The sequence below is a fragment of the Subdoligranulum variabile genome, assembly GCF_025152575.1.
In the GTDB taxonomy this organism is placed as follows: domain Bacteria; phylum Bacillota; class Clostridia; order Oscillospirales; family Ruminococcaceae; genus Gemmiger; species Gemmiger variabilis.
Genome location: NZ_CP102293.1, coordinates 228,214 through 454,950, shown reverse-complemented (window position 1 = coordinate 454,950; position 226,737 = coordinate 228,214). Strand labels below are relative to the sequence as shown.

Genomic DNA, 226,737 nt, shown 5'->3' with positions numbered 1-226,737 from the left:
CCGCCGATCACGCCAAGAGAAGCTGCCTGTCCTGCGGTGAGGTTGGCAACCAGGAGAGGAATCAGCGCAACAACCAGAACCAGCAAAGCCAGCACCACGAATCCCCACCGCCACCGGCTGGCGGCTCCCGGTGCACCGAACGCTGCATTGAACTGTTCCGCTACCTCTTCGGGAGTCCCCAGCGCGGCCATGATCTCTTCATCGCTCTGGCCGCTTTCCCGGCGGCTCTCAAAATCTCCGGCCAACTCAGTCATGATGCGTCCCCGGGTTTTACGGTCCGTCCGCAGCCGACGTTCAATGGCATTCATGTACCGTTTTACAGGCGGCAGAATGTCCAGGGTTGTATTACCGATTTTCCATTTCATTGTGGGTCCCTCCCGACGTATTGTTCCACACAGTCCACGAAGCGATGCCAGGCTGCCGTTTCCTGTTCCAGCACGGTCCGACCGGTCTCGGTCACGGAATAGACCCGCCGAGGCACCTTCCCGGAGGAAAGCTGCTTGTCGGGGCGGTTCCAGGCCGATGCGATGCAGCCTTCCTCCTCCAGCCGGTACAGAATGGGGTAGAGGGTGCCTTCCTTCAATTCCAGCATCCCGCCGCTGCTTTCCCGCAATCGCACAATCAACTGGTAACCATGGCTGGGGGCATCGGCCAGCAGGCGAAGCACCAGCATTTCCAGTACCCCCTTCTTCAGCTGCTGCGCAAAGCGCTGCTCACTGTCTGCCATGGAATCCCCACCACCCCTTCAAAAATAAACAATTAGGATTACTAAATATTATATATCACAAAATAAAAGGGCTGTCAAGCATCCTCCGCCAGGAGGAGTCTTTACATTTTGGTTTGCTGTGCTATACTAAGGGCAACCTACATTTATCTTGGGAGGTACTTCCATGAACGATCCGCGTTGGGCGTCCATCGACGCCTTTGCTGAACAAAACCGTGAAAATATCCTGCGGGACATTACCCGTCTGGTGGCGGTGCCCAGTGTGGAGGGCACACCGGAACCCGGTGCCCCTTTCGGCGCCGGCCCCAAGGCTGCGTTGGACAAAGCACTGGAGATTGCTTCGGAGCTGGGTCTGCAGACCTATAATGCAGACGGTTACATCGGCTGGGCCCAGACCGGTCCCATTGCCGACGACCAGAAATTCCTGGCCACCATCACCCATGTGGACGTGGTTCCTGAGGGCAACGGCTGGGACGCTGACCCTTACACCGTGCGGGTGCGGGATGGTTGGCTGCTGGGCCGCGGGGTGGCTGACGACAAAGGCCCTGGCATCCTCTGCTTGTACGCGCTGAAATATCTGAAAGACAATGGCATTGCGCTGAAGTATCCTGTGCGTGCGCTGCTGGGCGCCAATGAGGAAACCAACATGCACGACGTGGATTACTACGCCGAGCACTATCCCATGCCGGCGTTCTGCTTCACGCCGGATGCCGAGTTCCCGGTCTGCAACGGAGAAAAGGGCGGCTTCAACGGTGAAATCGTCAGCCCCAAACTGGAAAATGGCGTCATTGCAGCGTTCTCTGGCGGTGTGGCGCGCAACGCAGTGCCGGACCGCGCTTCCTGCACAGTCCGGGTGAAGCCGGAGGCCATCCGGCTCACCGAGGGTGTGACGGCGGAAGCCGGGGAGAACGGCACCACCGTTCTGCACGGCTGGGGCAAGAGCGGCCACGCAGCCATGCCGGCAGGCACGGTCAATGCCATCGGTCTGCTGGTGAACTGCCTGCTGGAGAGCGGTATCTGCACACCGCAGGAAGAGGCTTATCTGCAGGTGCTCAAGACGCTGCACGCCTCCACCGACGGCAGTACCCTGGGCATTGCGGCCAACGACGGTCTGTTTGATCCGCTGACCATCATCGGCGGAACCATCGAGATGGAGGACGGTGTGATCCGCCAGAGCTTTGACTGCCGGTATCCGACCAACACCGATCCCGAAAAGATGACGGCGGCCCTTGAGAAGGTCTGCGGCAGCGCCGCACATCTGGACCACCTGACCAGCCGTGTCCCGTTCTACATTGCGGCGGACAGCCCGGCCATCCAGACGCTGATCACCACCTACAATGAGGTGACAGGGGAGAACAAGACACCTTTCACCATGGGGGGCGGTACCTATGCACGGCACTTCCCGTACGCAGTCAGCTTCGGACCGGAGCACACCGACCTGGCCATTCCTGATTTTGCCGGTCCCATGCACGGGGCCAACGAGGGGGCTCCTTTTGAAAAACTGATGGAGGCCCTGAAGATCTATATTCTGGCGCTGCTGCGCCTGCAGGAGATTGACCTGTAACCGGGATTCTGTACCTTATAAATAAGACCGCCCCGGCGCTGGCGCCGGGGCGGTCTTGTGCTTTCAGATATCGTAGTTGTACAAAGTGATGTAGCAGGCGCGTTTGCGGCGCTTACGATGCCGACAAAGCCGAACGGTCAGGGCCAGAAGTCCGCTGGCGGCGACCAGCAGGGCCAGGATCTTGACAAGGTGTTTCATACCTGCCTCCTTTGCAAAAAAACAACTGCTGAGCGATCATTACCAACATAGTACCATAAACTGACGCAAGATGCAAGCATCGGACATCCTTTGCAACATTTGCGCAAATTGTTGCAGAAATTGCGTTCTTGGACAAAATGCCAAGGGCTGTCTATCAGGACAACTTGACTTGCCGCGGCAACATGGTAAAATAGTTAGGTATACTTTGGGGTATTGCTGGAATACGCTGCCTGGACGGCGCACCGCGATGCCTAGAAAACAAGGAAATGGGGGAAATAGTTTGTTCAAGTCCCTAAAGCGTTCCGCCAAAGGCGCGAGCGTGCCGCATGTGAAGGCGACGGCAGGGCAGCCGACTGTAAAGATGCCGGTACCCGAGCACGTCATCATTCCCATGTCGATGCACATCGGCGCTCCTGCGGAACCTGTCGTCAAAAAAGGCGACACCGTCATGGTTGGCACCTTGATCGGCAAAGCCAGCGGTTTTGTCAGCGCCAACATTCACTCCAGCGTATCGGGCACGGTGCAGGATGTGGCGCCGATGCGGATGGTCAACGGCGTCATGACCACGGCGGTAGCCATCAAGACTGACGGCCAGCAGACGGTGGATCCGGCCTGCGTGCCGCCCACGGTCACCGACAAGGCCAGCCTGCTGGCAGCTATCCAGGCCTGTGGCCTGGTGGGCGTCGGCGGTGCCGGTTTCCCGACCCATGTGAAGCTGGCGGCCGATACTGTCGATACGCTGCTGATCAATGCGGCGGAGTGCGAGCCCTATCTGACCACCGACTGCCGTGAAATGCTGGAATGCAGCGATACCATCATCTCGGGCATTGCCGCCGTGATGAAGTATTGCAACATCCCCAACTGCATCATCGGCATCGAGCGCAACAAGCCGGAGTGCATCGACCAGATGTATTCTCTGACGCGGAACATGTCCGGTGTCAGCGTCAAGCCGCTGCCCACCCGCTATCCCCAGGGCGCTGAGAAGACGTTGGTGGAAACCTGCACCGGCCGTGAGGTGCCGCAGGTCGGACCTTCCGGCAAGGCGGGCCTGCCTGCCGACGTGGGCTGCATCATCATGAACGTGACCAGTGTGTCCACTCTGGGCAAGTACCTCAAGACCGGTATGCCGCTGACCACCAAGCGTGTCACGGTGGAAGGCGACGCCATTGCCAAGCCGCAGAACGTGGAGGTGCCCATCGGTACCCTCTACCGCGATGTCATCGAGGCCTGCGGCGGCATCAAGCCCGATGTGGAACTGGGCAAGATCATCTTCGGCGGCCCCATGATGGGTGGCGCCGCCCCCAGTGCCGATTTCCCCGTCCTGAAACAGAACAACGGTCTGCTGCTGTTCAGCAAGAAGGCCGCCGATCTGCCCGAGGCGTCCGCCTGCATCCGCTGCGGCCGCTGCATCGACGCCTGCCCCATGGGTCTGGAGCCCGTCGTGGTGGCCGAAGCGTTCAACAACCGGGACTTTGACGCTCTCAAAGCACGCTGTGTGGATCTGTGTGTGGCCTGCGGCAGCTGCAGCTATGCCTGCCCGGCCAAGCGCCCTGTGAGCCAGACCATGACGCTGGCCAAGGCGTGGTACATGTCCGAACTGCGGAAAGGAGGCAAATAACAAATGGAAGAACGTTTGCTTGTAACCGCCTCGCCGCATATCCGGGACCATTCCACGACCCGAGGCCTCATGGGCTATGTCGTCATTGCCCTGCTGCCCTGCGTCCTGGCCTCGGCCCTGATCTTCGGTGTGCAGGCGCTGGTCCAGGTGGTCGTCACCACCTTTGCCTGCGTGGCGTTTGAGTATCTGTATGAAATTCTGAACCATAAGCCGAACACGGTGGGGGATCTCTCCGCTGTGGTGACCGGCATTATCCTTGCTCTCAACATGCCGGTGGGCATGCCGCTGTGGATTGCGGTGGTCGGCGCCTTCGTCGCCATCGTCATCACCAAGCAGCTCTTCGGCGGCATCGGCTATAACTTCGCCAACCCCGCCCTGGTGGGCCGTATCGTGCTGTTCCTCGGCTTTACCGCCCGCATGACGGCCTATGTCTACCCTGACATGGCGGTGGATGCCCTGGCATCCGCAACGCCGCTCTCCTCCTCGGTGGATCTGGGCGCTGTCAATTTCCTGGACATGTTCCTGGGCCTGCACGGCGGCATGCTGGGTGAGACCTGCATCCTGGCGATTCTGGCCGGCTTTGCCATCCTGCTGGCCACCGGAACCATCCAGGCGACCATCCCGGTGAGCATCGTGGCGACCTGCTACATCCTGACGCTGCTCTACACCCGTGATCCCTACGTGGCACTGATGGAGTGCATGGGAGGCGGCCTGCTGTTCGGTGCGGTGTTTATGGCCACCGACTACGTCACCAGCCCCTTCACCACCAAGGGCAAACTCTATTACGGTATTTTCATCGGCCTGGTGACCTTCCTGATCCGTCATTTCGCCAGCATGAACGAAGGCATGAGCTTCGCCATCCTGCTGGGCAACCTCATGACCCCCTGGTTCAACGAGTGGGGCCATCAGGTGCCTCTGGGCTTCAAGAAAGCCAAAAAAGCAAAAGCCAAAAAGGAAGGGGGTGCTGACTGATGGCAAACAACCAGACCCCGGAAAAGCAGAGCGCCTTTAAGGAACTGGTGCTGCCGGTCATTGTGCTGGTGGTCATCTGCCTCGTGTGCAGCGCCCTGCTGGCGGTCCTCAACGATGTGACCGCCCCCATCATCGAAGAAAACACCAAGGCTGAAACCCTGGCTGCCTATCTGTCGGTGCTGCCCGAAGGCACCACCGATGCGGATATGACCGAGTTGCAGGGCCTGACCACGCCCGACGTGGAGGGGGCCGTCACCACCACTTCCGGTGCGGCGGCGGTCAAGGCGGCTGCTTCCGGTTATTCCGGCAAGGACGTCACGGTCTATGTTGCTTTTGACACCGAAGGCGCCATCTCCAACATCAGTGTGGATGCGTCCACCCAGACCACCGGCATCGGCTCCAAGGTGGCTGACGAGAGCTTTACCTCCGGCTTTATCGGCTGGAACGGCGGAGCAGTCTCCAGCGGCAGCCCGGTGGACGGCGTTGCCAGCGCCACCTATTCCAGCAATGCGGTCTTTACTGCCGTCAACGCGGCCATCGACTGCTATACCAACGAGATCAAAGGGGGTATGTAACGATGGCTGAAAAACCGAGCAAGTGGAAAGTCTTTACCGCGGGTATCATCCGCGAAAACCCCGTTCTGCGTCTGGTGCTGGGCTGCTGCTCCGCACTGGCTGTCACCACCACCGTTTCCGGCGCTGTGGGCATGGGCCTGTCCATGACCTTCGTGCTGGTCTGCTCCAACATCGTGATCTCGGCACTGCGCAAGGTCATCCCCGGCAAGGTGCATCTGCCGTGCTACATCGTCATCATCGCCACCTTCGTTACGGTGGTCCAGATGGTCCTGCAGGCCTTTGTGCCGGACCTGTACAAGTCGCTGGGCGTGTTCCTGGCGCTGATCGTCGTCAACTGCATCATCCTCGGCCGTGCCGAGATGTTTGCCTGCAAGAACACCGTGGTGGACTCGGCGCTGGACGGCCTGGGCATGGGCATTGGCTACATCCTGACCATGACCCTGATGTCCTCCATCCGTGAGATCATCGGCAGCGGCAGCTGGCTGGGCATCACCATCATCCCCGAGAGCGTCGACCGCATGACCATCATGAACTCCGCACCCGGCGGCTTCTTTGTCTTCGGCTGCCTGATGGCAGGCTGTGTCTGGCTGGAGCGCAAGCTCAACAAGCCCATCGAGCGCAAGACCTGCGGCGATGTGATGCTGGAACAGATCGACGCCGCCAAGACCGAACAGAAAGGGGGCGCTGAAGAATGAGTTCTCAGATCGCAACGTTTGCCACGATCTTCTTCAGCATGATCCTGGTCAACAACTATGTGCTGGTGCAGTTCCTCGGCATCTGCCCGTTCCTGGGCGTTTCCAAGAAACTGGACTCCTCCTTCGGCATGGGCATGGCGGTTATCGTGGTCATGGTCATTGCCACGGCGGTTACCTTCCCGCTGCAGATCTTCCTGCTGGACGCCTTTAACCTTGGCTATATGCAGACCATCATCTTCATTCTGGTCATCGCAGTCCTCGTCCAGCTCATCGAGATTACCCTCAAGCGCTATGTCCCGGCTTTGTATCAGTCTCTGGGTGTGTACCTGCCTCTGATCACCACCAACTGCTGCGTGCTGGGTGTCACCATCCTGGCCGTGCAAGATTACTCTGCCATCGTGGAAACTTACGGCTTTGGCCTGGCTTACGCCGAAGCGCTGATCTGCGCGGCGGGTGCCGGCGTGGGCTTCCTGGTGGCCATGCTGCTGTTCTGCGGCGTGCGTCAGCGTGTGGAGAATTCCAATCCGCCGGAGAGTTTCAAGGGCCTGCCCATCACGCTGGTCTCTGCGGCCATCACCTCGCTGAGCTTCATGGGCTTTGGCGGTCTGGTGGAAAACATCATCAACGCGATTCTGTAAGAAAGGGGAATATAGAGAATGAACCCGATCGTATTTGCTATCGTCGTGCTGGTGGTGCTGGGCCTGATCGGCGGCTTTATTCTGGTACTGGCCTCCAAGTTCATGGCTGTGTATGAGGATCCGCGCATTGCGCAGATCACTGACTGCCTGGCCGGTGCCAACTGCGGCGGCTGTGGCTATGCCGGCTGCGCCGACTACGCCAAGGCCATCGTGGAAGATGGCGCCCCGACCTTCAAGTGTGCCCCCGGCGGTGACAAGACCGCCGATGCCATCAACCGCATCATGGGCTCTGAGGAGACCGACCGTCCCAGCCTGCGCGCCACGGTCATCTGCGCCGGCGGTGAAAACTGCGGCAAGCGGTTTGACTACAAGGGCATCCAGACCTGCGCGGCAGCGGCTGCCGTAGCCGGCGGCCCCAGTGCCTGCTCTTACGGCTGCCTGGGCCTGGGCGACTGCACCCGTGCCTGCAAGTTCGATGCTATTCATGTGGTCAACGGTGTGGCGGTTGTGGACCGCAGCAAGTGCACCGGCTGCACGGCCTGCACGGCGGTCTGCCCCCGCAAGGTCATCCAGATGAAGCCCATTGCGCCGCAGCCTGCGGTCAAGTGCTCCAACAAGGATAAGGGCGCTGTGGTCAACAAGACCTGCAAGGTCGGCTGCATTGCCTGCGGTCTGTGCGTGCGCAACTGCCCGCAGCAGGCCATCTTCCTCAAGGACAACGTGGCCGTCATCGATTATACCAAGTGCAATGGCTGCGGCACCTGCGTGAGCAAGTGCCCCAAGAAGGCCATCCAGTGGGTGGAAGGTGCTCCGCGTCCTGTGGACGCACCGGTCCCGGCCCCTGAGGTTCGCTGATCCAAACGTTGGGTTCCCCGCCGCAAGGCGGGGAATTTTTTATACTTTGCGGGATTTTTTTGCAAAAAACAGGGGACAGAAGTTGCGAAGTATGCTATACTACTCTCTGTAGGTAAATTTGTAAGAAACTGCAGGGAGGTTTACCACAATGGAAATCACCAAGGATATTTTGTACGTAGGCGTCAACGATCATGACGTGGACCTGTTCGAAGGGCAGTACAAGGTGCCCAACGGCATGGCATACAACTCTTATCTCATCCAGGACGAGAAAGTGGCGGTCATGGATTCTGTGGACGCGCACTTTACCGATGCCTGGCTGACCAACATTGCGGGAATTCTGGGCGGGCGTACGCCGGACTATCTGGTGGTGCAGCATATGGAGCCCGATCATTCCGGTTCTGTGTACGCTTTTTCCCAGGCGTATCCCGACGCCAAGATCGTGGCTTCCGCCAAGGCAGTAGCCATCATGCAGCAGTTCTTTGACATTGACTTCACCAGCCGCAGCATCATCGTCAAGGAAGGCGATACGCTGGAACTGGGCAAGCATACGCTGCATTTTGTCACGGCGCCCATGGTCCACTGGCCGGAAGTCATCATGACCTATGATGCCGCCGACAAGGTGCTTTTCAGCGCGGATGCTTTCGGTAAGTTCGGCGCGCTGGATGTGGAGGAAGAGTGGCTGCCCGAGGCACGCCGGTACTACATCGGCATTGTGGGCAAGTATGGTCAGCAGGTGCAGGGCGTCCTGAAGAAGGCGGCCGGCCTGGAGATCGAGACGGTCTGCTCGCTGCATGGCCCCGTGCTGCACAAGGAACAGCTGGGCGACGTACTGGCTGCCTATGATACCTGGAGTGCCTATCGCCCCGAGACCGAGGGCGTGCTGGTGGCTTACAGCTCCATCTACGGCCACACCAAGCAGGCCGCCGAGGAGCTGGGCGAGAAGCTGCGTGCCAAGGGCGTGGACGTCATGGTGATGGACCTGGCCCGCTGCGACATGTCCGAGGCTGTTGCCCAGGCATTCCGTTACAGCAAGCTGGTGCTGGCTTCTCCGACGTACAATGGCGAAGTTTTCCCGTTCACCCGCAGCTTCATTGAACATCTCACCGAGCGCAACTACCAGAACCGCACCGTTGCCATTATTGAGAACGGCACCTGGGCGCCCACGGCCGGCCGCGTGATGCGCAAAATGCTGGAGAACAGCAAGAACCTGACGATCCTGGATGAAACCGTCAGCATCAAGAGCGCACTGAATGAGACGAGCCGTGCCCAGCTGGATGCGCTGGTCGAAGCACTGAGCAAGTAATTCCGCGGAAAAAATCTCCCGAAATGGGGTTGACAAAACGGCACCAATGCCGTATAATAACTAGCGTTGACCCCATTGTGGATGATTAGCTCAGCTGGTTAGAGCGCTGCGTTCACATCGCAGAGGTCGAGGGTTCGAGTCCCCCATCCTCCACCATATATCTTGTCCGAACCCGGATTCCGGGTTCGGATTTTTTGTTGTACAGTACAATGGGGAAGAGGGCGTCGAATTCCACCGCCATACGATCACCTGCCGGGATGCGGATATGCCGCACCGGGATTTCCGGGTGCAAACTCGCAAGATAAAAAAGGAGGCGTGTCGGGACAGTGTTCCCGATACGCCTCTTTTTGTCAAAGGGATGCTTCTTATTCTGTTCGGAGCGCCGTTACCGGATCGCTTTTTGCTGCTTTTCTGGCAGGAATCAACCCGCCCAGGAGCGTCAGGAGTACGCTCAGCGCGATCAGCAGGAAGGCCCCGCCCACAGGCAGGAAGGCGTTGATCTCCTGGGAGTTTGCCAGATGGTGAATCAGAATATTGCCAGGAATGAGAATCAGCAGCGTCAGCCCGATGCCGATCAGGCCGGAGGTCAAGCCGATGATGAAAGTCTCCGCATTGAATACCTGAGAGATATTCCTTTTGGAGGCACCCATTGCACGAAGAATGCCGATTTCCTTTTTCCGCTCCAGAACGCTGATGTAGGTGATCACACCGATCATGATGGAGGAGACCACCAGGGAGATGGCCACAAATTCGTTGTCACGTAAATTCAAGGATACGTGATCCAAAGCTTTTTGAACAAATCCGTTGGTCCGGTATTCTTTGCAGACATCTTTGATTTGAAGCATGGGTGTATCTCCCTGACGGTCCAAAGGGATCGTTGCCTGTATAAAACTGTGGATATGATAGAGAAGGGCGTGTTTTATTTTACATATGTAACAGCGTAACACCTGTTTGATGTAGTGTCAATGATTACATCCGCGAAAGTGTAAGCCTGAAACACCAATCCGGCATGAAAATACGGTAAAAACAGCCTTGCAAAGGCGTATGAAGATGTTTTAATGAAAAGCATCGGCTGGGTTGGACCTTGTTATGCGAAAGCCGGCAGGGAAAATGAGAATATGCCGCTCCTGGTGCGGGCATCAGGGAGCGGCTTTTTCTTTGCGGCGGTAGTCGCTGGGGGCGCAGCTGTAAGTCTTTTTGAAGAGCTTGGAGAAGGCCATCCCATCGTCAAAGCCCATGGACCCCGCAATGACAGCTACCGGCAGATCGGTGGTGCGCAGCAGCTGGCAGGCCTTTTGCAACTTCAGATTTAACAAGTATTGCTTGGGTGTCACGCCGTATTTTTCGTGGAAGACGCGGGTCAGATAGTTGGGGTGAACGCCCAGATTGTGTGCTACCTCTTTGAGTTTCAACTTCTCGGAGTAATTCACGTCCAGGTAGAATTTGGTCTCGTCTGCTACCGAATTCTTGCCCCAGTAGCGCTCGTCAAACCCGGCGTCCTGAAAAAGTTCTCCCAGCACCTGCAAAAGAAGACCGTTGCCCTTGAAGTACCGGGCTGTGGCGGTTCCTTCTAGGGACAGGATCTGCTCGATAAGGGCGTGATATTTTTGGGTATCCAGTCCACGGAGAATGTATGGTTCCGGGGAGGAGGCGATCAACTGGTAGGTATACATCTGGGAGTTAATTCCCAGAAAGTTGATCCAGGTATAGCACCAGGGATCGGCAGCGTCAGCGGCGTAGTAGGCGATTTTGCCGGAAGGGATCAGAAAGGCGTCCCCCGCGCCCAGCTGAAAGGTATGCCCGTCGATTTCCAGAACCCCTTTCCCGGACAGGATAAAATGGATCAGCTGGTAGGCGCGGTAGATCGGGCCATAGTGATGCCCCGGCGCGCAGGCTTCGTATCCCGCACTGTACAGCGACAGATCAGAAATTTGTTTCTGCTGCAGAGTATGGCGGGTCTCCTTGTATTCGATCATAAGCCCAGTATAGCATAAAAGGTTTGTTTTTTCCATATCTTGCTGGGCTATTTCCATGGCGGAAAGGGCACCGCTGTGGTTTAATAGAAGCACAGAAAAAACAACACAGAACAGCAAAGAAAGGGGACTGACCCTTGCCCATCTCCAAAAAACAAAGCTGGCATATTGAACCGCCCTGGGGGCTGCTCAACGATCCCAATGGTTTGGTTTGGTATAAAGGAAACTACTATGCCTTTTTCCAGTGGAACCGGTTTGCCAAGGACCATTCCAGCAAAGCCTGGGGCTTTGCCACTTCGCCGGATCTGGTGCACTGGCAGTTCCGGGGCAGTGCGCTGCTGCCCGACCAGTTGTACGATGCCCAGGGCGTCTACTCGGGCAGTGCGCTGGAAATCGATGGCCGGCTCTGCCTCTACTATACCGGCAACGCAAAGCAGCAAGGAAGGCGCATCAGCCATCAGTGCCTGGCCATCAGTACCGATGGTCGGCACTTCCGCAAGGAGGGGCCGCTTTTCGCTGCGCCGGCCGGGTATACCGGGCATTTCCGGGATCCAAAGGTTCTGGCCGTGTTGCAAGGCGGGTATCAGATGGTGGTGGGCGCTCAGCGGGATAACGGCCTTGGCGCCGTTGTCCTGTACACTTCGCCGGACGGTTTCCGCTGGTCGTATGGCGGCGTGGTGGGAACTTCCCGTGAATACCAGATGATAGAATGTCCCGAACTCTTCCGGTTGGAGGACGCGCCGGTACTGCTTTACTGTCCCCAACACCGGGACAATGCAGCGGATACCTCCCTGGATTCTTTTTCGGTGGGGCGGGTGCTGGACCAAGGGCCCGACGCCTCCCGTCCTTTGGATCTGGATACCGGCTGGCAGCGGCTGGACGAAGGCTTTGACTTCTACGCGCCTCAGACCTTTCGGACACCGGATGGCCGCCGGATTCTGTTCGCCTGGATGTCCCGGTTGGAAGGAGAGGCCGAAACCGCCTTCGGGGCCGGGGAACCCCGCATTCATTGCCTGACCATGCCGCGGGAACTGTTTCGCCGCGGGCAGCGCCTCTGCCAACGGCCGGTGCGGGAACTGCGGGAGCTGCCGGGCACTCCGGTGCCGGGCGAAACAACCGAAAGCGGGCGCCTCTACCGCCCGTTCCGGCGGGCCTTCCGGTTCACAGCAACCGAACTGGCGGCCGAAAGAAATCTGGATCTCACCCTGCACGAAGGGGAGTGGTCCTTCCACTATGATGCGGCTGCCCACACCGTCACGGTGGAACGCCGCTGCTGGACCGGCCCCGGACAGGATACCCGTACCGTGCCGCTGTCTGCCCTGAGCAGTCTGGAACTCTGGTGCGACCAGTCCAGCGCCGAATTGTTCCTCAACGGCGGAGAACAGGTATTCTCCGCCCGGATCTGGCCCGCGTCGTCCCAGGCGTCCCTGCTGATTGCCGGTCTGCCCCCGGAATCCCCGGTGCAGCTCACCCTGCTGCCGGACGATCTATACCGTTATCTACCCAAGGAGGAGGAAACACAATGACAGAGAAGGAAATTGCGCAAGCGCTGCTGCCGCTGGTGGGCGGCAGGGAGAACATCCTTTCGGTGATGCACTGTGCCACCCGGTTGCGCATCGTGGTCAACGACAAGGACAAGATCCAGGTCAAGGAAGTGGAAAACCTGGATAAAGTAAAAGGTTCGTTCTTCAATGCCGGTCAGTACCAGATCATCTTCGGCACCGGCCTGGTCAACCGTGTCTATGAGGCGGTCATGCATGAACTGGGGATGCAGCCTGAAGCCGCCATTGACGATAAACCGGCCTCCAAGCCGGTCACCGGAAATCGGTTCCAACGGGCCATCCGGATGTTCTCCGATGTGTTTGTGCCCATCATCCCGGTGCTGGTGGCCACCGGTCTCTTCATGGGCCTGCGGGGCCTGCTCACCCAGGAGGCAGTGCTGAACGTCTTTGGCCTGACGCCGGATGCCGTGCCCCAGCAGCTGCTTCTCTTTACCCAGATCCTTACCGATACCGCGTTCGCCTTCTTGCCGGCGCTGGTCTGCTGGTCCACCTTTAAAAACTTCGGGGGCAGCCCGGTCATCGGCATCGTACTGGGTCTCATGCTGGTCAGCAACAGTCTGCCCAGTGCCTATGACGTGGGTTCTGGCGCAGCTGAACCGCTGATCTTCTTCGGCTTCATCCCGGTAGCCGGGTATCAGGGGTCGGTGCTGCCTGCCTTTGCTACCGGTGTGCTGGCCGCCAAGTTTGAAAAGTTTCTGCGCAAGCATGTGCCGGACGCCATTGACCTCATTGTTACGCCTTTCCTGACACTGCTGGTGGGGATTCTTCTGGCCATGCTCGTGCTGGGCCCCATCCTGCACACGGTGGAAAACGGTGTCCTCTTTGTGGTGGAAGGGCTGCTTACTCTGCCCATGGGCATCGGCGGGCTGATCTACGGCAGCTTCGGTCAGCTCCTCGGCATCTTCGGCATCCATCATATCCTCAACTTTCTGGAAATCAGCATGCTGGCAAAAGATGGCTGGAACTATCTGAACCCCATCGGCACCTGCGGCAACGTGGCGCAGGCCGGCGCTGTACTGGCTGTTGCCATCAAGGCTTCCTCTGCCAAAACCAAGCAGATCGCCTATCCTTCCTGCCTGTCGGCGCTGCTGGGCATTACCGAACCGGCGGTGTTCGGTGTCAATCTGCGCTTTGTAAAGCCCTTTGTCATGTCCATGGTCGGCGGCGGTGTGGGCGGCTTCCTGGCATCGCTCTTCGGCCTGCGCGCCACCGGTATGTCCATTACCGGCATCCCCGGTACGCTGCTCTATCTCAATGAGCAGCTGCCTCTGTACATCCTTGTCAATATAGTGTCCTTTGCCGTGGCTTTTGTGCTCACCAGGCTGTTCGGCTTCAACCACAAAATGGAGCAAGCATGAGTATCCTGTTTGATGAAACCCAAGGCACTGTCCACCTGACCAACGGCCGTATCAGCTACGTCATGCAGCTGCTGGATGGACGGTATCTGCTGCACCGCTACTTCGGCCCGGCGTTGCGCTGCTGGCGGGGTACCGGTGTTCCGCAACCCGCCAAACGCAGCTATACTACCGAATACGGCGACACCCACCTCTATTTTGACGCGCTGCCCTGGGAATTCCCCACGGCTGGCCGGGGAGACTACCGTCGCCCTGCCTTTGCAGTGACGGGACGTACCGGCGCGCAGGTTTCCGAGCTGGTCTTCCGCGGATGGCGGATTCTGGACAGAAAGCCGGGGTCCGATACGCTGCCGGTGACCTTTGCGGCGGCAGGGGAGAGTGAGACCCTGGCGGTGGACTGTTTCGACGAAGTCTCGGGGACCACGCTGACCCTTTATTACACCATCTTTGCCGACGCCGATGTCATCGCCCGGCAGCAGCGGATCGTCAACACCGGCCCGGCGCCGGTGCGCATCACCAACCTGCAGAGCGTTTCTCTGTCACTGCCTGCCGGTTCCTATGATTTTCTGACCCTCTACGGCTGCCATGCCCAGGAGGCCCGGCAAAGCCGGGTGCCCCTCCATCAGGGCGTACAGGCGGTGGGGAGCCGGTATGGTTCCAGCAGTCCCCGGCATCAGCCCTTCTGGGCGCTGCTGGACCCGGCTGCCACCGAGACTGCCGGGCCCGTCTACGGCTGCATGCTGGTGTACAGCGGCAACTTCAACGGCGTGGTGGAGCAGGATGCCTTTGGGGCGGTCCGGGCCCAGATGGGGCTGGGGGACGAGAGCTTTGCCTGGACCCTGGCTCCCGGCGAAGGCTTCGAATCCCCCGAAGCGTTGCTGACCTACAGCGGCCGAGGGCTCAACGGCATGAGTCAGAATTTTTATATCGCACTGCGCCGCCATCTGCTGCCGCCCCGCTGGCGAGGTGTGCCCCGACCCATCCTGCTCAATTCCTGGGAGGGCATGTACTACGATGTGAGTCTGGAAAAGATCGAAACCCAGGCGCGTTTGGCCAAAGAACTGGGAATGGAGCTGTTTGTACTGGATGACGGCTGGTTCCGCAAGGGCAACGACAGTCGGTCCTCTATGGGGGATTGGATCTGCAACACCACCAAGCTGCCCGGCGGCATCGAGGCGGCAGCAGATCTGGTCCATGGCCTGGGCCTGCAATTCGGTCTCTGGTTTGAACCGGAGGCCGTCAGCCGGGACAGTGAACTCTATCGGAACCATCCCGACTGGATCTTGCGGGTCCCGAACCTGGCCCCCCGGGAAGGACGCCACGAATACCTTCTGGACCTGAGCCGGGCGGAGGTACGACAGTATCTGCTGAATGTGCTGCACCGGTATCTGGGGACCGGCAAGATCGACTACATCAAATGGGATATGAACCGCCCCATGACCGATGCGGCTTCGGCAGAACTCCCTTCCGAACGGCAAGGCGAGTTGGCCCATCGGTACATCCTGGGACTTTACGCCGTTCTGCGGGAAATCACCCAAAGTTACCCGGATGTTCTCTTTGAGGGCTGTTCCAGCGGAGGAGCCCGGCTGGACGCGGGAATGCTGGCTTACTTTGCCCAGAACTGGACCAGCGACAACACCGACGCGAAAGACCGTGCCGATATCCAGAATGGTTTCAGTCTGCTTTATCCGCCGGAGGTATTGGGCGCCCATGTGAGCATTACCCCCAACCATCAGACCGGACGCACCACCCCGCTGGAAAGCCGCTTTGCTGTGGCTCGTCTCTTCAATCTGGGGTATGAGTTGGACCTGACCCGCTGTTCCAGGGACGAGCTGGCGGCCATTGCCAAACAGGTGGCAGCGGCCAAGGCGCATCGAGATTGGTTGGTTAAAGGAACTTTTTGGCGCCATGCCACCATCCGTCAGGGAGACCGGATGGCTTCGGTGGTCAGCGACGACAAAAGCCGATGTTTGGCGGTTGTTTTTCGAACCCTCTACGACCCACTGGCCGAACAGGCCGTTTTCAGGTTCTGCGGCCTGGACCCGGCCCGGGATTACCGGGACGTCGAAACGGGGCAGGTCTACGGCGGTGATGAGCTGATGGAAGCAGGCCTGACGCTGCCGCCCTGCAAGCAGGACTTTGTTACCCAAACCATCCTTCTGTGCGGGGTCCCCTGAGGAAAAACGCAGGCAAACTGCGCACCAATGATCCAGAGGACCGCCGCGGAAAGAATCTGCCCTCGTACGGATTGCAATCCGTACGTTATAACAATAAAATCCGAACCCCCAGACAGAGGGTTCGGATTTTTCGCTTGACACGCAAAAAGAATTTAACAAGTTTCCTGATTCATGGCGCGGTAGCCGATGACAACGGTCCAGACATAGGCGCAGGTCTTGGGAATCATCAACATGCCGATCATCGGGTAGACGTCGGCCCAAAGGACCACCGGAATGTAAAAGGCAAAACTGAGTACAATGGTCAACCACATCCAGCGGAATGCAGAATCTGTATGCGCTTTGGCGCTGCGGAAGAAAAGCACGATGATGAGGATGCCCAGCAGCGCAAAGGGGATGTTGCGGTAAATGCCCCAAGAAAGAGGCGACGAGGCACTGAACCACTGATTCTGGGGCATCAGGCAAAGCAGAATGCGCAGCCCGGCCAGCAGATATACCACAGCGGTCAGTGTGCTGCGTCCCCGCACCCGGTAACGCATCCGCCAGACATAGTACAGCAACACATAAAAGACCGTCATCGTCACAGAGGTGATTGCCTTGCCAAGACCGAGGGCAAAGGTGTAGTTTTCCAGCCCGGTGGTGCAAAGGGCTACGGCACGGGGAACCAGATGGAAGGCGTCGCCGGCCCCCAGCACGACAGCCATCCATCCGAAAAGCCGGAACTGTGGCGCAGCTTTAGGGCGGCGGATCATCAGAACGCCGAGGGTGATAACGGTTACAAGATACACCACATCGAAGGTGGTTTCCATGATTGCTTGCATACAAAAAGTCCTTTCTGCAGATATGTTTTGAACGTTGTTCATTTATGGTCCGCAAAAACCTCCCCGATAGGGGAGGCGTGGTTCAGTACAGGGTACGTTCCACCAGCTGCAGCACCGGAGCGGCGTCGTACCGATTGCGAAGCTGCGCGGAAAGCATCAGCGAAAACAGCAGATCGGCAAACTGTTCCGGCGTGAAATCGGCGTCAAAGGCGTCCGCACGGATATCCGGATCACGCTGCAGCACCCGGCACAGCATCTGGATGATGTGGTCCCAGACTTTCTGCATGCGCTGTCTGGCATCCGGGCGGTCGCTGCGCAGGAAACTGACAGAATGCAGCGTAAAGAAGCCGGGATATTGGGCGTTGCCGTAGGCCAGCCGCTGAAAAAGCCATTGTACGCAGTCTTTTGTAGTGGCAAAGGCCACGCCGCCGTCAGCACAGCGGAAAATATCATACCAGACACTTTCCACGGCGGCTCCCACCAGGTCGGATTTAGAGCCGAAGTAATTGTAGACCGTCCCCACCGAGATCCCGCAGGCAGCGGCGACTTCCCGCACATTGAGTGCAGTGCCGCCTTGGCGATGAATAAGGTCGCGGCAGATGGCCAGAATTTCTTCTTTGGATGTGGCAGCGGGTTTCATAGCATCACCTCAAAATGAACAATGTTCATTATAGAGCATAACCCGCTGCCTGTCAAGAGCAGGGAAGGCCGACCCCGGAGAAAAAGAAATTTTTCCCGGAAAAATGCTTGACAAACGCTATCCGGGTTGCTATAATAATAAAGCTGTCAGCGATGACGGCGAGACCTGTGGGGGTGTAGCTCACCTGGGAGAGCGCCTGCATGGCATGCAGGAGGTAAGGGGTTCGATCCCCCTCATCTCCACCACAAAACTCCGGACCAAGCGGTCCGGAGTTTTTTTGTTGCTGTTGTTGGAAATTTTGCAAACACAAACCCCGGGAAAGGGCACCGCCCTTTCCCGGGGTGATTTTTTGGAAATCAGATCAGATCGCCTTGAAACCCACGCTCTGCATGAAGCGCAGGAAGGCATCCTGGCCTTCCTTGTCCTGCTTGAAGACGCCGGCGTTCTCCAGCACATGGCTGAAGACGGTGCCGATCTCCTGTTTGACCGCGTTGTTGGCGTCCTGAGGCGCCATGGAGGTGCCGTACTTGGCAATCAGCTGATCAATCCACTCGGCGTGGACCGCCAGGGGAGATCCTTCTTCGCGGCTGGTGTTGGGACGCTGGCCGGCCAGGATCTCGGCAATCTGGGCGCCCTGATCTTTCAGGCGGGCGGGCAGAATGGCCAGACCCATGACCTCAATCAGGCCGATGTTTTCCTTCTTGATGTTGTGGTATTCCTTGTGGGGATGGAAGATACCGTCGGGGTATTCCTCACTGGTGCGGTTGTTGCGCAGCGCCAGATCCAGAATATAACCGTCCTTTTCATCGTAGTGCAGGATAGGAGTGACGGTGTTGTGGGGCGTATCGCCGGTATGGGAGAGGATGCCGACGCTCTCATCGGTATAGTTGCGCCAGGCCGTGAGGATGTTGTTGGCCACGATCTGGGTCTGCTGGCTGCTGCGGCCAATCAGACGCACCGTGGAGACCGGCCAGTTCAGGATGCCGGCCCGGACGCCGGGGTAGCGGATGTCCGTCATGGGAACGGCAATGGAGGCTTTCTGCATGGGGAAGACGTAGCGGCCCCCCTGGAAATGGCTGTGGCTCAGGATGCTGCCGCCGACAATGGGCAGGTCGGCGTTGGAGCCGCAGGTGTAGTGGGGGAACTGGGAGACAAAGTCAAAGATCTCAGCCAGGGTCTGGCGGTCCATCTCCATGGGCTTGTGGGTCTCGTGCAGCATGATGCAATGCTCATGGAAATAGGCGTAGGGGCTGTACTGCAGATAGAACTGCTGGCCTGCCAGTGTGATGGGCACGATGCGGTGGGTCTGCCGGGCGGGGAAGTTGACGCGGCCGGCGTAGCCGATGTTTTCCTTGCAGAGCATGCAGGCCGGATAACCGGACTTGGGCTGCAGGCGTTCCAGAGCAATGGTCTTGGGATCCTTTTCGGGCTTGGTCAGGTTGATGGTGATTTCCAGGTCGCCGTAGGGACTGGCAGAATTCCACTGGATGTTCTTGGCAATCTGTGCCGTGCGGATGTAGTTGGACACGACGCACAGGTCGTAGAACCAATCGGTGGCCGCTTTGGCACCTTTGCGCTCATAGAGCTTCTTGAATTTCTTGCAGACTTCGCTCTCCCGGGGCATCAGCGCGCCCATCAGTCGGGTTTCGAAGTTGATGCGGAACTGGGGAACCGCACCGTCAAACAGGTCTTTCTGGGCGGCCAACTCCACCATCTCATCCAGCAACGCCGCGGGCGTCTCCGGGTTCTCTTTCGGCGGTTTGGACTCACTGGGCGCACTCAGCGCCAACAGGTCCAGCAGCGTGTTGCGTGCCACCAGTACGTCCAGATCCTTGATGAGCTTGTGCTTGCGCCCAAAGCGCAGCAGCCGCTCCATGTCCAAGGCCAGACGGGCGTCGCGCTGTTCCGGGGTCAAGGCCGTGCAGTCAAATTCATTGTTTGCCATAATTGCCCTCCTGTAGCGGTGTGTTTTCGGTTCTGTTGTACTAACCATACCGCAAAAAACCTCCGTTTTCCATAGCACTGCGTGCCATGGTTTTGCAGTTTTCATTCACAATGCACAATCATTCCAGGTATTCGGTGCTGACCCATCCGAGAGGCCAGTCCTGATAGGCCACAAAGATCCACTCATCCGTGGTGCTGCTGCCGCCCAGCTGTTCTACGTTGGAACCCGGCAACAGGCTGCCGACCTTATCGTATTCGGTGCCGGGACCGGCGCGGACGTTGAGGTTGTCATAGGAGATCGTTCTGTAGATGGGATGATAATAGTCCGGAGGATAAGTATCGGGGAGGACCAGATCAATCGAGACCCAGCGCAGCAGATCCGGTTCTTCCGGCTGAGCGGGGGTGGCTGTGGGGGTGGGGGCACTGGGCACAGAGAAGGCGTGCCATCCGTCAGCCAGTTTGATCCAGCCCAGGCTGCCGTCCCAGACAAGTCCGTCGTAGGTGCAGGGAACAAATTCCTGACCGGCACTGTCCAGCAGACCGAACTTTCCGTCGCGGCAGACCGCTGCATAGCCGTTCAGCAGCGGTGACGCCAGCGACAAATTCCCCCAGGGATCCTGATAAACGGCCTCATAGACCGGGGCGGTGACTTCGGTGCCCTGTTGGTCCAGATAGATCCACTGGCTGCCGCGCCGGGCGGCGGCCAGCAGAGCACCGTGCAGGAAGGGCTGTGCCTGCTGGTAGTCATAGTTGTTCAGCGGTGTCCCGTCGGCGGTGCGATAGCGGTAGGATTCTCCCGTCGTGTCGGAAGGGACTTCGCCCCATTCTTCGCTGATCAGGACTGCATCCTGTGCGGGAAAGCAGTTGCCGTATGCGTCCCGCTGGCCGGGGGTAATATGGGTAGGCTCACTGGGGCCCAGGCTGCCGATATAGGCACACATCTGCCCGCGGTCTTCCAGCCAGAGGTATTTCTCGTAACCGGGGCCGCAATGGGCCATATCGCAGATCCGCCCCTCCCCGATGGAGGTCAGATACCGGGAGGTATCCTCCCAGAAGGCGGCATCAGCGTTGCCGGACACCGCTATCCAGGCGGGATAGCGCGGCGCGCCGTCGGAGCAAAGGGCGACGGGCCGTTCAAAGGCGCAGGACAAGACTTTACTGCCATCGTTGCGCATCAGTCCCCACTGTCCGTCCCGGCAGGTGGTATAGTAACCGGCAAGGGGCTCGTTCCAGACGGAATACCGGCAGACCAGGCGGATCTCATCGTAGGACAGCACCGCCAGATCCACCGCCTGAAGCCCTTCGGGCAAGGAAACGTTCGCTCCGGCCGGGGCTGTATCGACAGTGGCCGCTTCGGCGGTGGCGCTTTCCGCGGTCTCCGGCGTGGCCGCGCTGTTCAGTGCAGGCGGCGTGCAGGCACACAGCAGCAGAGAAAAAGCCAGCGGAACCAAAAGACGTTTCATAAAAAGCACCACCTTTCTCAGCCATAAGGGCTGCCGGTTTTGCAGAACTCTTTTTCTTTATTGTCGCATGTTGTTGTACAGATGTCAATGAAAAATCCCCTGCCGGGAAACCCCGGCAGGGGAGATACTGTTGTTATTTTTTCAGGTCGCTGAACAGGTCTTTGCGGTAGACGCCGTCGGCCACCAGCTTGGCAAAACTGTCGATGACGATCTGCTTGTCCTCGGCGTAGGTGACGCCGAACCACTTGTCGTGGGTGGGCAGCACCTTGACGCTGACCTTGCCCGCATGGAGCAGCTCGTCGATGTAGATGGGCAGCAGATACTCGGCTTTCAGAGGATTGGCCGGTGCGGCTTTCTCAAAGAACTCTACAAAACCGCTCTCCAGCAGATCGACGAAAGCGGGGGTCAGCCCCCACATATTCATGGATACCAGGCTGTCGATGTCGATGGCCTGGCCGCCGGCTGCCGCGCCGTCGGCGGTCTTCTCGATGCCGCTGGTCTCCAGCACGCCGGTGAGATACTGCTCCTCGTTCATCTGGCAGATGCCGCGGGTCACAGCGCCGTTGTCACTCAGGGTGTTTTTCAGCACAAAACCGGCCATGCAGAGCTTGCCGGGCTGCGCAGGATCGTACCCCTGCAGGAAATCATGCAGCTGCACAAAGGCTTCCTTGCCGTAGTAGTCGTCGGCATTGATAACGGCAAAAGGCTCCTGCAGGATGCCCTTGCAGGCCAGCACCGCCTGACCGGTGCCCCAGGGCTTGGTACGGCCCTCGGGGACCGAATACCCCGCGGGCACGTTCTCCAGTGCCTGGAAGGCGTAAGCAATCTCCACACCCAGCTCCTTGCAGGTAGCCTCGATGCGGTCACCGATGGCCTCCTTGAATGCCTGCTCGATGTCGTGACGGATGATGAAGACGATCTTGTCAAAACCGGCTTCGATGGCATCGTGGATGGAATAGTCCATGATGATCTCGCCGTTGGGACCGACAGCGGCCAGCTGCTTGATGCCGCCGCCGAAGCGGGAGCCGATGCCCGCTGCCATGATAACCAATGCTGTTTTCATAGGTTCCTCCTGCTTTTTACATATTTGTCAGAGAACCGGCCGCACCGGGCGGACCGGAAAGTTCCGTGTGATTACCAGCTCATGTCGTAGAGCAGCAGATTCACGAGGGCGGGACCGGCCATATAGAGGAAAGCAACCTCCATCAGCGCTACCAGGCCGAAATACAGGATCGCCGCGAGAATGTTGGTGCCGCCGCTGCGGGAAAGCGCTTCGGTGCGCTCCGGTCCCTCGGGGCACTGGCTGCAGACCGTCTCAATGCGGCTCTTGGCATGCTTTTCATACCAGGACACCGAGAACAGCGCCAGCACCACCCGCAAGGCCCAGCTGGCAATCTCGCCGAAGGTGGCGGCGGTAGCCAGCCAGCCGGTGGGCAGGGGGCCAAAGAAACCGGGATTGTAGTAGGCCACAAGATCCAGCAGCCCCGGCAGATAGAACAGCATCGAAAGAATGCCCGTCAGGATGCCTTCCTTCCACATTTTGCGGTAGAGCAGATAGGCCGGGCCGAAGAAAAAGGCCGAGAAGGAGAAGGTGACCCGGTGCTTGGTTTCGCTCATGCGGAAAAACTGCATGAGGTAGTACATCGGGGAACGCCCCAGGAAAGCGGCCCAGTGTTTGGCCTTGATGCCGTCGATGGGATCCTCGGGCCCTACTTCCCGGCGATAGATCGCACCGTCCGCCCCGGCGCCGAAGGCGTCGATGTGGGGGCCGGACGCTGCGCCGGAATTTCCGCTGCCGGGATTGTAGGAACCCGGATTCCGCGCATAAATGGGGCCGTTGTCCTCGGAAGGTGCCTGTTCACGGGCCGAATCATCGGGGCGGGGCAGGGGCACGCCGCAGTGGCTGCAGCGGGCCGAGCCCGGTTCGTTGTGGGTGCCGCAGTTGGGGCAGATGGCCGCATGGGCAGCGGCCTCGGCTTCGGGGCCGAATTCCGGTTTCCACTCAAAACCGGCAGCATGCTCGGACTGATGCATGCAGACGCCGACTTTCTGCCAGCAGGCGCGGTGGTAGGGGGTGCCGCATTCGGGGCAAACGACGATGTCGTCATCGTCGGTAAAAGCCTGTTCACAGACAGGACAGTGATTTCCAGTGTAACGTGCCATGTGTATGTGTCCTCCCAATAGCATAGAGCCATTATACCGCATTGCCGTGGCAAATGCAAAGAATTTTCTATGAAGTTTGCGCATTCCGGCGCCTTTTTGGCCCGATTGTCCCTCTTTACAAACCCCCTCGGTATGGTTTATACTATTACTATGTGAATTTATGCCAACCAAGGGGTAACGATATGATCACCATTGACGAATTGAAAGCAAAACTCGGCGGAATGAAGACCTCCGTGGACGATCTGCGCGACGCGCTGTCCATCGAAGCCAGCGAAAAGCGACTGGCGGAGCTGGAGCACCAGATGACACTGCCCGGCTTCTATGACGATCAGGAGAAGAGCCAGCGGGTCATCAGCGAGATGGGCGAAGTGAAGAACAAGCTGGAGCGTTTCGGCAAGCTCTCCACCCAGTACGAAGAGGCGGAAACCCTGCTGGAGATGATCGAGGAGGAGAACGATCCTTCTCTTGCCAGCGAGGGCGAGCAGGCGGTCGAGGGCGTGGAAAAGGCCATCGACGAGCTGCAGCTGATGACGATGCTCAACGGCGAATATGACCACAACAATGCGATTCTGACCTTCCACGCCGGCACCGGCGGCACCGAAGCCCAGGACTGGGCCGAAATGCTCTACCGTATGTACACCCGCTGGGCCGAAGCCCATGGCTACAGCGTGGAAGTGCTGGACGTCCTGGACGGCGACGAAGCGGGCATCAAGTCCGCTTCCATGATGATCAAGGGCGCCAATGCCTACGGCATGCTCAAGAGCGAGCACGGCGTGCACCGGCTGGTGCGTATCAGTCCCTTCGACGCCAACGCCCGCCGGCAGACCAGCTTTGCCAGCCTGGAAGTCATGCCGGAACTGAATGACAACATCCAGATCGAGATCAACCCGGCGGATATCGAGATGCAGGTCTACCGCTCCTCCGGTGCCGGCGGCCAGCACATCAACAAGACTTCCTCGGCGGTGCGTCTGATCCACAAGCCCACCGGCATTGTGACCAGCTGCCAGACCCAGCGCAGCCAGCTGCAGAACCGCGAGTACGCCATGGAGATGATGAAGGCCAAGCTCTATCAGATCGCGCTGCAGCAGCACAAGGACAAGATCGACGACATCAAGGGCGTGCAGAACGAGATCGCCTGGGGCCATCAGATCCGCAGCTATGTCTTCATGCCCTACACGCTGGTCAAGGACCATCGCACCAACTACGAAAGCGGCAACGTGCAGGCGGTCATGGACGGCGACCTGGACGGCTTTATCTACGCCTACCTGAAGGCCAGTTCCCGCGGCGAACTGCAGGACGTGTAATCGATTCGGAATCAAAAACGGCACGCAGGATTTCCTGTGTGCCGTTTTTTGCATACCGACGCTTTATTTGTTCACAATCGGCTGGTATACTGTTGCTCTATCAGGAAAGGAGTCCGCGGTATGTCTTCATCCAATGGGCTGACGTCGGCCGAAGTCGAGGCACGGCGCCGGCAGGGAAAAGTGAATCATCCGCCCGAGTCGCCCACCAAGACGGTGGGCCAGATCGTGCGGGACAATCTGTGCACCTACTTCAACCTTGTGTTCGTGGTGCTGGCGGTCATGCTGGCCACGGTGGGATCCTGGCTCAACATGGGATTCCTGGGCGTGGTGGTCTGCAATACCCTCATTGGCATCGCCCAGCAGCTGCGCGCCAAAAAGACCATCGACGAACTGACCCTGGTCTCGGCGCGCAAGGTCCGCTGTCTGCGGGACGGGCGCTGGGATACCTGTCTCTCGGAAGAACTGGTGCAGGACGACGTGGTGGAATTTGGCGCCGGGGATCAGATCGTGGCGGATGCCGTGGTGCTGGACGGCAGCGTGCAGGTTAACGAATCGCTGATCACCGGCGAAGAACGGGCGGTGCCCAAGACCGTGGGAGGAGAACTTCGCTCGGGCAGTTTTCTCATGGCTGGTCGCTGCACAGCCCGGCTGACCCGGGTGGGGGCGGAGAGCTATGCCAGCAAACTGACGGCGGCCGCCCAGGCTGACGGCCACAAAGTAGCCAAGGGCGAGATGATGCGCTCACTGGACAAGTTGATTCAAGCCATCGGACTGGGACTGGTCCCGGTGGGCATCGCCCTGTTCTGGAAGCAGCACTGGGTGCTGTCGGTGGACCTGCGCGGCTCGGTGGAGAGCACGGTGGCAGCCCTTATCGGGATGATCCCTGAAGGACTCTATCTGCTCACCAGTGTGGCGCTGGCCATCGGGATGCTGCGGCTGGCACGTCGCCGGGTGCTGACGCAGGATATGAACTGCATCGAGACGCTGGCCCGGGTGGATGTGCTTTGCATGGACAAGACCGGCACCATCACCGAGAGTGCTATGGAGGCCGATGCTCCGATTCCACTGGCGCAGGCGCCGCTGGCGGAAATTCTGCGCAGCTACTATACAGCAGAGGAGCCTGACAACGATACCGGCAGAGCCCTGAAAGCGCGCTTCGGGCAGGAGGGGGAACACTGGCCGGTGACCGGGCAGATCCCCTTCAATACCGCTTATAAATACAGCGCCAAGTCTTTCGGGGCGCAGGGTGTGTACGTGGTCGGCGCTCCCGACGTGCTGGCAGGTTCCCGGATCGGTGAATTCCAGGCACAGCTCGCGCCGCTGCTGGCAGAAGGGCGCCGGGTGCTGCTGCTCGCCCGCTGCCGCGAGGCGCTGCCCGAGCAGCCGGAACGTCTCGAACCGGCGCAGCTGGAGTTTCTGGCGCTGCTGCCCCTGCAGAACCGCATCCGGGCCAGCGCCCCCGAAACCATCCGGTATTTTGCCCAGCAGGGGGTACAGCTGAAAGTGATCTCCGGCGATGACCCCCGGGCGGTCAGTCATGTGGCTGCCGAAGCGGGCATCCAGGGAGCCGAACAGTGGGTGGACGCCGCCACGCTCCAGAGTGGCGCGGAGCTGGAGGAAGCGGCCCGGCACTGCACGGTCTTCGGACGAGTAACGCCGGAACAGAAACGCAAACTGGTCCATGCTCTGCAGACGGCAGGGCATACGGTGGCGATGGTGGGCGACGGCGTGAACGACGTGCTTGCCCTGAAGGACGCTGACTGCGGTATCGCCATGGCTTCGGGAGCACAGGCGGCCAGCCAGGTGGCACAGCTGGTGCTGCTGGATTCGGATTTCGCCGCGCTGCCCGATGTGGTGGCAGAGGGGCGCCGTGTCATCAACAACATCCAACGCTCGGCATCCCTTTTCCTCGTCAAGAACATCTTCTCGCTGCTGCTCAGCCTGGCGGCACTCTGCCTGCCGTTGGCCTATCCGTTCCAGCCGCTGCAGCTCTCGCTGCTGTCGGCGGTCACCATCGGTCTGCCCTCCTTTGTGCTGGCTCTGGAGCCCAACTATGAGATGGTCCGGGGCAAATTCATGCACAATGTGCTGCACGATGCGCTGCCGGGCGGCCTGACCGATTTCCTGCTGGTCTTCTGCGCCCAGGGGTTTGCCTATGCTTTCGATCTATCCGCTGACGCCCTGGGAACCATCAGCACACTGCTTGTCCTGGAAACCGGCCTCATCGTGCTGTTCCGTGTCTGCCATCCTTTCACGCCGCTGCGTTGGGCGCTGTGGGGCAGCTGCACGATTCTGGGGCTGGGCGGCGCCGTGCTGTTTGCCCCCTGGCTGGAACTGATCCCGCTGGGCCTGGGGGAGACCCTGGTCCTGGTGGTGCTGGCAGCGCTGGTCCTGCCGGTGCTGCGCTGCATCGCACGGGTGGTGGATGTCCTCTGGCAGAAAGGGCGGCAGCTTCGAGCCCGCCGGAAAACTGCATAACAGAAAAACCGCACGGGGATCTTCCCGTGCGGTTTTTACTTGGAAGAAAACTCAGTAGGTCTCTGCAGGCCGGTTGGTTTCCTTGCGGAACATCAGGCAAAGGCTCACGCAGAGCAATGCGCAGGAGAGCCAGATGGTGCGCAGCCCCAGCGGTGCCATGCATTGGGCTCCCACGCCGGCGCCCAGTGCAAAGAGAAGGATTACGGCAAAATAATGCCCGGCCTTGCCCAGCGTTTTTTTGTCGTGGAGGCGCAGCCCGGTGACGAGGGCATCCATGCCGCTGCGCAGATTGCCGATGCACATGGTGCTGGCAAAGGGATACCCATGGACTTTGCGGAAGGCCTGCACCTGCATGGCGCAGGCAAAGGATACCAGCGCATTGGCAGCCAGATTCAGCGCATCCGGCAGGAATCCTACCAGGAAGAGCAGCACGATCTCCACCAGCAGCACCAGCTGGCGCCAGTGCAGGCGACGGCCCTCCTTACAGAAGACGCGGATCAGTTCCGCGGCGGCCACACCCAGGGCAAAGGCCAGTACGGGAACCAGATAATGAAAAAAACGCGCCCAGTCCCCGGTGAAAAGGGACTGCCCCATAAAGACGATGTTACCGGTCTGGGCGTTGGCAAACACTTTGCCGCGGCCCAGATAGGTGTACGCATCCTGCAACCCGCCGGACAGCGAAAGAAACAGGACGGTGCGAAATGCCTCGGACATCTGCCGGGACGACGATGAAACTTGTTGTGCCATAACAAAACCCCTCTCCTGCACAAACACCGCTGCCTCTCGCCGCAGCGGTTCCGTCGCCCATTATACTCCGCCAGCAGCCCGCTGTAAAGGGCAGCACAAAGGCCCGGTGCACTCCAAGCGCCGGGCCTTTTGTTCAGAAGTCTGTACTGTGTTCCTCTGCGCGGATGTCGTCCCGCTGCAGTTCTGCCAGCAGTTCGTCCTCACCGGCGTGAAGCAGCAGTTTCTGGCTGTACAGCTCGAACCGTTCGCACTCGTTGTCCGCCAAAAACGGCGCCGAGTCAGGGCCAAGGGCCAGCTCGTTCACAAAGACGACCATCTCCTGCCCATCGGGAAAAGCCCGTTCCATAAAATCAAAGGCGGCTTCCAGGGCATCGGAGGCGGTGTTCACGGCTTCTTCCCGCCGCTGCACCTGCTGATTGAAGGCTGCCCGCACGGCATCAAAGGCGTCATCTGCGTCCAGACCGGCATCCAGGGATCCGGCCCAGCGGTCCAGCAAGGAGGCAGCCCGGGTGCGGGTGGCTACCTCGGCGGGCAGCATCGTCCCGGAGGTTTTGCCCTCTTCCAGACGCGCGCGGTAGCTCTTGCACTGTTCGGCAAACAGATCGGCGGGCACCGCATCCTCATCGGCCTGATTCAGCGTCCGTTTGAAGTTGCGCAGCTGCTGGTAGCAGGCGTCGGTCACGGCGTCGGCGCTGCGGGCGGCCGCAAAACGGGTGTTCAATCCTGCCAGCAGTAGGCTTACCAGGCTGATGCGCTCGTCAAAGCTGGCGTTCAGGGCACGCTCCAGCACTGCGTCAAAGGGTTTGCCCTGCAGGATGTCCTCCACACCGTAATCCTGGTGGTATTTGCGGTAGAGTACCCAGTAGGCGGCAAAATCCCGGGCAACATCAGGGTGACGCAGATACTGGCCGATGACGCCTTCGTCCACCGGCAGATCCAGTTTGTCGGCGGCCTGCAGGAAGGCGGAAAGATCCTCCCAGCCGCGAGCAGTCACAAACTGCGGTCCATCCACATCGTTCTCGATTTTGTAGAAGTGCTGGGGGCGCAGTTCCAGATAGGCCATCACGGCCGGATGCAGGCGATGGGCGCGGGCGTAGGTCTGCCAGACGCTGAGCTTGGGTTCAATGTCAATGCGGCGTACGCGGTCCAGGGTGACCAGGTCAAAGTCCCGCACGCTCTTGTTGTATTCCGGCGGGTTGCCGGCGGCCACGATCACCCAGCCTCCCGGCACAGCCTGGTTGCCGAAGGTTTTGCACTGCAAAAACTGCAGCATGGTGGGAGCCAGCGTCTCACTGACGCAGTTGATCTCATCAATGAAGAGAATGCCGTTTTTCTTGCCGGTGCGTTCCATGGCGGCATAGACACTGGCGATGATCTCGCTCATGGTGTATTCGGTCACGCTGCGGGTCTTGCCGCCAAAATTGCGCTCCCGGATAAAGGGCAGACCCACGGCGCTCTGGCGGGTATGGTGGGTGATGGTGTAGGCCACCAGGGCAATGTCGCATTCCTGGGCGATCTGCTCCATGATTTGGGTCTTGCCCACACCCGGAGGGCCCATCAGCAGGATGGGCCGCTGGCGCACCGGCGGAATCAGCGGGCAGCCGGTGTCATCGCAGGCAAGGTATGCCTGGACGGTATGTTTGATCTCCTCTTTGGCACGTTGGATGTCCATGTGCTATCTTCTCATCCTTTCGGTTGGGTTAAAAATTCCTCCGGCTGCAATACCAGCCGCATGGCCCAGGCGGGGACCTCCGGCGGCGGTTCTCCGTTCTCCAGAAACAGGAATGCCACATCGAAGGGCGGCCGCCTGGCCGGGTAGGTGCCCTTGCCGTCGGTAAAATACAGAACGCCCTGCATGTCTCGCAGGGGCCCCTCGGCACGCAGTTCCTCGATGCGGGCAAAGGCGGGACGGAAATCCGTCCCGCCGCCGCCCACCAGGGTGAACGCCTCGGTGTAACGGTCCAGCGCTTCCAGGTCGTACAGCCAGGTCTCGTCCCGCACGGCGTTGTCGGCCTGCATCACCAGGATGCGGCACTGCCGGAAAAAGCTGTCCTGGCTTTTCAGCAGGGTGAAGGTCTCCCGCAGAAAATTCTTTACAAGATCCCCGGCGGTGGATTCGCTGGTGTCCAGCACGATGACAAAATCCCGGATCTTCTTGCTCTCCCGGCTTTCCAGCGGTTCGATCAAAGGCATCTTGCCGTAGGTTCGAAGACCATAGGTATAGTATCCCAGATCAAATTCATCAGGGTCCAGGTGGGGTTCCTCCCGCCAGACGGCAAACCGGCGCAGAAAGTCTTTGTAGCTGCGACGGCTGCGGCTTGCCTGTACCTGAGCCTGCAGGGCACGGGCTCCGTCGGTCTCACCGGCCTGCTGCCCGAACTCCTCCATGCTCAGTTCGGTCTGGCGGCCCATCTGCTCCCACTGCTTGCCGCGGATCTGGGCGGTGGGACTGTCCGGGTCAGCGGGCCACAGCCGGTGATCGTCGCAATAAAATTCCCGTTGATATTGCTGCAGGGTGGCGGCATCGGTGGAAACCAGCACGCGGTAGATCGGCCCGGCGGCCAGCAGCTTGCATTGGGCTTGCAGCCGGGCGTAAGCCTGCTGCCGGATCCAGCCCACTGGACGGGTGGTGGCAGGCGTGCCCAGAGAATCCAGCAGATGTTCCACGGCAATATCACAGGCGAGCCCCCACAGAGCCGGGTCCCGGCGGTCCCGCAGCCAGAGGTGGCGCAGGATGCAATGGAACAGACTGTGCAGATATGCCCGGGGCAGGTACCGACGGTTTTTGCGGTACAGGTTCAACACCCATTCCGGAGGGTAATACAGGCTGGCACCGTCGGTGGCCAGGGCCGTTTGGGTGCTGTTCAGCGGAGCAGGAGGGAGCGCGCCCAGGGCAGCATTCAGATAGCGCTGGTCCAGATACAGTTCACTGCGGATCTGTTCCATGACACGGCGCGCCATCGTCTGTTCCCATTCCGTTTGGGTTTCGGTATGCGGCATAGACCCCTCCGTCAAAGATCATCAAAATCGTACTGCTTGGCGGCACGCTTGGGCCGGGCCAGCAGGATGGTAGCACCGGCGCTCCAGCCGGTCCGGGCACATTGGGCGGCGGCCTCCTGCACAGGCAGTCCCAGCCCGACCAGCAGCCGAAGGGCAGCTTCGTCCCGTTCTGTGATGGCCTGCCCAAAGGCAGCACCGGGATGGGCGGTCAGGTAAAATTCATAGTCGGTGCGGGCGCTGTCATGAAGGGCAAAGGGAGCCAGCAGCCGTCCCAGCGCCATGCGGCAGAGCTTTTCCTCACTTTCCCCCACACAGGCCTGGGCAAAGGTGGCGTCGTAGGCGGTATAATCCACAGCGCCGCCCGCAAAGCACTGGCGCATGCGGTATCCCTCGCCTTCGATGCTGTGGTTGAAGATGTGGGCGGGGGTGTTTTCGTCCAGCCACTCGAAGTATTCGGGGTAGAACAACCGGGCCCCCGGCGCGCCGAGAAATTCCACGCTTACATCGGCACTCACGGCACCCAGCAGTTTTTTCAGTCCGGTTTCGGCATCGGGGGCAGTCCGCAACGCAAAGGTGCGCAATGCCTTGCAGTTAGTAAACAGGTCGCTGCCGAGACTTTCCAGATGCGGCCCGGCCTCCACCCGGCGCAGGCGGTGGCAGTTATAGAATACGGCACTGTGCAGCACACGGACGGAATCCGGCAGTACGGCTTCCTCCAGAAAATCCCCGGTCACTTCGTGGGTGTCGGCACTTTCGACCGGCCAGAGAGAACCGCCGGTCACAGCCCGTGCGGCAAAGCAATAGGGGCCCAGTTCGGTGACCGGCCGACCGGCTACCGTGCCGGGCAGGACGGGGCAGGGAGAATCCCCCAAAACGCGCAGAATCCGCGCTCCATCCCCGCAGGGCTGCCACAAAACCGCCATGTCTTTTTCCCCCTCTTTACATTGTCGCCATTATAGCATAAAATAGGTGCGCAAGGAATACAAAAGAGGAGAAAAACAGGTTTTATTATGCGGACAGTCAAACAAACAGATATTCTGACCGGCAGCATTCCTCGACAGCTGCTGGTTTTCTTTCTGCCCATCTGGTTCGGCACGTTGTTCCAGCAATTGTACAACACCGCCGACACTCTCATTGTCGGCAACTTTGTAGGAACCAATGCGCTGGCGGCCGTGGGGGCCACCGGCGCTTTCGTCAATCTGCTGGTAGGCCTGTTCGTGGGTCTTTGCAGCGGTGCCGGCGTGGTGGTGGCGCAGAGTTACGGCGCCCGGGACATCGACGCCGTGGACCGGCAAGTGCACACAGCGCTGGTGTTCAGTGTGGTGATCGGCGCGCTGCTGACCGTGCTGGGACTTCTCACGGCGGAGCCGGTGCTGCGGCTGATGGGCACGCCGGCGGAAATCCTGGAGGACGCAGCACTCTACCTGCGCATCTACTTCCTGGGTATGATCCCGCAGATTCTGTACAACATGGGCACCAACATCCTGCGGGCGGCGGGGGACTCCAAACGCCCTCTCTATTTCCTGATCGTGGCGTCCCTGGTCAACATTGTGCTGGACGTTGTTTTCATCGCGGCGTTCCACTGGGGCGTGGCAGGGGCTGCGCTGGCCACGGTGATCAGCCAGGTTGCCAGTGCGGTGCTGACGCTGCGCTGTCTGGCCGGCTCCCAGGGGATGCCGTGGCATCTGGCGGCGTCCAAGCTGCGGATGGAGCGGGCAATCCTGGTGGCGATCTGCACCATCGGCATTCCGGCGGCGGCTCAGAGCGCCCTCTACAATGTGAGCAATATGATGATCCAGAGCTGCATGAACGGCTTCGGTACCAACACCATTGCGGCCTGGGGTGTCTACGGGAAGATCGACTTCATCTTCTGGATGACCATCAACTCGCTGGGCATCGCCATTACCACCTTCGCGGGACAGAACTTTGGCGCCAAACAGTACGACCGCGTACACCGCGGCACCCGAGTCTGCCTGACGATGGCGGCCGGCATCACCATTTTTATCAGCGTTGTGTTCTACTTCGCCGCAAGGCCGCTGTTCAGTCTGTTCAGTCAGGACCCGGAGGTCATTGCGGTGGGTGTGCAGATGATGCAGGTGCTGGTGCCTGCCTATGTGACCTACGTCTGCATCGAAATCCTGTCCGGCGCCCTGCGCGGCTGCGGGGACGTGCGCGTGCCCACCCTCATCACGGTGTTCTGTGTCTGCGGGCTGCGCATCCTGTGGCTGCTGACGGCGGTTCCGGTGTGGCATTCAGTGGCCACGGTGGAACTGAGCTATCCCATTACCTGGATCCTGGCCTCGCTGCTGTTCATCGTTTACTACAAAAAAGGCGGATGGCTGCGCCGCTGCATTGCAGCGCGCCACGGTGCCTGACCGGTAAGCAATAACGCAAAAAAGACCGACGCGGCTGCGTCGGTCTTTTTTATATCTTACAGCTTGAAACTGTCTTTGAGGGTCACGATGCGGTTGTACACGCCGGGGTTCTTGCTGTCCGGTGTGAAGTAACCGGTGCGCACGAACTGGAAGCGCTCGCCGGGCTTGGCGTCCTGCAGGCTTTCCTCCAGCTTGGCATGGGAGATCACGGTCACGCTCTCGGGGTTCAGGTAATCCTTGAAGTCGGCACCGTCGGGGATGCTGTTCATGTTGGCTTCGGTGAACAGCTTGTCATACAGGCGGACTTCCGCCTCCACGCAGTGAGCGCAGCTGACCCAGTGGATGGTGCCGCGCACCTTGCGGCCATCGGCGGGATTGCCGTTCTTCGTCTCGAGGTCCGCCTCGGCATGGACGGCCGTGATATTGCCGGCCTCATCCTTGTCCACACCGGTGCAGCGCACAAGATAAGCGCCCATCAGGCGGACTTCGCTGCCCAGGGTCAGACGCTTGAACTTCGGCGGAGGAACCTCAAAGAAGTCGCTGCGGTCGATCCAGACTTCCTTGGTGAAGGCCACCTTGCGGGTGGACGTATCGTTGGCGTCGCGGTTCGGGTTGTTGGGCAGGTCAAAATACTCGCAGGCATCGGTAGGATAGTTGTCGATGATGAGCTTGACGGGATCCAGCACAGCTACGCGGCGCTGGGCGTTGAGTTCCAGCTCGGCACGCAGCACAGCCTCCAGCTGACGCATGTCCACCAGGCTGTCGGCCTTGGAGATGCCGGCCTCCTTGACGAAGGTGAAGATGCTGGTGGGGGTATAGCCGCGGCGCCGCAGACCGCTCAGTGTCGGCATGCGGGGGTCGTCCCAGCCATCCACAATGTTCTTCTCCACCAGTTCCCGCAGATAGCGCTTGCTCATGACGGTGTTGGTCACATTCAGGCGGGCAAACTCGCGCTGTTTCGGGAATTCGGTGCCGAAGATGTTGGTGATGACCCACTCATACAGCGGGCGGTGGTTCTCGAATTCCAGGCTGCAGAGGCTGAAGGTGATGCCTTCGATGGCGTCCTGAATGGGATGGGCAAAGTCGTACAGGGGATAGATGCACCACTTGTCGCCCTGGCGGTGATGGGTCACGTGCTTGATGCGGTAGATCGCGGGGTCGCGCATATTCATGTTGGGGCTGGCCAGGTCGATCTTGGCGCGCAGCGTTTTTTCGCCGTCGGCAAATTCACCGGCGCGCATGCGGCGGAACAGGTCCAGGTTTTCCTCCGGCGTGCGGTCACGGTAGGGACTGGGGCGGCTGGGCTTGCCGGCATCGTTGCCGCGGTATTCCTGCATCTCCTCACGGGTCAGGTCGTCCACATAGGCCTTGCCTTCCCGGATCAGCTTCTCGGCGTATTCGTAGCAGCGCTCAAAGTAGTCGCTGCCGTAGAAGATGCCGCCGTTGGGATCGGCCCCCAGCCAGTGCAGATCCTGCAGGATGCTCTGCACATATTCGTCGCCTTCGCGGGCGGGGTTGGTATCGTCAAAGCGGAGGTTGAATTTGCCGCCGTAGTGCTTGGCGATGGTATAGTTGATGAAAATCGCCTTGGCCGAACCGATATGCAGATATCCGTTGGGCTCCGGCGGAAAACGGGTATGCACGGTATCGACCTTGCCCTCGGCAAGGTCGGCATCAATGATATCCGTCAAAAAGTTGGAAAATTTCTCTTCTGCCATAAATCGCACCCCAAATTTTTAGTGTCCCTTTATTGTACACTACTTCCTATAAAATGGCAAGGGGCGCAGATTTCAAAATGACGGGGGAGCCACCGACAAAAAACTCCCGCGCGGCGGGGATCGCCGTGCGGGAGGAAAGGATGATTATGGCAGCTGGAAAGCTCAGGAATCGGAATCCAGTTTCAGGACGGCGGTGAAGGCTTCGCTGGGCAAGGTCACGCTGCCCAGCTGGCGCATCTTCTTTTTGCCTTCCTTCTGCTTTTCCAGCAGTTTTTTCTTGCGGGTAATGTCGCCGCCGTAGCACTTGGCCAGAACGTCCTTGCGCATGGCCTTGACGGTTTCGCGGGCGATGATCTTGCCGCCCACAGCTGCCTGGATGGGGATCTCGAACAGTGCGCGGGGGATGTTCTCCTTGAGCTTCTCGCAGATGCGGCGGCCCTTGGCGTAGGCATTGTCCGAGAAGACGATCATGGACAGGGCATCCACGGGATCGCCGTTGAGCAGGAAGTCCAACCGGACCAGCTTGCTCTCGTGCCAGCCCTCCCACTCGTAGTCGTAGCTGGCGTAGCCGCGGCTGCGGGATTTGATGGCGTCAAAGAAATCGTAGACGATCTCGCCCAGCGGCAGCTGGTAGTGCAGGTCGACGCGGGTCTCGTCCATATATTTCATGTCGATCATGACGCCGCGCTTGGTTTGGCAGAGATCCATCAGCGGGCCCACATAGTCGTTGGGGGTATAGATGTGGGCGTTGACAAAAGGTTCTTCCTGCTTGACGATGCGGGTCGGATCGGGGTAGGCGGCGGGGTTGTCGATGATCTCCACAGTGCCGTCGGTCAGCGTCAGCCGGTACTGAACGCCGGGCGTGGTGGTGATGAGATCGAGGTCAAACTCCCGCTCTAGGCGCTCGGTGATGATCTCCATATGCAGAAGTCCCAGGAACCCGCAGCGGAAGCCAAAGCCCAGGGCGGCGCTGGTCTCCGGCTCAAAACTCAGGGAGGCATCGTTGAGCTGCAGCTTCTCCAGGGCGTCCTTCAGATCGGGATAGTCGGCGCCGTCGGCCGGGTAGATGCCGCAGAAGACCATCGGCGTTACGGTGCGGAAACCGGGCAGCGCCTCGGCTGTGGGGTTGGAGGCCAGGGTCACGGTATCGCCCACACGGGTGTCCCGCACAGTCTTGATGCTGGCGGTCAGATAGCCGACCTCGCCGGCTTCCAGTTTGTCACAGGGAGTCAGGCTGGTGGCGCCCATATGGCCTACTTCCACCAGCTGGAACTCGGCGCCGGTGCTCATCAGCCGGATGGTATCCCCGGGTTTGACGGTCCCCTCGAAAACGCGCACGTAGACGATGACGCCCTTGTAACTGTCGTAGATAGAGTCAAAGATCAGCGCTTTCAGCGGCTTGTCCGCGTCGCCGGTGGGGGCGGGAATCTGGTTTACCACGCATTCCAGCACGTCCTTGACGCCGATGCCCAGCTTGGCCGACACCCGCGGCGCCTCCATGCAGGGCAGGCCGATGACGTCCTCCACTTCCTTGGCCACGGTGTCGGGATCGGCGCTGGGCAGATCGATCTTGTTCAGGATCGGCACGACCTCCAGATTGTGGTCCAGCGCCAGATAGCAGTTGGCCAGCGTCTGGGCCTCCACGCCCTGGCTGGCATCCACCACCAGCACGGCACCCTCGCAGGCAGCCAGGCTGCGGCTGACCTCGTACTGGAAGTCCACATGGCCCGGGGTGTCGATGAGGTTGAGTTCATAGGTCTTGCCGTCGTCGGCTTTGTAGCGCATGGTGACGGCACGGGCCTTGATGGTGATGCCGCGCTCCTTTTCGATGTCCATATCGTCCAGGACCTGGTCGGTCATGGTGCGCTTGTCAACACTGTCGGTCAGCTCCAGCATGCGGTCCGACAAGGTGGACTTGCCGTGGTCGATGTGAGCGATGATACAAAAGTTGCGGATCGTATCGCGAGCCATCAATTTTCCTCCAAATCGTTCCAGATCTTGCAGATTTTTCCGTTCTCCATATATACGCGGGGCACGCGGCGGGCAATCCCGCAGACAATCTCGTAGGAGATGGTGTCGGTCTTGCGGGCAATGGTGTCGGCGGTGTCGGGGGCGCCGGGGCCGAAGACGGTCACCTCATCTCCCATGCGCACACCGGGAATGTTCGTCACGTCCAGAAGCGTCTGGTCCATGCAGACGCGGCCCAGCACCGGTGCAGGCCGGCCGTTGACCATCATCAGCCCCTGGCCCTGGCTGCCGGACAGCATCCGCGGATAGCCGTCGGCATAGCCCACGCAGGCGGTGGCGACCCGCATGGGGGCTTTGGCCGTAAAGGTACGGCCGTAGCTGACGCTCTGGCCGGGCAGCAGATCCTTCACAAAGGTCACGATGCATTTCAAAGTCATGACCGGTTTCAGTACGGGGAAGTGCAGCTCGTCGCTGGGATCCAGCCCGTACAGGATGATGCCGGCGCGGGTCATATCGTTGCGCCATTCGGGATGACGCAGCTGGGCCGCAGAGTTGGCGCAGTGCACCGTGCCGGTGTCGTAGCCATCGGCCTGCAGCTGGTCCACCACCTTGCGGAACAGTGTATACTGGTTGTCGGTGTAAGTCTGGGCGTCCGGTTCCAGACTGTCGGCCACCGCAAAATGCTGGAAGATGCCGCAGATGGAAAGCCCGGGCAGGGAACAGAGCGCTTCCAACTCCCGCACCACGGCCTGCCAGTCGCTCTGCGCCGCAAAACCGATGCGGCCCATGCCGGTGTCGATCTTCAGATGGACCTTGACCTGTACCCCGGCGGCTACCGCCGCGGCGGAGAGGGCTTTGGCATATTCGGTGGAGAAACAGGCGGTGGCGATATCCTCCTGGGCCAGTGCAGAGGCCTCCGAAGGGTCGGCGTAACCCAGAATCAGCACCGGCACCGTGATGCCATGGCGGCGCAGCCGCTTGGCCTCGGCCAGGCAGCTGACGGCAAAGGCCGCCGCGCCTTCCTCCTGCAGAACGCGGGCCACCACGATGTCGCCGTGGCCGTAGGCGTCTGCCTTCACCACCGCGCATACCGGTCCGCCGATGGTGCGTTTGATAAAAGCAAAATTGTGCCGCAGGGCATCGAGGTCGATCTCGGCCCAGCAGTGTTTTTCCAAGATGGGATCGTTCATTTGGCCCACTCCTTCTTCCGGCCGGTGTGCAGTGGTTTCCAGCCGTCAATGCCGCTCTCCTGCAAGGCATGCAGCGTTTTCTGGCGGAAGGCAGGATCCTTGCGGCTGAATTCACGGACAAACTGCTTGGTTTCCTCACGGGTGGTCACGCCGTCGGCGGGGCAGCGGCTCTTAATGACCGGCAGTCCGGCGCGCTTCACCGCAGAGGTGACTTCGCTCTCGGTGGCCAGCAGCAGCGGCCGGATCATCGTCAGGTCACGGCGGGACAGGTAGGTCACCGGCGAAAAGCATCCGATGCGCCCCTCCCGCCAGAGGTTCATATAAAAGGTTTCCACCGCGTCGTCCAGGTGATGCCCCAGCGCCACCTTGTTGCAGCCCAGCTGCTGGGCTGCGGTGTGCAGTGTGCCGCGGCGCAGCTTGGCGCACAGGGCACAGGGGTTGGATTCCTTGCGGTAGTCGAAGACCACCGGACCGATGTCGGTGCGGCGCACCTCATAGGGAATGTTTTCTGCCGCAAAAAGTTCGGACAGGGGACTGTAATCGGTCTCCACCCCGCCGAAACAGGGGTCCAGTGTCACGGCCTGCACTTCAAAGGGAACGCCCAGATAGGCGCGCAGCCGTCCCAGGGCGATGGTCAGCACGACGCTGTCCTTGCCGCCCGAAACACCGACCATGACGCGGTCCCCGGGGGCGATCATCTCATAATCCTGTACGGCCTTGCGCACCAGACCGGTGATATGCTGCATGGCGTCCATGACCGCCCTCCTTTCTCATTCTTAACGCTTCATTATAGCACGTTCGCCGTCCGGGTACAACTCAATTTTCCTCTTCTGGATCGGTCTCGGCCCAGTGGCCTTCCTGGAACCGCACACTGCCGATGCGCAGTTTGGAGTGCAGGAAATGCTGTTCATGGTAGAGACTGAAATAGCTGGACAGCATGTAGGAAACGGCGCACACCAGCGCGAAGAGCGGCAGGCACTGTCCGCCGAAGACTTCCAGGCCCAGGCAGATGGAGGCCAGGGGGCTGTTGGTACATCCGCAGAAGAGCGCCACCATGCCCAGTGCGGCGCCCAGCGGCGCGGGCAGCCCCAGCAGCGGAGCCACGGCGCAGCCGAAGGTGGCACCGGTGAAGAAGATGGGGACGATCTCGCCGCCCTTGTAGCCGGCGCCCAGAGTCAGAGCGGTAAACAGCATCTTGAGTGCAAAGGCCCAGGGAAGTGCCTGGCCGACCATGGCAGCGGCGATGACCGCACTGCCGGCGCCGTTGTAATCGGTGGTGCCCAGCAGCTTGGTCAGGGCGATGATCAGAAGGCCGCCCACGGCCACCCGCAGATAGGGGTTGGGCAAAAATTTCGTGTACAGCTTGGGGGTGATGTGCAGCAACTCGCAGAATACTATGCTCAGGCCGGCCAGCAGTATACCCAGCACCAGAACCTGTGCAAGGGTGATGGGATTGAGTTCAGCGGTGGCTCCCAGGGTGAAGGCGGTGGGGGCGACACCCAGCTGACCGCTGATCCAGACGCCCAGCAGTGCCGAGACCAGGCAGGGCAGCAGCGCCGCATACTGCATGGAACCTACGTTGACGACCTCGATGGTGAAGACGGTGGCGGCCAGCGGGGTGCCGAAGATGGCGGAGAAGGCACCGGCCATACCGCACATGGTCATCAGGCGGCAATCGTGGCGGTTCAGGCGCAGCAGGCGTCCGAACTGGCCGGAGACGGAGCCGCCCAGCAGCAGCGCTGCGCCTTCCCGGCCGCTGGAACCGCCCAGCAGATGGGTGGTCACGGTGGAGAAAAAGATCAGCGGTGCAGTGCGCAGGGTCAGGACTTTGCGTTCCCGCACGGCGGCAAAGACCTGGTTGGTGGAGCCGCCTCCCTGCGGGTCAAAATGCCGGTAGAGAAAAACGATGACCAGACCGCCCACGGGCAGCAGATAAAGCAGCCAGCCCTGTACATCGCGGGTAGCGTTGGCCCAGCTCAGGGCTAGCCCGAAAGCCGCCCCCAGGGGGCCGGTCAGGCATCCAACCAGAGCGGCCAGCACCAGCCATTTGGCGCAGACCCGCAGATACCGCAGTGTGCTGCGCAGTGCATTGTGCAATGTTTGCATACAGAATCCTCCAATTCATAATCCTTACAATTATACAGTGGCGAAAGACAAAACACAAGATAAACAGTTCTTCCCATTTCAGACGGTCTGTGCTATAATACACGGTAAAAAGGCAGCTTTCGGCTGACGGTGTTTGAGGAAAAAGCAAATGAAAAAACTGGCGATTATCGGCGCGTCCTATCTGCAGGCTCCGCTGATTGAAAAAGCAAAGGAACTGGGCTGCGAGACGCATGTCTTCGCCTGGGCGGCAGACGACGTGGGGGAGAAGATGGCCGACCATTTTTACCCCATCAGCATTGTGGAGAAGGATGCCATCCTGGACAAATGCCGGGAGATCGGCATCGACGGCATCTGTACCATCGCCAGCGACCTGGCGGCCATCACCGTCAACTACGTGGCGGAAGCGATGGGCCTGCCCGGCAACAGCATGCGCTGCTGCGAAAAATCCACCAACAAGCACAAGATGCGGGAAGCCTTTGCGGCGGCGGGGGATCCGTCGCCGCGGTCGGTGCTCATCGGCCCCAAAACCGAACTTTCGGTACTGGAGGGGATGCAGTATCCGCTGATCGTCAAACCCACCGACCGCTCGGGCAGCCGCGGCATCACCGAGGTGAACCGTCCGGCGGGGCTGCAGGCGGCAATCGTCCGTGCACGGGAGCAGAGCTTCGAGAAGATGGCCCTGGTGGAAGAATTCGCCACCGGGCAGGAATACAGTGTGGAATGCATCTCCTGGCAGGGGGAGCACCATCTTCTGCAGATCACCCTGAAATATACCACGGGGGCGCCGATGTACATCGAGACCGGCCATATGGAACCGGCTCCGTTGAGCGATGCCATGCGGGAAAAGGTGCGCAAAACGGTGTTCCATGCGCTGGACACGCTGGAGATCCAAAACGGAGCCTCCCACAGTGAGCTGAAAATCGACGAAAGCGGCAATATCCGTCTCATCGAGATCGGCGGCCGGATGGGCGGCGACTGTATCGGCAGCCATCTGGTGCCGCTGACTACCGGATGGGACTTTGTGCGGATGGTTGTGCAGATCGCCCTGGGGCAGGCTCCGGATCTGACCCGGGGAGCGCATCATGCGGCCTGCGGTGTGCGGTTTGTATTCGGGCCACAGGATCTGGAACTGCGGGAAGCGCTGCGTGCGGCGCCGGGCATTACCATGCTGGAGGAGAGTCCCATTGACCCCATGGACCACATTGTGACGGACTCCTCCACCCGGTTTGGGCATTACATCTTCGCCTCGGAGGATCCGGCACGCATCTGCACCTGGATGGAAAAATAAGAGGAAGGAATCACAGCGTTTCATGCAACTGCTCAGTTTTGTCATTCCCTGTTATCACAGTGCGGCCACGCTGGCGGCGGTCACCCGGCAGATCCGGGAAACCGTCCGGGCGGATGGCCGCTATCAATACGAGATCATACTGGTCAACGACAATCCCGCCGATGATACCTGGCGGGAGATCTGCCGCCTAAAGCAGGAGGACCCTCAGATTTTCGGCATCTGTATGTCCCGCAACTTCGGGCAGGCCTCGGCGCTGATGGCGGGCTACCGCCATGTACACGGGGACATTGTGGTGAGCTTGGATGACGACGGTCAGACGCCTCCCGCCGAGATGTTCCGCCTGATCGACGCCATGGATGAGGACACCGACGTGGTCTATGCCAGCTATCCCTCCAAACACCACAGCGCCTTCCGCAACTTCGGCAGCAAGGTCAACGACTGGATGGCCACCTGGCTCATGGGCAAGCCCAAGGACCTGTATATGGCCAGTTACTATGCGGCGCGACGTTTCATCATCGATGAGATGGTCAAATGCGACAATCCTTTCCCCTATGTGGATGGTCTGGCAGTGCGCTCCACCTGTCGGTTCAAGAACATCCCCATCGACCACCAGGACCGCACGGAGGGGGAGAGCGGCTACACCTTTGCCAAGCTGCTGCGCCTCTGGCTCAACGGCTTCACGGCCTTCTCGGTCAAGCCGCTGCGGGTGGCCACGGTGATGGGCATGGTGTTCTCGCTGGTGGGCTTTCTGTTTGCGGTGATCGTGGTGGTGCGCAAGATCATACTGTTGGATGCCATCGATGCCGGCTGGTCCAGCATTGTGGCCATCGTACTGCTGCTGGACGGCATCCTGATGATGATGCTGGGCCTGGTGGGTGAGTATGTGGGCCGCATGTATATGACGATGAACAAAAGCCCCCAGTACGTCATCCGCACAACAACGGCTGCTGCAGGAACCCCGGAAACGGAACAATGAAAAATCCCGGTCCCTATGGGACCGGGATTTTTGTATGCAAGGGTCAGGAAGCGGTGGGCGTAGCGCCGGGCAGCAGAGTGACCACATCCCGCAGCAGCACCAGCGGGTTCTCGCCCTTCTGGACGCGCAGGCTGAAATAGGGACGCCCCAGCGCGTTGTAGAGTACCCGGTGGGGATACTGCTCCATCACGGCGGCCAGCTGCTGCGGGCCGACCACGTCGGAATACAGGATGAGCAGATCGTTTCGCTGCACGATCTCCACAATCCCCACACGGGCGGCCGTCACACGTACCAGGGATACATCCACGAGTCCCTGCACGCTCTTGGGCGGCGAGCCGTACCGGTCGATGAGTTCGTCCAGCACGTCCTCGGCGTCGGCGGTGGTTTCGATGGCCGCAATGCGTTTGTAGGCTTCGATCCGCCCGGCGGGATCGGGGATATAGTCTTCGGGCAGGTAAGCATCGATGGAGATATCCACCAGACAATCGCTCTTGTCGGGCGGCGGTGTCTCGCCGCGGGCGGTGGCGATGGCCTGCCCCAGCATCTTCACATACAGGTCGTAGCCTACCGCCTCCATATGGCCGTGCTGGCTATGCCCCAGCAGGCTGCCGGCGCCGCGGATCTGCAGATCACGCATGGCGATGCGGAAGCCGGAACCGAAAGCGGTGAATTCCCGGATGGCCGAAAGCCGTTTGGCGGCCACCTCGGTGAGTACCTTGTCCCGGGTGAAGGTGAAATAGGCGTAGGCCTTGCGGGAGGAACGTCCCACGCGGCCTCGCAGCTGATACAGCTGGGAAAGGCCCATGCGGTCCGCATTTTCGATGATCAGGGTATTGCAGTTGCGTACATCGACGCCGGTCTCGATGAGGGTGGTGCAGACCAGCACATCGATCTCGTTGTCCAGCAGCTGCTGCCATACCGAGGAGATCTGTTCCTCGGTCATCTTGCCGTGGGCGATGCCCACACGGGCCCCCGGGACCATCTTGCCGATGCGGGCGGCACACTCGTTGATGGTGTCCACCCGGTTGTGCAGATAATAGACCTGTCCGCCGCGGGCCAGTTCCTTGCGGATGGCCTCCGACACGATGCCCTCGTCGTATTCCAACACATAGGTCTCCACGGGCTGACGCTCAAAGGGCGGCTGTTCAATGGTGCTCATATCCCGGATCCCGGACAACGCCATATTCAGCGTGCGGGGGATGGGGGTAGCCGACAGGGTCAGCATATCCACCCCGATGAAAGCCTCCTTGAGCTTTTCCTTGTGCTTGACGCCGAAACGCTGCTCCTCGTCGATGATGACAAGGCCCAGGTCCCGGAATTTCACGTCATCCGAGAGCAACCGGTGGGTGCCGACGACGATGTCCACGGTGCCGTCCTTGAGACCGCGCAGGGTTTCTTTCTGCTCCTTGCTGCTGCGGTAGCGGGAGAGCAGGCCGATGCGGATGGGGTAGGCCTCCATCCGGGCAATGGCCGTGTTGAAGTGCTGCCAGGCCAGGATGGTGGTGGGAGCCAGAATGGCACATTGCTTGCCGCCCATCACGCATTTGAAGGCAGCGCGCAGGGCTACTTCGGTTTTGCCCACCCCCACGTCGCCGCAGAGCAGCCGGTCCATAGGCCAGGGCTGTTCCATATCGTGCTTGATATCGGCGGCGCAGGTGAGCTGGTCGGGGGTCTCCTCGTAGGCAAAACGCTGCTCAAAATCCCCCTGCCAGGTATCGTCGGCAGGGAAGGCGTATCCTTTGGCCTGTTTGCGGCGGGCATAGAGCTCGATCAGCTCCTTGGCCATGGCCTCGGTGGCGGCACGGACCTTTTTGCGGGTCTTGGCCCAGTCGCTGCCGCCCAAACGGCTCAGCTTTACATTGTCTTTGTCACCCGGTGCCGTGTAGCGGGACAGCAGGTCCAGCTGGGTGACCGGCACATACAGAACGTCCTTCTTGTCGTATTCGATGCGCAGGTAATCCTTGGTGACCCCCTGTACCGCCATCCGCTGGATGCCGGCATAGCGGCCGATACCGTGGTTCTGGTGGACGACCAGGTCACCGGGCGAGATCTCACTTAAGCTGTTCAGCGCATCTTTGTTGCGCTTTTTCTTTTTCTGGGCGGTGCTCACACCGAAAGCACGCGCCGTGAATACTGCGTATTTAGCAAAGGGGAGGCTGCATCCGGCAGAGAGCTGCCCCGGCAGCACCTGCACCAGTCCGGCGGAGGGCGCAGCGGTTTCGTCGGTGGTGACGTTGAGTCCCTTGACCCGCAGGTCGGCAGCCAGGCCTGCGGCGGCACGGGGCGTGCCGGCCAGTACGGTCACGGATGCCCCGCCGTCGCACAGCGGCTGCAGATCTTCCAGCAGATGGGCAACTTCACCGGCCCAGGCGGGCAGCGAATGCGCCGGGGCGTTGACGATCTCTTTCAGGGCGATGTCCGGCATGCTGCGGGCAAAGTTTTCGGCACAGATGGTGCGGCAGCGGGCCGGCTGTGTCCAGAGCCAGGCGGCGTCGGCATAGAGCTTTTCAAGTCCGGCAGCCAGCACTCCGTCGTTGAGCAGAGTGGTAATTTCCTCGCCGCGGCGGTAGGCAGTGGCCCGCTGGGCTTCCCGCAGGGAAGCAGGCTCCTCCAGAATCAACAGCGGATCGTCAAAATAGTCCAGCAGCGTGGCGGGCTCGGGATAGCGGACGGCCAGGTATTTGTCCAGATTCACCGGCACCGCGCCACCATCCAGCTGGGCCAGTTCGGGCGCCATGCAGACTTCCAGCGCTGTGCGTTTTTGGCCCCGCTGTTTTTTCAGGAAAGCACGCAGCAGTGCGGCAGCGTCGGCCGGGGCACCGAAAAGCACCTCCCGGGCCGGGCTGACATAGATCTTTTCCACCGGATCTTCGCGCCGCTGGGTGGTCAGATCAAAGGTGTGCATGGTGTCGATCTCGTCGCCCCAGAATTCCATGCGGACCGGCAGTTTCATATCGGGCGCATAGAGGTCCACGATGTCACCCCGGATGGAAAACTGACCGGGACCATCCACCTGGGTACGGCGGGTATAGCCGGCCCCATGCAGAAGAGAGGTCAGCTCGGTGCGGGGCAGGGAATCACCGGGGCGCAGGGTGCGTGTGTTGGCACAAAAATCGGCTTTGGGGGTGGTGTACTGGGTCAGGGCCTCCTCCGAGACGCAGACCGCCTGCAACCGTCCGCCCACCAGATCGCCCAGAACGCCCAGGCGGCGATATTCGTATTCCCGGGCGGTGCCCTCGATGGGGCGCAGCACGTAATCCCGGGCAGGGAAGACCGCTGCCGGAATTCCCAGCGTGTTGAGGTCCCCGGCAAAGCGGGTGGCCTCGGCTTCCCCGGGCGTCACGATGCAGAGGGGACGTTCCAGCGTGCGGCACAGTGCGGCATAGACCAGCGCCCGGCCGGAACCGGGCAGCCCAAATAAGGCGCATGCCCCTGGTTCGGAGAGCGCATGCGCCAGTTTTTCGTATTCCTTGGTTTTGGTAAAGCAGGAAGTAAACAGTATCATGGCAAGTCATCCCATGTCGGTGCGCACAAGACCCCATTGACCCCATTGCCATAGGGTCTCGTCGCCGTCCGGCGTCAGAATAAACAGTTCATCGGAAGAGTAAACCGACCATCGGGCTACCTCCGGCCGCAGTTGGCTGGACATCCACTGCGGCACGAAGGTGCCCGATGGAGAGTCGTAATCGTAGATAAAAATGTGCTGACTCCAGCGGGTATCGTTGCGTTTGACCCAGAAGGGGCGGCTGGATCCGTAATTGCCACGCCGCCATACCAGAAGCAACAGCTCGGTGCTGCCATCCCGGTCAATATCCATGGCAAGGTAATCCTGTACATGCAGACCGGGGGCACTCTGCCACAGTGTTTTTTCTCCGGCCGCTGCGGTAAAGCGGCTGCCGGTCAACGTCAGTGTGAGGAATGTTCCCTCCGCAAAGGACACTTCTTCTTCATGGGGAGCGCCGCGGGGGAGGAACATGCCACGCGCCCAGAGCAAAGGCAGACAGACCCCTGCCAGCAGCAGCGCATAGAGAAACCAGCCGATTCTTTTCTTCATCAGGCGCCCCGATAGGTATCGGACACCGAAAAGCTGTCAGTCCAGGCGGCGGGGGCGGGACGGTCCTCCCAGTGGAAGTTTCCCTCCTCGTCGGGGGCTCTGCCGGTGGCTACCCACCAGTCCTGATCGGTCATGCGCTGGTCCAGCGGCTGGGTGAACTGGTAGAAGGTGTAAACGGTTCCTACGGCGATGCGCGGCGAGCCGTCCACACTGACGATCACATAGATCGTGCCCACGTCGGTGGCGGTCTGCAGCACAGATCCATTGGGGTCGGTGGCAATGTCGGCCACCAGTGCGGCAGGATGCTCCTGCGGGGTTACAAAGCTCTGGTCGACGGTGGCCACCGTCTCCAGCCAGAAATGTTCCAGCTGTCCGCCAAAACTGCGGATCAGTTCAAACTCTTCGTCACTGGGCAGTTCGTTGCGCAGCTCTTTTTCGGCAATGACCATCAGCTGGTAATTCAGTTCATAGAGTTTATTCAGGTTGTCCCGGGAGGCATCGTCCAGCAGCCCCAGCGATTCCAACCCGTCCGCGGTTGCCTGGGAAAGCGCCGCCAGCCGGCCAAATACTACCGGCTCAGTCTCCACCCAGCCGCGGTCATCGGCTTCCTCGATGCCACCGCCACCGCCCATTTCGGCATAGACCTGCTTGCTGTAGAGAGCGGTATCGTGTTTGAGTTCGGTCCAGCTGCCCAGAAAACTGGTCAGTGATTTGGCGCGCCAGACGTTGGTCTGCATATACTGCGGCCAGCCTTCGCCCCGGGCTTCGGTAAGAGGACGCAAAGTGTTCAGCCAGGCGGCATAGAGGCTGGCATTCCAGACAGAATCCTCTGCCGCAGCCATCCGGGTGCGGATGTCCTCCATCTGGCTGTCGTAATTGGGATAATCGGTATCGCCCTGCTCATGCAGAAGATCCAGCGCGGTATCGGAACCCAGCGCGGCGGGCACGTCCAAAGCGTCGGGAAGCAGACGCTGACGGCCATCGGAACTTTCCTCCACATCGCGGTAGACCAGATTCTGCAGAATGTCGGCGTCCAGTGTATAACGCTGTCCCATGAAGCGATACCCGGCGGTGCTTTCGTCCCGGTCATCCCATTCATAGATCGGCATGGAGTTGATGGAGGCGGGCTGCTGTGTCCGGAGCGATTCGGTGAAGGTTTCAAAGGCGGCTCCGTCACTCGCCAAGGCAGAAAGGTCCGCGTCGGCGCCGAAAGCAGCGTCGATCAACGGCAGATAATCCTGCGCATTGGCGTCGTCGCTGGCACCGGCGAAGAAACAGGTCACGTCATAGATGCGCTGCCAGTTGTCCATGGCACCGCTTTCCCGCAGAGCCAGATTCACAAGCACGGCGCTGCGGGTCTTGTCGGCGTCGGATTGCAGGAAGGCCATCCGCCCGTACCACATCATGGTCTTGAAATAGCGGGTCAGTTCCTCGCTCTCGGTATAGTAGCTGCGGGGAATGTACTGACTGTAATCCTCCTGCGGGCTGCCGTTTTCCTCGCCCCGGTTCATCACCGGGGAGGGCGCGATCCCTGCGGCGTCATTGATGAGCGCCAGTTCCTGGATGGCCTCCTGCGGGAAGGCAGACTGGTCCGCTTCCGGGTCCAGCAGCGCGGTCGCCACGCTGAAGTAGGCTACGTTGCGCTGCGCCGCATTCTCCCAGTCGGTGCCGGCCAGAGTTTCCGCCTGGGCCCGGCTCTGCGCCAGCATGGCGGAAGTCAGCTCCTGCAAAAGGGGCAGCAAATGCTGCTCTTCCACCTGACGCTGCAGATAGAGGAAGTACAGATGATAGGTGTGCAGTGAGGCGTCCACCGTCACAAAATTGGGAGTATAGAGATAACGGTTGGACTCGTAGCGGGGGTAGAACTCATCGATGGGACTGCTGACGACCAGAAAACCGTTCTCCAGCAGCTTGGCCCTGGCTTCGTCATTCCAGTATTCCAGCAGATCGGCGTTGATGACGTTGGAAAAATCCTCGGCCACGGTAAACTCAGGCACGGCGGGGACCAGCGAGGTATCATACAGCACAGGCAGATCGCCCAGCAGACTGGTAGGCCGGGCAGCCGGGGCAGGGGAGGCGGTCGGCGTGGTATCCGGTTGGGATACCGGCGAAGAATCCGTCGGGATGGAGGCGGACGTGGATTGACAGCCGGCACAGACAGCCAGCATGGCAGCGGATAACAGCAGGGATGCAATTCGCTTTTTCATCGGAGCCTTCCTCCTATTCAGTTGTAAAAGTCGGGGAAAAATCAGGCGGCGTTCAGATATTCCTTGGCAAGCCAGCCGTACTGACCTTCATACTGGACCACGACCCAGGTCTCATCGGCGTTGGTGCCCAGGGCGGTGACAGCGGTACCGGCCGGGATCTGAGCCACCTTGTCGAAGTCCGTGCCGGGGCCGGCACGCAGATTCATGTTGGAATCCGGGGTCACGGTAAAGGCCGGCTGTTCGCCCTCGGCGTATACGGTGGTCGGCTGCTCGGACAAGCCGTCAAAGTTTACCGGCGTCGGCTCCGGAGTGGGCTCCGGCGTAGGCTCGACCGCCTCGCTGGAGGAATCCTCGCCCTCGGCGGGAACACTGTCGGTGGCGGCGGAATCCCCGGCAGGGGACTCACCTTCGGCAACGGAGGAGCTCTCCGGCGTGGAAGCGGGCTCTGCACCGCCGTCAAAAGTGCCGGTCAGCAGCAGAAAACAGAACACGATGGTGGCGATGAATACAACAGCGCACAGCAGCAAACGAACCAGTGCTTTTTTGCGAAGAGAGCTCATGGGTCTATCTCCTTTATCGATTGAATTTGTTTTGGGCGTACTGCAAGTTGTCGTCCATCAGCAGCCTGCAGGCTTGTTCAATGTCAGGGTAGCGATCAGTCATCGCCTTGCGGTCTTCCGGCGGGAGCTTGCCCAGCACCCAGACCGCCAGATCGTACTGCGGATTGGGCTTGGCACCGATGCCGATGCGGATGCGGCTGAATTCCTCGGTGCCCAGGCTGGCAATAATACTTTTCAGCCCGTTATGCCCGCCGGCCGACCCGTGGGGGCGGATGCGGAGGTGTCCCGGCTGCTGGGTGATGTCATCGCAGAGTACAATGATGTGGTTGGCCGGGATTTTATAGAAGTTGGCGGTGGGGGCGATGCTCTGCCCGCTGAGGTTCATGTAGGTAAGCGGCTTGAGGAGTACCACTTTATGTTCGCCCACCTGTGTGGTACCGTACAGCCCCTGCCATTTGCTTTTGTTCAGGGGGCACTGCCACTGCTCGGCCAGATAGTCCAGCGCCTCAAATCCGGCGTTGTGACGGGTGCCGTCGTATTTCGGTTCGGGGTTTCCCAGACCGGCAATCAGCCAGTCGGCGCCCGAGAGAGAACTGAAAAAAGACATAAACGAATAAAACGCTCCTTGTTGATCTACTTGTGACGGCCCTCAACCGACGATCCGACTGCCAAAGGGCAGAAGTGCCAGTCGAGCAATTTTGAAATACTGCAGGCCGAACGGGATCCCGATGATGGTAAGACACAAAAGGCAGCCCCACAGGGCGTGACCGACAGCCATGGGCAGACCGGTCACCAGCAGCCAGACGATATTCAGCAGCAGCGACGGAGCACCGCCGCCGTACAGAACTTCTTTTCCAAAGGGAAACAAACTCAGAGAGGCAAATTTAAAGCATTGCAGTCCTACGGGAATCCCAATGACTGTGATGCACCACAGCAGTCCTGCGGCTGCCCAGCACAGGGCACTGAGCCATCCGCCCAGCAGAAACCACACAAGATTTCCGAGAAACCTCATGGAAAATCCTTTCTGCCTTACAGGCTGTGCAGCCGTCCCTGCAGCGCCAGTTGGGCCTTGTCCCAATCGGCCTTTTTTACAAAGATCTGATATTCAATACTGCGGTCGGTCCGTTCTCCCACCGCGTACATCGTGCCGGTACGGCGGGAGGCACTGCTGAAATTCACGGTACGGGTACGGCAGGCAATGCCCTCCTTTTGCAGCAGGTGCAGCGCCGTGCCGTATTGCGGGGCATCAAAGGTGCACAATGCTTCCTTCCAGCCCAGAAGGGTCAGCCAGATGGATGTCATGGAACATCAGCCCTTTCGCTTGTCAGCCTCCAGCTTCTGCTTTTTGGCAATATATTTTTCCAGCTTGTGTTCGCCCCAGCCGTCAACGTTAGCCTGTTTGGCCCGCTCGATGCCCAGCGCCCCGGCGGGCACATCCTTACCAATGGTGGAACCGGCGGCGGTGAAAGCGTGATCGCCCACCGTGACCGGTGCGACCAGATTGGTGTTGCAGCCAATGAAGACGTAATCCCCGATGGTGGTGTGGAATTTCCCCTCTCCGTCGTAGTTGCAGGTGACCGTGCCGCAGCCGAAGTTGCAGTACTTACCCACGGTGGCATCCCCGATGTAGGTCAGGTGGCTGACGGTGTTGCCCTCGGCAAAGTCAGCGTTCTTGGTCTCCACATAGGCGCCCAGGTGGCAGCCCTCGGCAGTTTTGGTGCCGGTGCGCAGATGGGTGAAGGGACCGATTTTGTTGTTGGGGCCGATGTGGCTCTGATAGCACTGGCTGGCGTTGATAGAAGAACCTTCCTCTACCACCGTATCTTCCAGCAGGGTGTTGGGGCCGATGACACAGCCCGCACCGATGACGGTCTTGCCTCGCAGAATGCAGCCGGGCAGAATGGTGGCCCCCGGCGCGATCTCCACTTCCGGATCAATGTAGACGTCGCGGCTGATGAATTCCACGCCGTTATTCAGATGGCGCTCGAAGGCAGCGGCATAGCGCTGCTGCGCCAGTTCAAAATTTTCTTTGGCGGTAGACATAGAAATCCCCCTTATTAATATGAAATACCTTATTACTGGTATTGTACCCCAGACAGCCTGATTTCGCAACCCGAAAAAAGGCCCGGAAGACAGGAAAAATCCAAAGGAAACAAAAGTAACAAAAAAAGCGGAGTAAGGAACAAATTCCGAACTTTCCGCCCAGTATATTTTACACGTTTTTTGTGCAAATTGCAATACCCTGGGGAGAAAAGTTTGGTGGTTTTTCAGCCAAAGTATTGAGCAGTTTTTTAACAATCCACTGGAAATTCGTTTTAGGGTCTGTTATAATGGACTGTGCAAACACGAAACGTTGTATGCAAACACGTTACCGTTTTTGGGAGGTTAGTATGAGCAAGAAATTCTTGTACCTGTTCAAAGAGGGCCATGACGCCTTCGGCGGCGACCAGACCACCATGAAGAACATTCTGGGTGGCAAGGGCGCCGGCCTGGCCGAGATGACCCACGCCGGCATGCCGGTTCCGCAGGGCTTCACCATCACCACCGAAGCCTGCACCCAGTACTATGCCGACAACCGCGAGATCAACGAAGAGATCAAAGCGGACATCTTCAAATACATGGGCATTTTGGAGGAGCAGACCGGCAAGACCTTCGGCTCCGTGGACAACCCGCTGCTGGTTTCCGTCCGTTCCGGTGCCCGTCAGTCCATGCCCGGCATGATGGATACCATCCTGAACCTGGGCCTGAACGACCAGGCTGTTGAGGGCCTGGCCAAGAAGACCGACAACCCCCGTTTTGCTTATGACTGCTACCGCCGCTTCATCCAGATGTACTCTGACGTCGTCATGGAGTTGGGCAAGAGCTTCTTCGAGGAGCGCATCGACGCCATGAAGGAGCGCAAGGGAGTGAAGCAGGACGTCGAGCTGACTGCCGATGACCTGAAGGAACTCGTCAAGGAGTTCAAGCAGATCTACCGCGAGAAGCAGGGCAGCGAGTTCCCGCAGGATCCGAAGGAACAGCTGATCGGCGCCGTGAAGGCCGTCTTCCGTTCCTGGGACAACCCCCGCGCCAACGTTTATCGTAAGATGAACGAGATCCCCTACGAGTGGGGCACTGCCGTCAACGTCCAGCAGATGGCGTTCGGCAACTCCGGCATGCGTTCCGGTACTGGCGTTGCTTTCACCCGTAACCCCGCTACTGGCGAGAAGAAGCTGATGGGCGAGTACCTGATCAACGCTCAGGGCGAAGACGTCGTGGCCGGTATCCGTACTCCTTCTCCCATCAGCAAGCTGCATGAGGAGATGCCCGAGGTTTACGATCAGTTCGTTGAGATCGCTACCCGCCTCGAGAACTACTACAAGGATATGCAGGACATGGAGTTCACCATCGAGGATGGCAAGCTCTTCATGCTGCAGACCCGTAACGGCAAGCGTACCGCCCAGGCTGCTCTGCAGATTGCCTGCGACCTGGTGGACGAGGGTGTCATCAGCGAGCAGACTGCTGTTCTGCGCGTGGAGCCCAAGCAGCTGGATACCCTGCTGCATCCCCAGTTTGACGCTGCTGCTCTGAAGGCTGCCGAGGCAATCGGCAAGGGCCTGGCTGCTTCTCCGGGATCTGCCTGCGGCCGTGTCGTCTTCTCTGCGGAAGACGCCGAAGAGAAGGTCAAGGACGAAGCCTGGAAGAAGGTCGTCCTGGTCCGTCTCGAGACCAGCCCCGAGGATATCGTCGGTATGCAGGTCTCTCAGGGCATCCTGACCGTCCGTGGCGGTATGACCAGCCACGCCGCCGTTGTCGCTCGTGGCATGGGCACCTGCTGTGTTTCCGGCTGCGGCAACGACAACGATGTCGTCATTGACTATGACGCCAAGACCATCACCATCAACGGCCACCTCTTCCATGAGGGCGACTGGATGAGCATTGATGGCTCCACTGGTAACATCTACGAGGGCCAGATCGCCACTGTGGCTTCCACCGAGAACGCCAACTTCAAGCGCTTCATGGGCTGGGCTGACGCTGCCCGTCAGATGAAGGTCCTGACCAACGCCGATAACCCGCGCGACGCTCAGAACGCCGTTGATATGGGTGCTGAAGGCATCGGTCTGTGCCGTACCGAGCATATGTTCTTCGCTGAGGACCGCATCAAGGCTGTCCGTGAGATGATCTGCGCCCGTACGGTTGAGGAGCGCAAGACTGCTCTGGCCAAGGTCGAGCCCTACCAGGAGGCCGACTTTACTGCCATGTACCGCATCATGGGCGACCGTCCGATGACCATCCGTTATCTGGATCCGCCGCTGCATGAGTTCCTGCCCACCAAGCCCGAGGAGATCGAGGCTCTGGCCAAGGACATGGGTATGACCACCGAAGAGCTGAACAACGTGGTTGTCAGCCTGCACGAGTTCAACCCCATGATGGGCCATCGTGGCTGCCGTCTGTGCGTTACCTATCCGGAAATCGCCGAGATGCAGACCAACGCCGTCATCAAGGCTGCCCTGAAGGTCAGCGCTGAGACCGGTAAGATGATCACCCCGCACATCATGATTCCTCTGGTTGGCGAGGTCAAAGAGCTCAAGTACGTCAAGGATGTCGTTGTCAAGACTGCCGACAAGCTCATCGCTGAGGCCGGTGTTGACATGAAGTACCAGATTGGTACCATGATCGAGATCCCGCGTGCCGCTCTGACCGCCGGCCAGATCGCCAAGGAAGCCGACTTCTTCAGCTTCGGCACCAATGACCTGACCCAGATGACCTTCGGCTTCAGCCGTGACGACGCTGCCAAGTTCCTGACTGCCTACTACGACACCAAGATCTACGAGAGCGATCCGTTCCAGCATCTCGATCAGGTTGGCGTTGGCAAGCTGATCAAGATGGCTGCCCACGACGGCCGCGAGACGAACCCCAACCTGGGTCTCGGCATCTGCGGCGAGCATGGCGGCGACCCCTCCAGCGTCGAGTTCTGCCACAATGTTGGTCTGGACTACGTCAGCTGCTCTCCGTACCGTGTGCCTATCGCTCGTCTGGCTGCTGCTCAGGCCGCTATTAAAGCACCCCGTGCGATGAAGGACTAATCGCATTATAGCGACGAGAACTTTTAACTAATTGAACAGGCGCACCGCTTTTGGCGGTGCGCCTGTTTTTGTTTGCAATGCACATGGGGGGTTACAAATACACTTCCACGTTCAGATCAGTCCAGTCACGCTGACGGAATTGGGCGGGCAACCCATTCGACATACGATACTGGCGGGCAGTCTCAAAGTCAATCGTAAATGAGAGTACAGGGGAATTTTCCGGCTCCATAAGGTTATATCGTTCTTGTCCTGACTTCATTTCTCCGAAGGTCATTTTCCAGCGATAATGATGATTCTCGACTGGGGTAACAGCCTCCACAAATTCATCTATCAGTTCTTCAGAAATACGAGGTGCCGTAATGTCCACCATTTGAGAAAGCCCTTTTTTGATTTTGTTCAGGTCGAAGCTGACTTTTTCCTCAGCTGAGTCTGGAACGCTATTCTGTTGCGTTTTCAAGGCGTCCAATTCTGTAGTGGTCTGTGCATATAACTTCTGAAATTGCTCCCTTGTCAGTTCACCATCCGCTCGCATCTGACCGAGATTCAGAAGACGTTGCTCCAATTTTTCGATTTTCTTTTGTTTTTCCGCTTTTTCTGAATCAGTTTGTAACGTCGTAGAAAGGATGCAAGATTCAACCATCTGACAGGCCTTCAAAACAGCTTCTCTTTGGTCTCCCCACAGTTGGTCAAAAATCATCTTTGCCATCAAATCAAGCTTCCACTCACAGATGGCGATCGCATCACAATATTTTTGGCTATCGAGATGATTCTTTTCTACAAAAGTCTTTGCGGGGTTTTGTGTACGGTAATTGCATTGGTATCCGTAAACAGGGGTTCCATCCCGTAGCACCCTCCATTTGAAGCGATTGTATCCAGCGCCGCAGCGGCAACGTAGTTTCTTGACCCACAGGTTTTGAGCGATTCTTGTGCCTCGTCTGCGCTCCTCCCCAGAAGGCATTTGATATTTGTGAATCCGGCCGTTTCGGATATTTTCGCACTGATGCCATAGAGCTTCCGATATAATAGGCTCAAAGTCGCCTTTCTTAAGGATAAAAGAATCCTCATCTAAATTCTTAATTCGCTTTTTTTCCAAAAAGTTGTTGACTTTTGACTTGTTATAGCAGATATAACCCATATAAGTGGCGTTGCGAAGAATCCGGCTGATTTTGATGCAGGACCATTTCACGTTTCCATTACCGTCCTTACATCCACGCCGCGTCAGTTCGTTGACGATTTTCATTTGCCCCAGACCTTGTGAGTATAGTTCGAAAATTGTACGGATTGTAGCTGCTTGCTCCGGGTTAATGACATAAGTGCTTCCTACCCGATCATAACCGATGATATTTCCGTTCCCAAATAGAACACCGTTTTCTCTGCTTACGGCTTGTCCTGCTCGAACCCGCTCTGAAATCTTTCGACTTTCCTCTTGAGCCAACGTAGCCATGATCGTAAGCCGTAATTCGCCGTCTCCATCCATTGTCCAGATGTTATCAGATACGAAATAGACCTCAACACCATAGTTTTTGAGTTCACGAGTAAGTACCAAAGTGTCTACGGTATTTCTTGCAAAACGGCATACCTCACGAGTGACGATAAGATCAAACTTTCGCTGCTTGGCGTCCTCAATCATCTTCATAAAGGAAGGACGCTTTTTAGCGAGCGTTCCAGTGATCCCTTCGTCGATGTACTTACCTACCACAGTCCAATTTGGATGATACTTTGTTTGGTCCTCGTACCACTGCATCTGCTTTTCCAACGCTTCAAGCTGAGCCTCATGTTCTGTTGAAACACGGCCATAATAGACGATCCGGCGCTGTCGGTTAGGGTCTAAAGCTAGATTTCCGAAGTACAGTTGTTGCATATTGTTCATCTGATCACCTCCGCTTCAAGTATAAAAGGGGAGGCTACATTTGTTTAGGATGCGACGATATCCGGTACTATCCTTGACTTTTCATGCATACCGTCTTAGGACCTGTCGGTATACCGATGTGTCAATCATACCCTTACGAAACATCATATGAATAAGCTTTAATGCAATTTTATCAACACTTTGTTGCATCATGATATTTCTTTCCCCTTATATAGACAGTGGGCGCATTGGAAATCACCAATGCGCCCACATCTTTTCTATTGGCAAGATAATTGCATCACATTTGCCACGCATCCCTGATGCTAGGGACAGAGCAGGTCTCCGCTGGCGCGGCTGTCATAACTCTGCAGCGTCGTTTGAAGCGCGCGCCGCAGGGTTCCTCCCAAGTCCTTAGGAGGCCGTGAGGAAGTATCATTATTCACCCGCACAATCATCGCGCACAGTGTGCCAAAGCTGTGTATGAGAAAGGCGGTGGGCGCTCCGCTAATACAGCTATTTCACCTCCTAGCTGGCCAGCATCATGGCGTCGCTTCTCACTCGCTCCTGCGCGGGGTATGTACCTGTTCTGCCGTGTATTCAAATTTCAAAGTACATAGAAGGAAAAAATCGCTTCTATTATACAGGCATCGAGCGGAGGCGATTGTCACCCTTTTTTCAGAATTTTTTTAATTTTTTTAAGCCGCTTATGCACGGCATTGCGTGAGCAGTTCATTCTACGAGCAATATCTGCCTGTTGGAAACCATCAACACAAAGGAGCGTCAGCAATTCCAGGTCTTTATCAGAGAGAGCGCGCAATTTATTGTAAAGCTTCTCATCTTCTAAAGCAGACAACCAACCGAAGCGAGAGTGATCTACGTCACCGGCATCCCATTGGGAAGTTATTGATTCCAAACGTGCTTGTTTGAAAAATACATCGCCATGACTCTCAGCATCACCAACTGGCAAAGTTTGTACATGGTTGCGATAGGTTCGTTCACTGCAAAACCATTGCCAATCATAATTCTTCATGTCTTGGATTGCTTTTTCGGACATCCCTGCCGCGCGATATTCCACTTCCAGCCGTGCCCATTTTTCATCAAAAGCGCGCTTTTCGCGCCCATAATTAAAACCCATTGTTACCTCCATTCTGACGATAACGATATTCGTACAATCAGAATGGAGGTGGGGATCGGCAATGTGGAGCAAGTGAGCGGGTGTTGAACCTACTTCGCCAGTTGATATCCAGCGGTTCGGCATTTGTTTTGCATCACCACGTTCTACACCTTCCGTATACAATTACGCCCAAAAAACATTCAAGGGCCCTGACCTTCTTAAACCGTAAAATAAAAAGATGGTCTAAAGCGTATACGAATCAGGCAGAAAAGGGGTTACAGATATTCTTCTTCTCAAATATAAACCATATTCTCAATTATCTAAACCGAATAAATTGATAAAAATCCACAAAAATAAACTTATATAGTTTACTTATAAACTTATTAGACCCTCAAATTTGAGTTTGAAAATTGATACGCTTATTTTGAGGTGATGGAAAAGTGGACATTTCGAAGGAAGAACTTTACAAAGCGATTGGAACAAAAATTCGCGCAATGCGTACAGCAAAGGGATGGACACAAGAAGAACTGGGCAACAAGTTTGATGTATCTCCCCAGTACATTAGTCGTATAGAAAGAGGTTCTGGACATCTTTCTCTGCAAAAGCTCTACGTTCTTGCGGGCGTACTGGAATGTTCAATTTACGCAATATTGCCATCCTCGCCTTCAAAAATAAGTAATTTCTTTTCTGACGAACTGCAATATCAACTTGATCATTGCTCCGCGGAACAGAAAGCGCACCTGATTGGTTATATCACCTGGTATTTGCAATCATGTGATCCAAATCCCAACAGGACGCTTTAACACACGCGGAGGGAAAAATGCTGACTTTTTATATCTCCATGCTGGAAACCGAGGAACAGCAGGATAAATTTTCGTACATTTATCAGAACTACGTTGGCTTCATGTATCATGTTGCAAAGGAAGTAGTAAAAGAGCATTATCTGGCTGAGGACGTTGTACATGAAACTTTTTTGCAGTTGATACGGATTATAGATAAAGTACATATTGACGATGAACTTACACTTCGTGCTTTTCTGCGGAGGGTCACCCATAATAAGGCCGTTGATTGTGTGCGCAAATGGGACAAGGTTCGCCCGACCGAAGACAATGAATTAGAACGCTATGACACCAAACATAAACAGGACCCCGAAACTATTGCAATTGATGCACTTGCCTTTAATGAGTTGATTGCAATGATTTCGAAGATGGATGATCGGTATCGTACGCCGTTGGAACTAAAATTGCAGGGTTATCAAGTGAAAGAAATCGCAACAATTTTGAACATCACTCCGGAAAACACAAAAGTGCGAATTTTTCGAGCGCGGAGAATGATATTAGATAAATTGGAGAGCTATCATGAAAAAGAAAGAGAATGACGAAATCCGCATTACGCCAGATGCACTGATTTCATTGGTTGTGACGGAGGCAGAAGAGCGCGAACTGGCTTCCATGCCGAGTCTGAAAGAAATGAATGCTCAGTTTCATCCTTCCGAACAGTTTCAGCAGAAAATGGACCGGCTCTTAAAAAAGGCGCGCCGAAAAGAGGGATGGGTCCAAATTTGGAAACCTACCAAGAAGGTGTTGATAGCTTTTACCAGCGTTATGACTGCACTGACATTTGCCCTCCTTCCCGTTCAAGCAGTTCAAGATGCCGTAGTGGATACCTTGATCCAATGGCGAGATGGTTTTATGAACATCGTCTATTCCCAAGAAACAGATCGACAACATTTTGATATTGCTTCGAAAATTAACTTGAGTTGCATCCTTACAGGTTTTACACTTACAGATGAAGAGACATCAAATCAAGATCGGTACATTGCTGAATTCACATCAGACAGCGGTGGTTGGTATACTGTCAGAGTTGTTGATATTGGCTCGGAGCAAGAAGTCGGGATTGACAACGAACTAACCAGATACTATGAACTCGAATTTGATGGAAACCATGCAATCTGGGGAATACGCGAAGATAATAGCAACGTATTGGTTTGGGAAGCTGATGGGCTATCCTTCACTATTTATGGCAATCCTAACATTTCAGAACTTATAAAAGTGGCCGAGGGAATCACTGTGGATTCCACTCTCAAATAGGTTATGAAAACTTTATACACTAATTTTGTAACCATTTCACCGTATCATACGGATTGTTAAGGAAGAGGCCATTTATCAAAAGGAGTTCTGAAAATGAAAAAAATTATTGGAATCGCCATTTCCGTATTAATGGCTACACTTTTTTGCGTAACCGCGTTTGCGGCAGAGCCCCGTTGGAAAAACGTAATTGCCATCTCTCCGACTATTTCCGCGGAGTCCCAGTCCTATTCGAGCTATATTGTTGCAGATCCGAAGGCAACAAAGATGGAATGCACACTCGTGTTGTATGAGAAGGGCTTTTGGGGAAATTACACCGAAGTGGATCGTACATCTTCTACCTACTATGGATTCCGGCATGAATTTAATGGAAGCTATGCCATCAAAGCAGGAACGACCTACAAGCTAACCACTACAGTCACCGTCACCGCAAACGGCACGAGTGAAACCGTCAGCTACGATTTCGATAAACGATGCTAACACCTGCCCCCAGCCAAAGTACAAAATAAAGGCCTCTCAAAAAGCGCAAGGTTTGCCCGTTCGGGAAACTTTGCGCTTTTTTTGCTTTTTTTCAGAAACCATGAAACCTGAATGACCCTTTTTACGGATAATACTATGAAATTCATTATCTTTATCTTGGACAATCTAGTTCAATAGGGAGCCGCTTTCTATGCTTTTTATCTATCTCGCCATGATTGACGATGATACGCAGAGATCAAAATTTGAGTACATCTACCACACATACTATGGAATGATGTATAGAGTTGCTTATGAACTCACAAAAGATCAGCGTCTGGCTGAAGATGCAGTACACGAAACAATGGTGAATATTATTGAAGATATTGATACCATACGTATGGACAACCCTAAAGAGCTAAAATCATACCTTTATGTTGTGACTAAAAGCAAAACCATCGACTTCATTCGAAGATGGGAAAAACGCAAGACATCCTTGTATCCTGCCGACGAGGTTCCAGAAATAAATAATTTTGATAGTCCAGATGAGATTGCTCTCACCAAAATTACCCTGCAGAAAGCGCTGCAAGCACTCAATGAATTGCCTGAAAAGTATCGAATAACATTGGTTATGAAAATCAAAGGGTACAAACTTAAAGATATTGCTTGCCTTACCAATACCTCGGAGGCGAATGTTAAAAATAGAATTCACCGTGCACGAAAGTATATTTTTAGTAAACTAAAATAAGAAAACTAAAAAACACATCTGACTTCTTACGAGGAAGGCAGATGTGTTTTTTCTGTGCAATATTATCTTTATAGAATTGCTGTGAGCAATGCATCGACATCTTTCTTGCGGCTTTGCGAAATGGTGATTCTATCACCGCTTTGCAGAAGAATATTGCCACACTCAATCTTGTCAATATAGGAACAATTCACAAGGAAACTTTTGTGTGGCCGTACAAAACGATTTTGGTTTAGTTGTAGTTGCATAGCATCTATCGTTGTGTGCGCTGTCAAAATTCGAACAGACATCCCTAAAGAAAGATGAAAATTCACTTTATGACCTTGGCTTTCCATATAGACGATTTCATCCTGGTACACGCAATACTTTCCTTCAACGAATTTCATTTCAAGCACATCTCTGTGCTTGGAATATCTTGCAAGCACTGCATCCATGCAGTGGGGAAGTTCATGTTCCAGTTGCTCCTTCATTATGTAGCGGAGTATTCCTAGCTTATACCCCTGTATAGCATACTCATTATTGTTTGTTAAGATCACCATCATCATTGATGGGTGTTGCTTACGGATTTTTAGCAACGTGGACATCTCTGTCTTATCGCTAAATATTATATCTGTAAATAATAGATCGATTGGGTGAAACCGTGTTGTGAGATTATGCAATGACGGGCAACATGATATTTTGTATTGTATGTGGTTTCGCTTAAAATACTGTTCGATAAACTTCGCAACATAGGAACGCAAAGAATCGTCCTCATGACAAATAGTTGTATTAAGCAAGTTTTACCTCTAAACAATTCTTACGTGTGTTATTAGATTTTTGCGGTTATTGCGTGCAAATATAAAACATAGCCCCTCCACCGGGTGTATTGCGGGCTCCAATATGCAACGATTGTTGCTCTGCCAGACTTTTTGCAACAGAAAGCCCAAGCCCATAGTGGCCATTGGTCGTACGGCTGGGATCTGCGCGATAAAACCGTTCAAAAATCCGTGGTAAATCCTTTTCGGCAATACCCTGACCGTAATCATGTACCCCGATTTCCACTACATTATTTTTCAGGAGGTTACAACATATTTCGATGGTGGTATCTTCCTTCGTGTGGGCAATCGCATTGGTAATAAAGATACTGCCTATCTGGGTAAGTGCTTCTTCATTAGCCATGATTTCAGGGTATGATGCTTCTTCAATCTTGAGACGTAAAGGATGACGTTGCTGTTTGGCATAGATCTGGTATTTTTCATAAAGCTGCAAGCAAAAGGTATCAGGTTCAATTGCTGTCAAAACCAGCTTGCGTTCTTGTCTATCTGAATTTGCCAGAAGCAATAAATCTTGTACCAAGTGACTCATCCGCAGCGCCTCGCTTTGCGTTGCATAAAACACGCCTGAAATTTCCGGAGAAGAAGGAATGTGCTTTTGCAGCACCTCCAGCCCAGCACGGATCGATGCTAGCGGCGTCTTTAGCTCGTGCCCTGCTGCTGCAACAAATTCTTTCTGCTGACGAACGGAATTTTCTACCGGTCTTAAAAGGCTCCGAATCAACCAGCTATTGATGACAGCCAAAATAATACATCCTAAGAGCAATAACACTCCGTAGAAAACTGCCTGATGCTGAATAAACGGCAGACGAACGCTCTGGCTTTGCAGAGCCAATATTTCAATTTGCGTTTTATCCTCGTGCCGAAAGTAGAATACATGGAAACGCCCTAAAGCAGTATTCCTTTCATCCTTTTTTGATGTCCATCCGTTTGAAGCCTGGGAGAGTTCATCCGCAGAAAGGCTATGCTCCGAGCGGAATATATTTTCCAATACGTCCGGTGTAAGTCCTCCAGTCGGTTCGAAACGGAATAATGGCGTTCCATTTTCAAAAACGTATATGTTGCCATCCAAATTTTCTTCCAGTTCCTGCAAAGTACTCTGATCAACCTGCCGGGAGGAAAGTAGTTTGATTTGGTATGATTCTAGCTGGTCACAAATCTGAGCGTCCAATGAGGCTTCATATCTGTTGCAGGAAAAAAAGAATGTGATCCCTAAACACAATGCCAAGATCAGCCCCGTGATGCCAGTATAAAGGAGAACCAGCTTTAACCAAAGTTTTTTAATCATGGATGTTCTCCAATCGGTATCCAACACCTCGAATGGTCGTGATCGTCAGGCAGATACCAGCTTTTTTTAACTTTTTGCGTACAAAGTGGATATAGGTATTCAGATTACTTTCTTCAATCTCAGTGTCATCGCCCCAAACCCGGGAAAGCAGTCGCTCTCTTGTAAACAACTGATGCGGGTATCGGAAAAACACTTCCAAGAGGTCCGCTTCCTTTTTTGATAGTTGACAGTGTCCTTTTGGCCCACATAGTTCCAGCTGATTACAGTCTAATGTTGCATCCTCGTAATGAATTTGGTTGCTTTCCTCCACAGCCATCGCTTGTGAGGGCCTGCGAAGTAATGCGTGGAGGCGAGCCACAAGTTCTCGCATGGCAAATGGCTTGGCCAAGTAATCGTCCGCTCCAGCTTCCAGCCCATCCACTTTGTCGTCTAAGCCGCCCATAGCAGTCAGCATCAGCACCGGAGCTGATACTTTGGCTGCCCTGGCCTTTTTCAAAATTGTTAGGCCATCCATCGAAGGAAGCATCCGGTCCAGGCAACAAGCATCATAACAGTTATGAAGAAGGAGTTCCAAGCCTGTCTCGCCATCATGGCAAAAGTCTGAATCAATTCCAGCATCTTGCAAGCCCGCACGCATGATTTGGCAAAGATTTTTATCATCTTCTATTATCAAAATTCTCACGATGTTCATCTCCCTAGTTTATTATAACAAACCATTCTTTAATCAATATTTAAATAAGGGTGCTCATCTTAAATTTTGTTTTAACATTGATCTGTTATGATACATACAACCAAAAGCGAAAGGAGTCAACTGTATGAATCGCTTAATCAAGAGCACGGCACTGGGACTTTCGGTGTTAATGGGATGTTCTCTGTGCGCGTGTGGTGCAACGGATTCTTCACTGGGGCAGAAAACAGAAATCAGTCCAGGGTTGTGGATTGAAAAAGAGGTGGCTTTGGAGCCTGATCCGAGTGATATCCTTGCCCTCACAACCACCACTGATGGCCAACTCCTCTGTGCGACCGTCCAGTCAAACGGAGAGGCATCCCAGAAGGTTGATGTGCTTTCTTCTTCGGATGGCTACACATGGGACGCTACGCCGGTTTATTCGGTGGAAGTGCCGGGGACTTGCATCGAAGCAAGCCTGACGGAAAGTGGCGTTCTTGTTCTGACCAGGACTGAAGATGAAGAACAGATTTGGTACGGAGCGAAAGAGACAGAATGTTCTCAAGTCCAACCTGCCGATTCTGAAGTAACTGACATCAACAACATTCAATTTGTCAACTCGGATTCTTTTTTGATGGCCGGACGGGATACCAATAACCAGTCCGTTGCAGCTATCTTTTCGCTTCGCGATGGCCGTATGGTTACGAAAGTTGGGGCTGGAACGGAATGGGGTGGATTTGCCCAACACGGGGATGAACTTGCCTTCATCTCCGAAACGGGCAAACTATCGACTCTGAAGGCAAATGGTGAGATACAAGAAGGAAATGTCGAGGGACTCGAAAACATCATTGCTGCCTATTGTGATTCACAGGGAAATTACTATTATGCAGACAGCGAGGGAATTTACCGGGTTGCTGCTGGTGGAACCTTAAAAGAAGAAATCACTCCATCCAGCGGGTTTGCGTTTTCGGTACAGGGAAAAGTAATCACAAATCTCGCTTACTTTCAAGACAGCTTTTTCTGTGTTGTCAAAGATACGTCTGACGATTCCGCACAACTTTATTCGTATACATTTGATCCTGACGCGACACCGTCAGAGCAGATTGAGCTCACTGTCTGGTCACTGTCCGATTCTCCCACTGTACGAAGAGTCCTTTCAGAATATCAGCAGCAACACAACGATATCGCCATACAATATACAGTCGCTGGCAGCGATGATCTGGCAACCGAAGATGTGCTGAAAGCACTAAATACAGAACTGCTTGCAGGGAGCGGTCCTGACCTAATCGTCTTTGATGGCATAGATGTTACACCTTATATCGAAAATGGCGTTCTGGCTGATTTAAACGAGTCGCTGCAGGAATTTTCAATCTTGGATTCGATTAAAAATGCTTTCTCCGTGGATGGAAAGACTTATATTGCTGCTGCACGGTATGCCATTCCGTCTATTTGGGGAACTGCCGAAGACATGGATCAAATTACAGATCTATCTTCCTTTATAGAGTTCGTAAAATCCTGCCCCCCGCGTGATGACTACAATTTGTCCGACAATGCTTATTATACAGCCCTTCCAGAGGAAGACAAATATGCGGTTTCGTTTATGACACCTCAGGAAATCCTCCAGTTCTTGATGAGCACCTCTGCTTCCGAATTGATTACGGATAACACACTGAATCAAGAGCAACTGCAACAACTGTTCCAAGCCATCGAATCTATCGGCACTTACTACAACATGGCTTCTTATCGCACGGAGCAGGAGGACGATTCGATTGTCTATTCCGACGGCGGAGACTCCATCACCATTTCCGGTGCTTCACGCGAAGTCATTAACAAACGAGCAAGGATTGGACGGAATCTGATCGATTCTCCTGCGTTCCTGGGCTGGATCACTAAAAATTGGGAAGGTCAGGCACCTGAATTAAAATCCGCACCGGGCCTTTGTGAAAGGGCTTATTCTCCGAAGGTCTTACTTGGAATAAATGCTAGTAGCCCAAATCAGGAAGCTGCAAAGGATTTGTTGAAAGCGTTCTTTGCTTCGGATATCCAAAATACGGTTGTTGGAGATGGCCTGCCCGTTATTGAAAGCAGTTTGGATGCAAGAATTGACGCAGCTGTTGAAACATACGGCACAGATCGCGAAATGCTGGCTGATTTCCTCAAAGGCGTAAAAACGCCTGTGATTGTTGATGAAGTAATCGCAGACAAATTGTTGCCGTACGCCGAGGCATTGGCAAAAGGACAGCAAGATGCTGCATCCGCTACGCAGGCAGCAGAAAAAGATTTGCGCCTTTATTTGGCAGAACGTGGATAAAACCACAGTAAACCTTCTTTGTCTGTATGCACGATTCCGACATATTCAAATCTTAAACAGAATTTTTTCATACACATTTTAACTTATATATTAAGTATAAAGAATAGGAGAAACTCGAATGAAACGAAATCTGTTTTTATCGGCCATTTTACCGTTTTCTCTCGCTGTTGCCCTGTGCGCTTGCGGCTCTACTCCTGGGGAAAGTACACCATCAGAAAAAACGCAGAGCTCCGTTTCACAGGTACAAACGGATTCCGCCGCAACAGGCAACAAAATTTCGATTGGCAACAATTTCTCGATCGAAGCCGGTACGGTTCTTTCGGATGGCTCTATTTATTTTGTGGGGCGCGAAGGAGCCGATGGCTTCTGCGCCTATGTCTCTACAGATGATGGCGACAGCTGGACAAAGGAAGAACTGCCCTGGGCTGACCAGACTGTTGTGGGAATCAAACTGCGTCCGGATGGCTTCATGCTGGGCATGCAGGGACAGCAGGTTGTTTATGCTGCCCGCGGCGAGGACCTTAAAACTGCGGATATTTCCGCGCTGGGAGCAATTGATGGAATTTCTGCCGTTTATCCTATTGATGGTGACACCTTTACCGTAACCGGTGGAAGGACGGAAACTTTCGTGAATGAGGATGGCCAAGAGCAGGAAACTGTTCACCCCCTTCCCTTCGAGGATATGGTGTTGAAGTATGATGGCTCGTTGGTAACACAATGGGGAGATGGAATCGCTGCGGACCAAGCTGGATATTACGCATCGGATGGAAAAAAACTGTACTACGTCGACTTTGAAACCAACGAGTGCCGGTCTTTGGATGAGGCAGGACAAATCGATAGCTATGGAGTTTTAGCAACTATTAAGGGCTCATCTTTCTGCCGAAACGGCATTTTCTATTATGTGGACGATCAAGGTATCGTTGCCTACGATACCACCAACAATTCCGAATCGCGGATTGTGACAGACACTCTTGCCCCTTTCCTTCAGGATGATGTCAGCTGTGTCACATTGATCGTTGCAGATCACCAAGCTATCGCTGTTGCAGCAGATCTGAACTCCGAGACGCAGACGGTATATCGCTATGAAATCTAAGCGCAAGCGGTTTGCCCGTCCCATCGAAAAACCGCATTTCAAAAAGAATACATTTCGCCGAAAGGGAAAAAAAGCGTTCCAAGCATGGATGTTTTTGCTTCCCTCACTGATAGGAATTGCCGTTTTCCTCTTTGTGCCGTTTGGAGAAACGATTCGGCGCAGCTTCACAAACCCTTTGGGCACAAAATTCCTTGGTATGAAAAATTACCAATCAATTTTTTCAAATGATGCCTTTCGTTTGGCGGTAGCAAACACAGTGAGATTCATCCTGGTCTGCATTCCGCTACTTTTGGTAACCAGCTTGATTTTCGCTCTTTTGATAAGGAAAATCCTGCCAAAAGGGGAAAAGCTGCAAACCGCTTGCCTGTTGCCAATGGCAATTCCGGTCGCCAGCATCTCTTTACTATGGAAAGCTCTTTTCACACAGAACGGTATTTTGAACAATCTGTTGGCTTTTTGGGGAGTGCCGGAAATCTCTTTCCTTGATAGCAATGCGGCTTTCGGGGTACTTGTGGGAACCTACCTTTGGCGGAACATCGGATACGATATGATTCTTTGGCTGGCCGGTTTGGATGCGATTCCTGCCAGCATGTATGAAGCAGCCGAAGTTGACGGTGCAAACAGCTGGCAAATTTTTTGGAAAATCACCTTGCCAAATTTACCGTCTACCATGGGGCTTATCACAATCCTCAGTATTTTGAACACGTTCAAGGTATATCGGGAAGCCTACCTGGTGGCGGGAAATTACCCGGATGACAGTATTTATCTCTTGCAGCATTTGTTTAACAACTGGTTTTCTTCTTTGGATCTTGGTCGATTGTCGGCAGCGGCTGTTGTTGTTGCCCTTGTGCTGCTTATGGTAATTCTGCCATTTTTAAGAATGTTGCGGGAGGGTTCCGAGTGAAAAAACGTAAAAAGGCAGTTCGTCTTCCTTATCTGGTATTGGTGCCCTTTGCCGCATCTGTGTGCCTGGTGATTTGGATGATCTTTTCTGGTGCGCTTATGAGTACCGATGAAGCAACGCAGAGCCTTGGCGGAATTTTTGACGGAACTTCTGCGGTGCATTGGCCGCTGATCCCCAATTCGCCCACTTTACAGCCATTGATCGAAGTCCTGTTGGATACACCAGAATTTTTTGTGATGTTCTGGAATACCTGTATCCTCACATTTCCGCAATTGATTGGGCAATTTCTGCTTGCCAGTCCTGCTGCATGGGCGTTTTCTCGTTTTACTTTTCGAGGTCGGAATCTTCTTTTTACTATTTATACGATTCTGATGCTGCTTCCGTTTCAAGTTCTCATGGTGCCGGATTATTTGGTTTTGGATCGGTTGGGACTCATGGACACGATTTGGAGCATCATCTTGCCCGGTGCCGTTTCCACCTTTCCCGTCTTTATTATGAAAAAGGGGTTCGACGGTATTCCCGTTTCCGTTCTGGAGGCAGCCGAACTGGATGGTGCCGGTGCCATTACAACCTATATAAGAATCGGTCTTCCGCTTGGAATCCCTGGCATCCTGTCCGCATTGCTTTTATCTTTTATTGAAGCCTGGAATGCAATTGAACAACCGCTGGTGTTTTTGAAGAGCCAAAACCTTTGGCCCATGTCCCTGTTCCTCGCCAATATTACACAGGATGACATTGGAATTGCTATGGTGGCCAGTGTGTTTATGTTATTGCCCGTAATTCTGATCTTTCTGTTTGGGCAGAGATATTTGATTTTGGGAATCCAATCAAGTGGAGTAGCGTGAGCATCTAACAGATCATCTATCGAATAAGGGTCAAGATCTTCAAGCCGATCATAGATTTCATAGGCGTTCTTGACTTCTGCAATGTCTTTTGGGGGAGCTAAAACATGTTTGCCGTTAAGAACCGCTGTTACTTGTTCCAAGGAAAGTGTGTTCTGTTCAATGGCAAGCGAACCATAAATGGTACGAATGCGGTTGTTGCGACGCAATGCTGGGTTAGCAATAAGTTGTGGGTTACCATTCAATCTACCTACCAATTCAGCAATCTCAGCCACGCGGTCTATAATTTCATTTGTGATTTCAAAGGATGGCTTTTTGTTGTTCATTTCAAATACCTCATGGTAGCGAATCGTTTTATCTATTATATCATGCATCGTTCATCCCATCTATCAAAAGAGCGCATAAAATGAGCGATGAAAAACATCCAATATGCAAATGGAACAGAAAATCTGTCCATCATATAAGCTGAAAAGCAGTCCACTACCCTTTTCTTTTCCATCTGCGCTTCTTGGAGGCTTCCTCTTGTCCGCGTCGCTCTGCGGCAGCTTCTTCCTGCCGGACTCTATTAAAGATCTCACACAGCTGAGCATCAAAAGCCTCTTCATCAAAGGTTTCTGGATGATCGGTTGCTTCCTGCACAAGGGGTTTGACCTCTTTGCGCCAGCTCTTCAGTATGCTGGCTCGACGCTCTGTGGTCATACCCAAAGAACGAGCAAGTCTGCCGTTCATCCGTTTGTTGACCTTATTGAGAACATCAACTGGGGGCGGAACTTCACGTTCACTGGCTCTTTCCTCTTTGCGAACCTCACGGCAGGTGCGCAACCCTCCATTAGGGCTCTTTCGGTTGCAGCATTTTGCACCCGTATTCTTGGACAAAAATAGCATCCCGCAATGTTGGCATTTTCGGGCGGTTTCATGCTGGCTGCACAGCTGCACAAATTCCGCCATGGCAACAGCCGGAAGATTGTCCGCAACAAAATAGCTGCGGCTGGCGATATCCGGATGTCTTCTGGAGGAGGCTTTTTCCTGCGGCAGAGACAATCGCCCCAGCATACGTAGCCGCAACTGTTCGTATAATTTCTGCCCGGCTGCAACACCGGAGTGTCTCACTAGCAAAGCATCCCCGTAGCGCTGGTCGGCGCTTTTGTCCGGGTGCAGATCCGCTTCCACCAACGTGTACTGAACCAGACTGGCCAGTTCCGGCTGGAAATCCGCCAAAAGACGGAATTGTTCAGCAATCATTTTCAGAACGGTCACCGATGCTGCGCATAGTTCCCGATCATCCATCCCGGCGTAGGATTTCATGAGAAAATCGGGTGTAGGAAAACTTTTCATATAGCGCTCCACACATTCACTGCACTGCACCAGCGCATTGCACCAATAGATCTCATGATGCAATACCTTTAAAAAGCCGTTTTGTTCCATGATACTGCGGTCAAGATCGGTCAGCCTTGTCATGTCCAGCGTTTTAATGGCTTGCAAATAGTAATCCGATGCAGCGTTGGTGCAATAGTGAGCCAACAAAGCGGCCATAGCCGGATAATCCGCTAAAGAATGCTTCACATCGTCATATAGCTGCGCCACCTGACAATAGGCTGTTTGTTCCGGAGCGGCCAATCCCTGGGCAATCGTGCGGGGAGTGCGGTTTGATGTCCCTTCTGTTGCTGCAGGAGTCTCCTGCGCAGAGGATTTCTTGACCGGACGGGTAAACAGATTTAGCGGAAACCATTTCTTGAACGACGGCTCGTGGGATTCCTTCTCCGGCTGCGGCGGTTGATAGTGGCGCCAATCCACCTGTGTGAGAAGATCCGTGCGGATAGCCATTTCGTAGTCCTTGTATTGTTCCAGAAGGCTCTGGGCTTTCTCGTAGAAAGCCTTCCAGGGAATGTCCAGCACAGCAAAGACCAGATCTCCCAAGTCATAGGATTCTTCCAGCCATACTCGGGGCTGGTTTTCTTCCACATACTCCGGAATTTGCAGCTGGTCTTTGATTTTCTCCATACGCGCAATTACGGAAGATCGTCTGGCATCCTCCGGTGTGGTTTGCCGGTTTACGGCTGCCTGCCGCTGCCTTTTGTTGGGCATTTGGAACGGAATGAAAAGATTCGCTTTTTCAAAGCGAAAGACAAAATTTGTCGGCATGAAAAGGTCCTCGATAATTGTCGAAATTTGGCGATAAAATATCGCAAAAACGCAAAAAAAGCGTATATCTTTACGCCTTTTTCTCATCGTAACACGCGGCAGGAACCACGTCAAGATTCGAGGATTCTGACGATTGTCCCCATGCCTATCTTTCAGAAAAAATTTACAAAAGCATTCCCCGGAGAGTAAAATACACTCTCCGGGGAATGCTTTCAATTAACCATAAATCAATAAAACCGCAACTGTTCCTCCTTGCATGACTTTACCACCCGTTCCTTTAGCACATCCTCCGGCAGGATCTGCCCGCAGAGCAATGGCGAGTTCGGATCATGCGCTTGCGTATTGCGTGCAACGGTTTTCAAACTGTGCGTAGCATAACAATACCGGCACCCGTGGCGGCAAGTATCGTACATACCAATGTCGATGCTTGCCATGCAGCCGCATTCCGGGCGCTGGTTCTTGTCTTTCTCCAACGCAAGGCGGCACCCGGCAATCTGTTCCAGCAAGGTGCGGTCAATGCAGTGGCCGTGAGCAATGCCGTATGGTGATAAGTCTATTTGTTCTGCGCAGGTTTCCAGCACAAGGTGGTGTTTGCCTGCAATATCGGCCAACCGCTGGGCCAGCTCCACAATTTCCTCCTCTGTAAAGGCCGCAAAGCCTAGGCCGTTCATGTTGGCCTGAGTGTTGCGGTACAGGTCCACAAAGCTAACGATGCATTTGCGGGTATAGCCTTCCAGCCGTCGGGCCAACTGGCTGAAAAAGGTAATGTGGTAGTCCATCGTGTACCGGTCGGTGAGCAAAATGGGATCATACCGCCAGATGACCCGTTCGGGGCCGATCCTGCGGGAAAGTTCCTGAAAGGCAGGCAGGATCACGTCGTTTTTGCTTGGAACGCCTGATTCCACATCTTTCCCATAGGGGGTCAGGGTGAACTGAAAATAGAACGGATACGCCCGCAGTTCCTCCAACCGAGTCATCAGCGGCAGCGGATTCTTGGTCCAGAAAACAATGCCATCCACCACATCCGGCGACAAGGAAATGCGGCTGACCTGATGGAAGTTCATGGGATTGCGGACACAGACGAAGCCCTCCCGGATACGGTTGTAAAACCAATCGGAGTAATAGGCGGGAATATCGGTCCGCCTGCTGGCGCTGATGATCAAGGGGGTCACCTCCGGGTTGCATTGGACTGATTACGGGGCAGCATTTCCGTCTGTGATGCGGTTCACTTCCCGCAGCAGATCATCCATATACAGTTTCTGCTGTCGTTTCAGATAGCCAGAGACAAAGGGGCGCATCCACCAGCGCTTGCCGTTGACGGTTTCCACGCAAGTCAACCGGGAACCACTTTCTACAGCCTCGAACCGTCCCTCCCAGAAGCCGGACATATTCCCATTTTCCATGGTAAAGGCCCAAAACTGTTTTGGTTCACAGGTTGTAACCGTAAAATGGGTGGCATAGCCGCTCTTGGTATGCTCCACAAAGCGGGTTTCGTCCAGAACCTCCACCCGCGCCAGGTCGCTGCGCCAGTCGGTATGCGTCAGGTCGGTCACGATTTGCCACAGCTGTTCTACCGTACAGGGAAACGAGCGTGTTACTTTAGAAACCGCCACACAATCACCCCTTCTTCTTTTTCAGCTTCAGACAGACACCATGGCCATCAGATGCCCCTTGCAGCAGCTTCACAGCAGCAGCGGCCCGCTCTTTGACAGAACATTCCGATTCCTCCTCCAGCTTGGCCACAACGTTTTGCAGATCTTCCAACGGCAACAGGTACACCGCCGCGCAGTAGAAGGTTTTGCGGCGGCCATCGTTATAGCTGGCCAGCAGCTTATCCAGAATTGCCCGCTTGGCCCGCAGTTCGTCTATGTAGGCATCCAGCCCCAATTCCTGGGCGCGGTTCAGGTCGGCGGCACGGCGGCTGTGAGGCACAAAGGAATCTGCTGCATCAAACTCGTCATACCGGGCGCAGGGGTAAGAGGAGCAATCACTGCAAAAGGTATGTCCACCTTGGTCCAATGAGCACCGTGCGATAGTACAACTTTGGTTGCCCGGCCCACCGCCGCAGCCGGGGCAGTAGCCGCCTACCTGCATGGGGCAGAGCAGGCAGTTCAGACCGCACAGGCTGAACTCGGTATGTTCCCGTGTGAAGCCTTTCATACATGCTCCACCTTTCGCACCGGATGGCGCACCACAGTTTTCAGGCTTTCCGGTTTGCACCGGCGCACATCGCTCAGATAAATCTCATGGTGGAATCGGTTCTCACCAAAGTCCGCCGTGTAACCGTGCGCTTTGGCGTATTCCGCCATAGCGGCTACCGTGGCTGGTTCGTCGTCGTAGGGGCCGATGTGCATGCATTGGACGCACAGACCTTCCTCCCAGGTGAAGAACTCCACCGGAGAGCAGTCCAGTTTCTTTTTACGGGAGGCTTCCTGCACGGCCCAGTCAAACTCTGCCTTGGTCACGAAGTCCGGCAGACGAATCATCGAGATCCAGCAGAAGTCTTTTTTGCGGGTGTAGTCCACGCCACGGACACCTTCCTGCCACCACAGGCCCTCCAGTGGCGGCACCACATAGTCGAAATAGCCATCCATCTTGTGGCTGCCCATCTTGCTCATTTTGATGGTGTAGGCCACCGCATACAAAAGGCCAATAGCCTGTTTGTAGGCCCCGTTTTCCTCGTTGGGATCTCCGTGCCCGCGCACCGCCAGAAAATTCATGGCAGGCACCGTGACGATACCCGGCGTTTTGGGCGGCAGATAGAATTCCTTGTATTCTTTCTTATAGTCGAATGCCATCTTCATTTCCTCCGCTTTTGAGATGCCGCTTTGCGCAGCGCTTCACAGGTGATGCGGGTCAATTCCACCGCCATGGTTGGGTCATCCACGTCCTCAATCACAAAGGAATCGCTTGCTCCTTCATGGGACGGAGCCTTTGGCAGGTCGGGAAAGGCTGCTTCTCCTTGTGGAGTGATTTTGATAAACAACTGGTCATCGCAGATGACGGCGAAGAAAGTCCCGTCACAGAACAGGCCGTATTCCCCGAACATTTTGCGGGCACGGACGCTTCCGGCACCGCGCAGCTGTTCCACCACATACTCCACATAATCAGAATGAGATGCCATAGCTACCTCCGTTTCTCATAGCGCTGGGCCAGCCGCCTGACAAGAGCCCCCAGCTGTTCCCGCAACTCGGCAGGTTCCAGCAGCTCAGCGCCATCCCCAAAGGTGAGAATCCAGCTGATTACACTGTCCGCGTCCGGGAAACCGCGACGGAAAAGCAAGGAGCCGTCCGGCTGTACGGTAAAGCTGTCTGCACCGTATTCTTCCACCAGCCGCCAACGGCAGGCCGGGGTAAAACGAACACACACCTGATATTGAGTTGGATAAATCCGCTCCGGGTCCAGATCCGGCAAAGGGGCTGGGCGTGGTGTAAAGGGATCTCCGGTAGAAAGGTTTGTCATGCGGTTGAGCTTGAACAAGCGGAAGTCCTGCCGGGTTTGACACCAGCCCCACAGATACCATGTGGACCAATGAAAGACCAGATAATAGGACTCTACGCTGCGCACCGATGTGCCCTTGGGCGCGTCGTAAGTGAAATGAACAAGGTGGTGCTGCTCCATGGCATTCTGTATGGCCTCGATTTTAGGGGCAAGGCTGCTTTTGTACCACGAGGACAAATCAATGAGCATGTGGGTGCCGCCGGATATCAGGGTACTGTTTCCGGCGGACAGCTTTTCCATGAGCTGAGCATAGCGCCGGGTGCCGCTGACGCTGTCCAGACTGCGCAGCCCCGCCAGAATGGCTTGCATTTCCGGGGCAGTGAGCACCGTGCGGTCCACCCGGTATCCCTCTATGATGGAGATTCCTCCGCCAGCGCCCTGTGCGGTGGTGATGGGGATGCCTGCCCGGCCCAGGGCTTCGATGTCCCGCTGGATGGTACGGCGGGACACTTCGAACTGCTCCGCCAGTTCCGGCGCGGTGACCTGTTCCCGCTGAAGAAGGATGGACAAAATACCGATCAGCCGATCCATTTTCATGGCAATCACCGCCCTTTGTTCTTTTGCCTGTATTATACCATAGCAACCGGACAACTGTCTGTCATGTTTAGCTTTGCGGGAATGTTTTTTCTACGGGAAAAGCCCACCTAGCGTCTTGTTTTGTTGCCCCAAACAGGTTATGATGGTGCTATCATCAGAGAAAAGCACTATAGAGAAAAGAAGCGTAAGCAGAGCTTTAGATGGGGCCATCTTTCGCTTATGGGTAAAGGAAAAGCAGAAAACCATTTCTGATTTTCTGCTTGGTAAATGCTGCCGGGGGACAGCAGGTATTTATGGAATTTCGGCTCCGGTTGGTCAATGCAGAGCAATACGAGTTAAGACTTCTTTCGCGTCAGAACGATACCGATGATGGCTCCCACAAAGGCAAGGGGAGCCACTCTGACGAACAGCCATTCCAACGAGTGAAATGCTACGCCGAGGACAGCAGTTTCAGGATCGGCATAATTCCATGCCTGGTAAGGACTTTTCCAAAAATACAAAACCACAAAAATCGCCATGATGATCGCACACAGTCCGATGAGCGACCAGTGAATGATTTTTCTTCTCGTGTTCTTTTTCTGCGCCATCTGTAAATTAATCACCTCCAATTTTTCAGAAATTGCTTTCAGGGTATCTGCCTCCGGCAAAACGACATTTTCCCCAAGCAAGATACTCACAGGCGTTTCCAGAACTTCTGATATGGAAATCAGCATCTCGGAATCAGGAACTGATAACCCTTGTTCCCATTTGGAAATCGTCTGTCGTACCACATTCAGTTTGACGGCAAGCTCCTGTTGTGAAAGTCCTTTCGATTTTCTGATTGTTTTCAGATTTTGGCTGAGCATTGAGAATAGCGGCACTTCACACCCCTGCAGGGGAATCGCAAATACTATGGCTAATACAAAATCTGCCAGCAAAAGGCAAAGTGCCCCAAGCAACCAACAAACATACCTTCCCGTCAGCCAGAACCGACGATTCATCCCAGCCGCAGAGAAGTAACGTGTCAGCCCGTTCTGTAAATCATTGCAGACAGCAAACCCTGCATAAATACCACAGGCGCAGAACAATGTAGAAATATCCCCATGCAAGAAATCAAAGGCATCCTTTGCGCCATCTAGAGTTGCAGCTGTAGTCGGTACCTGCATAAACAGAATGTTGCATGCTGTAAGAACAACTAGGATTACCACAAAAGCTGGTGATTGGCACATCGTATACAGATTCAGTCGGAGGCTTTGTCGCATACTTCATCGCCCCGCTTTCCTTTAATATACAGCAACATAATCTCGTCCAGTGTAGCAGGGTCTATAACCAGGTCAGGATGCCGTGCCACTGCAGCTTGACGGTCTGCCACGAGGACTTCCCAGGCGGTATTTTGTCGGCGGCAACGCAAAATTTCTTCCTGCGGTAATGCTTGGAATTGGGGGGGTAGTAGACAGGCTCATCTCCCTGTTCTTGTTGATGCATGATAACCCATCTGATCCCTTCCATCCTCCAGATGGTGGACGAATACCAGATCGCTTTCAATCCGGCGGTGGAGATATCCTACCTGACCGAGGAACACCAGCGGATGCTCAAAGAGGAGATGGACGCCTGTCAGGCCACACCGTCCCTCACACAATCCCGCACCCTCAAACAGATGAGCCAGACGGGAACGCTGACCCGTGAATACCTGCATCACCTGCTCACCGAGGAAAAGCCCAACCGAACGGCAGAAGTTCTTCCTCAATCAGGAGGATGTGCAGCGGTATTTCCCCAAGCACTACACCCCGCAGCAGATGCAGCAGGTCATCCTCCATCTGCTCCACACCTGGCAGCACAAACGCGGCTACAACAAGGACACACCGGAACGCTGAAGGAGGCACACCATGAAACTGACCTACACCGAGATCAACGGCTATCTGATTCCCGATCTGGTTCTCCCCGAAACCGATACCCGACCCATCGGCAAATACGGTGAACTGCGGCGGCAGTTCCTCCGGGAGCATCGTCCCGACCTGTTCGACCTCATGCTTCTGGAAGGTACGCTGCACAGCCACCTGGCTGATATGGACGCTTCCGCCCGGCAGATGGTGGAGGAGACCATCGCACAGATGGCCCGCCAGCAGGGCGTGGATGAAGCCCTCAAACGGGCCAATCCGCTTGCCTGGGCAGGGCGCATGAATGCAATCAAGAATGCAGCCGAGGAAGCGGTCCTGCCGGACCTTCTGTACGGGGACGCGCTGGAGTGATTCCTTTTCAGTCCGTACAAAAAGACCTGTCCGCAGGGGTAACGAGCACTGGCTTTGTATAGCTTTTGCAAGCCATACGCCGCCCCAGCGCAGGACGCTGGCAAGGGGCGAAGCCCCTATAACCCCCGAAAATCCAACAACGCAACAATGCAAAGACCGAGCAGCGATGCCCGGTCTTTTGTTATATGGAGGTGAAATTATGTTGACTCGAAACGTGCAACTGAACATCCGGGTGACACCGGAAGAAAAGAAGCTGTTTGAACAGGCAGCTGCCCGATGCGGGCTGACACTCTCCCAATACATCCGCATGCGGCTGCACAACCAGATGCCCCGGCACCTGCCCAACGCCGACTATCGACAGGTACTGGACGCCCTCACTGCTCTCTACCAAAAGGACAACACGCCGGAGGTGCAGCAGGAGATTCTGAACACGCTGCTGGCCGTCCAGAGGGCAGTTACTGTGCCGCAGAAGGAGGAATGAGAAGATGGCTGTCACCAAGATCTGGCCCGTGAAAGGGCGTCTGGATGCGGTCATACGCTATGCCGGAAATGAAGAAAAGACCCGCCTGCCGGACCTGACCGGCCTGTCTGCGGGCAAGGACGATCTGAGCGATGTGCTGCAGTATGCCGCCAATGATGCCAAGACCACCCGGGAAAGCCAGCTGTTTGTCAGCGGCATCAACTGTGTGCCGGAGATTGCCCGCCAACAGATGGAGCTGACCAAGCAGCAGTTCGGCAAGACCGGCGGCACGGTGGCCTTTCACGCCTACCAAAGTTTCCGCCCCGGTGAAGTCACGCCGGAGCAGTGTCACTCCATCGGGGTGGAACTGGCCAAGCGGGTATGGGGAGACCGCTTCCAGGTGCTGGTAGCCACCCACCTGAACACCGACTGCTGCCACAATCACTTCGTCATCAACTCGGTATCCTTCGTGGACGGCAAACGGTACAACGACTGTAAAAAGACCTACCGCGCCCTGCAGGACGCCTCGGATGAACTTTGCCGGGAGCAGGGGCTTTCGGTTGTAGACAAAAAGGATGCTCACCGCGTACCCCGTAACCTTTACCTGGCCGAGAAGGCCGGAGAACCTACCCGGTATAGCATATTTTGATAGAAATGCAATTCAAACCAGACGAATTGAACAATTATGCTTTCGAATACCCTTGAAATTTATATAAAGCAGACAAAATTAATATAATAAATACTAAAGACTAACGATGAAATAAATAAGCTGTAATAGTAAAAGGTATGCTTGATTAGATCTTCAATCATCGTTAGTATGTAAAAGAAGCAAATCCAAATAGAATATATATTTCCGTGGTTTTTATAAAAGGAATCATAAATATGCCTTGGAAAGGTGAATGCGCTTCCTAACGTGCACATTAAAATTTGCTATCATAAAGAAAATTGCGGAAACTCTTCCTTATATGACTTTACCGCCCGTTCCTTTACCACATCCTCCGGCAGAATCTGCCCGCAGAGCAGCGGTGAGTTCGGAGCGTGGGCTTGTGTATTGCGTGCAACGGTTTTCAGACTGTGCGTAGCATAACAATACTTGCAACCGTGGCGACAGGTGTCGTACATTCCAATGTCGATGCTGGCCATGCAGCCGCATTCCGGGCGTTGGTTCTTGTCTTTCTCCAATGCAAGACGGTACCCCGCAATCTGCTCCAGCAAGGTGCGGTCAATGCAGTGGCCGTGAGCAACGCCGTATGGTGATAAGTCTATTTGTTCCGCGCAGGTTTCCAGCACAAGATGATGTTTACCCGCAATATCGGCCAACCGTTGAGCTAGCCCCATGATTTCCTTCTCTGTAAGGGGAGCAAAGCCCAGGCCGTTCATGTTGGCCTGGGTGTTGCGGTACAGGTCCACGAAGCTGATGATACACTTGTGGGTATAGCCCTCCAGCCGTCGGGCCAACTGTCTGAAAAAGGTAATGTGGTAGTCCATCGTGTACCGGTCAGTGAACAGGATAGGATCATACCTCCAGATCACACGTTCGGGGCCGATCCTACGGGAAAGTTCCTGAAAGGCAGGAAGAATCACATCATTTTTGCTGGGCACGCCCGGCTCTACGTCTTTTCCGTATGGGGTCAGGGTGAACTGAAAATAGAACGGGTACGCCCACAGTTCCTCCAACCGAGACATTAGCGGCAGCGGATTCTTGGTCCAGAATACGATGCCATCCACCACGTCCGGCGACAGGTCAATGCGGCTCACTTGATGGAAGTTCATGGGATTGCGGACGCAGACATAGCCTTCCCGGATACGGTTGTAAAACCAATCGGCATAATAGGCGGGAATATCGGTCCGCCTGCTGGCGCTGATGATCAAAGGGTTCACCTCCGGGGTGCATTGGACTGATTATCTGGAAGAATTTGAACTATACGAAGAAATAACAGTCAATGGCCAAGAGTACATTTTAGTTCATGCAGGACTTCATAACTTTGCGGAAACTAAAAAACTGAGTGATTATCAACTGTATGAAGTAATCTGGGAACCAACTGACTATGACAAAGTGTATTTCAAAGATAAAATTTTGATTACGGGACACACTCCGGTACAACTTATATCCAAAGGGAAAAGCGAAAAAATTCTGAAAATGAATAATCATACGAACTGCTGCTCCAGAGCTACGAGGACGGCATGGCCTACTACGCCAAGCTGAAAAACGAGGGCAAGCTGGAAGATATGACGATGGCAGAGTTCGCGGACTTCTACCGTGCCGGTCATACCTATACCCAGCCGGAGTGTGCCCTCTGGCGGGATATCCTCTACGGTTCAGATAAACAGTATTTCTGGTACGCCGATCCCTATATGCGCTGCTGCCTGGATATGAATCAGGGCGGTGCCATGATCGACCTGCGTCCCTACGCGGCCAAACTGTACTGGCCGGTGGGCATCGGCACCCCCCATGTACAGGATGCCAGCTATCCTTTCCTGATTCAGGCCAACTACCGGGCAGGCTACTTCACCCACTATGCCGGGGAGGGCACCATCAAGAGCTGCAAGCTGACCCACAAGGGGGAAGAGGTGGATCTCTGCCTGTGCCGCAGCTGGGCACACTTTGAAAAGCAGGGAAGCGCCCGTGTGCTGACGCTGGACCCGGTGGAAATCAGGTTCGCCGACCTGACGGTGAAAGTGGTGACCACTTTCACTTTCGAGGAAGGCAGCTCCGCAGTAAAAACCACCCGCCGCATTGTGGAGAGCAGCGATCCTGCTGCCAAGGTGGAGCTGAACGAGTACATCACGGCATGCTACGGTACCACAGAATACCCCGAGGATATGACCGGAATTACGCTGGCACTGCAAGGAGAGAACGAATCCCGCTGCATCGCCTATGAATACCGCTGCCGGGAAGATCAGATGACCGGCAAGGCTGCCGTGGCGGTGGTACCGCCAGTGGAAACCAAGGTGACCATGCAGGCGGCAGAGGAAATGCAGGTCTACTACAAGGAAGGCTATGCCTTCAGCCCGATGTTTACCCTGGGCCTGAAGAAAGAGATCGGCCAGGATGAGGAGGTAACCACATGGCTCAAGCTGGAAAAGGCAAACTGAATTTCCGGTGCCCGTCCTGTTTTATGCGGGACCTGGACATTGACATGTTCTATGACGCCGACAAGAAGGAATACTACTGCCTTCGCTGCTGCTACACCGGCAGCGAGGAGGACGTGCAGACCAAGAACCAGATGGCACGCTTCCGGTATCGGGCCATGCTCAAGAGGTTTGACAGTTTTGGCCGGAATGGGTAACCGATGAAATCCTGGTTCCCATTACGACGAAATTTTGGTGTGCGCTTTTTTATCCATAAAAGTGAAGTTTAGGCTTCTTTTGCAAATACAGCCGATTCGGCCACTGCCGAATCGGCTGTATTCCTTTGAAAAAGAAAATATCTCCCTTGCAAAATGCAAAAAAGAACGCAGGAATGCCCCTCCGCACAGCCCGAAAATGACCAAAGAAGAACGGTGTGGATATGAGTTGACCCGACCGATATGTGAACGGGATTGTCGCAACTGTCGCGAGGCAAAAACGCGGTAAGTCAAACCGCGTGAAAGGGGCTGTCCGGGCACCGACAAGAGAGCCCGACCTTGTATTTTGAAAAGCGGTCCATTATACTATACTTAAAGGGGAAAGGGAGCGCCGTGCGCTTCCATCATAGGAGATACAGGATGCAATATCGTTGTGATAAGAGCAGTACCCAACTGTCGGTCTTGGGATATGGCTGCATGCGGTTCCCCAGGAACGGCGGTCGAATCGACCAGGAGGCTGTTACCGAGCAAATCGGAGAAGCCGTCCGTTTGGGTGTCAACTATTTTGATACCGCCTATGTTTATGGGGGCAGTGAGGCCGCACTGGGGGAAGCACTGAACCGTCTTGACTGCCGGGACAAAGTGTATATTGCAGACAAGCTGCCGCAATATCTGATCAAATCCCGGGCGGGGACTGAACGCTGCTTTCAGGAGCAGTTGTCCCGCCTGAAAACAGACCACATTGACTTTTATCTGATGCACATGCTCACGGATCTGGCTGCCTGGAACAAGCTGTGCGACCTGGGAATCCGGGAATGGATTGCAGAAAAGAAGGCGTCCGGTGCCATCGGCAGAATCGGCTTTTCCTTTCATGGGGATACGGCGGCCTTCCTGGAATTGCTGAATGCTTACGATTGGGACTTCTGTCAGATCCAGTACAACTATCTGGACGAGAACACCCAGGCAGGCCGCAGGGGACTGGAAGCGGCGGCAGCAAAAGGGATTCCGGTCATTATCATGGAACCCCTGCGTGGCGGGCGTTTGATCACGGGCCTTTCTGCCGAGGCCCGGAAGCTGGTGGCCGAGAGCGGCCGTTCTGCGGCGGGCTGGGGGTTGCGCTGGCTGTGGGATCAACCGGGGGTAACGGTGGTGTTGTCCGGCATGAACAGCCTGGAGATGATTCGGGATAACGCTGCCGAGGCTGATGCTGCGCACCCCGGCTGCATGACACCGCAGGAACATGCCTTTGTGGAAAAAATGCGGGCGGACCTGCAGGCATCCATGCGGGTGGGATGTACCGGCTGTGCCTATTGCCAGCCCTGCCCGGCGGGGGTGGATATCCCGGGGGTGTTTGCCAGCTATAACCGCATGGCCACGGAGGGCAGACACGCCAAAATGCAGTATCTGCTCACCACCGGCTTGCGTCGCAAGGGGACTGGTGCCAGCCAGTGTGTGGGATGCGGCAAATGCGAACAGCACTGTCCGCAGCACCTGCCCATACGCAGTCTGCTCAAGGATGCAGCCAGAGAACTGGAAGGGCCGCTGTACAAGGCGGCGCGGCTGGGCGTGAGAGCCTTCAAATTGTGGTAAACGGTCGGTCCGCTTTTCCGCAAGGCCGGAACCGCCAGGGCCACCAGTTCCGAACCCAAAAGAAGCAGCTCCCCGCTGGGGTGAGAAAGCGTCCGGAACATACAGTGTGAAAGCAAGACCTGCGATGGTGGAGAAAGGTGCCCCTCGAAAAAGGCTCCTGGGGTCTGAAACAGAAAAAATCGGGAGGAAACGATATGACTTTTGATGTGAAGAATCTGCAATGGACAAGACAGCCGGAAAGTTATACGATCACGCCGGAGCGGATCGAGATCGTGACCCGGCCGCGCACGGATCTGTGGCAACGGACTTATTACCATTTCCGCAACGACAACGCGCCGGTGCTTCAGATGCGCACCGGGGAAAAGTTCTTCTCCTTTGTGGTCCGGACGGAATTCTCCGAAAGCCACCATCGTTTCGACCAGTGTGGGGTGGTGCTGTATCTGGACAGCGAAAACTGGATCAAAGGCTCTATCGAATATGAGAATGAACGTTTTCAGCATTTGGGCAGCGTGGTGACCAACCGTGGTTATTCCGACTGGGCAACTACCGAGATCCCCGCCGATGTCAAATCCATGTGGTATCGTCTGAGTCGCAGGGAGGACGACTTCTGCATCGAATGTTCGCAGGACGGTGAGGTCTTCCACCAGATGCGGATCTGCCATCTCCATGAAGCAACCGGGGAGATCCGGTTCGGTATCTATGCCTGCAGTCCCGAGGATTCCTCTTTCCGTGCTGTTTTTACCGGCATGGAACTGACCGAATGCAAGTGGCTGGCCCACGATGGGCAGGCACCGGACGAAGAAGCCTGACATCCTGCGCATTTAGAACCGATGATGCACTGCAAAGTCAGGCCTTCAGCAGCCAGGCGATGCCGGCGGCGGTACGCTCCGCTGCATGGTTGTAGTGGTTCCCCGAGTTCAGCTGAAACACCGAACAAATTCCCAAACTTTGGTAGTAAGCCAGGAGTTCTTCGGTGCGCTCCCGGACGGTTTGCAGCACCGGATTGCGGGTTTTGCTTTCCTTGTCGCCCAGGGAGAAGAACAGCCGCTCCGGCAAATGCCGGATGGGATGAGAAACGGCATATTCCCGGAATCCGGGAAACCAGAGGGAGCCGGACATGCTGGCGATGCGGGAAAAGTGATCGGTCTTGTACATGGCATACACGGCAAACAGTCCGGCCAGGGAATAGCCTGCCAGGCCGCGCCAGCAGGGGGGACCAGGCAGCGCCTTTTCTGCTACGGGCAGAATGGCATCGGTGAGCAGGTGCAGATAGGTATCGGCGCCGCCGATACAGGGCTCCCCACGTTTGAAGGCGGGCGGTGCATCCCAGGGGACCATATCACGGTTCCAGTCCAGATCGCTGACGGCAACCAGGGAAAACGCGGGCAAAGACATTTTTTGCAGCTGGGCATAGACCTGCTGCCCTTCCTCTGCAAAGGTGTTCAGATAGATTGCGGGAGCCCCCGGGGTCTTGCCGGGAAAAACCGACACGGACTTGCCGCCGATGGTGTATTGATGCATGACGGAACTCCTTCCCCGGTGTTTTACTCTCCCAGAATTTTATCCATCGGCTTGCCTTTGGCCAGCTCATCCACCAGTTTGTCCAGATAGCGGATCTCCTGCAGCAGCGGTTCCTGAATGGATTCCACCTTCACGCCGCAGATGCTGCCCCGGATCAGACGACGTTTTTCGTTCAGCGCGGGGGCATTTCTGAAAAAATCACCATAGGCAAGATCACTGGTCAGCAAACGGTCAAGATCGGCTGCGCCGTACCCGGTCAACCAGGTGGCGACTTGGTACACCTCCTCCCGGGAACGGCCTTTGCGCTCCGCTTTGGCAATCAGCAGCGGAAAGACCCTGGAAAATTTCATCGCAAACAAAGCTTCGTTGTTCATAGGAAACCTCCGGTCTATTTGATTGGAATCATTATAGCACAGAATGAGCGGCCGGAACGACGCTCCGTAAAATTTCAGAGCACACAGGAGGAATATGCCATGGCCAAGCGGAAATGGACGCGGCAGGAGACCGATGCCTGGCTGGACAGCCACGACAGCTGGTTTTATGCCAACCGGGAGGATGCAAATCTTTTTGTGCGCAAGCGATGCCTGGGAATCAATTGGACTTTCAACTGGGGAAATCCCTGGTCATGGGTCATGACGGCGGGTCTGACCGCCTTGCTGGTGTCTGTGGCCATTCTGGGCGGATAAGCAACCACCGAACAAAAAAGAACCTCCCGCAAGGAGGCTCTTTTTTAGTTTACGTAGAATGCGATCCGCAATCGGGCGCAGATGTCCTTGTACGCCCTTTGCCAGCAAAAAGCCTGTCAGGTCGGCCTTTTTCATTTTGCCTCGTGGGGAATCGAAATTTTCTCCACGGTGATTTTGCCGTCCGCCACATGGGCCATCATCATGGTGATCTCCTGGTGGAAACGGCGCGGCCCGCAGGAACCCGGATTGAGCCAGAGCAGACCGTCCTTCTCCTCCTGCAGATATTTATGGGAGTGTCCGAACACCACCACGTCCACATCCGCGAGGTCGGATGGCAGTTCCTTTTTATTGTGGACCATGAAAAAGCGCACACCACCCAACGTGACCCGGAGATCATGGGGTATTGCCTCCGCCCATTCTTTGTCGTTGTTGCCACGGACGACATAAAGCGGCGCATAGTGCCGCAGTTCGTCCACGACAGACTGCCGGTTGATATCCCCGCCGTGCAGGATAACGTCGGCGGTCTTCAGATAATTCACTACCTGGGGGCGCAGCAGACCATGGGTGTCGGAGAGAATGGCGAGGTTCATGCCTGTGCACCTCCGGAAAAGCGTTTCACAAGATCCCGGTAAAACCGACGGGCGTCCTCCAAGTCCTGTGCGTCGGGATGCCCTTTGGAGAGGCCGCCCACCAGCTTGAACGGGCCGAAAGTGTCGTATCCTTTGCAGCTGAATTCGCCCAGTACCAGGCAGCCTTTTTCCCGGGCAAGAGCTTCCATGGTCTTGGCACCGTTGCCTCGGGCACCGCCGTAGGTGTAGACGAAGAAGACCGGCTTGCCCTCGGGCAGATATTGCCGGGCAAAGGATACCACCCCTTTGTGAAACTCGAAGCCGTAGATGCCGGAGGCAAAACCGATGCAGTCATAGGCCTCCAGACGGACGACCTGACGGGTGGTCACATCAATAAGATCGATATCGCCCTCACCGGCCATGGCTTCCAGGACCTTGCGGGTATTGCCGTGGTGGCGGGAGTAGTAGCAGATGGCGGTTTTCATCAGGCGTTGCCTCCTTGCAGGGTCCAGCCGAAGTCGTTGTGATAGATCATCTGTCGGGTCATGCCGCCGTCGATGCAGATGTTTTCCCCGGTGATGAAACCAGCCTTGTCGGAACAGAGATAGAGCACCATGTTGGCGATATCCAGCGGATTGCCCACACGTCCCGCCGGCTGCTGTGTGGCATCGGGCCCCTCGTAGACCGTGTAGTCGGTGTCGATCCATCCAGGGGAGATGGAATTCACCCGGGCCTTGCCCGCCAGGCTTACGGCAAGGGCGTGGGTCAGGGCCGAAATACCGCCTTTAGCCGCCGAATAACTCTCGGTTTGAGGCTGGCTCATGCGGTCACGGGAAGAAGAAATGTTGACAATGGCAGCGCCGGGGGCCAGGTGGGGCGCAAACAGCTTGGTGAGATAGAAGGGGGCGGTGACGCCTACCCGCAATGCATAGTTGAACTCATCATAGCTGCATTGATCAAGCCCCTTCATCAGCGGCAGTGCATTGTTGATCAGAAAATCCACATGCCCGTAGTCGGCAAGGACTTTCCGGGCAAAATCTTCCAGCACCGTCTGCTCCGCCAGATCCCCCACATAGTAATCGTTGGGCAGCAGGTCAATGATACACACATGGGCGCTGGCTTTGCGGAACTCATCGGCAATGGCCTTGCCAATGCCCCTGGCACCGCCGGTGATGACGGCTACCTTCTCTGTAAACATACCCTTTCCTCCTCAGATGATAATGCCTTCACAGTGGTCGATCTCGTGCTGGATGATCTCGGCGGTCCAGCCGGTAAAGTTCTTGATCCGCTGCTGGAATTTCTCGTTCTGCCATTGGACCTTGATGGTCTTCCAGCGTTTGACCGGGCGTACGCCGGTCAGCGAAAGGCAGCCCTCTTCCGCCTCGTAAGGGCCGGACCTGCGCAGGATCTCAGGGTTGAACATGACCTGATACTTGCCTTCGTTGTCAAAGGCGATGATCCGTTTGTTGACGCCGATCATGTTGGCGGCCATGCCGACGCAGCCGTCCTTATGGTATTCCAGCGTTTCCAGCAGGTCCGCGGCTACAGGTAGGTCCTCCGGGGTGGCAGGCTCAGCCTTTTGTGCCAGAAAGATCACATCTTTGCAGATTTCGCGAATCATGGTTGTCTCTCCTTGTTGTGCAGAATGACGGTTGCTTTATAAAAGGTAGGCTATTCCTGCCAGATGATCGGTGCTTCGCCATGTTCCTGCAAAAAGGCATCGACCTTCCCGAACGGCGCAGAACCGAAGAAGCCCCGATAGGCTGACAGCGGGCTGGGATGGGCCGATTCCAGAATCAGCACGGGGCGCCGGGCGGAGGCGTCTTTGAAAAGGGGAGCATATTTCTGCGCCGGTTTGCCCCACAGAATGGCCGCCAGCGGCGCGGAATCCAGTTCCGCCACATAGGCAAGGGCTGCACGGGTAAAGGTCTCCCAGCCGTGGCCCGCATGGGAAAAGGCCGCGCCCTGCTCCACGGTCAGAACGGTGTTCAGCAGCAAAACCCCTTGTCTGGCCCAGGGCGTCAGGTCATTATGGCGGACGGCGACCGGGCCGAACTCGGACTCCAGCTCTTTGAAGATGTTTTTGAGACTGGGGGGCGTTTTACAGGCGTCGGGCACCGAAAAGGAAAGCCCCATGGCCTGGCCGGGCTCGTGGTAGGGATCCTGCCCCAGGATGACGACCCGTACCTTGTGGGCCGGGCAGGCACGAAACGCTGCAAAGATATTTTCGGGAGCCGGATAGACAGTGCGCGCGGCAGCAGCTTCGGTCACAAAGCTGTCCAGTTCCGAAAAATAGGGCTTGGAACACTCGGCGGTCAGAAACGGTGCCCAGTCGCCGTCCAGAAGCGGGGTGAGTTGCTGGTGCAGCAGCATAAAACGTTCCTCCTCCACAGAATTTTCACCAGTATACCACAGGGCGGCGGGGCTTGCAATGTGCAGCCAAACGCGGTATAATAGCATTTATGTTGCGGCACTATGCCGCAGGAGAGTTTATTAAAGGGGAGAATTCTCTATGCGTTCGATCAAGACCAAACTGCTGAGCCTGGGCATGGCTGGTTCCATGCTGCTGACTCTGGCGGGCTGCAATCTGTCCACGCCGTCCAGTGTGGGCACCATCGGAGATGTGGAAATCCCGGCGGGCGTGTATCTGCTGGCCCAGTATAATGCGTACAATACCGCGTCCGGTCTGGCCGATCTTGCCACCGGCGAAACCGCCAATGACGTCAAGGCTGTGCTGAAGGCCGAGTGCACCGGTACCATCGGTGACGAGGAAGTCACGGCCACCGGTTCCGAGTACATCGAGAAGCTGACCATGCGTGCCATTGAATATTATGCTGCTGTGGAGACCAAGTTTGCGGAACTGGGGGCCACGCTGGAGGATGCCGCCACGTCGGAAGTGGCCGACAATGTGGACAGTATGTGGGAGTCCAACGGTGATCTCTACGAGGCCAACGGCATCGGCAAGAGCAGCCTGCAGGCTTATCTGCTGAATGCACAGAAGGCCAGCACGATCATGGACCTGATCTATGGGGCGCAGGGCACCGATCCGGTGAGCGACGAAGAGTACACCGATTTCGTCAACAATTCCTGCTACTACATCGAGAGCGTGCAGATCCCGTTGGTGGATTACAGCACCTACACGATGGCGGACGACACCCAGAAGGCGCAGCTGGAGGATCTGGCGGAACAGTGCCGCCAGCAGCTGAGCGAGGAGGCCAACAGCCAGACGACTTCCACCAGCGCCCTGTATGAGGCGGTTGCCACCTACGTCCCCCAGGCGATGGAGCTGATCGGCGCCACGATGGAAGATGCCTCCCAGGCGGTTTATTACGCCGGGTCCCAGTTGTACACGCCGGATGATGTGGCCAACTACGGCGATGACGAGTATAACAACCTGACCGATCCGCTGGACGAAGCGGGCATGAACCAGTGGACCATCATCGACCTTGGCACGATGCTGCTGGTGGCACGCCGTATCGATCCTTTCAAGACCTACACCATCGCCCAGCTGACGAGCATGTACGATCTGCTCACTGCGCTGAAGAGTGATGACCTGCAGAATGAATTCTATGCGGACGGCGCAGCGCTGCCCCATGCATTGGATGAAGGCGCTATGAAGACCTACAGCGCCTCCAAAATCAAAAAGAACGTCTAAGACTGACTTGGCCGGGAGCATCATGGAGTGCCCCGGCCTTTTTATTGCCAGAGGAGGAAAGCCATGACCCAAAACAAGACCGTCAATCTGCTGCTCGAAGTGCTGGGCTGTTTTATTTCAGCGGCGGGCATCTACAGTTTCGCGGTGGCCGCGGAAGTCCCCGTCACCGGCGTGGCCGGCATCTGTGCCATCCTGTACCGATTGTTCGGCCTGCCCATGGGCCTGAGCAACGTGCTCATCAACGTGCCCATCGTCATTCTGAGCTATAAGCTGCTGGGCCGTTCCTTTTTGCTGCGCAGCCTGCGCTGCATGATCCTCTTTGCGGTCTTTACCGACTATCTGCTGCCCATTATGCCGGTTTACACCGGCAACCGGTTACTGGCAACCATCTGCGGCGGCGTAGTGGGGGGCATCGGCGACGCACTGATCTACATGCAGAACTCCAGCACCGGCGGTATCGACTTCATCACGATGGCCATCAAGGCCAAGCGGCCTCATCTGCCCTTCGGCAACCTGACCTTCGGCGCAGCGCTGGCGGTTATCCTCCTCAACGGCGCGGTGTTTCATGACGTGGATTCCATCATCTACGGTCTGATGTTCAATTTTATTGTGGCGGCCGTCATCAACAAGATGATGTTCGGTTTCTCCTCGTCCATGCTGGCGCTCATTGTTACCGACGACGGCAAAGCGGCCTGCGACGAGATCGATCGTGTGGCCGACCGCGGTTCCACGATCCTGCAGGGGCGCGGCGGGTACGCCGGACAGCCCAAGGATGTGGTGCTCTGCGCCTGCTCCAACAAGCAGCTTTATGAGATCGAGCACGCCATGCAGGTGCTGGATCCCGGCTGTTTCATCATCATGCTGCAGTCCAATGAGGTCCAGGGCGAGGGCTTCCGTCGCCTGGAACTGGGTAAGAACGACGAGCGATCCTCCTGAAAAAAGGCAGACAACCAAAGGGTTGTCTGCCTTTTTGCTGCTTATTTCAAAATACCCCGTGCCATATCCTGGAAAATGCCCGGCGTGTTTTCCAGTTCCCGGAAGGTCCCGCGCTGTACGATGCGGCCGCCGTCCATGACCAGGATCTCATCACAGTTCTGCAGGGTGGAAAGCCGGTGGGCAATGGAGATAACGGTGGTACCGCATTCTTCCTTCATCCGCTCGATTTCCCGCTGGATGAGTTTCTCCGACGTGTTGTCCAGCGCCGAAGTAGCCTCGTCCAGAATGAGAATCTTTGGTTTGCGCAGGAAGATACGGGCCAGGGCAATGCGCTGGCGCTGCCCGCCGGAAAGGTTGGTGCCGCCCTCCGACAGCACAAAGTCGTAGCGCCCCGGCAGTTTTTCGATGTCAGCGGCAATGTTGGCCTTGCGGGCGGCTTCCTGCACATCCGCCAGCGGGATGTCTCCGGACAGACCGTAACAGATGTTATGGTAGACGGTATCCGCGATCAGGAAAGGCGTTTGCGGTACCAGCGCCACATTCTCTGCCAGTACCCGGCGGGAAAGGGCCGCAAGAGAAGCTCCGCCCAGCGTTACCGCTCCGTCTGCCCGTTCCAGCTTGTCGATGACCTTGATGAGCGTGGACTTCCCGCAGCCGCTGGGACCGGCCACGCCGATAAACTTTCCGGCGTCGATGCACAGGTCGATGTCTTTCAGGATCGGCTGGTCCGGCTTTTCCGGATAGCTGAACCGCACCCCGCACAGACGGATATCGTTGCCAGCCAGGCGGGTGTTGCCGCCTTCCGGCGTTTCCTCGTAGGAAAAATCCAGGGGCAATTCCAACAGCTGGAAGTAATCGTCGGCCAGAACCACGCACTCGGAAAACTCATCCAGAATCCGGTGCAGTTCCCGCAGCGGGCCGGTCAGCTGGGTAAAACAGAGATAAGCGGTCAGCACGGTGCCGATGGTGATGACCTGTTGGGAAGCCAGCAGCACCGAAAGCCCGATGACCAGTACGCTGAAAAAAGCCTCATTCACGAATTTCAGACAGTCGTAGAACGCCATGGCCTTGTGATGGCGCATCTCTTTTCGGCGCAGCTGTTCGGACTGGGCTTCGATACGGGCGCTCTCGGTATGGGCGCTGTCCAGAGCGCGGATGGTCTCGATGCCGCCCAGGAGCTCCACCATGGTCCCGTCCATGTCGGCTTTGGTGTCCATGAGCTCCACGCGGATGCCTTTCTGGGTGCTGATCTGCCGGAAAACGATGAAGGTGCCCACGGGAATAACGAGGATCACCAGACAGGCCACCGTGAACGGCAGCTGCCAGAAGATCGTGACGATGGCCGCCACCCCGGTGAAGACAGCGGGAGCAAAGTCCATAAAGAGCAGCTTGATGAGTTTGACGGTGCCTTCCAGACTGCGGTTGAGTCGCCCGTGGATGTTGCCGGTCATATGGTTCCGGAAATAGGAAAGAGGAGCCATCAGCAGGGAGAGGGCGGCCCGCTGGCGGGCGTTTTTTTCGGCCTGGGTGGCGGCGTCTTCCACGATCAGGCGGCGGATGACCTTGATGACCTCATTGACCACGTTCACCAGCAAAATGACCAGCAGGATCGGCAGGACCGACTGAAAGGTGGCGCTCTGGGCGGCCAGTACGTGGTCGGTCAGATAGCCGATGGTCAGCGGCGTCAACTGGCTCAATACGGCCGACACGGCCAGAATTGCCAGCACCAGAAAAAATTCCCCCTTTTGTTTTCGGGGCAGCAGGGCAAAAATCTTTTTCCAGACTTTTGGGGATTCTTTCTTTGTGGTCATGCCGTTGAGCACCCTTTCCGCGAATTGCATCGCCGCGAGATTGCCTTCATTCTATCACACTTTGCGAGGACTGAAAACGGGTGCAGCGGGATTTTGGGCATAAAAAATGCACAGGGAGGAAACCCTGTGCAGCAGTCTGGTGTACTTATTGGGCGCGGGACGGTTTGTCCGGCGGATATTCGCCCTGCAGTTTTGCCTCCATCCGGCTCAGACGGGCCTCCAGCTCCGAAATTCGGTTGCTGACGATATCGGGCAGCGCCTGCTGGTCCAGGTCATCGGCCGGGCAGCATTTGATGTTGCCCACCCGCACCACTTCGGCGGGCACACCCACGGCAGTAGCGTTGGCGGGCAGATTTTTCAGTACCACGCTGCCGGCGCCCACCCGGACGTTGTCGCCGATGTACACAGGGCCCAGCACCTTGGCACCGGCCCCTACCAGCACGTTGTTGCCCAGCGTGGGGTGCCGCTTGCCGGTATCCTTGCCGGTGCCGCCCAGAGTCACGCCGTGGTAGATGGTGCAGTTGTCGCCGATCTCGGTGGTTTCGCCGAAGACGATGCCCATGCCGTGGTCGATGAACAGCTTGTGGCCGATTTTGGCACCGGGATGGATCTCAATACCGGTAAAATGGCGCGAGAGCTGACTGATCAGCCGCGCAATAAAGAACAGTTTTTTCTGGTAGAAAAAATGTGCGATGCGATGCGTTACCAGCACATGAAAACCGGGATACAGGATGATGACCTCCAGCACATTGCGGGCAGCGGGATCCTTGTCCCGGATATTTTTCGCGTCTTCCCAAAGACCCATGATGTTTTCCTTTCCCTGACAACCAAACGATATGTATATAAATAGTAGCACACTTTACAGCAAAAGGCAATCTTGGGGAGGAGGGACGGCATTTTTGTCAAAATGTCCAAAAGTTGACGCAAAAATCCATAAAATCCCTCGATCGTGAAAAGACCGGGTTGCATTGACACTTTCGCCATGGCATGGTACAATAAGTAAAATCTGTGTAAGGGAGAGGTGCGCCACATGATGAGCTGTTCCACCAGCTTTAAAATGTACGGTGGGGTGTTCTTTCCTGGCACCGCACAGGGTATTGCTTTTTGACTTTTCCCTTTTTTGGGGAAAAGTTTTTTTTTGCCCGCACGCCGAAAGGGCGCCCCGGGTATTTCAAAAACAACAGGAGGTCTTGCCATGCTGATCCGCAATGCGAAAGACTATAACGGAAAGCCTGTGGAACTCTGGCTGCACGACGGCAAAATCGCCGCTGTAGGTCTGGGACTGCTGGTGCCGGAAGGGGAGGACGTGCTGGATGCCAAGGGCCGCACGGTGTTGCCCTCCTTCATCGACACCCACTGCCACTGGCGCACGCCGGGCTTTGAGTACAAGGAGGACATCGCCACCGGCTCTGCGGCAGCCGCCGCGGGCGGGTACACCTTTGTGAACCTGATGCCCAACACCAAGCCGGTCTGCTCCACGGCGGAGATTGCCCACGCTGTGGAGGAGGAAGCCCGCCGTATCGGTCTGTGCGATGCCAACCAGACGGTCTCCATCACGAAGGATTTCGACGGCAAGACCATCGACCACCTGGCTACGCTGCCCGATGACATCAAGTTCATCACCGAGGACGGCCACGGCGTCATGAACAATGCTGTCATGGCGCGGGTCTTTGCCCTGGCTACCGAGCGCGGCCTGACGGTCATGTCCCACGCCGAGGACAGCGATATCAGTCCCTGGGACTACCGCCTGGCGGAGAATATCGAGACGGTGCGCAACTGCCACCTGGCCGAGTACTACGGCACCCGGCTGCATATGTGCCATGTTTCCACCAAAGAGGCGGTGGACGCCATCCGGATGAGCCGGATGCGCGGGGCGCGGGTGAGCTGTGAGGTCACGCCCCATCACCTGTGGTTTGACGACAGCCGCCTGCAGTACAAGGTCAACCCACCCATCCGCAAGGCGGAAGATGTGACGGCTCTGATCCAGGCCATCAAGGACGGCACCGTGACCTGCATCGGCACCGATCATGCGCCCCATACTGCGGAAGAGAAGGAAAAGGGCGCCGCCGGCATGGTGGGGCTGGAGACCGCCTTTGGCGTCTGCTACACCAAGCTCTGCCGGGAACAGTGCCTGCCGCTGGAGCTGCTCAGCTTCCTGATGAGCGCCGGCCCGGCTGCCGTCATGGGACTGGCCGACCGCAAAGGCCTGCTGCAGCCCGGTTACGACGCCGACGTGGTGCTGGTGGATCTGGACCACATGTACCAGGTGGATGCTTCGGAACTGCACAGCAAGAGCAAAAACTGCCCCTATGACGGTGCCTATCTTTTTGGTAAGGTCGTCACCACCATCAAGGGCGGCAAAGTCACCTTTCAGATCGAGGAATAACAACGAGAAAAGAACGGGGGAACCATCATGACCAACATGGATAAACTGTACGAAAGCGTTGCGGCCAACGGCCCGGTCTGCGTGGGCCTGGACACCGAGATCAGCTATCTGCCCACTACCGACACCGCCAAGACCGCAGGGGAGAACGTGGTGGAGTTCAACCGTGCGCTGATCGCGGCCACCAAAGGCGTGGCAGGCTGCTACAAGGTGCAGATCGCCTACTATGAGTCTTTGGGCCTGGACGGCATGCGCGCCTACGCCGAAACGCTCAAGATGGCCCGCGCCACCGGCCTGCCGGTCATTGCCGACATCAAGCGCGGCGACATCGCCAAGACTGCCGAAATGTACGCCAAAGCGCACTTTACCGGTGATTTTGAGGCCGACATCGTCACGCTGGCGCCCTATATGGGTCTTGACTCCATCAGCCCCTATCTGCCCTACTGCAAGGACCAGGGCAAAGGCGTCTTTGTGCTCTGCCGCACCTCCAACCCTGGCGCCAAGGACTTTGAATACCAGAAACTGGCCGATGGCCGCCACATCTACGATCTGGTGGGCGACAGCCTGACCGAGATGGGCAAGGATTACATGGGCGAGTGCGGCTACTCCAGCATCGGCCTGGTCATCGGCGGCACCTACACCGAGGAAGCCACCGCCATCCGGGCTGCGTACAAGAACACCTTCTTCCTGATCCCGGGTTACGGTGCCCAGGGCGGCAAGGCAGCTGATATCGCCCAGTACCTGACCAAGGGCAACGGCGGTGTGGTCAACTCCAGCCGCGGCATCCTGCTGGCTTACAAGAAACAGCCCGGCGTGGCCTTCGACGAGGCCGCCTACAATGAATGTGTGCGCATGCGGGAGGATATTCAGGGTGAATGCAATAAGCTGTAAACTTCAGGTCCTGGCCCAGGAGACTCTGGCGCCGGACATCCGCCGTCTGGTGGTCCAGTGGCAGGATCCCCGCCACGAACCGCACGCCGGTCAGTTCTATATGCTGCGGGCCTGGGCTCCGGAGGCAACTCCCATCCTGTCCCGCCCCATCAGCGTCCATGACTTTGACAACCAGAGCGGTGCGCTGACCTTCCTGTATCAGGTAAAGGGGGAGGGGACCCAGAAGCTGGCAGCTCTCCAGCCCGGCCAGACACTGACCGTCACCGGCCCCTGCGGCAACGGATTTGACGCTGTGGCGCTGGCGGGTCAGTACAAGAAAATTGCCGTGGTGGGCGGCGGCATTGGCACCGCTCCGCTGCTGCTGCTCTGCAAGCAGCTCTGCCGCGCCGGGGTACGCCCCGACCTGTATGTGGGATTCCGGGACGAGCCCTACGGCATGGAAGCCTTTGTGCCCTGGTGCCACACCATCCATCTGGCCACCGATTCCGGTGCCCACGGCCATCATGGCCTGGTCACCGACCTGCTGGATGCGGCCAACTACGATGTGGTACTGACCTGCGGTCCCATGGTCATGATGCGCGGCGTGGCCAAGCTCTGCGCAGCGGCTGGCACGCCCTGCCTGGCCAGTCTGGAAAAGAAGATGGCCTGCGGGCTGGGCGCCTGCCTGGGCTGCACCTGCCATACCAAGGTGGGCCCCCGCACCGTCTGCAAGGACGGCCCTGTATTCCAAGCCGAGGAGGTGTTTGACTGATGGCAGACCTGCATGTGGATTTTCTCGGCAAGCGGCTGGCCGGCCCGGTCATCGCAGCTTCCGGTACCTTTGGCTTCGGCCCGGAATATGCCGATATTGAGGACCTGCGGGTCCTGGGCGGTATCTCCGGCAAGGGGCTGACCCTCCACGGTCAGCCCGGCAACGAGGGAGAGCGCCTGTACGAGACGCCCTCCGGTCTGATGAACTCCATCGGACTGCAGAACCCCGGCGTGCAGCATTTCATCGACCATGAACTGCCGGCCATGCGCCGGTGCGGCACCACCGTCTGGGCCAACCTGGGCGGCCACACCATCGAAGAAAATGTGGAAGGCGTGGAAAAACTCTGTGCCGCGGGTATCGATGTGCTGGAGCTCAACATCAGCTGCCCCAACGTGAAACAGGGGGGGCTTGCGTTCGGCATCCGGGCACAGGACGCCAGTGAGGTGGTCGGTGCAGTGCGGAAGGTCTGCACGGTGCCGCTGGTGGTCAAGCTCAGCCCCCAGGCGGAGAGCATTCCCGAGATGTGCAAGGCGGTGGAGGCGGCTGGTGCCGACGGCATCAGCCTGTGCAACACCTTCCAGGCCTGCGCCATCGATCTGGAAAAACGTCGTCCGGTGTTCAACAACACCTTCGCAGGACTGTCCGGCCCGGCAGTGCGCCCCATTGCCCTGCGGATGGTCTGGCAGGCGGTGGGCGCCGTCAGCATCCCGGTGGTGGGACTGGGCGGCATTCTCACGGGCCGCGACGCACTGGAATTCATTATGGCCGGTGCAGCCGCTGTACAGGTGGGCACCGCCAACTTCCTGGATCCCCAGGCCTGTGTGCGGATCACCCGGGAAATCGGCCAGTGGATGGATGCTCACGGCGTGAAAACACTGGACGAGATCCGCGGATGTGCACGCAACTGATCTGAATTTTTATGCATCTATCTTGCAATAATATGCAGATTATGCTAGGATTAAATGAGAGAAACTACAGGAGGAAAGTATCATGGCGAGAGAAGCAATCGAAGTTTTGAAGGAATGTGAAGCCTTCCTGGAAGGTCATTTTCTGCTGTCGTCCGGCCGTCATTCCGGCGCCTACTGCCAGATGGCATTCCTGCAGCAGCACCCCGACCGCTGCGCCGAGGTCATGGCGCCGGTAGCCGAGAAACTGAAGGAACTCAATGTGGACGTAGTCGTCGGTCCCGCCATGGGCGGCATCGTTTATGCGTACGAGCTGGGCCGTCAGCTGGGCAAGCGGGCCATCTTCACCGAGCGCGTGGATAACGTGATGACGCTGAAGCGCTTCCGCATCCATCCGGGCGAGCGCTGCATCATTGCCGAGGACGTGGTCACCACCGGTGTGTCCAGCCTGGAGACCAAGCGCGTCATTGAGGAAGCCGGCGGCGTCTGCCTGGGCATTGCCTGTGTGGTGGACCGCACCCGCGCCGAAGCACCGTCTCCCATCCCCATCGTGGCCAGCGCACTGAAGCTGGATCTGCCCAACTACGCCCCGGAAGAATGCCCCATCTGCAAGGAGGGCAAGCTGCCGCTGGTCCACCTGGGCAGCCGCAAGATGAAGGAAGCGGCCAAGCAGACTCTTTAATTCAGAACAGGGAGCTTAGAATATGCAGGCATATCTGATCCTGGCAAACGGCCGGGTGTTCCGCGGGCAGAGCATTGGCTGCCCCGGCACGACCATCGGCGAAGTGGTGTTTGCCACCGGCATGGTCGGCTTTGAGGAAACGCTGACCGACCCCAGCTACTACGGGCAGATCATCACCCAGACCTACCCGCTCATCGGCAACTATGGCATGAACCATGAGGATGTGGAGAGCACCAAGATCTGGGCCCGCGGCTACATCGTCCGCGAGGCGTGCAAGACGCCCTCCAACTTCCGCAGTGAGGAGACGCTGGATTCTTTCCTGAAACAATACGGCATCATCGGCATCGAGGGCATCGATACCCGCAGCCTGACCCGCACTCTGCGGGAGAGCGGCGTCATGAACGGTGCCATCACCACCGAGTTTGATCCCGAAGCGCAGCCGGAGAAGGTGGCGGAACTGATGCCGCAGATCCAGGCCTACGCCGTGACCGATGCGGTCAAGACGGTTACCTGCCGGCAGGCCACCACCTATGAGCCTACTGTGCAGGGGGCCTGGGGCGAGACGCCGCTGCATGTGGCGCTGCTGGACCTGGGCTGCAAGAACAACATCGTGCGCTGCCTGCAGAAGCGCGGCTGCCGTGTGACGGTGCTGCCCGGCACCACCACCGCTGCGGAACTGAAGGCACTGAACCCGGACGGACTGATGCTCTCCAACGGGCCCGGCGACCCGGCGGAAAATGTGGAGATCATCAAGAACATCGGGGAAATGCTGGATTCCGGCATCCCGGCCTTCGGCATCTGCCTGGGCCATCAGCTGACCGCCCTGGCGGCCGGCGCCAAGACCTGCAAGCTGAAGTACGGTCACCGCGGGGCCAACCAGCCCGTCAGCCACTACAGCGGCAAGCGCACCTATATCACCAGCCAGAACCACGGCTACGCGGTGGAAGGGGAGACCCTGCCTGCCGAGGTGGGCCGTGTGAGCTATCGCAACGCCAACGACGGCACCTGTGAGGGCGTGGACTACTTCCGCTGGAACTGCTTTACCGTGCAGTTCCACCCGGAAGCCAACGGCGGCCCCAAGGATACCGAATTCCTGTTTGACGAGTTTGTCAGCCGTATGCTGGCAGCGAAAGGAGTAATCAACAATGCCTAAAGATCCCAGTATCAAAAAGGTGCTGGTCATCGGTTCCGGCCCCATCATCATCGGTCAGGCGGCAGAGTTTGACTATTCCGGTACCCAGGCCTGCCGCGCCCTCAAATCCGAAGGTGTGGAGACGGTCCTTGTCAACTCCAACCCTGCCACCATCATGACTGACCCGGACATCGCCGATCACGTCTATATTGAACCGCTGACGGCGGAAGTGGTGGAGCGCATCATCGAGAAGGAGAAACCCGATGCCATCCTGCCCAACCTGGGCGGCCAGATGGGTCTGAACCTTTCGATGGAACTGGCCCGCAACGGTTTCCTGGATCGCAGTGGCGTGCGTCTGCTGGCCTGCAAGCCCGAGACCATCGACCGCGCTGAGGACCGTCAGCTCTTCAAGGATACCATGGAGAAGCTGCATCAGCCTATCATCCCCTCCAAGGTTGTGGAAGATCTGGATGATGCGCTGGATTTTGCGGAAGTCATCGGCTATCCGGTCATCGTCCGCCCGGCCTTCACCATGGGCGGCACCGGCGGCGGCATCTGCGAGGACCGGGAGAAGCTTCATGAGATTGCTACCAACGGTCTGCGCCTGTCTCCCATCCACCAGATCCTGGTGGAGAAGTGCATCTCCGGCTGGAAAGAGATCGAGTACGAGGTCATGCGCGACTCCAAGGGCAACGTGATCACCGTCTGCAACATGGAGAACCTGGACCCCGTAGGCATCCACACCGGTGACTCCATCGTGGTGGCCCCCAGCCAGACCCTGTCCGACAAGGAATACCAGATGCTGCGTACCGCGGCGCTGGACATCATCACCGAGCTGGGCATCGAGGGCGGCTGCAACTGCCAGTTTGCCCTCAAGCCGGACAGCTTCGAGTACGCGGTCATCGAGGTCAATCCCCGCGTGTCCCGTTCTTCGGCGCTGGCTTCCAAGGCTACGGGCTATCCCATCGCCAAGGTGGCCACCAAGATCGCTCTGGGTTACACCCTGGACGAGATCACCAACGACGTGACCGGCGAGACCTGCGCCTGCTTCGAACCGGCTCTGGACTATGTCGTCGTCAAATATCCGAAGTGGCCTTTCGACAAGTTCGTCTACGCCGACAAGTCCCTCGGTACCCAGATGATGGCCACCGGTGAGGTCATGGCCATCGGCAATAACTTCGAGCACGCCATGATGAAGGCGGTTTCCTCCATCGAGCTGGGTATGGACACCCTGACCCTGCCTGATTTTGAGAAGCTCTCCACCGAGGAAGTCATCGAGCATCTCCATGTGCAGGACTCCGAGCGTGCCTTCTGCGTGTACGAGGCCCTCAAGCGCGGCGTGCCCCATGAGACGATTTACAACATCACCAAGATCGACTGGTGGTTCCTGGATAAGATGCAGCACCTGGCCAACATTGAGCTGGGCCTGCAACAGGGCGAGCTGACCCGGGAAAAGTACCTGGAGGCCAAGAAGTACGGCTTCCTGGACAAGACCATTAAGCGTCTGGCCAAGGTGGATACGCTGCCCGAAGCGCCGAAAGCGGCCTTCAAGATGGTGGATACCTGTGCGGCAGAGTTTGCCGCCAAGACGCCCTACTTCTACTCCACCTACGATGAAGACAACGAGGCGGCGCAGTTCATCGCCGAGCACAGCGATTCCAAGAAGAAAAAGGTATTGGTTTTCGGTTCCGGCCCCATCCGCATCGGTCAGGGCATCGAGTTCGACTATTGCTCGGTGCACGCCGTCTGGACGCTGAAAAACCATGGCTGTGAGGCCATCCTGGTCAACAACAACCCCGAGACGGTTTCTACCGACTTCGATACTGGCGACCGCCTCTACTTTGACCCGCTGAACCCCGAGAGTGTGGACAATATCATCGCCACCGAGAAGCCGGACGGCTGCCTGGTACAGTTCGGCGGTCAGACTGCCATCAAGCTGGCCAAGCACATGGATGACATCGGGCTGCCCATCCTGGGCACTCCGGCCGACGCCATCGATGAGGCCGAGGACCGCGAACGCTTCGATGAGCTGTTGGAGCGCTGCGGCATTCCCCGTCCCGAGGGTCGTACCGTCTACACCCTGGACGAAGCCCTCAAGGCGGCCCAGGAGGTGGGCTACCCGGTCCTGATGCGTCCTTCCTACGTGCTGGGCGGTCAGAATATGATCGTGGCCTACAACTCTGCCGACGTCATCGAGTATATGGGCGTCATCACGGCCCATGTGGATATGAGCCACCCGGTGCTGATGGATAAATATATCTATGGCACCGAGTGTGAGGTGGATGCCATCTGTGACGGTACCGATTACCTGGTACCCGGCATCATGGAGCAGATCGAACGTACCGGCGTGCATTCCGGCGACTCCATCTGTGTCTATCCGCCCTACAACTTCAGCCAGAAGGTCATCGACACTCTGGTAGATTACACCGGCCGCTTTGCCCGCGAACTGAAGGTCGTGGGTCTGGTGAACGTCCAGTATGCGGTCCAGGACGGCAAGGTGTATGTCATCGAGGTCAACCCCCGTTCCAGCCGTACCGTGCCGTATATCAGCAAGGTCACCGGCGTACCGATGGTGGACCTGGCCGTGCGCTGCACCCTGGGCGAAAAGCTCAAGGATATGGGCTATGGCACCGGCCTGTGGCGCGGCGGCAAGAGCCCCTACTATGCCGTCAAAGTGCCGGTATACAGCTTCCTGAAGCTGCACGGCGTGGACACCATGCTCGGCCCCGAAATGAAGTCCACCGGCGAGGTGCTGGGCATTGCCCCCACCTTCCACGAGGCGATGATGAAGGGCCTTGTGGCGGCTGGTTACCAGTTCAAGGTGCCGGGGCCCGGTTCCTGCGTCATTGTCACGGTCAAGGACAGCGACAAGAAGGAAGCCGCCGAGCTGGCCTGGAAGCTGCATGACTACGGCTACAAGATTTACGGTACGTCTGAGACGGCCCGGTATCTCAACAGCCAGATGGTGCCCTGCAGCGTGGTGCGTCAGATGAGCGGTGCCCGTCCCAATGTCATCGACCTGCTGGAAAGCGGCCTGGTGGATTACATCATTTCCACAAGCCCGCACGGCCGTGACCCGCACCGCGACTCGGTCAAGTTCCGCCGCAAGGCCACGGAGCTGTCCATCCCGTGCATTACGGCGCTGGACACCGCCCGTGTGCTGGTGGATGCGCTGCGCGGCGATCACGATATCAGCCAGATGGAACTGGTGGATATCGCCCGGCTGCATCGCGACGCCAAACAGGATTGATTCTGTAAAAAAATGTGCCTGTACCCTGCGGTACAGGCACATTTTTTGTGGATTCTGCGAAGAATTTTGCAGAGGGGCAGCTGAAAAGCGGCGTCTATTCGCCGAATGACGGAATTTGCGCGACTGTTTTTGGTGAATTTTAGACCATTTGCCGATTTCCGTCGCAATTGGTCAAAAACGCTTGATTCTGCGCGGTATTTTTTCTATAATATGGGGCGTAACAATAACAGGCACTGTGCCTAAGCAATAGGGAGTATAAAGGAATTATGACGAGATCTCAGTTGATTACCAAAGTTGCAAACGACACCGGCATGACCAGCGGCGAAGTGGAAAAGGTCATGGATTGCATTTTCGGTACCATCGGTGACGTGCTCAAGGGCGGCGACAAGGTTACGATTGCGGGGTTTGGCCGTTTTGAAATGCGGGAACGCCAGACCAAGAACTTTACCAATCCCAAGACCAAGGTGACCAGCAAGCTGGAGCCCACCGCCATCCCCGGCTTCAAAGCCAGCGGCCGCCTCAAGGAGAAGGTCGCCCAGTAAATCCTCTTACCCCACATTCCGGCCGCCGTACAGGCGGCCTTTTCTTTTGCGGTAACCCAAGAAAAAATCCCGACCGGAATACAGGATTCCGGTCGGGATTTCTTTCATTTCAGATTGGGACGGTCCTGGTCACCATCGGCCTTGAACAGCACAAAATTTTCGGGTTTGTTGGTGAAGTAGTAGTACTCGGTATTTTCCCGCAGTGGAGGCGTCAGGTAATTGGGGATGATGCAGCCATCGCCTTCCACGCGCTCGGTGAAGCCGGCGGCTTGCCAGACGGAGGCGGGAATCCCCACGTTGTAGCAGTCCATGTATTCGGCACCGGTGCGGTGCAGGATGGCGTCCAGGGCACCGCCCAACCGCGGCAGTACCTGATCCTCGCCGATGAAATCCACCAGGCGGACTACCGGTGCGCAGCCGGTTTCCCGGGCGGTGACGGTACGGGTGACCACGTAGGCCAGCAGCTTGCCGTGCTCCCGGGCAGCCCACACATCGTAGTGGAAATGGGGATAATGGAAATACCGGCGCCGCAGGTACCAGATATCCTTGTGCGGGGTATGCGGAGTAGGGGGCATGCCCAGCGGAATCAGATCAGCGGCGGATTCGATCTTCTCCAGCCCCAGATCCCGCTGCACCGGCGGCAGCACATAGCGCAGCGGCTTGGCCAGCTGGTAGTCGGTGCGGCGGCCCAGACGGTAGTAATGGGGGATGCGCCCGGCCTGCCAGCCCAGGAACTGGTAAAAGGTGCAGGTATTGGGGCGGATATTGTTGCAGGCCAGCACATCGGCGTGTAAAAGTCCCGGCAGGGCGTTCATCAGTTCCAGCCCTACGCCGTTGTGCCCCTTGGCTGCCACCCAGACGCTGACCCAGACGTCGGGCCTGCGCGCGGTGTTGGCCAGTATGTAACCGGCAGCACTAACGTAGTGGCCGTCCTGTTCCGCCACTGCAAACTGCGGCACACCGCCGCGGCCGGCGTAATAGTGGTGGTAAAGCTCCGGACGGTTCAGCAGCGGCAGCCGCATATCAAAATGCTCGTTGATGAAGTCGAGGATGGCCCGGTCTTCTCCCAGTCGGGCCAGACGAAATGTCACGTCAGACAATGGCCGAACCTCCCGTGACCGGCAGCGTTACGCCGGTAATGAACCCTGCCTCGTCCGACAACAGAAACGCCATGGCGGGCACCACGTCCTCCGGCGTGGCGTTGCGGCCCATGGGGTTATCGGCGGCAGCCGCCTGGACAATCAGGTCCGGGGTATCTTTCAGGAAGTGTGTTTCCATCATGCTGGGGGCCACGCAGTTGACTGTGACGCCGAACTTGGCGTATTCCACAGCCAGACTCTTCACCAGCCCGCCGATGGCGCTCTTGGCCATCACATAGGCAGCGGTGTTCTTGGGCGGGCAGCCGATGGTATAGCTGGTCTGGATAAAGAGCACCCGGCCGAACTTGGCACGGGCCATGGCAGGCAGGATGCCGCGGCAGATGCGGATGGCACTGTGGACCTCAATCTCCAGGTCCTTGTCAAAGCGGGTCTGGTCGAAGGCTTTGAATTTGGTGTTGACCACAGGCAGCGCCGGCAGGTGGATGAAATGGGTGGGAGCGGGAGCCGCCGCCTCCAGCAGCTGCATGAAGGTGTCTACCTTGGCCCGGTCGGACAGATCCACATCAAAGGGACGGATCTGCCCCGGAAAACGCTGGCACAGGGATGCCAGTTTGTCCAGATCGCCGCAGCCCTGGGCCAGAACCAGCGCATCGGGAGCGCCGTCCAGCAGGCGGGCAATCAGCGCACGGCCCACATCGCTGGTGGCGCCGGTGATCAGATAAGTATACGACATGATGGAATCCTCCCTCATTTGGCAAGGCCTGCCTTGATGATGCCGCGGGTCACGCGCTGCCCGTTCTGGTTGGTGATCACGGCTTTGATTTCCGCTTCGCTGCCGATCTCACTGACGCGCAGCACAGTGCCTTTCACCGTCAGCGTATCACCGATAAAGACCGGCTTGGCAAATTTGCATTCCACGCCGTGGAGCAGACAGTGCTCTCCGGGCAGATAGACACCGGCCAGCGTAGAGAAAAAGCTGGCTCCCAGCATACCGTAGACCACCCGGCCGGGGTAGCCGCGTCCTTTGGCATATTCGGCGTCTATATGGATGGGGGAGACGTCCCCGGTAATGGCCTGGAACGCCTCCATCATTTCGGCGGTGACCGTGACGGTGAATTCCTCCGTCAGGCCGGGGACCATCTCGGCCAGCGTGTAGTGGTTCATCGCAGACTCCTTTTTATTCCTTCGAAAAAAGGCGGCACAGGGCCGCCCATACAGTATGTGTTGTGAAAATCCCGGGAAATCAGACCATGCGGGCCACAAGATCCAGCAGGTCGCCCACATCCTTCAGGCCGCGAACGTCCGAGAGCTTGAATTTGATGTTGAATTTCTTCTCAATGGCGGTCAGTAGGTTGATCTGTTCCAGGCTGTCCCAGTCCTCGATGTCGTCGGCACAGGTCTCACGGGTGATGACCAGCGTGTCGTCGTCGAAGTTGTCACGGAAAATATCCTGCACCGCAGTCAAAATATCCTGTTCGGTCATATTCAGTACTCCTTTAAAGCTTGGTAGTTACCCATACTATAGCATAAATCGCCGCGCGGCGCAAGAAAAGTTGTAAAAGTGCGGCGCAGAAGCGTGTGTTAAAAGCCGTAATCTTCCAGCCGTTTTTCCAACTCCACCTCGCTGTAGACCGGCACCCCCTGCTGCAGCGCCAGCACGTCGGCTTCGGGCAGCAGGCGGGTGTAGATTTCGTCGTATTGCGCCAGCGGACCGGTGCCATCTCCCGTATACAAAGCCACATGCCCCGCGTTGTCTTTTAAAAGGTAGAGAGGTTCCTCCCTGCGGGCGCCGCCCCTCCAGAGAAACCATACGCTCACGATCAGGCAGACCAGGGCAGCCGCCCCCAGCAGCCAAAGATACACGGCAGAACCGCGCTTTTTCTTGTTTTCCATCCTAAGCCCTCCTTTGGAGTTAGTATGGTACGGTGCAGCGGCAAAAAAACAAAAAGTTGTGAATTTTGCGGAACGGACTGTACTTTTGCGGTGGTTTTGTGGTATAATCCATTCTATAGCATTCTGCAATTCTGTGTTACGGCTTTGCCGGCAACGCTTTTTGGATAGGATCAAAGGAGGCGGTTCCCATAGAACCCAAAAAGGAACGCCATATCTCGATGGATGGCGTAAAATCTGGTAACGGTGCGACGGGGCAGTTCAACCCGGTCAATCCCCAGGACCCTAAAAAGAAAAAGAAGAAAAAGCGTCGGAGCATTCCCGGCATGATTCTTCGGTTCATCGGCTGTGTGTTCTGCGTGGGTATCATGCTGTGCAGCGTGGGCGGCGTGCTGCTGTCCATGTATATCGTGCAGGTCACGGCGGATGATGGAGAAGTCCTGGACCTGGATAACCAGAAAAATAAGCAGACTACCATCATCTACGACAAGAACGGCAACGAATACGCCACCCTGACCCAGGGCGAAAACCGTATCTGGCGGGAACTTTCGGCCATGCCGGAGGATCTGCAGCATGCGGTCATCGCCATTGAGGACAAGGACTTCTACAACGAGCCCGGCATCAACATCAAGCGTACCATCGGTGCAGCTCTCAATGAGTTCACCGACCACGCCATCTACGGCTCTCAGCAGGGTGCTTCCACGCTGGAACAGCAGCTGGTCAAGAACCTGACCGGCGATGACGAGGTGGACAAGATGCGTAAGGTGCGCGAGATCTTCCGCGCTCTGGGTCTTGCCAACCGTTACAGCAAGGAGACTATCCTGGAGGCCTACCTCAATACCATCCCGCTGACGGGTATTGTCTGCGGCATGGAGGCTGGTGCACAGGAGTATTTCGGCAAGCATGTGGAGGATCTGACCCTTTCGGAGTGCGCAGTGCTGGCATCCATCACCAAGAACCCCACGGCGTACAATCCCTTCACCAACCCGGAAAACCTCATCACCCGCCGCAACCACGTGCTGTATGAGATGTATACCCAGGGGTATATCACCGAGGAAGAATACAATTCCGCCTGTGCCGAAACGATCACGCTGACGGAAACCAGCAGCTCCACCGAGAATGCCACCCGTTCTTCCCAGAACTCTTACTTCACCGATGCGCTCTACTACGAACTGCTCAACGACCTGCAGGAAAAGCTGAACATGACCGCGGACGAAGCCAAGTCCATGATCTTCAACGGCGGCCTGCGCGTCTATTCCACGGTGGACCCGGAAGTCCAGACGGCCATCGAAAATGCCATGTATGACGCCGAGGGCAACATCCCGGCCCTGTGGCATGAGGAAGCGGTCTGTCTGCGGGATTATCCGGCGGATACCAGCAGCTGGGATGACGTCACGTTTGATGAGAACACCGGTCTGCCGCTGACTAAGGACGGTCTGGCGGTGTACGGTGTGGATGACATCCCGGTCTATACCGACGACGAGCATACGACCCTCAAGATGGGCACCTCCACCGACGACAACTATCCCAACGATGATACCGAGTATCTCTGCGTGTACGAGACGGTCCGCACCCAGGCGGCCATCGCCACGCTGGATTACGACGGCAACATTCTGGGCATCGGCGGCGGTGTCGGCGAGAAGAAGTACGACCTGGGCACCAACCGTGCCACCATTCCGCACCAGACCGGTTCTACCATGAAACCCATCGGTGCCTACTGCCTGGCGCTGGACTACAAGCTCATCAACTATTCTTCCCAGGTGCTGGATGCCCCCTTCTACTCGGCGGAGGACAAGCGGGTGCTGAAAGATCAGTATTCCTATATGGATCCCTACTCCGAAGCGGCCCAGTCCCGCTCCGATGTCTGGCGTGCCTGGCCCACCAACTACGGTGGTGCAGGCGGCAACGGCGATCCCATGCTGGTGTATGATGCTCTGCGTCAGTCCTACAACACCGTGGCGGTCTGGGTCGGCAACATGGTCGGCGTGGACTTCCTGTACAATTTTGTCCACGATACCCTGGAATGCACCTATATCGACGCCGAGACCGATATGGACCTCGGACCTCTGGTGCTTGGCTCTCAGAGTCACGGTATGACGGTGGTGCAGCTGGCCGGCGCTTACAGTATTTTCTACGACGGCACCTTCACCACGCCGCACTACTACACCGAGATCACCGACTATCAGGGCAACGAGGTGCTGGACAACACCAAGTATATCAACACGATCCAGGCCATTGACCCGACCACGGCCTATATCATGAACCGCATGATGGCGAACGTCCTGAAGAGCGGCGGTACAGCCAGCGGCATGGCGCCGGCTGGCGACATCGAGGCGGTGGCCAAGACCGGTACGACCAGCGACTACAAGGATTATACCTTTGCGGGTCTGACCCCGTACTACGTCACCACGCTGTGGTGGGGCTGTGACAAGCCCACGAGCCTGTATGAACTGGGCTCGGCAGGCCGCAACGGCAAACCCATCCAGCTGGTTTGGAAAGCGCTCATGGAAGAGCTGCAGGCCGACAAGGAAGCGGCCAGCTTCCCGATGCCCGATGGTGTTGTGACCAAGCAGTTTGATACCTCCACCGGCGCGATCGTTTCCGGCGGCGGCGCCACGGGCTATTACACCGAGGACAACCTCCCCGACGCGAGCTATACCACAACGGAAACAGATCCCTACGCAGCCCTTGCACAGCAGGCGGCGGAAGGTGCACAAACCACCGATACCACGCAGTCTACGGATGCTACCCAGCCGGCTGCCTGATTCTGAAACCACTTGCGACCATCTCGATGTACACCATCGGGATGGCCGTTTGTTTTTTGTGCGCGCACAGATAGCCGTGGTAGAAAAACAAACGGCAAAGTGGTGGAACGCTGTGCAAAATGCCAAAAACGGGCTGAAAGTCCGGAAAAATACTTGCAAAGTGGTTGTTTCGGTGGTATGATGTTGCTTGTCGAAACTACAACTGTACGCAAGGAGGGGACAACATGCCGGATCGCCGATTCCTGCTGGTAGATGCGGATGTCCTGCCGGAAGTGTTTCTGAAAGTACTGCAGGCCAAAGAACTGCTGGCTTCCGGCGCGGTGACCAACATTTCCACTGCAGCCCGTCAGGCAGGCATTTCCCGCAGCGCATTCTATAAATATAAGGACACGGTGTTTGATGCCGAAGCCGGCAGGGAATCCATCACGGTGGTGGCGACCCTGCTGGATAAGACCGGTGCCTTGCAGGCTTTGCTTTCGGGTATTTCCGCAGCTGGTGCCTCCATTGTGACAATCACTCAGTCCCGGCCGGAAAACGGCGCGGCCCAGGTGGAGGTCACGGTACGTACCGGCACGATGCAGATGCCGGTGGAGGAGATGCTCACACGCCTGTCGCATCAGCCCTGCGTGGTGGAAATCCACCGCGGTGCCTGAACCGGGGGCCAAACCGGTTGTTTGTAAGTAAGGGGGAACTACAGATGGCTAAAATCGCAATCATGGGCTTCGGCACCGTCGGCAGCGGTGTGCTGGAGGTCTGCCGCCGCAACGCGGCGTCCATTGCCCGCCGCGCCGGGGAACCGGTGGAGGTCAAATACATTCTGGATGTGCGGGATTTTTCCGACTCGCCGGACGCCGCACTCTTTACCAAATCGTTGGACACGATTCTGGCTGATCCGGAAGTCAAAGTCGTGGTGGAGACCATCGGCGGGACCAAATTCGCCTACCCGTATGTACGGCAATGCCTGGAGAGCGGTCGCAGCGTCTGTACCTCCAATAAAGAGATGGTGGCGACCTATGGTGCCGAACTGCTGGCGCTGGCGCGGGAACACGGCGTGGCCTTCCTGTTTGAAGCCAGCGTGGGCGGTGGTACCCCCATCATCACTCCGATGCACCAATGCCTGGCGGCCAACCATATCAGCCGCATCCAGGGCATTGTCAACGGCACCACCAATTTCATGCTCACCAAGATGAAGCGGGAGAACATGAGCTTTGAGGAAGCCCTGAAGATCGCCCAGCAGCTGGGGTATGCCGAAACCAAGGATCCTGGCGACGATGTAGACGGCCGGGATGCCTGCCGCAAGATCGCCATTCTGGCCAGCCTGGCCTGTGGCCACCATGTTTATCCTGACAATATTTCCACCCGCGGGATCCGCGACATTACGGTCACCGATGTCAAAGCCGCAGAAAAGCTGGACAGTGCCATCAAACTCATCGCCTGGTACGACGAGGGAACCGACAGCCAGATGGCAGTGGGTGTGGAGCCCATGCTCGTACCCAATTCCAACCAGTTGGCGGGGGTTGACGATGTCTTCAATGCCGTGCTCATGCAGGGCGACATGCTGGGCGATGTGGTCTTTTACGGCAAGGGCGCCGGTAAACTGCCCACAGCCAGTGCGGTGGTGGCCGATGTGATCGACGCCCTCAAAGATGGCGTCAAGGTCCACGACAGCCTGTTCTGGAAACCGGCTCCCAAACGGGAAGGACTGGTCAAGGATCCCGGCACTTACGCCTGGTATATCCGGGTGCGCGGGGTAGCCGCCGCGCTGTTGCCCAATGTGGCGGGGCCCGGCCATGTGGTACTGGAAGAAAACGGAGAGGCTGCCTACCGCATCGACGCCGCTACCGTGGACCAGATCGAGGAAATCCGCGGCAAGATCCGCGTCCTCGGCGGAGAAGTGGCGCTGGTGCTCAAGCAGCTGGCGGACTGAACAACGATTCACGAAAGAGAGGAACCTCTCATATGATACAGGTAACGGTTCCTGCGACGAGTGCCAATGTAGGTGCGGGATTTGACTCGCTGGGCCTGGCGGTCTCGATGCATAACGTTTTCACCTTTGAGGAATGCAATGGCATCCAGATTTCCTCTGTGGACGGGACCCATGTGCCCGCCGGTTCCAATAACCTTGTCTACCGTTCGGCGCGGGTCGTGTATGACCAACTGGGCATTCCGCTGCGGGGACTTCGCATCACCCAGCGCAATGACATCCCCATGGCCCGGGGCCTGGGTTCCAGTTCCGCCTGCATTGTGGCGGGCATTCTGGGTGCCAATGCGCTGCTGGGCGACAAACTGACCAAGCGTCAGATGCTGACGCTGGCCACCGCCATTGAAGGCCACCCCGACAATGTGGCCCCGGCGATGCTGGGCGGCTTTGTCACCAGCGTCATCGACGAAGGTCAGGTCTACAGCGTGAAAAAAGACATCGACCCGGAACTGGCCTTTGCGGCCTTTGTGCCGGATTTCCGGCTGCTGACTTCCAAGGCGCGCGCGGCGCTGCCCCAGATGGTCAGCCACAAGGATGCGGTGTATAACCTTTCCCGTGCGGCACTGGCCACCGCGGCTTTCTGTGATGGCGACTATGGTCTTTTGGGTGTGGCGACCAAGGACACCCTGCATCAGCAGTACCGTCTGCCGCTGATCCAGGGCGGCGATGAAGTCTTTGAACTGGCGCTGGACCTGGGGGCTCTGGCGGCATATATCTCGGGCGCCGGTCCCACGATCATGGCGGTGATCCATAAGGATGACACTGCGTTCTTTGACCGGGCTGCAGCGGCACTGCAGCAGAGTGAACTGCTCCGGCACTTTACCGTACATCGTCTGCTGGCGGACAACACCGGCGCGGTGGTTGAGTGAGAGGCCTGTGCATAGATAGAGGAGGAAGACGATAACTATGGCTTTGATCGTGCAAAAATTCGGCGGTACGTCGGTGAAGGACCGCAACCGCATCTTCAACGTGGCGCGCATCGTCATGAATACGCGCAATGCGGGCAACGATGTGGTCGTGGTGGTGTCTGCTCAGGGCGATACCACCGACGACCTCATTGCCAAAGCGGCCGAGATTACCTCGGACCCGTCCCATCGGGAGATGGATATGCTGCTAGCTACCGGTGAGCAAATTTCCATTGCGCTGCTGACCATGGCGCTGCAGGAACTGGGCGTGTCCGCCATCAGCCTGACAGGCTGGCAGGCCGGTTTCAATACCGACCGCGCCTATTCCAAGGCCCGCATCAAGCGGCTGGATACCGAGCGTGTGGAGAGTGAACTGGCCCGCAACCGTGTGGTGGTGGTGGCCGGATTCCAGGGCCTCAACCGTTCTGACGACATCACGACGCTGGGGCGCGGCGGCAGCGACACCTCCGCCGTTGCGCTGGCGGCGGCGCTGCATGCCGACCGCTGCCAGATCTTCACCGATGTGGAGGGCGTCTATACCGCTGACCCCCGCAAGATCCCCAAGGCAACCAAGCTGAAGGAAATCACGTTTGACGAGATGCTGGAACTTGCCTCGCTGGGTGCTCAGGTGCTCAACAACCGCAGCGTGGAACTGGCCAAAAAATACAATGTGGAGCTGGAAGTCATCTCCAGCATCAACCCGGTGCCCGGCACCATTGTGAAGGAGGAAACCAACGTGGAAGGTATGCTGATCAAAGGCGTGGCGAAAGACAACGACGTCGCCGTTATCTCTATCAAGAATGTTCCGGATGTGCCGGGCATGTCCTTTAAGGTGTTCAGCCTGCTGGCGCAGAAGAACATCAACGTCGACATCATCCTGCAGAGCTCCGGCAGCGAGGGCAAGAAGGATCTGAGCTTCACGGTGCCCCTGGGAGATGCCGAGGCTGCGGTATCTGCCCTGAACAGTGCGGCGTCCCGGTTTGGCGGTGGAGAGATCAGCGTTGACAAGAATTCTGCCAAGGTTTCCATCGTGGGCGCCGGCATGCAGAGCCATTCCGGTGTGGCCTCCACCATGTTCGAGGCGCTGTTCAGCCAGAACATCAACATCAAGATGATCTCCACCAGCGAGATCAAGATCAGCGTCATCATCGACAAGCAGGATGCCGACAAGGCAGTGGCGGCCATCCATGACGCTTTCATCAACTAAGGGTTTCCGGACCACATAGAGGGAAAAGGGTAAGCCCCCGCACATCACAGGTGTGCGGGGGCTTGTGTGTTATAGAAACGGTCAGACTTGTACGACAGTACCGCCGAAACAGCCACGCTTTTTGAGATAGAAGAAAGCGACCACGCAGATCAGCACGGACAAAAGGGAACCGCATACGGTGGCGATGCCCATGGGGAACAACGTATCGGGGAAAAGAACCGACATAAGGTAAACGCCGGGGACCCGCATCAGCAGGATGGCACAGATGTTGTGCAGGAAAGAAATCTCCGAACGGCCGTAAGCACAGAAATACCCGCTGAAGCTGAAGTGGATACCCGCAAACAGACAGTCCCAGATGTAGCCGCGGATATACTGTCCACCGGCCACAATGACCACGGGATCGGTGGTGAAGAGGCTCACCACCGGCTCGGCAATCCACTGCATCAGGATGCTGATGCAGAACCCGAAGCCGGCTGCAATCAGAATGGCGTACTGCAGGGTGCGGGCGGCACGGTCGTGCTTGCCGGCACCGATGTTCTGGGCCCCCAGCGCCGATACGGTGGACAGCATGGAGGAGGGAACCAGGAACAGGAAACTGATGACCTTTTCCACGATGCCCACGGCAGCGGCATCGTTCAGGCCGCGGCGGTTGGCGATGATGGTGATGACGATGAAGGCGATCTGAATGAATCCATCCTGGAGCGCTACCGGAAGGCCGATTTTCAGCACCTGCTGCAGTACGCCGCGCTTGGGCCGAAGATCTTCCCGGCGCAGGCGGATGCCGGTCTCCCGTTTGAGGATCACCGCCAGGGAAACCACCACGCTGATCGCCTGAGAGAGGGTGGTGCCCAGGGCGGCACCGGCGGGGCCCAGACCCAATACGCCGATAAACAGATAGTCCAGCGCGATGTTGGCTGCGCAGGCCACGGCGATGAAATACATTGGACTTTTGGAATCCCCAAGCCCCCGGAAGACGGAACTGATGATATTATATGCCGTGATGCAGGGGATGCCGATGAAGCAGATCGTCAGATAGGCGACAGTGCCGGAGACGGCCTCCTCCGGGGTGGACATGATGGCTACGATGGGACGCACCAGCGCCAGCAGAATGGCCATCAACGCCAGAGAAATGGCCATGAACAGGGAAACGGTGTTGCCGATGACAGCGGTGACCCGCTTGTGGTCTCCGGCACCGATGAATCGGCCGATGCTGACCGTGGAACCCATGGCCAGACCCACAATCATCACGGTGATCATATGCATGACCTGACTTCCCACCGAGACTGCGGTGGTACTGGCCGCCCCTTCAAACTGACCGATGATAAACAGATCGGCCATGCCGTACAGCGTCTGCAGAAAATAGGACAAAAGATAGGGCAGCGAGAAATACAGCACATTGCGCAGCACGCTGCCGGTTGTCAGATTTTTTTCCATGTTTGGTTGCCTCGGCCCCGCCCGCAACGCGGACACGAACGGTTTGGTGCCCGGCGGGACCTGTGGTGATCTCTTCCCTCCATACCTTCTATAATACCGCAGAGTCCCGGGGGTGCGTCAATGCTTTTATGCAAAAAAATACGCACTTTTTGCATGAATGTGCGAAAGGCCAGTAAGATTTTCGGCGGGTCGGTTTACTTTTGGGGGCGCAAGCGGTATAATACCGATATCTATTTGTTGGAAAGGAATAGGAATTTGGAACGAAAGCAACTCGCGCCCGGTGTGTTCATCACGACACTGGACGCTTCAAAATTCAATCGCTGCCGCATCACCATCCATCTGCGCTTTCCGGCGCGGCGGGAGTCGGCCACCGACGCTGCAGTGCTGGCGCTGGTGCTGGAGCGGGGCTATGCGGCCTGCCCGGATATGACAGCGCTCTCCCGCCGGTTGGCGGAACTGTACGGCGCGGATCTCGGCGTGGATCTCTCCAACGCGGGAACGGACCGGATTCTTTCGGCGGACATCTGCGGTATCCAGGATCGCTATGCCCTCCGCGGCGAAAATCTGACAGACGCCTATGCCGATATTGTTTTCGGCACAATCTTTGACCCTTATCTTGTGGATGGCGTCTTTGACGCCGAGGCGGTGCGCATCGAGACCGAGACCCAGGCCCGCCGCCTGGAAGCGGAGTACAACTCCAAACGGCTGTACTGTGTGCGCCAGGCCCGACGCAAATTCTTCGGGGATTCTCCAGCGGGCATCGAGCTGGGCGGCTACCCCGGTGAGCTGGTGAACGTGACGCCGGCCAGCCTGAAGGCGGAATATGACCGCATTCTTGCCAGTGCCACCATCGACGTCATGGTCCAGGGCGCGGACGAAGCCCGTGTGGCGGATTTGCTATTGCAGAAGCTGCAGCATCTTTCCCGCACGCCCCAGCCCTTTGCGGCACCTATGGGAATGCCTGCGGCGCCGGTCCGGCATTTCCGGGAGGAAATCCCCGGCCTGACCCAGGCCAAGCTCTGTATGCTGTTTACGGCGGGGGACAATCCCAACCCGCCCAGCGTCAGCATTCTGCGGGCGGCTATGAGCGTGCTGGGTGGTTCGGCCACCAGCCGGCTGTTCCGCAATGTGCGGGAAAAACAGTCCCTGTGCTATTATTGCGGCTCGGCGGCTCAGCGAGCCACCGGTGTGATGATGATTGATTCCGGCGTGGAACCCGGCAAAGAGGAGCAGGCCGAGGCCGCTATTCTCGCCGAGTGGGAAGCTCTCAAGAACGGCCCGCTCACCCAGGAGGAACTGGATGACTGCCGCCGCGGGCTGATCTCCGGTATGGATGCGCTGGGGGACAGTCTGGCCGCGCTGGAAAGCTGGTACTATGGCCAGATCACCCGGGGCGAACCGCTCTATCCGCCGGAATACGGCAAGGTACTCACCAACGCCGTCTCGCTGGATGAGGTGCGTCAGGCCTTGCAGGGGTACAGCTATTCGGTTTGCTATACCGTCACGGCCAAACCCGGCACCCAGGGGAAAGGAGGCGCCGAAGATGTCCGATAACGAACGGTTTGCCGCCGCTCAGGCGCGCGCAGCCGCGGCAGTCAGCTGCGAAAAGGTGGTGCTGCCCAGCGGTCTGACGGTACTTTGCCGCACGATGCCGGGATACAGCAGCGTCCATGCCATCTATGCCACGGCGTTCGGTTCCATTCACCGCCAGTTCACGCTGGATGGCAAGCCGGTCACGCTGCCGGCGGGCACGGCCCATTTCCTGGAACACAAGATGTGTGAAACGCCCCAGGGAGATTCCTTTACCTTTTATGCCAAGACCGGTGCGTCGGCCAACGCTTTTACCAGCTACGACCGCACCTGCTATATCTTCTCGGCTACCCAGAAGATCGATGAAAACCTCGACATTTTGCTGGGTCTGGTGGGAAAACCCTGGTTCACCAAGGCCACCATTGCCAAGGAGCAGGGGATCATCGGCCAGGAGATCAAGATGTACGACGACAGTCCCGACTGGCGGCTGCTCAACGCGCTGTTCCGCTGCCTGTACACCGACCATCCGCTGCGCGATGACATCGCCGGCACGGTGGACAGCATCGCCACCCTGACGCCGCAGCTTTTGTACAGCTGCACCCGGGCGTTTTATGCGCCGTCCAATATGGTGCTGTCGGTGGCGGGCAAAATCACGCTGGAACAGGCGGTGGAAGCCTGCAAGCGCAACGGTCTTTACCGCGCCCGCCCTGCCCACGAGGTGGTATGGGACGTCCCGGCAGAAGCAGGCCCTATTGCCCGCAAGGAGGCCCGCTTTACGATGCCGGTCAATAAGCCCTGTTTCGGCGTGGCCTACCGCGAGCCTCCGCTGGCCCAGGGAGATCTGAAGCGGGAACTGCTGCTGGATATGCTGGGCGACCTGGTTGTGGGCGGCCTGACCAAACTGTACCGCAAACTCTACGATGAGGCCCTGGTCAACCCGGAATTTTCCGGTGACTTCATTGCAGTGCGCGGCGCCTGCGCGGTAGCCTTCACCGGTGAGAGCGAAGCACCGCAGCGTGTGACCGAGATGCTCCAGGGAGAGATCGAGCGGATGCGTACCGAGGGCGTCGACCCGGAGCTTTTCCTGCTGGTGAAAAACCAGATGTACGGGGAACTCCTGGGGGACGTGGAGACGGTGGATGATGCCGCTGAAGAAGCGGCCGCTGCCTGCCTGAAAGGCCGCACACTGGCCGATGAGATCGCCGCGCTGGCGGAACTGACGGTGGAGGATGCCAACGCCCTGATGAAAACCGCCCTGCGGGAGGAAAACCGCGCCTACGTGCAGATCGATCCGCAGTAAATCGCTGAAAAAGGGAACATCACAGAAGAAAACGAGGAAGTATTATGGTCTACCATGTTCAATTCCCGGGTCTGGGACTGGAGTTTACCATCAACCGGGTGGCGCTGTCCATCGGGGGCTTCAACATCTACTGGTATGGCGTCATCATCGCGGTGGGCATGCTGCTGGCGCTGCTGTACGCCTTCCGCAACGCACCGGACTTCGGCATCGACTCCGATCGTCTGGTGGATGTTGTGGCCATCGGTACGGTGATGGCCATTGTCTGCGCGCGCATTTACTATGTGGCCATGGCACCGTTCCAGTACCAGAGCCTCTGGGAAATGGTGGATATCCGTCTGGGCGGCATTGCCATTTACGGTGCGGTGATCGGTGCCTTTGTCTTCGGCGGCCTGGCTGCCAAATGGCGTAAGGTGCCGTTGCTGCCCCTCTTTGATCTGGTGGCTCTGGGCTTCCTGATCGGACAGGGCATCGGCCGCTGGGGCAACTTTGTGAACCAGGAGGCCTTCGGCACCAACACCACACTGCCCTGGGGCATGTACAGCGAAGGAACCAAAGCCTATCTCCAGTCGGTGCAGGTCACTCTGCCGGCAGGCATGACCGTGGATCACAGCATGCCTGTTCATCCCACTTTTTTGTATGAGAGTATCTGGTGCCTTGTAGGATTCCTGGCGCTGGCCTTGTATGTGAAGCACCGCAAGTTCCACGGCCAGATTTTCTTGCTGTACGCCATCTGGTACGGCCTGGGTCGCGGCTGGATCGAAGGACTGCGCACCGATTCGTTGCTCATCGGCAATACCGGGCTGCGTGCCAGCCAGCTGGTGGCGTACATCTCGGCACTGGCGGCATTCTGCCTGCTGCTCGTCGGACTGCGCCGTGCCAGAGGCAAGACGCTTCTGGTCACACTGGCAGTGCGGGACATCCAGAAGGAAGCCAAGGCAGGCAACCGATTTACGCCCGATACGCTGCCGGCCTGTGCATCCCATGCGGAATTCGTGGCAGCTACCGAGGCCATGAATGATCGGCTGGCGGGGCTGGATCTGGATGCGCTGGACATTGAGGAACTGGAAGATCCGGAGCCGGAGGCGACGGAGACCGCGTCGGCGGCAGAAGAAACCGGCGACGGGACCGAAGCCGGGGAAAATCCCGAATCACCTGATGCAGACGACGATTCCAAGGAATAACAGAAAGTGGGGGAAGAACGGTATGGAGGCAAAGCTGATTGAGGGAAAGGCTCTGGCCGCGGAAGTGAAGCGGGAGGCGGCCCAGCAGACGGAGGCTTTGAAAGCCAAAGGAATAACGCCCTGTCTGGCGGTTATACTGGTGGGGGAGGATCCCGCCAGTCAGGTTTATGTGCGCGGCAAGATCAATGACTGTGCCCAATGCGGCATTGAAAGCCGGAACATCCGCCTGCCGGAGGAAACCACCCAGGAGGAACTGCTGGCCCGTGTGGACGAACTGGCAGGAGATCCGGCAGTGCACGGCATTCTGGTGCAGTTGCCGCTGCCGGCGCACATTGATGAAAAGGCGATCATCGATGCCATTCCTCCGGAAAAGGATGTGGACGGTTTTTCGCCTGTCAATGTGGGCCGCATGCAGATCGGGGAACCCTGCTATCTGCCCTGCACCCCGGCGGGCTGCATCCGCATGATCGAATCTACCGGGGTTCCGATTCCCGGCAAGCATGCAGTGGTGATTGGCCGCTCCAACATTGTGGGGAAGCCGGCAGCGATGTTGCTGCTGGCGAAAAATGCGACGGTGACCATCTGCCATTCCAAAACGCAGAATCTTCAGGCGATTTGTGCCTCTGCCGATATTCTGGTGGCGGCAGTGGGGCGTGCGGGTTTTGTCACCGGCGACATGATCAAACCCGGTGCGGTGGTCATCGATGTGGGTATCAACCGCGGTGCGGACGGAAAGCTGCACGGCGATGTGGACTTTGAGACTGCAGCACAAAAGGCAGCCTGGATCACGCCTGTACCGGGCGGGGTGGGGCCGATGACCCGTGCCATGCTCATGCTCAACACGGTGGAGGCTGCCCGCCGCGCCATGGAGAAATAAAAAGACGCTGCATCGGGCTTGTTTTGGCAAAAACACCTTGACAAGCCGCAGAATCTATGGTATAGTTTTAAAGCCGCTTGGTATGGGCCCGAAAAGTGTGCGGTTTTGCCGCAACGCCCTACTGTCCAGCGAGACTTATTGAAAGAGGTTATCCGAATGTACGCAGTTATCAAGACCGGTGGCAAGCAGTACAGCGTCAAGGTTGGCGACGTGGTTTACGTCGAGAAGCTCAACGCTGAGGCTGACAGCGAAGTCACCTTCGATCAGGTCCTGGCCGTTGGCGAGGAGGGCGCTGTCAAGGTTGGCGCTCCCGTTGTTGAGGGCGCTTCCGTCACCGCCAAGGTCGTCAAGAACGGCAAGGGCAAGAAGCTCAACATTCTCACCTATCGTCCCAAGAAGGGCAGCATGGTCCGCAAAGGCCATCGTCAGCCCTACACCAAGGTGGAAATCACCGCGATTAACGGCTAAGGAGGTACAGCACAATGGCACATAAAAAAGGCGTAGGTTCTACCAAGAACGGCCGTGATTCCGAGTCCAAGCGCCTCGGCGTCAAGCGCGGCGACGGTCAGTTCGTTCTGGCCGGCAACATTCTGGTCCGCCAGCGCGGCACCCACATCCATCCGGGTGAGGGCGTCGGCATCGGCAGCGACGACACGCTGTTTGCCCTCGTCGATGGCCGCGTTCACTTCGAGCGCATGGGCCGCGATCGCAAGCGCTGCACGGTCAAGCAGTAAAAAAACCAGACGGGCGGGCCGGCAGGGCCTGCCCGATTTTTATTACAGACGGTGCCCGACACCGTGCGAGGTACACTATGGCAACCAGTAATTTTATTGATACCGCGACCATCTGGCTGCATGCCGGCAAAGGCGGCGACGGCGCCGTGACCTTCCACCGCGAAAAGTTCGTGGCGGCGGGCGGTCCTGACGGCGGCGACGGCGGCCGCGGCGGCGACATCATCTTTGTGGCCGATGACAACCTTTCCACGCTGATGGATTTCCGCTACAAGCGCAAATACACCGCGCAGGACGGCGAGAATGGCCGCGCCAAGCGGCAAAGCGGCGCCGACGCCGACGATCTTGTGATCCGTGTGCCCCGCGGCACCGTGCTGAAGGAAGCGGAGACCGGTCTGGTCATTGCGGACCTGTCCGGCTCAGAGCCGGTGGTGGTCGCCCGTGGCGGCCGTGGCGGCTGGGGCAACTCCCATTTTGCCACGCCTACCCGCCAGATTCCCAAGTTCGCAAAACCCGGTCTGCCCGGCGAGGATCTGCATGTTCAATTGGAACTGAAGGTCATTGCCGATGTGGGTCTGATCGGTTTCCCCAACGTGGGCAAATCCACCCTCATCAGCATCATCTCGGCAGCCAAGCCTAAGATCGCCAACTATCATTTTACCACCCTGACCCCGGTGCTGGGCGTGGTGCGGGTCGGTCCGGAGCAGAGTTTTGTCTGCGCCGATATCCCTGGCCTGATCGAAGGCGCCGCCGAGGGCGTAGGTCTCGGCCACGACTTCCTGCGCCATGTGGAGCGCTGCCGTCTGCTGCTGCATGTGGTGGACGTCTCCGGCTGTGAGGGCCGTGACCCCAAGGCCGATTTTGAGCAGATCAACCACGAACTGGCAGGCTTCAGCGCCGAACTGGCGCAGCGCCCCCAGATCGTGCTGGGCAACAAGTGTGATATTGCCACACCGGAACAGGTCGAGGAATTCAAGCAATATATTGAGGCCCAGGGGCTGACCTTCCTGCCCATCTCGGCGGCGACACGCCAGGGCGTGGACGGCCTGCCGGCATTGGTCTACAACCGTCTGAAAGACCTGCCGCCCATCAAGGTGTATGAGGCGGAGTACAAGCGTCCCGACAAGAGCCTGGAACCCACCCGTCCGTTCACCGTCACCCGGACCGGCGAACATGAGTTCACCATTGACGCGCCCTGGCTGGAGCGCATTCTTGCCGGCACCAACGTGGAGGACTACGAAAGCCTGCAGTATTTCCAGACCCAGCTGGGCGATTCCGGCATTCTGGACAAGCTGGTGGAGGAAGGCGTCGAGGAAGATGATACCATCAAGATCGGCGAATACGAGTTTGATTATCTGTATTGAGTATGTTGTTTGAAACGAAATCCGAAGTGGATATCCACGAAATGTCCCCGCTGGCTCTGGCCTTTGTGGGGGATGCGGTGCTGGAACTGCTGGTACGCGCCAAATTGGTGGGCACCACCCGGCTGCAGCCCAACCGGCTGCACACGGTAGCCACCCATTATGTAAGCGCCCATGCCCAGAGCCGGGAACTGGAGATTCTGGAACCCCTTTTGACCGAAGCGGAAGCCGGTGTGCTGCGGCGCGGCAAGAATACCAGCAAGGCCAGTGTGGCCAAACATGCCACGGTGCAGGAATACCGGGCTTCCACCGGTTTCGAGTGCCTGCTGGGGTGGCTCTACCTGCAGGGCCGTAACGATCGCATCCAGGAATTGTTTGATGCCCTTTGGACAGGGTATCAGCCGCAATAAAAAAGCCCCGGCCCCTTCACGGGGCCGGAGCCTTTTCTATACCGCAGCAGGGCCGCGGACCGGGATCACTTGCAGTTCTTGCTCTCGGTAGCGCTGGTGGTGCGGTTGGTGCTGCGCTGCTGGGTGCCGTTGGTGGTCTTTTTCTGGGTGCTGTTGGTAGTGTTGGTGCTGCGGTTGGTCGTGTTGTTCGTCTGATTCTTTGCCATGAGAGGTTACTCCTTTCGCAAGTAAAAAACGATCTTGCGGTTTTGTTGCCGCACTGGTAGTTTGCCCGGTCATGGCCTGTTTATGCAAGGGAGGATACAAGATGGAATTCCCCGCTGATTTTGCCGCGCGGGAGCGCGCCCTGCTGGGGGACCGCTTTGAGGAACTCTACCGTTACGCCACACCGGAACCGGCCCGGGGCATTACAGTGAATGCACTGCGCTGCGCCCCGGACTGGCTGGCTGCCCGGGCAGATTTTTCCGTTGCGGCGTCGCCGTTCTGCCCATCTGCTTTCACGACGGCCCCGGACTGGCGGCCCGGCCGCCATCCATGGCACCATGCCGGCGTGTTTTATGCCCAGGAACCCAGCGCCAGCGCACCGGCAGCACTGCTGGATGTGCAGCCTGGTATGCTGGTGGCGGATCTGTGTGCAGCGCCGGGGGGCAAGACCAGTCAGCTGGCGGCGGCTTTGCAGGGACAGGGAATACTGGTGGCCAATGAGTTCGTAGCCGCGCGGGCTGAGATCTTGCGCCAGAATCTGGAGCGCATGGGTGTGACCAATGCACTTGTCACCAACGAAGATACCGCACGCCTGGCTGCGGCCTGGCCCGGTCGGTTTGACCGGGTGCTGGTAGATGCTCCCTGCTCCGGGGAAGGCATGTTCCGCAAGGAGGCTGCAGCGTCAGCCCAGCACAATGACGCGCTGGTAACTCATTGTGCTGCATTGGGAGCCGAAATTCTGGAAAATGCAGCCGCGTTGCTGGCACCAGGTGGGGTGTTGGTCTATTCCACCTGCACCTTTGCACCTCAGGAGGATGAGGCACAGATTGCATCCTTTCTGCAGCGGCACCCGGAGTTTTCTCTTGTGGATCTGTCTGATTGCGGATTCGGACGTCCCGGCGAAGCCAACCGTGCACCGGAAGGCTTTGCGGCGGAACGCTGCCGTCGCATCTGGCCGGCCGATGGGGGAGAGGGACACTTTATGGCCAAACTGCAGAAATCCCCGGAGGTGGCATTCACCGCACCGGGCCGAAACAAGCCGCGGCGTCCCGCCAAAGTTCCGTCAGAATGGACGGAATTTTCCAAAACCTATTTTCCGCAGTTGGCGGAGCTGCCTGTGGCAACGGCGGGGGAGTGGATTCTTTTGCCGCCTGTGGGCAGTGACACCCTTCCGCTCGGCAAGCTGCGACTGGTTCGCGGCGGTGTGCTGGCGGGCAGCATAGTCAAAAAGCGATTTCAGCCCGCTCATGCGCTGTTTATGGCCTACGGTGCTCAATGCGCCAACCGGGAGGAACTGACCCGGGATGATCCCCGCACGGCGGCCTGGCTGCGCGGCGAGGAGATCGATGCCGTCACCGCACAGAGCGGCTGGTGTGCCGTCTGCGTCGACGGCTTCCCTCTGGGAGCGGGTAAAGTCAGCGGTGGCCGCATCAAAAACCACTATCCCAAAGGGCTTCGGAATCTTCGATAATACGAAAAAAACAGCAAAAGCGCGCCCGGCGGCCGGATAGGCTGCTGCGGCGCGTTTCCGCCTTTTTGTATGAAAATCCCGCCGGAAAGTTCCCACAATTTTCACGGTTTTATACGGGGCCAAACCCTTGACCGAACCTGCCTGGCATGGTATCCTTATAAATGTATGACTGTAACCATTACCCGGACGTAGCAAGTCAACAGGAGTTCACCAATGATCGATTTTGAGCACGTTTCCAAGACCTACGAGACCCACAACGATGAGAATGTGGCGCTCGAGGATATCAATATTCATATCGATGAAGGCGAATTTGTCTTCATCCTGGGCCACTCCGGCGCGGGCAAATCCACCTTCCTGAAACTGATCCAGATGGAGGAAAAGCCCACCGAGGGAAAGGTCTTCATCAACGGACAGGACCTGACCAAGCTCAAACGACGCAAGGTGCCCTATCTGCGCCGTCAGATGGGTGTGGTCTTTCAGGACTTCCGCCTGATCCCGACCATGACGGTCTACGAGAATGTAGCGTTTGCCATGCGGGTGACCAATATCTCCACCAAGAAGATCAAGGCCCGTGTGCCCTTTGCGCTGTCGCTGGTAGGTCTGGAGGATAAGATGGACCGCCTGCCGGATGAACTTTCCGGCGGCGAGCAGCAGCGTGTGGCGGTAGCCCGCGCTCTTGCCCATGGCCCCAAGATCATCATTGCAGACGAGCCCACAGGCAACATCGACCCTGAGATGTCCATGGACATCATGCAGCTGTTTGAGGCCATCAATAAGGTCAATATCACGGTGGTCGTCGTTACCCACGAGCATGAGCTTGTGCACAAGCTGGCTGCCAAGTACAACAATCGAGTGATCACGCTGGCCGATGGTATGGTGGCGTCGGACACCGCCCATCCGGAGGTGGCGCGTCGCTACGCTGCCAAGGTGGCGGCCCGCAGCCGTGAGGAGTACGACGACGAATAACCGATAAGAGAACCAAGAGGGGAACATCATGCGTTTTTCCAGCTTTACTTACCTGGTCGGTCAGGGCCTGCACAATCTGCGGGCCAACCGGCTGATGACCTTTGCCTCTATGGGCGTGCTGACCGTCTGTATGCTGCTGATCGGTGCCGCGTATCTGCTGGGCGTCAACATCGACGCCATGGTGGAGTATATCGGTGACCAGAACGAGACGGTCGTTTACATGAATCTGGACGCCACCGAGGACCAGATTGCCGCTGCGGATTCCGCCATCCGCAGCACGGAGCATGTGGTGGGCGTGACCTATGTTTCGCCCCAGGAAGTGCTTTCCATCTACAGCGATATGCTGTCGGACTATATCGATCTGGAATCGGCTTTTTCCAACGATAATCCGTTCTATCCCAACTACCGTGTGGTGGTGGACAGCCCTGACAATATTCCTGCCGTGAAGGACCAGCTGGAACAGATCGACGGGGTATACCGCGTCAATGCTCCGCTGGACCTGTCCAACATTTTTGTCTCGTTGCAGAAAACTATCAGCTATGCCTGCTACGCGGTGGTGGGGGTGCTGGCCATCGTCAGCATTGTGGTCATCAACAATACCATCAAGATCACCGTTTTCAATCGCCGCAAGGAAATCGGCATCATGAAGCTGGTGGGCGCCACCAACGGATTCATCCGCTTTCCGTTTTTTGTGGAGGGCGTTACCTCCGGTCTGATTGCAGCGGCCATTGCCTCCGGCGTGGTATGCGGCGCTTACTATGCACTCTGCCGCTGGTATGCCGAAAATCCGACCACCCTTTCCCAGATGTTCGGCGGTCAGCTGGTGCCCCTTATCGACGTATGGTATTACATCGTGGGCGGTTTTGCCTTGCTGGGCTTCGTTCTGTGCGGCATCGGTACAGCCACCAGTATCCGTAAACATCTGAATGTCTGAGCAAACAGGACAGGAAACAAGACTATGAAAATTTCTCCGCTGATCAAACGAGCGGTGTCCATGGCATTGGCGGTGGCGATGGTCGTGACCCTGACGGTCTCTACCAACACCATGACACTCGCGGACGATAAAAAATCCGAATTGCAGGCGCAGAAGGACGCTGCGCAGCAGGAACTGGAAGCCATCCAGCAGAAGATCAAGGACAATCAGGCCAACAAGGCCAACGCCGAAGATCTGAAGGAACAGTACGAGCAGCAGACCGAGGTCATCACGACCCAGATCGGACTGCTGCAGCAGTCCATCGCCCAGGTTGAGGAAGACATCAACAACAAGCAGCTGGAAATCGATGAAAAGCAGGCTGAAGTGGATGTGAAGCAGACCGAATACGATGAGCGCTGGGCCGGCTTCAAGGACCGGCTGGGTGCCATGCAGATGCTCAACGACGGCGGTTCCATCGCACTGCTTTCCAGTGCCAACAGTCTGTATCAGCTGCTGACTTTCGCCGAATCTCTGGAGCAGATCTCCAGCAAGGACAAGGAAATCTGTCAGCAGATCGAGACCCAGCGCCAGGAGCTGGAAGCCCAGCGCACCGAACTGGAAAACGCCAAGGCCGAACTGGAATCCCAGCAGGCGGAGCTGCAAAACCAGAACAATCAGCTGGACAGCAAAAAGTCCGAGTTGCAGGTCAGTATCCAGCAGCAGGACCAGACCATTTCTGATGCCGATGCGGCAGCCGAAGTGCTGGCAGCCGAGGAGGAGCAGGCCCGCAAGAACCTGGACCAGGCGGCCGCTCAGCTGGATGCCTACTTGAATTCCCAGGTGGATAAGTACAGCAGCGCGGCGATGACCTGCTCGCTGAACTTTGGCCCGGCACTGCCTTCTTATAAGTATATCTCCTGCGTGTTCGGAACCGGCGGGCACCGCGGCACCGACTTCGCCGCTCCCGGCGGCACCGAAATCTATGCCATTGCAGATGGCATCGTCACCGATGCCACCTACCATTACAGCTGGGGCAACTACGTGCAGATCTATCACGGCAAGGACGATGAAGGCAATACCTATTCGACGCTCTATGCCCATATGATCAGCACCCCCATCGTCAGCGCCGGGCAGAGCGTAACAAAAGGCCAGGTCATCGGTTATGTAGGTTCCACCGGATATTCCACCGGCAACCACCTTCATCTGGAAATGAAGATCAACGGCGTGCTGACCAACGTCACCAACTGGATTCCGCATTGATCGCGGAGGAGGAAACAATCTATGAAACCGCAGAAGCATAAAACGGCTGTGCGCATTTTTTGCCTTGTGTTTGCAGCCATGATGGTCCTGAGCCTGTTCAGCACCATCCTCTTCTCGTTGTCTTACGCCGCCTGAAGCGGTCACCAAACAGTAAGGAGCCGTCTGATCCATGAGTAAAAAAATCAGTCTGGGCGTTGCCGCTACCATCGCATTGATCGCGATGGCGGTCACCTTTTCGCTTACGATGGTCATCTCGATGAATATGTTCAACTCAACCGTGTCCAGCGTCAAAAACAAGGAACGGCAGTACAACAAACTCTCGGAGATTGACCGCTTTGTGCGCGCCAATGAGTATTTTACCATCAATGAGGACACCCTCAATGATACGATCGCAGCCGGATACGTGTTGGGCATCAACGATAAATATGCCCGCTATTACACGGCCAAAGCCTACAGCGAAATGCAGTCGGTGGCCTCCGGCAAACTGACCGGTATCGGCGTGGCGGTCGTCAACGACGCCTCTTCCGGCTATGCGCGGATCATCCGGGTCTACGACGGCTCGCCGGCCAGTGAAAACGGCCTGGAAGTCCGTGGCTTTATTACGGCCATCAACGGTACCTCCACCAAGACGATGGCGGATACCGCTACCATCACCTCGGCTCTGCTGGGGGAGGAAGGCACCACCACCACGATCACCTATCTGACGCCGGACCGTCAGGAGCAGACACTGGATCTTGTGCACACCAACTATAATACGCCCACGGTATCCTACCAGCTGACGGCGGGCACCTGCGGCTATATCCGCATTGACTCCTTCGGCACCAGCACTGCCACGGAATTCAAGACGGCAGTGGACAGCCTGAAGGACCAGGGTGCCACCTGCTATGTCTTTGACCTGCGGGACAACACCGGCGAAAACCTCAACGCCGCGCTGGTGTCGGCGGATTACTGCGTCCCTTCCGGACTGATCGCCCAGCAGGAGGATAAGGACGGGACCACCACCGATCTGCGGATGTCCGATGAGAATGAGATCACCCTGCCTATGGTATGCCTTGTCAATGGCAATACGGCCGGCGGGGCGGAGCTGTTTGCCAACGCCCTACGCAAAATGGGCGGCGCCACGCTGGTCGGTACGACCACCATGGGCAAAGGTGTGGTGATGAGCGACGCGCAGAGCTTCTCCGACGGTTCGGCAGCGTACATCACCATCGGCCTGCTGCTGGACAATGAGGGACAATCCTGGAACGATACCGGCCTGACACCCGATGTGGATGCGGCGCTGAGTGCTGATGAACAGAGCGCCTACTACGACTTTACCATCGAAACCGACCCGCAGATCAGCAAGGCAGTCAACGCCGCCATGTCGCTGGCCGGGCAGAACTGATCAGGGAAAGGAAGAATACTGTGCCCAATCTGACCGACCTTTCCACCATCCGTGACCTGTGTGCGCGGTACGATTTCGCGCTCTCCAAAGGGTTCGGACAAAATTTCATCATCAATCCCGGTATCTGTCCCCGCATCGCGGAGGCAGCGGGCATTGGTCCCGGCTGGGGCGTGCTGGAAATTGGCCCTGGCATTGGAGTGCTGACCGAACAGCTTTGCAAACGTGCCGACAAAGTGGTTTCCGTGGAGGTGGACAAGCGTCTTCCGCCGCTGTTGGCCGAAACCATGGCCGGATATGACAATTTCAAACTGGTGCTGCAGGATGTTCTCAAGGTGGACTTGAAAGCGCTGCTGGAAGAGGAATTCGGAACAAAACCGGTGGCGGTCTGTGCCAATTTGCCCTATTACATTACCAGCCCCATTCTGATGCGTCTCCTGGAAGAAAAATTGCCTATCCAGAATATCACCGTTATGGTGCAGAGGGAGGCGGCACAGCGCCTCTGTGCCGCGCCTGGCACCCGGGAGGCTGGTGCCATCAGCTACGCGGTGGCCTACTATGCCCAGCCGAAACTGCTGTTCACAGTGCAGCCGGGCAGCTTTTACCCGGCGCCAAGCGTTACCAGTGCGGTCATCCGACTGGATGTACGTCAGCAACCGCCGGTAGATTTGCCTGACGGACGGGAAAAAGCGTATTTTGCCCTGATCCGAGCGGCCTTCTCTCAGCGGCGCAAGACCGCAGCCAATGCCATTGCCAACGGCCTGAAACTGCCCAAGGCCCAGGTGCTGGAGGCTTTGCGGACCGCTGGTCTGGAGGAACGTGCGCGCCCCGAGCAGCTGACATTGCGGGCCTATGCCGCTTTGCTCACAGCCCTGCATGAGGATTGACAAGGCGGGCTCCCATGTGCTATACTAAATAAGTTCCGCTAGCATAGCACAATTGGCAGTGCAGCTGATTTGTAATCAGCAGGTTGCAGGTTCGATTCCTGTTGCTAGCTCCAAACAGAAAGTCCCGCAGCCCTTTTACAAGGGCTGCGGGACTTTTTATTCTATGTCCGGAAATCCAGAAGGTTTTACAGAAGTTCTACACCGGCTTCGCGGCAGGCGGTTACGGTATTTTCATCCCACAGGCTGACCTGGACTTCACCCACATGGACCTTGCCAAGCAGCAGCATGCACAGGCGGCTCTGTCCGATGCCCCCGCCCATGGTCAGGGGCAGGGTACCATCCAGCAGCATCTTGTGGAAGGGAAGCTCCGCCCGTTCCGGGCAGCCGGCTTCCGCCAGCTGACGGCGCATGGCATCGGCATCAACACGGATGCCCATGCTGGAAAGCTCCAGCGCACAGCCCAGGGGTTTGTGCCAGAACAGAATATCGCAGTTCAGCGTCCAGTCATCATAGTCGGGAGCGCGGCCGTCGTGAGGCTTGCCGCTTTTCAGTTTGCCGCCGATCTGCAGGATACAGATGGTGCCGTGCTCTTTGGCAAAGGCGTTCTCCCGCTGTTTGGGGGTGAGGTCGGGATACAGATCCTCCAGCTCCTGGGTAGTGATGAAGGTGACCTCCCGGGTCAGGTGAATTTTTTTCAGAGCCGGGAACTTCCAGCGCAGCTCATCGGAGGTGGCGCAGACCGCATCCACAATGTCACGTACCGTATCCTGGAGGAAAGCGGTGGTGCGCTGACGGGCCGTGATGACCCGCTCCCAGTCCCACTGGTCCACATAGATGCTGTGCAGGTTGTCCAGCTCTTCGTCGCGGCGTACAGCGTTCATATCGGTCACCAGCCCCTGGCCGGGACGGAACCCGTACTTATACAGTGCATAGCGCTTCCATTTGGCAAGGCTGTGGACGATCTCTGCCTTTTCATCCAGGCAGGGAACATCAAAGGCCACGGGACGTTCCACACCGTTCAGGTCATCGTTGAGACCACTGCCATGCAGGACAAACAGGGGAGCGGTAACGCGCTTCAGGTGGAGTGCCAGGCAAAGCTTTTCCTGGAAGATGGTTTTGATCAGGCCAATGGCCTTCTGGGTGTCGTACAGCCCCAGAAGGCTTTTGTAGTTGGCGGGAATGTTGACAGAACTCATTTTACTACACGCTCCTTGGTATCAAAGTGGGATAGCGGAAGATCAGGCTTTGGCAAACTGACTCTCATACAACCGGGCGTAGAAGCCTCCCTTGGCAAGCAACTCGTCGTGGGTGCCGCGCTCAATAATGTTGCCGGCGTTCATCACCAGGATCTGGTCGGCATTCTTGATGGTGGAAAGGCGGTGGGCCACAATGAAGCTCGTACGGCCTTTCATCAGTTCCTCAAAGGCATCCTGAACGAGGACTTCCGTACGGGTATCAATGCTGGAGGTGGCCTCATCCAGAATCAGGATGGGAGGACGACGCAGCATGACCCGGGCAATACAGAGCAGCTGCCGCTGGCCCTGGCTGATGTTACCGCCGTCCTCGGCGACTACCGTGTCATATCCATGAGGCAGACGGCAGATAAAGCTGTGCGCACGGGCTTTTTTGGCGGCCTCGATGATCTCCTCCCGGGTGGCATCGGGCTTGCCGTAGGCGATGTTCTCAGCGATGGTACCGGATTTCAGCCAGGTTTCCTGCAGGACCATGCCCAGGTTGGCGCGCAGGCTGTCCCGGGTCACCGTATCGATGGGGTGACCATCCACTTTCAGGCAGCCGCCGTTGATCTCATAAAACCGCATGAGCAGATTGACCAGGGTGGTCTTGCCGCAGCCGGTGGGCCCGACCAGGGCGATGCGCTGCCCGGGCCATACCCGCAGATTCATGTCCTCAATCAACGGAACATCGGAGGCATAACGGAACTTGACGTGCTCAAATTCCACGCTGCCTGCGCCTGCAGGCAACACAACGGCATCGGGGGCATCCGGGACAATGGGCGTTTCGTCGATGAGATCAAACACCCGCTGGGCGCAGGCCAGCGCATTCTGCAGTTCGGTCATCACGTCGGAGATATCATTGAAAGGTTTGGTATACTGGTTGGCGTAGTTCAGGAATACCGAAAGTTCGCCAACGGTCAGGCTGCCCGCGATGGCGGCAAACGCGCCCAGCACACCTACAGCCGCGTAGACCAGAGAATTGACGAAACGGGTACAGGGATTTGTCAGGGAAGAGAAGAAGACGGCACGCACGCCACACTTCTGCAGGTCCAGATTGATCCGTTCAAAGCGGGATTCGGCGCGGCTCTCGTAGCCGAAGGCGCGGACCAGGTGTTCGTTGCCGACCAGTTCTTCCACCAGACTGGTCATTTCGGCCCGTGTCTCGCTCTGGACTTTGAACATGGAGTAGGTGTGGGTGGCGATGAAACGTGCCACAAAGATGGACAGCGGCGTCAGCGCTACCACCACCAGGGCGATGCGCCAGTCGATGGAGATCATGACGCCCAGCGTGCCCAGAATCGTCAGAACACCGGTGAACAGCTGGGTGAAGCCCATCAGCAGGCCGTCGCTGAACTGTTCCACGTCGGTGGTGATGCGGCTGATCGCATCGCCGGGACGATGGGCGTCCATATATTTCAGCGGCAGAATTTCCATCTGCTCAAAAGCCTTCACCCGCATATCCCGCACCACCTGGAAGGTAATGCGGTTGTTGACCACGTTCATCAGCCACTGCGACACAGCAGTGCAGAGAATGGTGGCAGCCATGGCTACGGCCAATTTGCCCAGGCCTGCAAAATCCACCTGGCCGGGACCAAGGATCAGGTCGACGGCCTTGCCGGAGATGACCGGTGCCAGCAGGGTGGTGAAAACGGTAATGGCAGCCAGTGTCAGGGTCAGCGCTACCAGCCCCGCGTAAGGGCGGATCAGTCGCAAAACCCGGCGGATGGTGGAACGGTTGAGTTTGGTGTGTTTGCTCATAACGTTTTTTCCACCTCCTCCTTGCTCAGCTGACTCAGACAAATCTCCCGGTAGACCGGGCAGGTTTTCAGCAGATCAGCGTGCGGTGCATCGCCAGTCAGAACGCCGTCGTCCAGCACCAGGATATGATCGGCACGCTGCACGCTGGCGGCTCGCTGGGAGACGATAAAGACGGTCATGCCCTGCGTCTTTTCTTTCAGGGCTTTGCGCAGCGCAGCGTCGGTGGCAAAGTCCAGGGCCGAAGCGCTGTCATCGAGAATCAGGATTTTGGGACGGGGGACCAGCGCGCGGGCGATGGTCAGGCGCTGCCGCTGCCCGCCGGAAAAGTTGCGGCCGGCGGTCTCCACGGGCTCATCCAGCATGCCGGGTTTCCCGCGGACAAAGTCGGCGGCCTGGGCAATCTCCAGCGCGGCCCAGATCTCCTCGTCGGTGGCATTGGGCGCCGCCCACCGCATATTGTCGCGAATGGTACCGGTGAATAACATTGCCTGCTGGGGTACAACGCCGATCAGCTGCCGCAGCTGCGCAAAAGCGTACTCTTTTACATCATGGCCAAAGAGACGCACGGCTCCTTCGCTGACGTCGTAGAAGCGGGCCACCAGATCGATGAGGGTCGTCTTGCCGCTGCCGGTGCCGCCGATGACGCCGATGGTCTGGCCGGACTGAGCGGCAAAACTCACATCGGTCAGACTGGGGGCGCCGGCGCCGCGATAGGTAAAGGTGACGTGATCAAAGTCCACGGCAGGCGCGTTTGCATCAGGCGTCAGTTCCGGGGAAGAGGGATCCGACATGGTGGTTTGGGTGTTGAGGATCTCGTTGACGCGCATACCGCTTGCCAGGGCACGGGTCACCGAGATGACCAGATCCGCTACCCGCAGCAGGTTGATCAGGATCTGGCTCATATAATTGATGAGCGCGATCACTTCGCCCTGGGTGAGGTTGCCCACATTGACTTCCCGACCGCCCAGCAGCAACAGAGCAATGACCGTGAGGTTGACCACCAGATAGGTCAGCGGGTTCATCAGAGCGGAGATACGGCCGGCTTTAAGCTGAATGGTTTTCAGATGGTCATTGGTTTCCACAAAGGCGGCCAGCTCATCGGCCTGACGGGCAAAGGCTCTCACTACACGGGCCCCTACATAATTCTCACGGGTCAGCAGTGTGACGCGGTCCAGACCGTTCTGCGCTTCATGGTAAATGGGGACCGTTGCACGCATGATCAGCCAGATGATCAGCGAGATGACAAGGGTGGTTGCCACAAAGAGCAGCGTCAGACGGGGACTGATGGAGGCTGCCATGATCAGCGCGCCAATTACAATGAAAGGGCAGCGTAGCAGCAGCCGCAGTGTGAGGTTGACACCGCTTTGTACCTGGTTGATGTCGCTGGTCATCCGGGTGACCAGCGTCGGGGTACCGATGCCGTCCAGCTCGCTGTAGCTCAGGGTATCAATGTGCCGGAACAGATCCTTGCGCAGAGCTGTACCAAAGCCCAGGGCAGCCTTGGCGGAAAAATACTGGGCGGTCAAGCTGCAGGTCAGGCCGATGACGGCGAGCAGGACCAGCAGGCCACAACGCTGCCAGATAAAGACGGCGTCGGCGTTTTTGATGCCGGTATCGATGATGCTGGCCACGACCAGGGGAACAAACAGTTCAAAACAGGCCTCCAGCATTTTGAAGAGCGGCGCCAGCAGGGCCTGCTTTTCATAGCCCTTGATGTAGCGCAACAACTTGTGCATGGACAAAACCACCTCGTTTATTCGATGTTTCGGGGCACGGTATTAAGTATAGCACAGCATTCCGCATTTGTCATTGCAGGATTTGCCCGGATTCGAGGATTATTTGCGCCGCTAACGCCTATACTTGCAATGAGACCAAATCGGGAGGCACAAGGATGCTGTTTCATTGTTATAAAGGATTTTCCCGCGCGGCAGCCCATACGCTGCACACCGCGGTCATACTGGCGGGGCGGCAGGGGTGTTCAGCTGCCGATACAGGTCACCTGCTGCTGGCCATGCTGCAGACGGCCCAGGGGCCGGCAGCGGATTTTCTGCGCCGCAAACGGGTGACGGAGTCCGCGCTGCGAAGCTGCGTACAGGCAAGAAGCTGCAGCGGTACGCCGCGCAGCCTTGGCAAACAGGATCTGGCTCCCGAAACCCGCAAGGCCATGGAATTTGCGGTGCTGGGGGCTCACGCGGCCAGTGCAGCCCGAGCAGAGAATGAACATCTCCTCTGTGCCATGCTGGAGGACTCATCCTGTACGGCCAGTGTATGGCTGGCCTCACTGGGGATCGAGGTGCCCCAGGCGGCGCGGGAATGCCGCCAGCTTTCGGGGCAGCTGGTGCTGCCGGCCCAGCCGCGGATGGCGACCACCCGCGGCGGCAAAGCCAGCGAAAAGTATGGCCGGGATCTGACAAGACTGGCCCAGGAAGGGCGGCTGGATCCGGTACTCTGCCGGGATGCCGAACTGGACCGGATGATCGAGATCCTCTGCCGTCGTCAGAAAAACAATCCCTGCCTGCTGGGAGAACCGGGCGTAGGCAAAAGTGCGCTGGCGGAAGCATTGGCCCAGCGGATCGCCTCGGGACAGATCACGCCGTCCCTGCGCAACAAACGGGTGCTGGCACTGGATATGGCTTCGATGGTAGCAGGTACCAAATATCGCGGCGATTTTGAGGAACGGTTCAAGAATCTGTTGGAGGAGCTCTACCGCGACAATTCTACGATCCTTTTTATTGACGAGATCCATGTGATTGCGGGGGCTGGTGCCGCCGAGGGCGCCATTGATGCGGCAAGTATCCTCAAACCCATGCTGGCCCGGGGAGAGATCCAACTCATCGGAGCTACCACGGTGGAGGAATACCGCAAGACCATCCAGAAAGATTCCGCGCTGGAGCGCCGCTTCGGCAAAGTGATGGTGGAAGAGCCCAGCCCTGCCGATGCGGAGACCATCCTGCGGGGGCTCATGCCACGATACGAGCGGTATCATGGCATCGCCATCCCACAGGAAGCCATCCACGCCGCGGTGGAGCTCAGTGTGCGCTATCTGCCGGGGCGGTATCTGCCTGACAAGGCCATCGATCTGCTGGATGAGGCGGCAGCCTCGGTACGCATTGCCGGCGCGGAAGGCGGTGGCAAGCAACGCGCTTTACAGCCGTCGGATGTGGCCAAGGTAGTCAGCGAAGCCAGCGGCGTGCCGGCCGAACGGGTCGGGGAGGCGGAGCGGGAACGTCTGGCCAATCTGGAGAGCCGCCTGGCCGCAGAAGTCATCGGGCAGCCCAAGGCAGTGGCGGCGGTGGCGGCCGCCATCCGGCGCAGCCGTACAGGGCTGCGGGAGGCAGGCCGTCCCATCGGCGCGATGCTCTTCCTGGGACCTACGGGCGTGGGCAAGACCCAGCTGGCACGGACGCTGGCCAAGTGCTGGTTCGGCAGTGAAAAAGCGCTTCTTCGCTTTGATATGTCGGAGTATATGGAACGTCACACGGTGGCGCGGCTGATCGGAGCGCCGCCGGGCTATGTGGGACATGACGAGGGCGGTCAACTGACCGAGGCGGTCCGCCGCCGTCCTTACAGTGTGGTGCTTTTTGATGAGATTGAAAAGGCCCATGGGGATATCCAGAATCTGCTGCTGCAAATTCTCGAAGATGGTAGCCTGACCGATTCCCAGGGGCGCAAAGCAGATTTCTCCAACACCATCATACTGCTGACCTCCAACCTGGGAGCACGCTGCCTCAGCGGCCAGACTGCGCCGATGGGCTTTGGCGCAGCGGGCAGCGAAACCGCGCGGCGCGGCAAGCAGGCTATTCAGGAAGCCAAGGAGTTCTTCCGTCCCGAGCTGATGGGGCGTCTGGACGAGACGGTCCTGTTTGAACCACTGGGTCCCCAGCAGCTGGCTGCCATCGCCGACCGGCTGCTCTGCGAACTGGAAGAACGGGCGGCCCGGCAGGGTTATACGCTGCATCATACCGCCGCGGCTGCCCGCTGCCTGGCGGGAGATAAGGTCCCGCCCTATGGGGCACGGGAACTGCGGCGAACGGTCAGCAGGGCGGTGGAACAGGCGCTGGCAGACCGGATTGCAGCGGGAACAGCCCGGGCTGGAGCCGTATATACCGCCGACGCGGCGCCGGATGGCAGCATCGTGCTGCAGGAAACGGACCTGGCCGCCTGCGTGTAAACAAAGCAAGAGCCGTCCGGCATCTCCGCCGGACGGCTCTTTTTCGGGAGGAAGAAAAGATCACAGGGGGCTCTGGGGCATCTGCCAGCCGTGGTGGTCGGTGTGCAGCCATTCCTCGGCCCGCTCGCTGCCGGGGGCGTCCAGGGCTTCCCGGTAGAGGGTCTGAATTTCCGGGTTTTCGTGGCTGAACCGCAGGGTGCTGCACTGATCCAGTGCATACAGACGTTTCCCGCGCTCAGCGGCGCGTTCCTCGTCGTCCAGGTTCTGAGGCTGTCCGCCGCCGCCTGCACAGCCACCGGGGCAGGCCATCACTTCCACAAAGTCATAGTGGACCTTACCGGCGGCAATGGCCTCCAGCAGATGGTGCGTGTTGCCCAGGCCATTGACTACAGCGGTGCGCACGATGGCGCCGTCGCCCAGATCAAACTCGGCCTCGGTCCATCCTTGCGCGAAGGCGTGTCCTCGCACGGCGGTAAAGGCTTCGGCCTTGGGATTCTTTCCGTTGACGAGATAATAGGCGCTGCGCAGGGCCGCTTCCATGACGCCGCCGGTCACGCCGAAGATGACACCCGCACCGGTGTAGGTCCCCAGCGGAGAATCAAAGGCCTCCTCGGGCAGAGCCTCGGGATGTAGCCGCTCGGCACGGATCATCCGCACCAATTCTCGGGTCGTCAGGACCAGATCCACGTCTTTCCCGGCCTCGGTGTGCATGGTCGGCAAATCGCATTCCTGCTTTTTGGCAATGCAGGGCATGATGGACACACAATAAATTTTATCGGGGGAAACACCCAGCTTCTGTGCAAAATAATTCTTGGTCACTGCGCCGAACATCTGCTGGGGGCTCTTTGCCGTCGAGAGGCGGTCTGTCCATTGGGGGTAATGACTCTTGAGATACCGCACCCAGCCGGGACAGCAGCTGGTGAACATGGGCAAGTCTCGGGTCTCTCCGGCCTGGTATCGGTGCAGAAATTCGGTGCCCTCCTCCATGATTGTCAGGTCGGCACTGAAGGAGGTGTCAAACACGTAATCGAAGCCAAGCCGCCGCAGACAGGCAGCCATCCGGTGCACAGTGGCTTGTTCCGGCGTCAGGCCGAGCGTCTCTCCCCAGGCGGTGCGCACGGCGGGGGCAATCTGTACCACGGTAATCTTTTCGGGATCGGCAATGGCGTCAAAGGCACGCTGGGTGTCGTTGCGTTCCCGCAGGGCACCGGTGGGACAGTGGGTGATGCACTGACCGCAGAGGACACAGTCGCTCTCCTTGATGCGGCGGTTTCCGCTCACATCCACCCGGGTACGGCTGCCGGTGCCGGACAGATCCCACACGTGAACGCCCTGGATCTTGTCACAGACCTGGATGCACCGCATGCATTTGATGCACTTGTTGGTGTCGCGGTAGAGAGGAAAATCCCGCGGCCACTGGGCCCGGGCCCCAGTGACCAGATCGGAGGGGTAAGGGTTCTCCAGAATGCCCAGGTCGTTGGCCACGTTCTGCAGATGACAGTTACCACTGCGCGGGCAGGTGGCGCAGTGGCAGTCATGCTGACTCAAAATCAGTTCCACATTGATCCGGCGGGTGCGGCGGACCCGGTCGGTGTTGGTGCGGATGGCCATCCCCTCAAAAACCGGGTTGTTGCAGCTGGGTACCAGATTGCGTTCGCCCTCAATCTCCACGCAGCAGACGCGGCAGGCGCCGATCTCATTGAGGTCTTTCAGATAACACAGGTGAGGAATGTCCACACCGGCGGCCTTGGCAGCATTGAGGATGGTGGTGCCTTCCGGTACCTGGACGGCCGTACCGTTTACAGTAATATTTACCATTGGGTCGTCCTCCCTCCTTTAAAGATTCCATAGCCGAAGTGATCACACCGCAGACAACGGCTGGCTTCCTGCATGGCTTCCTCTTCGGTCATGCCGCAGCTGGCCAGTTCAAAATCACAGCGTGCCTCCAGCGCGTTGCGGCTCTTGAGTTGGATCCGCCCGCAGGGCGGGGTGTTGGACAGCTTGGCGGGTGGGATCTTGACCGCAGTGCCGATGGTGTGGGAATATCCCAGGAAGCTGTCGATGTTGGCAGCGCTGACTTTGCCGGCGGCTACCGCCCGGATGACGGTGGCAGGACCGGTCACGGCGTCACCGCCTGCAAAAACGTTGGGCGTCCCCGGCACATAGCCGGACAGATCGGCTTTCAGGGCACCGCGGCTGGTGCCGATGCCGCCCTTCTCGAACTCATCGGATTCGATGCGCTGGCCAATGGCGATGATCAGGTAATCACAGGGGATGCGGAACTCTTTCTGCCTGGCATCCCGCGGCGCCGGGCGGCCATCCCGGCCGTACCCGCCGATGATCTGCGGCCGGGTCCACAGGGCGCTGACTTCGCCATTCTCGTTGGCTTCGATGCGGGAAGGAGCCTGCAGCGGCAGGATCTGACATCCTTCGGCCATGGCGTCCTCGATCTCCTCAGGCAGGGCCGTCATGTCATCCACCCGGCGGCGATAGACACAGGTCACGCTCTTGGCCCCCAGCCGGATGGCGGTACGGGTAGCGTCCATGCTTACGTTGCCGCCGCCGATCACCACAATGCGCTTGCCGGTGAAGTCCGGAGCGTTGCCCTCGCCGCAGCTGCGCAGGAATTCTACAGCCGACAATACATTTTGGCTGTTTTCACCTTCCAGGCCCAGCTTCTTGTCGGCATGGGCACCGATGGCAATGTACAAGGCATCGTATTCTTTCTGCAGATCAGGCAACTGCAGATCTTTGCCCACGCAGACACCGGTCTGGACTTCGATGCCGGTGGCAAGGATGTAATCAATATCCCGCTGCAGCACTTCAGGCGGCAGGCGATAATCGGGGATACCGTAGCGCAGCATACCGCCGAGTTTGTCCCGCTGTTCAAAGACCGTGATGCTGTGGCCCATCAGGCGCAGATAGTACGCCGCGGTCAGGCCGCTGGGACCGCCGCCGATGATGGCCACCCGTTTTCCGGTGGTTTCAGCGGGAGCGGGCGGCGTCTGGCTGCCGGCGTGGTCGGCGGCAAAACGCTTGAGGCCGCAGATGTTGACGGCATCGTCCACCAGACGACGGCGGCACTGTCGTTCACAGGGGTGCTCGCAGACGTAGGCGCAGGAATGAGGGAATGGGTTATCCTTGCGGATCAGGTCCATGGCATCGTCATACTGGCCTTCCCGGATCAGCGCAATATAGCCGGGAATATCCACATGGGCGGGGCAGACGGTGACGCAGGGGACCGGCTGCTTCAGCGAGCAGATGCAGCGGCCGTAGTGAGCGTGCTCTTCGTAGTCCTCACGGAACCCGCGCACCCCCTGTAAAACCATGGCGGCGGCCTCATAGCCGATGGCACAGTCGGCGGAATCCACAATGGCGGCTGCTGTCTGCTCGATCAGGTCGATGGTGCCTTCAGGGGCCGTCTGATCCAGCACACTTTCCAGCAAGGTCTCCAGCTGGGAGAGGCCGATGCGGCAGGGAACACATTTGCCGCAGGTCTGGGCATGACACAGGCGCAAAAAATTCAGCGCCATATCCACCGGACAGAGCCCCGGCGGGTTGGCGGCAATGCGGTGGCCCATGTCGCGGCAGAGGTCCTGTACGACCTGCTGTGCGCGATCGGGCGTCTCGATAGAAAGTCGTATCATAGATAATATGTCCTCCGTTTGAGTCGGTTTGTGTATCTTCTATTATACGAGGCAGAGAATGATAAATCAATAACAAATTCAAACTTTGTTGGAAATTACTATGCAAAATGACGAATTCTCAGAAAACAAAAAAGGAGCATCGGAAAATTTCCGATGCTCCCGGATATGCAATAGAAATTACGGCTTTACGCGGAATTCCTGTTCGCAATAAACGCAGCGGTAGCGGCCGCTGGGGGTCAGCGTAAAGATATGGTCACAGCCCTCCTCGATGGAGGTCACACAGCGGGGGTTGGTGCATTTGATCACGTTGACCAGACGCTGGGGCTGTTTGGGGCGGATCTTGTTGACGATGTGCCCGTTCTCAATCACCGTGATGGTGATTTTCGGATCCAGATAGCCCAGAATGTCGAAGTTCAGCTTGCTGACATCGCCTTCGATCTTGATGATGTCTTTCTTGCCGCTCTTCTGGCTGCGGACATTCTGCAGCAGCGCCACGCTGGCATCATGCAGCTTTTCCAGTTCCATCATATGGTACAGGCCCAGGCCGGTACCAGCGGTAATGTGGTCAATGACCACGCCGTTCAGAATCTCATCAACCGTTAACATCAAAAGCTACCTCCCCGGTTTTGGGGTCTGCAAGACCCAGCAGCGTCATAATCAAGGCCATGCGCATATACACGCCATTCTGTGCCTGTTCAAAATAAGCGGCACGCGGATCGTCATCCACATCCAGCGTGATCTCATTGACGCGGGGCAGCGGATGCAGCACCGCCATGTCGGCGGGCGCCAGCGAGAGCTTCTCTTTCGTCAGAATGTAGCTGTTCTTCAGGCGGATGTAATCCTCCTCGTTGAAAAAGCGCTCCTGCTGCACACGGGTCATGTATAGGATATCCAGCTCCGGCAGGGATTCCTCCAGATTGCGGGTTTCCACATAGTCGATACCGTTGGGGGCCAGCACTTCACTGATGATGTAATCCGGCACCCGCAGCTCCTCGGGCGAGATGAGCACGAACCGCATGCCCGGCAGGCGGGACAGACTCTTGATCAGGCTGTGGACGGTACGGCCGAATTTCAGGTCGCCGCAGAAGCCGATGGTGAGGTTGTCCAGGCGCCCCTTGCGGCGGCGGATGGTCATCATATCCAGCAGCGTCTGGGTGGGATGGCTGTGACCGCCGTCACCGGCGTTGATCACCGGAATGCGGCTGTAGCGGGCAGCACGCAGCGGCGCACCTTCCTTGGGATGGCGCATGGCGGCGATGTCGGCGTAGCAGCTGATGATACGGATGGTATCGGCGACGGTCTCGCCCTTGGAAGCGCTGGAAACGCCCGCGTCGGGGAAACCCAGTACCTGGCCGCCCAGATTGAGCATGGCCGCCTCAAAGGAAAGGCGGGTGCGGGTGCTCGGCTCATAGAACAGCGTTGCCAGGCGCTTGCGGTAGGCTACGTCCTTGTAAGCGGCCGGGTCGTCGTGGATACGGTCGGCCAGATCCATCAGGCGAAGGGTTTCATCCAGCGTAAAGTCCGCCGGGTCGATCAGATGTCTCATACACATTCCCCTTTAAAATCTCTATTTATCTCATGGAGCACCGGTCCGCCAGGCGGCCGCAGCACCCAATGACAACAGAAAAGCAATCGTCACACCAGTTTACGCACAATGGCGAAGTCAAAAAAATCGGTGTAACAGGTCTGGCAGCAGAGCACCGGACGGCACAGACGGGAATAACAGGTCTCGTCCAGCTGCATCAGTGCCTGGTCGGGCCGCAGACCCAGCTGATGGCGAATGCCCGGGGTGCCGGTCACGGCGCGCACATGGGCCAGGGTCTTGGTCACTTCCACATGACAGTATTCGGCGACAATCTCAAAGATCGGCCGGGTGAAATCCATCGTATCCAATCGCTGTCCGCCGAAAAGTGCCAGCGGCAGAATATCGGTGGAGTAGAGCACCGGGGTGTTGTCGGCCAGCACCCGGCGACGCACGAACACGAGGGTGGGGTGGTCTTCCGGTGACAGTCCCAGACGCCGGGCCAGTGTGTCGGGAGCAGTCTCCCGCGTAACCAGCACGTTGTCACTGTGGGGCTCGTATCCGGCGGCACGGATCATCCGGTAAAATTCTAGCTTCTGGTCCAGTCGGTTTTCTACACCCAACACATCGCGGTTCACCAGTGTGCCGATTCCGCGGACACGCTCCAGATACCCCTCCCGCTCCAGCAGACTGAGGGCGTCCCGGACCACCGTGCGGCTGATGCCCAGTGCACCGGCCAGCTCTACCTCGCTGGGCAGCTGCACAGTACCGGCATACAGACCGCTGCGCAGCTCAGCAACCAGCCGATCGGCGGTCTGCTGGCTGCGCAGTTCGCCGCCAAGCGGGGTATCAGTTGCCTTTTTCATGCAGATAATCCTTTCCCGCCCGGCAGACATCGGCCAGGCAGCACTTTGAGCAGAAGGGGGTGGTCCGTGCCGTGCAGACAGCCCGGCCATGGTAAACCAGCCGGTGACAGAAATCGCTGCCTTCCTCCGGCGGGATGATTTTCCACAGCTCGCGCTCCACCTTGGCCGGTTCCTTGATGTTGTCTACCAGGCCGATGCGGTTGCACAACCGGATGCAATGGGTATCGGTGACAATGGCCGGTTTGCCGAACACATCCCCCATGATCAGGTTGGCACTTTTGCGGCCAACGCCGGGCAGGGACAGCAGGGCGTCAAAGTCGTCGGGCACTTTGCCGTTATACTGGTCCCGGAGCATCCGCATGCAGGCAGAAATATCCCGCGCCTTGCTGCGGCCCAAGCCGCAGGGCTTGACGATGGCTTCAATTTCTTCCGGTGTGGCGGCAGCCAGTGCCTCCACGCTGGGATATCGGGCAAACAGGTCCTGTACCACTACATTGACCCGGGCGTCAGTGCACTGGGCAGCCAGGCGAACTTCCACCAGAAGCTGCCAGGCATGATCGTAATCCAGTGTGCATTCGGCCAGTGGATATTCGGCTTTGAGGCGGTCAATGCAGATCTGCGCCAGTTCCTTTTTTGTCACAGCATTCGCTCCGTTTCACGTTCTTTCTCTTGATTCTACCACGGTGATACCTTATAATCAAGAGGAAGAGGGCCTCAGTTTGCTCGATGGCTACTTAAACAAATAAAAAAAACAGGGACTTTGCACCCACGCTACGGGGCACCCTATTATAATAAGGAGGGAAAAGCATGGAACCCTTGGCACAGCGGCTGCGGCCGCGTACGCTGGATGAAGTCTGCGGACAGCAGCATCTTCTGGGCAAGAATCAGGTGTTCCGCCGCACGGTGGAAAGCGGCCGCATTCCCAATATGATCTTTTACGGTCCGTCGGGGGTGGGCAAGACCACGGTGGCCAGTATCATCGCGGCGGGCAGTGGTATGCAGCTGCACAAACTCAACGGGACCACGGCTTCCACCAGTGATATCAAGTCGGTTCTTGCCGATATCGGCACGCTGGGGGCATCCGGCGGTATTCTGTTGTATCTGGACGAGATCCAGTACTTCAACAAACGGCAGCAGCAGAGTCTTTTGGAATGTGTGGAGCAGGGAACAGTGACACTGATCGCCTCCACCACCGAAAACCCCTACTTTTACGTCTATAATGCGCTGCTCTCCCGCTGTACGGTCTTCGAGTTCAAATCCCTGACAGCAGAGGACATCCGCAAAGGAATACAGAATGCAGCGGCCCGTCTGGGAGCCGAGGACAAGGTTCCAATCCTGATTCCCGACGATGCCCTGGATTATCTGGCCCAGAGCGCAGGCGGTGACATGCGCAAGGCGCTGGGTAACCTGGAATTTGCAGTGACGGCGGCGCCCGCGGAGAACGGTCAGCGCACCGTTACGCTGGATATGGTCCAGCAGGTGGCAGCCCGTACAGCCATGCGCTACGATAAACTGGGGGACGATCACTACGATATCGTGTCCGCCTACCAGAAATCCATGCGTGGTTCCGACCCGGACGCAGCGCTGCACTATCTGGCACGATTGCTGGAAGCGGGGGATCTGCCCAGTGCCTGCCGTCGGCTCATGGTCTGTGCCTGCGAAGATGTGGGGCTGGCCTGGCCTCAGATCATTCCCATCGTCAAAGCGGCGGTGGATATCGCCAACGCGGTGGGACTGCCGGAAGCCCGGCTGCCTCTGGCCGATGCGGTGGTGCTGGTGGCGACGGCCCCCAAGTCCAACTCGGCTCACGACGGAATCAATGCGGCGATGGCCGATGTGCAGGCAGGGCGCACCGGTCCCATTCCCCGTCAGCTGCAGAACAAGCACTACGACGGTGCCGATGCGAAGGTCAAAGGGCAGCATTACCTCTATCCCCATGATTTCCCGCATCACTGGACTCAGCAGCAATACCTGCCCGACGCCATCAAGGACCGGCGGTATTATGAACCCGGCGACAACAAGAACGAACAGGCCTTTGCGCAATACTGGAAAAAGATCAAAGGAGAATGAAAGGAGGCCGCGATGTCACAACTCTGCTGTGAAACGATTCGCTTTCCTTCCTCAGATACCGCCCATACGATCTCGGCTTATGTGTATACCGTCCCGGATGTACCCGTGCACGCCATACTGCAGCTCAGCCACGGCATGTGCGAATATGTGCGGCGTTACGAACCCATGGCACGGTTCTTTGCGTCCCAGGGCATTGCCCTTGCCGGCAACGATCATCTGGGGCACGGCGGCAGTGCTTCTCCGGAGGAATATGGCCATTACGGTGAACCCGGCGGACGATATTATCTTTTGCAGGACCTGCACAGGATGAACGAACTTCTGCACGAAGAGTTCCCTGGACTGCCGGTATTTCTTTATGGACACAGCATGGGCAGCTTTTATGCCCGCTGGTACGCCGAGCGCTGGCCGGAAACCATCGCCGGTCTGATCGTCTCCGGCACAGCGGGGCCGCGACTCCTCAACCAGGTGGGACAGGCTGTGGCCGCTGTGCTGGCAGCCATCCGGGGGCCGCGCACGGTGTCGCCGTTCATGGTTCGAGCCAATACGGGAGCTTATTGCAAGCGCATCCCGGATGCCCAATCTGCCAATGCCTGGCTGACGCGGGACGAGGCCGTGGTCCGGGCTTATGACGCCGATCCACTGTGTACCTTTCCCTTTACGGTGGGCAGCTACCGGGAGATGCTGGGAGCCATCAACCACGTGAACCGGCCCCGCTGGGCCCGGGCCGTGAACAAAACATTGCCGATTCTGTTGATCTCCGGTGCCGAAGACCCGGTGGGAGATTACGGAGAAGGTGTGCGCAAAGTCTGGGCCATGCTGGGAGATGCCGGCATCCAGGACCTGACCTGCGAGATCTATGAGGGTGCCCGACACGAGCTGCACAATGAACTGAACCGGACGGAAGTGTTCGAATATGTTCTGCATTGGATCGAGGATCGGCTTCCCGCCTGAAAACAGCTATCATCCGCACGAGATTTCTCGTGCGGATTTTCTTTTTGCCCTCTTGACAATTCCAAAAATGCATTGTATTATTGTATTAAGCTCTTAATACAATAATACAGAAAGGGATTGGCCTATGGATTGGAATATTACGGGAGGCCGCCCGGTGTATCTTCAGCTGGTGGAGCAGATGGAACTGGCGCTGGTCAATGGAATTTTCCCACCCGGCAGCAAGATCCCGCCGGTGCGGGAACTGGCAGCCGAAGCCGGAGTAAACCCCAACACCATGCAGCGGGCACTGCAGGAACTGGAAGGCCGGGGCCTTTTGCAGGCACAGCGCACAGCAGGCCGTACCGTCACGGCCGATGCAGAAATCCTGCAGAGTTTGCGCCGTAAACGGGCAGCGTCACTGGCGGCGGAATTTCTGCACCAGATGCAGGCCCTGGGGCTGGATCGGGCGCAAACCGAGGAACTGCTGCGGCAAACCGCAGAGGGAGGAACAAGCGATGAATGAAACTGGAATCTACGAGGCGCGCGGCCTGTGCAAGCGGTACGGCCGCAAGATGGCACTGAACGGGGTCACCTTTTCTGTGCAGCCCGGCAAGCTGGTGGGACTGCTGGGGCCCAATGGCAGCGGTAAGACGACGTTGCTCAAGATCTCGGCGGGGTTGCTTACGGCCAACGGCGGCATGGTGCTCATTGATGGCAACGAGCCCGGCATCTGCACCAAGCGTGTGACCAGCTACCTGCCGGACCGAATGGCCCTGGCCACCGAGATGCGGGCGGCGGATGCCGTAAGCCTGTACGCCGATTTCTATGCTGATTTTGATGCTGTGAAAGCCCATGCCATGCTGGCGGATCTGCACATCGAGGCACAGGACCGGATCGGCGCCATGAGCAAAGGTACACAGGAGAAAATGCAGCTTTGCCTGACCATGAGCCGAGCGGCCAAACTGTATCTTCTGGACGAACCTCTGGGCGGGGTAGACCCGGCGGCACGGGAGTATATCCTGCATACGATTCTGCGCAATTACAGTGAGGATGCCGCACTGGTCCTTTCCACCCACCTGATCGGAGACATCGAAAAAGCCCTGGACGAAGTAATTTTCCTGAAGGAGGGCACTGTGCTGCAGCAGGTGGGCGTGGATGCTCTGCGGGAGGAAACAGGCCGCAGTGTGGATGAATATTTCCGGGAGGTATACAAATGCTGACCAAGTTGCTGAAATACGAGTGGAAAACCACCGCACGGGTACTTCTGCCGGTAGGGGGCGGCGTGCTGGCCTTTACGGTGATTACGGGAGTCGTCAACGCGATTCTGAACCGCCAGAATGGTCTGCCCGCTCTGGTAGACTTCTTTCAGGCGGCGCTGAATATGATTGCTTTGCTGGTTCTGATCTTTATGTTGGGCGTCTGCGTCTTTGTCAATGTGCAGCGGTTTTACAAACTGCTGGGGGAACAGGGGTATCTGATGCTGTCGCTTCCGGTAGCTGCCTGGAAACATATTGCGGCCAAACTGATCTGTGCGTGCGCCTGGTCGGTGATCAGTGTGGTGTACCTGATGGGGTGCGGCTGCATTCTGGGCGGCAGTCTGGGAAACTTTTCCCTGAATCTGGGGGACGGGGTGACACTTCTCAGTCCGGCGGGCGCGGCAGCCTTCTGTATGGTGACACTGCTGCTGCTCGCCCTGCTGGCCGGCGTTTACCTGGAATTTTATCTGGCCTGCGGCATCGGTGGGCAGTTTGGTCAGCAGCGTTTGCTGGCCAGCATCATTGCCTATTTCGTGCTGGGCTTTGCGGAACAGATCCTGGGTTCGATTTTACTGATCTTTGTGGCGATAGGTGCCATTCAGATGAATGTTGCCGGCTGGGCATCGTTCTTTTACACGGTGGATTCCTTCTGGGCAACGGTCTACCTGTTTGGCATCATCCTGATTTTGGTTGTAGCGGTGGATGCCATCAAGTGGGCAATCACCCAATGGCTGATGACCCGCCGCCTGAATCTTGCCTGATCTGATTATAAAAGGAGTGTGCTTTATGGAAAAACGTCAATATGTCTGTCCCAAGTGCGGCTGCACCGAATACGAGGCCGATCGCCTGCAGGCTACCGGCGGCAACTTTGCCAAGCTGTTCGATGTGCAGAACAAAAAGTTCGTCACCATCAGCTGCTGCCAGTGCGGTTATACCGAGCTGTACAAGCAGCAGGGCGGCGACGGATGGGGATGTGCTGGATTTCCTGATCGGCGGCTGATGCCAAAGGAGGCAATGGCATGAAAAAACGGAGAGGGTTCCTTTTGCTGGTGGCAGTGCTTACAGCACTTCTGCTGTGCGGCTGCAGCCAGTACGATGATAAATACGATGAGGGGGATTTCCTGACCGACGGAATGAATCATTACACGACGGTTATGTGGTGGGGAAATACGCAGGAAGATGGGACTTACGCCCTGGATGTGGGCAGCTTTTCCGGCGTCAGAATCCTGGGTTCCTTTACGGTGGAGAAGGACCAGACCTTGTGCGAAGTGACCTCCACCCTGATCGGCACCAAGGGGGAAGCCAAGCTGCTGGTGGTCAATGCCGAGGATAAGACCCTGAACGCCCAGTGGCCGTTGGACAGCCAGAACCCGATGACCGTCACTTTGCCGGCAGGCAGGTATGATCTGCGCATTGCCGGCAAAAGTGCCGGGTTCGAGGGACAGGTCAGCCTGTCCCTGAACGGGCAGACGGTATCCTGGGACAATATGCTGGAAAAGCTGGAAGAGATGGCCGCCGATGGACGGAAAGAAAGGACCGATCCGCCGCGGGAAACCTTCGACGATGAGCGGAAAGCTGCATAGTGTACAGTTTTACCGAAATATGAAGGATTCTTTACCCCGATGTAAAATATGGCTGTTGACAAACCCTGCAGCTGCCGTATAATGTATTCTGTGTGCATCTGGGGGTAAATCTGATCGTACCCTGCCACATTGGCGTTGTACGTGCTGCTTGTAGCGACTTTTCCGGGTGGAAAAGACCGTGTAACAAACCTTTGCGGGGCGGCATAAAGCACGCTGACCCGCAGGGGAACGCAGGCGGCCCGAGCCGCAAGAGACTGCAGACCTGCTGCGGGAAATTCCGCAAAGGGGGATGCAGTAATATGGACGAAAATATCATCGTATCACTGAAAGACATTGTTGTCGATTTCGACGGGCAGAAGGTCCTGGACGGACTTTCCCTCGACATTCACGACAAGGAGTTCGTGACTTTCCTGGGGCCTTCGGGCTGCGGTAAGACTACAACTCTGCGTGTGATTGCCGGGTTCATCACCCCGAAATCGGGCAATGTCTTTTTTGATGGCAAGGACATCGCGGATCTGCCGCCCTATAAGCGCCAGGTCAATACGGTGTTCCAGAAGTATGCGCTTTTTCCGCACCTGAACGTGTTTGAAAATGTGGCTTTCGGGCTGCGGCTGAAAAAGCTGCCGGAGGAGGAGATCCGCCCCAAGGTACTGGAAATGCTGGAGATCGTCGGCCTGAAGGGCTTTGAACGCCGCAGCATCCATCAGCTGTCCGGCGGTCAGCAGCAGCGTGTGGCCATTGCCCGCAGCCTGGTCAACCAGCCGCGGGTGCTTCTGCTGGACGAGCCGCTGGGCGCTCTGGACCTCAAGCTCCGCAAGGAGATGCAGTTGGAACTCAAACGCCTGCAGCGCGAAATGAATATCACCTTCGTCTACGTCACCCATGACCAGGAGGAAGCGCTGACCATGTCAGATACAGTTGTGGTCATGTCGGGCGGCAACATCCAGCAGATCGGTTCTCCCCAGGACATCTACAACGAACCCCGCAATGCCTTTGTGGCACGGTTCATCGGCGACTCCAACATTGTGGACGGCGTCATGATCAAGGACTTTCTCGTAAACTTCGGCGGTCATGACTTCACCTGCGTGGACCGCGGCTTCAAACCCAACGAGCCGGTCCAGGTGGTCATCCGCCCCGAGGACGTGCAGATCGTGCCGCCTTCCATCGGCATGCTCACCGGTCTTGTCCGGGAAGTGATCTTCAAAGGGGTGCATTTTGAGATGCACGTGGATGTGGAAGGCTACGAATGGCTGATCCACTCCACCCAGGCCAGCCAGCCCGGCGAACTGATCGGCATGAATATCGGCCCCGACGAGATCCATATCATGGCCCGTACGGAGGTGTAAGCGATGCTCAAATCCAAAACCTCCCGCTGGCTGGCGGGCCCTTACCTGGTGTGGATGGCAGCCTTTATCGTGGTGCCTCTCTTCATTGTCATCTGGTATGCCCTGACCAATGCCGACGGGCAGTTTACGCTGGACAATCTGACCCAGATCGGCCGATACTCCAGTGTTTTTGCCCGCAGCCTTATTCTGGCGGCGGTGTCCACTGTCATCTGCCTGATTCTCGCGTTCCCGGTAGGATATTTCCTCTCCCGTCTGCGCGCCAACAAGCAGCATATCATGCTCATGCTGGTCATGCTGCCCATGTGGATGAACTTTTTGCTGCGCACCTACGCCTGGATGACGCTGCTGGAAAAGAACGGCCTGATCAACAAATTTTTTGGCCTCTTCGGCATCGGCCCTTTCAATATGATCAATACTTCCGGCGCTGTTGTGCTGGGTATGGTCTATAACTATCTGCCTTTTATGATTCTGCCGATCTACACGGCCATGACCAAGATCGACGACTCCATCATCGAAGCAGCCCAGGATCTGGGCTGCAATGTCTGGCAGATCCTCTGGCGGGTCCTGGTGCCCCTCACAGGCCCCGGTATCGCCACCGGCATCACCCAGGTCTTTGTGCCGTCAGTCTCTACCTTCATCATCAGCCGCATGCTGGGCGGCGGTTCCAATCTGCTCATCGGTGACCTGATCGAACTGCAGTTCCTCGGCAACTCCTACAACCTGAACCTGGGTTCTGCCATGAGCCTGGTGCTGATGGTCATCGTGCTGCTCTGCATGAGCTTCACCTCCAGCTTCGACGAGTCGGAAATGGAAGGGGTGATGTGAGATGAACAAAAAGCAATCGGTCATTTTGCAGCGCACCTATATCATCCTGATCTTCTGCTTCATGTACCTGCCTATTGCGGTCATGATCGCCTTCAGCTTCAACGAAAGCAAATCCCGCGCCAACTTTACCGGCTTTACACTGGATTGGTATAAGAGCCTCTTCCACAACGAAATGATCCTCTCGGCACTGGGACTCAGCCTGGTGCTGGCGCTGGTTTCCAGTGTGCTGGCCACCGTGCTGGGTACACTTGCCACCATCGGCATCAATTCCATGAGCCGACGCACCCAGCTGATTGTGAACAACATCAGCTATGTACCCGTTGTCAACCCCGAGATCATCACCGGCGTATCGCTGATGCTGCTCTTTGTCATGGCACAGAACTTCGGCGTCGGCGGGGACGGGGGCCTCTTCGGCTGGCCCACGCTTATCATTGCCCACATTACCTTTAATGTTCCATATGTGATTTTCAATGTTGGCCCCAAGCTGCGGCAGCTGGATCCCAGCCTGTATAATGCAGCGCTGGACCTGGGCTGCACACCGCGGCAGGCTTTCTTCAAGGTCATTTTGCCGCAGCTTTCCCCGGCGATTCTGTCGGCATTCCTCATCTGCCTGACCTACTCCATCGACGACTTCATGATCTCGTATTTCAACTCCGGCACGATGCAGACACTGCCCATCGCCATCTATTCCATGACCCGTAAAAAGGTCAGCCCCGAGATCAACGCCTTGTCGGCAGTTATGTTCTGTGTGATCCTTGCCATTATCCTGATCTCCAACGCGGCGGATTCCCGCGCCTACCGCAAAAATCAAACGGCAATCCGCAAAGCCATGCAGGAAGAGGGGGCGCGCTGAGATGAAAGCTGAAAAACTGTTTGCCGCGGTCCTGGCCGCCGGCATGCTGGCAGCGGCCGCGGCACCGGCTGCCATGGCGGAAGAAGAGACCATCGCCGTCAATGACGATATCTCGGTCTCCGCGGATTATGACTGGACCCGCTTTGCCGATGACAACATCACCCTGAACGTCTACAACTGGGGCCTGTATATTTCCGATGGTTCCGATGACAGTGTGGATGTGGTTTCGGCCTTCGAGGACTTGACCGGCATCAAGGTCAATTACACCACATTCGATTCCAACGAGAGTCTCTATGCCAAGATGAAATCCGGTGGCGCCACCTACGATGTGATTTTCCCGTCGGACTATATGGTGGGAAAAATGGCCGAGGAAGGCATGCTGGCTCCGCTGGATTTTGATAACATTCCGGATTTCGCCGGTATCGGTGAGGAATATCTTGGTTGGGACTTTGATCCCGAGAATACCTACAGCGTTCCCTATACCTGGGGCACCACCGGACTGATTTACAACACGACCCTGGTGGATGAAGCACCTACCAGCTGGGCGGCACTGTGGGATGTGCAGTACGCCAACAATGTGCTGATGTTCAACAACTCCCGGGACGCCTATGCCATTGCCGCGAAAAAGCTGGGCTATTCGTTGAACCCCGGTTCTGTGGAAGAAGTTGAAACCGTCATGCAGGAGCTCAAGAACCAGAAGAGCGTGGTTCAGGCCTATGTCATGGACGAGATTTTCGACAAGATGGAGGGCGGCGAAGCCGCTATGGCGCCCTACTATGCAGGTGATGCCCTGACGATGATCGACGAAAACCCGGATCTGGCCTTTGTGCATCCCAGTGAAGGCGTAAACTTCTTTGTGGACAGCATGTGCATTCCATCCAACTCCAACAACAAGGAAGCGGCGGAACTGTTCATCAACTATATGTGTGAACCGTCGGTGGGTCTGGCCAACTGTGATTATATCGGCTACTCCACGCCCATCACGGCGGTATGGGAACAGCTGGATGACGACCTGAAATACAGCGAGATTGCTTATCCCGGTGAGGATGTGATGAGCAAGGCCGAAGTCTTTACCACACTGCCCGACGAGATCAACGCGGCATTGGACTCCCAGTGGAGTGAGATGAAGAGCTACGAAGAGGGCGGCAGCGGCTGGATGGTCGTCGTGCTGCTGGCCTTGGCGCTGGTGATTTCCTTCTTCAACATCTGGCGCAAACTGCGCAAAAAAGTACGCGACGACTATTGATTCTGAATGGAAACCGCAGGGAAAAAACCTGCGGCTTCTTTTTTTGCATTTCCCGGGACAACGTGCTATAATACTAAGAATTGACAAAAAACAGATTGTTTACGAGAGGGAGGGGCCGCCATGCCGGAACCGATTACTACCTATACCCAACAATATACCGTTTACCGCCACGACGGCGATCATCATGGCAATGTAAAACCCGGTGCGCTGCTGCGCTACGGCCAGCAGATTGCCACCATTCACGCCGAGGCAGTGGGCCTCAATGACGCTTTGTATGCGGCCACCCATACGGCGTATGTATTGGCCAAACAGGCCCTGCATATTGACCGTACGCCCCATGTGGATGAGGTCCTCACTGTCACCACGGAGCCGGAGCGGTGCAAGCGGGCCGTCAATAAGCGCATCACGACCTTCTATGATGCCCAGGGTAAGCAGGTGGCAGTGCTGGACAGTCGCTGGGTACTGATTGATACCGAAAAACGGCTGATCCTGCGCAAGCATCCTGAACAGTTCAACGACCAGTGGGCACCGGATGTACCGTTTGAACTTCCTATGAAGATGGTAAAAGCAGATCCTGCCGATTGTGAGCGGATAGGGGACTGCGTGGCGACCTATTCCCGTTGCGATATGAACGGTCATATGAACAATACCCGCTATGCGGATATCCTCTGCGATGCGCTGCCGTGGGACGTATGGGACCGGGGTGAGGTCAGGGACCTGAAGATCTACTATCACCGTGAGATCCCCCGCGGTGAATCCTTTACGCTGCTGCGTGCGCAGACGGCGGAAAATCAGTTTTATTTCTGCGGAGAGAGGGAAGAAAAATCTGCCTTTGAGGCAAGCATCACATTTGCTTGACGCCGTAAACCCAACAAGCCGCCCCCGGTGAAGATAAAACCGGAGGCGGCTTGTTTTTTGTTTTCGAGATGGTTGGCACAAACGATCAATTTTTTAAGAGGCAAATTTTCTGGAGAAACGAAAAAGAGGCAAGAAAAAGGCTGAACTGTGACCCTGTATTTCCGTATGCCATGCTGTTTTACAGGCAGGATTGGACCATGGCTTTTGTCGCAAAAGATAAGGGGCCCGGGACCGAGCCGATGGCAACGGACAACGGCATCTTCTTCGCCGGAATATCGAATCAGGGAAATCCCGGCGGCCTTCGCTCTTTCAGGAACGGCCTGAACCGGTTTTGGTCGGCTCTCATTGGCTGCCATCCCTCCAGCGGGTGCAAACCAACCCGTGAGAAAACGGGATACCTCTCCAAAGCCAGAAACGCCGGTTTCTTTTCTCTGGGTCGGAAGGCTCACTTTTTCTATGCTGCTGGCAGTTGTTGTGTTTTTTCCGCTCTCGTTACTTCTCTTCAAGGATAATTATAGTGCCTGAATTTTCTCCTTGCGTTTTGTCATAATTATGTCTTCTGTTCCAACATACTGTGCTTTTCTTTACAACCATGGAAAAAGCAGTATCAGTCAAAAGAGGAAAGCCAGTCCCTTGTGAAACCATTGTTTTGCCCGGCCTGTTGTTGTGCTTTTTGATTTTCAATCACACCGAACGGCATCAAAAGGGAATGTTCAATCTCGGATTGGAAGAGAAGTTTCGGGTTCCGGATCCTATCATCGCGATTTACTTTTTTCCAGTAAGTATCATAATCATAGATGGTGGATAGTGTCTCGAAGAGAAGCGTCAAAGACCCGTATTTCATAATACACTTATTCAAGCTATTCAAGAATTGCATGTTGGCTTTTCCTTCCATCATGCCTTCATCTTTGCTTTTGACGTTTCTGCGACAAAAATAAGCAGAAAGATTCAGGATATCTTCATAGGCTTCTTTCTGACCGGGCGTCAACTTCGCATCGAGCTCCTTCTCATCAATAAACCGCTGAAGTGCCTGGATCATGCTTTTCTTCGTATCGGCATCTTGGGGAACGAGAACATCATTGGAATCATCCTCAGCCTCTGCCTCCACAAAATGCGCCTCATAGATGTCTTCTTGGCTTGTGCTGGATTCAGCCTGGGTTATACAGGAAGTGTACAAACGATAGTTATCCATATCCTCCAGGATGGACTTCCACAGATACAAAACAGGGGAGGCTTTTGTCTTAGCTACCGGAATGACAACTTTTGCATAGCGTCCGGCAACACCAAGGAACCAACGGCGAAGGCCTTTGCACTCATAGATGATTTCATTCATCAGTTCAAAGAACTGCTGGTCTCCACCATCGATCAGCGTATTTTTTCCTCTGGCTTTGCCGGCCATACTTGTCATTGTATTGATAATGACATCTACCGCTTCCAGTTCCGAAACGGTCAATTCATTCTTCAAAGAAGCAAGTTCCGCACGGATCTGAATTTCCTTTTTCAGCTCTGCCGGCCTCTTTCCAAACGAATACGGAATGGTTGTTTCCGGGGAAGACACATAGCCGAAAGACATAACAGAAGAATCGTCCTCATCCACTGTTTCGGCGATCGGATGATTTTTTCTCTTCCTCCTTTTGGAAATCGTAGAAGCAATGTCGGTGAGATTTTGTGCAGCTTCAGTCTGCTCGACCTGCTCGATCTGAACAGAAATTTCTACAACTTTCGATTTTGCCTTTTTATAAACAGCATAATCAAAAAGAATATCTGTATGACCGTTTATTTCGCTTTTAGCCTTATCCAAAACCGTTCGCCGGATATGGGCCCAGTTTGTGGCGGAACAGTCAACCTGTTTGCGCAGGTTGTCAATATCCCACACCAAAGGCTTTCCCTTGGCCTTGTTTTGAAGATACAAATTCTGATAGCTCTTGCAAAGCTCATAAATTCTGACACTGTACTGACTTTTCATCAGCATGATGTAGGTTACATCCATTGTTGTATAGAACTCTTTGAGCTGAATCAGATGCGGTTTCAGGAAGGGGCTTAAAGTCAGTGTGATTTTCCCGGTTCGTTTATCAATGGTACTTCCATCGATCCAACGGAACATAGTGATTTTTTGCGTTCCTTCAATCCGGATCCATTGAACCGGAGTGCTTGCAATATCAGAAATGTTTTTTTTGACCTGATTATACATAGACCCATTATGAGGGTCCACGCCACAGAGCTTCAGAAATTCGTAAATCGACATTTCGTACCGAGGAAGTTCCGTATCAGACGGTTTTATCATTGCAAAAATGTGGAGCATCAATTTCTGCTGGCTCAGCGTTAAATTGTACATCGCATTTTGAATGAGTTCGTTAGATTTACGGACAACGGTCTGATTCCCCCGTTCTCCGTAAGTAGCGACTGTTTGTTCCTGCTCTTCAAAATCTTCTGCAAGGAGAGAAGAAAATTCTGTAGAGGTTTTTCGACTTGCCACGAGCAATGCTCCTCACGTATTATCTTTTTTTCTGTTAACCCGCAAGATGATACCATATTGTGCCAAGTCCGTCAATTATTGTAATCCTCGACACAGTTTCTGAATTTTCGCATAGATTCCCTGTTTGTGTTCTTTTATGTCCCTTTATATATTTAGTTTTTTAGCTTTATAAGGTAGGATGTGCCAGGAATAACAACCAAAATGTGCAGAAAATAACCACTTTTCTGGTGCGGCTATAACAACAAATATTGTTCTCAATTTTACAATAGGCAAAGAATTACAATAAAGAAAAAATCCGCAAATGTGCGGCGAATAACAATGATTTTTATGAAAATAGGCTGCAGATAACAATGCGGGGAGACAAAGCACAGTGGTGAAGTCCCGAAGTGCGAAAAACCAAAAAGATGTGCTGATCATAACAACTCTGCAAAAGAAATTCTGAAAAGATAAAGGTGTGCTGAAAATAACAACGGCGAGGACTGGCAAATGTGCTGAAAACAACAACTTTTCCAAGTAACTGTGTGCGGGATAACAACGAGGGGGAGAGGAGAAAAAGAAATTCGGTTTATCAGGTAAATGTGCAAAGGATAACAACGCCATGGAAAATGTCAGAAAGAGAGAAAACGGAAGGAAAAGGGAAAAAAGGAGAAAAGAAAAAATACGATACAAAGAAGAAAAAGTGAAAACAAAGCTGCAAAAAACAAGATGTGTCGTTAATAACAACAGGGGAGGGGGCTTTGTTGGATGTGCTGAGAATAACAATAGCAGAGGGGGAAGAAGGAAGGAAAGAAATGTGCTTTTCATAACAACATCTGATGGGAAAAGCTGCGAAAACCCAATTTTATGTCAGGTTCTGCTTGTCTGCAAGGGGAGTAAAAGGCGACGGTTAGAAAAAGTTGTTATCTTCAGCACAATAGAATTCTTTTTCATAGGCGCGGAGCACGCAATCATGGCCGCAAAGAAAAAAGCTACGGATATATTGTTATAAAAAGCACATCTGCCGAAAAATAAATTTTGCGTTCCTGTTTTGTAAAAGAAAGCGACTGCAAGAAGTACGTAGATCCATTTCAGGAAGACAGCGGACTTGGACGATGTTGAAGGCCGGAACCCTTGCGGGTAGAGAAGGAGACACAGAGAAACACTTTGTCGCGGGAGGAAAATAGTGACTTCATTTCTGGGCAAAGGTACGGAAATATTAGGAAAGAGTTTTTGGTCTGTGCGTCAAAGCGTCTTTCCGATGCGAGAAAACAGAACGAATAAAGAGAAGGGGATATAGAAAGGGACTTTGATCGCGGCTGATACAAAGCAAAATCAGAAAATCCGCAAGGTAGACGATTCTAAATCACTCTTTATGGACCTTTGTCTCCAGTCCGGGAACCTCTTTTTGCAAAATCAAGGGAACTATCGAGGTCAAATTGGACAAAATAAATTGTCATTTTTTGTGTTTTTGGACAAAATAAAGTGTCACTTTTCAAAAATTACAAATTGTTAACAAAACACTATTGACATCTGGTGACAAAAAGGTTACAATTTAGTTGCAAGCTAAGCAACACCCCAAGGTTGCAAAGCTCCCCCAAATTGTTATTATCTCATTTTTTCATGTGTTCTTCTCCTCCTTTCTTTGAAACCCCCGCCCATCCCTCAGGGCGGGGGCTTCTTTTTGTTTTTTCGTAAAAAAGGGAAGCAACCTATTGAAAACTATAATATTATATGGTATATAATATATAGAACCATATAGGAAGGGGGCGGTGTCATGAAACGATACGCTTATCTCAGCCGGCTGGAGGAATTACTGGCGGATTTTCCACAACAGGAGCGGCGGAGGATTTTGCAGCATTATGAAGAGTACTTTAAAATGGAAGGGCCTGATCAGGAAGAAGACATCGCTGCTAAGCTGGGGGAACCGGAAACGGTTGCCCAGCGAATCCGACACGAGCGGAAGGACCTTGAACAGTCAGCAGGAATTCGCGGGAAACTTCTCTTGGCGGTGTCGGCCCTGCTTCTGGTCATTGTGTTGGCTGTCGGTATCGGTTATCTGTCGAAGGGGTGGCCGCCGGCCACCTTGCAGATACCGCAAACCACCGCATCGGTGCGGGGGGAACGCTCCTGAAGGCGCAGTGTCTGAATACTTTGATAAAATTGCATACGCAACAGGAAAGGAGGCCGACGCATGGCCATCAATACCGGCGCTGCGCTGCTGGATGCCATTGTGCTGGCGGTCGTTGCGCGGGAAGAACATGGAACTTACGGATACAAAATCACCCAGGAAGTACGGCAGGTGCTGGATCTGTCGGAATCCACGCTGTATCCGGTGCTGCGCCGCCTGCAGAAAGATGGTTGCCTGACAGTGCGGGATGAGGCGTATAACGGCCGCAACCGGCGCTACTACGAAGTGACACAGGCCGGTCGTGACCGGCTGGAAGCGTTCCGCGCAGAATGGGATGCTTACACAAGCCAGATCAACAAATTGTTTAAGGGGGAGCCGTTATGAGGAAGTATGCCTATCTGGCCAGGCTGGAAGAACTGCTGACTGCACTGCCTGCCGAGGAACGGCAGGAGGCTTTAAACTATTATGAAGAATACTTTGACGCTGCAGGCAACGAAAACGAGGAAAAGACGGCGGAGGAGCTGGGGGACCCGTCGGAAGTGGCCCGCAAAATTCTGGAAGGGGAAGGCATAGACCTCCAGGATGTGCCGGAGGAAACGGGAACACCGAAGGAGGAACTGTCTGATCCGACAGCTCCACAGTTGGGTGAGAAGGTGTCGGCTGCGCCGCCTGCAGGGCCGGAACCGCCGAAACTGGAGGAGCCTGCGCAGTATACCACCAGAGGAACATCCGAGAATCCACCGGCACAAAAGCGTGGAAAACGCCGGTTGTGGATTATCTACTGGCTGCTCATTGTGCTGGCGTTGGCCATTCAGATCAGTGCTCTTTTATTTGGATTGCGAGGCTTTTCCAACCGGGGTGGGGATACGGCGTCTGTGGCGGTCAGTGCGGTTCCTTCGGTGGAGGAACCAGAAGTGACTCCAATTCCCACGGCCGGCACGGGGCTGGCGGCGGAAGGCTCCGTTACTTACAGTGGTGTTCTGGATGCACCCGGCAAGGGAACGCTGTTTGTTAATCTGACGCGGGGCAATGTGGTCTTCAGGACCGGCGATCAGGCCTCCGTGGAAGTCCGCAACGTGGATGTGGGCCACAATGTCAATTACGGCAAGACGGTGGACTACGGATATGCGTTTGTCTGTGACAGTACCGATCCCAACACCCACGTAACGATCACATTGCCGTCGGATGCCTTTGAGCGGCTGGAAGTACACATCAGCAACAGCGGCGCTATTGAATTAGGAGAACTGCATATACGGCAGATCGATGCTTTTACGGCCAGCGGCCCCATCCAGTCTGGCTGTTTGCAGACGGAGGATTTGAACGTTGTGACGGATATCGGTAACGTCTGGCTTGAGAAGATTTCCAACGGCGCAGACTATCAGATGCAGAATGTATGCATACAGGCTCCTCATGGGTATGTGGCGGCCAATTTCAGCGCCCCTCGCAATGAATGGAAAACCAATATTACAGCCCCCGACGGAATGGTGGAAAGCACGGTATCCGCATCAAGCGAGACGGTGGCAGCACGTTCTCTGGAAGTGGTGGCGGCCAGTACGGTGAACCTGAAATACGGTGTATGAGAATCACATAGACGAGGAAAACAAACAATTCAAACAAAAGAGTGTTGATCAAATTGTGCAAAACGACGATTGACAAGACTGCTTCAATCTGGTAAAGTAATCGTATTGAGAATGCAGTGATGGGGAGAAAGCAATTCCCAGCCAGCTTCAGAGAGCCGCCGGAAGGTGCAAGGCGGTGCGGCAGGTTTTGCGTCACTGGCCCCGGAGCAGCCGCGTTGATGGCCGGATGGCTGTAGGTGCGGACGGAACCTGACCGTTATCATGCAGGCGCGATTCGCCCGATAGAGGCCGATCGTACAGAGAGGCCGCCCGTTTGTACAGTGGCGGCAATGAGAGTGGTACCGCGGGGTACAGCAATTTGTATTTGCTCCCGTCTCTCAAAGGCAAAACGCCTTTGGGGGACGGTTTTTTCATGCCTCCTTCAAGGGCACACGAAACCTTGAAGGAGGCATTTTCTATGATGGACGCAACCAAGTATGCAGTAGGATATTATCCGCCGCCGGTAGAGCCGGGCCATGTGTTCCAGTGGACGCAGAAGGACCATATTGAAAAGGCACCCGCCTGGTGCAGTGTGGATCTGCGCGACGGAAACCAGAGCCTGATCGTTCCCATGAGTCTGGAGGAAAAGCTGGAATTTTACGATATGCTGGTGAAGATCGGCTTCAAGGAAATCGAAGTCGGGTTCCCGGCCGCCAGCGAGACCGAATATGAATTCCTTCGCAAACTGATCGAGGAGAACCGCGTTCCTTCCGATGTGACGCTGCAGGTGCTGACCCAGTGCCGCGATCATATCATCCGCAAGACCTTTGAGGCGGTCAAGGGCGCGCCCCGGGCCATCATCCATTTCTATAATTCCACCAGCGTGGCCCAGCGGGAACAGGTGTTCAAAAAGTCCAAGGAGGAAATCAAACAGATTGCGGTAGACGGTGCCAAGCTGGTCAAACAGCTCAGCGAAGAGTACGAAGGCAATTTCCTGTTCGAGTACAGCCCCGAGAGTTTCACCGGCACAGAACCGGAGTACGCTGTGGAAGTCTGCAACGCCGTGTTGGATGTCATGCAGCCCACACCCGACCGTCCTATGATCATCAATTTGCCGGTCACGGTAGAGATGAGCATGCCGCACGTGTACGCCAACCAGATCGAATGGTGCTCCAACCATCTCAAATACCGAGACAGTGTCATTCTTTCCACCCATCCCCACAACGACCGCGGCTGCGGCGTGGCGGACGCGGAGCTGGCCGTATTGGCCGGTGCCCAGCGCGTGGAGTGCTGCCTTTTTGGCAACGGCGAGCGTACCGGCAATGTGGATGCCATCACGCTGGCCATGAATATGTACAGCCACGGCGTGGACCCGCACCTGGATTTCAGTGACATGCCGGCCATCTGCGAAGTTTACGAGCGTGTCACCCGCATGCACGTCTACGAGCGCTCTCCTTATGCCGGCAGCCTGGTCTTTGCGGCATTCAGCGGCAGCCATCAGGATGCCATCGCCAAGGGCATGACGTGGCGCAAGGAAAAAGGCGAGCACCGTTGGACCTGCCCCTATATTCCGGTGGATCCCCACGACATCGGCCGGACCTACGACGCCGACGTCATCCGCATCAATTCTCAGAGTGGCAAGGGTGGCATCGGGTTCCTGCTGCAGCAGAACTACGGCTACAATCCGCCGCCCAAGATGCGTGAGGACCTGGGGTACCGCGTCAAGGAAGTCAGCGACCACGAGCATCGCGAGTTGGGTGTCAAGGAAGTGCTGTACGTCTTTGAAAAGACCTACCTCAACCATACCAATCCCTTCAATGTGACGGAAGCGCACTTTGTGCAGAACCCCGATCATACCATCACGGCCAACATTACCGTTTCGGCCAATGGAAAGACCGCCGCGTGCACCGCCACCGGCAATGGTCGTCTGGATGCTGTGGCCACGGCCATTGAGCAGCAGACCGGCATGCACTTTACGCTGGTCCATTACAGCGAACATGCGCTGGATTCCGATACCGATTCCCGTGCCTGCTCCTACGTTGGCCTGAAATGGGCTTCCGGTGAGGAGACCTGGGGCTGCGGTACGCATACCGACATCATTGTAGCTGGTATCCGTGCCCTTGTCAGTGCCATCAACAACAAGTAAGGTACGCCATTACGAAAGGAGCAGTTCATCATGGGAATGACCATGACCCAGAAGATCCTGGCCGCTCACTGCGGCGAGAGCACCGTCAAGGCAGGCCAGCTCATCAACGCCAACCTGGACATCGTGCTCGGCAATGATATCACCACGCCTGTGGCCATCAATGAGTTTGAAAAGGCCGGCTTTGATTCTGTTTTTGACAAAACCCGCGTGAACATCGTGCTGGACCACTTTGTCCCCAACAAGGATATCAAGAGCGCCACCCAGTCCAAGCAGTGCCGTGAGTTTGCCAACAAATACGACATTCTCAACTTCTACGACGTGGGCCAGATGGGCATTGAGCATGCTCTTTTGCCTGAAAAGGGCATCGTCACGGCAGGCGACTGCATCATCGGTGCTGACAGCCATACCTGCACCTACGGCGCAGTAGGTGCCTTTTCTACCGGCGTGGGCTCCACCGACATGGCCGCCGGAATGGCCAAGGGCGTGGCCTGGTTCAAAGTCCCTGCCGCCATCAAAGTGGTGCTCAACGGCAGCCTGCATCGCCCGGTCACCGGCAAGGATGTGATCCTGCATCTGATCGGCGAAATCGGCGTATCCGGTGCGCTGTACAAGAGCCTGGAATTCACCGGGGATGGTGTGAAGAGCCTGACCATGGAGGATCGCCTCTGCATCTGCAACATGGCCATCGAAGCGGGTGCCAAGAACGGAATCTTCCCGGTGGACGAGATTTGCGAAGCCTACCTCAAGGGCCGCAGCCAGCGCCCCTGGGTCAAATATGAGGCGGACCCGGATGCCGAGTACGAGCGCACCGTCATCATCGATCTGGATACGCTGGAGCCCACCGTCAGCTATCCTCATCTGCCGGAAAATACCCATCTGGCCAAAGAGGGCAAGGACATCAAGATTGATCAGATCGTCATCGGTTCCTGCACCAACGGCCGTATTGAGGATATGCAGGCCGCCTACGAGATCCTCAAGGGCAAGCATATTGCCAAAGGCGTGCGCGGCATCATCATTCCGGCCACCATGGCGGTCTACAAGGAATGCATCCTCCGTGGATATACCGAAGCCTTCATTGATGCCGGCTGCATCGTTTCCACGCCCACCTGCGGCCCCTGCCTGGGCGGTTATATGGGCATCTTGGCGGCCGGGGAACGCTGCGTTTCCACCACCAACCGCAACTTTGTGGGCCGCATGGGCCATGTGGATTCTGAGGTCTACCTGGCCAGCCCCGCTACGGCGGCAGCCAGCGCATTGACCGGCTACATCACTGATCCCAGGGAGGTTTGAACATGAACGCCAAAGGACCTGTTTTCAAATACGGCGATAATATTGATACCGACGTCATCATTCCCGCACGCTATCTGAACACCCAGAGCGCTGCAGAGCTGGCCAGCCACTGTATGGAAGATATTGACAAGACCTTTGTCACCCGGGTAAAACCTGGTGATATCATGGTGGGCGGCGAAAACTTCGGCTGCGGTTCCTCCCGGGAACACGCACCGCTGGCCATCAAGGCCGCGGGAATCAGCTGCGTCATCGCCAAGAGCTTTGCCCGGATCTTCTATCGCAACGCCATCAATATCGGTTTGCCGATCCTCGAATGTCCGGCAGCCAGTGAAGCCATCTCGGAGGGGGATACCGTCAGTATCGATTTCGATACCGGCGTCATCACCGACGAAACCACCGGGCAGACCTTCCAGGCGGCACCCTTCCCGCCCTTCATCCAGAATATCATCGCCAAAGGTGGCCTGATGAACAGCCTGAAATAAGAGGGGCAGGAGGGAAGAACTATGAACAAGAATATTGCATTGATTTACGGCGATTGCTCCAGCCCCGAGATCGTCACCCAGGCGGTGCGTGTGCTGGACAAGATCGCTGCCAAACACGGCCATACCTTTACCTATACCCGCGCCTACATGGGCGGGGAGGCCATTGACAAATTCGGGGATCCGCTGCCAGCTTCGGAGCTGGAAAAGTGCAAGGCGTCGGACAGCGTCCTGCTGGGAGCCATCGGCGGCCCCAAGTGGGAGGGCATGCCCGGAGACAAGCGTCCCGAGAAAGGTCTGCTGCGCCTGCGTGCCGGTATGGGACTGTATGCCAACAACCGACCGGCCAAAATCTGGCCGCAGCTGGCGGCGGCCAGCCCTCTGAAAGCGGAGATCGTGGCCAAAGGCATTGATTTTATCGTGGTGCGGGAGCTCATTGGAGGTGTTTACTTCGGCGAACACAAAACCTATGAGGAAAACGGCGAGAAAGTAGCCGTGGACACCATGCCCTATGCGGAACATGAAATTGAGCGCATCGGCCGCATCGGCTTTGAAACGGCGATGAAGCGCCGTAAGAAACTGACCTGTGTGGATAAGGCCAACGTGCTGGATACCAGCCGTCTGTGGCGCGCAGTCATGCATCGGCTGGCCGCCGAATATCCCGAGGTGGAATACAGTGAGATGTTTGTGGACAACTGTGCCATGCAGATCTGCAAAAATCCTGCGCAGTTCGATGTGATCGTGACCGAGAACATGTTCGGCGACATCCTTTCTGATGAAGCCAGTGAGATCACCGGAAGCATCGGCATGGTGCCGTCCTCCTCCCTGGGGGAGAGCAGCTGCGGATTGTATGAGCCCATTCACGGTTCGGCACCCGACATTGCCGGGCAGGATGTGGTCAATCCCATTGCCTGCATTTTGTCGGCGGCCATGATGCTGCGCTACAGTTTTGATATGCCCGCAGAGGCCGATGAGATCGAGGCGGCCGTCAATGCGGTGCTGGACAAAGGGCTGCGTACCGCCGACATGATGGCGGAGGGCTGCACCCAGGTGGGATGCACCGCCATGGGCGACGCGATTCTGGCAGAACTGTAAGAGCCATTTCCCGTTCATCCCGTAAGGGATGACGATTCCAAAATATTTGGCGGGTGTTCCGCCGGATAAAAGGTAGTGGAGGAGAAGGGAATACAGCATCCCGGCGGCATTATGCCGCGAACTGCTGGTGCGGCGATGCATCGTATGTGCGTGCGGTGCATCCGGAACAGAGAAACACCCCCGGAAGCAGGCCATGTGCGGGCCGGTTTCGGGGGTGTTTTGTCTTGTCAAGAGGTCTGTGCTTCCTGCCAGGGGTGGTGTTTTGCCCAGCGATTGTAATAGAAAGTCTGCCAGAGCTGACAACCGACAGCCCATACCAGCTCATAGAGAAAGGCACCCAGATAGCTGATGGTTCCGGGAATTCTTTGCAGCAGATAGACCGGCAGTACAAAGCAGGACAAGATGATAACAACAATCAAAAGCAGATACCACGCCGCCTGCGCAATACTTCCATAGCGGATTTTGATTTTCAGGCTCATGCGATGAAACCAGGCGTAGACCAGCAGCCAAACCATAAACTGGAAGGGAGCGGAGAGGATCCGGAACAGATTGAGGTCCTGACTGCCGGGCATCAGGCCTGTCAGCAGATAAAGAACGGCAATGAAGAGCAGCCATTTGGGATACCAGATGCAGATGTAGTCCAAAGGCGTGCCACGGGGCAGATCGGGAACCAGTTCAAGCAGAAAACGCTCTATGTCGCCGCCCACTTCTTCCTGCAGGGTACGGCCTTCCAGTTCACACCGGGCTGCCATATCGATCAGATCCTTGCGGACGCGCTCGATTTCGTAGCAGTTCCAGGTCATGCAAAGCATATACTTTTGGATGTCCCTCAGCGTACGGCGGTTGTCGGCATTCAACGTTTCGGTGCTCATGTCATTGGATTTCTGCAATATTGTATACTGATTTTCAAAAAACATACCGGGTCACATCCTTTCGTTTGTGGAAGAGAAGGGGAACACTCAATCTTGCAGGATGGCATCGATGCTGGCGGATGTCTCCCGCCAGGCTGCCATGAATTCTGCCAGATATTGTCGGCCGTCGTCGGTCAGGGTGTAGTATTTGCGGCTGGGACCGCCATGCCCGGCCCGGTATTCGGCCTGGATCAGTCCTTTGCGGTCCAGACGTAACAGCAAGGGGTAGAGGGTGCCTTCCGTCAGATCGGTGAAACCGCTTTCCCGCAGGGTGGTGGCAATGGCATAGCCGTACGTGGCTTCCCGGGATATGATTTTTAAAATACATCCTTCCAGCGTGCCTTTGCGAAGTTGCGACTGGTCAAACATCCACTCACCTCCACTACCTTGCATTACCATGTTCTTCTGACTATATTGTATCGCAAGGTACTACCGCTGTCAAGCATAAAATGTAAAAGCGGCAGCCGTTTTGGCTGCCGCTTTGGCGGAATTAGATGCGTTTGGAACGAGGCCGGTACCACAGGTTGGTCAGGGCATTGAAAAAGCGGTTGACCGGGGCGCTGTAAAGAATGCACAAGGTGCCCAGTGCCTCCAGCACGACCCAGGCGATAATGATGGCAACAGGTTTTTGCCGGGCGGGTTCATAGAACCCCAGATCCACCAGAAACGTCAGGATGGGCAGGTGCAAAAGATAAATCGACAGCGTGCGCCGTCCCAGCGGTGCCAGAATGCGGGCGCCGCCCATCACGGATACCAGTGCCACGCTGGTCACAATACCCACCAGCAGGAACAGGGCGCGGTCGGATAAGGCGTATCCTTCCCCATAGGGAACATCATTGAAAATATTTGCACTGTCGCTGGGTGGATTCTCGGCCTGCAGCATCTGCAGGAAGTGGAACCCGTAACAACCCAGCAGCAGAAGGGCGGGCACTACCCGAAGGGCCCAGAACCGACTGGCCGCACGATCCAGCGCGTCGATCTGCGGACGGAACAGGACACCGAACGCATAGAACGGGAAGAATGCAAACACCCGCACCAAGGTGAACGGCCAGTCAATGGTCCCCGCCCACAGGCTGATGCCGACGGCCACAGCGAGACCCAGAACGGCACCCGGCAGTCGCAGTCTGTCCCGCAGAAAGGTCAGGGCGGGCAAGGTCAGATGCCAGAACAGAAGAGCGTACAGATACCACATGTGCCGCCATGGAAGCAGAAACGCCATCAGCAAACCGCCGGACGCAGAGAAATGTTCCTGCAGCACAAAAGTGCGGAAAACCAGCATAATGGCCTGCCCCAGCAAATAGAGCCAAAGCTGCTGGGCGATGAGCTTGCGCAGGCTGAAATGCGCCACCAGGCCGCTGCACATGCAGAACAGTGCCATATGGAACCAATAGATGGTCACAAAGGTAGCACCGATCAAATGAGAACCCAATCGATACTGCTCCATGAAATGACCGAACACGACCAGCAGAATTCCCAATCCCTTCAGGACATCGATATAATCCCGCCGCGGAGAAGCGCTTTGTTGCTGTGCCAAGACAGTCCCTCCTTATCAAAAAGTGCGGGCTGAAACCAGCCCGCGCTGCGGTTATGCGTTGTTATGCCTGTTCCCAGGGAGAACGGATGATTTCTCCGGAATCCACTTTGGTGTAGGCAGCCACTTCGGCGCCGGCCTTGACGATACCGCCCGGTGCCACGTGAACACCCCGGCCAAGAAGGGCATCGTGGTCTACGATAGCGCCGCCGTTGACGATGCAGCCGGTGCCAAGATGGGTGCCGGCTCCAACATAAGCCTGAGGCAGGATCACGCAGCCGGGTTCCAGCACAGCGCTGGGACTGACCGATGCGGCATCGCTGATATACACAGGAATGTCGTAGCCAGCGGCTGCCAGTTTTTGCAGCAGCGTTACCCGCAGTTCGTTGTTGCCCAGGGCCACAAACGCCGGACGACCGGGCCGGAGCAGGGCAGGGTCCGCGTAATCCCGCAAGGTGCCGGCACAGCCGGGAGCGTTGTCATCCAGGAACTGGGGCTCCCCCCAGCCGTCCTCCAACAGCCAATCGGCCAGCTGACGGCCGAAGCCTCCTTTGCCCAGAATGAGCGGGCTGCGGTGGAAAGAATGCAACGGAAAGACAGTCATCTTTATCCCTCCTGTACGGTGTCGGAAACGGTACCGTTGTCGGCCGTTTCTTCGGTGGATGCACCGGCGGTTTCCGCAGCGGTGGAATCGCCTTCCGTGGCGGTATCCAGGCTGGTGCGAGGATGAACCGCCAGAGGATCCGGCAAAGAATCGTTGGCCAGATCCTGCAGCACCTGAGGAACACCGGGGAAGAACCGTTCGATGCCGGTGCCGGAGCAGTGCAGGCCATCGAAGAAATCCGTCTCCTGCAGACCCTCGATGCATTCGGGATCGTAGCTGCCATACAGCGGAATATTGTTGTCGGCTGCGTACTGCCGCACCCAGTTTTCTACCTGGAAGAACCCTTTGTGATTATCCGGTTCGGTTAGCAGATATCCGTACAGATAGGGATGCCACGGAGACAGAACCAGGATTACGGTGGTGCCCTGCGATTGGGCGTACTGGATGAAGGATTCAAATGCCTGAATCTGCGTTTCGCTCAATTCGTCGAACCCTTCCATATGTACGCTGTTGAAGCTCATGCAGGCTTCGGCGGCCAGGGTCCGGATCTGATCGGCATTCTGACTGCGGAAAGCTACATCGTACAGAACGCTGCCGTCTGAGCGCTTGATCGTGGAGGTCTGGTTGTAGGGATCGCCCTCTACCGGGTTGAATTCGATGACATTGCCGTCATCATCGGTGACGGTGGCCTGGCCGTGGTTCTTGACGTAATAATCCACATTTCCCTGGAAATAGGCCGGATCCGCCAGGGCACGCCATAACTCCACCTTGTCCGGTTCCTCGTAATCTGTGGGGACATTCAGGACTTTGGTCAGGAATTCATTGTAGAGGTCAGCGTCGGCGCGGGAATCGAACGCGGCTTCGCTGCCGTAGAAAACCCAGGGATCCAGACTCCAGATCAGAACATCCGGCGTCTTTCCATAGCTGACCATCTTGTAATAACTGGTCATGTTGTCGCGGACATCGGCGCCGGTCACGCCCATATTGAAGAAGCTGTCGATGCCGGTGTTCTCACGATTGAACTGGAGCACCCGGCTGGAGCCGATGCCGATGGCCTCCGGCGCTTCGGGAACATCCTGTGCGTACAATTGTACGACCTGACGTTCGTCCATCTGCTCGAAGTTGGTCACATCGTATCCTTCCAGCATCAGATCGACAATACGGCGGGGCGCCAGAGCGCCCTGGAAGAGGCCGCTGCGGTCTACATTGTAGCTGAAAGCGACCATAAACACGAGAATGGGCACCAGCAAAAAACACTTGAAGGCGGTTTTTGCGCCAAAGAAGAGGCGGCGCGCCAGACCGCGCAGAAACCAGAGAAAGGGATTGATACGTTTCTTCTTCCGACGGGGGCGGGTGGGCGTCGCCGTGGGGGCACCGCGATGAATTTTAACAGGCGGTGTGGGAATGGGAGTAGGGGAATTTGCGGGCATAAGTACACCGCCTTTCGTTAGTATTGCTGATAGATGAAAGCGGACTGACCGAACGCCGCAAAGAAGAGGATGGCGGCGGCCGCCGTATAGTACAGCGTCCAGCGCAGAGGCCAGACCTGCTTACGGATCCAGGCAGAAATGTTCTGGCCGGTATGTTCCACGGCGAAGACCACAAAGCAGCCGAACCAAAGCACCACCGGCAGACGCCCGTCGATGCCGGAATCATAGAGCAGGGCAGTGATCTGATGCCAGCTTCCCGCCAAGCCCTGCCACCCTTGCAGCATGGCGCTGTAGATGGCAAAGGGATCCGCATTATAAAGGGCACTGGCAAAGAAAACCAGCGTAACGCAGAACAGCACGTTGGTGCACAGGATCTGCCATAACGTCTTGAACCAGCCTGCGCGATACAACGGGTTGATACGGCCAAGGGCGCGCCGGGGACGGGCTGTCAGGACACTGAAGGCGGAGATCAGGCCGCAGGCTAGGCCCCACACCAGATAACGCCAGTCGGCACCGTGCCAAAGGCCGGAGCAGAGGAAAACGATAATGATATTCAAATAGTGACGCCAGGGAGCGCAGCGGCTGCCGCCCAAAGAGAAGTAGACGTAGTCCCGGAACCAGCCGGTCATGGAGATATGCCAGCGGCGCCAGAACTCGCCGAAGCTGCGGGATTCAAAGGGAGACTGGAAGTTTTCAATCAGGTCGTATCCCAGAATACGCGCGGCACCGAGGGCGATGTCACAGCACCCGGAAAAATCCATGTACAGCTGGATGGCAAACAGGACGGTGGCTGCCACCAGATTGGGACCGCTCATCTGGGTGGGGTCACCGTATACGACCGAGACATACTGGCTCAGGTTATCGGCGATCACCATTTTTTTGGTGTAGCCCCACAGCATCCGGAAGGCGCCGCCGGCGCAGCGGTTGTAGCTGAAGCGGCGGCTTTTCTGAATCTGGGGCCGCAGCTGGGGATAGCGCTCGATGGGGCCATTGATGAGAGTGGGAAAGAAACTCACAAAGAGTGCATAATGGAAAGGATTGGTTTCCACCCGGCAGCGGTGCTTATAGACATCGATGGTGTAGCTCAGAGCGGCAAAGGTGAAATAGCTGAGACCCAACGGGGCCAGCAGATTGTCACGCCGGGCCAGCCAGCTGCCGCCCAGACTGTCCGCCAGAAGGTTCCAGTACTTATAGTAGACCAGCACACCGATGCCGAAAGCTATGGCGGCCACCAGCGCAATCACGCGCACCGCGCGATTTTTGACCCGGCCGATGACAAGGCCGCACAGCCAGGTGATCAGTGTGGCGCTCAGCAGGACCCAGACCAGCGGTCGGTTGGCCGGATCATAGCAAAAAAATGCGTAACTGGCTGCCAGCAGAAAATAGGGGCGCGCAATGCGTGGCAGCGCATAGTGGATCAGGGCCGTTGCTGCAAAAAAGACGATAAACAGCAGCGAGGTGATCGTCATTGACTGGTCCCCGCTCAGAAAGGCGAGAACCTGTTCCCAGGTGATTGTCATACTCTCTCTCCGTTCACACAACCGATAACCCGCCGCAGGGTCACTGTTTTTCTTCCAGGTCGCGCACGCGCTTTTCCAGGATCGCGTTGGCCTGGGTCAGACGTTTGCACTTGTCCGCCAGCTGACTGATGGCAATGCTCAGGGACAGCAGCACCACCAGAACAAAGCAGAACATCAACAGGAATACCAGATTGACCGGCATCTCGATGTCCAGAAGATCCCGCAGCACATAGATTACATAAGGAAAAACGGCGGAGACCACCAGACCGACAGCGAGAGCCAGCCATAAAAGACTGTATTTGACGCTCATCAATCCGCGCTTGAGGAAGACAAAGATGATAAGCAGCAGCGCCACGGCGCCCAGGATCATAAAGAATTGCAGCTGTGGTGTCATGCCTTGCCTCCCCGCGTTTTATGGATGGAAAAGCGGTCGATGATCAGGGCCAGTGAGACCTTGACCATATAGTAAACACTTTTGAAACTGGAAATGCTGGACACGCCGCCTTGCCGTTCCCGCATGACGACGGGAGCCTCGCCGACCGAAAAACCAGCCAGGCTTGCGGCCAGAACTGCCTCCGGCTCAGGATAGTCGGAAGCATAATGCCTGGCAAAGTAGGAGGTCATGCGGGCATTGGTGGCACGGAATCCGCTGGTCACATCCAGCACCCGCTTGCCGCAGAGCAGGCAGATCAGTCCGCTGAGAAAGCGGATGCCCACACGGCGCATGAAACTGGTCTGAAAGCCTTCCTTTTTGATAAAGCGGCTGCCGATGCACATATCGTACCGGCCATCCAGAACGGGGCGCACAATTTCCTCCAGGTAAGCGGGGTCATGCTGCCCGTCGCCATCCATCTGGACTGTTACGTCATACCCGTTGCGTACGGCATACAGATAACCGCACTGCACGCCGCCCCCGATACCCAGGTTGACAGGCAGATCCAGAAAAGGATATCCCTGGCTTTTCAGCAGCGCAGCGCTGCCGTCGGTGGAACAGTCGTTGATGACCAGAAAATCCACAGTAGGGCAGGCCGATTTCAGTCGCTCCACGGTGTTGACGATGTTTTCCTCTTCGTTGTAGCAGGGAATCAGCACCAAAATTTTTTCGTCCAAAAGGTGTACCTCATATCCGGGCGGTCATTCGCCCTGCAGAATAAACGTTTCCAGCCGGCGCAACAATTCTGCCCGACGGTAGTGTGCCAGATAATATTCCTTGGCCTTGGCACCCAGCGCAGCCCGGTCGGCTGCGTCCATCTGTACCAGACGCACCATGTTCCGGGCCAGTGCATGCTGGTCACAGGCGGGACTGACCAGTCCTCCGCCGCTCTGCTGCACGGCGGTAAAACCAGCTCCGTTCATGCTGGCAAGGATCGGTTTGCCGGCGGCCATGTAACTGGCCAGTTTGCCGGGCACCGTCAACCCCAGATCGGGTGAATCCGACAGGGAAATCAGCAGGGCATCCGCCAGCGCCGTGAACTTTGGGACCTCCTTGGCAGGGACGCTGCCATAGAAAGTAACGGCATCTTCGGCGTGCAGTTCCCGGGCCAGCGCCTGCAGGCTTTCCCGGCTCATGCCGTCGCCTACCAGCAAAAGGTGCAGGGACTCTGCACCGTCAGCGCGGGCCTCCAGCACTGCTTGAAGTACCATGTCCAGACTCTGCGCCGGGGTAAAAGTTCCGGTAAAGACCAGGTTGAATCGACCAGTGAACCGTGCCTCCAGAGCGGCATCGTGCTGGGGATTGGCATAAAAATCTTCGCAGTACTGCGGAATGGCCGCCACAGAGCTTTCCGGCTTGCCGGTACGTTCGCACAGGCGTTTTTGCAGCGGTTCACTCATGGCAATCAGGCGGTCAGCCTGCTTGTACAAATGATCGCTCACACCCTGGGCAATACGCCGCAGCAGCGTGTTCTGAACCGGCAAAACACTGTAAAGGTTCTCCGGCCAGAGGTCGAGCACATAGTTGGTAAAGGGGATGCGGTGCTTTTGGGCATACCGGATAGCCGGCCAGCACATAAGTACCGGACTGGTGTTGAAGCAGAACACGGCGTCATAGCCGCCCGGCAGGCGCTTCAGCGCCGACGCTGCATACAGGGGCCAGCTCACATAGTTCAAAAAAATGTTGAGGCTGGTGTTGCCTTTGCGGGGCCATTCCTTGGCTCGGAAAACCTGGGCGGTACCATAGTGCTCCTCCCAGGGGCCGTGGGGGCCGTAGCCGTCGAACCACTCGCCTTTGGGATAGTTGGGCAGGCCGCACAGCACATCGACCTCCAGCCCGTCCTGCAGAAAGCCTTCCACAATGTCATTGATGCGGAAGTTCTCCGGCCAGAAATGCTGGGTCACCACAAGGATGCGTCTAGCCATCTCAGTATTTTCTCCAGACCATTTTGTTTACGACACCGGTGTAGCTCTGGATGATCTTGACCACTTTCGTGGAGACATCCTCGGTGTAGTATGGCACCGGAATACCGTCGTCTCCGTTTTCATTCATGGCCACCGCGGTCTGCACGGCCTGCTCAACGCCGCCGGCACGGATGCCGGCCAGCACAAAGCAGCCCTTGTCCAACGCTTCAGGGCGCTCGGTGGAGGTGCGGATGCAGACGGCAGGGAAGGGGTGGCCCACACTGGTGAAGAAGCTGGACTCCTCGGGCAGCGTGCCGGAATCCGAAATGACAGCGAAGGCGTTCATCTGCAGATGGTTGTAGTCGTGGAAACCAAGCGGCTCATGCAGTTTGACCCGCTTGTCCAGCTGAAATCCCATGGCATCCAGACGCTTTTTGCTGCGGGGATGGCAGGAATACAGGATCGGCATATCATAGGTCTCGGCCAGATGGTTGATGGAGGTGAACAGGTCGATGAAATTCTGTTCAGTATCGATGTTTTCCTCCCGATGCGCCGACAGCAGCATATATTTGCGCGGTTCGAGTCCCAGCCGTTCCAGCACATCGGAGGCCTCAATCTTTTCCAGATTGGCATGGAGGACCTCCGCCATGGGGCTGCCGGTGACAAAGGTGCGCTCCTTGGCGGTGCCCTCTGCGTTGAGGTAGCGCCGGGCGTGCTCGGAGTAGCACATGTTCACATCGGCGATGTGATCCACGATACGGCGGTTGGTCTCCTCAGGAAGGCACTCGTCGAAGCAGCGATTGCCTGCCTCCATGTGGAAGATGGGAATGTGCAGCCGCTTGGCGGAGATGGCGCTCAGGCAGGAGTTGGTGTCACCCAGAATCAGCAGGGCATCGGGTTTCTGCTCTACCATCAGAGCATAGGATTTGGCGATGATGTTGCCGATGGTTTCCCCCAGGTCCTTGCCTACAGCATCCAGATAGAAGTCAGGGGCCCGCAGGCCCAGATCCTCAAAGAAGACCTGATTGAGGTTGTAGTCATAGTTTTGCCCGGTATGCACCAGGATCTGATCAAAATATTTGTCGCACTTCTTGATGACTGCACTCAGACGGATGATCTCCGGCCGGGTGCCGATGATCGTCATCAGTTTCAGTTTGTTCATGACAAAACATCCTTACTTATAGAATTAAACCGGCAGATAGAAGGTGTCGGGATGATCGGGGTCAAAGCACTCGTTGGCCCACATCAGGGTGACCATATCCTCACTGCCCACGTTTTCGATGTTGTGTGTATACCCGCAGGGAATATCCACTACCTGCAGCTTTTTGCCGCTGACATGGTATTCAATCACTTCGTCGCAGTCGATCCGGCGGAAGCGGATCACACCCTCGCCCTGCACCACGAGAAATTTCTCGTTCTTGGTATGGTGCCAGTGGTTCCCCTTGACGATACCGGGCCTGGAAATGTTCACGCTGACCTGCCCACGCTCAGGGGTGCGCAGCACCTCGGTAAAACTGCCGCGGTCGTCGCAGTGCATGTTCAGGTCGTAGGCAAACTGATCGGTGGGCAGATAGCTCAGATAGGTGGAATACAGCTTCTTCTCAAAGCTGCCGTCGGCCAGATAGGGGACCGCCAGGCTGCCCCGGCGGGCTTCGGCAAAGCCGTTGATCAGTTCGGCCAGATGTCCCAGGGTGACACGGTGCACAGGATGGATGCGGCAGTACCCCTCGGCGTCACATTCCACTTCGCCGGAGAGCATGGCGTCCAGGATGCAGCGAATCACATCATCGATATACACCAGCGGCAGCTCATAGGCGGGGTCCCGGACCTCGATGGGCAGGCCGCGGGCAATGTTATGGCAGAAGGTCGCCACCACACTGTTGTAATTGGGGCGGCACCATTTGCCGAAAACACCTTCCATACGGAATACATATACCGGCGCGCCGGTAGTTTTCCCGTGAGCAAAAATGGCATCTTCGGCCTGTTTTTTGCTTTTGCCGTAGTCGTTGTCCAGGGCGGCCTGAATGCTGCTGGTCACAAGGACCGGTGCCTTGTTGCCGCTTTCTGCCAGCAGATGCAGCATGGTGTCGGTCAGACCGGCGTTGCCGCTGTAAAATTCACTGGGGTCTTTCGGACGGTTGATGCCGGCCAGATGTACCACAAAAGCGGCCCGGCGGCAGTAATCCGCCAGGGTCTCCGCCGTATCATCTTTCTCGAAGAGCAACAGATCCCGGCAGCCCATGGCATGCAGGGTGGCAACCAGGTTGCGGCCTACAAAGCCGCCCGCGCCGGTGATCAGGATCGGGGTCGGCAGGGAAGAGGTTTCATTGGGCATTTTTGGCCAGCTCCTCTTTGATATAATCGGTGGTCATGATCTTTTCGATGGTCTGTTCCACGTTCAAACGGCGGGTATTGTGGCTGGTGTAGTCCTCGTCCGCCTGGGTGTGCACCTGGCCCTTGACGAAGAACTTGTCGTAGTTCAGGTCACGGGTGTCGGCCGCCACACGGAAGTAACCGCCCATGTCTTCGGCGCGGGTGCGCTCCTCCTTGGTCATCAGTGTTTCATAAAGCTTCTCACCGTGGCGGGTGCCGATGATACGGGTGCCGGTATCGCCGAACAGTGTCTGCACGGCTTTGGCCAGGTCTCCGATGGTGGAGGCGTCGGACTTCTGGATGAAGAGATCACCGGGATTGGCGTGCTCAAAGGCGAACATGACCAGATCCACTGCCTCATCGAGGTTCATCAGGAAGCGGGTCATGTTGGGATCGGTGATGGTGATGGGGTGGCCGGCGCGGATCTGCTCGACGAACAGCGGGATCACACTGCCGCGGCTGCACATGACGTTGCCGTAGCGGGTGCAGCAGATGACCGGGCCGCCGCGCTGAGCAGACACACGGGCATTGGCGGTGATGACATGTTCCATCATTGCCTTGGAGATACCCATCGCATTGATCGGGTAGGCGGCTTTGTCGGTGGAGAGACAGACGACCCGCTCCACGTTGGCTTCAATAGCGGCATGAAGCATATTGTCGGTGCCCTCGATGTTGGTGCGCACCGCTTCCATGGGGAAAAACTCGCAGGAGGGGACCTGTTTGAGGGCGGCGGCATGGAAGATGAAATTGACGCCGGGCATTACATCGCGCAGACTCTGGATGTTGCGCACATCGCCGATATAGAATTTGACCTTTTCATAATGTTCGGGATACTGGGCCTGCAGTTCGTGGCGCATGTCATCCTGCTTTTTCTCATCGCGGGAAAAAATGCGGATCTCCCCGATATCGGTGGTCAGAAAATGCTTCAGCACGGTGTGGCCGAAGCTGCCGGTGCCGCCGGTGATCAACAGAGTCTTGTCTTTGAAGATGGTGCTTGCCATAATGGCCTCCTTATTTTTGATGCGTCAGGACGCAAATCTCCTTTATAATCTTCCCTATTTTAACACATTCCTCTGCGTTTGAAAAGTGGACGGCCTTGGAAATTGCTGCTTTTTGTGGTATACTACCGTAAAAACGCGAAACGGGTAGCGTGTGACCTGTTTGCACAAGGAGGAACCAGATTTCATGCGTGCGTATGAACGACTGTTGCATTATGTAAAGGTATATACCACTTCCGACCCGAATTCGGGGACACATCCCAGCACAGCGCGCCAGTTTGACCTGGCCCGTCAACTGGTGGAGGAACTGAAAGGCCTCGGCCTGGAGGATGCCCATGTGGATGAGCACTGCTATGTGTATGCTACGCTTCCTGCCACAGCCGGGCAGGAAAATGCCAAGGCGCTGGGCTTTATTGCTCATATGGACACTGCCGACGATGCCAGCGGCGAAAATGTAAATCCGCAGATTCACCCCAACTATGACGGCGGTCCGGTTACGCTGCCTGCCACCGGCGCTGTGCTGGATCCTGAGACCTTCCCGTTCCTGAAAGAGATGAAAGGTCAGACGCTGATTACAGCGGATGGTTCCACGCTGCTGGGGGCAGACGACAAAGCCGGTGTGGCCGAGATCATGACGATGCTGGAGCGTGTGCAGACGGAAAAACGTCCCCATGGGAAACTCTGCATTGGCTTCACACCGGATGAAGAAATCGGCGAAGGCGCCAGCCTGTTCGATGTGGCGCATTTCGGGGCAGCCTATGCCTATACGGTGGACGGCGACGATGTGGGGGAGATCAGCTACGAAAACTTCAATGCGGCGGCTGCAGTGGTGACGGTGCACGGCTTCAGCGTACACCCGGGCAGTGCGAAGAACGCCATGCGCAACGCCCAGAACATTGCCATTGAGTTCCATCAGGTGCTGCCTGTCTTCTCCCGCCCGGAGCATACCGAGGGCCGGGAGGGCTTCTTCCATCTGACCAGTATGCAGGGCGACGTGACGCTGGCGCATCTGGGATACATTGTGCGTGATCACGATGCGGTGAAATTCGAGGCCCGCAAGGCGCAGATGCAGCATATTGCAGACTGCCTGAACGAACGTTACGGCGCCGGCACGGTGGAACTGGAAATCAAGGACAGCTACTACAACATGCTGGAGAAGATCCAACCGCATTTCCATCTGGTGGAAAATGCCCGCAAGGCCATCAAGGCGGCGGGGTTGGAGCCCATTGAGGCGCCGGTCCGCGGTGGTACCGACGGTGCCACGCTGAGCTATATGGGGCTGCCGTGCCCCAATCTGGGCACCGGCGGTTTCAATTTCCATGGACCCTGCGAGTGCATCACCGCAGAGAAGATGGATCAGAGTGTGGAAATTTTGCTGAATCTGGTAGATCTGTACAAGTAAACAAAAATATCTCGGGTGCCCGGCCTGGTTTGGCCGGGCACCGTTTTTGTTTTACCTTATATAGTAGGTATGCTCACAGAAAACCTGTAAAAAACGGCGAACAAATTTCCTCTTGACAAGTGCACACCTGCGCGGGTATAATAATCAATACCGTGCAGGTGTCGTACAACGGCTAGTACATCAGCCTTCCAAGCTGAGGACGAGGGTTCGACTCCCTTCACCTGCTCCAAAAAGCCCCGCAACGGATTCCGTTGCGGGGCTTTTTTGTTATGGTCCACAGAAAAAGAAAAGTGATACTCTGAAAAAGTACGGACAGCATTTCTTTATCGGCAAATGCGTGCCGCGCGAACCAGAGCCCCGGGGAGGATCCGGGGCTATTTTTGTTTTTTGATGGTTGAACAAAACCAAAAGATGTGATCAAAATAGCGTATTTTTGTACACTTAAGAGAAAAAATGAAAAGTCAAGAAAAATAGCTAAAAATATTAAGGTAAAATTATTGACAAAACTGGAAAAGGCGGTATAATGATATTGTTCTTTTAGCTAAATAAATTTAGGTAAAATTACAGACAAAATAATCTTGAATCAAACACAAAGGAGCGTATTTCCATGACTTTTGAAGAACTGAAGAATGTGATCGTTGAGACCCTGAATGCCGATGCCGATGCTGTTACGATGGAAGCCAGCCTGGCAGATGACCTGAATGCCGACAGCCTGGATGCAGTGGAACTGAATATGGCGCTGGAGGAAAAATTCGGCACCGCCATTCCGGATGAGGAGCTGGGCAACATGAAGACTGTGGGCGACATCTTCAACTACCTGACCAAGAACGCCTGATTTTCTTCTAACTTTTTAGAACAGGAGGACTCCACGCATGAATGTCGGCAAGATCTTTGCCCTCAGCCCCCGGGAGCGGGCTTTTCAGCTCAAGGCCCGGCGGGACGCCGGTACGGATAATCCGCGCTGGCGCGCACCGGAATTTTTCACCTGCAAAAAATGCGAGCGCCGCGCCACCCGGCAAATCTGGGCCAGTACACTGTATGTCTGCCCCAACTGCGGGTATCACCATCCGGTAGGCGGATATTATCGTCTGAGTATGGTGCTGGATCACGGCACCTTCCGGGAACTGGACGGCGAACTGGAAGGCAGAAATGTGCTGGCGTTCCCCGGCTACGAGGAAAAGCTGGAAAAGCAGCGTGCCAAGACCGGCCTGAATGATGCTGTCGTGACTGCGTATGGCAAGATCGGCGGTGTGCCGGCCGTGGTGGCCGTGCTGGACAGCCGGTTTTTCATGGGCAGTATGGGGACGGCTGTGGGGGAAAAGATCACCCGCGCCGTGGAATATGCCACGAATAAACATCTGCCGCTCATCATCTTCTCGGCCAGCGGCGGAGCCCGCATGCAGGAGGGAATCTTCAGCCTGATGCAGATGGCCAAGACCAGTGCGGCTATCCAGCGGTTCCAGTCCAAAGGCGGGCTGTACATCAGCTACCTGACGCATCCCACCACCGGCGGTGTAACAGCTAGCTTCGCCAGTCTGGGTGACATCACCCTGGCGGAGCCCGATGCACTCATCGGTTTTGCCGGTCCCCGCGTCATCGAGCAGACCATCGGGGAAAAGCTGCCCAAGGGTTTCCAGCGTGCCGAATACCTGCTGGACCATGGTTTCGTGGATAAGGTAGTCCCTCGCGGCGAGATGAAACAGACGCTGACCCAGTTGCTTCAGCTGCACACACAAGGGAGGAAGCGCGGCGCATGATCAAAGATATTTTGAAAGAAGTGGAAGCCCTTGACCGGCGTCTTGCGGCAATGCAGCATCCCACCGCGGAGGACGAGGCTGCCAGCCAGCTTCTGGGAGAAGAGAACGCAACGGAGGCAGGCGCAACAGCGGAAGAATTGCAGGCCCGGCGGGATGCCCTGCTGGAACAGTGCCGGGATCTGACGCCGGCAGACCGCGTGTTCCTGGCCCGGCATCAGGGGCGTCCCCGTATTGACGAGTACATCCAGGCGCTGTTTACCGACTTCTTCGAACAGCGCGGCGACCGGGAATGCAGCGATGACCCCAGCATTCTGGGGGGCATTGCCCGCTACAAAGGCATTCCGGTGACTGTGATCGGCCACCGCAAAGGCTCCACCCTGGAGGAAAACATGCATTTCCGCTTCGGCATGCCGGAACCTGACGGCTACCGCAAAGCACTGCGGCTGATGGAACAGGCGGAGAAATTCGGCCGTCCCATCATCACCTTCATCGACACACCGGGCGCCTATCCCGGCAAGGAAGCCGAGGAGCGGGGCCAGGGTGAGGCCATTGCCCGCAATCTGGCGGAGATGAGCGGCCTGACGGTGCCCATTATCTCGGTAGTCACCGGGGAGGGCAGCAGCGGCGGCGCTCTGGGACTTGGGGTTGCCAACCGGATCCTTATGCTGGAAAATGCCGTTTACTCGGTGCTCAGCCCGGAGGGGTTTGCCAGCATTCTGTGGAAAGACTCTTCCCGCAGCGGCGAAGCCTGCGAGATCATGAAGCTGACCGCACAGGATCTTCTGGCGGACGGCATCGTGGAGGAGGTCATCCCCGAGCCGCTGGGCGGCGCGCAGCGCGATCATCAGGCACTGTTCGCCGCCGTGGATGGGGCACTGGAGCGTCATCTGACCCAGCTGTGCAAGATGAGCGGCAAGGCACTGGCCGATCAGCGGTATAAAAAGTACCGCCAGATCGGGTTGTGATACAAGACGGATCGAGGGAACTTATGGAAGGTTTGCAGCTGATTGCCACCGGCGGGGCGCTGCCCAGCCGTGTGGTGACCAACGAAGATTTGAGCAAGCTGGTGGATACCAGCGATGAATGGATCACAACTCGCACCGGCATCCGGCGGCGTCATTTCTGCTCGGAGGGGGAAACCACCGTCACCCTGGCTGTGGCGGCAGCGAAGCAGGCACTGGAACGCAGTGGCCTGCAGCCGGAACAGATCGGCTGCTGCGTCTGCGCCACGCTGTCCGGGTCCTATGCCACGCCCAGCACGGCCTGCCTGGTCCAGCGGGAACTGGGATTAGCCCAGGACATCCCGGTACTGGATGTGAACGCCGCCTGCTCCGGCTTTATCTACGGGGCGGCGGTGGCCCGGGGGTTGCTGGCCGCCCGTCCGTCAGACAGCCGACGCTACGCGCTGGTGATCGGGTGCGAGCAGCTCTCCAGGCTGATGGATATGACCGACCGCAATACCTGCGTGTTGTTCGGCGATGGTGCCGGGGCGGCTGTCTTTGTATTGTCCGACGGTGTGGATTTTGCGGTAGACCTGGGAGCCCGGGGGGATCTGGCCATCGAAACACCGCCCTGTGGCCCCATCCATATGGATGGGCGTGCGGTGTTCCGCTTTGCGGTGGAAGCACTGCCGCGTACTTTGCATGCGGTGTTGGAGGCCACCCACCACACCCTGGATGAGGTGGACTGGGTGGTCTGCCATCAGGCCAACAGCCGGATCATTGACCACTGCGTCAGGAAACTGGAAGCTGACCCCGCCAAATTCTACAAAAACATGGACCGCCACGGCAATACCAGCGCTGCCAGCATCCCGGTGGCGTTGAACGAACTGTACGAGAGCGGCCGCTTGCTGCCAGGCATGCGCCTTGTGTGCATCGGTTTTGGCGGCGGTCTGACATGGGGCGGTATGCTGCTCACTGTGAAAGGAAGCGTCGTATGAAATTGCTGAATGAGATTCTCGGCACCCGGTATCCGCTGATTCAGGGCGGTATGGCCAACATTGCCACCGGTGAGTTTGCCGCTGCCTGCGCCAATGCCGGCGCACTGGGACTGATCGGATCGGGCGGCATGAACGCCGATTCGCTGCGACAGAATATCCGCCGCGCCAAACAGCTCACCGACAAGCCCTTCGGCGTGAACATCATGCTGATGCACCCCCAGGCGGATGAGTTTGCCAAAATCGTGGTGGAGGAAGGCGTCCGTTTTGTCACCACCGGTGCCGGCAACCCCGGTAAGTATATGGAAAACTGGAAAAAGGCGGGCATCACCGTGATGCCGGTGGTGGCGGCGGCCGTGTTGGCCAAGCACCTGGTAAAATGTGGTGCAGATGCCGTCATTGCGGAAGGTACCGAGAGTGGTGGTCATGTGGGTGAGATGGCCACCATGGCGCTGGTGCCTCAGGTGGTGGACGCTGTGGATGTCCCGGTCATTGCGGCGGGCGGCATTGCTGACGGCCGTCAGTTGGCGGCTGCCTTCGCCCTGGGCGCCTGCGGCGCACAGATCGGTACCTGCCTGCTGGTTTCGGAGGAGTGTCCCGTTCATCCCAACTATAAGGCAGCACTTCTCAAGGCAAAGGACAGCGATACCATCGTGACCGGCCGGATTGGCGGCACGCCGGTTCGTGTTCTGAAAAACCGTATGAGCCGCGAATATGTCCGCCAGGAAAAAGCGGGTGCCGACAAGATGGAACTGGAAAAGTATACCCTGGGCAGCCTGCGCCGTGCCGTGTTCGAGGGAGATACCGAGACCGGCAGCCTGATGGCCGGCCAGGTGGCCGGTATGCTCCAGGGCGTGCGCCCGGTGGCTGAGATCCTCGACGAGATGATGACCGGCTGCCGGACCCGTCTGCACGAGATGGGCCAGATGAACGTATAAAAGGAGTACATCACGATGAAACTCGCGTTTTTGTATGCCGGCCAGGGCAGTCAGCACGCCGGAATGGGCGCCGATCTCTATGAGGTGTCATCCGTTTTCCGCAAGGTGTTCGACGAGGCGGCCTCGGTGCTGGATTTTGATCTCAAGACCACCTGCTTTGAGGATCCTCAAGGCGTCATCAACCAGACCCGCTACACCCAGCCCTGCATGGTGGCCTTTGCTGCCGGTGTTACGGCAATGCTGGCGGATGCAGGAATCCGTCCCGATTATGCAGCGGGCCTGTCGCTGGGAGAGTATTCGGCGCTGGAATGTGCCGATGTGCTGGATGCGAAGAGCGCAGTGGAACTGGTTGCTTTCCGTGGCCAGGCTATGGCCAAGGCATCCGAGGGACTGGACTGTGGCATGACCGCGGTGCTGATGCTCGACCGCGACAAGCTGCAGGCATGCTGCAACGAGGCTTCCGGGCTGGGTGTCGTGCAGATCTGTAATTACAACTGTCCCGGACAGCTGGTGATCGGCGGGGAAAAAGCAGCTGTGGACCGTGCTGCCGAGCTGGCAAAGGAGGCGGGCGCCAAACGCTGCCTGCCGCTTAAAGTCAGCGGCCCGTTCCACACGATTCTGATGCATCCGGCGGCGGTGGCGCTGGCCGAACGCTTTCAGGATGTGACGTTTTCCCCCATGCGGATGCCGGTGTTGTTCAACTGCCTGGGACATGAGAAAGCCCCGGGGGATTCCATTGCGGACCTGCTGGTACGTCAGGTGCAGAGCAGTGTCTATCTGGAAGATACCATCCGCCGCCTGGCAGACCTGGGCGTGGATACCGTGGTGGAGATCGGCCCCGGCCACACCATCAGTGGATTTGTGAAGAAGACGGTGGGCAGTGCCATTACCTGCCTGAACGTCGAAACAATGGCGGATTTTGAGAAGGCCGTTGCCGCACTGCGGGGGGAAGAGGTATGAGCGAACAGAACAATACCCGTCCGGCGGCACTGGTCACCGGCGGCGGCCGCGGCATCGGCCGTGCCATCTGTCTGGCTTTGGCCAAGGCAGGCTTTGATGTGTGCGTCAACTACGCATCCAGCGCGGCGGCTGCCGAACAGACCGCGTTGGATTGCCAGGCTTTCGGTGTGCAGGCTGTAACACTGCAGGCCGATGTCACCGATCCGGTCCAGTGTCAGAATCTGGTAGAGGCCGCAGCCAAAACCTTTGGACGCCTGGACGTGCTGGTCAACAACGCCGGCGTCACCGCCGACAAACTGATCCTGCGTATGCAGGAGGCGGACTTTGACAAGGTCCTCAACGCCAACCTCAAAGGGGCCTTCTTCTGCTGCAAAACCGCCTGCAAACTGATGATGCGCCAGCGCTATGGCCGCATCATCAATCTCAGCAGTGTGGTGGGTCTGCATGGCAATGCGGGACAGAGCAACTACGCCGCCAGCAAGGCGGGACTCATCGGCCTGACCAAGAGCCTGGCCAAGGAATTTGCGGCCCGCGGTGTCACCGTCAATGCGGTGGCCCCCGGATTTATCGAGACAGATATGACAGCAGCCATGTCCGAAACCGCCCGGGAAGCGGCGCTCAGTGCTGTTCCGGCGGGCCGTATCGGGCGCGCCGAGGAAGTGGCCCAGGCGGTGGCTTTTCTGGCCAGTGCTGAGGCTGCCTATATCACCGGACAGGTGCTGTGCGTCGATGGAGGCATGGGCATGTGAACGGGGGGGCGCTCCGTTCCGGTTTGGTTTGAACTACAACGATACAAAGGATAAGATAGCGAGGTTTCCTATGGAAAAACGCAGAGTCGTTATTACCGGTCTTGGCACGGTCAACCCTACGGGCAACACGGTGGCGGAAAGCTGGGCCGCTGTGCGCCGCGGGGAATGCGGCATTGGGCCCATTACCCATTACGATACCACCAACAGCAAAGTCAAGCTGGCGGCAGAAGTCAAGGGGTTTGGTCCTGCTGCCCGCATAGACAAGCGGGAGGCCCGCAAGATGGCGCGGTTTACGCAGTTTGCGGTGGCCGCTGCCGCAGAAGCCGTGGAGGATGCCGGTCTAGATCTGGAGCAAACCGATACCAGTCGTTTTGCCACCATCATTTCCAGCGGTATCGGCGGTCTGCCCACGATCGAGGAGGAGCATGCCAAGGGGGAAGCCAAGGGCTTTGACCGCGTGAGCCCCTTCTTTGTACCTATGTCCATCGCCAATATGGCGGCGGGCCAGGTGGCCATCCGTTTTGGGCTCAAGGGCATGTGCACGAGCCCGGTCACGGCCTGCGCCGGCGGGACCAACGCTATCGGCGATGCGTTCCACCGTATCCGCGATGGTTATGAAGATCTGGCTCTCTGCGGCGGTGCGGAAAGCTGCATCAGCCCGCTGGGAGTAGGGGGCTTCACCAGCATGAAGGCACTGAACACCACCGAGGATCCTGCCCGCGCCTCCATTCCGTTTGACGCGGAGCGTGGCGGATTCGTTATCGGCGAAGGGGCCGGAATCCTCGTGCTGGAGGAACTGGACCATGCTCTGGCCCGCGGCGCAAAAATTTATGCAGAGGTCGTGGGCTATGGCGCCAACTGTGACGCTTACCACTTTACGGCACCGGCCCCCGGTGGTGCCGGCGGTGCCGAATGCATGCGGCTGGCACTGCGGGACGCCGATCTGGCGCCGGAACAGATCGGCTATATCAATGCCCACGGGACCAGTACCCATCTGAATGATTCCTGCGAGACCGCAGCCATCAAGGCTGTGTTCGGCGACTATGCCTACCAACTGCGGATTTCCAGCACCAAGTCCATGACCGGACATCTGCTGGGGGCTGCCGGCGGCGTGGAGGGCGTCTTCACGGCGCTGGCACTGCGGGACGGGTATCTGCCCGCTACCATCGGCCTCCGGGTGCCCGATCCTGAGTGCGACCTGAACTACCTGCCCAACGAGGGCGTTGCGGAACAGGTGGACTATGCCCTGAGTGACAGTCTGGGTTTCGGCGGGCACAATGCCTGTGTAATTTTCAAACGTTGGGAGGGCTGAACCATGGCCATCGTTGCCAATGATCCGCCGCGTGTGCTGAACGCGACGCAGATTGCTGAGATTTTGCCCCATCGGTATCCGTTCGCCCTGGTGGACCGGATCACCGACTATACGCCCGGACAGTGGGCGCGGGGAATCAAGTGCGTCAGCATGAATGAACCGTTCTTTCAGGGACATTTTCCTGGGCAGCCGGTCATGCCGGGGGTGCTGATTCTCGAGGCGCTGGCCCAGTGTGGCGCTGTGGCGGCGCTCAGCGAGGAGAGTGCAAGTGGAAAGCTGGCTCTGTTCGGCGGGGTCAAGAATGCCCGGTTCCGCCGCCAGGTGATCCCGGGAGATGTGCTCACCCTGGAATGTGAGCTGGTGGAACGGCATGGTCCGGTAGGCATCGGCAAGGCCACGGCCTGGGTGGACGGCGTGCGCGCAGTCAACGCAGAGCTGACCTTTGCCATCGTGGATCGGGAGTCTTCGCGGTGACAGGCGCTCCTAAACAGGACTGGTCAAATGGCACAAAATGTGGTATACTGATCCGTAACAATGCAAAAGGTCTGCGAGTGCGGCTGCGCCGCCCGGCGATGCCGGCCCAAACGGCCCAGACACCGGACCTTCAGGAGGTTTTTGCCATGTTGGATCAGGCGTTTCAGCAAGTGTATACCAAGTTCAAACTGCATTTTTATCAGCAGGTGTTCAGCAAGTTTGAAAACCGGGAGGCCACGCTGACCACGGTGGAATCCTTCTGCATGGAAGTGATTATGGCATTGGGACATCCCACCATCGCGGAATTTTCCAACATGATGAATCTGTCCACCCCCAATGCGGCGTACAAGATCAACAATCTTGTGAAGAAGGGCTATGTGGAGAAGGTGCGTTCCACCACCGACAAGCGGGAATATTACCTGTATCCCACCCGTAAGTATGTCGATTACTACAACATCAGTTATGCCTATCTGCAGCGGGTGGTGGACCGCGCCAAACAGCGCTTTGCACCGGACGAACTGCAGAAACTGGAGGAAATGCTGCGTGTGGTGTCGGAGGAACTGATGCCGGAGATCAAGCTGCCGGCAGTGGGTCCGACTGCGGCGGAACCCATGCCGTGACGGAAAAATCTACCATAGAATCATGTCTTTTTCTGCAAGCGGATCGACGGCAGTGGCTGTCGGTCCGCTTTTTGCCATAGTTTTTTTACAGGTTCCACCCCTTGACAACCGGACAGCCAGGCTCCATAATAAAAATGATACGATGGAGAGGAGAAATACGGATCATGCGCGTCATTGCCGGAACCGCACGCGGTAAAAATTTGCAGGCTCTTCCGGGGGAGGACGTTACCCGTCCCACCATCAACCGGGTCAAAGAGGCTATGTTTTCCAGCGTACAATTCCTGGTGCCGGGGGCACGGGTGCTGGATCTCTTTGCAGGCAGCGGCCAGTTGGGAATCGAAGCACTTTCCCGAGGCGCCAAAAGCTGCGTATTTGTAGACCGTTCGCCCGAAGCGCTGGGAATTGTCACGGCCAATTGCAAAGCGGCCGGGGTAGAGCGGCAGAGCGATATCCGTCACGGAGAGGCACTGGCTTTTCTGGCCAACATCCGGGGACCGTTTGATCTGGTGCTGCTGGATCCGCCCTTTCACCAGGGGCTGATCGGCCAGGTGCTTCCGGCGCTGCAGGAAAAGCTGGCACCCGGTGGAGTTATCCTGGCCGAAAGCGAGCGGGAAGCGGAACTGCCGGAGTGGGTGGGGACGCTGGTGCGCACCAAACAATATTTTTACGGCAAGATTATGGTCAGCCGATACGAGAGAGAGGAACAGGCATGAACGTAGAGGAATTGCTGGATTTGATGGAAGAAACGCTGGAAGCGGGTACTGCGGTTCCGTTTGCGGCGGGCAAGCGTGTGGTGGACGTGGACCGCATGCGGGATATCATTGATGAAGTGCGCAACAACCTGCCTGATGAGGTGCGGGAAAGCAAGAAGATCGTCAACGACCGGGAGCAGATCCTGAAAAACGCCCATGTGGAGGCGGAAGGGGTCATCCAGCAGGCGGAAGAACGGGCCCGCGCCATGGTCAGTGAGCAGGAGATCGTCAAGCGCAGTCAGCAGCGTGTTGTGGAGATCCTGACGGCTGCCCAGACACAGAATAAGGAAATCAAACGCCAGACTTCCCTGTACTGTGAGGAGGTTCTGAAACAGTCGGAAGAGGCCCTGGTGAAGAGTCTTTCCAATGTGAAGAATGCCCGGATGAATCTGCGCAACATGCCTTCCCGTCCGGCACGCGGAACGAAAAAGTAAGGATAATGGTAAATAGGAAGAGACGTCCGCAGTCTCCCCGAAGAAGGGGGACGGTGGACGTCTTTTGGTTTCTACAGGCAAGCAAAACACCGATTTTCCCCACCGGTTACACATCTGTGAAAATTCCGCTCGCAGCGAACTTTTTTGGCGCTGCGGGCTTGCTTTTTGTCTCCTGAGATGGTAGACTGAATGTATCGTAGTGGGGAAAAGTGGATGATTTGACCCTGTTAGTGGTTGAAAGTGGGTAGTTTTCCACTCTTTCCACAGAGTTTTCCACAGACCCAACGCGACAACGTAAAAAAATCTGCGGAAAGATTGTGCAAACCGTCGAAAACCCGGAGGGGAGGGAAACAGCATGCTCGTGGGCCAGTATGATTACGCCATCGACACCAAGGGCCGGCTGAATTTTCCTGCCCGTTTCCGGGATGCCATGGGGGAAACCTTTATTGTCACCCGCTGGCTCGACCATTGCCTGGCTGCTTTCCCCACCGAAGAATTTGAAAAGGTTGCCGCCAAGATTGAGGAAAAGGGACTGGTCAAGGGCCGCAAGGTCAGCCGGATGCTTTACGCCTCGGCTGTGGAAGTGACACCGGACAAGCAGGGGCGCATCCAGCTGCCTGCCAAACTGCGGGAATATGCGGGGCTCGATCACGATGTGACGATCATCGGCAACCGCAGCTTTGCGGAGATCTGGAACACCGCCGCCTGGAACGGCGATCAGGCCACCAGCGATGAGGACTTCACCGCTGCGATGGAGGAACTGGACTTTTAAACGATAGGTAGTTGACACAATGGAATTTTCTCACATACCCGTGCTGCTGCAGCCCTGTCTGGATGGGCTGGCCATTGATCCGACCGGTATTTACCTGGATGGAACCGCCGGCGGGGCAGGGCACAGTATGCAGATCGCTAAACGTCTGACCACCGGGCGTCTGATTTCGCTCGACCAGGACCCGGATGCGGTGGCAGTCGCCACCGAAAGGCTCAAGGGCCTGCCCGCCCAGGTGGTACAGGCGAATTTCCGCGACGCGGCGCGTGTGCTCGCGGAACTTTCCATCCCGGCGGTCAACGGGGCCTTGCTGGACCTTGGTGTATCAAGCCACCAACTGGACGATGCGGCGCGCGGTTTCTCCTACCACGCCGATGCGCCGCTGGACATGCGCATGAGCCAGCAGGGCCCCACCGCTGCGGACCTTGTCAACACCCTGGACCGTGAAGAACTGACGCGCATCCTGCGCGACTACGGTGAAGAGCCTTATGCCTGGCAGATCGCCGGCAAGATTGTGGCCACGCGGGCCGAACAACCCATCACCACCACCTTGCAGTTGGCGGATCTGGTGGCTTCGGCGGTACCGCCGGCGGAACGCCGCAAGGCCAAAAACCCGGCACGGCGCACCTTCCAGGCCATCCGCATCGCGGTGAATTCCGAACTGGATGTCCTCAATGAGGGGCTGGACGCCATTTTCAACTGTCTGGCGCCCGGGGGACGGCTGTGTGTGATCACCTTCCACAGCCTGGAGGATCGGCTTGTCAAGAACAAGTTCCGCCGTTGGGCACAGCGTTGCACCTGCCCGCCGGAGCAACCGATCTGCACCTGTGGTGGGGTGCCCAAAGCCAAACTGATTACCCGAAAACCTATAGAAGCGGACGCAGAAGAGTTGGAACACAATCGCAGAGCCCGCTCAGCCAAACTGAGAGTGTTGGAGAAAGTATAACGAGGCATTTTCATGACAACTGTTTTATTGCATACCGGTCAGACCGCACCCAAGGTGGAGCGTCCGCAGCCCCGCGTGCAGGTAGTACGCGGCGGGCGGCATGGCCTGAACCGGGCGCGCCATCTGGCAGCCTCCACGCTGAATGTGCTGGCTGTGGCTCTGCTGCTGGGATTGATTGTCAGCGTTGTTTACAGCCAGGCGAAGATCACGGAACTGAACGGCCAGATCAACGATACCAAGACCCAGCTCACGGCTGCGCAGAGCGAGTATGACTACCTGGCCACGCAGATGAGCAATATCACCAGCCGTGCCAGCCTGCAGCAGGTGGCGGAGGGGCAGCTGGGACTGGTCCAGGTGGACCCCAGCCAGATCACCTACGTGCAGCTGGAGGATCAGAGCGTCATCGAAAAAACCACCAGCAGTGCACAGTTGCTGGTGTCTGATGTACGCACTGCGGCGCTCAACCTGCTGGGCAGCCTGAACCCGTAAACAAAAGAATCAATGTGGCAACGAGCCTTTTTACCAACGGCGGGAACGCCGCGCGTAAAAAGGCTCGCCGCCGCAATCAGGGAAATATTTCTCCCAAGGGAGTCGCCGATGTCCAATCCAGTCAACAATCCCAACCCGCATTTCCGCGCCCAGGTACTGCGGCGCACGCTGATCGCCATTGCCATCTTCCTGATTTTTTTCTTTGGCATCCTGATTTATCAGCTGTATGCACTGCAGCTGCGGGACGCAGAGCTGTACCGCACCGAAGCGGTGACCCAGCAGATGCAGGATACCGAACTGCCTGCTACCCGCGGTTCCATCTACAGCGCCAACGGAAAACTGCTGGCCAAGAGCAACACGGTGTGGAACATCATCGCCAACCCGCTGCAATCCCAGAAAAACGGAGCTACCACCGCCCAGCTGCAGCGAGCCGCGGAGGAAATTGCCACGCTGTTGGACGACGGCACCACGGCGGACAGTATTTTCAATATTCTGACAGCAACCAATGCCAACGGCGAACTTTATGAGTATCGCGTGGTGGCCAAGGGCGTGGAAAAGCCGGTGGCAGATGCCATCATCGAATATTCCATGAACTACCGCACAGAACCGCCGGCCGGGGAGGAGCAGGGATACCGGATCGTTGTACTCTCCACGGAGCAGGCATCCACCCGCAGCTATCCCTATGGAGCGTTTCTTTCCTCGGTGCTGGGGTTCTGCAACGGCGACGGTTCCGGTGCGTACGGTCTGGAAAAATCCTATGACGATGTGCTTTCCGGTACGCCGGGGCGCAGCATTGCCGAGACCAATGTCAGCGGTGAAGTACTGGCCAACGCCGAAGCGGATGTCTACCCGGCCATTGACGGCAACAATCTGAACCTGACCATCGACGAGAATGTGCAGGCCATCGTGGAAGAGTATTTGGCCGAGGCCATGAATACCTTCAGCGTGCATGGTCGCGGCAGCGCCATCGTCATGAACGTCAAGACCGGCGCCATCCTGGCGATGGCGTCGCTGGAACAGTTTGACCCCAACAGTCCCTATACCATCTACGATGAAAAGATGCAGGCGATCCTTGATAAGGAAGAGCTGGATGACGAGGATATCGACTGGCTCAAGAGCCGCCTGGGCGAGGATGAGGTGGCCGACATCATTGCGGACGGCAAGATCAGCCGGGAAACCACCACCGATGAGGAGGGCAATACGGTCAGCAGCGAATATACCCAACTGCAGGGTATGATGCGCGAGGCCCAGTGGAAGAATAAGAATATCACCGAGTTGTATATGCCCGGTTCGGTTTTCAAACTGATCACAGCATCGGCGGGCCTTGACTCCGGTATTATGACGGCCGAGCAGACCTTCTATTGCAACGGCGAGTTTACAGTTGATTCCGGCACCGTGTGGGAACACACATATCACTGCGCCAACGATGCAGCCCACGGTCTGCTGGATATGGCGGGCGCTCTGAACCACAGCTGCAACCTGTGGTTCATCCAGGCGGCACAGACCTTGCAGCCCACGGTGTTCTACGACTATATCCAGGCTTTCGGGTTCACCCAGACCACCGGCATCGACCTGCCCAACGAGACCCGCTGGACCAGTGTGTACAACGCCGAGCAGATGGCCCAGGTGGACACCAACCTGTATACGGCCGCTTTTGGTCAGAACGAGGCCATTACGCCGATGCAGATGGCGACAGCGGTGGCAGCGGTCGCCAACGGCGGCTATCTGGTCACCCCCTATGTGGTGGATTCCATCACTGACAATGACGGAAACGTGGTGCAGAAAACCGAGACCAACATCCGCCGCCAGGTGATTTCCGAGGAGGTCAGCGAGCAGATTCTCGCCATGATGGAAACCAGCGTAGACCCCAACAGTGAAAGCCCCAATAACTACCACTCCAACAAAAATGCTTATGTAGCGGGCTACCGCATTGGCGGTAAATCGGGCACGGCAGAACGCACCGACCGGGAACTGCGCTATGACGGCGACTATTACAAGACCATGAGTTTTGCTGCCGTATTGCCCATCGATGATCCTGAGATAGAGGTCTTCGTGGTATTGGACGACCCCCGCTGGTTGTATGACTACGCCAGCGAGGTGGTGGCCCCTGTGGTGGGCAACATCATCAGCGAGGTGGCGCCCTATCTCGGAATCGAGCAGGATTCCAACTACAATCCCAGCGGCACCGTCACGGTCCAGACCTGCCTGAACTACACCTGGACCAATGCGCAGGTGACCCTCAATCAGCTGGGGCTGAAACATAAGCTGATCGGGGACAACGGTACCATTGTGTACCAGTATCCCTACGGCGGAAGTAAGGTCCCGGCGGGATCCACCATCTACCTGTATACCCAGAGCGACCGGGACGCCATGACCACGGTACCGGACGTCGTCGGCAAGAGCAGCAGCTTTGCCGAGCAGATGCTGCGCGCGGCCAACCTCAATGTGCAATACGAGGGGGACAGCGGCGGCAAAGTGGTGGCGCAGAGTGTGGAAGCCAACACCAGTACCGCCTACGGCACCATCATTACCCTGACGATGGAGTCCTCCAATACTACACAGACCACAGAACCTGTTTCCGAAGAACCCGCTTCTGCGGCAGAGTCCACTTCCGCGGATACAGCCCAGAGCGACAGTCAGGCGCAGGAGTGACGCCCTTATTTGTACGCAACCAGAAGGAGGTATCTTTATGCAACCGATCCCAGCCAATGAATTGCTGGCCGGCCTGACGCTGGCCGAACCGGTATCCATCCATGCGGTCGTCACCGACAGCCGAAAGGTGGAACCGGGGTGTGTCTTCGTCTGCTTCCCCGGAGAACGGGTGGACGGACACACCTTTGCCGCTGGTGCCTACCAGAACGGCGCTGCCTATATCATTGCCAATCATCCGGTGGACGGCGTCCCGGCGGACCGCACCGTTGTGGTGCCGGACAGTGCCCTGGCCATGGTCCGCATGGCCTCCAACTACCGGATGCTGTTCAGCCCCCGCATTATTGGCGTGACCGGCAGTGTGGGCAAGACCACCACCAAGGAATTCTGCTATGCGGTGTTGTCGGCGTTTGGCAATACCCTGAAAACCGAGGGAAACCAGAACAACGAGATTGGCGTACCCAATACGCTGTTCCGCCTGGAAAGCGCCACCGAGTACGCGGTGGTGGAGATGGGCATGGACCACGCGGGGGAGATTGAGCGTCTGACCCGCTGCGTGCGGCCCTCGGCGGGCATTATCACGATGATCGGTGTGTCCCATCTGGAAAATCTCGGCACCCGGGAGAATATACTGAAAGCAAAGATGGAAATCTGTGCGGGCCTGCCGGATGGCGCGCCGCTGGTGCTCAATGCGGACAATGACCTTCTGCCTACGGCGCAGGTCCCGGGCCGTCTGCGGGCGGTGTGGTTCGGTATCGAGCAGGAGGCCGATGTCCGGGCGGAGAACATTCAGACTGGTGCACAGGGAACCACCTTTACACTGGTCGACCGGGAATACGGCCGTTTCCCGGTTTCCATCCCCACAGCCGGACTGCATACTGTCTATGACGCTTTGTCGGCCTATGCGGCAGCCACCCGTCTGGGACTGGATCCGGCGAACTGTGCCAAGGCGCTTTCCCGGTATCAGACCACCGGCATGCGCCAGCATATCGTGGAAAGAGGTGGCGTGACGGTCATCGAGGACTGCTACAATGCCAGCCCTGACAGCATGAAAGCGGCTATCTCGGTACTCAAGGCACTGCCTAATAAACGTAAGATTGCGCTGCTGGGAGATATGCTGGAACTGGGCGATGCCAGCGAGGAGGGACACCGCCATACCGGCGAGTGGGTCGCCGAAGCGGGTGTCGATACCCTGATTGCCTATGGCCCGCGCAGTGCGGTGATGGCCGAGGCGGCGCAGGCGCGGGGCGTAACAACTGTGCATTGCCAAAAGGCCCAAGAGGTGCTACAATGTCTACAGCAATTTGTACAGCCCGGTGATGCGCTGCTGGCCAAAGCCAGTCATGCGATGAAGCTGGAAGATCTGTTGCAGGATTACTACGCTGGATTGCCACAGGCGTGACGGCTTCGTATGCAGTCACGCCCAGAAAAGAAGAGTTTTTTGGAGGAATGACTGCATGGAGCAAACTGTCTCCTATATGCTGGCAGCTGCGGCGGTGGGCGGCTTTGCCGTTACTGCCGTGACCTGCTGGCTTTTGATCCCGGCCTTGCATCGTCTGCATTTCGGGCAGACCATCCGGGAGGAAGGACCGACCTGGCACAACAAGAAAAACGGTACCCCCACCATGGGCGGCCTTGGGTTCATCTTCGGCATCCTGGTGACGCTGGGCGTTGTCTGGGGGATCTTCCAGAGCAAGGCATCGGAGGTGCTCGGCCCGCAGCAGCTGGCAGCCGGTATGATGGTATTGTTCCTGGCCTTTGGCTCCGGACTGATCGGCTTTCTGGATGACTTCATCAAAGTCATCAAACACCGCAATCTGGGCTTGACGGCGATGCAGAAGATTGTCTTCCAGGTAGCGGTGACGGTTGGTTTTATGATCGGATTGCATTCCCTGGGGCTGCTCTCCACCGAGGTCATGCTGCCGGTGGCTGGCGCCGTTGATTTTGGCATCTTCTTTTATCCCATTGCGTTCTTCGGCATCATCTTCCTGGTGAACGCCGTCAACCTGACCGATGGTCTGGATGGCCTGTGCACCGGTGTGACCTTTGTGTCCATGCTGGGCTATCTGCTGGCCGGCAGTCTGTTGGGTTTTGTGCATGTATCGCTCATTGCGTCGGCTACGGCGGGCGCCTGTGCCGGGTTCCTGATCTGGAATTTCTATCCGGCCAAAGTCTTTATGGGTGATACCGGCAGCATGTTCTTTGGCGGCCTTGTCACGGCACTGGCGTTCATTATGGACCGCCCCGAACTTGTGCTGTTCTTTGGCCTTGTGTATATCTGGGATGCCATGACCGTTGTGATCCAGCGCGTCTATTTCAAGGCCACCCACGGCAAACGAATCTTCAAGATGACCCCCATCCATCATGCCTTTGAGATGCGTGGCTGGCGGGAAGTGAAGATTGACGGTTTCTTTGCGCTCATCGCTGCCGTCGGTGTGGCGCTGGGCATCCTGTATATCTGCCTCGTCTGACCGCGCCCCTGGGTGCGGTGTCTTCCCGGCACGCCCCGAAAGGAGGGCATACCCCTTGCAAAATACATCTCTCAGCCTTCTGGCCCTGATTCTGGATCATTCGGTGGGGAACATTATCCGCATGCTGCGGGTCATTCGCCTGCCAAAGGCAGAACGCGGCCCGGTTTCCTGGGGCTTTGTAGGTACATTGGCCGTGACGCTGGCTTACGGATTGATCATGCTGTTTTCGGCCAGCTATTCCAGCGGTTACACCAAGTACGGCGATATTTATCATTTCATCAAGCCGCAGGCCATCGTGGCAGTGGTAGGTTTTGCTGCGATGCTTTTTATGTCGCGCATCAACTATCGCGCACTGCGGTATCTGAACGAGACTTTTTATTTCGTGACCCTGGTGCTGCTGATTGTGGCGCTGTTCATGCCCAGTGACAGCAACGGCTGTTATCGTTGGGTGTATTTCCCGGGGGGAATGTCTCTGCAGCCCTCGGAAATGGCCAAGTTCGCCATCATTCTGGGGACAGCAGACGCCCTGGACAAACATAAAAATCAAATCAAAAATCCTATCTATGGGATTATTCTGCCGGCATTGCCGTTGATTCCGGTGCTGATTCTCCTGCGTCTGGAACCCCACAACTCCGCCATGCTGCTGATGTGCGCCATCTTTGCCACCATGCTGCTCTGCGCGGGCGGCGGCGGTGTCTGGCTGTTTGCGGCCGGCGGTGTGGCAGCGGCCGGAGGTCTTGCGTTTTACAACTATCTGCAGTCCAGCGGCGGCTATGCCGCCGAGCGTCTGGGCGGCGTGTGGGGCCTTACGCCGACAGATACCACGAACATGTTGTGGCAGACCCGTCAGAGTGTCTACGCCATCTGCACTGGTGGCTTGTTTGGCGTGGGTATCGGCAACAGTGTTCAGAAGCACCAGTGGCTGCCCTATGCGGAAAATGACTTCATTTTTTCTGTGGTCTGCGAAGAACTGGGCTTTGTGGGAGCCTTGGCACTCATCCTGCTCTTTGCGGCAATCATTGTGCAGGGGATCCTGATCGCCCTCAACGCGCCGGACTTTTTTGGAGCGCTGCTGGGCATTGGTATTACATCCCAGGTTGCCTGGCAGGTGTTCTGCCATATCGGTGTGGCGACGGCGCTGCTGCCCAATACCGGTATCAGCCTGCCGTTCTTTTCCTCGGGCGGTACCAGCCTGTTGTTGCTCTTGGGAGAGATGGGTGTACTGCTCAGCATTTCCCGGGCGGGGAATGCGAGGATGGAAGCCCGTCAGAAGCAGCACCAGGCCGAAATTGACCGTAAACTGGGCCGTGCACCGCGACGTCCCGTCTACCGACGCCAGAGTACCTGAGTTGTACATAAAGGTAAGAAAAGGGGAGAGAGTATGCGTGTTTTGATTGCTGCCGGCGGAACAGCCGGTCATATCAATCCGGCACTGGCTATTGCCGGGGCGCTGAAAGCCGCAGATCCTACGGCGGAAATTCATTTTGCGGGGCGGCGTGAAGGGATGGAGTATGGCCTTGTGACCAAGGCCGGCTATCCCTTTCATCACATTGAAATCAACGGCTTTCAGCGCCGTCTGAATGCCGAAAATATTGTGCGTAATGTGGTGGCTGTCTGGCATCTGGCGCTTTCCGGCCCCCGGACATGGAAAATCCTGGACGAAGTGCGGCCGGATCTGGTCATTGGCTGCGGCGGATATGTCAGCGGACCCATCGTGCGGGCGGCTGCCAAGCGCGGCATCAAAACGGCCATTCATGAGCAGAATGCCTTCCCGGGTGTCACCAACAAACTGCTTGCCAAGGATGTGGATCTGGTGCTGGCCGCCAGCGCCGATGCGGTGGAGAAACTCGGAGCCCCTGACAAGACCTTTGTGGTGGGAAACCCGGTTCGCCCGGAAGTATTGACGGCGGACCGTGCCACCGCCCGCCAGAAGCTGGAAGCGGGGGAGCGTACGGTGATCCTGAGTTTCGGCGGCAGCTTGGGAGCCGATCGCATCAACGAAGTGGTGGCGGATTTGTGCGCCTGGGAGAAACAGCAGGGGGCAAATGTTTTGCATCTGCATGCCACCGGAAAACGCGGCGTCATCCTGTTCAACCGGCTGGAGCGGGAAAAAGGCTTTGCGCCTGGCCCCAATCTGGTGGTCACTCCCTATATCAACAATATGCCTCAACTTTTGGCGGCGGCAGATCTTGTAATCGCCCGTTCCGGTGCGCTGACACTGGCGGAATTGGAAGCAGTAGGCCGCGCTTCGGTTTTGATCCCCAGCCCCAACGTGGCGGAAAATCACCAGTATTACAATGCGTTGGAGCTGGAAAAGGCCGGCGCAGCTGTGGTGATTGAAGAAAAGAATCTCACCGGTGAAAAACTCATTGATACGGTGCAGAAGCTGCTGGGAACCCCGGGAAAACTGGTCGAGATGGGACAGAATGCAAAAAAACTGGGCAATCCCCACAGCCTTGAGTTGATCACCGAGAAACTGATGAACCTTGTAAAGTGAAAACGCTTTACCCTTAGCAATTTCCAGGAAAGGAGCCACCCGTATGGACCGCGACCAGCGCAGCCGTCAGCAAAAGTCCAGGGGCGGCTCCTTTGCTCGTTCCGGGCAGAAGCGAAGTTTAGGGAGTCGCCTCGGTCTGCAAAAGCAACAGCCTGTGCGTCCCCAGGGAAATGCAGCAAGGCGAACTGTTCCCAATCCGGTGCAGGCACCGCAGCGCCGAAGCAGCGGTACCTCGCGGCCACACACACAACCCCAGCTGAATCCTCAGAAAGCCGGGTATACACCTGGTATGCCGCGGCGCCAACGCCGGGTGACGCAGGCAGAACTGATTCGGCAGCGCAATCGCCGCAGGGCACTGGGGGTTCTGGGTGTGTTGCTGGTGCTGGCGCTGGGAACCATCATTTCCATCAATTTGCTTTTCAAGGTGACATCCTTCCGGGTGGAAACATTTGACAGGACTACGCCGGCAGATACCGGCATTTATACAGAGGATGAGATCATAGCGGCTCTGGGCATTGAGCAGGGAACCAGTTTATTCGGATTCTCCACCACCGAGAAAACGATACAGCTGCAGTCGCAGTTCCCGTATCTGGACAATGTGCAGGTGGATATCCAATTGCCTGGTACCGTCGTCATTAAAGTGCGTCCAGCCACCGAACGTTTCACTTCGATGTATTCGGGAGGCTGGGTCATCCTCAGCGATTCGCTTAAAATTCTGCGCACGGATATTTCCCAACCCGCGGGGTTGACGGTACTTTCTTGCACGATGCAGCCGGATTTTTCTCCCGAGCCGGGACAGATTGTGGTGCCGGTCAGCTACAATTCCCTGCTGGAGGGCGAGTCTGCCACCATGGAGGCGGCACAACCCAGTGCTACGCAAGTCCTTACGGAAATGTTGGGGGCGATGGATGAGGAGGGGCTCACCGATGGTGTCACCGCGCTGGATATCACCGATCTGAGCAACCTCAGTTTCCGATACCAGGACCGGATCCAGGTGCTTCTCGGGAACAGCAACCGTCTGGATTACAAGATCCGCCTTGCCTCAGTAGCTATTCTTGACCCGGACAAGGGCCTTTCTGCCAGCGACAAAGGCACTCTGGATGTCAGCTATCAGCAGACCGACGGTGAGATAAAGGGCTATTTTGCGCCGGAGGAACCGGACCCTACACCAACACCCGAACCGACCGATGAAGGTGATGCGGCGGAATCTTCCGATGGAGATACCGCCTCTTCCTCCGAGGGAGAATAAAAAATCCCGTGGAACTTCTGTTCCACGGGATTTTTTGTTTACAGGACGATCAGACGTTCAGCTCCACTTTCTGACCAATATCCTCGGCGTTGGCAGCCAGTACAGGGGCAATGACATCCCGGAGATATTCCTCCACCTGTTCAGGCGCACGACCGGTAAAGGCTTCGGGGCTCAGTTCCGCCTCGATCTCTTCGCGGCTCAGGCCGAACGCGGGATCGGCCTCCACACGGGCAATCATATCGTTGGGCATGCCTTCCTGCTTGACCACAGCCGCCGCAGCCACCGCATGTTCGCGCAGGCGTTCATGCAGCTCCTGGCGGTCACCGCCCTTCTTGACGGCTTTCATCATGATGTTCTCGCTGGCCATAAAGGGAAGTTCTGCCATCACGCGGGCACGGATGACTTTCGGGTAAACCACCAGGCCATCAGAAACATTGAGCAGGATGTTCAGGATGGCATCGGCAGCCAGGAACCCTTCCGCCATGGCAATGCGCTTGTTGGCGGAATCATCCAGGGTACGCTCAAACCACTGGGTGCCGGCGGTCATGGCGGGATTGAGCACATCCACCATAAGGTAACGGCTCAGCGCGCAGATGCGCTCGCAGCGCATGGGATTGCGCTTGTAGGGCATGGCGGAAGAACCGATCTGGTTCTTTTCAAAGGGCTCTTCCATCTCCTTGAAGTTGGCCAGGAGACGGATGTCGGTGGCCATCTTCATGGCACTCTGGCCCAGGCCTGCCACAGCGGACAGCACGTTGTAATCCACCTTGCGGCTGTAAGTCTGGCCGCAGACCGGCACGACCTTGGCAAAGCCCATCTGGGCGCATACATCCGCTTCCACGGCCTTGACTTTGGCAGAATCGCCGTTGAACAGTTCCATGAAGCTGGCCTGGGTACCGGTGGTTCCCTTTACGCCGCGCAGCGCCAGCTGGCTGATCTGGTGGTCAATCTCTTCCAGATCCATATAGAGCTCGTTCATCCACAGGGTAGCGCGCTTGCCGACGGTGGTCAGCTGAGCGGGCTGGCAGTGGGTGTAGGCCAGGCAGGGCATATCCTTGTACTGCTCGGCGAACTTGGCGAGATTGGCCAGTACACCGATGATCTTCTTGCGGACCAGCTGCAGGGCTTCCCGCATGATGATCACATCGGTATTGTCGCCTACATAGCAGCTGGTGGCACCCAGATGGATGATGCCCTTTGCCTTGGGGCACTGCAGGCCGTAGGCGTAGACATGGCTCATCACGTCGTGGCGCACAAGCTTTTCCCGGGCGATGGCATCCTCATAGTTGATGTCGTCTTTGTGAGCTTCCAGCTCGGCAATCTGCTCGTCAGTGATAGCCAGACCCTGTTTCTGTTCGGCCTTGGCCAATGCGATCCACAGTTTGCGCCAGGTACGGAACTTGTTGTCGTCGGAGAAAATATACTGCATCTCATCCGAAGCATAGCGGGTGCTGAACGGAGAGATATAGCGGTCATGTTGTGCCATTGCGAAATCCCTTTCTTACAGCTTGAAGTAGTTGACGCCGCCCTCGAAGATCGGCTGGTACTTGTCGCCGGTCACGTTCTTGTACAGCTGGTTGCCGGTACGTTCGCTGTGACCCATCTTGCCCAGCACGCGGCCGTCGGGGCTGGTGATGCCTTCGATGGCCAGCACAGAACCGTTGGGGTTGTAGCGCAGATCCATGGTCGGCTGGCAGGTGAGATCCACATACTGGGTGGCGACCTGGCCGTTGGCGATGAGCTGCTGAAGCAGTTCGTCGTTGCAGACAAAGCGGCCCTCGCCGTGGCTGATGGCAATCAGATGCTCGTCGTTGACATCGCACTCGCTCAACCAGGGGCTCTTGTTGCTGGCAATGCGGGTACGGACCAGCATGCTCTGGTGACGATGGATGGTGTTGAAAGTCAGCGTCGGATCATTTTCCGTGATGGGGCGGATCTCACCATAGGGGACAAGGCCCAGCTTGATGAGAGCCTGGAAGCCGTTGCAGATACCCAGCGCCAGACCGTCACGCTGATTGAGCAGACGGTTGACGGCATCGGCCACGGCGGGCGCACGGAAGAATGCCGTGATGAACTTAGCGGAGCCGTCCGGCTCGTCGCCGCCGGAGAAGCCGCCCGGCAGCATGAGGATTTGGGCCTCGTCCAGCTCCTTGACCAGCGCTTCGCAGCTTTCGGCTACGTCGGCGGGGGTCAGGTTCTTCAGCACCAGAATGTGAGGATCACCACCGGCGCGACGGAACGCACGAGCCGTATCGTACTCACAGTTGGTGCCCGGGAAGACCGGGATAATCACGCGAGGGGTAGCCAGACGAACAGCGGGCGCTACGCGATCAGTCATGGAGCACTCATAGCTCAGAGCCTGAACCTTGTCACCTTTCTTACGGTAGGGGAAGACCGGCTCGAGCTTGGCTTCCCACAATTCCTGCAGGCGGGCCAGATCGATCTTGTTGCCTTCGGCTTCCAGCGTGTAGTCCACGGTGGTGAAGCCCAGGAATTCACCGGCGGCAGGATCCAGCAGCTCCAGGATGACGGCGCCGTAAGCAGGCTGGAAGAGGTCGTCCAGGTTGAGGTCGTTGCTCAGCTGCAGACCCACGTGGTTGCCCACGCACATCTTGAACAGCGCCTCAGCCACACCGCCGTAACCGGGCGTGGCGGCAGCCAGGACCTTGCCTTCGTCGATCATCTGCTCCACCGTCTTGTAGATGGCGATCAGGCTGCCGATCTCCGGCAGGCCGTCCTTGTACTGGGGACGCAGCATGACGACCGAGCTGTTGGCTTTCTTGAATTCAGCGCTCTGCACATCCTTCACGTTGCCGATGGCGGTGGCAAAGCTGACCAGCGTCGGGGGAACATCCAATCCTTCGAAGCTGCCGGACATGGAGTCCTTGCCGCCGATGGAGGCGATGCCCAGGCCCATCTGCGCATCCAGCGCGCCCAGCAGGGCGGCCAAGGGCTTGCCCCAGCGGGTCGGGTCATCGTTCATATGCTCAAAGTATTCCTGGAAGGTCAGATACATGTCTTTGTGGTGGAAGCCGGCGCAGACCAGTTTGGTCACGCTTTCCACCACAGCCAGGTAGGCGCCGCGGTAAGGATCCGCCTCGGTCAGGTAGGGGTTGAAGCCCCAGGCCATACCGGAACAGGTGGTGGTTTCACCATCCACCGGCAGCTTGGCGACCATGGCCATGGTCGGGGTCAGCTGGTACTTGCCGCCATAGGGCATCAGTACGGTGGCTGCACCGATGGTGGAGTCAAACCGTTCGCCCAGGCCCTTCTGGCTGCAGACGTTGAGGTCAGAAACCAGATTCTCCATCTTCTCTTCGAAGTTGGCGCCGGACCACTGGGGCTGCCAGACATGGCCCGGCAGGATATGGACGTTGGCGTGGCGCTCGGCACCGTTGGAGTTCAGGAACTCGCGGGACAGATCGACGATGGCTTTGCCGTTCCAGATCTCACGCATACGCTTTTCTTCGGTGACCGTAGCCACAATGGTGGCTTCCAGGTTTTCCTCGTGAGCGTAGCCGATGAAAGTCTCGGCATCGTCGGCAGCCACGGCCACAGCCATGCGCTCCTGGCTCTCACTGATGGCCAGTTCGGTGCCGTCCAGGCCCTCATACTTCTTGGTGACCTTGTTCAGATCGATGCGCAGGCCGTCGGCCAATTCGCCGATGGCAACGGAAACACCGCCGGCGCCAAAGTCGTTGCAGCGCTTGATCAGGCGGCAGGCATCCTCACGGCGGAACAGACGCTGCAGTTTGCGCTCGATGGGGGCGTTGCCTTTCTGGACCTCAGCACCGCAGGTTTCCAGACTGGTAAGCTTATGGGCCTTGGAGGATCCGGTGGCGCCGCCGATGCCGTCGCGGCCGGTACGGCCGCCCAGCAGGATGACCACGTCGCCGGGCGCGGGCTCCTCACGGCGGACATGGCTGGCAGGAGTGGCGCCAACCACGGCACCGATCTCCATGCGCTTGGCCACGTAGCCGGGATGATAGAGCTCCGCAACCTGACCGGTAGCCAGACCAATCTGGTTGCCGTAGCTGGAATAGCCGGCGGCAGCGGTGGTGACCAGTTTGCGCTGGGGCAGTTTGCCGGGCATCGTCTCGGAGACGGGTTTCAGCGGATCGCCGGCACCGGTGACGCGCATGGCCTGGTAGACATAGCTGCGGCCGGACAGGGGATCGCGGATGGCGCCGCCGATGCAGGTGGCCGCGCCGCCGAAAGGCTCGATTTCGGTGGGATGGTTGTGGGTTTCGTTCTTGAAAAGGAACAGCCAGTCCTGCAGTTCGCCGTCCACGTCGCACTGGATCTTGACGGTGCAGGCGTTGATCTCCTCGCTCTCGTCCAGATTCTTCAGGATGCCGCGCTGCTTCAGTGCCTTGGCGCCGATGGTGGCGCAGTCCATGAGGGTCCGGTTCTTCTTGTCGCGGCCGGTCTCCTCACGCAAAGCCATGTAGCGGTCAAAAGCAGCCTGGACCAGCTCGTCGTCGATCTGTACATCGTCGAGGATGGTGCCGAAGGTGGTGTGACGGCAATGATCGGACCAGTAGGTGTCGATCAGACGGATCTCGGTGATGGTGGGGTCACGATGCTCGCTCTTGAAGTAATCCTGGCAGAAAACAATATCGGCGTGGTCCATGGCCAGGCCCTTCTCGGTGCGGAAAGCCTCCAGCGCGCCGTCATCCAGCGCGGTAAAGCCGTTGAGTGTCTCCACCTCGGTGGGGATGGCAAACTCCATCTTCAGGGTCTCGCGCGGCGCCAGGCTGGCTTCCCGGGCTTCCACCGGGTTGATGACATATTTCTTGATGGCAGCCAGATCCTCTTCGGTCAGATCACCGTCCAGCAGATACACGCGGGCACTGCGCACGTCGGGGCGCTCACCCTGGCTCAGCAGCTGGATGCACTGGCTGGCGGAATCGGCGCGCTGATCGAACTGGCCGGGCAGATACTCCACGGCAAAGACCGTGGAGGCCGCAGGCAGCTCGGTGTAGGTCACGTCCACAGGGGGTTCGCTGAACACAGTGGGGATAGCCTGCTGGAAAAGGGCCTCATCGATGCCCTCTACGTCGTAGCGATTGATCAGCCGCAGACCTTTCAGCCGGGTAATGCCCAGCAGGTCTACCAGCTCATGGAACAGCCCCTGGGCTTCGCCGTCGAAGCCGGGCTTCTTCTCAACATAAATGCGATATACCATTGTATTGCCTCCCGGTTACTGCATGGCAGCCAGTGCGCGGGCACCGATGTCGCTGCGCTTGTGCAGTTTGTCAAAATGGATGTTTTCGCTGGCGGCGTAGGCCTTTTTCAGGGCCTCGGGCAGTGCGTCTGCCGTGGCAGTCACACCCAGAACGCGGCCGCCGTTGGTGACCAGCTTGCCGTCCTTGAGGGCCGTACCGGCATGGTAGACCGTTACATCGGCACAGCCGGGCAGCTGACCCTCAGAGAGACCGGTGATCTCCTTGCCTTTTTCATAGGCGAGGGGATACCCGCCGCTGGCCAGAATGACGCAGGCGGCGGCGCCGTTGCGGAACTTGACTTCGGTTTCCGCCAGAGTGCCGTTGGTGGTGGCTTGCATGATGGTCAGCAGATCACTTTCCAGCAAGGGCAGAACTACCTGGGTTTCGGGATCGCCGAAGCGGCAGTTGTACTCGATGACTTTGGGGCCATTGGGCGTCAGCATCAGGCCGAAGTAGAGGCAGCCTTTGAAGGGGCACCCTTCGGCCTGCATGGCGGCCACTGTGGGCAGGAAGATCTCCTTCATGCAGCGGTCAGCCACTTCCTGGGTGTAGTAGGGGTTGGGGGCCACGGTACCCATGCCGCCGGTGTTCAGGCCCTGGTCGCCGTCCAGCGCACGCTTATGATCCATGCTGGAGACCATCGGCTTGACGGTTTTGCCGTCACAGAAGGACAGCACGCTGACTTCGGGGCCGGTAAGGAACTCTTCCACCACCACATGGTTGCCGGAAGCGCCGAACTTCTTGTCCAGCATGATCTCCTTCACGGCCTCCGTCACATCCTCGTGGTTCTGGCAGATCAGAACGCCTTTGCCCAGCGCCAGACCGTCGGCCTTGATGACCACGGGGTATTTGTTCTTCTCCTCCACGTAGGCAATGACTTTGGCGGGATCATCAAACACTGCGTAATCGGCGGTGGGAATGCCGTATTTCTGCATCAGGTTCTTGCTGAACACCTTGCTGGCTTCGATACGGGCAGCCGCCTTGTCGGGACCGAAAGCCGGGATGCCAACCTCGGCCAGAGCGTCCACCATGCCCAGCGCCAGGGGATCATCCTGGGCGACGACCACATAATCAAAGGCTTCTTCTTTGGCGAAAGCGACCATGGCATCCACATCCGTGGCAGGAATGGCCTTGCAGTGGGCATCGTAGCTGATGCCGCCGTTGCCGGGAGCGCACCAGATCTCGGTGCATTGGGGACTTTGTTTCAGCGCGCGGATGATGGCGTGTTCACGCCCGCCGCCGCCAACAACGAGAATCTTCATACTGAACTCCTTTGACAGCACAACTGCCCGCGACGAAAAAACGCCGCAGGCAAGTGCGATTTTTAATGATGGAACAGCCGGATGCCGCAGAAAGCCATGGCAATACCGAAACGGTTGCAGGTATCAATGACCTGCTGGTCGCGGATGGACCCACCGGGCTGTACAATGGCGGTCACGCCGCTGCGGCGGGCGCGCTCGATGTTGTCGCCAAAGGGGAAGAAGGCATCACTGCCCAGGGAAACGCCGGTGACCTTATCCAGCCAGGCGCGCTTTTCCTCTGCGGTGAGGGGAGCGGGCTGCTCGGTGAAGGTCTCAGCCCAGACATCGTCGCCGATCACATCCTCCGGCGTATCACCGATGTAAACGTCGATGGCATTGTCGCGGTTGGGCTTGGAGATGTCCTCCCGGAAAGGCAGGTTCAGCACCTTGGGCATATGGCGCAGCTGCCAGTTGTCGGCTTTCTGGCCCGCCAGACGGGTGCAGTGGATGCGGCTCTGCTGGCCGGCGCCCACGCCGATGGTCTGGCCGTCCTGCACGTAGCAGACGCTGTTGGACTGGGTGTATTTCAGCACAATCAGGCTGATGATGAGATCCCGGCGCTGTTCAGCGCTGATCTCCTTGTTTTCGGTGACGATGTTCTGCAGCATGGTGGCGTCGGAGATGTCCAGATCCTGACGGCCCTGCTCAAAGGTTACACCGAATACGGTGCGGGTCTCCAGCTTGGCGGGCTCGTAGTCGGGATCAATGGCCACGATGTTGTAGTTGCCCTTCTTCTTGGATTTGAGAACTTCCAGGGCATCGGCGTCGTAGCCGGGAGCGATGATGCCGTCGCTGACCTCATGCTGGATGAGCTTGGCGGTAGCCAGATCACAGACATCGGAAAGTGCGATCCAGTCGCCGAAGCTGGACATGCGGTCGGCACCGCGGGCACGGGCGTAGGCGCAGGCCAGAGGGCTCAGTTCCGCATCAGGAGCAACATGGTACATGGCGCGCAGGGTGTCATCCAGCGGCAGGCCGATGGCAGCACCGGCAGGGGAGACATGCTTGAAGCTGGCCGCCGCAGGCATACCCAGCGCCTTTTTCAGATCGCGCACCAGTTGCCAGGAGTTGAAGGCGTCCAGAAAATTAATGTAGCCCGGACGGCCGTTCAGAATCTCGACCGGAAGTTCACTGCCGTCCGCCATGTAAATGCGAGCGGGCTTCTGGTTGGGGTTGGTGCCGTATTTCAGCTGAAATTCTTTCATTTATTCACCCTCCACCGCATTGTATTTGTTCAGAATGGTATCTTCGTAATCGCCGGTCTCCAGCGTGATGGTACGCACAAAGAGGCTGACCTTGTTGTCCTCGTTGAGGGACTCCCACAGCTTGCCGGCAAATTCAGCACCGTCGTTTTCGTCGATGGTGATCCGCATGGGTTCGCCTGCATAGCTGGGAATGGGGGAGCCGTTTTTCAGATAGGTGCTGATGAAATGGCCCTCGCCCGCCACCGGCTGGGGATAATCGAAGGTCTGGCGCTGCACACTGGCGGCGTTGCCCTCGCAGCTCTTGACAATGGACAGCTTGTAAGCGCCGCTGCGCATATCCACCACACCGGAGATGCGCGGCGTGAAGTTGGGGGCGTCGTCCTCATAGGTGCGGGTAGCCAGGGCAGCCTCAAAGCTGTAGCCGGGGAAGAGATTCTCGTTCATGAAATGGACGATGGTATCGGTCTGATCACCATTGGTGACGACGGTGGTTTCCCGGGGGGTAAGCACCGCGTTGTAGATGATCAGATGGGGATCTTCCAGTTTGGCAGGATCTGCCGCCACGGTGCGGATGCCGCCCGGGATCGCCTCGAATACACGGTTGCGGCTGTTGGCACTGCGCCCCATGATCCAGTAGGCAATTACAGCCTTTTCACCATCGGGGGTACGGCCCAGCACAATGCCGCGGCCGGGGTACTCGTTGCCGGCAAGATATTTGTACAGATTCTTCTTCATTGCTTTACACCTCGTCGTTGCAAACCATAGCCAAAGCCTGCGGCAGCAGTTTCCATTCGGCTTCCACCATCACGCGCTTCTGCAGCACTTCGGGGGTGTCGCCGGGCTGCACCGCTACCGCTTTCTGCAGCAGGATGGGGCCGCCATCGCATTCCTCGTTGACCAGATGCACGGTGGCACCGGTTACCTTCACGCCCCGGGCCAGCGCCGCTTCGTGCACACGCAGACCGTAAAAACCGGGACCGCAGAAGCTGGGGATCAGGCTGGGATGAACGTTCAGAATCCGGTTGCGGTAGGCCTCAATGACGCGCGGACCCAGCACCGAAAGAAATCCGGCCAGCACCACAACGTCGATCTGATGGCTCTGCAGGGTGTCCAGCAGGGCCGTGTCGAAGGCCTCACTGTCGGCGTATTCCTTGCGAGCCACCACTGTGCTTTCCACGCCGAAATTGGCGGCCCGTTCCAGCGCGTAAACGCCGGGTTTGCTGGCAACCACCAACACGATCTTGCCATTGGGATTTTCGCCGCGGGCTTCGCTTTCCAGCAGGGCCTGCAGGTTGGTGCCGCCGCCGGAAACCAGTACAGCTACACGCTTCATACCAGTTCCACCCCGTCGCCTTCCACGATAGTGCCCAGACGGTAAGCACCTTCCTCACCGTGGGTGTGCAGGATGTCGAGGGCCTTGTCGGCGTCCTCGGCGGCGACCACAATGGTCATGCCGACGCCCATGTTGAAGGTGTTGAACATGTCGCGCTCGGGCACGTTGCCTTCCTTGGCAAGCACGCTGAAGAGGGCAGGAGTGCGCACATCGGCCTTGGCGATGCGGGCAGCGCAACCCTTCTTCAGGCTGCGGGGGATGTTCTCATAGAAACCGCCGCCGGTGATGTGGGATACGCCTTTTACAGTGACCTGCTCCATCAGGGCAAGTACCGGCTTGACGTAGATCTTGGTAGGAGCCAGCAGAGCTTCACCAAGGGTCTTGTCCATATCGTCGAAGGTCTTGTCCAGCACTTCGGGATGATTGTCGATGTCAAAGATCTTGCGCACCAGCGAGAAACCGTTGGAGTGCACACCGGTGGAGGGCAGCGCCAGAATGACGTCGCCGGGCTGCATGGTGGAGTTGTCGAGGATCTTGCTCTTGTCCACCACGCCGACGGTAAAGCCGGCCAGATCGTATTCTTCCTCAGGCATCATGCCGGGATGTTCAGCGGTCTCACCGCCCACCAGGGAGCAGCCGGCCTGGACGCAGCCCTCGGCCACGCCCTTGACGATCTCTGCAATCTTTTCCGGGATATTCTTGCCGCAGGCGATGTAGTCCAGGAACACCAGCGGTTTGGCACCAGCGCAGATGACGTCATTGACGCACATGGCCACGCAGTCGATGCCGATGGTATCGTGCTTGTTCATGTACTGGGCCACGCGCAGTTTGGTGCCGACACCGTCGGTGCCGGAAATCAGGACCGGATGCTCCATGCCGGAGCAGTCCAGCTCAAACAGGCCGCCGAAGCCGCCCAGACCGCCGATGCAGTTCTCGGTCATCGTGCGGGCCACATACTGCTTCATCAGTTCGACGGAGCGGTAGCCGGCCGTAATGTCCACGCCGGCAGCGGCGTAGCTGGCAGAATAGCTTTTTTCCATGTCGGTTACTCCTATCGGGTGTAGTTGCAAAAGACGCGGAGGCGGCGCAGGGGCCGCGGACCGGTCACAGTTTTTTGTTCGGATTGGACGTGCTCAAGGGCTTGTCGTAGACGATATCCATCGTCTCTTCCGGGGGATCCACCGGATACTGACCGGTGAAGCAGCCGGTGCAGAAGCCGCAGTGGCTGTGGATGGCCAGCTGCTGCACATGCTCGATGCTCAGATAGCCCAGCGTATCGGAACCCACCAGTTTGTTGATCTCCTCCACGGTGTGACCGGTGGCGATCAGCTGCTTCTCGTCGGGAATGTCGGTGCCGAAGTAGCAGGGGTGGGCAAAGGGCGGCGCACTGATGCGGTAATGTACCTCTTTGGCGCCGGCCTCCCGCAGCAGGCGGATGGTCCGGGCACTGGTGGTGCCGCGCACAATGGAATCGTCCACCAGAACCACGCGCTTGCCGCGGACGGTGGATTCAATGGCGTTGAGCTTGATGCGCACACTGTTTTCACGCTGAGCCTGGCTGCCCTGAATGAAGGTACGGCCCACATATTTGTTCTTGATGAAGCCGATGCCATAGGGAATGCCGCTCTCCTGGGCATATCCCAGGGCGGCGTCCAGGCCGGAGTCCGGTGCACCGATGACCACGTCCGCTTCCACCGGATGCTCCTGCGCCAGGAAACGACCGGCCTGCAGCCGGGCCTCGTGGACACAGGTGCCTTCCAGCACCGAGTCAGGGCGGGCAAAGTAGATGTACTCAAACACACACATGGTGTGGGGCGCGGTGCCGCAGTGAGTGTCGATGCAGCGCAGACCATCGTGGTCGGCGATGACGATCTCACCGGGACGAACATCCCGTACAAACTTGGCACCGACCGCGTCCAGCGCACAGGACTCGCTGGCAAAGGCATAACCGCTGCCGTTGGGCAACTCACCGATGCACAGCGGGCGGAACCCGTGGGGATCCCGGGCCGCGATGAGCTTGGTGTGGGTCATGATGACCAGGCTGTAAGCGCCTTCGATCTCATCCATCGTACGGCTGACGGCCATCTCGATGTTGGGGGTCAGCAGACGGTTCTGGGTCAGCAGGTAGGCGATGACCTCGGTGTCCGAAGTACCGTGGAAGATGGAACCGCTCATCTCCAGCTTGCGGCGCAGCTTGGGGGCGTTGACCAGATTGCCGTTATGGCAGACGGCCATGGCGCCTTTGCAGTGATGGAGGATCATCGGCTGGGCGTTGGAACGGCTGCGCTGGCCGGCGGTGGCGTAACGCACGTGGCCGGTGGCCATTTTGGCGCCGTGGGGCAGTTCTTCCAGTACGCGTTTGGTAAAGACTTCGCTCACAAGTCCCAGGTCGCGATGCCCGGAAAGCACACCGTCCACATTCAGCGCAATGCCGCAGCTTTCCTGCCCGCGATGCTGCAGAGCGTACAGCGCACTGTATACGGCGCTGACCATGTCGGTTTCGCCGGTCTTGTCATAGATGCCGAAGACACCGCACTCCTCGTGCAGTGATTCGGTATATTGGGAAATTTCACTCATTCCGCTTTCTGCTCCGTTTTCTCAGATCAGCCCAGCAGGCGCTTCATGACTTCCTGGTAGGCATCGGCCTCACCGCCCATGTCGCGGCGGAACAGGTCCTTGTCCAGATGGGCACCGGTGGTGGCGTCCCAGAAACGGCAGGTGTCAGGGCTGATCTCATCGGCCAGGATGATGGTGCCATCGGGCAGGCGGCCGAACTCCAGCTTGAAGTCGATCAGACGGATGTTGGCATCCAGCAGGATCTTCTTGAGGATCTCATTGATCTTGAAAGAGTACTTGGTGATGGTGTCGATCTCTTTCTGGGTGGCCAGATCCAGCGCCAGGGCGTAGTAGTGGTTGATGAACGGATCATGCAGATCGTCATTCTTGTAGCTGAACTCCAGGATGGGGGTCTTGAAAGGAGTACCCTCGGGCACACCCATGCGCAGGCTGAAGTGGCCGGCGGCAACATTGCGGATGATGACCTCCAGAGGTACGATCTCGACCTTCTTTACGAAGGTGTCACGGTCGTTGATCTCCTCCACATAGTGGGTGGGGATGCCTTCCTTTTCCAGCTTCTGCATCAGGGCGTTGGACAGTTTGTTGTTGACGATGCCCTTGTCGCGGATGGTACCCTTCTTCTCACCGTCGCCAGCAGTGGCGTCGTCCTTATAGTGGACCATCACGATGCTGGGATCGCTGGTCGCGAAAACCTGCTTGGCCTTGCCTTCGTACATCTGCTTTTTGACTTCGTATTTCATGATAAACGCTCCCTTTTATGTAATGTATAAAAACGAGTGCACAATCGCAATTCCATTGTACCCCGTTTTGTGTCGGTGTGCAAGAATTTGTTTACATCGCGGCGGCTTCGGCGGCGATGGCGGCATCCTTCTTGGCGATGGCTGCAGCGGTGTCGGCACGGAACTGGTCCAGCTTGGCGGCCAGATCCTCATCGGCCACGGCCAGGATGGCCACGGCCAGGTACGCTGCGTTCTTGGCACCGTTCAGCGCCACAGTGGCAACAGGGAAGCCGCTGGGCATCTGTACGGTGGCCAGCAGGGCATCCAGGCCGTCGAGAGCGCCGCCCTTCATGGGGATGCCCACCACCGGCAGGGTGGTGTTGGCGGCGAAAGCGCCGGCCAGATGAGCGGCCATGCCGGCGGCGCACAGGATGACACCGTATCCATTGGCACGGGCAGCCTTGGCAAATGCCGAAGCGGCCTCGGGCGTACGATGGGCTGAGAGGATGTGCGCCTCATACGGGACGCCGAAATCCTTCAAAACGGTGCAGGCTCCTTTGACGACGGACCAGTCGCTGTCGGAACCCATGATGATGGCTACTTTTTTCATTGGTAAGTTCCTTTCCTGATTACACGCCAGACGAAAAGAGCGCAGTGGCCGGCAAAACGGTACACTGCGCTGTTTGGATATACGAATACGGCATGCGGGGTACAAAGAACCCGTGAAAAACTCCAAGACACAGCATTGAGTCTTGCACGGAAGATCCCCCTTTATAAGAAGTAAAGTACCCTTGTAAAATCAGTGTAAGGCGTAAACGGTAAAAAAGCAAGATGGCGACCGCTTTTTCAGCCAAAAAACGGCGGAAAAGAGTTTTCCCCGGGCGCTTTTTGTCGTTTTTGATGGAGGTAAAATGGCAAAGGTATGACTTTATGAAATCGAGGAACAAAGCGGTCAAAAGAAGGGGATGGCATCACGGGAACAGATATGGTATAATATGACAAATCATCCCCTAAAGAGAGGAACAGTATCCATGGAACAGCAGAAAAATCGATTGAGCAATACCGCCCTGCACGGCAAGGAGGAGCGCGTCAAGCGAATCTTCCGGGACCAGATTGCGGAAGCGGCCGGCATTCTGGAAGTAGTGCTTTCCGGCATCGTGCTGGTGGGCTTGCTGTTCAGCATTGTGCCGTTGGTGCAGTGGATGCCCGGTCTGATTGTGGACGGCAACGAGGTGGAGGTGTATGAGTTCCTGACCCGTGCACTGGATATTGTCATCGGCATCGAGTTCATCAAGATGCTGGCCAAGCACAGCCCCGGCAGCGTGCTGGAAGTGCTTCTCTACGCCATTGCCCGCAATATGATCGTTGGTCATGAGGACGCGGTGCAGAACCTGGTGAGCGTGGCAGCCATCGCGCTGATCTTTATCATCCGGCGGTTCTTCTTTGTGCCGTCCTTTGGTCAGAAGCTGCCCGGCGGTCAGCTGGCCCCCGATGTGGCGCATCTGTATACGCCCGCCCCCGAGGAGGGCCATGAGCTGGGGGATGAGGAAACATCCCGGTAAAAAGCCTGCAAAAACAAAAAAAGGAGTTCGCCCACAGGCGGACTCCTTTTTGTATCTTGGAAACAATCAGAACAGACCGGTGATCTTGCCGTGCACATCCACGTCGATGTCCATGGCCGCCGGATGTTTGGGCAGGCCAGGCATCGTCATGATACTGCCGCAGACGACCACCACGAAACCGGCGCCGGCGGACAGACGAACTTCCCGCACGTTGAGGGTGAAGCCTTCCGGGGCGGCGATGAGCTTGGCGTTGTCGCTGAAGGAATACTGGGTTTTGGCGATGCAGACCGGCAGATCGCTGTAGCCCATGGCGGCCAGTTCGTCCAGCGTCTTCTGGGCGGCGGCGCTGTAGGATACTCCACCGGCACGGTAGATTTTTTTGGCAACCGCCTCGATCTTTTCCGGCAGGGAGGCGCTCAGGTCGTAGGTGTAGTTGACCTTGGCGTTGTCATCCAGGATGGAGAGAACCGTCTCAGCCAGAGCCTTGCCGCCCTCGCCGCCCTTGGCGAAAACTTCGGAGAGAGCGCAGGGTACCCCGGCCTTTTCGCAGACTTCGTAGATGGCATCCATCTCTTCCTTGGTGTCGGTGGGGAAGGCGTTGATGGCCACACAGACCGGCAGGCCAAAGTTGCGCATATTCTCGATATGGCGGGCCAGGTTCACCGAACCGGCTTTGACGGCCTCGACGTTGGGCTTGCTCAGATCGGCCTTGGCAACACCGCCGTGAGATTTCAGTGCACGCACGGTGGCGACCAGAACCACAGCGGAAGGATGCAGGCCCGCATAGCGGCACTTGATGTCCAGGAACTTTTCAGCACCCAGATCGGCACCGAAACCGGCTTCGGTCACCACATAGTCGGCCAGTTTCAGGCTCAGCTTGGTGGCGATGACGCTGTTGCAGCCGTGGGCGATATTGGCAAAGGGACCGCCGTGGATGATGGCGGGGTTGTGCTCGAGGGTCTGGACCAGGTTGGGATCCAGGGCGTCTTTGAGCAGGGCAGTCATGGCACCGGCAGCGCCGATCTGACCGGCGGTGACGGGTTTGCCGTCATAGGTATAGGCGCAGACGATGCGGGAAAGACGCGCTTTCAGGTCTTCCAGGTCGGTGGCCAGGCAGAAGATGGCCATGACTTCACTGGCAACGGTGATGTCGAAGCCGTCCTCACGGGGCGTGCCGTTGACCTTGCCGCCCAGACCGTCCACGATGAAGCGAAGCTGACGGTCGTTCATGTCCATGCAGCGCTTCCAGGTAATGCGGCGGGGGTCGATGTTCAGCGGATTGCCCTGCTGGATGGAGTTGTCGATCATGGCTGCCAGCAGATTGTTGGCGGTGCCGATAGCATGGATGTCGCCGGTAAAATGGAGGTTGATGTCTTCCATGGGAACGACCTGGGCATAGCCGCCGCCGGCTGCGCCGCCCTTGATGCCGAAGACGGGACCCAGGGAAGGTTCACGCAGGCAGAGCATGGTCTTTTTGCCCAGGGCGTTCATGGCATCCGCCAGGCCGACGCTGGTGGTGGTCTTGCCTTCACCGGCGGGGGTGGGGCTGATGGCGGTGACCAGAATCAGTTTTCCCTCGGGACCGTCGCCCTTGGCCAGTTTGTGGTCGATCTTGGCTTTGTAGTGACCGTAGGGGATGACGCTCTGCCCCTGCAGCCCCAGCTTGGCCGCGATCTCGGTGATGGGCTTCATTTCGGCAGCCTGTGCAATTTCGATATCGCTCAACATACGCAATTCCTCCTGTGTGGTAAAAACAAAGGGCTGCATACACCTGCTTCAGTGCATGCAGCCCAGACGGTCGGCTTTTTCTTCGGCTGCCTTCCCTGTGGTAATCCCCACAAATCCGTCGGTCAGCAGCCTGCTATCGTTACTGTAGCATATTCGGGCGAAGTTTGTCAAGACTCAAACGCTGCCTTTTCCGCAGCCCCATTTCCGGAAATAACGGCCCATACTGATGAGCTGCATCTTGAACTTGCCGGCGTCCCGCATGGGGGCTCGGTGCCAGGCATGTACGGCGGAAAACTGCGGCGCCAGCCAGACAGTGCCTTCCTGCAGAACCTTCTGGGTGAGGTCGGCGTCCTCCACATACATGAAATAGGCCGGATCAAACCCGCCAATCTTCTTCAGGACGTCGGTGCGCACCGCCATAAAGCTGCCGGTGCAGAACTCGATGCGCCGGGGGACGGTCAGGTCTTCGTCCTGCATGGTATAGTGGTCGTCGGCTTTGCGGAAAGGTCCGCTGCATTTGGGCGCCAGCTGGCGGGCCAGCAGCAGCCAGGGCGTCGGCTTTCGGCGGGGCAGATGCTGCAACCGTCCGTCGGGGTAGTGCAGCTGCGGGGTGGCCATGGCAGCTCCCGGAACGGACAGCAGCCAGTCGGCCATGGGTTCCAGAATGTCCTCCGTCAGCAGAATGTCGGGATTCAGAATGAAATGGACATCACTTTGCAGACGGTCCAGCACGGCATTGTGCCCCTTCCCGAAGCCGATGTTTTCCGGAAGCGGCAGCACCGTCACACGGGCGTCGCCGAAGTCGGTGGCAGCCAGCTCCTTTCCGCAGCCGTCGGGGCTGCCGTTGTCCACCACGTACAGGGCAAAGTCGGGGGCAGGGGTGTAGTGCAGGATGCTGCGCACTGCGGCGCAGACTTCGTCATAATCACAGTACGCCACAATGCAGGCGCTGATTTTGGCCATGCCGGAACTCCTTACTTCTTCAGGGCTTCAAGCTGGCTCAGATCATAGGGGGTGTCCTGATAAACGTAATAGTTGAGCCAGTTGGTGTACAAGAGATACCCGTGGGCACGCCAGCGGAACAAAGGATCCCGGCTGGGGTCGTCGTCGGGGTAGTAGTTGCAGGGAATGTTGATGGGCTTGCCGGCTGCCACGTCGCGCTTGTACTCGGCATCCAGCGTGTATTTGTCATACTCGGGATGCCCGATGACAAAGATCTGACGGCCCGATTCGGTGGACAGCAGCATGGGCCCGGCCACGTCGCTCTCCGCCAGGATGCGCAGATCGGGACAGGCATCGATGGCGGCCCGGTCCAGGCCGGCCCACCGGCTGTGAGGCGCGTAAAATACCTCGTCGAAACCGCGCACCAGCGGATTGGAAGGACGGGTCACCCGGTGCTCAAAGACACCGAACATCTTCTGCGGCAGATGCACCGTGGGAATTCCAAAGTGATAATACAGTCCTGCCAGGGCACCCCAGCACAGGTGGATCGTGGAATAGACGTTTTTCTTGGTGTAGTCCATGATCGTGCACAGCTCGTCCCAGTAGTCCACGTCCTGGTAGTCCAGATCTTCCAACGGCGCACCGGTGATGATCATGCCGTCAAACCGCTCATTCTTGATCTCGTCAAAGGTCTTGTAAAACGCCTGCATATGCTCAGGGGAGGTATGCGACGCATCGTGGGTGGCAGTTTTCAGCAGGGTGATCTGCACCTGCAGCGGGCTGTTGGCCAGAAGACGGGCCAGCTGGGTCTCGGTGACGATCTTGGTGGGCATCAGGTTGAGAATCAGGATGCGCAGAGGACGGATGTTCTGACTCTGCGCACGCTCGCGGTGCATGACAAAGACATTTTCCCGGGAAAGCTCGTCATAGGCGGGCAGTTCTTTGGGGATAATCAGCGGCATAGAATCGCTCCCTTTTCAAGACTTCCTTGGAAACGCTCAGATCTGCGCCAGTGCCTGCTCGATGTCGGCAATGAGGTCGCGCTTGTCCTCCAGACCGCAGCTCATGCGGACCAGATCGGGCTGTACGCCGGCGGCGATGAGCTGCTCATCGTTCATCTGGCGGTGGGTGCTGCTCGCGGGATGCAGGCAGCAGGTGCGGGCATCGGCCACATGGGTCTCGATGGCGGCCACTTTCAGATGGGCCATGAAGTTGGCAGCCGCCTCACGGCCGCCCTTGACGCCAAAGCTGACGACGCCGCAGGAGCCGTTGGGCAGATACTTCTGGGCCAGGGCGTGGTACTTGTCGCCGGGCAGACCGCAGTAGTTCACATAGGCGATTTTGGGATGAGAAGCCAGGAACTCAGCCACAGCCTGACCGTTCTCGCAGTGGCGGGCCATCCGCACATGCAGGCTTTCCAGGCCCAGGTTCAGCATGTAGGCGCTCATAGGGCTCTGCACACAGCCTAGGTCGCGCATCAGTTGGGCGGTCGCCTTGGTGATGAAGGCGCCTTCCTTGCCGAAGCGCTCGGCATAGGTGATGCCGTGATAGCTCTCGTCGGGGGTGGTCAGGCCGGGGAACTTGTCGGCATGGGCCATCCAGTCAAACTTGCCGCCGTCCACGATGGCACCGCCCACGCAGCCGCCATGGCCGTCCATGTATTTGGTGGTGGAGTGGGTCACGATGTCGGCACCCCAGGAGAGAGGACGGCAGTTGACCGGCGTGGCAAAGGTGTTGTCCACTACCAGGGGCACGCCGTGGCGATGGGCCGCGGCAGCAAACTTTTCAATGTCCAGCACGGTCAGGGCGGGGTTGGCGATGGTTTCGCCGAAGACTACCTTGGTGTTGGGGGTGAAGGCGGCGTCCAGCTCTTCCTCAGTGCAGTCAGGGGAGACAAAGGTGGCGGTGATGCCCATCTTGGCCATGGTGACGGCGATCAGATTGAATGTGCCGCCGTAAATGGAGCTGGAGGAAACGATGTGGTCTCCTGCGTTGCAGAGGTTGAACAGTGCAAAGAAGTTGGCTGCCTGACCGGAGCTGGTCAGCATACCCGCGGTGCCGCCTTCCAGTTCGGTAATCTTGGCGGCGACGGTGTCGCAGGTGGGGTTCTGCAGGCGGGAATAGAAATAGCCGCTGGCCTCGAGGTCAAACAGCTTGCCCATCTCGTCGGAACTGTCGTACTTGAAGGTCGTGCTCTGCACAATGGGAATCTGGCGCGGTTCGCCGTTGCCGGGATGATAACCGCCCTGTACGCACAGGGTATTGATGGAATAATTCTGACTCATACTTTTCCGCTCCTTTTTATGAGCGGGTCACTGGCCCGCATCCGTTTTTTATGAATTAGTTTCTATTGTAAGGGGTTGCCGCGGTAAAATCAAGAGGAAAACCCCGGCCACCAGTCGAGAAAATCCGAATCCGGAGCAAAACGGGTATGGAAATCCCCTGGGGAGTGTGTTATAATAAACAACGGCAGCGGATCCCGGGGAGTCCGGAAAAGGCTGAAATGCCGAAGGAAACTGCAAAAGAGGTAAAAAGTATGCTTACTGCAATCACCGGTATCAACTGGGGCGACGAGGGCAAGGGCCGCATGGTGGACCTGCTCAGCCAGGACTATGACATTGTTGCGCGCTATCAGGGCGGCGACAACGCCGGCCACACCGTCAAGAACGAACGCGGCAAGTTCATTCTGAACCTGATCCCGTCGGGCATTCTGCGTCCCGAGGTCGTCTGCGTCATGGGTGGCGGCATGGTCATTGACCCCGAACATCTCGAGAAGGAGATCGCCTCCCTCACCGAGAAGGGCATCGAGATCAGCCCGGCCAACCTGAAAATCTCTGACCGCGCCACCATCACCATGCCGTTCCATGTCGCCCAGGACGGTCTGGAGGAAGAACGTCTGTCCAAGACCGGTGCCCAGTTCGGTTCCACCAAGCGCGGCATCGCCTACACCTACGGCGACAAATACATGAAGAAGACGCTGCGCATGGGGGATCTGTGCCATATGGATGAGGGCGTCAAAAAGCGCCTGGCCACCATTGTGGAGTCCAAGAACCTGACCATGGTGAACATCTATGGCCAGAAGCCCGTCAGTGTTGAAGAAATGTGGGCCTGGTGCGAGCACTACGCCAAGGTCTTTGCTCCGTACATCTGCGATGTGGGCCAGTATCTGGCTGAGGCGGATGAGGCCGGCAAGAAGATCATGTTCGAGGCCCAGCTGGGGGCTCTGCGCGACATCGATTTCGGCATTTATCCCTATACTTCTTCTTCCAACACCATCGGTGCCTACGCGCCCATCGGTGCAGGGATCCCTGGCCACAAGCTGAACCTCTCCATCGGTATCATGAAGGCCTATTCTTCCTGTGTCGGCGAAGGCCCCTTCACCACCGAGCTGGCCATGACCGAGGAGGAAAAGAACGTCCTGCGTGAGCACGGCCATGAGTATGGCGCAGCCACCGGCCGTCCGCGCCGCGTCGGTCCTTTCGACGCAGTGGCCAGCCGCTACGGCGTCCAGTGCCAGGGCTGTGATGAACTGGCGGTAACCCTGCTGGATGTGCTGGACTACATGGAGGAAGTGCCCATTGTTACCCAGTACCGTCTGTCCGACGGCAGCCTGACCACCCGTTTCCCCATGGGCAAGACGCTGGATGATGCCCAGCCTGTAGTGGAGAAGATGCCCGGCTGGCACTGCGACATCACCGGCGTGCGCAAGTTCGAGGATCTGCCCGTCGAGGCGCAGAACTACGTCAAGCGCCTGGAAGAGCTGGTGGGCTGCAAGATCAAGTACATTTCCGTTGGTCCCGAGCGCGATGCCTGCATCGTCCGTGACTGATTTTTACATCTGAAGAATCCAAACGACGGCGGACTTTTGGGGTCCGCCGTTTTCTGAAAGGGGGAGAACGGGTTGGTAGATCTGCTGATCCGTACTTTCATCAAAAATCATGAGAACACTGCCAACCGTGCCGTGCGCACGGCCTACGGCAATCTGGCATGTATTGTCAGCGTCGTCTGTAACTTGCTGCTTTTCGCCGGAAAAACGGCTGTCGGCACGCTGGCAGGCAGTGTTTCCATTACCGCAGACGGCATGAACAACTTGTCAGATGCCAGTTCCAACCTTGTGAGTCTCGTGGGCTTCAAACTGGGCTCGCGCCCCGCGGATTCCGAGCATCCCTACGGTCATGCCCGGTATGAATACCTGGCGGGGCTGGCGGTTTCGGTGATGATACTTGTCATCGGCGTGGAACTGTTCAAGGAGAGTTTTGCCAAGGTACTGCATCCCACCGATGTGCAGTTCGGCTGGCTGACGGTGGCCGTGCTTGTCGCCTCCATCCTTGTCAAACTGTGGATGAGCGTGCTGAACCGCAAAATCGGCCGTACCATCCAGTCCGAAACCTTGATGGCTACCGCTGCGGACGCCCGCAACGATGTGATCACCACGGCTACGGTTCTGGTGGCCTCGGTGCTGACGTTTGTGACCGGCTTTAACCGCATTGATGGCATCATGGGCCTGGGCGTGGCGGCGTTCATCCTGTACAGCGGCATCCAGCTGGTGCGGGATACCATTGACCCGATCCTTGGCGCTGCTCCGGACCCGGAACTGGTGGAGCACATCGAAAAAAAGGCGCTGGGCTATCCCGGTGTACTCGGTATCCATGACCTGATGATCCATGACTATGGTCCCGGCAACCGCCTGGTCAGCTTCCATATCGAGATGGATGCAAAAGGGGATGTGATGCAGAGCCACGACGTCATTGATACCATTGAGAAGGATCTTCTGGTGCAGGACGGGATGATTGCCACGATCCACTATGATCCCATCGTGACCGGCAACGCCCATGTGGATGAGATCCGTCGTTTCCTGGCGGAAAAGGTGGCGGAACTGGAGCCGGAAGCCAACATCCACGACCTGCGCATTGTGCCGGGACCCTCCCATACCAACGTGATTTTTGACTGCGCAGTTCCGGCAGAATATATTGCCGACAAACAGCGCCGCGGCGCCAAACTGGTGGCGGGCCTGCGCACCGCCGTACAGCAGAAATGGCCGGATCATTTCTGCGTCATCAAACTGGAACCTGAGTACGCACCTTCCGTACATAAGGAAAACTAAGGGAAAGAGGAAAACATATGGACTACAATCAAGCCGCTCTCGAACTGCACGCCAAAGGCCCCGGCAAACTGACGGTGCAGAGTCTGGTCCCCTGCAAGGATAAGGACGCGCTCTCTACGGCTTACACGCCGGGCGTAGCCGAACCCTGCCGCAAGATCGTGGCCAACCCCGACGACGTCTACACCTACACGCTCAAGGGCCGGACGGTGGCTGTGGTGACCAACGGTACTGCGGTACTGGGCCTGGGCAACATCGGCCCCGAAGCCGGCCTGCCGGTTATGGAGGGCAAATGTGTGCTGTTCAAAGAATTCGGCGGTGTGGATGCTTTCCCCATCTGCCTGAATGCCAAAACCAAGGAGGAAGTGGTTGCGGCCGTCAAGGCCATCGCACCTACTTTCGGCGGGATCAATCTGGAAGATATCCGCAGCCCGGAGTGCTTCGAAATCGAGGCAGAACTGGAACGGGATCTGGATATCCCGGTCTTCCATGACGATCAGCACGGTACGGCCATCATTGTGCTGGCCGGCGTTCTCAATGCCCTGAAAGTGGTGGGCAAGCGCATCGAAGATGTGCGCATTGTGCAAAATGGCCCCGGTGCCGCCGGAACTGCCATCATTCATATGCTGCAGGTGGCGGGGGCCAGGCATATTATTGCCGTGGATGAACATGGCATTCTGGTGCCGGGTCGCCCCGAAGGACTGGACGGTCATAAGGCAAAGCTGGCGGAGGAAACCAACCCTGAAAAACTCAGCGGCGGTCTGGCGGAAGCCATCCGCGGTGCGGACGTCTTTATCGGAACTTCCATTGCGGGGGCGTTGACGCCGGAACTTGCCGCGACGATGGCCCCTGACGCCATTGTTTTTGCCATGGCCAACCCCACGCCGGAGATCATGCCCGACCAGGCGAAGGCAGCGGGTATCCGGGTCATCGGCACCGGCCGCTCGGATTTCCCCAATCAGGTCAACAACGTCCTGGCATTCCCGGGCATTTTCAAGGGCGCGCTGTCGGTGCGGGCACGGGACATCAACCCGGCCATGAAGATGGCAGCCGCCAAGGCCATTGCCGGTCTGATTCCCGATGAAGAGCTGAACGAGGAAAACATTCTGCCCAAGGCGTTTGATCCCCGTGTGCCCGAAGCGGTGGCAGCGGCGGTAGCCCAGGCGGCCCGGGAAAGCGGTGTGGCACGGGTATGAGCAACATTCGGGAACTGAGCGCTGACATCATCCGGGACGCCGTGGAGGCGCTGTGTATTGAAGCCAACACCAGTCTGCCCACCGATGTCAAAGCAGCACTGGACCGGGCGGAATCTGCGGAGCCCTGGCCGTTGGCCAAGGAAACGCTGGGCCTTCTGCAGAAAAACCTCTGCGTGGCGGCGGAACAGGAATTGCCCATCTGTCAGGATACCGGTATGGCCTGCGTCTTTTTGGAACTGGGCCAGGATGTACACATCGACGGTGACTTGAACGCTGCGGTAGATGAAGGTGTGCGCCGTGGGTATGAGAAGGCGTACCTGCGCAAGTCCATCACGGCGGACCCGCTGCAGCGTGTCAACACGGGGGACAATACGCCGGCTTTTCTGACAGTACACCTGGTGCCGGGCAGCGGCTGCAAAATCACCGTGGCACCCAAAGGCGCTGGCAGCGAGAACATGAGCCGTCTGGCCATGCTCAAGCCCGCCGATGGAGTACAAGGTGTCAAGGATTTTGTATTAGAGACGGTGAAGCAGGCAGGGGCCAATCCCTGCCCGCCCATCGTGCTGGGCATCGGAATTGGCGGCAGCTTCGATCATTGTGCTGCGCTGGCCAAAAAGGCGTTGCTGCGCCCGTTGGACCAGCCCAACGCCGACCCGTACTATGCCGCGCTGGAGCAGGAACTGCTGGATGCCATCAACGCCACAGGATTTGGTCCGCAGGGGTTCGGTGGGGCGACCACCTGCCTGGGAGTCTCCATTGAGCAGCGGCCTACCCATGTGGCCTGTCTGCCGGTGGCCGTCAACATGAGCTGTCATGTAACGCGGCGGGCCAGCCGGGAGGTGTAAGGATGGGCAAGAGTAAAATTGATATTTCCCTGGACGGCGTGGGGGAAAAGCGTCGTCCGGTCCGCAGCAGCATTGATATTCCGCTGGACGGGGACCAAGGGGCTGCCAGTATTACCGACAAGGAATTTGAATTTGTGAACCGTCATCACGAGGAATACAAGGAAATGCGCCGTCGGGCGCGGGAACAGGGAGGATGCTGATGCAGTACGTTTTGCAGACCCCGCTTCAAAAATCTGACCTGGCACCGCTGCACGCGGGGGATACGGTGCTGCTTTCCGGCGTAGTATATACGGCGCGAGATGCCGCCCATGCACGGATGATGGAATTGCTGGATGCAGGCAGGGAACTGCCGTTCCCCATCGAGGGGGCTGCGATCTATTATGTGGGCCCCACGCCGGAGCGTCCCGGTTGTGCCATCGGCGCGGCGGGGCCTACGACCTCCGGCCGCATGGATGCCTATACGCCGCGGCTGCTGGATCTGGGGCTTGCCTGCATGATTGGCAAAGGAAAGCGCAGCCAGGCAGTGAAGGATTCTGTGGTGAAAAATGGTGCAGTTTATCTGGCGGCAATCGGCGGTGCCGGCGCGCTCATGGCACGCAGCGTGGAAAGCTGTGAAATTATTGCCTGGCCGGATCTCGGCTGTGAGGCGGTGCGCCGTCTGGTGGTGAAGGACTTCCCGCTGACGGTACTGCTGGATCCTCATGGTGGAGACCTTTATGAAAGCGGTCCGGCCGCTTACCTGGCCTCTTTACAGTGAGTTGTCTATATGAAACAGATCCTATCCCATCCGAAATTGTGCCGCTGCCTGCTGGGCTGTGCGGCGGCACTGGTAGTCAGCATAGTTGTTGCGGTTGAGTTGGCATGGCACGCCAATGATACCGTCCGGCAGAAGCGGGAAGAGGAAGCCCGGCAGGCGGCAGAAGCGGCCGCTGCGGAACAGGCTGCCCGCGAGGAAGCCGCTGCAGAGACGGCACGACAGGAAGAAGAGCGGCGTCTGGCGGAGGAGGCTGCGAATCTCCGGAGGCAACAGGTCGCCGATGCTGCGGCAGCCCACGAAAATGTGGAATATGGCGACAAGCTGGGAACTGTCCGGGTAGAAGGAACCCAAATCGACTGCGATCTGTACTGGGGAGACAGCAACGCCCAGTTTGACGCAGGCGCCGGGTGCCATGCGGCGGATGGCTGTGTGCTTCCCGGCGAAAACGGGACGGTCTTCATCGGCGGACATACCGGTACCTACTTTGCGGATCTTGGCTCGGCGCAGGTGGGGGATCGCATCTATCTGGATACAGACTGGGGCAATTTCGTCTATGAAATCACCGAGATGCAGGTCATTTACGAAACCGACATTGATAAGGTTCGCTGGGGAGCCGAAGAGCCCAGCTGTATCCTCTATACCTGTTATCCTTTCGGCATTCTGACCCACACAGACCGCCGCTACGCCGTATACGCCGATCCGGTAGAAGCGGATGCCGACGGTGTGATTCCGCAGTGACCTGCCATTGACAAAGCCCGCCAAAGTTGTTACACTAATTTGTGTTATGCGGCTATGGCGGAATTGGCAGACGCGCTGGTTTTAGGGTCCAGTGTCCACGACGTGCAGGTTCAAGTCCTGTTAGCCGCACCATGTTTATATCGCGCTGCGATACCGGAATGATATCGCGGCGCGATTTTTATATCATCTGAAAGGAGGAACTTTCCGTGAACGAAGCAATCTTGCTGGCTGGCGCCGTGATTCTGATCTGCATCCTGATGAACCGCCTTATTGAGAAAATCCCGGTGCCCTCTCTGCTGATTTTTATTGCATTGGGTATCTGCTTTGGAGAAAACGGAGTGTTTCGCATTGTCTTTAACGACTACGCGGCGGTCAATCTGATCTGTTCGGTCAGTTTGATTTTTATCATGTTCTACGGTGGATTTGGAACGAACCTGCAGGCTGCACGTCCCGTTCTGGCGCAATCTGTTTTGCTCTCCACGGCAGGTGTGGCGGCGACCGCCGGTGCAGTGGGGATTTTTGCACATTTTGCTCTGGGACTGCCCTGGCTGGAAAGCTTGCTGATCGGCTCGGTGATTTCTTCCACCGATGCGGCCTCCGTGTTTAATATACTTCGCACCAACAAGCTGGCGCTCAAATACCATACGGACTCTCTGCTGGAAGTGGAATCCGGCTCCAATGACCCGATGTCCTATATGCTGACAACCGTGACCCTCTCACTTATGGCGGGGCAGCAGGTCTCCATTCCGCTGGTGCTGCTGCAGCAGATCAGTTTAGGCCTGCTGTGCGGATTTTTGGTGGGAAAGGGGACTGTATGGCTGTTGCGGCAGAGCTTTCTGGAATCCCAGCAGAACCGGACGGTTTTGCTTTTTGCCGTAATGCTCCTGGCCTACGCTCTGCCTGCCGTGCTGGGCGGAAATGGATACCTCAGCGTCTATCTCTGCGGCATTTTGCTCGGAAACACAAAACTTTCCCAAAAACGATATCTGGTTCATTTTTTTGATGTTCTCACGGATGTTTCGCAGGTGATCATATTTTTCCTGCTGGGACTTCTTGTCACGCCGACGGAGCTGCCGGCATTGTTGCTGCCGGCGCTGGGAATTATGCTATTCCTTACATTTGTGGCGCGGCCGGCAGTGGTTACGGCACTGCTGCTGCCGTTCCGGGCGCGCCGGGAACAGATTGGCATCGTTTCCTGGGCAGGGCTGCGAGGGGCTGCCTCCATTGTGTTTGCCATTTCGGCGGTTCTCAGCGGTGTGCAGACCCGCGACAATCTCTTCAATCTGGTGTTTTGTATTGTGCTGTTTTCCATCGCATTGCAGGGAACGTTGCTGCCGAAAGCAGCACGTTACCTTGGTATGATCGACGATAATGAAGATGTGGCTAAGACTTTCAACGACTATCAGGCGGAAAGCGATGTGGATTTTATCAAAATCCATTTGGGCGCCGGACACCCCTGGTGTGGCCATACCTTACGGGAGGCTGCACTGCCGCCGGAACTGTTGGTGACAATGATTGTACGAGGGGAAAAGACCATCGTCCCGGATGGTGCCACAACCCTGTGCGCAGGGGATCTTCTGGTGCTGGCCGCCCGTGCTTTCGAAGATCGGGAGCATATCTCTCTTCATGAGGTAAATGTGGAACGCAGTGATCGATGGGCAAATAAGGCGTTGGCGGAACTGCCGGTGCCGGAAGGACGGCTGGTCATTCTGATCAAACGTGGTGTGGAAACGATGATTCCTACCGGACGCACAGTGATTAAACCGGGGGATACCCTGGTTCTGGCGGAATCGGTGCCAATAGGCGACACAATGTGAAAGCAGGGAGTGAATAGGGCCGCACAGCGTGTGCGGCCCTATACCTTGTCTGATGAATTTCGCAGAGGGAAAGTGGCATAGTCTCTGACAGATCGGTATCGCCTACACCGCCGGTAACTGAGCGGGAAGCGTCTGGAACGGTTTTATGAGAAGATGTCCGCCTGCACGAAATCGTACGAAGAAAAACGATTTCGTGGATTGGAAAGTCCCCGCGTCAGGAACAACAAAAGGTGTCCACATGATGGATAAGAAATCCAGCTGTTTGTCTTCCTCTGGAACCGCCGGCAGGTAGCTTGCATTTCGCAAAGAAATTGGCTATAATAGCAACGTTAGACATAATGGGAAAAAAGTTTGCCCCGTTTACAGAAAAGATTTTGAAATGTCCTGAGAATAAGTTGCCTTGAACCCAACATCCGGATGTTTCACAAAATGAGTCTCTGTAGCTCAGTTGGATAGAGCGACCGCCTCCTAAGCGGCAGTTCGTTCGAATCCTGTTGAGCCCGAAAATTGAATATTTGTTGTATAAGCCCCCGTACCTCACCGGGATAGAGGGTCCGCCTCCTAAGCGGAATGTAGTGAGTTCGAGTCTCGCCGGGGGTGCCAAAACAACCGCTGTAAGCCGTTTTTCGCTGGTTTGCAGCGGTTTTTGTTTTAAGCAAAAAGCGTATAGCAAAGGGAGAATTCCCATTCAATTTTGTTGTATGCTTGCTAATTGGATTTGAACGGTTTACACGCGCTTGCTAAGAAAAATCGAGTCCCTGCTAATTCGATTTTTCGGACTCATTTGCTGCCGGGTGTTGCCGAGAGCAGCGCCGCCAGAGTATTTGCCAGTTCCGGCGACTTGCGAAGCTGTTCCACCAGGGCCTCCAAATCCAATGCGGCGGGTGCCGGTTCCTTTTCTTCCTCTGGGGGACGAAGCGAACGCAAGTCGGGATTTGCGTAGAAGGCACTCTCAAACTTCTGGGCGTTGATCTTGCGGTCCTCGTCCAGAATATGAGCATACACGCTGGTAATCATGTCGATCTCTGCGTGTCCCGTATCGCCCTGAGTGGCCTTCAGGTCGCCATGGTTGAGTTTCAGCTTGTAGGTCGTGCTGGAATGTCGGAGGGAATGAAAAACGACTCTGGGCAGTCCGGCCTTCTCGCGCAGCTTTTCAAATTCCTTCAGGATGATACGATCCTCGCAAGGCCGACCATTGGGCAGTGCCACCACTAAATCGTAGTCCTGATACTCGTCACCGAGAAATCCCCGAAGTTCATCCTGGGAGGCTTTCCATTCTCGCAAAATGTAAGCTAGGGTCTTGGGAAGCCACACCTTGCGGATACTGGAATCGGTCTTTGGCTTTTTCAAGATGACTCTTGTGCTGGTGTTGGGAAATAAAGGCGTGAACACATGGTAGATGTCCTTTTGCCCCAACATCTCGATGGCCCGCTTGGAGGCCCGTGTCAGTTCCTTGTCGATGTAAACATAGGCGTTGTCAGCAGCAATTTCTTCATCGGAGATGTGGACGTTGCTCCAGGTCAGTCCCAGAATCTCGCCCATACGCAACGAGCAGGCAAAAGAGAGGTTCATAGCCACATAGAGTTTGCTGTCCGTACACTGATCTAAGGCGGTACGAATCATTCCCGCATCCCAAATGTCCCGCTTTTTATATTCGCTCTTCGGCAGGATAACATTGTCAAAAGGATTTTTGGCAATCAGCTCCCAGCGGACAGCTTGCTTAAAAGCACAACGCAGAAGTTTGATGATTTTCTCAATCGTTTGGTTCGTTACATATTGCGTTTTTGCTTTGTGCATCTTCGTGGAAACAGCGGGGGTTTTCTGCAAAGTCTGGATGTACTTGTCCACTACTCGCGGCGTGACCTCCTGGACCTTCAAATCTCCAATAATGGGGTTGATGTAGTTGGAGATCAGCGAGTTTTGGCTGTCGTACATGGATACGCCCCACCGCTTTTCACCATAGAGCGAAACAAAGTCCAAAAGGAACTCCGCAATGGTCTGATCGGTGGGCGGGAGAAAAGTTCTCGTGAACTGCTGGTTCTCTACCTCCGCCTTACGCTTCAATGCGTCTTGGTAAAAAAAGTAAAAAATACTTAAAGTGAACTCTTTTTAAAACGATTTTTGTTTTGCGAGCGAAACCGCTGTGGCAATCCTATCATCTTATTTATTCCTCCATCTTAAGCCAGTCCTCAAACGACTTTCTGGAAATGCGGATCGCATAACCGATGCGAATTGTTTTGAACTCTCCGGAGTTTACCAGTCGGTATGCGGTGGATTTTGCAATGCCAAGGATTGCGGCAATATCATCCACGGTGTAGGTTCTGTTGCTAGGCAGCTTCTTTTCCTGCGATGTACTCATAATTTTGCCTCCCATTTTTCGTAGGCATTTTGACTATGCCTATCTGATTTTCCTTGTGGCGAAGGGGCTTTCTGCCATCATCCGTGCTAAGAATTTGCTAATTTGACATTCTGAACAGGCCATAACGAGGCGGCATTTTACGGATTTTTGTGCAGATTGACCAGTGACCACACAATGTCATAACGAATCAAAAATAATGGGAAGTTATGATGGGTATATCGTACCAAAAGAAACGCCAAACTCCTAAG

General features: G+C 57.1%; 214 protein-coding genes, 6 tRNA genes, 2 pseudogenes, 1 riboswitch and 1 other annotated feature (1 of these 224 only partly in view). Of the genes and pseudogenes, 123 read left to right on the top strand and 99 right to left on the bottom strand.

Going from position 1 to position 226,737, the window contains the following annotated elements; genetic code table 11:
* Both NQ490_RS02200 and NQ490_RS02195 read right to left on the bottom strand, forming a co-directional pair.
* Positions 1 to 365, bottom strand: partial view of a sodium ion-translocating decarboxylase subunit beta gene (locus NQ490_RS02200; RefSeq protein WP_007047191.1) — the 5' end (the start) only. The gene continues 376 nt to the left of window position 1, outside the view; 365 of the gene's 741 nt are visible here — the first part of the coding sequence; the start codon lies at positions 363 to 365; the stop codon falls past the left edge of the window.
* The gene (locus tag NQ490_RS02195; protein WP_007047190.1) at positions 362 to 727 is read right to left on the bottom strand and encodes a PadR family transcriptional regulator; all 366 of its coding nucleotides are present in this window, start codon (positions 725 to 727) and stop codon (positions 362 to 364) included. Before NQ490_RS02195 ends, NQ490_RS02200 begins: the two co-directional genes overlap by 4 nt.
* Before the next feature lie 163 nt (positions 728 to 890).
* Between NQ490_RS02195 and NQ490_RS02190 the strand changes: the two genes are divergently transcribed.
* Positions 891 to 2,288, top strand: coding sequence for a Sapep family Mn(2+)-dependent dipeptidase (locus NQ490_RS02190; RefSeq protein WP_007047189.1), 1,398 nt, complete (start codon positions 891 to 893; stop codon positions 2,286 to 2,288).
* Positions 2,289 to 2,351: 63 nt separating this feature from the next.
* Here NQ490_RS02190 and NQ490_RS02185 read toward each other — a convergent pair whose 3' ends face one another.
* Positions 2,352 to 2,486: a hypothetical protein gene (locus tag NQ490_RS02185; RefSeq protein ID WP_007047188.1), complete on the bottom strand. Its 135-nt coding sequence runs from the start codon at positions 2,484 to 2,486 to the stop codon at positions 2,352 to 2,354.
* Between the two features lie 247 nt (positions 2,487 to 2,733).
* On the opposite strand from NQ490_RS02185, the gene rsxC reads away from it, so the two are divergent.
* The 8 genes from rsxC (at position 2,734) to NQ490_RS02145 (ending at position 9,298) form a co-directional block, all read left to right on the top strand.
* Positions 2,734 to 4,104 carry an electron transport complex subunit RsxC gene (gene rsxC / locus NQ490_RS02180; protein ID WP_007047187.1) on the top strand — a complete coding sequence of 457 codons (1,371 nt, stop codon included), beginning with the start codon at positions 2,734 to 2,736 and terminating at the stop codon, positions 4,102 to 4,104.
* Between the two features lie 3 nt (positions 4,105 to 4,107).
* Entirely contained in the window at positions 4,108 to 5,076 is a 969-nt protein-coding gene (locus NQ490_RS02175; RefSeq protein ID WP_007047186.1) for an RnfABCDGE type electron transport complex subunit D, read from the top strand.
* Positions 5,076 to 5,651, top strand: a complete 576-nt coding sequence (locus tag NQ490_RS02170; RefSeq protein ID WP_007047185.1) for an FMN-binding protein — start codon at positions 5,076 to 5,078, stop codon at positions 5,649 to 5,651. The genes NQ490_RS02175 and NQ490_RS02170 overlap by 1 nt, the downstream gene beginning before the upstream one ends.
* A gap of 2 nt (positions 5,652 to 5,653) precedes the next feature.
* Positions 5,654 to 6,346: an electron transport complex subunit RsxE gene (gene rsxE, locus NQ490_RS02165; RefSeq protein WP_007047184.1), complete on the top strand. Its 693-nt coding sequence runs from the start codon at positions 5,654 to 5,656 to the stop codon at positions 6,344 to 6,346.
* Complete coding sequence (locus NQ490_RS02160) at positions 6,343 to 6,984, top strand: electron transport complex protein RnfA (protein WP_007047183.1); 642 nt, start codon at positions 6,343 to 6,345, stop codon at positions 6,982 to 6,984. The genes rsxE and NQ490_RS02160 overlap by 4 nt, the downstream gene beginning before the upstream one ends.
* Before the next feature lie 18 nt (positions 6,985 to 7,002).
* Positions 7,003 to 7,839: an RnfABCDGE type electron transport complex subunit B gene (locus tag NQ490_RS02155; protein ID WP_007047182.1), complete on the top strand. Its 837-nt coding sequence runs from the start codon at positions 7,003 to 7,005 to the stop codon at positions 7,837 to 7,839.
* Between the two features lie 148 nt (positions 7,840 to 7,987).
* Positions 7,988 to 9,142 (top strand): FprA family A-type flavoprotein, encoded by a 1,155-nt coding sequence (locus NQ490_RS02150; protein ID WP_007047181.1) that lies wholly within the window; start codon positions 7,988 to 7,990, stop codon positions 9,140 to 9,142.
* Positions 9,143 to 9,221: 79 nt separating this feature from the next.
* Positions 9,222 to 9,298: transfer RNA gene (locus tag NQ490_RS02145), tRNA-Val, on the top strand.
* Between the two features lie 209 nt (positions 9,299 to 9,507).
* Here the strand turns inward: NQ490_RS02145 and NQ490_RS02140 are convergent.
* Positions 9,508 to 9,891, bottom strand: a pseudogene (locus NQ490_RS02140) (ABC transporter permease); the annotation flags it as partial.
* A 390-nt stretch (positions 9,892 to 10,281) separates the two neighbouring features.
* Positions 10,282 to 11,118, bottom strand: a complete 837-nt coding sequence (locus NQ490_RS02135; protein WP_040917762.1) for an AraC family transcriptional regulator — start codon at positions 11,116 to 11,118, stop codon at positions 10,282 to 10,284.
* A gap of 134 nt (positions 11,119 to 11,252) precedes the next feature.
* Between NQ490_RS02135 and NQ490_RS02130 the strand changes: the two genes are divergently transcribed.
* Genes NQ490_RS02130 through NQ490_RS02120 form a run of 3 tightly spaced genes read left to right on the top strand, consistent with a single transcriptional unit; the run spans position 11,253 to position 16,209 of the window.
* Positions 11,253 to 12,641 (top strand): glycoside hydrolase family 32 protein, encoded by a 1,389-nt coding sequence (locus NQ490_RS02130; RefSeq protein WP_007047178.1) that lies wholly within the window; start codon positions 11,253 to 11,255, stop codon positions 12,639 to 12,641.
* On the top strand, positions 12,638 to 14,035 hold the full coding sequence (locus NQ490_RS02125; protein WP_007047177.1) for a sucrose-specific PTS transporter subunit IIBC: 1,398 nt from the start codon (positions 12,638 to 12,640) through the stop codon (positions 14,033 to 14,035). Before NQ490_RS02130 ends, NQ490_RS02125 begins: the two co-directional genes overlap by 4 nt.
* Positions 14,032 to 16,209 (top strand): alpha-galactosidase, encoded by a 2,178-nt coding sequence (locus NQ490_RS02120; protein ID WP_007047176.1) that lies wholly within the window; start codon positions 14,032 to 14,034, stop codon positions 16,207 to 16,209. Before NQ490_RS02125 ends, NQ490_RS02120 begins: the two co-directional genes overlap by 4 nt.
* Before the next feature lie 152 nt (positions 16,210 to 16,361).
* Here the strand turns inward: NQ490_RS02120 and NQ490_RS02115 are convergent, their stop codons facing one another.
* Together NQ490_RS02115 and NQ490_RS02110 are read right to left on the bottom strand one after the other, a co-directional pair.
* A complete protein-coding gene (locus NQ490_RS02115) occupies positions 16,362 to 17,027 on the bottom strand; it encodes a hypothetical protein (RefSeq protein ID WP_007047175.1) in 666 nt (221 codons plus the stop codon).
* Positions 17,028 to 17,109: 82 nt separating this feature from the next.
* Positions 17,110 to 17,667, bottom strand: a complete 558-nt coding sequence (locus NQ490_RS02110; RefSeq protein ID WP_007047174.1) for a TetR/AcrR family transcriptional regulator — start codon at positions 17,665 to 17,667, stop codon at positions 17,110 to 17,112.
* A gap of 169 nt (positions 17,668 to 17,836) precedes the next feature.
* Between NQ490_RS02110 and NQ490_RS02105 the strand changes: the two genes are divergently transcribed.
* Positions 17,837 to 17,912, top strand: a tRNA-Ala gene (locus NQ490_RS02105).
* 116 nt (positions 17,913 to 18,028) lie between these two features.
* On the opposite strand, the gene NQ490_RS02100 is transcribed toward NQ490_RS02105, so the two are convergent.
* The 4 genes from NQ490_RS02100 to NQ490_RS02085 all read right to left on the bottom strand — a co-directional run bounded on the left by NQ490_RS02100 (position 18,029) and on the right by NQ490_RS02085 (position 23,237).
* Positions 18,029 to 19,612 (bottom strand): UDP-glucose--hexose-1-phosphate uridylyltransferase, encoded by a 1,584-nt coding sequence (locus tag NQ490_RS02100; protein WP_007047173.1) that lies wholly within the window; start codon positions 19,610 to 19,612, stop codon positions 18,029 to 18,031.
* A gap of 118 nt (positions 19,613 to 19,730) precedes the next feature.
* A complete protein-coding gene (locus NQ490_RS02095; protein ID WP_007047172.1) occupies positions 19,731 to 21,074 on the bottom strand; it encodes an SH3 domain-containing protein in 1,344 nt (447 codons plus the stop codon).
* A gap of 133 nt (positions 21,075 to 21,207) precedes the next feature.
* Positions 21,208 to 22,137 (bottom strand): nucleotidyltransferase family protein, encoded by a 930-nt coding sequence (locus NQ490_RS02090; RefSeq protein WP_007047171.1) that lies wholly within the window; start codon positions 22,135 to 22,137, stop codon positions 21,208 to 21,210.
* A gap of 71 nt (positions 22,138 to 22,208) precedes the next feature.
* Positions 22,209 to 23,237, bottom strand: a complete 1,029-nt coding sequence (locus NQ490_RS02085) for an RING finger protein (RefSeq protein WP_040917760.1) — start codon at positions 23,235 to 23,237, stop codon at positions 22,209 to 22,211.
* A gap of 182 nt (positions 23,238 to 23,419) precedes the next feature.
* Here NQ490_RS02085 and prfB point away from each other — a divergent pair, with 182 nt between their 5' ends.
* Together prfB and NQ490_RS02075 are read left to right on the top strand one after the other, a co-directional pair.
* Positions 23,420 to 24,541 (top strand): peptide chain release factor 2, encoded by a 1,122-nt coding sequence (gene prfB / locus NQ490_RS02080; protein ID WP_007047168.1) that lies wholly within the window; start codon positions 23,420 to 23,422, stop codon positions 24,539 to 24,541.
* 120 nt (positions 24,542 to 24,661) lie between these two features.
* On the top strand, positions 24,662 to 27,019 hold the full coding sequence (locus tag NQ490_RS02075; protein WP_007047167.1) for an HAD-IC family P-type ATPase: 2,358 nt from the start codon (positions 24,662 to 24,664) through the stop codon (positions 27,017 to 27,019).
* A 51-nt stretch (positions 27,020 to 27,070) separates the two neighbouring features.
* Here NQ490_RS02075 and NQ490_RS02070 read toward each other — a convergent pair whose 3' ends face one another.
* The 4 genes from NQ490_RS02070 to NQ490_RS02055 all read right to left on the bottom strand — a co-directional run bounded on the left by NQ490_RS02070 (position 27,071) and on the right by NQ490_RS02055 (position 31,689).
* Entirely contained in the window at positions 27,071 to 27,766 is a 696-nt protein-coding gene (locus NQ490_RS02070) for a YoaK family protein (protein WP_040917758.1), read from the bottom strand.
* A gap of 133 nt (positions 27,767 to 27,899) precedes the next feature.
* Positions 27,900 to 29,438 carry an ATP-binding protein gene (locus NQ490_RS02065; protein ID WP_007047165.1) on the bottom strand — a complete coding sequence of 513 codons (1,539 nt, stop codon included), beginning with the start codon at positions 29,436 to 29,438 and terminating at the stop codon, positions 27,900 to 27,902.
* An 11-nt stretch (positions 29,439 to 29,449) separates the two neighbouring features.
* The gene (locus NQ490_RS02060; RefSeq protein WP_007047164.1) at positions 29,450 to 30,766 is read right to left on the bottom strand and encodes a vWA domain-containing protein; all 1,317 of its coding nucleotides are present in this window, start codon (positions 30,764 to 30,766) and stop codon (positions 29,450 to 29,452) included.
* Positions 30,767 to 30,777: 11 nt separating this feature from the next.
* Positions 30,778 to 31,689 carry a leucine-rich repeat protein gene (locus NQ490_RS02055; protein ID WP_007047163.1) on the bottom strand — a complete coding sequence of 304 codons (912 nt, stop codon included), beginning with the start codon at positions 31,687 to 31,689 and terminating at the stop codon, positions 30,778 to 30,780.
* A gap of 87 nt (positions 31,690 to 31,776) precedes the next feature.
* Here NQ490_RS02055 and NQ490_RS02050 point away from each other — a divergent pair, with 87 nt between their 5' ends.
* Entirely contained in the window at positions 31,777 to 33,141 is a 1,365-nt protein-coding gene (locus tag NQ490_RS02050; protein WP_007047162.1) for an MATE family efflux transporter, read from the top strand.
* 56 nt (positions 33,142 to 33,197) lie between these two features.
* Here the strand turns inward: NQ490_RS02050 and NQ490_RS02045 are convergent, their stop codons facing one another.
* From NQ490_RS02045 to NQ490_RS02025, 5 genes are all read right to left on the bottom strand, one after another.
* Positions 33,198 to 34,859 (bottom strand): glutamine--tRNA ligase/YqeY domain fusion protein, encoded by a 1,662-nt coding sequence (locus tag NQ490_RS02045; RefSeq protein WP_007047161.1) that lies wholly within the window; start codon positions 34,857 to 34,859, stop codon positions 33,198 to 33,200.
* Between the two features lie 162 nt (positions 34,860 to 35,021).
* Complete coding sequence (gene lepA, locus NQ490_RS02040) at positions 35,022 to 36,830, bottom strand: translation elongation factor 4 (protein WP_007047160.1); 1,809 nt, start codon at positions 36,828 to 36,830, stop codon at positions 35,022 to 35,024.
* Positions 36,830 to 38,017, bottom strand: a complete 1,188-nt coding sequence (alr, locus tag NQ490_RS02035) for an alanine racemase (RefSeq protein WP_007047159.1) — start codon at positions 38,015 to 38,017, stop codon at positions 36,830 to 36,832. Before alr ends, lepA begins: the two co-directional genes overlap by 1 nt.
* The gene (locus tag NQ490_RS02030; protein WP_007047158.1) at positions 38,014 to 38,772 is read right to left on the bottom strand and encodes a tRNA 2-thiocytidine biosynthesis TtcA family protein; all 759 of its coding nucleotides are present in this window, start codon (positions 38,770 to 38,772) and stop codon (positions 38,014 to 38,016) included. The genes alr and NQ490_RS02030 overlap by 4 nt, the downstream gene beginning before the upstream one ends.
* Positions 38,773 to 38,833: 61 nt before the next feature.
* On the bottom strand, positions 38,834 to 40,123 hold the full coding sequence (locus NQ490_RS02025; RefSeq protein WP_007047157.1) for a chloride channel protein: 1,290 nt from the start codon (positions 40,121 to 40,123) through the stop codon (positions 38,834 to 38,836).
* Positions 40,124 to 40,271: 148 nt separating this feature from the next.
* Between NQ490_RS02025 and NQ490_RS02020 the strand changes: the two genes are divergently transcribed.
* Positions 40,272 to 41,411, top strand: a complete 1,140-nt coding sequence (locus tag NQ490_RS02020) for an ATP-grasp domain-containing protein (protein WP_007047155.1) — start codon at positions 40,272 to 40,274, stop codon at positions 41,409 to 41,411.
* A 22-nt stretch (positions 41,412 to 41,433) separates the two neighbouring features.
* On the top strand, positions 41,434 to 42,387 hold the full coding sequence (locus NQ490_RS02015) for a glycosyltransferase family 2 protein (protein ID WP_007047154.1): 954 nt from the start codon (positions 41,434 to 41,436) through the stop codon (positions 42,385 to 42,387).
* 43 nt (positions 42,388 to 42,430) lie between these two features.
* Here NQ490_RS02015 and mfd read toward each other — a convergent pair whose 3' ends face one another.
* Genes mfd through NQ490_RS01975 form a run of 8 tightly spaced genes read right to left on the bottom strand, consistent with a single transcriptional unit; the run spans position 42,431 to position 51,251 of the window.
* Positions 42,431 to 45,892, bottom strand: coding sequence for a transcription-repair coupling factor (mfd, locus tag NQ490_RS02010; RefSeq protein WP_007047153.1), 3,462 nt, complete (start codon positions 45,890 to 45,892; stop codon positions 42,431 to 42,433).
* A 6-nt stretch (positions 45,893 to 45,898) separates the two neighbouring features.
* Entirely contained in the window at positions 45,899 to 46,441 is a 543-nt protein-coding gene (locus tag NQ490_RS02005; RefSeq protein ID WP_007047152.1) for a hypothetical protein, read from the bottom strand.
* A complete protein-coding gene (locus NQ490_RS02000; RefSeq protein WP_007047151.1) occupies positions 46,441 to 48,648 on the bottom strand; it encodes a DUF3160 domain-containing protein in 2,208 nt (735 codons plus the stop codon). Before NQ490_RS02000 ends, NQ490_RS02005 begins: the two co-directional genes overlap by 1 nt.
* 41 nt (positions 48,649 to 48,689) lie before the next feature.
* Positions 48,690 to 49,208 (bottom strand): SH3 domain-containing protein, encoded by a 519-nt coding sequence (locus tag NQ490_RS01995; protein WP_007047150.1) that lies wholly within the window; start codon positions 49,206 to 49,208, stop codon positions 48,690 to 48,692.
* Positions 49,209 to 49,221: 13 nt separating this feature from the next.
* Positions 49,222 to 49,815 (bottom strand): aminoacyl-tRNA hydrolase, encoded by a 594-nt coding sequence (gene pth / locus NQ490_RS01990; RefSeq protein ID WP_007047149.1) that lies wholly within the window; start codon positions 49,813 to 49,815, stop codon positions 49,222 to 49,224.
* A gap of 42 nt (positions 49,816 to 49,857) precedes the next feature.
* Positions 49,858 to 50,220 carry a YccF domain-containing protein gene (locus NQ490_RS01985; RefSeq protein WP_007047148.1) on the bottom strand — a complete coding sequence of 121 codons (363 nt, stop codon included), beginning with the start codon at positions 50,218 to 50,220 and terminating at the stop codon, positions 49,858 to 49,860.
* Positions 50,221 to 50,237: 17 nt separating this feature from the next.
* The gene (locus NQ490_RS01980) at positions 50,238 to 50,510 is read right to left on the bottom strand and encodes a hypothetical protein (RefSeq protein ID WP_007047147.1); all 273 of its coding nucleotides are present in this window, start codon (positions 50,508 to 50,510) and stop codon (positions 50,238 to 50,240) included.
* A gap of 6 nt (positions 50,511 to 50,516) precedes the next feature.
* Positions 50,517 to 51,251 (bottom strand): UDP-N-acetylglucosamine diphosphorylase, encoded by a 735-nt coding sequence (locus NQ490_RS01975; protein ID WP_007047146.1) that lies wholly within the window; start codon positions 51,249 to 51,251, stop codon positions 50,517 to 50,519.
* Positions 51,252 to 51,598: 347 nt separating this feature from the next.
* Between NQ490_RS01975 and ppdK the strand changes: the two genes are divergently transcribed.
* Positions 51,599 to 54,274 carry a pyruvate, phosphate dikinase gene (gene ppdK / locus NQ490_RS01970; protein ID WP_007047144.1) on the top strand — a complete coding sequence of 892 codons (2,676 nt, stop codon included), beginning with the start codon at positions 51,599 to 51,601 and terminating at the stop codon, positions 54,272 to 54,274.
* A 91-nt stretch (positions 54,275 to 54,365) separates the two neighbouring features.
* Here ppdK and NQ490_RS01965 read toward each other — a convergent pair whose 3' ends face one another.
* Both NQ490_RS01965 and NQ490_RS01960 read right to left on the bottom strand, forming a co-directional pair.
* Positions 54,366 to 56,144: a recombinase family protein gene (locus NQ490_RS01965; RefSeq protein ID WP_007047143.1), complete on the bottom strand. Its 1,779-nt coding sequence runs from the start codon at positions 56,142 to 56,144 to the stop codon at positions 54,366 to 54,368.
* 643 nt (positions 56,145 to 56,787) lie between these two features.
* The gene (locus NQ490_RS01960) at positions 56,788 to 57,258 is read right to left on the bottom strand and encodes a sigma factor-like helix-turn-helix DNA-binding protein (protein ID WP_040917756.1); all 471 of its coding nucleotides are present in this window, start codon (positions 57,256 to 57,258) and stop codon (positions 56,788 to 56,790) included.
* 419 nt (positions 57,259 to 57,677) lie between these two features.
* On the opposite strand from NQ490_RS01960, the gene NQ490_RS01955 reads away from it, so the two are divergent.
* From NQ490_RS01955 to NQ490_RS01935, 5 genes are all read left to right on the top strand, one after another.
* Positions 57,678 to 58,040 (top strand): helix-turn-helix domain-containing protein, encoded by a 363-nt coding sequence (locus NQ490_RS01955; protein WP_084759123.1) that lies wholly within the window; start codon positions 57,678 to 57,680, stop codon positions 58,038 to 58,040.
* Positions 58,041 to 58,057: 17 nt separating this feature from the next.
* On the top strand, positions 58,058 to 58,615 hold the full coding sequence (locus tag NQ490_RS01950; protein WP_007047141.1) for an RNA polymerase sigma factor: 558 nt from the start codon (positions 58,058 to 58,060) through the stop codon (positions 58,613 to 58,615).
* Complete coding sequence (locus NQ490_RS01945) at positions 58,596 to 59,327, top strand: DUF4367 domain-containing protein (RefSeq protein WP_007047140.1); 732 nt, start codon at positions 58,596 to 58,598, stop codon at positions 59,325 to 59,327. Before NQ490_RS01950 ends, NQ490_RS01945 begins: the two co-directional genes overlap by 20 nt.
* Positions 59,328 to 59,420: 93 nt before the next feature.
* Complete coding sequence (locus NQ490_RS01940) at positions 59,421 to 59,804, top strand: hypothetical protein (protein ID WP_007047139.1); 384 nt, start codon at positions 59,421 to 59,423, stop codon at positions 59,802 to 59,804.
* A 190-nt stretch (positions 59,805 to 59,994) separates the two neighbouring features.
* Positions 59,995 to 60,528, top strand: a complete 534-nt coding sequence (locus NQ490_RS01935; RefSeq protein ID WP_007047137.1) for an RNA polymerase sigma factor — start codon at positions 59,995 to 59,997, stop codon at positions 60,526 to 60,528.
* 68 nt (positions 60,529 to 60,596) lie between these two features.
* Here the strand turns inward: NQ490_RS01935 and NQ490_RS01930 are convergent, their stop codons facing one another.
* The 3 genes from NQ490_RS01930 to NQ490_RS01920 all read right to left on the bottom strand — a co-directional run bounded on the left by NQ490_RS01930 (position 60,597) and on the right by NQ490_RS01920 (position 63,316).
* Positions 60,597 to 60,995, bottom strand: coding sequence for a LytR/AlgR family response regulator transcription factor (locus NQ490_RS01930; protein WP_187118511.1), 399 nt, complete (start codon positions 60,993 to 60,995; stop codon positions 60,597 to 60,599).
* 352 nt (positions 60,996 to 61,347) lie between these two features.
* Positions 61,348 to 62,625, bottom strand: coding sequence for a sensor histidine kinase (locus NQ490_RS01925; protein WP_007047135.1), 1,278 nt, complete (start codon positions 62,623 to 62,625; stop codon positions 61,348 to 61,350).
* Positions 62,618 to 63,316, bottom strand: a complete 699-nt coding sequence (locus tag NQ490_RS01920; protein ID WP_007047134.1) for a response regulator transcription factor — start codon at positions 63,314 to 63,316, stop codon at positions 62,618 to 62,620. Before NQ490_RS01920 ends, NQ490_RS01925 begins: the two co-directional genes overlap by 8 nt.
* A gap of 124 nt (positions 63,317 to 63,440) precedes the next feature.
* On the opposite strand from NQ490_RS01920, the gene NQ490_RS01915 reads away from it, so the two are divergent.
* The 4 genes from NQ490_RS01915 (at position 63,441) to NQ490_RS01900 (ending at position 68,445) form a co-directional block, all read left to right on the top strand.
* Positions 63,441 to 65,603 (top strand): extracellular solute-binding protein, encoded by a 2,163-nt coding sequence (locus NQ490_RS01915; RefSeq protein ID WP_040917749.1) that lies wholly within the window; start codon positions 63,441 to 63,443, stop codon positions 65,601 to 65,603.
* A gap of 118 nt (positions 65,604 to 65,721) precedes the next feature.
* The gene (locus NQ490_RS01910) at positions 65,722 to 66,696 is read left to right on the top strand and encodes a hypothetical protein (protein WP_007047132.1); all 975 of its coding nucleotides are present in this window, start codon (positions 65,722 to 65,724) and stop codon (positions 66,694 to 66,696) included.
* The gene (locus NQ490_RS01905) at positions 66,686 to 67,600 is read left to right on the top strand and encodes a carbohydrate ABC transporter permease (protein ID WP_007047131.1); all 915 of its coding nucleotides are present in this window, start codon (positions 66,686 to 66,688) and stop codon (positions 67,598 to 67,600) included. The genes NQ490_RS01910 and NQ490_RS01905 overlap by 11 nt, the downstream gene beginning before the upstream one ends.
* The gene (locus NQ490_RS01900; protein WP_040917748.1) at positions 67,597 to 68,445 is read left to right on the top strand and encodes a carbohydrate ABC transporter permease; all 849 of its coding nucleotides are present in this window, start codon (positions 67,597 to 67,599) and stop codon (positions 68,443 to 68,445) included. The genes NQ490_RS01905 and NQ490_RS01900 overlap by 4 nt, the downstream gene beginning before the upstream one ends.
* Before the next feature lie 477 nt (positions 68,446 to 68,922).
* On the opposite strand, the gene NQ490_RS01895 is transcribed toward NQ490_RS01900, so the two are convergent.
* The 10 genes from NQ490_RS01895 to NQ490_RS01850 form a co-directional block, all read right to left on the bottom strand.
* Positions 68,923 to 70,584 carry a DUF6076 domain-containing protein gene (locus NQ490_RS01895; RefSeq protein ID WP_147644677.1) on the bottom strand — a complete coding sequence of 554 codons (1,662 nt, stop codon included), beginning with the start codon at positions 70,582 to 70,584 and terminating at the stop codon, positions 68,923 to 68,925.
* A 227-nt stretch (positions 70,585 to 70,811) separates the two neighbouring features.
* A complete protein-coding gene (locus tag NQ490_RS01890) occupies positions 70,812 to 71,756 on the bottom strand; it encodes a DUF1848 domain-containing protein (RefSeq protein ID WP_007047127.1) in 945 nt (314 codons plus the stop codon).
* Positions 71,757 to 71,777: 21 nt separating this feature from the next.
* The gene (locus tag NQ490_RS01885; protein WP_040917743.1) at positions 71,778 to 72,197 is read right to left on the bottom strand and encodes an SRPBCC family protein; all 420 of its coding nucleotides are present in this window, start codon (positions 72,195 to 72,197) and stop codon (positions 71,778 to 71,780) included.
* Positions 72,198 to 72,201: 4 nt separating this feature from the next.
* Positions 72,202 to 72,744 (bottom strand): DUF3795 domain-containing protein, encoded by a 543-nt coding sequence (locus NQ490_RS01880; protein ID WP_007047125.1) that lies wholly within the window; start codon positions 72,742 to 72,744, stop codon positions 72,202 to 72,204.
* On the bottom strand, positions 72,741 to 73,382 hold the full coding sequence (locus NQ490_RS01875) for a GyrI-like domain-containing protein (RefSeq protein WP_040917741.1): 642 nt from the start codon (positions 73,380 to 73,382) through the stop codon (positions 72,741 to 72,743). The genes NQ490_RS01880 and NQ490_RS01875 overlap by 4 nt, the downstream gene beginning before the upstream one ends.
* 2 nt (positions 73,383 to 73,384) lie before the next feature.
* Positions 73,385 to 73,708, bottom strand: coding sequence for a TfoX/Sxy family protein (locus NQ490_RS01870; protein WP_007047123.1), 324 nt, complete (start codon positions 73,706 to 73,708; stop codon positions 73,385 to 73,387).
* A gap of 2 nt (positions 73,709 to 73,710) precedes the next feature.
* A complete protein-coding gene (locus NQ490_RS01865) occupies positions 73,711 to 74,622 on the bottom strand; it encodes a helix-turn-helix transcriptional regulator (RefSeq protein ID WP_007047122.1) in 912 nt (303 codons plus the stop codon).
* A gap of 335 nt (positions 74,623 to 74,957) precedes the next feature.
* Complete coding sequence (locus NQ490_RS01860) at positions 74,958 to 75,467, bottom strand: helix-turn-helix domain-containing protein (RefSeq protein ID WP_040918120.1); 510 nt, start codon at positions 75,465 to 75,467, stop codon at positions 74,958 to 74,960.
* A gap of 374 nt (positions 75,468 to 75,841) precedes the next feature.
* Positions 75,842 to 75,973, bottom strand: a complete 132-nt coding sequence (locus NQ490_RS01855) for a hypothetical protein (protein ID WP_259951430.1) — start codon at positions 75,971 to 75,973, stop codon at positions 75,842 to 75,844.
* 87 nt (positions 75,974 to 76,060) lie between these two features.
* On the bottom strand, positions 76,061 to 76,297 hold the full coding sequence (locus NQ490_RS01850; RefSeq protein WP_007047119.1) for a hypothetical protein: 237 nt from the start codon (positions 76,295 to 76,297) through the stop codon (positions 76,061 to 76,063).
* On the opposite strand from NQ490_RS01850, the gene NQ490_RS01845 reads away from it, so the two are divergent.
* From NQ490_RS01845 to NQ490_RS01830, 4 genes are all read left to right on the top strand, one after another.
* Positions 76,284 to 76,475, top strand: a complete 192-nt coding sequence (locus NQ490_RS01845) for a hypothetical protein (RefSeq protein WP_007047118.1) — start codon at positions 76,284 to 76,286, stop codon at positions 76,473 to 76,475. The two genes, NQ490_RS01850 and NQ490_RS01845, sit on opposite strands and share 14 nt — an antisense overlap.
* A gap of 12 nt (positions 76,476 to 76,487) precedes the next feature.
* Positions 76,488 to 76,850 carry a TnpV protein gene (locus NQ490_RS01840; protein ID WP_007047117.1) on the top strand — a complete coding sequence of 121 codons (363 nt, stop codon included), beginning with the start codon at positions 76,488 to 76,490 and terminating at the stop codon, positions 76,848 to 76,850.
* A gap of 199 nt (positions 76,851 to 77,049) precedes the next feature.
* A complete protein-coding gene (locus NQ490_RS01835) occupies positions 77,050 to 77,331 on the top strand; it encodes a plasmid mobilization protein (protein WP_040917740.1) in 282 nt (93 codons plus the stop codon).
* A gap of 4 nt (positions 77,332 to 77,335) precedes the next feature.
* Complete coding sequence (locus NQ490_RS01830) at positions 77,336 to 77,959, top strand: relaxase/mobilization nuclease domain-containing protein (RefSeq protein ID WP_007047115.1); 624 nt, start codon at positions 77,336 to 77,338, stop codon at positions 77,957 to 77,959.
* A gap of 284 nt (positions 77,960 to 78,243) precedes the next feature.
* Here the strand turns inward: NQ490_RS01830 and NQ490_RS01825 are convergent, their stop codons facing one another.
* A complete protein-coding gene (locus NQ490_RS01825) occupies positions 78,244 to 79,191 on the bottom strand; it encodes a DUF1848 domain-containing protein (RefSeq protein ID WP_007047114.1) in 948 nt (315 codons plus the stop codon).
* A 303-nt stretch (positions 79,192 to 79,494) separates the two neighbouring features.
* Between NQ490_RS01825 and NQ490_RS01820 the strand changes: the two genes are divergently transcribed.
* From NQ490_RS01820 to NQ490_RS01805, 4 genes are all read left to right on the top strand, one after another.
* Positions 79,495 to 80,406 carry a hypothetical protein gene (locus NQ490_RS01820; RefSeq protein WP_007047112.1) on the top strand — a complete coding sequence of 304 codons (912 nt, stop codon included), beginning with the start codon at positions 79,495 to 79,497 and terminating at the stop codon, positions 80,404 to 80,406.
* On the top strand, positions 80,379 to 80,600 hold the full coding sequence (locus tag NQ490_RS01815) for a hypothetical protein (RefSeq protein ID WP_040917737.1): 222 nt from the start codon (positions 80,379 to 80,381) through the stop codon (positions 80,598 to 80,600). The genes NQ490_RS01820 and NQ490_RS01815 overlap by 28 nt, the downstream gene beginning before the upstream one ends.
* A 417-nt stretch (positions 80,601 to 81,017) precedes the next feature.
* Entirely contained in the window at positions 81,018 to 82,187 is a 1,170-nt protein-coding gene (locus NQ490_RS01810) for an aldo/keto reductase (protein WP_040917736.1), read from the top strand.
* A 194-nt stretch (positions 82,188 to 82,381) separates the two neighbouring features.
* The gene (locus NQ490_RS01805) at positions 82,382 to 82,996 is read left to right on the top strand and encodes a DUF1349 domain-containing protein (RefSeq protein WP_007047108.1); all 615 of its coding nucleotides are present in this window, start codon (positions 82,382 to 82,384) and stop codon (positions 82,994 to 82,996) included.
* A 37-nt stretch (positions 82,997 to 83,033) separates the two neighbouring features.
* Here the strand turns inward: NQ490_RS01805 and NQ490_RS01800 are convergent, their stop codons facing one another.
* Both NQ490_RS01800 and NQ490_RS01795 read right to left on the bottom strand, forming a co-directional pair.
* Complete coding sequence (locus NQ490_RS01800) at positions 83,034 to 83,708, bottom strand: alpha/beta hydrolase (RefSeq protein WP_007047107.1); 675 nt, start codon at positions 83,706 to 83,708, stop codon at positions 83,034 to 83,036.
* A 23-nt stretch (positions 83,709 to 83,731) separates the two neighbouring features.
* Positions 83,732 to 84,082 carry a DUF2200 domain-containing protein gene (locus tag NQ490_RS01795; RefSeq protein ID WP_007047106.1) on the bottom strand — a complete coding sequence of 117 codons (351 nt, stop codon included), beginning with the start codon at positions 84,080 to 84,082 and terminating at the stop codon, positions 83,732 to 83,734.
* Positions 84,083 to 84,181: 99 nt separating this feature from the next.
* Here NQ490_RS01795 and NQ490_RS01790 point away from each other — a divergent pair, with 99 nt between their 5' ends.
* The gene (locus NQ490_RS01790) at positions 84,182 to 84,394 is read left to right on the top strand and encodes a DUF5808 domain-containing protein (RefSeq protein ID WP_040917734.1); all 213 of its coding nucleotides are present in this window, start codon (positions 84,182 to 84,184) and stop codon (positions 84,392 to 84,394) included.
* A gap of 131 nt (positions 84,395 to 84,525) precedes the next feature.
* Here the strand turns inward: NQ490_RS01790 and NQ490_RS01785 are convergent, their stop codons facing one another.
* Genes NQ490_RS01785 through NQ490_RS01765 form a run of 5 tightly spaced genes read right to left on the bottom strand, consistent with a single transcriptional unit; the run spans position 84,526 to position 87,336 of the window.
* A complete protein-coding gene (locus NQ490_RS01785) occupies positions 84,526 to 84,984 on the bottom strand; it encodes a metallophosphoesterase family protein (protein ID WP_007047104.1) in 459 nt (152 codons plus the stop codon).
* Positions 84,981 to 85,448 carry a flavodoxin family protein gene (locus tag NQ490_RS01780; protein ID WP_007047103.1) on the bottom strand — a complete coding sequence of 156 codons (468 nt, stop codon included), beginning with the start codon at positions 85,446 to 85,448 and terminating at the stop codon, positions 84,981 to 84,983. Before NQ490_RS01780 ends, NQ490_RS01785 begins: the two co-directional genes overlap by 4 nt.
* Positions 85,448 to 86,161 carry an SDR family oxidoreductase gene (locus NQ490_RS01775; RefSeq protein ID WP_007047102.1) on the bottom strand — a complete coding sequence of 238 codons (714 nt, stop codon included), beginning with the start codon at positions 86,159 to 86,161 and terminating at the stop codon, positions 85,448 to 85,450. Before NQ490_RS01775 ends, NQ490_RS01780 begins: the two co-directional genes overlap by 1 nt.
* Before the next feature lie 12 nt (positions 86,162 to 86,173).
* Complete coding sequence (locus tag NQ490_RS01770) at positions 86,174 to 86,584, bottom strand: peptide deformylase (RefSeq protein ID WP_007047101.1); 411 nt, start codon at positions 86,582 to 86,584, stop codon at positions 86,174 to 86,176.
* Between the two features lie 50 nt (positions 86,585 to 86,634).
* Positions 86,635 to 87,336 carry a uracil-DNA glycosylase gene (locus NQ490_RS01765; protein ID WP_040917733.1) on the bottom strand — a complete coding sequence of 234 codons (702 nt, stop codon included), beginning with the start codon at positions 87,334 to 87,336 and terminating at the stop codon, positions 86,635 to 86,637.
* A gap of 139 nt (positions 87,337 to 87,475) precedes the next feature.
* Between NQ490_RS01765 and NQ490_RS01760 the strand changes: the two genes are divergently transcribed.
* Both NQ490_RS01760 and NQ490_RS01755 read left to right on the top strand, forming a co-directional pair.
* Complete coding sequence (locus tag NQ490_RS01760) at positions 87,476 to 88,618, top strand: hypothetical protein (RefSeq protein ID WP_007047099.1); 1,143 nt, start codon at positions 87,476 to 87,478, stop codon at positions 88,616 to 88,618.
* Between the two features lie 63 nt (positions 88,619 to 88,681).
* Positions 88,682 to 89,554, top strand: a complete 873-nt coding sequence (locus NQ490_RS01755; RefSeq protein WP_007047098.1) for a YitT family protein — start codon at positions 88,682 to 88,684, stop codon at positions 89,552 to 89,554.
* A 41-nt stretch (positions 89,555 to 89,595) separates the two neighbouring features.
* Here NQ490_RS01755 and NQ490_RS01750 read toward each other — a convergent pair whose 3' ends face one another.
* On the bottom strand, positions 89,596 to 91,365 hold the full coding sequence (locus tag NQ490_RS01750; RefSeq protein WP_040918117.1) for an ABC transporter ATP-binding protein: 1,770 nt from the start codon (positions 91,363 to 91,365) through the stop codon (positions 89,596 to 89,598).
* A 145-nt stretch (positions 91,366 to 91,510) separates the two neighbouring features.
* On the bottom strand, positions 91,511 to 92,170 hold the full coding sequence (gene epsC / locus NQ490_RS01745) for a serine O-acetyltransferase EpsC (protein WP_007047096.1): 660 nt from the start codon (positions 92,168 to 92,170) through the stop codon (positions 91,511 to 91,513).
* Between the two features lie 390 nt (positions 92,171 to 92,560).
* Here epsC and NQ490_RS01740 point away from each other — a divergent pair, with 390 nt between their 5' ends.
* The 8 genes from NQ490_RS01740 (at position 92,561) to NQ490_RS01705 (ending at position 101,901) form a co-directional block, all read left to right on the top strand.
* Complete coding sequence (locus tag NQ490_RS01740) at positions 92,561 to 93,751, top strand: dihydroorotase (protein ID WP_007047095.1); 1,191 nt, start codon at positions 92,561 to 92,563, stop codon at positions 93,749 to 93,751.
* Between the two features lie 27 nt (positions 93,752 to 93,778).
* Positions 93,779 to 94,639: an orotidine-5'-phosphate decarboxylase gene (pyrF, locus tag NQ490_RS01735; protein ID WP_007047094.1), complete on the top strand. Its 861-nt coding sequence runs from the start codon at positions 93,779 to 93,781 to the stop codon at positions 94,637 to 94,639.
* On the top strand, positions 94,620 to 95,390 hold the full coding sequence (locus tag NQ490_RS01730; protein ID WP_007047093.1) for a dihydroorotate dehydrogenase electron transfer subunit: 771 nt from the start codon (positions 94,620 to 94,622) through the stop codon (positions 95,388 to 95,390). Before pyrF ends, NQ490_RS01730 begins: the two co-directional genes overlap by 20 nt.
* Complete coding sequence (locus tag NQ490_RS01725; RefSeq protein ID WP_007047092.1) at positions 95,390 to 96,298, top strand: dihydroorotate dehydrogenase; 909 nt, start codon at positions 95,390 to 95,392, stop codon at positions 96,296 to 96,298. Before NQ490_RS01730 ends, NQ490_RS01725 begins: the two co-directional genes overlap by 1 nt.
* Before the next feature lie 82 nt (positions 96,299 to 96,380).
* Positions 96,381 to 96,977: an orotate phosphoribosyltransferase gene (pyrE, locus tag NQ490_RS01720; protein WP_007047091.1), complete on the top strand. Its 597-nt coding sequence runs from the start codon at positions 96,381 to 96,383 to the stop codon at positions 96,975 to 96,977.
* 22 nt (positions 96,978 to 96,999) lie between these two features.
* On the top strand, positions 97,000 to 98,130 hold the full coding sequence (gene carA / locus NQ490_RS01715; protein ID WP_007047090.1) for a glutamine-hydrolyzing carbamoyl-phosphate synthase small subunit: 1,131 nt from the start codon (positions 97,000 to 97,002) through the stop codon (positions 98,128 to 98,130).
* Positions 98,123 to 101,359 (top strand): carbamoyl-phosphate synthase large subunit, encoded by a 3,237-nt coding sequence (carB, locus tag NQ490_RS01710; RefSeq protein WP_007047089.1) that lies wholly within the window; start codon positions 98,123 to 98,125, stop codon positions 101,357 to 101,359. The genes carA and carB overlap by 8 nt, the downstream gene beginning before the upstream one ends.
* Before the next feature lie 266 nt (positions 101,360 to 101,625).
* Positions 101,626 to 101,901: an HU family DNA-binding protein gene (locus tag NQ490_RS01705; RefSeq protein ID WP_007047087.1), complete on the top strand. Its 276-nt coding sequence runs from the start codon at positions 101,626 to 101,628 to the stop codon at positions 101,899 to 101,901.
* 104 nt (positions 101,902 to 102,005) lie between these two features.
* On the opposite strand, the gene NQ490_RS01700 is transcribed toward NQ490_RS01705, so the two are convergent.
* From NQ490_RS01700 to NQ490_RS01680, 5 genes are all read right to left on the bottom strand, one after another.
* Positions 102,006 to 103,001, bottom strand: a complete 996-nt coding sequence (locus tag NQ490_RS01700) for a hypothetical protein (RefSeq protein ID WP_007047086.1) — start codon at positions 102,999 to 103,001, stop codon at positions 102,006 to 102,008.
* Positions 102,994 to 103,734, bottom strand: coding sequence for an SDR family NAD(P)-dependent oxidoreductase (locus NQ490_RS01695; protein WP_147644675.1), 741 nt, complete (start codon positions 103,732 to 103,734; stop codon positions 102,994 to 102,996). The genes NQ490_RS01700 and NQ490_RS01695 overlap by 8 nt, the downstream gene beginning before the upstream one ends.
* Before the next feature lie 14 nt (positions 103,735 to 103,748).
* Positions 103,749 to 104,165, bottom strand: a complete 417-nt coding sequence (locus tag NQ490_RS01690) for a MaoC family dehydratase (protein ID WP_007047084.1) — start codon at positions 104,163 to 104,165, stop codon at positions 103,749 to 103,751.
* Between the two features lie 79 nt (positions 104,166 to 104,244).
* Complete coding sequence (locus tag NQ490_RS01685; RefSeq protein ID WP_007047083.1) at positions 104,245 to 104,484, bottom strand: acyl carrier protein; 240 nt, start codon at positions 104,482 to 104,484, stop codon at positions 104,245 to 104,247.
* Between the two features lie 98 nt (positions 104,485 to 104,582).
* Complete coding sequence (locus tag NQ490_RS01680; protein WP_007047082.1) at positions 104,583 to 104,894, bottom strand: hypothetical protein; 312 nt, start codon at positions 104,892 to 104,894, stop codon at positions 104,583 to 104,585.
* 218 nt (positions 104,895 to 105,112) lie between these two features.
* Here NQ490_RS01680 and NQ490_RS01675 point away from each other — a divergent pair, with 218 nt between their 5' ends.
* From NQ490_RS01675 to NQ490_RS01655, 5 genes are all read left to right on the top strand, one after another.
* A complete protein-coding gene (locus NQ490_RS01675) occupies positions 105,113 to 107,656 on the top strand; it encodes a transglycosylase domain-containing protein (RefSeq protein ID WP_007047080.1) in 2,544 nt (847 codons plus the stop codon).
* 224 nt (positions 107,657 to 107,880) lie between these two features.
* The gene (locus tag NQ490_RS01670; RefSeq protein WP_007047078.1) at positions 107,881 to 108,309 is read left to right on the top strand and encodes an ACT domain-containing protein; all 429 of its coding nucleotides are present in this window, start codon (positions 107,881 to 107,883) and stop codon (positions 108,307 to 108,309) included.
* 44 nt (positions 108,310 to 108,353) lie between these two features.
* Positions 108,354 to 109,583 carry a homoserine dehydrogenase gene (locus NQ490_RS01665; RefSeq protein ID WP_007047077.1) on the top strand — a complete coding sequence of 410 codons (1,230 nt, stop codon included), beginning with the start codon at positions 108,354 to 108,356 and terminating at the stop codon, positions 109,581 to 109,583.
* 32 nt (positions 109,584 to 109,615) lie between these two features.
* Positions 109,616 to 110,506 (top strand): homoserine kinase, encoded by an 891-nt coding sequence (gene thrB / locus NQ490_RS01660; RefSeq protein ID WP_007047076.1) that lies wholly within the window; start codon positions 109,616 to 109,618, stop codon positions 110,504 to 110,506.
* Between the two features lie 37 nt (positions 110,507 to 110,543).
* On the top strand, positions 110,544 to 111,749 hold the full coding sequence (locus tag NQ490_RS01655) for an aspartate kinase (RefSeq protein ID WP_007047075.1): 1,206 nt from the start codon (positions 110,544 to 110,546) through the stop codon (positions 111,747 to 111,749).
* Between the two features lie 81 nt (positions 111,750 to 111,830).
* On the opposite strand, the gene NQ490_RS01650 is transcribed toward NQ490_RS01655, so the two are convergent.
* The gene (locus NQ490_RS01650; RefSeq protein WP_007047074.1) at positions 111,831 to 113,183 is read right to left on the bottom strand and encodes an MATE family efflux transporter; all 1,353 of its coding nucleotides are present in this window, start codon (positions 113,181 to 113,183) and stop codon (positions 111,831 to 111,833) included.
* Between the two features lie 255 nt (positions 113,184 to 113,438).
* Here NQ490_RS01650 and NQ490_RS01645 point away from each other — a divergent pair, with 255 nt between their 5' ends.
* From NQ490_RS01645 to NQ490_RS01610, 8 genes are all read left to right on the top strand, one after another.
* A complete protein-coding gene (locus NQ490_RS01645) occupies positions 113,439 to 114,737 on the top strand; it encodes a M16 family metallopeptidase (protein WP_050764697.1) in 1,299 nt (432 codons plus the stop codon).
* Positions 114,727 to 116,013, top strand: coding sequence for an EF-P 5-aminopentanol modification-associated protein YfmH (gene yfmH, locus NQ490_RS01640; protein ID WP_007047072.1), 1,287 nt, complete (start codon positions 114,727 to 114,729; stop codon positions 116,011 to 116,013). Before NQ490_RS01645 ends, yfmH begins: the two co-directional genes overlap by 11 nt.
* 44 nt (positions 116,014 to 116,057) lie before the next feature.
* Positions 116,058 to 117,194: a prolipoprotein diacylglyceryl transferase gene (gene lgt / locus NQ490_RS01635; RefSeq protein WP_007047071.1), complete on the top strand. Its 1,137-nt coding sequence runs from the start codon at positions 116,058 to 116,060 to the stop codon at positions 117,192 to 117,194.
* A 22-nt stretch (positions 117,195 to 117,216) separates the two neighbouring features.
* Positions 117,217 to 118,071 carry a bifunctional methylenetetrahydrofolate dehydrogenase/methenyltetrahydrofolate cyclohydrolase FolD gene (gene folD, locus NQ490_RS01630; RefSeq protein ID WP_007047070.1) on the top strand — a complete coding sequence of 285 codons (855 nt, stop codon included), beginning with the start codon at positions 117,217 to 117,219 and terminating at the stop codon, positions 118,069 to 118,071.
* Between the two features lie 156 nt (positions 118,072 to 118,227).
* Entirely contained in the window at positions 118,228 to 118,539 is a 312-nt protein-coding gene (gene rplU / locus NQ490_RS01625) for a 50S ribosomal protein L21 (RefSeq protein WP_040917732.1), read from the top strand.
* Positions 118,540 to 118,553: 14 nt separating this feature from the next.
* Positions 118,554 to 118,805, top strand: a complete 252-nt coding sequence (rpmA, locus tag NQ490_RS01620; protein ID WP_007047068.1) for a 50S ribosomal protein L27 — start codon at positions 118,554 to 118,556, stop codon at positions 118,803 to 118,805.
* Between the two features lie 77 nt (positions 118,806 to 118,882).
* Entirely contained in the window at positions 118,883 to 120,166 is a 1,284-nt protein-coding gene (gene obgE / locus NQ490_RS01615) for a GTPase ObgE (protein WP_007047067.1), read from the top strand.
* A gap of 26 nt (positions 120,167 to 120,192) precedes the next feature.
* Positions 120,193 to 120,573, top strand: a complete 381-nt coding sequence (locus NQ490_RS01610; protein ID WP_320415300.1) for a Mini-ribonuclease 3 — start codon at positions 120,193 to 120,195, stop codon at positions 120,571 to 120,573.
* A gap of 65 nt (positions 120,574 to 120,638) precedes the next feature.
* Here NQ490_RS01610 and NQ490_RS01605 read toward each other — a convergent pair whose 3' ends face one another.
* Entirely contained in the window at positions 120,639 to 120,779 is a 141-nt protein-coding gene (locus NQ490_RS01605; RefSeq protein WP_007047065.1) for a hypothetical protein, read from the bottom strand.
* Between the two features lie 101 nt (positions 120,780 to 120,880).
* On the opposite strand from NQ490_RS01605, the gene NQ490_RS01600 reads away from it, so the two are divergent.
* The 7 genes from NQ490_RS01600 to NQ490_RS01570 all read left to right on the top strand — a co-directional run bounded on the left by NQ490_RS01600 (position 120,881) and on the right by NQ490_RS01570 (position 127,768).
* A complete protein-coding gene (locus tag NQ490_RS01600; RefSeq protein ID WP_040917723.1) occupies positions 120,881 to 122,248 on the top strand; it encodes an RsmB/NOP family class I SAM-dependent RNA methyltransferase in 1,368 nt (455 codons plus the stop codon).
* 213 nt (positions 122,249 to 122,461) lie between these two features.
* Positions 122,462 to 123,214 (top strand): cell division ATP-binding protein FtsE, encoded by a 753-nt coding sequence (gene ftsE, locus NQ490_RS01595; protein ID WP_007047063.1) that lies wholly within the window; start codon positions 122,462 to 122,464, stop codon positions 123,212 to 123,214.
* A 28-nt stretch (positions 123,215 to 123,242) separates the two neighbouring features.
* Positions 123,243 to 124,148 (top strand): permease-like cell division protein FtsX, encoded by a 906-nt coding sequence (ftsX, locus tag NQ490_RS01590; protein WP_007047062.1) that lies wholly within the window; start codon positions 123,243 to 123,245, stop codon positions 124,146 to 124,148.
* Positions 124,149 to 124,172: 24 nt separating this feature from the next.
* Complete coding sequence (locus NQ490_RS01585) at positions 124,173 to 125,387, top strand: murein hydrolase activator EnvC family protein (RefSeq protein WP_007047061.1); 1,215 nt, start codon at positions 124,173 to 124,175, stop codon at positions 125,385 to 125,387.
* Positions 125,388 to 125,556: 169 nt separating this feature from the next.
* Entirely contained in the window at positions 125,557 to 126,771 is a 1,215-nt protein-coding gene (locus tag NQ490_RS01580) for a S41 family peptidase (RefSeq protein WP_007047060.1), read from the top strand.
* Between the two features lie 20 nt (positions 126,772 to 126,791).
* Complete coding sequence (rsmA, locus tag NQ490_RS01575; protein WP_007047059.1) at positions 126,792 to 127,655, top strand: 16S rRNA (adenine(1518)-N(6)/adenine(1519)-N(6))-dimethyltransferase RsmA; 864 nt, start codon at positions 126,792 to 126,794, stop codon at positions 127,653 to 127,655.
* Between the two features lie 37 nt (positions 127,656 to 127,692).
* Positions 127,693 to 127,768, top strand: a tRNA-Thr gene (locus NQ490_RS01570).
* Positions 127,769 to 127,840: 72 nt separating this feature from the next.
* On the opposite strand, the gene asnA is transcribed toward NQ490_RS01570, so the two are convergent.
* Genes asnA through NQ490_RS01555 form a run of 3 tightly spaced genes read right to left on the bottom strand, consistent with a single transcriptional unit; the run spans position 127,841 to position 132,384 of the window.
* A complete protein-coding gene (asnA, locus tag NQ490_RS01565; RefSeq protein ID WP_007047058.1) occupies positions 127,841 to 128,851 on the bottom strand; it encodes an aspartate--ammonia ligase in 1,011 nt (336 codons plus the stop codon).
* 42 nt (positions 128,852 to 128,893) lie between these two features.
* Positions 128,894 to 130,648, bottom strand: coding sequence for an ABC transporter ATP-binding protein (locus NQ490_RS01560; RefSeq protein WP_007047057.1), 1,755 nt, complete (start codon positions 130,646 to 130,648; stop codon positions 128,894 to 128,896).
* The gene (locus tag NQ490_RS01555) at positions 130,645 to 132,384 is read right to left on the bottom strand and encodes an ABC transporter ATP-binding protein (protein ID WP_007047056.1); all 1,740 of its coding nucleotides are present in this window, start codon (positions 132,382 to 132,384) and stop codon (positions 130,645 to 130,647) included. The genes NQ490_RS01560 and NQ490_RS01555 overlap by 4 nt, the downstream gene beginning before the upstream one ends.
* Before the next feature lie 155 nt (positions 132,385 to 132,539).
* On the opposite strand from NQ490_RS01555, the gene NQ490_RS01550 reads away from it, so the two are divergent.
* Positions 132,540 to 134,819 (top strand): ATP-dependent Clp protease ATP-binding subunit, encoded by a 2,280-nt coding sequence (locus tag NQ490_RS01550; RefSeq protein ID WP_007047055.1) that lies wholly within the window; start codon positions 132,540 to 132,542, stop codon positions 134,817 to 134,819.
* Between the two features lie 60 nt (positions 134,820 to 134,879).
* Here the strand turns inward: NQ490_RS01550 and NQ490_RS01545 are convergent, their stop codons facing one another.
* The 6 genes from NQ490_RS01545 to NQ490_RS01520 all read right to left on the bottom strand — a co-directional run bounded on the left by NQ490_RS01545 (position 134,880) and on the right by NQ490_RS01520 (position 141,494).
* On the bottom strand, positions 134,880 to 136,637 hold the full coding sequence (locus NQ490_RS01545; protein ID WP_007047054.1) for a [FeFe] hydrogenase, group A: 1,758 nt from the start codon (positions 136,635 to 136,637) through the stop codon (positions 134,880 to 134,882).
* Positions 136,631 to 138,466, bottom strand: coding sequence for an NAD(P)-binding protein (locus NQ490_RS01540; RefSeq protein ID WP_007047053.1), 1,836 nt, complete (start codon positions 138,464 to 138,466; stop codon positions 136,631 to 136,633). Before NQ490_RS01540 ends, NQ490_RS01545 begins: the two co-directional genes overlap by 7 nt.
* A gap of 177 nt (positions 138,467 to 138,643) precedes the next feature.
* On the bottom strand, positions 138,644 to 139,072 hold the full coding sequence (locus NQ490_RS01535; RefSeq protein WP_007047052.1) for an aspartate carbamoyltransferase regulatory subunit: 429 nt from the start codon (positions 139,070 to 139,072) through the stop codon (positions 138,644 to 138,646).
* Positions 139,059 to 140,012: an aspartate carbamoyltransferase gene (gene pyrB / locus NQ490_RS01530; RefSeq protein WP_007047051.1), complete on the bottom strand. Its 954-nt coding sequence runs from the start codon at positions 140,010 to 140,012 to the stop codon at positions 139,059 to 139,061. The genes NQ490_RS01535 and pyrB overlap by 14 nt, the downstream gene beginning before the upstream one ends.
* A gap of 89 nt (positions 140,013 to 140,101) precedes the next feature.
* On the bottom strand, positions 140,102 to 140,854 hold the full coding sequence (locus tag NQ490_RS01525; RefSeq protein WP_040917718.1) for a GntR family transcriptional regulator: 753 nt from the start codon (positions 140,852 to 140,854) through the stop codon (positions 140,102 to 140,104).
* Positions 140,838 to 141,494: an endonuclease III domain-containing protein gene (locus tag NQ490_RS01520; RefSeq protein ID WP_007047049.1), complete on the bottom strand. Its 657-nt coding sequence runs from the start codon at positions 141,492 to 141,494 to the stop codon at positions 140,838 to 140,840. Before NQ490_RS01520 ends, NQ490_RS01525 begins: the two co-directional genes overlap by 17 nt.
* 167 nt (positions 141,495 to 141,661) lie before the next feature.
* Here NQ490_RS01520 and NQ490_RS01515 point away from each other — a divergent pair, with 167 nt between their 5' ends.
* From NQ490_RS01515 to NQ490_RS01460, 12 genes and pseudogenes are all read left to right on the top strand, one after another.
* The gene (locus NQ490_RS01515; protein WP_007047048.1) at positions 141,662 to 142,924 is read left to right on the top strand and encodes a replication-associated recombination protein A; all 1,263 of its coding nucleotides are present in this window, start codon (positions 141,662 to 141,664) and stop codon (positions 142,922 to 142,924) included.
* A gap of 12 nt (positions 142,925 to 142,936) precedes the next feature.
* On the top strand, positions 142,937 to 143,875 hold the full coding sequence (locus tag NQ490_RS01510; protein WP_040917716.1) for an alpha/beta fold hydrolase: 939 nt from the start codon (positions 142,937 to 142,939) through the stop codon (positions 143,873 to 143,875).
* A gap of 124 nt (positions 143,876 to 143,999) precedes the next feature.
* The gene (locus NQ490_RS01505) at positions 144,000 to 144,377 is read left to right on the top strand and encodes a GntR family transcriptional regulator (RefSeq protein ID WP_007047045.1); all 378 of its coding nucleotides are present in this window, start codon (positions 144,000 to 144,002) and stop codon (positions 144,375 to 144,377) included.
* Positions 144,370 to 145,074 carry an ATP-binding cassette domain-containing protein gene (locus NQ490_RS01500; protein WP_007047044.1) on the top strand — a complete coding sequence of 235 codons (705 nt, stop codon included), beginning with the start codon at positions 144,370 to 144,372 and terminating at the stop codon, positions 145,072 to 145,074. The genes NQ490_RS01505 and NQ490_RS01500 overlap by 8 nt, the downstream gene beginning before the upstream one ends.
* A complete protein-coding gene (locus NQ490_RS01495) occupies positions 145,068 to 145,871 on the top strand; it encodes a hypothetical protein (RefSeq protein WP_007047043.1) in 804 nt (267 codons plus the stop codon). Before NQ490_RS01500 ends, NQ490_RS01495 begins: the two co-directional genes overlap by 7 nt.
* Positions 145,872 to 145,896: 25 nt before the next feature.
* A pseudogene (locus tag NQ490_RS01490) lies at positions 145,897 to 146,110 on the top strand (zinc ribbon domain-containing protein).
* Positions 146,111 to 146,129: 19 nt separating this feature from the next.
* Positions 146,130 to 146,693 carry a hypothetical protein gene (locus tag NQ490_RS01485; protein ID WP_007047041.1) on the top strand — a complete coding sequence of 188 codons (564 nt, stop codon included), beginning with the start codon at positions 146,130 to 146,132 and terminating at the stop codon, positions 146,691 to 146,693.
* 299 nt (positions 146,694 to 146,992) lie between these two features.
* The gene (gene potA / locus NQ490_RS01480; protein ID WP_007047040.1) at positions 146,993 to 148,039 is read left to right on the top strand and encodes a spermidine/putrescine ABC transporter ATP-binding protein; all 1,047 of its coding nucleotides are present in this window, start codon (positions 146,993 to 146,995) and stop codon (positions 148,037 to 148,039) included.
* A gap of 3 nt (positions 148,040 to 148,042) precedes the next feature.
* Positions 148,043 to 148,864 (top strand): ABC transporter permease, encoded by an 822-nt coding sequence (locus tag NQ490_RS01475; protein ID WP_007047039.1) that lies wholly within the window; start codon positions 148,043 to 148,045, stop codon positions 148,862 to 148,864.
* Position 148,865: 1 nt separating this feature from the next.
* Positions 148,866 to 149,717, top strand: a complete 852-nt coding sequence (locus NQ490_RS01470) for an ABC transporter permease (RefSeq protein ID WP_007047038.1) — start codon at positions 148,866 to 148,868, stop codon at positions 149,715 to 149,717.
* A 1-nt stretch (position 149,718) separates the two neighbouring features.
* Positions 149,719 to 150,963 carry an ABC transporter substrate-binding protein gene (locus NQ490_RS01465; protein WP_007047037.1) on the top strand — a complete coding sequence of 415 codons (1,245 nt, stop codon included), beginning with the start codon at positions 149,719 to 149,721 and terminating at the stop codon, positions 150,961 to 150,963.
* Positions 150,964 to 151,083: 120 nt separating this feature from the next.
* The gene (locus NQ490_RS01460) at positions 151,084 to 151,821 is read left to right on the top strand and encodes an acyl-[acyl-carrier-protein] thioesterase (RefSeq protein WP_007047036.1); all 738 of its coding nucleotides are present in this window, start codon (positions 151,084 to 151,086) and stop codon (positions 151,819 to 151,821) included.
* Here NQ490_RS01460 and NQ490_RS01455 read toward each other — a convergent pair.
* A complete protein-coding gene (locus NQ490_RS01455; RefSeq protein ID WP_147644674.1) occupies positions 151,761 to 152,327 on the bottom strand; it encodes a hypothetical protein in 567 nt (188 codons plus the stop codon). The two genes, NQ490_RS01460 and NQ490_RS01455, sit on opposite strands and share 61 nt — an antisense overlap.
* 101 nt (positions 152,328 to 152,428) lie before the next feature.
* Positions 152,429 to 154,297, bottom strand: coding sequence for a replication initiation protein (locus NQ490_RS01450; RefSeq protein WP_040917713.1), 1,869 nt, complete (start codon positions 154,295 to 154,297; stop codon positions 152,429 to 152,431).
* A gap of 598 nt (positions 154,298 to 154,895) precedes the next feature.
* Between NQ490_RS01450 and NQ490_RS01445 the strand changes: the two genes are divergently transcribed.
* The 8 genes from NQ490_RS01445 to leuB all read left to right on the top strand — a co-directional run bounded on the left by NQ490_RS01445 (position 154,896) and on the right by leuB (position 162,973).
* A complete protein-coding gene (locus NQ490_RS01445) occupies positions 154,896 to 155,285 on the top strand; it encodes a hypothetical protein (RefSeq protein WP_007047031.1) in 390 nt (129 codons plus the stop codon).
* A 765-nt stretch (positions 155,286 to 156,050) separates the two neighbouring features.
* Complete coding sequence (locus NQ490_RS01440) at positions 156,051 to 156,407, top strand: DUF1700 domain-containing protein (protein ID WP_007047029.1); 357 nt, start codon at positions 156,051 to 156,053, stop codon at positions 156,405 to 156,407.
* 60 nt (positions 156,408 to 156,467) lie between these two features.
* Complete coding sequence (locus NQ490_RS01435) at positions 156,468 to 156,788, top strand: PadR family transcriptional regulator (RefSeq protein ID WP_007047028.1); 321 nt, start codon at positions 156,468 to 156,470, stop codon at positions 156,786 to 156,788.
* A complete protein-coding gene (locus tag NQ490_RS01430) occupies positions 156,785 to 157,984 on the top strand; it encodes a DUF1700 domain-containing protein (protein ID WP_007047027.1) in 1,200 nt (399 codons plus the stop codon). Before NQ490_RS01435 ends, NQ490_RS01430 begins: the two co-directional genes overlap by 4 nt.
* 107 nt (positions 157,985 to 158,091) lie before the next feature.
* Positions 158,092 to 158,365, top strand: a binding site (T-box leader).
* A gap of 76 nt (positions 158,366 to 158,441) precedes the next feature.
* The gene (locus NQ490_RS01425; protein WP_040917711.1) at positions 158,442 to 160,109 is read left to right on the top strand and encodes a 2-isopropylmalate synthase; all 1,668 of its coding nucleotides are present in this window, start codon (positions 158,442 to 158,444) and stop codon (positions 160,107 to 160,109) included.
* 30 nt (positions 160,110 to 160,139) lie between these two features.
* Positions 160,140 to 161,399 (top strand): 3-isopropylmalate dehydratase large subunit, encoded by a 1,260-nt coding sequence (gene leuC, locus NQ490_RS01420; protein WP_007047025.1) that lies wholly within the window; start codon positions 160,140 to 160,142, stop codon positions 161,397 to 161,399.
* Between the two features lie 2 nt (positions 161,400 to 161,401).
* The gene (leuD, locus tag NQ490_RS01415; RefSeq protein WP_007047024.1) at positions 161,402 to 161,881 is read left to right on the top strand and encodes a 3-isopropylmalate dehydratase small subunit; all 480 of its coding nucleotides are present in this window, start codon (positions 161,402 to 161,404) and stop codon (positions 161,879 to 161,881) included.
* Between the two features lie 21 nt (positions 161,882 to 161,902).
* Positions 161,903 to 162,973: a 3-isopropylmalate dehydrogenase gene (leuB, locus tag NQ490_RS01410; RefSeq protein WP_007047023.1), complete on the top strand. Its 1,071-nt coding sequence runs from the start codon at positions 161,903 to 161,905 to the stop codon at positions 162,971 to 162,973.
* A gap of 227 nt (positions 162,974 to 163,200) precedes the next feature.
* Here the strand turns inward: leuB and NQ490_RS01405 are convergent, their stop codons facing one another.
* The 12 genes from NQ490_RS01405 to NQ490_RS01350 all read right to left on the bottom strand — a co-directional run bounded on the left by NQ490_RS01405 (position 163,201) and on the right by NQ490_RS01350 (position 174,680).
* Complete coding sequence (locus NQ490_RS01405) at positions 163,201 to 163,890, bottom strand: hypothetical protein (RefSeq protein WP_007047022.1); 690 nt, start codon at positions 163,888 to 163,890, stop codon at positions 163,201 to 163,203.
* Positions 163,891 to 163,932: 42 nt separating this feature from the next.
* Complete coding sequence (locus NQ490_RS01400; protein ID WP_007047021.1) at positions 163,933 to 164,283, bottom strand: PadR family transcriptional regulator; 351 nt, start codon at positions 164,281 to 164,283, stop codon at positions 163,933 to 163,935.
* 91 nt (positions 164,284 to 164,374) lie between these two features.
* On the bottom strand, positions 164,375 to 165,418 hold the full coding sequence (locus NQ490_RS01395) for an acyltransferase family protein (protein WP_007047020.1): 1,044 nt from the start codon (positions 165,416 to 165,418) through the stop codon (positions 164,375 to 164,377).
* Between the two features lie 61 nt (positions 165,419 to 165,479).
* Positions 165,480 to 166,019 (bottom strand): PglD-related sugar-binding protein, encoded by a 540-nt coding sequence (locus NQ490_RS01390; protein WP_007047019.1) that lies wholly within the window; start codon positions 166,017 to 166,019, stop codon positions 165,480 to 165,482.
* Between the two features lie 2 nt (positions 166,020 to 166,021).
* Positions 166,022 to 167,449, bottom strand: coding sequence for a hypothetical protein (locus NQ490_RS01385; protein ID WP_007047018.1), 1,428 nt, complete (start codon positions 167,447 to 167,449; stop codon positions 166,022 to 166,024).
* A gap of 17 nt (positions 167,450 to 167,466) precedes the next feature.
* Positions 167,467 to 168,969, bottom strand: coding sequence for an MBOAT family O-acyltransferase (locus NQ490_RS01380; protein ID WP_007047017.1), 1,503 nt, complete (start codon positions 168,967 to 168,969; stop codon positions 167,467 to 167,469).
* A 40-nt stretch (positions 168,970 to 169,009) separates the two neighbouring features.
* The gene (locus NQ490_RS01375; protein WP_007047016.1) at positions 169,010 to 169,363 is read right to left on the bottom strand and encodes a DUF2304 domain-containing protein; all 354 of its coding nucleotides are present in this window, start codon (positions 169,361 to 169,363) and stop codon (positions 169,010 to 169,012) included.
* Entirely contained in the window at positions 169,360 to 170,079 is a 720-nt protein-coding gene (locus NQ490_RS01370) for a glycosyltransferase family 2 protein (RefSeq protein ID WP_007047015.1), read from the bottom strand. The genes NQ490_RS01375 and NQ490_RS01370 overlap by 4 nt, the downstream gene beginning before the upstream one ends.
* A 24-nt stretch (positions 170,080 to 170,103) precedes the next feature.
* Positions 170,104 to 171,327: a glycosyltransferase family 4 protein gene (locus tag NQ490_RS01365; RefSeq protein ID WP_007047014.1), complete on the bottom strand. Its 1,224-nt coding sequence runs from the start codon at positions 171,325 to 171,327 to the stop codon at positions 170,104 to 170,106.
* Position 171,328: 1 nt separating this feature from the next.
* Positions 171,329 to 172,468: a non-hydrolyzing UDP-N-acetylglucosamine 2-epimerase gene (gene wecB, locus NQ490_RS01360; protein ID WP_007047013.1), complete on the bottom strand. Its 1,140-nt coding sequence runs from the start codon at positions 172,466 to 172,468 to the stop codon at positions 171,329 to 171,331.
* Between the two features lie 24 nt (positions 172,469 to 172,492).
* Positions 172,493 to 173,641 carry a polysaccharide biosynthesis C-terminal domain-containing protein gene (locus NQ490_RS01355; RefSeq protein WP_007047012.1) on the bottom strand — a complete coding sequence of 383 codons (1,149 nt, stop codon included), beginning with the start codon at positions 173,639 to 173,641 and terminating at the stop codon, positions 172,493 to 172,495.
* The gene (locus NQ490_RS01350; RefSeq protein WP_007047011.1) at positions 173,631 to 174,680 is read right to left on the bottom strand and encodes a polysaccharide biosynthesis protein; all 1,050 of its coding nucleotides are present in this window, start codon (positions 174,678 to 174,680) and stop codon (positions 173,631 to 173,633) included. The genes NQ490_RS01355 and NQ490_RS01350 overlap by 11 nt, the downstream gene beginning before the upstream one ends.
* Positions 174,681 to 174,864: 184 nt before the next feature.
* On the opposite strand from NQ490_RS01350, the gene pepT reads away from it, so the two are divergent.
* From pepT to NQ490_RS01235, 23 genes are all read left to right on the top strand, one after another.
* Positions 174,865 to 176,079, top strand: a complete 1,215-nt coding sequence (pepT, locus tag NQ490_RS01345; RefSeq protein WP_040917707.1) for a peptidase T — start codon at positions 174,865 to 174,867, stop codon at positions 176,077 to 176,079.
* A gap of 154 nt (positions 176,080 to 176,233) precedes the next feature.
* Positions 176,234 to 176,308, top strand: a tRNA-Gly gene (locus NQ490_RS01340).
* Positions 176,309 to 176,686: 378 nt separating this feature from the next.
* Positions 176,687 to 176,914: an acyl carrier protein gene (gene acpP / locus NQ490_RS01335; protein WP_007047008.1), complete on the top strand. Its 228-nt coding sequence runs from the start codon at positions 176,687 to 176,689 to the stop codon at positions 176,912 to 176,914.
* Positions 176,915 to 176,951: 37 nt separating this feature from the next.
* The gene (accD, locus tag NQ490_RS01330) at positions 176,952 to 177,836 is read left to right on the top strand and encodes an acetyl-CoA carboxylase, carboxyltransferase subunit beta (protein ID WP_007047007.1); all 885 of its coding nucleotides are present in this window, start codon (positions 176,952 to 176,954) and stop codon (positions 177,834 to 177,836) included.
* Positions 177,833 to 178,801 (top strand): acetyl-CoA carboxylase carboxyltransferase subunit alpha, encoded by a 969-nt coding sequence (locus NQ490_RS01325; protein ID WP_007047006.1) that lies wholly within the window; start codon positions 177,833 to 177,835, stop codon positions 178,799 to 178,801. The genes accD and NQ490_RS01325 overlap by 4 nt, the downstream gene beginning before the upstream one ends.
* A gap of 23 nt (positions 178,802 to 178,824) precedes the next feature.
* Positions 178,825 to 179,775: a beta-ketoacyl-ACP synthase III gene (locus NQ490_RS01320; protein WP_007047005.1), complete on the top strand. Its 951-nt coding sequence runs from the start codon at positions 178,825 to 178,827 to the stop codon at positions 179,773 to 179,775.
* Positions 179,772 to 180,710 carry a nitronate monooxygenase gene (locus NQ490_RS01315; RefSeq protein WP_007047004.1) on the top strand — a complete coding sequence of 313 codons (939 nt, stop codon included), beginning with the start codon at positions 179,772 to 179,774 and terminating at the stop codon, positions 180,708 to 180,710. Before NQ490_RS01320 ends, NQ490_RS01315 begins: the two co-directional genes overlap by 4 nt.
* A 15-nt stretch (positions 180,711 to 180,725) precedes the next feature.
* Complete coding sequence (gene fabD, locus NQ490_RS01310; protein WP_007047003.1) at positions 180,726 to 181,670, top strand: ACP S-malonyltransferase; 945 nt, start codon at positions 180,726 to 180,728, stop codon at positions 181,668 to 181,670.
* On the top strand, positions 181,667 to 182,419 hold the full coding sequence (fabG, locus tag NQ490_RS01305; RefSeq protein WP_007047002.1) for a 3-oxoacyl-[acyl-carrier-protein] reductase: 753 nt from the start codon (positions 181,667 to 181,669) through the stop codon (positions 182,417 to 182,419). The genes fabD and fabG overlap by 4 nt, the downstream gene beginning before the upstream one ends.
* 70 nt (positions 182,420 to 182,489) lie before the next feature.
* Complete coding sequence (gene fabF, locus NQ490_RS01300) at positions 182,490 to 183,731, top strand: beta-ketoacyl-ACP synthase II (protein ID WP_040917705.1); 1,242 nt, start codon at positions 182,490 to 182,492, stop codon at positions 183,729 to 183,731.
* 3 nt (positions 183,732 to 183,734) lie between these two features.
* A complete protein-coding gene (gene fabZ / locus NQ490_RS01295) occupies positions 183,735 to 184,205 on the top strand; it encodes a 3-hydroxyacyl-ACP dehydratase FabZ (RefSeq protein WP_007047000.1) in 471 nt (156 codons plus the stop codon).
* A gap of 146 nt (positions 184,206 to 184,351) precedes the next feature.
* The gene (locus tag NQ490_RS01290; RefSeq protein WP_040917703.1) at positions 184,352 to 184,825 is read left to right on the top strand and encodes a MarR family winged helix-turn-helix transcriptional regulator; all 474 of its coding nucleotides are present in this window, start codon (positions 184,352 to 184,354) and stop codon (positions 184,823 to 184,825) included.
* A 164-nt stretch (positions 184,826 to 184,989) separates the two neighbouring features.
* A complete protein-coding gene (gene rsmD / locus NQ490_RS01285; RefSeq protein WP_007046998.1) occupies positions 184,990 to 185,538 on the top strand; it encodes a 16S rRNA (guanine(966)-N(2))-methyltransferase RsmD in 549 nt (182 codons plus the stop codon).
* A complete protein-coding gene (locus NQ490_RS01280; RefSeq protein WP_007046997.1) occupies positions 185,535 to 186,011 on the top strand; it encodes a hypothetical protein in 477 nt (158 codons plus the stop codon). The genes rsmD and NQ490_RS01280 overlap by 4 nt, the downstream gene beginning before the upstream one ends.
* A 355-nt stretch (positions 186,012 to 186,366) precedes the next feature.
* A complete protein-coding gene (gene mraZ, locus NQ490_RS01275) occupies positions 186,367 to 186,783 on the top strand; it encodes a division/cell wall cluster transcriptional repressor MraZ (protein WP_007046995.1) in 417 nt (138 codons plus the stop codon).
* Between the two features lie 19 nt (positions 186,784 to 186,802).
* Positions 186,803 to 187,726 (top strand): 16S rRNA (cytosine(1402)-N(4))-methyltransferase RsmH, encoded by a 924-nt coding sequence (gene rsmH / locus NQ490_RS01270; protein WP_007046994.1) that lies wholly within the window; start codon positions 186,803 to 186,805, stop codon positions 187,724 to 187,726.
* A gap of 12 nt (positions 187,727 to 187,738) precedes the next feature.
* Positions 187,739 to 188,215 carry a cell division protein FtsL gene (ftsL, locus tag NQ490_RS01265; RefSeq protein WP_007046993.1) on the top strand — a complete coding sequence of 159 codons (477 nt, stop codon included), beginning with the start codon at positions 187,739 to 187,741 and terminating at the stop codon, positions 188,213 to 188,215.
* A 108-nt stretch (positions 188,216 to 188,323) separates the two neighbouring features.
* Positions 188,324 to 190,867: a penicillin-binding transpeptidase domain-containing protein gene (locus NQ490_RS01260; protein WP_050764696.1), complete on the top strand. Its 2,544-nt coding sequence runs from the start codon at positions 188,324 to 188,326 to the stop codon at positions 190,865 to 190,867.
* A 37-nt stretch (positions 190,868 to 190,904) separates the two neighbouring features.
* Entirely contained in the window at positions 190,905 to 192,266 is a 1,362-nt protein-coding gene (locus NQ490_RS01255; protein ID WP_007046991.1) for a UDP-N-acetylmuramoyl-tripeptide--D-alanyl-D-alanine ligase, read from the top strand.
* 55 nt (positions 192,267 to 192,321) lie between these two features.
* Complete coding sequence (gene mraY / locus NQ490_RS01250; RefSeq protein WP_007046990.1) at positions 192,322 to 193,335, top strand: phospho-N-acetylmuramoyl-pentapeptide-transferase; 1,014 nt, start codon at positions 192,322 to 192,324, stop codon at positions 193,333 to 193,335.
* Between the two features lie 55 nt (positions 193,336 to 193,390).
* Positions 193,391 to 194,683 carry an FtsW/RodA/SpoVE family cell cycle protein gene (locus NQ490_RS01245; RefSeq protein ID WP_007046989.1) on the top strand — a complete coding sequence of 431 codons (1,293 nt, stop codon included), beginning with the start codon at positions 193,391 to 193,393 and terminating at the stop codon, positions 194,681 to 194,683.
* Positions 194,684 to 194,716: 33 nt separating this feature from the next.
* Entirely contained in the window at positions 194,717 to 195,832 is a 1,116-nt protein-coding gene (murG, locus tag NQ490_RS01240) for an undecaprenyldiphospho-muramoylpentapeptide beta-N-acetylglucosaminyltransferase (RefSeq protein WP_007046988.1), read from the top strand.
* Between the two features lie 289 nt (positions 195,833 to 196,121).
* Entirely contained in the window at positions 196,122 to 197,081 is a 960-nt protein-coding gene (locus tag NQ490_RS01235) for a cell division protein FtsQ/DivIB (protein WP_007046987.1), read from the top strand.
* 49 nt (positions 197,082 to 197,130) lie between these two features.
* Here the strand turns inward: NQ490_RS01235 and purB are convergent, their stop codons facing one another.
* From purB to purE, 10 genes are all read right to left on the bottom strand, one after another.
* Entirely contained in the window at positions 197,131 to 198,567 is a 1,437-nt protein-coding gene (gene purB, locus NQ490_RS01230; protein WP_007046986.1) for an adenylosuccinate lyase, read from the bottom strand.
* A 15-nt stretch (positions 198,568 to 198,582) separates the two neighbouring features.
* On the bottom strand, positions 198,583 to 202,269 hold the full coding sequence (locus NQ490_RS01225; RefSeq protein WP_007046985.1) for a phosphoribosylformylglycinamidine synthase: 3,687 nt from the start codon (positions 202,267 to 202,269) through the stop codon (positions 198,583 to 198,585).
* A gap of 15 nt (positions 202,270 to 202,284) precedes the next feature.
* Entirely contained in the window at positions 202,285 to 203,571 is a 1,287-nt protein-coding gene (gene purD / locus NQ490_RS01220) for a phosphoribosylamine--glycine ligase (protein WP_007046984.1), read from the bottom strand.
* Positions 203,572 to 203,633: 62 nt separating this feature from the next.
* A complete protein-coding gene (locus NQ490_RS01215) occupies positions 203,634 to 204,815 on the bottom strand; it encodes a phosphoribosylaminoimidazolecarboxamide formyltransferase (protein ID WP_007046983.1) in 1,182 nt (393 codons plus the stop codon).
* Positions 204,816 to 205,550, bottom strand: coding sequence for an IMP cyclohydrolase (locus tag NQ490_RS01210; RefSeq protein ID WP_007046982.1), 735 nt, complete (start codon positions 205,548 to 205,550; stop codon positions 204,816 to 204,818).
* Positions 205,551 to 205,554: 4 nt separating this feature from the next.
* Entirely contained in the window at positions 205,555 to 206,148 is a 594-nt protein-coding gene (gene purN, locus NQ490_RS01205) for a phosphoribosylglycinamide formyltransferase (RefSeq protein WP_007046981.1), read from the bottom strand.
* Positions 206,145 to 207,188 carry a phosphoribosylformylglycinamidine cyclo-ligase gene (gene purM, locus NQ490_RS01200; protein ID WP_007046980.1) on the bottom strand — a complete coding sequence of 348 codons (1,044 nt, stop codon included), beginning with the start codon at positions 207,186 to 207,188 and terminating at the stop codon, positions 206,145 to 206,147. Before purM ends, purN begins: the two co-directional genes overlap by 4 nt.
* 64 nt (positions 207,189 to 207,252) lie before the next feature.
* The gene (gene purF, locus NQ490_RS01195) at positions 207,253 to 208,725 is read right to left on the bottom strand and encodes an amidophosphoribosyltransferase (RefSeq protein WP_147644673.1); all 1,473 of its coding nucleotides are present in this window, start codon (positions 208,723 to 208,725) and stop codon (positions 207,253 to 207,255) included.
* A gap of 26 nt (positions 208,726 to 208,751) precedes the next feature.
* Positions 208,752 to 209,465, bottom strand: coding sequence for a phosphoribosylaminoimidazolesuccinocarboxamide synthase (gene purC / locus NQ490_RS01190; protein ID WP_007046977.1), 714 nt, complete (start codon positions 209,463 to 209,465; stop codon positions 208,752 to 208,754).
* Positions 209,466 to 209,556: 91 nt separating this feature from the next.
* A complete protein-coding gene (gene purE, locus NQ490_RS01185; protein ID WP_007046976.1) occupies positions 209,557 to 210,054 on the bottom strand; it encodes a 5-(carboxyamino)imidazole ribonucleotide mutase in 498 nt (165 codons plus the stop codon).
* A gap of 421 nt (positions 210,055 to 210,475) precedes the next feature.
* Between purE and NQ490_RS01180 the strand changes: the two genes are divergently transcribed.
* Entirely contained in the window at positions 210,476 to 211,006 is a 531-nt protein-coding gene (locus NQ490_RS01180; protein ID WP_007046974.1) for a hypothetical protein, read from the top strand.
* 66 nt (positions 211,007 to 211,072) lie between these two features.
* Here NQ490_RS01180 and NQ490_RS01175 read toward each other — a convergent pair whose 3' ends face one another.
* Positions 211,073 to 212,698, bottom strand: a complete 1,626-nt coding sequence (locus NQ490_RS01175; protein ID WP_407084120.1) for a formate--tetrahydrofolate ligase — start codon at positions 212,696 to 212,698, stop codon at positions 211,073 to 211,075.
* An 11-nt stretch (positions 212,699 to 212,709) separates the two neighbouring features.
* Between NQ490_RS01175 and NQ490_RS15435 the strand changes: the two genes are divergently transcribed.
* Positions 212,710 to 212,757: a hypothetical protein gene (locus NQ490_RS15435; protein ID WP_407084119.1), complete on the top strand. Its 48-nt coding sequence runs from the start codon at positions 212,710 to 212,712 to the stop codon at positions 212,755 to 212,757.
* Between the two features lie 30 nt (positions 212,758 to 212,787).
* Positions 212,788 to 212,870: riboswitch (ZMP/ZTP riboswitch) on the bottom strand.
* A 38-nt stretch (positions 212,871 to 212,908) separates the two neighbouring features.
* Here NQ490_RS15435 and NQ490_RS01170 read toward each other — a convergent pair.
* From NQ490_RS01170 to NQ490_RS01160, 3 genes are read right to left on the bottom strand one after another with little or no spacing between them, the layout of a single operon-like run.
* On the bottom strand, positions 212,909 to 213,697 hold the full coding sequence (locus NQ490_RS01170; RefSeq protein ID WP_007046971.1) for a glycosyltransferase family 2 protein: 789 nt from the start codon (positions 213,695 to 213,697) through the stop codon (positions 212,909 to 212,911).
* An 11-nt stretch (positions 213,698 to 213,708) separates the two neighbouring features.
* Complete coding sequence (metA, locus tag NQ490_RS01165) at positions 213,709 to 214,638, bottom strand: homoserine O-acetyltransferase MetA (RefSeq protein WP_007046970.1); 930 nt, start codon at positions 214,636 to 214,638, stop codon at positions 213,709 to 213,711.
* Between the two features lie 36 nt (positions 214,639 to 214,674).
* The gene (locus NQ490_RS01160; RefSeq protein ID WP_007046969.1) at positions 214,675 to 215,961 is read right to left on the bottom strand and encodes an O-acetylhomoserine aminocarboxypropyltransferase/cysteine synthase family protein; all 1,287 of its coding nucleotides are present in this window, start codon (positions 215,959 to 215,961) and stop codon (positions 214,675 to 214,677) included.
* Between the two features lie 251 nt (positions 215,962 to 216,212).
* On the opposite strand from NQ490_RS01160, the gene NQ490_RS01155 reads away from it, so the two are divergent.
* The 10 genes from NQ490_RS01155 to NQ490_RS01110 all read left to right on the top strand — a co-directional run bounded on the left by NQ490_RS01155 (position 216,213) and on the right by NQ490_RS01110 (position 224,733).
* Positions 216,213 to 217,505, top strand: coding sequence for an adenylosuccinate synthase (locus NQ490_RS01155; protein ID WP_040917697.1), 1,293 nt, complete (start codon positions 216,213 to 216,215; stop codon positions 217,503 to 217,505).
* A gap of 72 nt (positions 217,506 to 217,577) precedes the next feature.
* Entirely contained in the window at positions 217,578 to 218,780 is a 1,203-nt protein-coding gene (locus NQ490_RS01150) for a cation diffusion facilitator family transporter (protein WP_007046967.1), read from the top strand.
* Between the two features lie 17 nt (positions 218,781 to 218,797).
* Positions 218,798 to 219,973, top strand: coding sequence for an NAD(P)-dependent malic enzyme (locus NQ490_RS01145; RefSeq protein ID WP_007046966.1), 1,176 nt, complete (start codon positions 218,798 to 218,800; stop codon positions 219,971 to 219,973).
* Positions 219,974 to 219,978: 5 nt separating this feature from the next.
* On the top strand, positions 219,979 to 220,818 hold the full coding sequence (locus tag NQ490_RS01140) for a fumarate hydratase (protein ID WP_040918089.1): 840 nt from the start codon (positions 219,979 to 219,981) through the stop codon (positions 220,816 to 220,818).
* A 2-nt stretch (positions 220,819 to 220,820) separates the two neighbouring features.
* A complete protein-coding gene (locus NQ490_RS01135) occupies positions 220,821 to 221,018 on the top strand; it encodes a hypothetical protein (protein ID WP_007046964.1) in 198 nt (65 codons plus the stop codon).
* Positions 221,018 to 221,575, top strand: coding sequence for a Fe-S-containing hydro-lyase (locus NQ490_RS01130; protein WP_040918087.1), 558 nt, complete (start codon positions 221,018 to 221,020; stop codon positions 221,573 to 221,575). The genes NQ490_RS01135 and NQ490_RS01130 overlap by 1 nt, the downstream gene beginning before the upstream one ends.
* 9 nt (positions 221,576 to 221,584) lie before the next feature.
* Positions 221,585 to 222,313: a class D sortase gene (locus NQ490_RS01125; RefSeq protein WP_007046962.1), complete on the top strand. Its 729-nt coding sequence runs from the start codon at positions 221,585 to 221,587 to the stop codon at positions 222,311 to 222,313.
* Positions 222,314 to 222,361: 48 nt separating this feature from the next.
* Positions 222,362 to 222,445 (top strand) — tRNA-Leu (locus tag NQ490_RS01120).
* Positions 222,446 to 222,519: 74 nt separating this feature from the next.
* A complete protein-coding gene (locus NQ490_RS01115; RefSeq protein ID WP_007046961.1) occupies positions 222,520 to 224,130 on the top strand; it encodes a potassium/proton antiporter in 1,611 nt (536 codons plus the stop codon).
* A 526-nt stretch (positions 224,131 to 224,656) separates the two neighbouring features.
* Positions 224,657 to 224,733 (top strand) — tRNA-Arg (locus tag NQ490_RS01110).
* 177 nt (positions 224,734 to 224,910) lie between these two features.
* On the opposite strand, the gene NQ490_RS01105 is transcribed toward NQ490_RS01110, so the two are convergent.
* Both NQ490_RS01105 and NQ490_RS01100 read right to left on the bottom strand, forming a co-directional pair.
* Entirely contained in the window at positions 224,911 to 226,110 is a 1,200-nt protein-coding gene (locus NQ490_RS01105) for a site-specific integrase (protein WP_242654987.1), read from the bottom strand.
* A gap of 184 nt (positions 226,111 to 226,294) precedes the next feature.
* On the bottom strand, positions 226,295 to 226,489 hold the full coding sequence (locus NQ490_RS01100; protein ID WP_040918082.1) for a helix-turn-helix domain-containing protein: 195 nt from the start codon (positions 226,487 to 226,489) through the stop codon (positions 226,295 to 226,297).
* Between the last annotated feature and the right edge of the window lie 248 nt (positions 226,490 to 226,737).

What these genes read in the sequence shown, in the direction of transcription:
- NQ490_RS01965 (WP_007047143.1), bottom strand. Translation starts at nt 56,144, where the DNA reads ATGAACAATATGCAACAACTGTACTTCGGAAATCTAGCTTTAGACCCT.
- NQ490_RS01605 (WP_007047065.1), bottom strand. Translation starts at nt 120,779, where the DNA reads ATGGCAAAGAATCAGACGAACAACACGACCAACCGCAGCACCAACACT.
- rsmH (WP_007046994.1), top strand. Translation starts at nt 186,803, where the DNA reads ATGGAATTTTCTCACATACCCGTGCTGCTGCAGCCCTGTCTGGATGGG.
- lepA (WP_007047160.1), bottom strand. Translation starts at nt 36,830, where the DNA reads ATGGCTCGCGATACGATCCGCAACTTTTGTATCATCGCTCACATCGAC.
- NQ490_RS02060 (WP_007047164.1), bottom strand. Translation starts at nt 30,766, where the DNA reads ATGCCGCATACCGAAACCCAAACGGAATGGGAACAGACGATGGCGCGC.
- NQ490_RS01875 (WP_040917741.1), bottom strand. Translation starts at nt 73,382, where the DNA reads ATGGCATTCGACTATAAGAAAGAATACAAGGAATTCTATCTGCCGCCC.
- acpP (WP_007047008.1), top strand. Translation starts at nt 176,687, where the DNA reads ATGACTTTTGAAGAACTGAAGAATGTGATCGTTGAGACCCTGAATGCC.
- fabZ (WP_007047000.1), top strand. Translation starts at nt 183,735, where the DNA reads ATGGCCATCGTTGCCAATGATCCGCCGCGTGTGCTGAACGCGACGCAG.
- NQ490_RS02150 (WP_007047181.1), top strand. Translation starts at nt 7,988, where the DNA reads ATGGAAATCACCAAGGATATTTTGTACGTAGGCGTCAACGATCATGAC.
- purM (WP_007046980.1), bottom strand. Translation starts at nt 207,188, where the DNA reads ATGGAAAAAAGCTATTCTGCCAGCTACGCCGCTGCCGGCGTGGACATT.
- NQ490_RS01765 (WP_040917733.1), bottom strand. Translation starts at nt 87,336, where the DNA reads ATGCTGCTGCACCAGCAACTCACCCCGCTTCTGGACGGCGACTGGGCA.
- accD (WP_007047007.1), top strand. Translation starts at nt 176,952, where the DNA reads ATGAATGTCGGCAAGATCTTTGCCCTCAGCCCCCGGGAGCGGGCTTTT.
- pyrB (WP_007047051.1), bottom strand. Translation starts at nt 140,012, where the DNA reads ATGAGACATCTGATCGACCCGGCGGACTTTACGCTGGATGAAACCCTT.
- wecB (WP_007047013.1), bottom strand. Translation starts at nt 172,468, where the DNA reads ATGAACAAACTGAAACTGATGACGATCATCGGCACCCGGCCGGAGATC.
- NQ490_RS01690 (WP_007047084.1), bottom strand. Translation starts at nt 104,165, where the DNA reads ATGAACCACTACACGCTGGCCGAGATGGTCCCCGGCCTGACGGAGGAA.
- mfd (WP_007047153.1), bottom strand. Translation starts at nt 45,892, where the DNA reads ATGATACTGTTTACTTCCTGCTTTACCAAAACCAAGGAATACGAAAAA.
- NQ490_RS01750 (WP_040918117.1), bottom strand. Translation starts at nt 91,365, where the DNA reads ATGACCACAAAGAAAGAATCCCCAAAAGTCTGGAAAAAGATTTTTGCC.
- NQ490_RS01400 (WP_007047021.1), bottom strand. Translation starts at nt 164,283, where the DNA reads ATGGTAATGCAAGGTAGTGGAGGTGAGTGGATGTTTGACCAGTCGCAA.
- fabF (WP_040917705.1), top strand. Translation starts at nt 182,490, where the DNA reads ATGGAAAAACGCAGAGTCGTTATTACCGGTCTTGGCACGGTCAACCCT.
- NQ490_RS01790 (WP_040917734.1), top strand. Translation starts at nt 84,182, where the DNA reads ATGGCCAAGCGGAAATGGACGCGGCAGGAGACCGATGCCTGGCTGGAC.
- NQ490_RS02045 (WP_007047161.1), bottom strand. Translation starts at nt 34,859, where the DNA reads ATGGCAGAAGAGAAATTTTCCAACTTTTTGACGGATATCATTGATGCC.
- NQ490_RS02025 (WP_007047157.1), bottom strand. Translation starts at nt 40,123, where the DNA reads ATGCAAACATTGCACAATGCACTGCGCAGCACACTGCGGTATCTGCGG.
- NQ490_RS01135 (WP_007046964.1), top strand. Translation starts at nt 220,821, where the DNA reads ATGGGCAAGAGTAAAATTGATATTTCCCTGGACGGCGTGGGGGAAAAG.
- NQ490_RS01935 (WP_007047137.1), top strand. Translation starts at nt 59,995, where the DNA reads ATGCTTTTTATCTATCTCGCCATGATTGACGATGATACGCAGAGATCA.
- NQ490_RS01770 (WP_007047101.1), bottom strand. Translation starts at nt 86,584, where the DNA reads ATGATTCGCGAAATCTGCAAAGATGTGATCTTTCTGGCACAAAAGGCT.
- NQ490_RS01880 (WP_007047125.1), bottom strand. Translation starts at nt 72,744, where the DNA reads ATGAAAGGCTTCACACGGGAACATACCGAGTTCAGCCTGTGCGGTCTG.
- NQ490_RS02020 (WP_007047155.1), top strand. Translation starts at nt 40,272, where the DNA reads ATGAAAAAACTGGCGATTATCGGCGCGTCCTATCTGCAGGCTCCGCTG.
- NQ490_RS01495 (WP_007047043.1), top strand. Translation starts at nt 145,068, where the DNA reads ATGCTGACCAAGTTGCTGAAATACGAGTGGAAAACCACCGCACGGGTA.
- obgE (WP_007047067.1), top strand. Translation starts at nt 118,883, where the DNA reads ATGGCAACCAGTAATTTTATTGATACCGCGACCATCTGGCTGCATGCC.
- NQ490_RS01145 (WP_007046966.1), top strand. Translation starts at nt 218,798, where the DNA reads ATGGACTACAATCAAGCCGCTCTCGAACTGCACGCCAAAGGCCCCGGC.
- NQ490_RS01425 (WP_040917711.1), top strand. Translation starts at nt 158,442, where the DNA reads ATGATGGACGCAACCAAGTATGCAGTAGGATATTATCCGCCGCCGGTA.
- NQ490_RS02000 (WP_007047151.1), bottom strand. Translation starts at nt 48,648, where the DNA reads ATGAAAAAGCGAATTGCATCCCTGCTGTTATCCGCTGCCATGCTGGCT.
- NQ490_RS01725 (WP_007047092.1), top strand. Translation starts at nt 95,390, where the DNA reads ATGGCAGACCTGCATGTGGATTTTCTCGGCAAGCGGCTGGCCGGCCCG.
- NQ490_RS01580 (WP_007047060.1), top strand. Translation starts at nt 125,557, where the DNA reads ATGAGTAAAAAAATCAGTCTGGGCGTTGCCGCTACCATCGCATTGATC.
- carA (WP_007047090.1), top strand. Translation starts at nt 97,000, where the DNA reads ATGCAGGCATATCTGATCCTGGCAAACGGCCGGGTGTTCCGCGGGCAG.
- NQ490_RS01385 (WP_007047018.1), bottom strand. Translation starts at nt 167,449, where the DNA reads ATGCCCGCAAATTCCCCTACTCCCATTCCCACACCGCCTGTTAAAATT.
- NQ490_RS01210 (WP_007046982.1), bottom strand. Translation starts at nt 205,550, where the DNA reads ATGAAGAAGAATCTGTACAAATATCTTGCCGGCAACGAGTACCCCGGC.
- NQ490_RS01465 (WP_007047037.1), top strand. Translation starts at nt 149,719, where the DNA reads ATGAAAGCTGAAAAACTGTTTGCCGCGGTCCTGGCCGCCGGCATGCTG.
- NQ490_RS02110 (WP_007047174.1), bottom strand. Translation starts at nt 17,667, where the DNA reads ATGAAACCCGCTGCCACATCCAAAGAAGAAATTCTGGCCATCTGCCGC.
- NQ490_RS01740 (WP_007047095.1), top strand. Translation starts at nt 92,561, where the DNA reads ATGCTGATCCGCAATGCGAAAGACTATAACGGAAAGCCTGTGGAACTC.
- asnA (WP_007047058.1), bottom strand. Translation starts at nt 128,851, where the DNA reads ATGAGTTCTGTCAACATTCCCGCCAACTACAAAAGCCTTCTGGGGCTG.
- NQ490_RS01755 (WP_007047098.1), top strand. Translation starts at nt 88,682, where the DNA reads ATGACCCAAAACAAGACCGTCAATCTGCTGCTCGAAGTGCTGGGCTGT.
- fabG (WP_007047002.1), top strand. Translation starts at nt 181,667, where the DNA reads ATGAGCGAACAGAACAATACCCGTCCGGCGGCACTGGTCACCGGCGGC.
- ftsE (WP_007047063.1), top strand. Translation starts at nt 122,462, where the DNA reads ATGATCGATTTTGAGCACGTTTCCAAGACCTACGAGACCCACAACGAT.
- NQ490_RS01870 (WP_007047123.1), bottom strand. Translation starts at nt 73,708, where the DNA reads ATGGCATCTCATTCTGATTATGTGGAGTATGTGGTGGAACAGCTGCGC.
- NQ490_RS01680 (WP_007047082.1), bottom strand. Translation starts at nt 104,894, where the DNA reads ATGGAAAACAAGAAAAAGCGCGGTTCTGCCGTGTATCTTTGGCTGCTG.
- NQ490_RS02175 (WP_007047186.1), top strand. Translation starts at nt 4,108, where the DNA reads ATGGAAGAACGTTTGCTTGTAACCGCCTCGCCGCATATCCGGGACCAT.
- leuC (WP_007047025.1), top strand. Translation starts at nt 160,140, where the DNA reads ATGGGAATGACCATGACCCAGAAGATCCTGGCCGCTCACTGCGGCGAG.
- NQ490_RS01215 (WP_007046983.1), bottom strand. Translation starts at nt 204,815, where the DNA reads ATGAAAGAATTTCAGCTGAAATACGGCACCAACCCCAACCAGAAGCCC.
- NQ490_RS02120 (WP_007047176.1), top strand. Translation starts at nt 14,032, where the DNA reads ATGAGTATCCTGTTTGATGAAACCCAAGGCACTGTCCACCTGACCAAC.
- mraZ (WP_007046995.1), top strand. Translation starts at nt 186,367, where the DNA reads ATGCTCGTGGGCCAGTATGATTACGCCATCGACACCAAGGGCCGGCTG.
- pyrF (WP_007047094.1), top strand. Translation starts at nt 93,779, where the DNA reads ATGACCAACATGGATAAACTGTACGAAAGCGTTGCGGCCAACGGCCCG.
- NQ490_RS01545 (WP_007047054.1), bottom strand. Translation starts at nt 136,637, where the DNA reads ATGGTAAATATTACTGTAAACGGTACGGCCGTCCAGGTACCGGAAGGC.
- NQ490_RS02005 (WP_007047152.1), bottom strand. Translation starts at nt 46,441, where the DNA reads ATGAAGAAAAGAATCGGCTGGTTTCTCTATGCGCTGCTGCTGGCAGGG.
- NQ490_RS02090 (WP_007047171.1), bottom strand. Translation starts at nt 22,137, where the DNA reads ATGAAAACAGCATTGGTTATCATGGCAGCGGGCATCGGCTCCCGCTTC.
- ftsL (WP_007046993.1), top strand. Translation starts at nt 187,739, where the DNA reads ATGACAACTGTTTTATTGCATACCGGTCAGACCGCACCCAAGGTGGAG.
- NQ490_RS01155 (WP_040917697.1), top strand. Translation starts at nt 216,213, where the DNA reads ATGCTTACTGCAATCACCGGTATCAACTGGGGCGACGAGGGCAAGGGC.
- NQ490_RS01910 (WP_007047132.1), top strand. Translation starts at nt 65,722, where the DNA reads ATGAAACGAAATCTGTTTTTATCGGCCATTTTACCGTTTTCTCTCGCT.
- alr (WP_007047159.1), bottom strand. Translation starts at nt 38,017, where the DNA reads ATGAACGATCCCATCTTGGAAAAACACTGCTGGGCCGAGATCGACCTC.
- NQ490_RS01675 (WP_007047080.1), top strand. Translation starts at nt 105,113, where the DNA reads ATGGATGGCGTAAAATCTGGTAACGGTGCGACGGGGCAGTTCAACCCG.
- NQ490_RS01540 (WP_007047053.1), bottom strand. Translation starts at nt 138,466, where the DNA reads ATGATACGACTTTCTATCGAGACGCCCGATCGCGCACAGCAGGTCGTA.
- NQ490_RS01255 (WP_007046991.1), top strand. Translation starts at nt 190,905, where the DNA reads ATGCAACCGATCCCAGCCAATGAATTGCTGGCCGGCCTGACGCTGGCC.
- NQ490_RS01550 (WP_007047055.1), top strand. Translation starts at nt 132,540, where the DNA reads ATGCTGTTTCATTGTTATAAAGGATTTTCCCGCGCGGCAGCCCATACG.
- NQ490_RS01670 (WP_007047078.1), top strand. Translation starts at nt 107,881, where the DNA reads ATGCCGGATCGCCGATTCCTGCTGGTAGATGCGGATGTCCTGCCGGAA.
- NQ490_RS02155 (WP_007047182.1), top strand. Translation starts at nt 7,003, where the DNA reads ATGAACCCGATCGTATTTGCTATCGTCGTGCTGGTGGTGCTGGGCCTG.
- NQ490_RS01815 (WP_040917737.1), top strand. Translation starts at nt 80,379, where the DNA reads ATGGCTCAAGCTGGAAAAGGCAAACTGAATTTCCGGTGCCCGTCCTGT.
- NQ490_RS01535 (WP_007047052.1), bottom strand. Translation starts at nt 139,072, where the DNA reads ATGTTAACGGTTGATGAGATTCTGAACGGCGTGGTCATTGACCACATT.
- purE (WP_007046976.1), bottom strand. Translation starts at nt 210,054, where the DNA reads ATGAAAAAAGTAGCCATCATCATGGGTTCCGACAGCGACTGGTCCGTC.
- NQ490_RS02170 (WP_007047185.1), top strand. Translation starts at nt 5,076, where the DNA reads ATGGCAAACAACCAGACCCCGGAAAAGCAGAGCGCCTTTAAGGAACTG.
- fabD (WP_007047003.1), top strand. Translation starts at nt 180,726, where the DNA reads ATGAAACTCGCGTTTTTGTATGCCGGCCAGGGCAGTCAGCACGCCGGA.
- NQ490_RS02030 (WP_007047158.1), bottom strand. Translation starts at nt 38,772, where the DNA reads ATGGACGCCATGCAGCATATCACCGGTCTGGTGCGCAAGGCCGTACAG.
- epsC (WP_007047096.1), bottom strand. Translation starts at nt 92,170, where the DNA reads ATGGGTCTTTGGGAAGACGCGAAAAATATCCGGGACAAGGATCCCGCT.
- NQ490_RS01655 (WP_007047075.1), top strand. Translation starts at nt 110,544, where the DNA reads ATGGCTTTGATCGTGCAAAAATTCGGCGGTACGTCGGTGAAGGACCGC.
- NQ490_RS01405 (WP_007047022.1), bottom strand. Translation starts at nt 163,890, where the DNA reads ATGTTTTTTGAAAATCAGTATACAATATTGCAGAAATCCAATGACATG.
- NQ490_RS01780 (WP_007047103.1), bottom strand. Translation starts at nt 85,448, where the DNA reads ATGAAAACCGCCATCTGCTACTACTCCCGCCACCACGGCAATACCCGC.
- NQ490_RS02190 (WP_007047189.1), top strand. Translation starts at nt 891, where the DNA reads ATGAACGATCCGCGTTGGGCGTCCATCGACGCCTTTGCTGAACAAAAC.
- lgt (WP_007047071.1), top strand. Translation starts at nt 116,058, where the DNA reads ATGGTCTACCATGTTCAATTCCCGGGTCTGGGACTGGAGTTTACCATC.
- NQ490_RS01225 (WP_007046985.1), bottom strand. Translation starts at nt 202,269, where the DNA reads ATGGTATATCGCATTTATGTTGAGAAGAAGCCCGGCTTCGACGGCGAA.
- NQ490_RS01180 (WP_007046974.1), top strand. Translation starts at nt 210,476, where the DNA reads ATGGAACAGCAGAAAAATCGATTGAGCAATACCGCCCTGCACGGCAAG.
- NQ490_RS01510 (WP_040917716.1), top strand. Translation starts at nt 142,937, where the DNA reads ATGTCACAACTCTGCTGTGAAACGATTCGCTTTCCTTCCTCAGATACC.
- prfB (WP_007047168.1), top strand. Translation starts at nt 23,420, where the DNA reads ATGATCACCATTGACGAATTGAAAGCAAAACTCGGCGGAATGAAGACC.
- NQ490_RS01810 (WP_040917736.1), top strand. Translation starts at nt 81,018, where the DNA reads ATGCAATATCGTTGTGATAAGAGCAGTACCCAACTGTCGGTCTTGGGA.
- rplU (WP_040917732.1), top strand. Translation starts at nt 118,228, where the DNA reads ATGTACGCAGTTATCAAGACCGGTGGCAAGCAGTACAGCGTCAAGGTT.
- NQ490_RS01650 (WP_007047074.1), bottom strand. Translation starts at nt 113,183, where the DNA reads ATGGAAAAAAATCTGACAACCGGCAGCGTGCTGCGCAATGTGCTGTAT.
- yfmH (WP_007047072.1), top strand. Translation starts at nt 114,727, where the DNA reads ATGTCCGATAACGAACGGTTTGCCGCCGCTCAGGCGCGCGCAGCCGCG.
- NQ490_RS01500 (WP_007047044.1), top strand. Translation starts at nt 144,370, where the DNA reads ATGAATGAAACTGGAATCTACGAGGCGCGCGGCCTGTGCAAGCGGTAC.
- NQ490_RS01440 (WP_007047029.1), top strand. Translation starts at nt 156,051, where the DNA reads ATGAAACGATACGCTTATCTCAGCCGGCTGGAGGAATTACTGGCGGAT.
- potA (WP_007047040.1), top strand. Translation starts at nt 146,993, where the DNA reads ATGGACGAAAATATCATCGTATCACTGAAAGACATTGTTGTCGATTTC.
- NQ490_RS01930 (WP_187118511.1), bottom strand. Translation starts at nt 60,995, where the DNA reads ATGAAGGAGCAACTGGAACATGAACTTCCCCACTGCATGGATGCAGTG.
- NQ490_RS01820 (WP_007047112.1), top strand. Translation starts at nt 79,495, where the DNA reads ATGGCCTACTACGCCAAGCTGAAAAACGAGGGCAAGCTGGAAGATATG.
- NQ490_RS02055 (WP_007047163.1), bottom strand. Translation starts at nt 31,689, where the DNA reads ATGGCGGTTTTGTGGCAGCCCTGCGGGGATGGAGCGCGGATTCTGCGC.
- NQ490_RS01380 (WP_007047017.1), bottom strand. Translation starts at nt 168,969, where the DNA reads ATGACAATCACCTGGGAACAGGTTCTCGCCTTTCTGAGCGGGGACCAG.
- NQ490_RS02185 (WP_007047188.1), bottom strand. Translation starts at nt 2,486, where the DNA reads ATGAAACACCTTGTCAAGATCCTGGCCCTGCTGGTCGCCGCCAGCGGA.
- NQ490_RS02085 (WP_040917760.1), bottom strand. Translation starts at nt 23,237, where the DNA reads ATGGCACGTTACACTGGAAATCACTGTCCTGTCTGTGAACAGGCTTTT.
- NQ490_RS02075 (WP_007047167.1), top strand. Translation starts at nt 24,662, where the DNA reads ATGTCTTCATCCAATGGGCTGACGTCGGCCGAAGTCGAGGCACGGCGC.
- NQ490_RS02065 (WP_007047165.1), bottom strand. Translation starts at nt 29,438, where the DNA reads ATGGACATCCAACGTGCCAAAGAGGAGATCAAACATACCGTCCAGGCA.
- pepT (WP_040917707.1), top strand. Translation starts at nt 174,865, where the DNA reads ATGCGTGCGTATGAACGACTGTTGCATTATGTAAAGGTATATACCACT.
- NQ490_RS01325 (WP_007047006.1), top strand. Translation starts at nt 177,833, where the DNA reads ATGATCAAAGATATTTTGAAAGAAGTGGAAGCCCTTGACCGGCGTCTT.
- NQ490_RS01905 (WP_007047131.1), top strand. Translation starts at nt 66,686, where the DNA reads ATGAAATCTAAGCGCAAGCGGTTTGCCCGTCCCATCGAAAAACCGCAT.
- NQ490_RS02050 (WP_007047162.1), top strand. Translation starts at nt 31,777, where the DNA reads ATGCGGACAGTCAAACAAACAGATATTCTGACCGGCAGCATTCCTCGA.
- leuB (WP_007047023.1), top strand. Translation starts at nt 161,903, where the DNA reads ATGAACAAGAATATTGCATTGATTTACGGCGATTGCTCCAGCCCCGAG.
- NQ490_RS01950 (WP_007047141.1), top strand. Translation starts at nt 58,058, where the DNA reads ATGCTGACTTTTTATATCTCCATGCTGGAAACCGAGGAACAGCAGGAT.
- NQ490_RS01600 (WP_040917723.1), top strand. Translation starts at nt 120,881, where the DNA reads ATGGAATTCCCCGCTGATTTTGCCGCGCGGGAGCGCGCCCTGCTGGGG.
- ppdK (WP_007047144.1), top strand. Translation starts at nt 51,599, where the DNA reads ATGAGCAAGAAATTCTTGTACCTGTTCAAAGAGGGCCATGACGCCTTC.
- NQ490_RS01805 (WP_007047108.1), top strand. Translation starts at nt 82,382, where the DNA reads ATGACTTTTGATGTGAAGAATCTGCAATGGACAAGACAGCCGGAAAGT.
- NQ490_RS01800 (WP_007047107.1), bottom strand. Translation starts at nt 83,708, where the DNA reads ATGCATCAATACACCATCGGCGGCAAGTCCGTGTCGGTTTTTCCCGGC.
- purB (WP_007046986.1), bottom strand. Translation starts at nt 198,567, where the DNA reads ATGGCACAACATGACCGCTATATCTCTCCGTTCAGCACCCGCTATGCT.
- NQ490_RS01160 (WP_007046969.1), bottom strand. Translation starts at nt 215,961, where the DNA reads ATGAGTCAGAATTATTCCATCAATACCCTGTGCGTACAGGGCGGTTAT.
- NQ490_RS01940 (WP_007047139.1), top strand. Translation starts at nt 59,421, where the DNA reads ATGAAAAAAATTATTGGAATCGCCATTTCCGTATTAATGGCTACACTT.
- pth (WP_007047149.1), bottom strand. Translation starts at nt 49,815, where the DNA reads ATGTCTTTTTTCAGTTCTCTCTCGGGCGCCGACTGGCTGATTGCCGGT.
- NQ490_RS01560 (WP_007047057.1), bottom strand. Translation starts at nt 130,648, where the DNA reads ATGAGCAAACACACCAAACTCAACCGTTCCACCATCCGCCGGGTTTTG.
- mraY (WP_007046990.1), top strand. Translation starts at nt 192,322, where the DNA reads ATGGAGCAAACTGTCTCCTATATGCTGGCAGCTGCGGCGGTGGGCGGC.
- NQ490_RS01430 (WP_007047027.1), top strand. Translation starts at nt 156,785, where the DNA reads ATGAGGAAGTATGCCTATCTGGCCAGGCTGGAAGAACTGCTGACTGCA.
- NQ490_RS01865 (WP_007047122.1), bottom strand. Translation starts at nt 74,622, where the DNA reads ATGAAAATGGATCGGCTGATCGGTATTTTGTCCATCCTTCTTCAGCGG.
- NQ490_RS02195 (WP_007047190.1), bottom strand. Translation starts at nt 727, where the DNA reads ATGGCAGACAGTGAGCAGCGCTTTGCGCAGCAGCTGAAGAAGGGGGTA.
- NQ490_RS01945 (WP_007047140.1), top strand. Translation starts at nt 58,596, where the DNA reads ATGAAAAAGAAAGAGAATGACGAAATCCGCATTACGCCAGATGCACTG.
- metA (WP_007046970.1), bottom strand. Translation starts at nt 214,638, where the DNA reads ATGCCGCTGATTATCCCCAAAGAACTGCCCGCCTATGACGAGCTTTCC.
- thrB (WP_007047076.1), top strand. Translation starts at nt 109,616, where the DNA reads ATGATACAGGTAACGGTTCCTGCGACGAGTGCCAATGTAGGTGCGGGA.
- NQ490_RS01350 (WP_007047011.1), bottom strand. Translation starts at nt 174,680, where the DNA reads ATGGCAAGCACCATCTTCAAAGACAAGACTCTGTTGATCACCGGCGGC.
- NQ490_RS01470 (WP_007047038.1), top strand. Translation starts at nt 148,866, where the DNA reads ATGAACAAAAAGCAATCGGTCATTTTGCAGCGCACCTATATCATCCTG.
- purC (WP_007046977.1), bottom strand. Translation starts at nt 209,465, where the DNA reads ATGAAATACGAAGTCAAAAAGCAGATGTACGAAGGCAAGGCCAAGCAG.
- NQ490_RS01525 (WP_040917718.1), bottom strand. Translation starts at nt 140,854, where the DNA reads ATGAAAAAGGCAACTGATACCCCGCTTGGCGGCGAACTGCGCAGCCAG.
- NQ490_RS01435 (WP_007047028.1), top strand. Translation starts at nt 156,468, where the DNA reads ATGGCCATCAATACCGGCGCTGCGCTGCTGGATGCCATTGTGCTGGCG.
- NQ490_RS01830 (WP_007047115.1), top strand. Translation starts at nt 77,336, where the DNA reads ATGGCTGTCACCAAGATCTGGCCCGTGAAAGGGCGTCTGGATGCGGTC.
- NQ490_RS01260 (WP_050764696.1), top strand. Translation starts at nt 188,324, where the DNA reads ATGTCCAATCCAGTCAACAATCCCAACCCGCATTTCCGCGCCCAGGTA.
- NQ490_RS01175 (WP_407084120.1), bottom strand. Translation starts at nt 212,698, where the DNA reads ATGAAGCCCATCACCGAGATCGCGGCCAAGCTGGGGCTGCAGGGGCAG.
- NQ490_RS01685 (WP_007047083.1), bottom strand. Translation starts at nt 104,484, where the DNA reads ATGACCGAACAGGATATTTTGACTGCGGTGCAGGATATTTTCCGTGAC.
- rpmA (WP_007047068.1), top strand. Translation starts at nt 118,554, where the DNA reads ATGGCACATAAAAAAGGCGTAGGTTCTACCAAGAACGGCCGTGATTCC.
- NQ490_RS02070 (WP_040917758.1), bottom strand. Translation starts at nt 27,766, where the DNA reads ATGGCACAACAAGTTTCATCGTCGTCCCGGCAGATGTCCGAGGCATTT.
- NQ490_RS02160 (WP_007047183.1), top strand. Translation starts at nt 6,343, where the DNA reads ATGAGTTCTCAGATCGCAACGTTTGCCACGATCTTCTTCAGCATGATC.
- NQ490_RS01860 (WP_040918120.1), bottom strand. Translation starts at nt 75,467, where the DNA reads ATGCTCAGCCAAAATCTGAAAACAATCAGAAAATCGAAAGGACTTTCA.
- NQ490_RS01365 (WP_007047014.1), bottom strand. Translation starts at nt 171,327, where the DNA reads ATGGCTAGACGCATCCTTGTGGTGACCCAGCATTTCTGGCCGGAGAAC.
- rsmD (WP_007046998.1), top strand. Translation starts at nt 184,990, where the DNA reads ATGCGCGTCATTGCCGGAACCGCACGCGGTAAAAATTTGCAGGCTCTT.
- NQ490_RS02095 (WP_007047172.1), bottom strand. Translation starts at nt 21,074, where the DNA reads ATGAAACGTCTTTTGGTTCCGCTGGCTTTTTCTCTGCTGCTGTGTGCC.
- NQ490_RS01850 (WP_007047119.1), bottom strand. Translation starts at nt 76,297, where the DNA reads ATGCAGGTATTCACGGGTCAGCGTTCCCGTCTGGCTCATCTGTTTGAG.
- NQ490_RS02015 (WP_007047154.1), top strand. Translation starts at nt 41,434, where the DNA reads ATGCAACTGCTCAGTTTTGTCATTCCCTGTTATCACAGTGCGGCCACG.
- NQ490_RS01840 (WP_007047117.1), top strand. Translation starts at nt 76,488, where the DNA reads ATGAAACTGACCTACACCGAGATCAACGGCTATCTGATTCCCGATCTG.
- NQ490_RS01130 (WP_040918087.1), top strand. Translation starts at nt 221,018, where the DNA reads ATGCAGTACGTTTTGCAGACCCCGCTTCAAAAATCTGACCTGGCACCG.
- NQ490_RS01585 (WP_007047061.1), top strand. Translation starts at nt 124,173, where the DNA reads ATGAAAATTTCTCCGCTGATCAAACGAGCGGTGTCCATGGCATTGGCG.
- NQ490_RS01775 (WP_007047102.1), bottom strand. Translation starts at nt 86,161, where the DNA reads ATGTTTACAGAGAAGGTAGCCGTCATCACCGGCGGTGCCAGGGGCATT.
- NQ490_RS01980 (WP_007047147.1), bottom strand. Translation starts at nt 50,510, where the DNA reads ATGACATCCATCTGGCTGACCCTTCTGGGCTGGAAGGAAGCATTGTGC.
- murG (WP_007046988.1), top strand. Translation starts at nt 194,717, where the DNA reads ATGCGTGTTTTGATTGCTGCCGGCGGAACAGCCGGTCATATCAATCCG.
- NQ490_RS01695 (WP_147644675.1), bottom strand. Translation starts at nt 103,734, where the DNA reads ATGTCGTATACTTATCTGATCACCGGCGCCACCAGCGATGTGGGCCGT.
- NQ490_RS01100 (WP_040918082.1), bottom strand. Translation starts at nt 226,489, where the DNA reads ATGAGTACATCGCAGGAAAAGAAGCTGCCTAGCAACAGAACCTACACC.
- NQ490_RS01895 (WP_147644677.1), bottom strand. Translation starts at nt 70,584, where the DNA reads ATGCCGACAAATTTTGTCTTTCGCTTTGAAAAAGCGAATCTTTTCATT.
- NQ490_RS01290 (WP_040917703.1), top strand. Translation starts at nt 184,352, where the DNA reads ATGTTGGATCAGGCGTTTCAGCAAGTGTATACCAAGTTCAAACTGCAT.
- NQ490_RS01795 (WP_007047106.1), bottom strand. Translation starts at nt 84,082, where the DNA reads ATGAACAACGAAGCTTTGTTTGCGATGAAATTTTCCAGGGTCTTTCCG.
- NQ490_RS01505 (WP_007047045.1), top strand. Translation starts at nt 144,000, where the DNA reads ATGGATTGGAATATTACGGGAGGCCGCCCGGTGTATCTTCAGCTGGTG.
- NQ490_RS01925 (WP_007047135.1), bottom strand. Translation starts at nt 62,625, where the DNA reads ATGATTAAAAAACTTTGGTTAAAGCTGGTTCTCCTTTATACTGGCATC.
- ftsX (WP_007047062.1), top strand. Translation starts at nt 123,243, where the DNA reads ATGCGTTTTTCCAGCTTTACTTACCTGGTCGGTCAGGGCCTGCACAAT.
- NQ490_RS01960 (WP_040917756.1), bottom strand. Translation starts at nt 57,258, where the DNA reads ATGGGTTTTAATTATGGGCGCGAAAAGCGCGCTTTTGATGAAAAATGG.
- leuD (WP_007047024.1), top strand. Translation starts at nt 161,402, where the DNA reads ATGAACGCCAAAGGACCTGTTTTCAAATACGGCGATAATATTGATACC.
- NQ490_RS02125 (WP_007047177.1), top strand. Translation starts at nt 12,638, where the DNA reads ATGACAGAGAAGGAAATTGCGCAAGCGCTGCTGCCGCTGGTGGGCGGC.
- NQ490_RS01920 (WP_007047134.1), bottom strand. Translation starts at nt 63,316, where the DNA reads ATGAACATCGTGAGAATTTTGATAATAGAAGATGATAAAAATCTTTGC.
- NQ490_RS01915 (WP_040917749.1), top strand. Translation starts at nt 63,441, where the DNA reads ATGAATCGCTTAATCAAGAGCACGGCACTGGGACTTTCGGTGTTAATG.
- NQ490_RS01485 (WP_007047041.1), top strand. Translation starts at nt 146,130, where the DNA reads ATGAAAAAACGGAGAGGGTTCCTTTTGCTGGTGGCAGTGCTTACAGCA.
- pyrE (WP_007047091.1), top strand. Translation starts at nt 96,381, where the DNA reads ATGGCGAGAGAAGCAATCGAAGTTTTGAAGGAATGTGAAGCCTTCCTG.
- NQ490_RS01705 (WP_007047087.1), top strand. Translation starts at nt 101,626, where the DNA reads ATGACGAGATCTCAGTTGATTACCAAAGTTGCAAACGACACCGGCATG.
- NQ490_RS01460 (WP_007047036.1), top strand. Translation starts at nt 151,084, where the DNA reads ATGCCGGAACCGATTACTACCTATACCCAACAATATACCGTTTACCGC.
- NQ490_RS02135 (WP_040917762.1), bottom strand. Translation starts at nt 11,118, where the DNA reads ATGATCGAATACAAGGAGACCCGCCATACTCTGCAGCAGAAACAAATT.
- NQ490_RS01475 (WP_007047039.1), top strand. Translation starts at nt 148,043, where the DNA reads ATGCTCAAATCCAAAACCTCCCGCTGGCTGGCGGGCCCTTACCTGGTG.
- NQ490_RS01515 (WP_007047048.1), top strand. Translation starts at nt 141,662, where the DNA reads ATGGAACCCTTGGCACAGCGGCTGCGGCCGCGTACGCTGGATGAAGTC.
- rsxE (WP_007047184.1), top strand. Translation starts at nt 5,654, where the DNA reads ATGGCTGAAAAACCGAGCAAGTGGAAAGTCTTTACCGCGGGTATCATC.
- NQ490_RS01125 (WP_007046962.1), top strand. Translation starts at nt 221,585, where the DNA reads ATGAAACAGATCCTATCCCATCCGAAATTGTGCCGCTGCCTGCTGGGC.
- NQ490_RS01280 (WP_007046997.1), top strand. Translation starts at nt 185,535, where the DNA reads ATGAACGTAGAGGAATTGCTGGATTTGATGGAAGAAACGCTGGAAGCG.
- NQ490_RS01555 (WP_007047056.1), bottom strand. Translation starts at nt 132,384, where the DNA reads ATGCACAAGTTGTTGCGCTACATCAAGGGCTATGAAAAGCAGGCCCTG.
- carB (WP_007047089.1), top strand. Translation starts at nt 98,123, where the DNA reads ATGCCTAAAGATCCCAGTATCAAAAAGGTGCTGGTCATCGGTTCCGGC.
- NQ490_RS01835 (WP_040917740.1), top strand. Translation starts at nt 77,050, where the DNA reads ATGTTGACTCGAAACGTGCAACTGAACATCCGGGTGACACCGGAAGAA.
- NQ490_RS01975 (WP_007047146.1), bottom strand. Translation starts at nt 51,251, where the DNA reads ATGTCTACCGCCAAAGAAAATTTTGAACTGGCGCAGCAGCGCTATGCC.
- NQ490_RS02115 (WP_007047175.1), bottom strand. Translation starts at nt 17,027, where the DNA reads ATGCAAGCAATCATGGAAACCACCTTCGATGTGGTGTATCTTGTAACC.
- NQ490_RS01170 (WP_007046971.1), bottom strand. Translation starts at nt 213,697, where the DNA reads ATGGCCAAAATCAGCGCCTGCATTGTGGCGTACTGTGATTATGACGAA.
- purN (WP_007046981.1), bottom strand. Translation starts at nt 206,148, where the DNA reads ATGAAGCGTGTAGCTGTACTGGTTTCCGGCGGCGGCACCAACCTGCAG.
- purF (WP_147644673.1), bottom strand. Translation starts at nt 208,725, where the DNA reads ATGAGTGAAATTTCCCAATATACCGAATCACTGCACGAGGAGTGCGGT.
- purD (WP_007046984.1), bottom strand. Translation starts at nt 203,571, where the DNA reads ATGAAGATTCTCGTTGTTGGCGGCGGCGGGCGTGAACACGCCATCATC.
- NQ490_RS01315 (WP_007047004.1), top strand. Translation starts at nt 179,772, where the DNA reads ATGAAATTGCTGAATGAGATTCTCGGCACCCGGTATCCGCTGATTCAG.
- NQ490_RS01785 (WP_007047104.1), bottom strand. Translation starts at nt 84,984, where the DNA reads ATGAACCTCGCCATTCTCTCCGACACCCATGGTCTGCTGCGCCCCCAG.
- NQ490_RS01445 (WP_007047031.1), top strand. Translation starts at nt 154,896, where the DNA reads ATGGAAAATGTCAGAAAGAGAGAAAACGGAAGGAAAAGGGAAAAAAGG.
- NQ490_RS01760 (WP_007047099.1), top strand. Translation starts at nt 87,476, where the DNA reads ATGCGTTCGATCAAGACCAAACTGCTGAGCCTGGGCATGGCTGGTTCC.
- NQ490_RS01985 (WP_007047148.1), bottom strand. Translation starts at nt 50,220, where the DNA reads ATGAGGTTTCTCGGAAATCTTGTGTGGTTTCTGCTGGGCGGATGGCTC.
- NQ490_RS01235 (WP_007046987.1), top strand. Translation starts at nt 196,122, where the DNA reads ATGCCGCGGCGCCAACGCCGGGTGACGCAGGCAGAACTGATTCGGCAG.
- NQ490_RS01665 (WP_007047077.1), top strand. Translation starts at nt 108,354, where the DNA reads ATGGCTAAAATCGCAATCATGGGCTTCGGCACCGTCGGCAGCGGTGTG.
- NQ490_RS01320 (WP_007047005.1), top strand. Translation starts at nt 178,825, where the DNA reads ATGGAAGGTTTGCAGCTGATTGCCACCGGCGGGGCGCTGCCCAGCCGT.
- NQ490_RS01390 (WP_007047019.1), bottom strand. Translation starts at nt 166,019, where the DNA reads ATGACTGTCTTTCCGTTGCATTCTTTCCACCGCAGCCCGCTCATTCTG.
- NQ490_RS01355 (WP_007047012.1), bottom strand. Translation starts at nt 173,641, where the DNA reads ATGCCCAATGAAACCTCTTCCCTGCCGACCCCGATCCTGATCACCGGC.
- rsxC (WP_007047187.1), top strand. Translation starts at nt 2,734, where the DNA reads ATGCCTAGAAAACAAGGAAATGGGGGAAATAGTTTGTTCAAGTCCCTA.
- NQ490_RS01375 (WP_007047016.1), bottom strand. Translation starts at nt 169,363, where the DNA reads ATGACACCACAGCTGCAATTCTTTATGATCCTGGGCGCCGTGGCGCTG.
- NQ490_RS02100 (WP_007047173.1), bottom strand. Translation starts at nt 19,612, where the DNA reads ATGGCAAACAATGAATTTGACTGCACGGCCTTGACCCCGGAACAGCGC.
- folD (WP_007047070.1), top strand. Translation starts at nt 117,217, where the DNA reads ATGGAGGCAAAGCTGATTGAGGGAAAGGCTCTGGCCGCGGAAGTGAAG.
- NQ490_RS01995 (WP_007047150.1), bottom strand. Translation starts at nt 49,208, where the DNA reads ATGAGCTCTCTTCGCAAAAAAGCACTGGTTCGTTTGCTGCTGTGCGCT.